Below are 168,493 nucleotides of genomic sequence, written 5' to 3'. Positions count from 1 at the left end.
TGTAAGAGTACCCGTAGCTGTTGCCGGTGGACAACCTCCGGTGGTCGTAACCGTATAGTTAAATGTACCCGATGCTGTAGGGGTTCCGCTGATTGTTACAGTGTTCCCTGTCCATGATCCTGTTACTCCCGCAGGTAATCCTGTTACCGTAGCGCCGGTAGCACCAGTAGTGGTCATCGTAATATCTGTAATCGTTGTGTTGATACACACCGTTTGGTTANNAGTACCCGTAGCTGTAGCCGGCGGACAACCTCCGGTGGTCGTAACCGTATAGTTGAATGTACCCGATGCTGTCGGGGTTCCGCTGATTGTTACAGTGTTCCCTGCCCATGATCCTGTTACTCCTGCAGGTAATCCTGTTACCGTANNCGTAATATCTGTAATCGCTGTGTTGATACACACCGTTTGGTTAGAACCTGCTGTGATTGTATTTTGCGGATTGACATTTACAGTGACTGTTGCTGTTGCCGTACAAGTTGCGGTAGTACCCGTTACGGTATAAGTCGTCGTAACAGCCGGATTTGCCGTAACACTCGCTCCGGTGGTAGCTGACAAGCCTGTAGCTGGCGACCAAGTATAAGTTATACCTGTACAACTACCGGCACAACTGGCGGTTAATGTAGTCGAACCGCTTGGACATATTGGATCAACCGAACTTGTTGCTGTAACTGTTGGAGGAGTCACACATGTACTTGCCGAAGCAGAGACCTGAATATTATAAGTACAGGAAGTTCCGGCAAAACCATCCAAAACAATTAAATAACATTGATTAGGGTTTGCTGTAAAAGTGTAATTATAATTAGTTGTAGCTCCCGGATTCTGACACACAAGAGAAGTGGCTGTACCTGCAGTAATATCGGCACAATTTGTTGTATCATCATAAATTGACAATTGCAATCCTTGTGTACTGTTACAAACCTGATTGTTAACATTTAAGAACGCGGTTTGCCCCGGGGTCCAGGTTGATGGAGCACACCATTGATACCAAACATTATTCTCAACACTCCCGGAAGCTGGATTTTGACATACGGATGGCCCATCTGCCGTACCGTCTGCATTAGTAGACGAATACGTAACATTATTAGCCAATACAAAAGCGCCGGAACAATTGTTGTTGCTGGCTGTATGAGCCACTGTACTCGTGATACAAGTTGCCACCCCATTAGCTGTTGGGTATCCTGAATAAGCTGCTGCCGACTGAGACACCATAATGTAATAGTTCTGTCCGGCAGTTAATCCCGTAACATTTACTGTACCGTTTCTCGGAATATCGGCACTACAAGCGATTTGTGTCAAACTACCACAAGTTCCGGAATATATCGCATAATCTCTCGTTTCCGCTGTTGTTGCTCCTGGCCCTGAATAATCCGTTAAATTGGTAATTGTAAAAGAAGTTGTAGTAGCCGTAACCATCAACCATTCCACGGGTTGAGACGTCTCGTTATCGGTGGTACAGGCTGGATTTAATGTAGATGTCCCAGACAAAGTTACCATAATACCATCACCCATTTCTGTCTGATAATGTCCGGCATATTGCATACCACTTGTATTGGCACAACTCGTATAAGGATATAACTGAATTGCATTACAAGGCGTGGTCCCCTGAGCCAAACTCAGTTGAAAACTTACAATACTAAAAATCAAGAAGAGTATTTTTTTTACCATAACCTATCTTTATTGGTTGATGAATTTCTCCACAACAACATATTCCTGTTGTTTGGTTTTATCAATGTTTTTAACAGTTTTTCTCGAAAAAACTTTGATTCTAGTTTTTTCATTAATCGTCAGATAGACAGTCTGGTCTTCTTTACGAATAGCCTCGATCTTTTCAAGAATCTCATTGGTTACCGCGATAGGTTCCATAGCCGTTTTCAAGAATTCAATCTGATACGTTCCTTCCAGTTTGTCTGCAAATTTTGCCTTCTCCTGAGAAAACAAAAGAGCAGGAACGAACAAAAACAATAGAATTAAACACCTCATTTTTTACGTTTTTTTGTTATTTTTTACACTTAATCGATGATTTTGTGTTTTTTATCGATTAGAACTGTCCTAATTTACAAAATTTTAACAAACATTATTAATACTTACTTTTTTTTTCCACAAATTAATAACTCAAGAAAACCCCATTCTAAAACCTTTGAACCAACAGAAAAGAGAATTTACAAATATGATTCTCAACACTTAAAGCTTTAAAACCGTTTTTTTTACCATTTAAAGAAAAAAAAAGGCCGAAACGTTTCTTATTCTTATATTTGAAAACATTTCGACACCATGAAATTAAACAACATAAAAAAGGCCTACTTTGCCTCCGATCAGCATTTTGGCGCTCCTACTGCTGAAAAAAGTTTCCCACGCGAACAAAAATTTGTTGCCTGGCTCGATGAAATAAAACAAGACGCAGATGTTTTATTCCTGCTTGGCGATTTATTCGACTTCTGGTTCGAATACAAAACGGTGGTTCCGAAAGGTTTCGTAAGGGTTCTGGGAAAATTGGCAGAATTGCGGGACAGTGGTATTCCTATCTATTTCTTTGTAGGTAACCACGATTTATGGATGTATGATTATTTTGAAAAGGAGCTCAACATTCCTGTCTACCACAAACCGAAACATTTTACGATTAACGGAAAAGAATTCCTCATCGGTCATGGCGACGGCTTAGGCCCCGGAGACAAAGGGTACAAAAGAATGAAAATGGTTTTTACCAATCCGTTTTCAAAATGGCTGTTCCGTTGGCTACATCCGGATGTCGGAGTTAAACTCGCTCAATACCTGTCCGTAAAAAACAAACTGATTTCCGGTAAAGAAGATGTAAAATATTTAGGTGAAGAAAATGAATGGCTGGTGCAATACGCCAAGAAAAAACTGGAAACCAAACACTACGATTTCTTCATTTTCGGGCACAGACATTTACCTCTCGAAATCATACTGCATGACAACTCAAGGTATTTCAATCTGGGTGATTGGATTGGGTATTTTACGTATGGGGAATTCGACGGCAACGATTTTCAGTTAAAACGCTATAATCATTCGTGAGTTAAATGACCGTCGCGCACAGTTTGTCCTTTCCAATACTGCATCAGAGCAAAGGCCCCAATGGCAGAAGAGGCCAATCCTTCAAACAATAAACCTACACAATATTGATAAATAGAAGGTGTCCCTCCAAACAAAAAAGCTTCTGACAAGGTTTTTATGTATTCCGCACCACCTCTGAGGTGAATATAAACATTCAGGGCGATCACACTCAAAATAACCCCAATAAAAGCCGTCATAGCTCCGGAGGTAAGATTATAGAGATAATCGTTATGACCGGCAAAAAGATTTGCCTTAATAGTACGGTTGATCCCATACAGCACAATAAAAACATTCAGGAATCTCATATAGAAGATGTCCGACCAGCCTAAAAACTCCATCAGAAGAAAATAAATTCCGATTCCGACAAAAATAATAACCCCGTTTCTGAATTCTTTTGAAGCAATCATAGCACTACATATTTTACAAGTTATTACTGCTTTTAAGAGAAAAATATTAAACAATTTCAAAAACCATTCAACATCTTTCACGTCCTTAACAAATTTATAAAATATTTACCAATGCAAATTACATAAACCCTTAATTATTAGTTAAATAACCAATATATCGGTTAGACGACATTACTCATAAAGGATCACCCAGTTACTGTGCCCGAAATAATTCCAGTCGGCAGCAGCCAAATCCACATTCGGATTAATTATCGGTTGCTGTGGTTTTCCATTAATGGATACCGAACAATTAACATAAACGGCAACCTCCTGATTTTTATCCCGATATTCGTTTCGAATACGCTGAGCCATTTGCCAAATCATATCAGGCTTGGCCGACATAGCCTGTTGCTGCTTAGGGGTCAGTTTTTCATAATACGGATAATAACGCTCCATATTCGTTTTTTTATCCACCACCTTAAACGCGACAAAACCACTGCGCTGTCGCAACATCATACGCCAACTCAAACGGTGTCCTTCTTCAGTCCACAAAACATCACCTTTAATCATCCAATGACGCAAAGGCAAGACAAGCTGAATCAAAAAATAAGGAATAAAAAACCAGTACAAGATGTTTCTGAAAGTAAAATTTTGTTCTCCTTCTTGTACAACAACGGAAGGCTTATGTTTAAAGAAAATCCTTCTGATGGTTTCAGGTTCATAAAAAAACACAGCAAAACTCAAGGCGAAATAAGGGAAAATCCCGATTTGCAAGGTAATGGAATTGAAAATGTGAAAAATCAGGGAAGCTATTAAAGCAAAAGTTCTAGTTTTTTTCCAAAGCAAAGCAGGCACGATCAACCCGTCAAATGCTATTCCGGAATAAGCAATAAAAAGATAAAACCACGGTTGTTTAAAAACCCCTGCTATGGTTTCGTTTACAGGTATTCCGGTAAACAAACTTTTGGTATAAGTCCCATCCAGCCAATCCGGATAAAATTTAGCAACGGTAGCAAAAAAATACACAATGGCAACCTGCGCAATCATTACCCAGGAACACCAAACCGGCATCGTGTGGCTTTTAAGAGACGGTTTCCGTTTGGCATCTAATGAAGCATAAGTATTCGCCGGCAAAAAAAGAAGGATCAATGCGACCAGCATCAACAAATAATAATGATTGTTGTACGATGTTTTTTGCATGAAATAAGTCCCGGACCATAATACCGTAAGCAACGCAAGACTCAAACGGTAACGAAAGCCAACCATCACCAATAAGGACAATATCCCCATCGCAATAAAATAACCATACATACCATATCCGGGAAGCGGTTGCAACCATTCCATGCCAATATGAGAAAAGGTAAATTGCGGTTTTATGAAATTTTCTTTAACCCAACCGGTAAGAATCGCACCAAAAGCTTCACAGGCGAAAAGAAAGCCGAAAAAAATTCTGAAAAGAATTAAGGGTGCATTATCAATCGGCCGAAAGGGGTTAATCCTCATCTATTTTACTTTTGAAATATAGTCTAATGATTGTTCTCTGTCTTTAATTAATTGTTCCTTCAGCATGTCAACCGAAGAGAATTTAACTTCACTGCGCAAACGTTCATGCAGCATTATCGTTAACGACCTGCCGTAAAGATTATCCTGAAAATTAAAAAAATGTACTTCTATGGATTTCGATTTTCCATCCAATGTAGGATTGTTTCCGATATTCATCATGCCATAAACCCGCTGCTGATCAATCTCGGCAGAAACCACATAAACACCGTCCTGTGGAATAAGTTTATACGTTTCTTCCACTTTGATATTTGCCGTGGGAAAGCCTATGGTTCGGCCGTTTTGCTTACCTGTCACAACGGTTCCCGTAAAAAAATAATCGTAGCCAAGGTATTTATTGGCCAAACTGATGTTTCCGGAATCCAGTGCCGTTCTGATTTTGGTGGAACTCACCGAAACCTCGTTGATTTCTTCGGCCGAAATTTGTTCCACTTCAAAACCGAATTGTTCACCAAAAGCAATTAAATCTTCGATGGTAGCCGAACGGTTTTTCCCGAAGCGATGGTCGTACCCGATTATAATTTTAGCAATGTTAAATTGTTTCACCAAAATTTCCGTCACGAAATCTTCGGCAGAAAGCTTCGAGAATTTCACATCAAACGGGTGCACTACCAAGTTAGCTACTTGTGCCTTTTCAAGTAAAAAAGCTTTTTCGTCTATGGTATTTAAAAGCTTAATCCCCGAATCCTGTTGCAACACCATCCTGGGATGCGGAAAGAAAGTAAGCACCACGGTTTCACATTGTAAAACAGCACCTGCATTTTTCAGTCTCTTTAAAATGGCCTGATGCCCTAAATGAACGCCGTCAAAAGTACCTAATGTAAGAACTGTTTTGGCGTTCGATTGAAACTCATATATGGATTGAAAAATCTTCAAAGTAATATTATTTGTGCAAAGATACTTATTGTTCCTTTATTTCAAACCCTGAAAAGTCATTAACCATTACATAATTTAATTAATTAAACATATTTTTTTTGTTAATTTTTTATTAATTCGAAAAAGAAAACTACTTTTGTAACAATCAACACTAATACCATTAACTAAAATGAAAAAAACTTTACTAAGCCTTTCGCTTTCACTTGCCTTTATCGGCGCCGTGAATGCACAAGCGAAAAAAGACTGGTCCGAGGTGAAGTCCGGCAACGACATTACAGTTGCAAAGACAGCACAAAGACAAAATTTCCCAGAGTCGTATTCGCTTTTCAAATTAAACTTCGAAAGCATTAAAACGAAACTTTATGCTGCTCAGGACCGAAGTGTATCCAATGCAAATTTCGTTACCATCGAAATTCCAAATGCAAAAGGTGCCATGGAAAAATTCAGAATGTATGAAGCTTCCAATTTTGATGCCGAGTTGCAACAACAATTCCCAGACATCAGAGCTTATGTGGGAGAAGGAATCGATGACAAATCAGCACAAGTACGCATGAGTATCAGCCCATTCGGCATCAGTACCATGACTTTCAGAGCTGACAAACCCACAGAATACATGGAAGTTTTCTCTGCAGACAAAACAACCTATGCTTTATACACCAAAGATTCAAAAAGCAGCAGAATCCCTCTGACTTGTTCAACTTTAGACGAGCATATAGCAACTGATTTAATGCACCAGGCTAATCAGTTAAACAATAACCGTTCAAGCGATTTAGTATTAAGAACATTCCGATTGGCAATGTCTGTTACCGGAGAATATTCTACCTACCACGGTGGCACTTTACCACAGGTTGTCGCTGCAGTTAACACTACAATGACACGTGTTAATGGGGTATTCGAAAAAGACCTGGCAATCCGAATGAATCTTATCGCCAACTCTACTAACGTAATGTACCTGAATGCTGGTACAGACCCATACGGAGCAACCGACGCCAATTACAATTCCGAACTTCAAAGCACCCTAACATCCGTTATCGGTGAAGCGAATTACGATGTTGGACACCTGATGTCTGCCATTGGAAACAACGGTAATGCCGGCTGTATCGGATGTGTTTGTACAAACGGACAAAAAGGAAGCGGATTCACGACCAGCACCGTACCTGTAGGTGACAATTTCGACATCGACTTTGTTGTGCATGAGTTGGGCCACCAATTTGGAGCCAACCACTCTTTCTCTTTCAGCAATGAAAACAATTCCGTGAATTACGAGCCGGGAAGTGGTGTAACCATCATGGGATATGCCGGAATTACCAGCTATGACGTAGCACCGCACTCCATTGACACTTTCCATGCCGGAAATATTGCGCAAATCCAAACCAACATGGCCGGAAAAACCTGTGAAACCGAAACCGCTATTACACATGGTGCTCCAGCTGTAAATGCAGGTGCTGATTATACTATTCCATTTAGCACACCGTTTACCTTAACAGGTTCTGCTACAGATACAGGCGGAGGATCATTAACGTATCAGTGGGAACAATATGACGACGCAGCGCTTGCAGCGCAATTAACAACGGGATCACCAGCTTCTCCTACCAAAGTAGCAGGACCTAACTTCAGATCCTATTTACCAACAGCATCCGGAGCAAGAACCTTCCCTAACTGGACAAGTGTTTTGGCATTAAGCCCAACAACTTTCGGAACTGAAATTATCGTTGAGGCGCTAAGCTCTGTAACAAGAACCTTAAACTTCCGATTAACCGTTAGAGACAATGCTGCAAATGGAGGACAAACCAATTTTGATGATGTTGCAATAACCGTCGCTAATAAAACAGCCTTGACCGTTACGGTACCAAACAATACCAGCTACCCGACAGGATCAACTCAAACCGTTACATGGACAGGAACTGGTGGAGTAAACGGCCACAACACTATCGCAGGTGCTACAAACGTTGACATTTTATTATCAACAGACAACGGAGCTACTTGGGGCTACACTTTAGCTACCGGAACTCCAAACGACGGTTCTGAAAGCGTAACATTACCTGCAGGGGTTAACGCGGTTTCTTGTAGATTCTTGGTTAGAGCAAGTGCTAACATTTTCTTTAATGTTTCACAAGCTTTCGCAATCGGTTATACCATTACAAATACTTGTAATACATATACCATCAACCCTAATGTTGCTATTCCAGACAACACTACATCATTCCTGACTCACGGTTTGAATGTTCCGACAACAGCCAACATTTCAGATGTTAACCTAGCCGTTAACCTAACACACACTTGGATTGCAGACATCACTGTTGCTGTATTAAGCCCTGGAGCAACTCAGGTTAATGTATTTAGCGGAGCTTGTACAAACAACGACAATATCAATGCTACATTTGACGATCAAGGCAGTGCCATTGTATGTGCTACCACTATTACCGGAAATGTTATCCCGGCGCAAGCGCTATCTGCATTTAACGGCCAGAACCCTAATGGTACCTGGACTTTTGGAGTTGTCGATTCAGCTGCTCAAGATACAGGAACAATTGTTTCTTATGCGTTAACAATATGTAGTCAGACTGTTACGTTGTCAACTGACAACTTTGGTTTAGAGAACTTCACTATTTATCCAAATCCAAACAACGGAAACTTCAGTGTACAATTTGATTCCAACTCAGGAAATGAAATCAAAATTGGTGTTCATGACATGAGAGGTCGTTTGGTATTTGAAAAATCATACCAAAACACAGGAACTTTCAACCAGAACTTACAATTAAACAACGTTCAAAGCGGGGTTTATATGGTAACTGTTCAGGATGGCGAAAGAAAAGAAGTTAAAAAGATTTCTGTCAAATAATTAACATAAATACTAACAAAAAGGAGGCAATTGCCTCCTTTTTTTATAACAAACAACACTTATTTAGTTGAAAATCAAAACTTTTTATATATTTGCCGCACTAACTAAAAAAACTAACCATGAAAAAAACGTTACTGCTTGTCTTCGCACTTGCGGTATCCAACGGGTATTCGCAGGCGGATAGGTTTTGGAGTTCTTCTAAAAAAAACAACATAGAAGTTTCCAAATCCGCAAAAAGGGACAACTTCCCAAAAGAATTTAAGCTTTACGACTTAAATCTTCAACAAATCAAACAAACTTTATTTTCGGTAAACGGTAAATCCGGAAGCGTAATCATCACCCTTCCAAATGCCGAAGGACAAATCGAACGCTTCCAAATGTTTGAAGCCTCTAACTTCGACGCTGAATTACAAGCTCAATTTCCAGAAATCAGAGCGTATAAAGGATATGGACTGGACGACAAATTAGCACAACTTCGCATAAGTATCGCTCCGGAAGGCATTCAAACGATGGTTTTCAGAACCGATAAAAAAAATGAATTCATTGAGCGTTATTCGGCTGATGGAACCACTTATGCTGTTTTCACTTCGTCTCGTAACAGAGGTGAAATTCCTTTCACGTGTTCAACCGATGACAAAGAAATTTTCAGCAATGTTTCCAAAACCGCTCAAACCTTAAAGTCATCAAGCGGAAAATTACTTACTTTCCGATTGGCCATGTCCTGTACCGGTGAATATGCGGCGTACCACGGAGGAACAGTTCCTTTAGTTATGACTGCATTCAACAATACGATGACAAGGGTAAACGGCGTATTCGAAAAAGATTTGGCCATTCACATGAACATGATTGCCAACACCTCAAATGTAATTTACCTTAACGCCAACTCGGATCCTTATGGCCCGACAGATGCGAATTACAATTCACAATTACAAAGCACTTTAACATCCGTAATCGGAGATGCCAATTATGATGTGGGACACCTTGTTTCAGCAATTGGCAACAACGGTAATGCGGGTTGTATCGGATGTGTTTGTGATTCCGGAAAAGGAAGCGGATACACTACCAGTACCGCGCCGATCGGTGATAATTTTGATATCGATTTTGTGGCTCATGAATTAGGACATCAATTTGGAGGAACACACTCGTTTTCCAACAGCAACGAAGGCTCAGGAACAAACGTTGAAGTAGGCTCGGGAGTTACCGTAATGGGATATGCCGGGATCACACCTTATGACACCCACTTACACTCCATTGATGTGTTTCACGCCTCAAATATTTCACAAATTCAGGCAAACATGGAGTCCAAAACTTGCCCGACTGTAACCAATTTAACACACGGAGCTCCTGTTGTAAACGCTGGCGCTGACTACACCATCCCAAAAAGCACACCATTTATCTTAACAGGATCTGCAACAGATTCTAATAGTGACCCTTTAAACTATGTGTGGGAACAAAACGATGACGGAGCAGGACAAACCGGTGCAAACAGTGGTGCCCGCATTAACAAGCCATCGGGACCAAATTGGGTTAATTACATCCCAAGTACAACCCCTTCCCGCTATTTCCCTAAATTAAGTTCCGTAATTGCTAATCAGGCAACTACTGCAGGTTTAGATGTTACTGCGGAAGCGCTAAGTTCCGTAGCAAGAACCTTAAACTTCAGACTTACAGCACGAGACAACAATGTTCTTGGTGGTCAGACCGGATTTGACGACATGACCGTTACTGTGAATGCCACAGCAGGTCCTTTTCTGGTAACCGCTCCAAATACAAATGTTTCATGGGCAGTAGGTTCAAACCAGACTGTTACGTGGGATGTAGCCGGAACAACTGCAAATAATGTAAACACAGCATTTGTAGACATTTACCTTTCTACTAACGGAGGAAATACCTATCCGATTTTATTGGCACACAAAGTTCCCAATGACGGATCCGAAACCATCACAATCCCGAACAATGTAGGAACAACCAACCGCATCATGATTAAAGGAAACAACCATATTTTCTTTGATATTTCAAACACCAATTTTGCCATTACCTCACCTGCAAGTACTTTCGGAATTGCTTTTAACGGACAGGTTGACGGTCAAAACAAATCGGTTTGTCAAGGTGCCAATGCAGTATTCACCATCCCTTATGCAACTTACGGCGGATTTAGCGGTACGACAACTTTTAACGTTACCGGAATTCCGGCAGGCGCGACGGCAACATTCGCACCAACCTCAATTTCAAGCAACGGAAATGTTACGTTAACCATCAGTAACACAAACGCTGCCCCTGTTGCACTATACAGCATGACTGTTACAGCTACTTCCGGAGCCATTACAAAAACTGCTCCATTGTATTTGGATTTAGTGAATTCCAACTTCGGAACACAAAACCTAACTTCCCCTGCAAATGCCGCTACGGCGCAAAGCACAACAACGGTATTAACTTGGGCTGTTAATGCTGCAGCAACGCAGTATGATGTTCAGGTAGCTACCGATGCAGGTTTCTCAACGTTAATTGCAAATACTACTGTTGCCACCAACTCTTATGCGGTATCCGGTTTAAGCGAAGGTACAACTTACTACTGGAGAGTTCGTCCTAAAAACACAGGATGTTCCGGAACTTTCAGCACAGCATTCACCTTCCTGACGGGGCAATCAAACTGTACTTTAAGCTATTCCAATAACTTATCCTTGAACGTACCTGACGGAATCGCAGCAAACTCTCCTGGCGCGGAAGTATCCAAAACCATCGTTGTTCCAGGAACCGTAACAGGCACTCTAAACGATGTAAATGTTACTTTATCATTTAACCATGCTTACATTGACGATTTAGTAGTTTGGATGTCACATCCGGACGGAACAAATGTATACTTATGGAACCGAAACTGTGAAAACGAATTCAGCAGTGTAAACGTAACTTTCGATGATGGAAATCCTTTTATTTCTGCAAGTTCATGTGCTGCTTCAACCGGAACTTTTTCGCCAAACACACCATTATCAGTACTAAACGGCAAAGTAGCAGCCGGAACCTGGACCTTACGCGCACGCGATTACTGGAATGGGGACACCGGAGCCATTAACAACTGGAGCATTAATCTTTGTGTGGCGGAGAACCTAAGCACTAACAATTTCGGTATTAGCGATTTAAAACTTTATCCAAACCCTAATCAAGGTACTTTCAACGTACAGTTCGATTCAAAATCCGGAAACGATATTAAAATTGACGTTTACGATATGAGAGGACGATTGGTTTTTGAAAACTCTTACAAAAATTCGGGCATCTTCAATCAAACCATTCAACTAAACAATGTACAATCGGGTATTTACCTAGTGAACATCCAGGATGGAGACCAACGAGAAGTTAAGAAAATCTCTGTTAAATAACATTATTTTTTTTCTCAGGAAAAGGCGTCAAATTGACGCCTTTTTTCTTTTAACACATTCATATTTGGTTTTTTATGAAAAATTCACAACTTTTGCGTAAAACTTAACAATAACTCATACTTAAAATGAAAAAAACTTTACTTGTTGCGATTACGGCTTTTGCCATATCCACCGGATATGCTCAAACCGACAAGTTTTGGAAAGCTTCAGACGGTAAAAAGGTTGAAGTAAACAAAACCGCTCAAAGGGACAACTTCCCTCAAGAATTCAAACTTTTCGATTTAGAAGTAAATTCAATTAAACAAACACTTCTACAATCTGTAACCTCAAAAAACACGGTAGTCATTACATTACCGAACACTAATGGTGGTTTTGAGCGTTTTCAAATGGTTGAATCTTCAAATTTTGAACCAGCATTACAAGCTCAATTCCCGGGAATTCGCTCTTTTATTGGAGTTGGTTTGGATGACAACGGAGCTCAGGTTAATTTGAGTTTGGATCCTAGAGGTATTCAAACCATGGTAACCAGAAACGACAGAAGAAACGAATTCATGGAGCCTTATTCAACAGATGGTAAAACATATGCTGTTTACAACTCATCGAGAGAAAGAGGCAAACTTCCTTTTACATGTACGACACAGGACCACGAAATTGCTAACGGTTTAGACGAAAGAGCAGCTCATTTGTCCCGATCAAATTCTGGTCAATTGTTAACCTTCAGACTTGCTTTGTCTTGTACTGCAGAATATGCTAATTACTTTGGCGCAACAAGTTCTGCACAAGTTGCTAATGTTATGGCAGCTTACAACGCTACTCTAACACGCGTTAATGGAGTTTACCAAAAAGACTTAGCTATTCGTTTATCGTTGATTGCAAACACTACCAACGTTATTTATTATAACGCAGGTTCAGACCCATATTCGGATGCTGCAAACATGAACAACTGGAATGCGGAATTACAAACCAACCTTACAAGTGTTATCGGAGATGCCAACTATGATGTAGGACATTTATTTGGTGCTACAGGTGGTGGTGGTAATGCCGGATGTATCGGATGTGTTTGTAATTCAGGTAAAGGAAGTGCCTACACATCACCAGCTAACGGTGTTCCTGCAGGAGATGCCTTCGACATTGATTACGTTGCACACGAATTCGGACACCAATTTGGAGCCAACCACACTTTTACCCACAGTACTGAAAACAACACGGCTAACTACGAGCCGGGATCAGGTTCTACAATCATGGGTTACGCAGGAATTACTTTTCGAAATGTTCAAATGAATTCAGATGATTATTTTCATGCCAGAAGTATTGAGCAGATTCAGAGCAACATGGCATCAAAATCTTGCCCTACTGTAACATCAATTACACACGGAGCACCTGTTATAGCAGCTTTACCAAACTACACGGTTCCAAAAAGCACACCTTTTATGCTTACCGGTTCTGCAACAGATGCAGGTGGCGGCACTTTAACATATTGCTGGGAACAGTATGATGAGGCATTCACAAATGGAGCGCTTTGTGGCGACACCAATACGGAAGGTGATAGTGACTGTGTTCCTATAGACACTAAAACAACTGGACCAGTTTTCAGATCATATTCTCCAACTACATCTCCTACAAGATACTTCCCTAGAATGGCATCTGTAATGAATGGACTTACCACTACTTCTGGATCAGATATTTTAACAGAAGCGCTACCTTCCATAACAAGAACATTAAACTTCAGACTTACTGTTAGAGATAATGTTGCGGCAGGTGGGCAGACAAACTATGCTAATACAGCAGTGAATGTTGACGGAACAAAAGGTCCTCTTACGGTTACTTCGCAAAATACAGCAGGTATCGTATGGGCTCAAGGCTCTACACAGACTATTACATGGGCAGTTAACAACACTAACACAATTACTGGCGGTGCAAACGTAGACATCTTACTATCAACAGATAACGGAGCAACTTTTGCAACTACATTAGCAACTAACATTCCTAACAATGGTAGCACAACCATTACGGTTCCAAACGTAACAGCTGCTAACTGTAGAGTTATGGTAAAAGCGAATGGTAATATTTTCTTCAATGTAAATACTAAAAACATTGCAATCGGAAACTATACTTATCAATCAGTTAATGCTTGTAACGATTACACTTTCAATTTGAACTCGCCTATTACCGAGAGTACAACTTCTTATTCAGGTTTTTCTTTACCTATTGCAGACAGCTTTACCGTAACAGATGTAAATGTGGAACTTAGTGCTACACACCCTAACATCAATACGACACAGTTTGCTATTTCATCACCAACAGGATATGCAGTTACACCAACACCTGTATTAAGCCGCTTAATAAGAGCTAACAATACTTGTCCTGCAGGAGGAGTTAACTTACACAAGTATTTTGATATGAGTGGTACTGCTTTCAACTGTACTAACACAACTAACAATGTAGCTACCCTTCCAACTGACGATATTTCAACCGCTAATTACAACGGTACAAATTCTGCAGGAAACTGGTACATTTGGTTTGTGGATATAAATAATACAGACGGTTTAACAGGTACTATCAATACGTTGCGATTAAATTTATGTTATACGCAGTTAACACCTGTTTTAGCTAACGAAACTTTCGGATTAGAAAACTTCAACCTTTATCCTAATCCTAACAAAGGTAACTTTAACGTTCAGTTTACTTCTAACTCGTCTAACGAGATCAAAATCGGAGTACACGATTTAAGAGGTCGTTTGGTATTTGAAAACAACTTCCAAAATACAGGAACTTTCAACCAGAATGTAACTTTAAATAACGTTCAGTCCGGAATCTACATTGTAACGGTTCAGGATGGTGAAAGAAAAGAAGTGAAAAAAATTGTTGTTGAGTAAGCAATAAAAATATCACACAAATAAAAAGAGGCGTTTTAAGCGCCTCTTTTTTATTTTCCGTTATATTCACTCATAGTATTACCCAAACCGGCTAATGCGAAAGAATTTATAGCCTGAACCGCCATATCCATCCGTTCGATCAGTTTCACTTTTTCTTCTTCATCCCATTCACCCAAAACATAGTCTACTTGTCTCCCTTTTTTGAAATCATCACTGATACCGAAACGAAAACGCGGATAATCGGCAGAATTTAAAACTAATTGAATGTTTTTCAGTCCGTTATGCCCACCATCACTGCCTTTGGGTTTGATACGAATGGTTCCGAACGGCAAATTCAGATCGTCGGTAATCACCAAAACGTTTTCCTTGGTAATTTTTTCTTTTTCCATCCAGTACTGCACCGCTTTCCCACTCAGGTTCATATACGTATTGGGCTTCAGAAGGACAAGCGTTCTTCCCTTAACCTTATACTCGGCTACCGAACCCAACTTGGCTGTTTCAAACGAAAGGGATTCTTTTTTAGCCAGATGATCCAGGATTTTAAAACCAATATTATGACGCGTGTTAACGTATTCGGCTCCGATGTTGCCTAAACCTACGATTAAAAACTTTTTACTCACTTCGCTTGTATTTTTTTGGTGGTGTTCCAGAATCTCCGATTTTATGGAATCGGGCGATTCTTTCGGGGGAATTTCTTTTCTGAAGATGTTTTTAAGCCATTTCACAGCACAAAAGTAGTGGAATTTCAAAAGGTTTCCAAAAAGGCGGTAAAATCACCCTAATAGCCCCGATGGAAGTGAAAGCTTCGCAGCGGAGCGGAGAACTATAACGGACAGCGGGAATTGCCATTCCTGAGAAGCTCTAACCTTTCACTTCGCCATTCTATTCTATTCGCAACGTAAAAAGACAACCGCAGATTCACAGGTTAGAACTTTTAAATCTGCAAATCTGCGATTAGATAAACTAAAATTTTTGGGAATTATTTTAAAACTCCTTTTCAGAAACCACCCTATCCTATGAGCACCCCTTCAAAGGAGGGAATAAAAAAAGTCCCGATAAAATCGGGACTCTTGATATGGATGGGATCGAAAAATTATTTTTTCTTTCCTTTTGCTCCTTTTTCTGCTTTGGCTGCTTCCTGAGCTGCTTTCATCGCCGCACGAGAGATCTTCACCTGACAGATAACTGTATTATCCGGTTGTAACAATTTGAAATTGTTAGTAGGGATTTTAGTGATGTACAATTTGTTACCCATTTCTAATTCCGTAACGTCTGCCTCTACGAAATCAGGCAAGTTAGCCGGTAAAGCTCTTACTTTTAGTTTACGTTGGTTTAAACGTAAAACACCACCAGCCATAACTCCTTTAGAGTTACCGATAACTTTCACAGGAACCTCCATAGTGATTTCCTTTTTAGGATCTAACTGGTAGAAGTCGATGTGTAAAATTTTGTCAGACACTGGGTCGAACTGGATATCCTGTAGGATAGCCTCAAAGTTTTTTCCACTTGCCAATTCAACTGCAACTGTGTGCACGTTTGGAGTGTAAACTAAACCTTTAAAGCTTTTTTCTTCAGCGATAAAATGTACTGGTTGATCTCCTCCGTATAACACGCAAGGTACCATTCCAGCATTACGTGCCGCTTTCGTTGCCGATTTGCCCACGCTTTCTCTTTCAGATCCTTTGATCGTAATTGATTTCATTGTGAAATATTTAAATAATTAATAAAATACTATACTATAAACTTCCCGCTAATGGAGTTGTTATTTTGCACCATATGCATTACTTCTGCAAATAATGGGGCGCAAGATACAACTTTTATTTTAGCACTTTCTCTTTTCAACGGAATAGAATCGGTTACGATTAATTCCTGAATCTGAGAATTTTCAATTTTCTCGTATGCACCACCCGATAAAATGGCGTGTGTACAAATGGCTCTTACGCTTAAGGCCCCTCTTTCCATCATCATGTCGGCTGCTTTGGCCAAAGTACCTCCGGTATCGATCATGTCGTCTACCAAAATCACATTTCTGCCACGTACATCTCCGATTAACTCCATGGTATCGATTACGTTAGCCTGTTTTCTTTGCTTGTAACAAATTACCACATCCGATTCTAAAAATTTAGAATACGCATAGGCTCTTTTTGAACCGCCCATATCCGGTGATGCAATAGTTAAATTCTCTAAATTTAAACTTCTTACATACGGCAAGAAAATGGTCGAGGCAAACAAGTGATCCACCGGTTTTTCGAAAAACCCTTGAATCTGATCGGCATGCAAATCCATGGTCATGATTCGAGTGGCTCCCGCTGATTCCAATAATTTGGCAACCAGTTTCGCTCCTATCGGCACTCTAGGTTTGTCTTTACGATCTTGACGCGCCCAACCGAAATATGGTATTACCGCTGTAATGTGTCGTGCCGATGCTCTTTTTGCCGCATCGATCATTAACAGCAATTCCATTAAATTATCCGCACTTGGAAATGTTGAACACACCAAAAATACGCGCAATCCACGGATGGACTCTTCAAAAGACGGCTGAAACTCACCGTCACTGTATGTTGAGAACGTTACCTTGCCTAGCTCCGTACCATAGTGTTTTGCTATTTGTTCTGCAAGATAGACACTTTGTGAACATGCAAAAATTTTTGCTTCCGGTTCAATGTGTGACATTTTAATCTGTTGTTTTTATCCGCTACGCACCATACAATTCAACTTTATTTTTTTACTAAAGTCCAATATGTATAACTACCTAGGGTGTAGTTAGTTGAGTGTTGTGTTGCTCTAACGCGGTGCAAATTTAGAAATTAAATTCAACTCTGAAAGCAATTTTTTCTTTTATTTTTTGATTATATCTCAAATTTTTATTTACATTTGCACCCACAAATTGAAACAATCAATTTCCAGGATGCATCAAAAACATCCTAGCCCGCAAGCCGCGGTGGCGGAATTGGTAGACGCGCACGACTCAAACTCGTGTACTTAGGTGTGTGGGTTCGATTCCCACCCGCGGTACAAAACCTCTCAACAATGAGAGGTTTTTTTATTTCACACCTTTTGATTATTGGATTTTTGACAATAGGCTAATTTTATCCGCCACGGTCCCTCTTTCAAAAAGGCGGACAACCTTAAAAATCCCACTAGCCACATAGCCGGGATTACTGACCAACCTGGCAATCTCCCGAACTCTTTCGTCCCGTTTAACAATAGCCAACCCTACTTCCTGCCGGTTCATTGGCGCTAATTCCAAAGCAAACGCCCAAGCCCCTTCCCGAGCTGTTTGCATGCTAAAATCTACCAGAAAGGTATCAACGCTATTAGTGTACTTTAAGATGATTTTCAAGCGCGGCCATACTTCAGACAAAGCAGTTTCCACACCATCTACCAGACTTGCCAAAATAGCATTGATGGTATCAAAGTCCTGCTTCAACTTATGAATTTCATCTCCTGGACATACCTGAGCCGCTGCCACGCCCAAATCCAGGTTGATATGGGCATTGATCCCCAACAACAAATGCTGTAAGAGTATCGGCCAATACTGCTGTGATTTCTCAAAGGCAAATCTCCAACAGTTTGAACAAGCCTGCTGTTCCTGATATTCGTAATAAGCTTTGAGGTAGCGATTAGCAAAAACCACATCAAGCTGTTCCATTCGGGGACCGTCCTGAAAAGTTCCGGCCGCAATTCCTTCTTTTACTTTAATTGTTACTTTCTGATACAGTGCTGCGAAATATCCTAAAGGCGACTGATCGGTTTTGGAACGGTTAATAATTTCTTCCAGTAATACAATGACATCTTCAATAGTTTTAGCCTGCTTAATACTCATTTTAAAGTGTTATTTTATGAAATTTCCTTCAAAAATAAATATTTTGATTCACGTAACAAGGCAGCAAAAACCGAAATTGGAAAAACTCACCCTCATCATATAAAGTCTGAAACCGCTTTTACTCAATCTGTTCCCAACAAAATTTTTTACTTCGTTTCGAATTGCCTATTTTTGAACCGAACAAACTAATGATGTATGAGCACAACCACTAGACACAACTGGACGAAAGAAGAAATCATCGCGATATACAACAAACCTTTAATGGATTTGCTTTTTGAAGCCGCTTCCATTCATCGTGTAAATCATGACCCGAATGTGGTTCAGGTTTCCACTTTATTATCGATCAAAACCGGAGGCTGTCCGGAAGATTGCGGATATTGCCCGCAGGCTGCCCGCTACCATACCGATATCGAAGGAAACGATTTAATGTCGGTTTCCCAAGTTAAAGCACAGGCGTTGCGCGCCAAATCAAGCGGTTCTTCCCGCGTTTGTATGGGAGCTGCTTGGAGAAACGTTAAAGACGGACCGGAATTCGATCAGGTATTGGAAATGGTGCGTACCATCAACAAACTGGACATGGAAGTATGCTGTACGTTGGGAATGCTAACCGAAAATCAGGCACAACGTTTGGCGGAAGCAGGGCTGTATGCTTACAACCACAATTTAGACACTTCGGAAGAATACTATAAAGAAGTTATTTCAACACGCGGTTTTGAAGACCGTTTGCAAACCATTGAAAATGTTCGCAAAACCAACGTAACGGTGTGCAGCGGCGGAATCATCGGAATGGGTGAAAGCATCGAAGACCGCGCAGGAATGTTAGTAGCACTATCTACCCTGAACCCGCAACCGGAATCCGTGCCGATTAACGCATTGGTAGCCGTAGATGGCACCCCGATGGAAGACGAAAAACCAGTAGAAATCTGGGAAATGATCCGTATGGTAGCCACTACACGAATCGTAATGCCGGAAACCCAGGTACGCTTGTCTGCCGGAAGAACGCAAATGTCTCGAGAAGGACAGGCAATGTGCTTCTTTGCCGGAGCGAATTCGATTTTTGCCGGAGACAAATTATTAACGACACCAAACCCGGATGTTAACGAAGACATGAAAATGTTTGAATTGTTAGGATTACAACCGCAAAAACCGTTCATCAAATTAATGCAGCCGGAAACAGTAGAAGCCGAAGATTCAAAATTCCAGGCGTTAGGCGAAAAACCAAAATGGTCAAGACCAGGACACACGATTGAAAGAAACCTTGAAGCGCAAACCAAAGGAAAAGAGTGTTGTTAATCTTTATTATTTGTAAAAACCTTAATATTACCCCATAAATAAAATCCCGGTTTCAGACCGGGATTTTATTTTTAGTATCAATTCGTTTTAGTAAATAACTTTTTTACTCACCACCTGACCATCTTCCAACACCACTTTAACAATTAACGCAGATTGGGTTCTCTGTACTTCAGAAAGCACAACTGCATTTGTCGTCAGTTGTTTCTTCTCGGCAAGTTTTCTTCCTAACACATCATAAACCACCACTTCATTAATCGTTTTTTGAGAGGAACGAACCATAATGGCTTCATTAGCCGCAACTGTAACGGTATTCGGAATTTCCGAAACCTCATCCGATCCTAAAGTACTGTTGGTAAATCGCAATACAAAACGGTTGTTAAATTCACCTGCTTCTGTTGCGAATAGATAATCCGAAGCCTTTAAATCATGAACCACGCGCAATAACCTGTCTTCAAGAAAAATATTCTCATGATTCAAAACACCTTCCGTTTGGGCAACAGCAATCGAATAGCTACCGTTAGCAACCGATTGATACCCTAACGGAATAGCGTCTGTTGTTTCAAACGCAGCTCTTCCCTGAATTTTATATTTTTCCGATCCGATCAGGGAATAAAAAGACGCTAAAGTATTTGATTTAAGATACGCACCATCAAAACCATAATCGTTCCCCGCAGTAGCTTCCGGGAAGAAACCAATCAATTGTTGGCTAAAAACCGAATTATCATTATTGGTCATGTTTATCCATAAACGATTTCTCTCCGCAACATCTTGTTGTTCCTGACGGTAGAAGTTTGAATTGGCATGTGCCGCACTTCGCATACTGTTGTTAAACACCACATTTCCGTTAACAACTGCATCTACTTGAAACCCTTGTCCGGAAGCGACAAAACCGTTCGGCTGTGATGTGTTTCCGGTTCCTGCTGATGAAGTAGCGGTTCCTCCTGATAAATTGTAATAGGCAAAATCATTAGGACTATAAACTGAGCCGTTATAATTTCCAACATGCGTCCAGAAATACAAGGTTCCCGAAATCGCACCGGCGTTGGCCGCAATAAAATCATTGGCACTGATGGCAGAAGGATAAGGATTCCCGATTAAATTATAATCGTCGTTGCTTTTCGCATTATCCAGACTCATTGCTACAGGGATCGTAATGATTCCGTTGTTTACCTTACCACTGAAGGTTACATTTTCCTGTCTTGGGAATACTCCAGCTGTTGAAGCCATTACCGCATACCCTTTACCCGGCTGCATCACCTCTGTTTGTGGCGTAAAAATCCAGGCATCACCATTATCATCATGGGAATCGTTATTGTCGTCACGGAAATTCGATGCATTTAATTTAAAAATCATCGATTGGTTCCAGCCGGAGAAAGCACTTCCGATGGTTCTGTTTTCTACCGGTGACGACCAGAAAGTATAATCATATTTGTCGAAAGCCGAAGACGTTTTATAAACATTGATGGCTCCGTTGTTGGTAACCACTCCGACATTATTGATCATCACCAAAGATCCCTGATTCAAAACCTCAACCAGTGCATTGGCATTAACTGTTAAATCATTGGTGATCTGAGCGTAATTATTAGGCGAAATGGTTAGGCCAAACCCTGAATTCACAACCACACTGCACGCTTCAAGATTACCGTTTATGCTGGTATTATAATTACCGTTTATGGTAACAGCCACATTTTTATTTGGCACGCCGTTCGACCAGCCCGTACCATCCCAAACAGAAGTTATATTGCCACATGGCACAACCAACTCTGTAATAATCTCACGGCATAATTCAATCGAAAAACTGTTTAGTGTACCCGAATTGGAAGGACCTCCGATGGTTTCAATATCTGCTACTCTAAAACGCCAGGTTCCTGCAGAATTCTTCCCATTTAAAGCCGCTAGAAGATTTGTCGGTCGATAAACATTACCTGCGGTAGCACCAGCACAAGAAAACGCTACACCAGCATCATCAAAAGTGGTAATTAAAGAATTTACAGCATTTCCGCAACCATAATCGTCGCTGTGGTACAATTGCACAAACGTCAAATCCGGGTGATTAACACCTAAATACACCTGATTCGCCTTATGAGAAAGGTTAACCCCTACATTAGCATCAGAAATCACAAAGCTGTCCGGCACATTTACCGTAAACGTTTGATACGCCAGTGGATTCTGCTCCACAATATTTGCATTAGGACTCGCGGTATAAGTATTACAAACCGTGGCCACTGAGTAACCAATAGCAAAATCTTCGGTATTGATAGCATAATAATCGTTTCCGACTGGTTCAAGTAACAAACGACAATATGGTGCCATAATGTTAGGCACGGTAATCACTTGCGTTCCATCATTGGGAGTATTAGCAATCAACGTTGTCGGAAAAGTCAATCCGCCGTCTGTAGACAGCAAAATATTCACGTTCGCAGATCCTGCCAAAGCCGTTGTATTGTTAACCGACCAGGTTATGGTTTGCGTACTGCCTTGTGCCCAACTGATTCCTGTTGTATTTTGTGACGTAACAGCAAAAGGCCCATAGGCATTATCAACCGTAACCGTCATATTATCGCTCTCATTACAAGCGCCACCCGCACGGTTGTCACGCACGGTAAATCTAAAATTAAACACGCGATCTACTCCCGATGGAATCTCCCACATGTTTCCGTTCACACCATTGGCTACGTGTCCGGCTAGATTAGGAAAACGACGCATAGCACTTGTAGTTGGTGTAAAAGAACGGTAGTTTGGTCCCGATGTTTTCGTTGTATTCGGATAAGTGGTCGAAGCATCGCCAATATCCATTTGTTCCCAACAGTACGTTAAGCTAGCATTTCCATCAGCATCGGTTCCGCTTCCGGTAAGTTTGAACGCAGTGCCAATGGGAAACAATTTGTCTGCACCTGCGTTAGCTGTCGGAACTGCATTTCCGGTTGGAATAACCACCGGACAAACTTTCCCTTTAATATTATTGGTTACCTGCTGAATACTGATAGCATGAAAATAAGCATCACTATGAGCCTGAACATCCGTTGCTCCGGTAATCCCAGCATACCCCATAATGGTACTTCCGCTTCCCGGCTCTAATTGCGCTACGGCCACTTGTGTAGAATGGGTAAACGTATGATTTGCACCAAACTGATGTCCCAATTCGTGCGCCACATAATCGATATCGAAAAAGTCTCCTTGCGGAATACCGTCTGCCGGTGAAGTATATCCTCTTCCCTTTTGTCCGTCTACGCATACACATCCAATACAACCCGCGTTACCTCCACCACCAGTAGCCCCAAACAGGTGACCTACATCGTAATTAGCTTCTCCGATAACCGAAGTAAGGGTGCTCTGCAATTCCGCATTCCAGTTGTTCATATTGGCAGCTGCAGAATACGGATCGGTATTGGCATTGGTATACACCACATTAGCATTGGTTCCGATTAACACCATGGTAGCATTAAAATCGTTTTCAAACACACCGTTTACTCGGGTCATGGTCGCGTTAATGGCCGCCATAGCACCCGCCACAGTTCCACCGTGAAAAGCTGTATATTCTCCCGTACAAGACATTGCTAAACGGAAACGGCGCAACTGTGAATCATCGGCATTGTTTAAGACACCTCTGTTAAGAATTTCTTCAGATATAATTGTATCATCAGTATAACAGGTAAACGGCAACTTGGAACCTGCTTGTTTGCTACGGGCAAAAACAATGTATTTATTTCCGTCAGCAGTTAACGGATCTATGATTACGGTTCCTTTATCCGCGGTACGAATCAAAGCACTAAAGCCTTTTTCCGGGGACATACTAAAACGAATTACAGCAGAAGGATTCGTTATTCCCACACCGGCATACGACCGGATAGCAGGAAACTGCGCCTGAAGCTGCGGCTCCATGACAGACGCTTCGAAAATTGTAAACCGTTCTAAATTACCGTCTGCAATGGGCACGGAAAGCTCGATACGTTGCAGTACAGATCCCGAGGAAATTTTACTTAGTTCCTTTTGAAGTTTTTCAGTATTTAAAACAAAAACTTTAGATTCTTTGGGAAGGTCTTTTTTAAAAGACAGTTCTTTATTATCTGACGGCGTTAGTTCCGCAGGCGTCCAAAACTGGTTCTCTTGCGCAAATAGAGAAACAGCTGTTAATTGCAACAATGCAATCAGCAGGAGTTTTTTCATGACTTGGGTTAAAATTAGTTAGTTAGGTGGCGCAATATTATTCCATTTTTAATAAATCCACAAAGAAATACCTAAAAAAAGCACAAATAAAAAAAGCGTCAAACCCGTGAGTCTGACGCTTGTAATAAAAATCTTTATTTCTTTTAGTAAATTACTTTCCTGTCTACAACCTGACCATTTTCAAGCGTCACTTTTACTATAAGTGCACTTTGAGTTGGTCTTATGTTTGTCATGCTGTATGTAGTGGCACTAACGTCTTTTTTCTCAGCGATTTTTCTACCTAAAACATCAAACACGGTGATATCTTTTATAGTTTCTAATGACGAATTCACGTTAATTGCATTATTAGCAAAAACATTCACACCATTGGCAACCGCATCAAATTCCCCGTTACCCAAAGTAGCATTGGTAAAACGCAATACAAAACGATTATTTACAAAACCGACAGCATCAATGGTAAAGAAGTACGGATTGGCTCTCAAATCGTGGATTACATTCAACAAACGGTCTTCCAGATAAATTTCCTGATGTGCTGCAAACAAACCATCTAAAGCACTTAACCCAATGGAATAGGTTCCTATAGCCGGAATTTTCACCCCTAACTGAACCTTATCTTGATTATCAAACGGCAAAGTTCTACCTTGTATCGCCATTTTTTCATCATTTATAACGGAATAAATTGCCATACCATTGCCTAGTGCGTTGGTTATCGCATCATACAACCTGTCTTTTTCATAGGTTGCATTCGTAACATAACCAATTAACGTTCGGGTTGAATTGTTATTGGCATTTGCTAAATCTAACCAAATTCGGTGTTTTTCGTCTGCACCGTTGCCATTTCTTAAAGCTCCCGCTGATGCTTGTCTGTAAAACTGCTCATTGTTATGTGCTTTATTTCGCAACGAATTATTAAAGGTGACAGTACCGGAAGCGGCAGGTCCATCATTCATGTTAACCATAAAACTTTGTCCTCCTGCAATAAATCCGTTAAAACCACCCGGTCCGCTTACGGTTCCGGTTCCGTTATAAACGATATAGTCGTCAACGGTATAATTGTAGGTATAACTGTCGTAAATCGGGTTAGTAATGGAAGTTGACGGCGATGTGCCATGCGTCCAGATTCTGACAGCGCCTTCTATATTAGTATTTAAAGTTAGGAAATCTAACGCATTAATAGCCGAAGGATATGGATTTCCTAATAAATTCCAGTTATCATCTTTATTGGTAATGATTGTTCCGTTGCTTCCTGTAAAATCAGCTCCGGTATAATTAGCTCTTGCAATAGTCGGCTGAACCACACCATTGCGAGGAACCCCCGTAAACATTCTTGAAAAAACGTTACGCATAATATAACCCACACCCGGTGCCATGGCAGTATTTCTGGCTAACAACCAATACCCCCAACCGCCGTTTGGATTCGCATAAGTAGGATTCCAGCGATAAACAAATCCGGTTCCCGGTGTATTTACAGTACTTACCGGAGAAGACCAATACACATAATCTAGATTAGCCCCAGTAGTATTTCTCTCGTAGTTAATGTTTCCGGTATTGATTCCGGTATCATTAATTTGAACTAACGAACCGTCATCACGAACATTTACTGTTCCGTTTACCGTTAAATTACTTTGAATTTCAACATAGTTAAGCGCTTTAATCTCTAAAGTATAAGTCGCATTAACCACTAAACTACAACAAGAGAAACTACCGTGTACTGAAGTATCGTAATCACCGTTAATCGTTGCGGCAGAGGTTAAAGTCGGAACCCCATTATCCCATGCAGAACCGTTCCAAGTAGTAGACGTAGCCCCCAAACTCAACATTGTTGCGCTTGAAGCCACATAACAGGTAGCCGTATCCTCCATTACTTGACAATAAAACTGATAACCGTTCAGTCCGGATAAATTGGAAATATTCAACGTATCAGTAGTCACCCCCGAGAATACTCCAGCATTAACCATCATCGTCCAGTTAGCATTCCCTGGCTGGTTATAATACCATTGATAGGTCAAACCAGCACCTCCGAAAACAGCCTCTGTTCCGGTTACGGTTATCTGTGCCGAATTATTACTACAATCAAAATTTACAGTTGGGGAAGACGAAACCGGTGGGTTACGAATTCCATCATACGTATCAATCGTGGAGTAATCATCATTACATGCATTGAAATCAACGATATTCCAATCGGTTGCATTAAAAGTTGTGGTAGGAAGTGGTGTTGCCGTTTCTTTTCGCATGAAATTATATCCAGCAGAACCCAATCCTAAATCGTTGATGAAATAATTAGTGTCGCCACAGGCACCCCAAACATCGATCTCTACACCCAGCTTCAACAAACTCACACAGTCGTTATTGTTGATCCCGCTGTGTACTTCGGTTTGCTCGGCATATTCTGCGTTCCCTCCTGGCACGTCACAATCAGACGGCAGTACAGATGTGGCAAATGTGAAAGACTCCCCTGGGTTCAAAATAAAAGAGTCTAATGGTAAATTTACCACAGCCGGAGGATTTCCATCATTTAAAGTAGCATTGTAGTTGGTAAATCTGATCGAATAATCCACCATATCAATCGGACTCAAAGTTGCATTGAAAATCTCCACATACGACATCGACCCTGAAGACGCATCGGTTACCTGAGAGATAAACAATTCATTAATTCCAGTTGGAGCCGGCGCACAAGTACTGTTATCACCATTTGTCACAGTAAAAGCAGAAAATTTTTGTGTACAGGTACCAGCATCGGTTATGGTTATATCACCGGTTGTAGCGCCCACCGGAACAGTAGCCGTGATTACTGTGTTTGACACAATGGTAAAAGCAGCAGTAAGAGCACCGAATCTTACAGCCGTTGCGCTGGTAAAACCGGTACCGTTAATGGTTACCACAGTTCCAACCGGACCGCTTGTTGGCGTAATTGACGAAATGGTTGTGGTAGGTGTACAAGTAATTCCCGTTCCTTGAACACTGAAGTTATATGGATTTTCATCGCCATCATTGTTAGCAATAGACAACGTAGCCGTACGCAATCCTAAAGCTGATGGTTGAAATGTAATTTCGAAAGTAGCAGAACCCGAAGCAGCAATAGGTGTCGATGGAATGATAGACACGCTGAAATCGGCTGCATTCGTACCTGAAATTGTGACATAAGGATTTGTTCCTGTTAAGTTTAACGGATCTACGCCAGTGTTTTCAATCGTGAATGTTTTCGGAATAATATTCCCTACTAAAGTGGAGCCGAAGTCGGTATTATCTGTTAAATCTGGGCTGGTATCCCCATCAGCTACCTCAATTGAATTCCCAGAAACTCTTATTTCACTATTATTAACATAACATGTCCAAGTAATATCATCAACAATTATCTGATTCGCCGTTATATTTCTAACTTCAATAATACTATTCCCTGAAACATTAATATTGTTTACCACAAATATATGTTCCGAATAATCATCAAACAAAGTTGACACACCATAAGAAACTCCATTTACAAACAATTCAACTTGTCTTGGCCCCGCACCTGTAAAACCTTTATATAACTTTACAGAAAAATTACCAACTCCTGTAGTGACTGTAGAAGAGACCACCTTACTGTTACTAGCGAGATTCCTTAACATTAAGGCTTTTCCACTAATTCCAGAACCGTTTGCATCCCCATTTTCATCTCTAGATTGCGTATAAGTCCAAGTTACGCCATTATTCCCAACAAAAGAGCCATTTGCGTATGAAGCTGTCGCATTTGAATTATTAAAATTTTCAAAACCGCATGATCCAACAGCTAATGTAATTACTAAAGTTTCCGTATCTGTTCCCACAGCATTTGTAGCGGAAATGGTCACATTGTAAGTTCCTGATACGGTTGGCGTACCAGTAATTGCACCTGTAGTCGTATTTACAGACAATCCGGCAGGTAATCCCGTTGCATTATAAGATGTTGGCGATTGTGTGGCCACAATATTATAAGTAAATGCAGTTCCTTGAGCTCCACTAGCGGTTAACAAACTTGTAATGACTGGCACACTCACGCCTTGTCCTTGAATGGCAAAGGTATATGGGTTTTCATTACTATCATTATTCGCAATACTTATTGATGCTTGTCTTAAGCCGTCGGCAGAAGGATCAAAAGTCACTTGAAATGTAGTATTTCCTGATGCTGCAATACTGTTTGAAGGAACCAAAGTTAATGTAAAATCTGCGGCATTTGCGCCGGAAATTGAAACATAAGGATTTGCCCCCGTTAAACTTAAGGCGGCAGTTCCGGTATTTTGAATCGTAAACGTTCTGGCGATTGTTCCTGAAGCTGTTGCAACGGAACCGAAATCGGTATGGTCTGCCGCATCTGGTGTTGCATCACCTGATATAATGGATGTTAAATTTCCTTGCAGGTTGATTTCTGGAGCAGCTCCAGTTGGTGTAACTGTACCATTTACCACGATATCATTACCTATTCCATCACCTGGACCACCTGTCCCTCCAATAGCCTCAGCATATGAATACAATCTGTAAGTTACAGCTGTAGAGCTGTTAGATTGAACAAAGGTGTAAGTAAAAGTTTGTGTAGAGGTATTATCAACAACATTCTTTACCGCATCTAAATTAGTTGTAAATCCATCAACTGAACTTCTCAAAGCAATCTGGGTATTTCCTGTTCCAGATCTTTGCCATTGCACTACAATTGAAGAAACAGAAAACTGATAACTTGCATTAGGAGTAATTGTAAATTCCATATAATCATTACCGGTTACAGCATTTGCTATTGATATAGTCGCCCATGCATCGGCATTAAATCTGTCAGCATTTGCAGAAGCATTCAATCCAGCTCCTCTTGAGATTGTAGAACTTCCAATATTTGGATTATTAAAATTTGAGTTAGCAGTTGCCTCACTTCCAGTAAGTCCTGCAAAATCAAAAGTTAAAATCTGCCCCCAACTCACAACCGAGAACAAAAAAGAAAAAATAAGTAATTTAAATTTCATGTGCATTTTTAGCTGTTTTTAGTGAAATTTCTTATATTTACATTCCCATTTCTCGACCATCGGTAAAAAATGGGGGATAAAGGTACGGATTTTTGGGAAATATTTATCTGTCGGTTATTAAATTTAGGTTAAGTTATGAACACTAACTCTCTGAAAATCTACACCGTAGCCGAGGCCACCCGAAAGCTGGAATATTACTGCAGTTATCAGGAGCGCTGCCACATGGAAGTGGTGGAGAAACTCAAATCCATGAGCATGATTCCACAGGTTATTGATACCATCGCGGTACATCTTATCGAAAACAACTTCCTGAACGAAGAACGGTTTGCCTCGAGTTTTGCCCGGGGAAAACACAACATTAAGAAATGGGGGAAAATACGTATTGTTAATGAGCTAAAATTTCGCAACATCTCCAAATACAACATTGACAAAGCGCTAAAGGAAATCCCGCAAGCCGAATACCTGAACACGTTTCACGAACTCGCAGAAAAACACTGGGAATCCATATCCGAAAAAAACCTTCAGAAAAAGAAAAGAAAATTTTGCGATTTTTTACTCCGCAAGGGCTACGAAAGCAATTTAATTTTTGAAAAAGTAAACGACTTAGCCCAAGATTAATTATCTGGTCAGCAACACGCTAACCGCATTCCCTCCAAAACCAACGGCATTAATCAAAACATTGTTAATCGCCTTTCCTTCCGATTGCACAGGAACAAATGGCACTTCAATGAATTGCTGATGTTTCAACATCAACACCGCAAGTTCCAGACTAAGCAAACCGGAAGAGCCAAAAGTATGACCTATTTTCCACTTATTGGTGGTTAACAGCGGCAGGTTCTTTCCAAAAACCTTTTCAATGGCTTTGTACTCCGATAAATCCCCTTTAATGGTTCCAGGTGCATGCATAACAATCACATCTACGTCGCTTAAAGCCAAGTCTCCTAACGCCATTTTCATCGATCGCTGAAAACATTCCGCCTCAGTAGAAATCGAAATCCCGTGCTCCAAAACATCTGTCGCGTATCCGATCCCGGTAATATAGGCCAAGGCATTACTTTTTCTTCCAAGCTCTAACCCGGCAAGAGCCGCTCCTTCTCCTAAAACCATCGTATTACGCAACTTATCCAAATCCAAAGCGCGACACGGAAATGCCGTTTGCTCTTTAGAATAGATTTTCAAAGCCTGCATTTGCGCAATGGTAAAAGGCGTTAACGGCGCTTCGCTTCCACCCACCAGAAATTTATCCACCATTCCCGCCCGTAGCCAAGCCACGCCGTTCAACAAGGCATGCAAAGCCGTAGAACAAGTAATGGAATGCGATATTTCCGGGCCGGATGCTTTCAAATCATGAGCCACCCAACTGGAAATGTTTCCCATCGTAGTTGTAGGAGAGGCTAACGTTGATGTTTTTCCTGTAGTGATAAATTCCTCGTGATACTCTTCAAACAAACCGGTTGCGCCTCGAGAAGACCCGATATTGATCCCAAAAACATCATTTTCAACCCAGCCTGCTTGCTTAACCGCCTCACGAGAAGCCAACAAAGCATACAAAACCGAGTTGTCTAACGTTTTGTATTTATGATCCGACCGGCGCAAAGCCTCCACTTGCTCAAGAAGCTCACCAGGCAAAGCAGCCACATTTACCTTTTGAGTACCGATTTCTTTTTCAGCAATTAATGAATTGGACTTTAGATAAGATCCCCAAATTTGATCGGGTTGGCTTCCTAAAGGCGAAAAAGAGGCTAAAGCAGTGATGGCAATCGGTTCCAAGTTGTTGTTATTTTTTTGCAAAGTTAGCATTCTACCAATGCTTCTTCTATAGTTTGATAGATTTTTTCCAACTGCGCATCGGTAATGACATAAGGAGGCAAAATGTAAACAATATTCCCAACCGGGCGCAGGACAATCCCTTTTTCAATGAAGAAATTATAGAGTTTGTTTCGAAAACTTCCGTAATAACTCTGCTCCCCATCAACTTGAATTTCCAGCGCCAAAATCACACCTAAAACCCTTGTGGCAACAACCTTTGAATGATTTTTAATTTTCAGTTGAAATTCCTGATGCTTTGCATGAATACGAGACAAATTGGATTGCATTCCTTCCGATTCCAACAATTGCATACTCGCCAAAGCCGCGGCACAACCCGTCGGATTCGCCGTAAAAGTATGTCCGTGAAACAAGGCTTTGTTTACATTGTCATCATAAAAACCATCAAACAATTCTTGGGTAAAGGTCGTGATGGCCATCGGAATCGTTCCGCCGGTTAACGCTTTGGACAAACACATCATGTCGGGCTGCTCAGTCAAATAATCACAGGCGAAATTTTTTCCGGTTTTCCCGAAGCCGGTCATGACTTCATCGGCTATCGTAAAGACATTGTGTTTTTTGCAAAGCGCAATCAACGTATCCAACTCGGATGCTTCATACATCACCATTCCGGCTGCACCTTGGACCAAGGGTTCGAAAATAAATCCCGCAAAATCATTCGTTTTCAAGAGTGCTTCCAAAGCTTTATAACTCATCTCTTCGTTACCTTTTGTCGGCACGGGAATGCGAACCACTTCCAACAACGAGCCTTTAAACGCTTCGGTAAAAAAGGAAATCCCGCTGGCCGCCATTGCTGCAAACGTATCGCCGTGAAAGGCATTTTCAAACGCGATGATTTTGGTGCGTCTTTCGCCTTTGTTATAGAAATATTGTAAAGCTACTTTAATGGCAATTTCCACAGCGGTAGAACCGTTGTCCGAATAAAACAGTTTCTTTTGGTTGGAAGGAAGCAACTGCATGAGCTTTTCGGCGACCAAAACGGCCGGTTCATGTGTAAAACCTCCAAATAAAACGTGCTCTAAGGTGGTAAGTTGTTTGTAAATCGCATCGGCTATAAACTTGTTGGAATGTCCGTACGGATTGACCCACCAGGAAGCGATAGCATCAATATATTCTTTGCCGTTTTCATCCCACAATAAAGCGCCTTCTCCTTTGGTTATCGCGATATGAGGTTGTGCCGTTTTGTGTTGTGTATAGGGATGCCAATTGTATTGTATGTCTCTTTCGGAAAGATTCATTTCAAATCGAATTATGAGTTATGAATTATGAGTCATGGATTACTCCAGCTCCTGCAATGCTTTTTTAAACTTCTCGGCGTAATATCGAATTACATTGGAATCAAAATACGGTTCGTTTTCAATCCTTCCAAGCATTTTCAAACCGGTTTTTTTTAGGATAATGGCTTCGGATGACGGATTTTCGTCCCCATTGAAAACAATTCCGGCGATTGCTAGTTTTCTGTTTTGCAAAGCTTCAATGGTTAACAACGTATGGTTGATACTACCGAGGTAATGACGGGAAACCACCACCACTTTGTAATCGGGCTGGATTAGGTCGATGACGCAATCGGTATCGTTTAAAGGAACAAAAATACCGCCCGCCCCTTCCACCACCAAATGGTTCTTGGTTATGGGTTCTTTTATCTGTTTTAATTTGATGGCAACACGATCCAATTCGGCAGCCAGATGAGGACTTGCCGGCGTTTGAAGCGCATAGGCATTATCAAAAATTTTTGTCTTTGGATTCGAAAGAAATACTCGGATTTTATGGGAATCGGAATTCGTTAAATCACCGGCTTGAATGGGTTTCCAGTAATCGGCTTCCAAGGCTTCGGTGATGATGGCGGAAGCGATGGTTTTCCCCACATCGGTTCCTATTCCGGTAATAAACAATTTCATGGTTTGTCAAATTCAAAGTTACAGGCTTCACATTTGTATTTGTGTTTCGTATAAAAAGGCAAAACCAACAACACTATGGAAAATAAAAAGCTTAGTAACGATTTCAAGTCTTGTATGGTGGTGAAATAATCTACCTTGGTACTTCCGCAATTTGGACATTTTACAGCCTCACCGCTATCGTCTAACGAATAGGTACTGACAGCTTCCAGAATAGTCAATGCTTTTGGCTCGTCTTCCTGCCTTACAAAAAGTTTAACACCTCCAATCGCGTTGCTTACCATAGGATCGGTATCGATAGTCAGGTTATCCCGTAAAAAAACTTCTACCCCTTCTGATTCCAATTTACCTTTATAAATAATGGCTTCCGAGGTATACTGAAAACTCGCTACCTTTTTAAAGACTTCTTCTTCCATACGCATTTAAAACACAAAAGTACTCAATAACCGTAGTACTTCGGCAATATCTGCTTCGGTATTGTAATTATGCAGACAAAAACGCAAACGTTCCTGTCCTTCCGGCACAGTTGGCGACAAAATCGGTTTTACATCATACCCCTTTTCCTCTAGGGTTTTTGAAATAAACTTTACTTTTTCGTTTCCGGGAAGTATGGCGCACTGAATGGCCGACTTACTGTACACAAACATCGGTTTCAGCCCCAATCGAGTTTTCTCCTGATTAAACGCAACAATATTAGCCGTTAAAGCTTCTATTACTAATGGATTTCCGGACAATTGCTGGTAAGCCGTCAGAATGGTCGCTACAGCATGTGGGGACAATCCCGTAGTGTAAATAAAACTTCGGGAAAAATTAATTAAATAGTGTTTCAGTTCTTCGCTTCCAAGGATGGCGGCACCATGACAACCCAAACCTTTTCCAAACGTCATGATGCGGGCAAAAACGCTATCGTTCAACCCGAGACTTTGCATCAGTCCTTCTCCCTTTTTCCCAAAAACACCTAAAGCATGCGCCTCGTCTACCACCAAATAACAACCGTAATGTTCTGACAACGCAGCTAACTCTTCCAGATTAGGAGAATCACCATCCATGGAATACACCGATTCAATAACGATGTAAATGTTGGTGTTTTGACTCTGGAATTTTACGATTTTCGCTTTCAGATCCTCGCAATCGTTGTGCAGAAACTTGTACGCTTTGGCATTGGAAAGCTGCATCCCATCACGTATGGAAGCATGGATGAGTTCGTCATATAAGATAACATCGCTGCGCTGTGGCACACAACTGAAAAAACCGACATTGGCATCGTAACCGGAATTAAAGAGTAAAGCGGTTTCTGCCTGATGGAAGTTGGCAATAAAAGCTTCGGTTTCCTGATATAAAAAATGATTTCCGGAAAGCAGCCTTGAACCCGTTGCACCATTGCTTTTACAATTTTTCTCCAGCAGCATTTCATGGGTTTGGGCAAAAATAGCTTCCGATTGCGCGAAACCGAGATAATCGTTGGACGAAAAATCAATCAAAGTCGTTCCCTGAGTCAAACTTCGCAAGGCATTGCTTTGAACACGCTGATTTAATTTTTGGGTCAAAGACGCTGGAAATCGTTTCATATTAGTTTTTTTCTATCCATTTTGAATTTCCTTTTTCTGTAGCATCAAGCAAATCGATGTTTAATTTCCTGGCAACGTCATCGGCAAAATCCATAGCGGGTTGCTTTTCCTCGAAAGCGTACATTTTATAATGCTTATTCCCTTTGTACCATAAATTGGTTTCGAAATACTCTTTATCGTTTTTAAAGACTGAAACATATTCAAATTCTGGGGTGATTTTTACCACATCATGCGAGAACGGCCCCAGCAGATAGCGTGAAATTAGCCGGTCGGAATCAACATCAATCAAAATGTTTTTAACAACCGCAAATTTAAGCGCCTGTGCTAAAGAATACAGACCAATGCTGCAGGACAAAAATAAATTTTCAACGAAGGGTCCCAGAGAAACATCAAACGTAATGTAATAAATACACGACAACAGCAGGTAAAAGAAAATACTCAGAAAAACGGTAGCTAAAAAAACTTCATACCATGCCCGTTTTCCTTCGGATACCACCACCTCGAATTCAGAATTGTTATTTGTCATGCTTCAAAAATAAAAAAGCCTAACAAAAATTGCTAGGCTTTTCTTTTTATTTTACTCCGCACGATTTGATTCGCTTGGATCCAATTGTCTTAGTCGGCTAACACAATTATCGTATTGTCATTCATTTCGATTGTTCCGGATGTGATTGGCAACCAATAGGTTTGCTCGTTTACTTTGTTGAATTTCTCCACAAATTCTTTTGCAATCTTAATATTGGACCCTACGATTTTCACATTACCTTTTGCTAACAACGACACAATTGGCGCGTGGTTGTTTAACATCTGGAACTCGCCGTTTACTCCCGGAACCGCTACCGAGGTAACTTCTCCTTTGAATAAAGTGGCTTCTGGTGATACAATTTCTACAATCATCTTTTTAAGTTATGAGTTATGAGTTATGAGTTATAATTCGATGAGATGAAACTCATAATTTATAATTCCTAATTCATAATTAAAATTATGCTTCTGCTAACATTTTCTGTCCCGCTTCGATCACATCTTCGATGGTACCTTTCAAGTTGAACGCTGCCTCTGGTAAGTGATCTAACTCACCGTCGATAATCATGTTAAATCCTTTGATAGTATCTTTGATATCAACCAATACTCCAGGAATACCTGTAAACTGCTCGGCTACGTGGAACGGCTGAGACAAGAAACGTTGTACACGACGAGCTCTTGATACCGATAATTTATCTTCTTCAGATAACTCCTCCATACCTAAGATCGCGATGATATCCTGTAATTGTTTGTATTTCTGTAGAATCTCTTTTACTCTTTGTGCTGTGTTGTAGTGCTCATCACCTAAAATTTGAGGTGTTAAGATACGAGAGGTAGAATCTAATGGATCTACCGCTGGGTAAATACCTAACTCAGCAATTTTACGAGACAATACAGTAGTAGCATCTAAGTGGGCAAACGTTGTAGCCGGTGCTGGATCCGTTAAGTCATCCGCAGGTACGTAAACCGCCTGTACAGAAGTAATGGAACCTGTTTTTGTTGATGTAATACGCTCCTGCATCACACCCATTTCAGTTGCCAAAGTTGGTTGGTAACCTACCGCTGATGGCATACGACCTAATAATGCCGATACCTCAGAACCTGCCTGTGTAAAACGGAAGATATTATCCACGAAGAATAATACGTCTTTCCCTTGTCCTTCACCAGCTCCATCACGGAAATATTCAGCGATAGAAAGACCTGATAACGCTACACGAGCACGAGCACCTGGCGGCTCATTCATCTGACCGAATACGAAAGTAGCTTTAGACTCTCTCATACCTGGTTTGTCAACTTTGGATAAATCCCATCCTCCGTTTTCCATAGAGTGCATGAAATCATCACCATATTTGATAATTCCAGACTCTAACATCTCACGAAGTAAGTCATTTCCTTCACGCGTTCTTTCTCCTACTCCTGCGAATACAGAAAGTCCACCGTGACCTTTTGCAATATTGTTGATCAACTCCTGAATCAATACCGTTTTACCTACACCGGCACCACCGAACAATCCAATTTTACCTCCTTTTGCATAAGGCTCGATCAAATCGATTACTTTGATTCCTGTGAATAAAACTTCTGATGACGTTGATAAATCTTCAAATTTAGGCGCCGATCTGTGGATTGGCAAACCGTTTTCACCGTCTTTTGGCAAATCGCCAAGACCGTCAATAGCATCTCCGATTACGTTGAAAAGACGTCCGTAAATATCTTTACCAATCGGCATTTGGATTGGCGTACCCAAACCTACCACTTCCTGACCTCTGGATAAACCATCCGTAGAGTCCATGGAGATTGTACGTACCGTATCTTCACCAATGTGAGACTGTACCTCAAGTACCAATTTTGAACCATCATTTTTTGTAATTTCCAAAGAATCATAAATCTTTGGAAGCTCGGCGTTTTGTGTGTTGAAAACCACGTCAACAACAGGTCCGATAATTTGTGCAACTTTACCTGTAACTTTAGACATTGCTTATGTATTTATTAAACAGCTATTTACGTTTTATGAAAAAACCTCTTTTTTCAGAGCGCAAAGATAGTTTTTTATATAATAATAAACCAACTTAATTTTTGAATTTTTTGCAATAAAAAAGCGGATGTGAGAATCCGCTTTATATTTTATTCAACCGTAACCGATTTTGCAAGGTTTCTCGGCTGATCGACATTACATTCACGCATTACTGCAATATGATACGACAGCAATTGCAACGGAATGGTCGTCAACAAAGGAGTCAAAGCCTCTGCAGTATCCGGAATTTCGATGATATGATCCGCTAAATCTTTCACCTGAACATCACCTTTGGTTACCACTGCGATAATTTTTCCGCTTCGCGCCTTAATTTCCTGAATATTACTCACCACTTTATCGTAATGATTTTGTTTCGGTGCAATCACCACTACCGGCATTTGTTCATCGATAAGCGCGATTGGCCCGTGTTTCATCTCGGCAGCCGGATAGCCTTCTGCATGGATGTATGAGATTTCTTTTAATTTCAATGCTCCTTCCAAAGCCACCGGAAAATTATATCCTCTTCCCAAATAAAGACAATTCGGTGCATCTTTATAAATGGAAGCAATCGTCTTTGCTGCCTCATTGGTTTGCAATGCTTCCTGCACTTTTTCCGGAATCAATTCCAACTCCAACAAATAACGCTGGTAATCCGACTGACTCATCGTTCCTTTGGCTTTGGCCAAACGAAGTGAAATCAACGTTAATATAGTGATTTGCGTAGTGAAAGCTTTCGTTGAAGCCACGCCAATTTCAGGACCGGCATGGGTATAAGCCCCTGCATGTGTTTCACGTGAGATGGACGAACCGACCACATTACACACTCCGAACACAAACGCTCCTTTTTCTTTTGCCAACTTAATCGCTGCTAAAGTATCGGCAGTTTCTCCGGATTGCGAAATCGCGATGACTACATCGTTCGGATAAATAATTGGGTTTCGGTATCGGAATTCGGAAGCATACTCCACTTCCACCGGAATTCTTGCAAATTCTTCGAAAATATATTCCGCCACCAAACCGGCATGCCAGGATGTTCCGCAAGCCACAATTAAAATTCGGTTGGCGTTGGTAAACTTCTCAATATTATCCTCTACGCCTGCCATCTGGATAATTCCTTTATTGGCAAGTAAACGCCCTCTGTACGTATCTTTAATTACACTTGGCTGTTCGTAGATTTCTTTCAACATAAAATGATCGTAACCCCCTTTTTCAATCTGCTCCAAATTCATCTGAAGCTGTTGTATATAAGGATCAACTAACGAATCATCTTTTATCTTGCGAACTTTCATCGGCTTATCCAAACTGATAATCGCCATTTCCTCATCTTCCAGATAAATGGCATTATTGGTATATTCGATAAACGGAGAAGCATCGGAAGCCACAAAATACTCCCCTTCTCCAATACCGATAGCCAACGGACTTCCCAAACGGGCCGCCACAATCTCATCAGGTCGTTTCGTATCCATCACAGCAATTGCATAAGCTCCTACCACCTGATTCAAAGCTACTTGTACCGCCTTACCTAATTTAAGATTTTCTTTTTTCTGCACTTCTTCAATCAGGTTTACCAACACCTCGGTATCCGTATCGGACTTAAAGGTATACCCACGATTGATCAGCTCTTTTTTTAAAGGCTCGTAGTTTTCAATAATTCCATTGTGAATAATCACCAGTTCCCCGGAATTGGAATAATGCGGATGCGAGTTCACATCATTAGGCACCCCATGAGTTGCCCAACGGGTATGTCCCATACCCATTGTTCCGGTTAAGGTAATTTCTTTTTCGGCACGCACTTCCAAGTCGGAAACTTTACCTTTGGTTTTGGCCAGCTTGAAACCTCCGTTTTCACACAACACCACGCCGGCGCTGTCGTAACCACGGTATTCCAGTCTTTTTAAACCTTTAATAATAACAGGATAAGCCTGTCTGTGACCTATATATCCAACAATTCCACACATAGTTTAGTCGGGTTTTGTATAATAAATCTCTAATTTAAGTCTTTTTTCGAAATCCTCACTAGTCGGACTGTGTAAAACTGTTCCAAGCGGACTTACTACAGTACCCACTGGAACAACCCTTTTAGGAGTAACATTCGGAGCTGTTGGAGCCAGATATGCATTTGCATAATCATTAATATTTTCCGTTATGACAACGCCCAATTTAAAATTAGTCGAGTCGTTTTCAATACAGCTTCTCATATAATCGGTTATTCGTATCTTATATTTTAAACCTTTCCCGCTGGCATCTTCTTCCATTATTCCTCCATAACCACGCTTGTTATATTTCGGATTGGAAGCATTGGTAGTAGGATCAGCAAGATAATCCGCAATTGGTTTTTTGTTTTTGGCATCATACAGATAAATTCGTCGGGGTTCATTCATCCCGGACTGACCCATTTTTTGCTGATCGATATAAAATACCAGATTGGCTTCATTTATCATCCATCCTTTCGCGCGTATCTCCTCCAACATGTCCGGCACATCACCATCATCCGGCCCGTCGTTTCCGAAAAGTTTAATATAGGCTACAGATGTTTTATCCCCACCACCTCTTAAATAAAGACGTGAAGGATCATCAGGTGTGTCATTACCTCCAGCAAAAAAGTTAATTGTATTTCCAGACAAACTTAAGGTCATGGTTTTCCTCACTCTTGCAACAGGAGTCTCAGGATTACCATCATCTACACCGTCAACCTTGTATCGAATATTAATATAGCCTTTTGAAAAATCGAGCATAGCCATAGCCCATTGGTTCGCATCTATAGCTTCCACATCAAAAAACAAACCTCTGAAATACTCCCTGAAAGCATTGTTGTTAAACAATTTATCACTGGATGCTTCCAGAATTCTGTTGGTCATATACCCTTTATTAAGATTGATCCACATTCCAGGTGCAAATCGCTCTTTGATAACTCTTTTAGAGAGATTCGACTGATCTGCAGCAGGCAATACCACTCCTTCACTATCAACATACAACCCGGCTCCGTTAGTCTTATAAATAATTTTTTCTTTGGGACTGAAATAAAACCCGGTATTCTCGGCAGGATCAGTACTGTTATTCAGATAAGCACCATTGGTCGCGGGCTCATTATTAGCATCAGCCCCTAACAAATATGGTGTTACTTTACCTACTTCATTGGAATAATGACGTTGCGCCTCAATACCTCCATTTTCATTTGTAGCATAATCATTGAGATAATAGCCGTTTTCGTAAATTTTCAATCGGAATTTTGCCTGACCTCCGGTAAAAACAGAGTCCAGTTCGTAAAATCTGGATCCGTCCGAATTGGTCCCCTTTTGTGTACTGAAATAAGGCACGTACACCCATACAGAATCAATAGCAGGATTTGCACCAATTACAGGCGCATCATCGGTCAACGCAACCTGCGTAACAAATTTAGAACTGCGTGTCCCAAAAACCTCGTCTTTATAGATTCCTAAGGAATTAATACTCTGATTAGACAACATCAGATTATTGGATTGTACTGGCCCTGCAACGCTGTCGTAAGCCTCAACCTCAAACGATTCTTTATTCAGATCAAAGTGATTCTCCCCAACAATATCGGAACCGATCGTGTTAAATTCTTTATCACAGGACATAAAAATTATCGTTGTCATTAACAACGACAACCTTCCAAGCAATGATATTTTAGTCATATCTCAGTTTAAATTATAAAACGCTTTTTTTATAGAATTCTGTATAAGCTTCTGCAAACTTATCTTTGGGCACGAAAGGTAGAAAAGGTTTGCCCGAACTTTCTATAAATTTTGTTAAACTTGGCGACACCTCTTCCGAGGCGACAATCACGGCATCCGAATGCAAAATGGAAGCCTTCATGATGTTTTCGAAGTTAGGCTCCGATAAATCTTTAACAGACTCTTCCGGAACATTATCAAACATCACTTTATTCATCATGGTGGCATCTAAAGTTCCATCAAAAGACTGACTGTAAACAGAAGTAACGATTTTAGTATCCGCAAAAAGAGCTTCGTTTTTATAAAAATGCCTCATGTATACCGGCAACATCGCGGCCATCCAACCGTGCACATGAATAATATCCGGCACCCAGTTTAGTTTTTTTACGGTTTCCACCACTCCCTTGGCAAAGAAAATAGCTCTTTCATCATTATCGGGATAAAGCACCCCTTCTTCATCCGTAAAAGTTGCTTTACGTTTAAAATACTCGTCGTTATCGATAAAATAAACCTGAATGCGCTCTTTCGGAATCGATGCCACCTTAATAATCAAAGGCATATCCATGTCGTTCACCACCAAATTCATCCCAGACAAACGGATTACTTCATGTAACTGATGTCTTCGTTCGTTGATATTTCCATATCGCGGCATAAAAATTCGTATCTGACCACCCTGATCGTTAATCATTTTCGGCACGTCATACGACATTAAAGAAACCTCATTTTCAGCCAAGTAAGGCACCACTTCAGATGATACGTATAATATCCTCTTATCTTCCATTTGCAATTTTATTTTATTAGATAGGCACAAAAAACATGCAAAATTACAAAATTTTATGCAGTTGTTTAACAAAATAGTAATTTTGCTGTCCAATTTAAATTCGAAGAAAATGTTTGTCTTCACGAAAAAGTCAGATTTAAAGGCACATTTAGACCAAATAAAAACCGCTAAAGCCAAAATCGGATTCGTACCCACCATGGGTGCTTTACATCAGGGACACCTCTCTTTAATGAAGGAATCCTTAAAAAACAACGCCATAACCGTAGTGAGTATTTTTGTAAATCCTACTCAATTTAACAATGCGGAAGATCTGGAAAAATACCCACGTACGCTCGACAATGATGTGGCAAAAATCGAAACACTCTCCAAAGAGATTCTCATTTATGCTCCCTCCGTTGACGACATTTACGAAGGCAACACCAATTCCGCCTCGTTTGATTACGATGGCCTGGAATTTCAAATGGAAGGCGCACACCGTCCGGGTCATTTTGACGGTGTAGGAACTGTAGTGAAAAAATTGTTCGAAATTGTACAGCCCACCAACGCCTATTTCGGAGAAAAAGATTTTCAGCAGTTGCAAATCATAAAAAAGATGGTTCAGAAACACAAAATGCCGGTTAGTATTCACGGTTGCCCCATTCACAGAGAACCTAACGGATTAGCCATGAGTTCCCGCAACGAAAGACTTTCAGCAGAAGCACGGGAAAAAGCCGCCATCATCTACAAGATTTTGAAAAACACTAAATCCAAATTTGAAAAACACTCGGCCCAAGAAGTTGTGGCGTATGTAGAAAACGAGTTCAAAAAACATGCGGATTTCCAACTGGAATACTTTGAAATTGCCGATGAAGCCACCTTGCTTCCCTGCAAAAGAAAAAGCAAAACAAAGCATTATCGCGGTTTTATTGCAGTTTTCATAAACAACGTACGATTAATTGACAATATTTCATTAAATTGATATAACTTTGCATCATGTTGATTCAAGTTGTAAAATCCAAGATTCACCGCGTAAAGGTGACTGGAGCCGATTTAAACTACATCGGTAGTATTACCATAGACGAAGCGTTAATGGAAGCTTCCAATATTTATGAAGGCGAAAAAGTATCCATCGTAAACCTTAATAACGGGGAACGTTTGGAAACCTACGCCATCACAGGACCAAGAGACAGCGGTGAAATTACCCTAAACGGACCGGCTGCCCGAAAAGTACACAAAGGTGACATTATCATCATTATTGCTTACGGCACTCTTACCTGTGATGAAGCCAAAACGTTCAAACCGTCGATTATCTTCCCGAACGAAGAAGACAATTCCCTAAAATAGTTTTGAACGAAAAGGTAAAAAAAATACTAAGCATCACACTCCCACTTTTGTTGGGAGTTTTTTTAGTTTTTTATACCTACAACAAGTTTACACCGGAACAGCTTGAAGAAATGAAAGGCTATTTCAAAAATGCCGATTACCGCTACATTGTCATTTCCTCTGTTTTTTCCATCGTAAGTTTAGCTGCCCGGGGTTACCGTTGGCGTTACAGCCTCGAGCACATGGGCTACCTGTCCGATTTCAAAACCAATGTTTCAGCCGTTAACATCGGATACCTGATGAATTATACCGTACCTCGTTCCGGTGAAATTTCCAGGGCTTTGGTGTTAAAAAAATACAAAGACATTCCATTCGACAAATCTTTCGGAACTATTATAGCCGAACGCGTAATTGATTTATTCCTGTTGATAGGTTTCATTGTGACGGCACTGTTACTTCAGTTTGATCAGTTACAGACTTTTTTTACTTCTAAAATCCCTGTTGAAAAACTTATCTATTTGGGTATTTTCGGTGGCATCGGATGCATAACTGCTGTACTTCTTTTCATCTATTCCAAATGGAAACCCATACTTTTCATCAAAGAAAAAATAGCCGGTTTAATTGAAGGACTTTTGAGCACGTTCAAAATGCCGAACCGCGTTCCGTTCATGGTGTATACAGCGGTGATTTGGATTTCCTACGTATTGACTTTTTATTCCGCAATTTTCGCCCTGCCGGAAACCAGCGAAATAGGCTTTGGCACCATCGTGACCGCATTTGTGGTAGGCAGTCTGGCCGTTACTTTTACCAATGGCGGCTTTGGCGCTTTCCCGCTAATGATTGCCCAAATCCTTTTTCTGTATGGCATTCCGGAAACAGCTGGGACTGCTTTTGGCTGGATTTTATGGACATCTCAAACCGCATTAGTTGTCCTTTTGGGAGGACTTTCCTTTTTACTTTTACCAATACTGCACCGCAAGAAATAATTTACTATATTGCTGTTCCTTTTTAACAGCTAACTAAAGTAAATTATATGAAAACCAAATTACTGTTATTGTTTGCATTTGTAACAAGTTCTTTGTTTGCACAACGTTTTGACGAACCGTTTGAATCACAAAAACTAAACGGCCCACGCAATATTACTATTGTTTTACCACCTTCTTACGAATCGAATAAAGATAAAAAATATCCCATCTTCGTGGTTTTGGACAACGAATACCTGTTGGACCCTGTTATGGGCGTTATGAAATACGGTGCGTATTGGGACGATCTTCCTGAAGTAATTTTGGTGGGGATCAACCAAAACGGTGCCAACGAACGCGAATACGATTCACAGTTTGACGAAAACGGAATACCTACCGAACAAGGGGCGAAATTCTTCGAATTTATCGGGATCGAACTGTTGCCTTACCTTGAGAAAAAATTTCGAGTAGCGCCGTATCGTTTGATTGTCGGGCATGATCTGACCGCTGGTTTTCTAAACGCTTATTTATACAAAGACAACCCTGTTTTCAACGCTTATCTATGCTTAAGTCCGGATTTACCGGCGGAAATGGAAACCCGAATTCCGGACCGATTGAAAATCATGCAAAAACCGATTTTCTTCTATTTGGCAACGGCAGACGGAGATTTAAAGAAAGACCGCGAACGCATCAAGGTATTGGATGAAGGCGCTAAAATTGTAAAAACCGAATTCGTAAAATACAGCTTCGACGATTTCAAAAATTCTTCGCATTATTCGTTGGTTCCGAATGCCATCAACAGTGCGATTTACGCCATTTTCGATGGTTATCAGCCGATTTCGATGAACGAATTTCAGGAAAAACTGGGCAAACTGGACAAAGGCCACACCCAATACCTGATTGACAAATACACCGGTATTGAAAAAAAACTGGGCTTTATGCCGAAAATACGTTTGAGCGACTTCAAAGCCATTGAAGCCGCCATTATGAAAAACAAAAACTACGAAGATTTCAAACCTTTATCCGATTTAGCCAAAAAGCATTATCCAAAAGCGATGTTGGCCAACTATCATTTAGCCATGATGTACGACAACACGGGGGAACCTGCTAAAGCACAAAAAACCTTTATGTCTGCGTTTGGTCAGGAACCCATCCGCGATTTAACTAAAGACATGATGCTGGAACGTGCCGAAAACATCAAAGGACAACTGAAAAAAGGCAAAGAAAATCGTAAAAAATCAGAAGAAGAACTGCAGGAACAACCGGCGGAAACACCAACCGATGCCCCTGCTGAAACACCTACAGAAACTCCAGCCGAAGAACCAAAACAATAAAATGGCCAAACTCAAAACCTCTTTTTTTTGCCAGAGTTGCGGCACTCAATTTGCCAAATGGCAGGGACAATGTACCGCCTGCAAAGAATGGAACACCATAGTTGAAGAAATAATACAAAAAGAAGAAAAAGTTGCTTGGAAAACCGAAACCACCACGGTAAAAAAAGCACCCAAACCTTTAAAAATAAAAGAAATTGATTCTGCCGAAGAAATCCGGATGAACACCACCGACGGGGAGCTCAACCGGGTTTTAGGCGGCGGATTGGTTCCGGGTTCCCTAACCTTATTGGGTGGTGAACCGGGCATCGGTAAAAGTACCTTACTGCTTCAGATTTCCTTAAAACTTCCCTACAAAACCCTTTATGTATCGGGAGAAGAAAGCCAGAAACAGATTAAAATGCGCGCCGAACGAATTGACGCCAATACCGACAATTGCTATATTTTAACCGAAACCAAAACCCAAAACATCTTCCGTCAGATACAGGAAATTGAACCGGAAATCGTTATTATCGATTCGATTCAAACCTTGCATACGGAGTATATTGAATCGTCGGCCGGCAGTATTTCCCAAATACGGGAATGTACCGCAGAGCTGATCAAATTCGCCAAAGAAACCAATGTTCCGGTCATCCTAATCGGTCATATTACCAAAGACGGTACCATAGCCGGACCCAAAATTTTGGAACACATGGTCGATACCGTTTTGCAATTTGAAGGCGACCGCAACCATGTGTATCGTATTTTGCGTTCGCTCAAAAACCGTTTTGGCTCCACTGCCGAATTGGGCATCTATGAAATGCAGGGCGCTGGGCTGCGCGAAGTGGCGAATCCTTCGGAAATTTTAATCTCTCATAAAGAAGAAGAATTATCCGGAACCGCCATTGCCACCACCATGGAAGGCATGCGCCCTCTAATGATTGAAATTCAGGCTTTGGTTTCCACGGCCGTGTACGGAACCCCGCAACGCAGCACTACAGGTTATAATGCCAAACGCCTGAACATGCTTTTAGCGGTTTTGGAGAAACGGGCCGGTTTTCGTTTGGGACAAAAAGACGTTTTCCTGAATGTGACCGGAGGCATTTCGGTGGACGATCCGGCGATTGATTTGGCTGTGGTTGCTGCCATACTTTCTTCCAACGAAGATATTCCGGTGGGGAAAGATTTTTGTTTTGCTGCCGAAGTAGGGCTTTCCGGCGAAATCCGTCCGGTGAATCGGGTGGAACAACGCATACAGGAAGCAGAAAAATTAGGATTTTCGACCATTTTCGTTTCGAAATACAGCAAAATCTCCCTTAAAAACACTTTAATCGACATCAAAATGGTGGCGAAGATTGAAGATGTGGCGGAAGAATTGTTTGGCTAACACATCTGAAAACTATGAAAAAATCAAAACTTAGTGTACTTTTTTTTACGTTTTTCGCATTGATTGCTTCCCATTTCACGCAAGGACAATCCCTTGAATCGAACCCTCGTAAAGTATCCTTACCCAAAAAGGAAAACAATGCGTCGGAACAATACATTACCATCGACCTGCAACAAACGGAAGAGAACGGGATTACTCTCAATAGTTTTTTAAACGAACATTTTCTGAAATCACTGGAAGCCTATCCTAAATACTTAAAATCCATACCCGAAACCTACAGAAATATTCCAGCGCATGATTCCGTCTATTTTTTTACTGCCGAATGGCGTACCTTAAACCTTAATTATCAAGCCTATAAATCGGGTGATGTCACAAAAAAAGACCTTTTGGAATTGTATAAAAGTCAATACAAGGACACCCTTGGCTTTACAAAACAAAAGTATGACAACATTGCAATTTACGCAGTAGGTTTCCGGAAAAACAAGCAGTTTCTGATTGGTGACATGAACAAAAACAAAGATTTCGGAGACGATCATCTGTTTGAATACGATAGCAATTTCCGAAATACGGTTGAAGAAAATACCCAAATTTTAAATACTGTTAAAAGCTCCAATTACAGTTATGAAATAAAGATTGAGGAAAAAAAGCACCATTTTAATCGTAAATTCATTCTCTATCCGAATGTAAACAACCATTGGTGGCCCAACATTGAACCGAAGAAAAGAGGTTATTTTTCGTTATTCAGTTTATCGGATTATTGGAAAGGCGAAAAAACCATCAACGGGAAAACCATGAACATTGCTTACTTAGGCTACATGAACAAGTATGGAAAACTCTATGTAAAACCCAAAGAAATTCCGTCTAATCTTGGAGAATACGGTTTCGACAAACAATTTCTATACAATCTAAACGATTCCATCGTCATCAACAATTCCCTTTATGTAACGGATAGTGTGGCCACCGATATCGCTAAAGTCTATCTTCGAAAAGTAAAAGATGTTGCCAAAAATTACGGTACCAGAATCGGTTCGTACTTACAGGATTTCGAGTTTCAGAATTTGGACAACCAAACGATAGCCACACAAAACATCATTACCGAAAAACCATTCACACTTCTGGAATTCTGGGGTACCTGGTGCGGCCCTTGCGTAGCCCTAACGCCCGAATTGAAGAAAACACAACAAGAATTTGCTTCACAACTAAACATGATAAGCATTGCCGTGGATCAAGATGCGGAACGGGTCAAGAAATATGTCACAAAGAAAAAGCTAAACTGGACACAGGGATTCATCAAACAAGAAATCCCCAGAAAGAACAAAATTTTAGAAAACTTAGCCATTGACAGCTATCCAACACTGTTTCTTATCGATCACAAAGGAAGAATTTTGTACCGGGGTTATTCCGATTCCCTTGAAAGCATTAAAAATATTATCCGTAAACTAACTAAACCATAAATCATGACAATCAAACATTTTATTTTTTTAGGATTACTTTCTTTTGTTACTTCCTGCGACAAAACTTCAGTGTACAGCAAAATGGAAACGGATTTTGAAAGCAACCGTTGGACGTCTGACAATACCAAAACTTTCGACTTTGCCATAGAAGATGATACCAAAACCTACACCTTAAATCTAAAATTCAGTCATGTATACGATTATCAGTATGCCAGTGTTCCGCTAAAAATTACCCTTACCGGTCCGGACGGAAAAGAAGAACAGATGGATTATGAACTTAAGATAAAAGACGCTGCCGGAAAGCAATTAGCCGAATGCGGTGGCGATGTTTGCGATTTAATCGTTCCTTTCAAAGAAAACGTAAAACTATCCAAAGGGACTTACAAAGTAACCTTCGCTCACGCTTTTCAGGGCCCCTATCTGCCCAATGTACTTGGCGTTGGCCTTGACGTAAAAACCGTAAACTAATAACGCATGAAATCCCAGGCCGAAATCCTGCAAATCATCAATACGTTCCATGAATTGGGCGAAACGGCTCAGGCGGGTTCGTTTCTGATTCAGGAATTCGGCTTGGAACAACCCAATTTCAAAGGATTCGAATACCGGGAAGCGGCCCAACCGGATTTTATCCTGATGACTACCGAAGGTACGTTCGGCGAACCACAAATTATCCGTTTGCCCGAAAATGCTTTTGCCTTTCCTTTTGAGCTGATTCTGAACCTGATTGCCCACGAAATGGTACACGTCATGCAGAAATCAAAAGAGAATCCGGTTTTGGATAAAAACGAGCGCGAATGGCAGGCGTATTACGAAATGCTGTTTCATAAAATTTTTCCAAAGATTCCCGAATGTTCGGATTTTCACAAGAAATTCTTTGCGCAAAAAGCCATAGAATACTACAAACGCATGGGCGAAGGTTCCGAACTGCAACAAAAATACGCCGGACAGAAATTGGAAGTAGAAAATTTAGTAGCTTCGTTGTCACAATAACACATTAATTTCAATGGGCACAAGAACCAAAAAGCAAAAGTTTTTTCTGTTCCTGAAAGTCTTCACAGTACTTTTAGTATTGGCTTTTGCCGGCTTGTATCTCTTTCGCGATACATTATTGCAAAAAGCCATAACCAAGATCGAAGCAAAATTCAGAAACGAGTACCATTGCGATTTTTCGGTAAAAAAAGCAAACTTCAACGGTATTTCGGAAGTCGAATTGCACGACATGGTTTTGGTTCCTCAAAATGCCGACACTTTATTAGCAGTTCAAAAAATCAGAACGAGTTACAACCTTGCAGAACTCATTACCGGTGATTTACAGTTGAAGAATCTGGAAATGAACAACGGATTCATCCAATTAGTTAAAAACAAAAACGGTCGCAATTTCGATGCGTTCCTAAAACGCGACAAAGAAGAAAAATCAACGGAAAAACGCCATTACGCGAAGCTTGCCTACCGCATACTCAACAAACTTCTGAACCTGGTGCCTTCGGAAATGCAACTCGATAACCTTTCGCTTCGGATGGATGACATGGGCCGGAAAGTAATCTTTCATCTGAACGATTTGCGTTTAGAAGACCATCAGTTACAATCGGAAATTCAGGTACAAACCAACACGTTTGCCCAAAACTGGAAAATCAGCGGGTTTGCCGACCCGCGCGATAAGAAAGCGGATTTAAAATTTTCCAGCAGCGATACGTCCAAGATCCAATTACCATACATTGACGAACGTTTCGGCTTAAAATCAAGCTTCGACAACATTCAGGTGAAACTGGACCGACTGGAAATGGAAAGCGGCGAACTCCACATTGACGGCTTTACGTCCATCGAAAACTTCACCCTGAACCATCCGAAAATAGCCAAAAAAGACGTGGTGATTGCCAAGGCGCGTTTCGATTATCGTTTTCTTCTGGGTAGCGATTTCATTTCGATTGACAGCACCTCATCGGCGCAATTGAATCACATCAAAGTGAAACCGTTTGCGGAATACAATACCGAAGAAGACACGATTTACAAACTGAAAGTAGATATTCCAAAAATGAAAGCGCAGGATTTTATCACCTCGTTACCCAAAGGCTTGTTTACCAACTTCGAAGGTATGGAAGCGGAAGGGAATTTTGACTATCAACTTGATTTCGAATACAACAAAAACAAACCGAACGACCTTATTTTTGACAGCAAACTCAACAAAGAAAACTTACGCATTACCAAATACGGTGCTGCCGATTTAGCCAAACTGAACGGCGAATTCACCTACCGCGCCATCGAAAACGGTGTGGAGCAACGACCTATTTTAGTGGGAGCCGCCAATCCGAATTATACGCCTTTGGATCAAATTGCGCCCTTTTTGGAAAAAGCGGTCTTGACCAATGAAGACCCGTCGTTTTTCCGCCATCGTGGTTTTATTAACGAAGCCTTTAAACAGTCGATTGTGAAAAACATCCGCACCAAAAAATTTGCCCGTGGCGCGAGTACCATCAGCATGCAATTGGTGAAAAACGTTTTCTTAACCCGTGAAAAAACTTTGTCGCGTAAATTAGAAGAAATCCTGTTGGTATATATTTTGGAAAACAACCGCATTGCCAGCAAATCCAGAATGTTGGAAGTGTATTTCAACGTAATTGAATGGGGCCCGAATGTGTATGGTATCGGGGAAGCTGCACAATTCTATTTCCAGAAAAAGCCTAGCGATTTAACCCTGAATGAATGTTTGTACTTGGCTTCCATCGTACCGAAACCCAAAAAATTCATGTGGCAGTTTGATGGGGACGGCAATCAGAAACCGTATGCGCAGAAAAACCAGAAATACATCAAAAACCTGATGCTGCGCCGTGCTTTGATTACAGACATGGACACCGTTGGACAATCGATTCCGATTTACATTTCGGGTCGAGCGCGTTCGTTTTTGAAACTGAAAACCGTTGTAGATTCTACGGCTACGGATTCGATTAGTTTTGATCCGGACGAGTTTGATTTTTAAGCCTTTGCTTATTTTCGACTTTCATGCTTTTTTCGAAAAAAAGCAATTACAAGTACGCCTTTTTGAAAGGTAATTCTTCATTAACTTAAAAATTGTACTATTTTTACAAGAAAATAAAAAGCATGAAAAAACTGTACTTTTTGATATTATTTTCAACATTTTCCCTATTTCTTTATGCACAATCGCCAACTATTCAATGGCAAAGAGCATATGGTGGTTCAGGCAATGATTATGCGCAAAGTATAAAACAAACACCCGATGGCGGTTACATTTTTGCTGGATCAACATCTTCAATTGATGGCGATATTACCAACAATACAGGAAGTACAAATGTATGGGTAGTCAAAACAAATAACGCCGGAGATATTTTATGGAATAAAACATTTGGCGGGTCAAGTGGGGCTTGGACATCAAATATAGAACTTACAAATGATGGGGGCTATATTTTCGCAGGCGTAACTAACTCAAATGACGGAAGTTTTACTGGAAACCATGGAGGGGGCGATGTTTATGTTGTCAAACTGGACTCTGCCGGTGAAATAATTTGGCAAAACTTGTTAGGTGGCACAAATGATGATTATGCGTACAACATAAAGCAAACTCCGGATGGAGGCTATATTTTTGTTGGCCTTTCTGATTCTAACGATGGAAACCTTACTGAAAATAATGGGGGGGAAGATTATTGGATTGTAAAGCTAAACGCTAACGGCACAATACAATGGCAAAAATCTTACGGTGGTTCAAATATCGATAGAGCACAAACTGTAACTCTAACCTCGGACAACGGCTATATAGTCACAGGATATTCACAATCTAATGATGGCGATGTTGTTGCCAGTTATGGTGGACCTAGTAATGACGATTATTGGATACTTAAGCTTAATGAATCAGGAGATATACAGTGGCAAAAAACCCTTGGTGGAACAGGATCGGATTCCGGGTATGAAACAATTCAAACCAGTGACGGAGGTTATATTGTAGCCGGAGACAGTGAGTCAACGAATGGTGACGTTACCGGCACACACGGAAATTCCGACATTTGGTTGGCAAAACTTAACGCATCAGGAAATATTGTCTGGCAAAAAGCATATGGTGGCTCTGGATCGGAAATTGTTAGTGGAATAAAACAGACATCAGATAATGGATATGTAGTATTTGGAAGAAGCACCCTAAATAATGGCGATATTACAAACAACCATGGAGGCTATGACTTTTGGGTGTTAAAAATCACCAATAACGGATCGATACAATGGCAAAAATCATACGGTGGAAGCCTTGACGAATATAGTTTAGGCCTAACTCCAACACTAGACGGAGGCTATATTACTGCCGGCTATACTTATTCAAATAACGGAGACATTTCCAACAATCATGGGGGAACAGACTGCTGGATAATCAAACTTAGTCCCGGAGGTAATGCAGTTCCACCAACACCCCAGTTTGCAAACTTACTAGGGCCATCATCCGGAACCGTTGCTTTTGACACTCCTTTCACCATTTCAGGACAGATTTTTGTTTCTGGTGTGACGGATGTTGCCCCAAACATTTCTGGACAAGCGCCCGGTATTCAGGTCTGGGTTGGAGTTAGTCCTCCCGGACAAAACATTCATCCAATGTATTGGTCTAATTGGGTACCTGCTACGCATAACGGAGCCTATATAGGAAGCAATGATGAATACAACGGCACAATCGCATGTAGTGTGGGAGCAACTTATTATTATGCCACACGATTTTTAATGACAGATGGCACTTATGTTTATGGTGGCATTGACAACTCAGGACAAGGTAATTTCTGGGATGGTGTCACCTACAAAAGTGGCGTTCTTACAGTAACAGAACCTCAATTACCAGGAATCTACAACACATTAGTCGAAAGATTAAACACTACTGGTGGGCCATACAATTTTACAAACGAAACGATTACATCTTTGGGTTTAAACGAATACAGAACAACCAATGTTGCACTCTATTATCCACAAGGCGGTACACCGGGAAGCACAGGAACAATAGCCATAAACGCATATGGCAATTCTGGATACCGTTTTAAAAGGGTCGGTTATAATATTCGTGTAGAAGACCAAATGCTTTTTGAATATTACGGCAATCAAATTAATCAGACTCCGGAACAATTTAATGCCAGCACGTACAATCCAAGCACTGGAGTCATTACAATTGAATACAACATCTATTTCTCAGGCAATCCAAGACAATTTAGAAATACTTACACACCTACCACACTTGGAAATACTACAGCAAATGTCGAGCATTTCTCTTATTACCCCAACCCGGTAAAAGACATTCTAAACATTTCAGGCATAAAATCTGATTCAAGCTACCGAATCTACAACCTGATTGGACAATGTGTAATCACAGGTACTTTAAAAGCCGGTCAAAATCAAATCGATATGACTTCACTTGAAAAAGGAAATTATATTTTAAAAATAACTTCCGATTCAGAAATAAAAACAATAAAAGTTATCCGCAATTAATACAGAAAAACCGCTTTAAAATAGCGGTTTTTTTATTTAAAATTTCTTAGAAACTCGTCCTTATAGGTGGGTGAAATTTCGATTTCCGTCCCGTCATTCAGCATGATGTAACCGCCTTTGTTGTACGATTTTACAAAGTTGATGTTGATGATATGCGATTTGTGTACCCGCAAAAATGGAAACGGCAGAATCTCCGAAAAATGCTTCAGGAAACGGCATACCATTTTTTTACTGCCGTCCGCCAGGTGTAAATCCGTAAAGTTCCCATTGCCGCGCAAACGAACGATGTCCTCCATTTTCACGACTTCAAAACCTTCCAACGTGGGTAAAATCACCTGCTTTTTCTCCGGTTGGGTTTCGCGGAAATTCTCCACGATAATTTTGTTCCGGTTGAACAGTTCGTTATTCAGAATATGCTGTTGCACTTTGTTGACTGCTACAATCAATTCTTCAATACTAATGGGTTTCAGCAAATAATACGCCGCACTTTGGTTAAGCGCTTTTAACGAATATTCCGAAAATGCGGTCACAAAAATCGTTTCGAATTGCAAATCTTTACAAGCTTCCAACACGTCAAAGGCATTTCCGAACGGCATTTCCACATCGAGAAAGACCAACTGTGGTGTTACCTCATGTAATAACGGCACGGCTTCCTTGATGTTTTGCGCTTCGCCAATTACTTCCACCTGCGGACAATATTTGCTCAGGTAGTTTTTGAGGACTTCGCGTGCGGCGGACTCGTCTTCTACAATTACGGCTTTTATTTTGGAAATTGTCATCATAGTTTATCAAGCAAAGGGAACGTTAGCATAACCAAAGTTCCGGTCGCACCGCTGTTTTTTTCGGTGATGGAAAAATCAATATTCGTTTTGTACAAGTCGTTCAACAGGTTAATGCGCTCCTTGGTATTCGTTACGCCACGCGACTGGTGCACTTTTTGGTTGCGGGTTTTCAAAGCGGCACTTTCGGTCAAGCCGATGCCGTTATCATCGACTATTACGGATACTTTTCCTCGGTTCAGTTCAAATTTCAGCAAGAGTAATCCTTTGGTTTCCCGATACCGTAATCCGTGCCAAATCGCGTTTTCCAGATGGGGCTGAATGAGCATGTTTGGCACTAAAGTCGTTTCGGTATCAAGCGCATCGTCCGCCACTATCTGATAGTCGAATTTATCCTGAAAACGAAGGTGTTCCAAATCCAGGTATTTCTTCAGTTGCTCGATTTCGTTGCTCAGACTAATGAAATCCTTGTTCGAATTTTCCATCATGTTACGCATCAGATGGGAGTATGACGTGAGGTATTTGTTGGCTTCCAGCTCTTTATTCTGCGAGATAAACTGATTCACACTATTCAAACTGTTGAAGATAAAATGCGGATTCATTTCCCTACGCAACGACTGTAACGCAATTTCTTTGTTTTTGGTTTTGATGGAATAGAGCGCTTTCACAATCAATCCGACCAACAACAGCAACAGTAAAAGTGATCCCAAAAGCACATAATTAAACGTGTTTTTCTTAGCGATGAGTTCGTCTTTCAACGCTTTTTCTTTTTCCAGCTGACGGATTTTCTCTTCGGTGACCTGAAACGTTTTTTCATCGATTAGCGAACTGTCGTTTCGGATGAGTTTATCGAAATTCTGAAAAAAATCATCGTAAAGCTCAATGCTCTCTTTGTCTTTGCCGTTCGCTTTATAATAGTGTAATAACTGCAACAGGCTCGTTTTTACCTCAGCGGTTTTTCCTTGCTGTAACGCGAGTTGATAGGCCTGTCTTAAGGATAAAATGGCTTTTTGCGGTTCGTTCTTCTTAAAATAAATGGTCGCTAAGGCTTGTAACTGTTTGATTTGCGTATCGAAATCGTCTTGTTTTTGCGCGTCGGTTAACAATTTCTCGTTGATGGCAAGGGCTTTGTCAAACTGATTGTCGGAGGCATACACCTTGGCTATTTCATTTTTCAGTTTGGCCACTTCTTCCGGTTTGTCTTTGACGTAGGAAATCGCCTTTTCATAGCTTTGAATCGCCACCTCCTTATTCTTTTGCTGAAGGCTGACTTCCGCTTGTTGTACATAAGCATCGGCTACTTCTTCCTTTTTGTCTCCTTTCTCCAACAACTGGATGTTCGATTGTACAAAAGACGATTGTGCTTCGGGATTGTCCATGTTGCGCAAACGGTTGGCGTCGTTCTTATTCAGTTGAATTACCTTTTGATCTTCCGCCGCTGCACCGGCTGCTTCGTAATTTTTAATGGCGGCATTTACTTTTCGCTGTGATTCCTGTACTTTGGCCAGATTTCGGGTTACACGAATGATGTCCGTATTCCGATTTAGCTTTCTATACGTAAACAACGCTTTGTTTAAATACTGTTCCGCCTTCACGTTATCGCCTTTTTCAATAAATCCGTCGGCTAATTTTTCATAATTCTTGGCGATTTGAACCTCATTGTTAGCGTCCAGCGATTCTTTCAGGTCATCCGCTGCTTTGCTGATTTTATAAGAGGCCGCTTTCTTACTTTTTGTTACACTGGGTTGTACCGTATCCTGCTGCGCGAAAGCTTCAAAACTGAAGTTCAGCAATAAAAAAAGCAACGTTAAAAGGGCCGTTTTCTTTGACATGTTTATAGGTTTCTATGTAAATGTAAAGTAAATATTTTAAAAACGGTGCTGCAAGGCATTTCACCAAGTCAAAACCGGGTTTCACCCATTGTGCAAAAAACCTGTGCTTTCTCACGATAATTTTGGGATAGAATCATAAACCAAAAATCATGAAAACGGAAAATTTAATCGCAGTCTTAAGCGCTTCAGTCTTGGTAACCGGAGCGGCTATCACCTCCAGATTTAATCCCGAGGTACACTACGAAGCACAATACGAACAGCCCATCAAAATAACACAACCACTTTCCGAAGAAAAGCCCTGTGTTTTTATGTCGGTCATGGGCGAACAATCGGTAACCGATTATGCGAAGTACAAAAATGATTCCAAAACCGCTGCCACGATCGACAAAGGCGAAAAATGGTTAGTAGAAGCCCAAAACAATGACGGTGGCTGGGGTGCCGGTTCCCACAGCAATCAAGGGGAAATGAACCCGCATGCGGTAAGTTCCGATCCAGCAACCACCGCGATGGCTTCCATGGCTTTATACCGAATGGGTTATTCCATCGACAAAGGCAAATACAAAGAACAATTGAAAGACGCATTGGACTTTTTATTATCCGAAGTAGAAAAAAACAAAAACAGCGAGTACATCACCCAAGTGCGCGGTACTCAAATCCAAACCAAATTGGGGCAAAACATTGATGCTGCGTTGACTTTGCAATTCTTAAATCAAGTAGTACCGACATTATCCGACGGGAATCTGAAAAAAAGAGTCGAAAACGCCATACAGATTTGTGTGGACAAAGTGGAAAAATCCTATGATGACAACGGAAAAGTAAGCGGTGCCGGTTGGGCTGGTGTGTTGCAATCGTCTTTCGCCAACGCCGGACTGGAAAAAGCAGCCAAAAACAAAAGCATCAAAGTGAATAAAGACAAAATTACGGCCGCAAGAAATTATCAAAAAAGCAATTACGATGCGGATAGCAAAACCGCCAAAACCGAAGACGGTGCCGGAATCATGTTATATGCCGTAAGCAGTTCGGTGCGCGGTAGTGCCGAAGAAGCCAAAGAGGCGGAAGAAGTGTTCGAAAAAGCGAAAGCCGATGGAAAAATCGACAGAAGAGCGGAAATGAACCGGGAAAATCTGGAAAAAGCCGGCGTAACCCGTGAAAAAGCGGCATCCTATGAAGTCGCCAGTAAAGTCTACAAAGCCGCCAAAGTACAGGCGATGGACAACAACGTCATGAATGGTTTCGGAAACAACGGCGGTGAGGAATTCATGAGTTTTCTGCAAACCGGCGAATCCTTAATTGTAAAAAAAGACAGCGACTGGAAACACTGGTATGACAACGTAAGCGGGAAAATCATCAAAATCCAAAACGAAAACGGCAGCTGGAATGGCCACCATTGTATTACCAGCCCGGTTTTCTGTACCGCAACCTGCTTATTGATTTTAACGATTGAAAACGACATCAAAACCTTACAACAATAATTTTTAAAAAGACAAATACCATGCGAAACACATTCATCACCTCCGCACTTCTTGCAACTGCCTTTTCTTTTGCAAACTGCACCAATTTCAACCACAAGGATACCAATCCAATAACGGCTTCCACAGTTGTGGATGAAAAACCGGCAAAAACAGAAAACACTAAAATTCAGGTCGCCATTTTGCTGGACACCTCCAACAGCATGGACGGTTTGATCGAACAGGCAAAATCCCGTTTGTGGAACATTGTCAATACTTTAACTACCTTGAAATACCACGGCAAAACACCGGACATCGAAATCGGTTTGTACGAATACGGGAACGACGGCCTTTCCGCTGAAGCCAATTACATCCGTCAGGTGGCGCCACTAACTACCGATTTGGATCTGATTTCCGAAAAATTGTTCTCCCTTCGTACCAACGGCGGTTCGGAATACTGCGGTGCTGTTATCGCCGATGCTACCAAACAGCTAAACTGGGGCAAAGACGCTTCCAACATGAAACTGGTGTACATTGCCGGGAACGAACCCTTCAACCAAGGCGGCATCAACTACAAAGAAGCGATTAGTGATGCCTTGAAAAAAGACATTTACATCAACACCATTTTCTGCGGGAATCAGGAAGAAGGCATCCGCACGTTTTGGAAAGACGGCGCCGATGCAGGAAAAGGAAAATATTTCAACATTGATTCCAACAAAGCAGTTCTTTACATTGCCACGCCTTACGATGTGCGCATTTCGGAATGCAATACCAAAATCAACACCACGTATATCAGTTACGGTGCCTCGGGACATGCCAAAAAAGCGAATCAGGAGTTGCAGGATGCCAATGCGCAAGGCGTTTCCCAAGCTAATTTTGCGGAACGTGCGGTGAGCAAATCCAAAGCGGTTTATAAAAACGACAGTTGGGATTTGGTGGACAAGGTTAAAGACGATAAGGGTGCCATCGACAAACTGAAAAAAGAAGAATTACCGGCAACGTTGCAAAACAAATCGAAAGCGGAAATCAAAGTATATGTGGAGCAGAAATCCAAAGAACGCGAAGCCATTCAGAAAGAAATTGGGGAACTGGGCAAAAAACGTCAGGCCTACATCGATGCAGAAATGAAGAAAACCAATGCTCAGGACGATTTAGGCGGCGCTATCAACACCTCGGTTATTGCCTTTGCCAAAACGAAAGGCTACACCGTTGAAAAGTAAACACCCATAATCCTAACAAACTTCCCGGCCAAAGTGTCGGGATTTTTTTATAATTTTATAATAACCAAATACTTAAACCATGAAATACCTTTCACTATTAATGGCTTTGGTTTTCATAAGCTGTGAAAGTCTATCGCAAACCGGCAGTGTCGGACTTCAGAGTTTTGCCACGGGTTTTGCGGCTCCGGTTGAAATTACGCACTGCGGTGACAACCGTCTTTTTGTCGTGGAACAGGATGGACGCATCAAAATCCTCAATGCCAATGGAACGGTAAACACTACCCCATTTCTGAACATTACCGCCCTAACCAATCAAAGTGGCGAACAAGGGTTATTAGGCCTTGCTTTTCATCCGAATTACGCCACCAACGGCTTTTTTTATGTGAATTACACCCGAATCAGTGACGGAGCAACCGTTATTGCACGGTATTCGGTAGATGTTGGAAATCCGAATATTGCCAATCCTACCGGCACGATACTGTTAACCATTGCCCAACCTTTTTCCAACCACAACGGCGGCACTTTGAAATTTGGCCCTGACGGGTATTTGTACATCGGCATGGGCGATGGCGGCAGTGGTGGCGATCCGGGGAATCGGGCCCAAAACATCAATGAATTGTTGGGAAAAATGCTGCGTATTGATGTCAATTCGGGTGCTCTATACAGTAATCCGGCTGGTAATCCGTATTTGGGAGTTGCTGGAGCCGATGAAATCTGGGCGATTGGTTTGCGCAATCCCTGGAAATTCTCTTTTGACCGACAAACTGGTGAGTTGTGGATTGCCGATGTGGGACAAAGCCTCTATGAAGAGGTGAATCGTGCCGCTGCTACTGAAAGCGGATTGAACTATGGCTGGCGTTGTTACGAGGGAAATAGCGCCTATAACACAACTGGCTGTCCGCCTCAAAATACTATGAAAGCACCACTTTTCGTTACTAATCACAGCAATGGTTTCTGCTCGATTACCGGTGGTTATGTGTACCGCGGAACACAATTTCCAAATTTTCAGGGAAACTATTTCTTTTCTGATTATTGCAAAGCTCAAATTGGCATGAGTGATGCTTCCGGCAATGTGACCTTTTCTCCTACTTTTTCCGGGAACAATTTTGTAAGCTTCGGAGAAGATGTCAATGGCGAATTGTATGTTGCCTCCATCGGTAACGGAACGATTTATAAAATTGTAGACAGTTCGTTGGGCACGGTGGCATCGGAAAAAACCGCTTTTACTATTTATCCGAATCCCGCAAAATCGGAAGTTTTTATACAAAACCTGAATGCTGTGAGTTTTGTAACAGCCTTGGAAGTCTTTAATACCGACGGAAAAAAAATACTGACTAGAAAAACAGAAAACCAGCTCATAACATCCCTAAATACAGAAACGTTACCCACTGGTTTTTATTTTTTACGATTGACGGACAATCTCGGTGCGACTTCCGTTCAGAAACTAATCAAAGAATAATTTAAGGCGCTGGGTTTGGTATTTTTTCCTGAATCTTGTTGATTTCAAACAGTACCTCATCGGTTAATCTTACGGCAAACGCATTGATATTTTCTTCCAACTGATCCAACGACGTCGCCCCAATGATAGTAGAAGTTACAAATTGCTGATGGTTTACAAAAGCAAGGGAAAGCTCCGTTAAGGACAAGCCCAAACTGTGCGCCAAATCCTGATACATTTTAGTCACTTTGAAACAGTTCTCATTGGTATATCGGGTAAAATGCGGAAACAATCCCAAACGCGATTCCGGTACAATTCCGTTTAAATGCTTTCCGGTCAAGAAACCAAATCCCAGCGGCGAATAAGCCAATAAGCCAACTTTTTCACGCATACAGATTTCAGACAACCCTACTTCAAACAAACGATTCAATAACGAAAAAGGATTTTGAATGGTCGCAATTCGTGGCAAATGGTGTTTTTCGCTTTCGTTTAAAAATTTCATCACGCCCCACGGATTTTCGTTGGAAACTCCGATATGCTTGATTTTTCCTTCTTTGATTAACCAATTGAAAGTTGTCAGTACCTCCAGAATATTATCTTCCCATTGCGGATCGGTTTCGGAAACCCCTCGCTTGCCAAACATGTTCATCACACGCTCCGGCCAGTGCATCTGGTACAAATCGATGTAGTCGGTTTGCAGGTTTTTTAAACTTAACTCCACCGCTTCATAGATGCTTTTCCTTGAAAAATCCAGAGGTTGGCGGATATAGCCCATTCCTCGGTTTGGGCCTGCGATTTTAGTGGCTACCACCAATTTATCTCTTTTATGACTGTTTTTAGCCAACCAGGTGCCGATGAAACGTTCCGTACTGCCGAAAATATGCTCGTTGCCACCAATAGGATACATTTCCGCGGTATCGATAAAATTGATACCTCTTTCAACGGCGTAATCCAATTGGGAATGGGCTTCAGCTTCGGTATTCTGATTGCCAAAGGTCATGGTGCCTAAGCAAATTTCACTGACTTGTAAATTGGTATGGGGTAAAGTGATGTATTTCATTTCCGTTTGAGTTGCAAAGTTGCAAAGATACAAAGTTGCAGAGTTTGGATAAATAAAAAAAGGCCCAGAATCAAAACTCTGAACCTTTATTATTTATGACTTAATACGATTAGATTTCGTTTAACATCTTATTGATTTCATCTAATTTCGGTGTCAGGATGATTTCAATACGGCGGTTTTTCGCTTTCCCATCGGCCGTTTCATTCGATGCCAATGGAAAATATTCTCCTCGCCCGGCTGCCGTTAAATTTTCTTTTCTCACTAAAGCATTTGCCGTAAGAATGTTTACAATTGCCGTAGCCCGCTTAGTGGATAAATCCCAGTTGTTTTCGACGCCACCACCTATAGCTCCGGTGATTTTATCGTTATCGGTATGTCCTTCGATTAACACGGAAATATCCGGATTATCGCCCAATACTTTTCCAACCAAATCCACCGCTTTTTTACCTTCCGGGTTTACTTCCCAACTTCCCGACTGAAAAAGCAATTTGTTTTCCATTGAAACGTATACTTTACCGTCTTTATGTTGTACCGTCAATCCTTTTCCTTCAAATGCTTTTAACGATTTAGACAACGTTTCTTTAAGCTTGTTCATTGCTGCTTCTTTGGCTGCAATCATGCTTTCCAATTCGTTCACACGATCCGAACGGTCTTTTAGGTCTTTGTTCAATTTGTCCAGACGCGCTCTTTCAGCTGCCAAAGCTTTTTCTTTTGCCTCTAATTGTGCCAACAATTCGCGATTTTTGTTCATGTTCGACTGTAGCGCTTCGTCACTGTTTTTCTCCAAAGCATTGTAGGATGACTGCAACGTTTTCAAATTATTACTTGCCGCAGCATAATCGGAAGCCAGTTTGTCGCGTTCTGCTTTTAACTTATCCAATTCCGTTTGTAATGTCGTTTTGTCTAACTCCAATTGGTTTTTACCGGTTTTCAAGGCTTCATTTTCATCCGCCAACGAGCGGTTTTCTTTTTTCAAATCGGCAAATTTGGTTTCTAAATCCGTGTACATCTTTTTCGACACACACGAGGTGGTTAAGGCCAAAGCCAAAATCCCTGCAGATACTTGTTTTATCATTTTTTGTGGTATTTAGCGTTAATCAATTCTTCTCTATTTATTTTATCACACATGCCTCACTATTCCATTTCCACTAACACAGGGCAATGATCGGAATGTTTGGCTTCCGGTAAAATCACGGCACGTTTCATTTTATCTTTTAGTGGTTCACTCACCAGGTTGTAATCAATTCTCCAGCCTTTATTATTGTTTCGGGCATTGGCACGATAACTCCACCAGCTATAATTGTGAGGTTCATTGTTGAAATGACGGAAACTGTCAATGAAACCGCTTTTCATAAAACTGTCGAGCCAGGCCCTCTCCTGTGGTAAAAATCCGGATACCGTTGCATTGCGGATCGGATCGTGGATGTCGATGGCTTCATGACAGATGTTGTAATCACCACCGATAATCAAATTTGGCACTTCTTTTTTCAGGCTGTCAATATATTGCTGAAAATCATCCATATACTGAAACTTATGGCTCAAACGCTCGATATTGGTTCCTGACGGTAAATAAAGGCTCATCACTGAAAAGTTATCAAAATCCGCTCTTAAATTACGTCCTTCTTTATCCATATAGTCGATACCTGTCCCATACACCACATTTTTTGGTGCAATTTTGGAAAGAATCGCCACACCACTATATCCTTTTTTTTCTGCCGGAAAATAATATTGATACGGATAGCCCGCGGCTTCAATTTCCATCACAGGAATCTGCTCGTGTAAAGCCTTAATCTCCTGAAGACAAATAACATCGGGATTCGCACTCTTAAGCCAATCCAAGAAACCTTTATTGATCGCTGCCCGAATTCCGTTTACGTTATAGGATATAATCTTCATTTTAATGTTTAATTTTCCCAAAAATAACCAAAAAACATTCACTTTTATAACAGTTTCACGCAAATGTTATAAACAATTCAGTGTCAATTACCTACCAAAAATAATAGTCTGAAAAGTCATAATAATATGTATTTTTACTTTCGTCATTCGACAGAATTACTATCTTTGTTTTTATCGCCAAAATGAATATTAAATGGGGTTAGTTACCGCTAAAGAAGTTGCAAAAGCCATAAAAACCGACAAATACGGAATGCTGGGAACATTTTCCGGTTGGCTGTTGATGAAGGTACTCCGCATTTCCACCCTGAACGACATCTACAACAGGAACAAAAATTTAAAAGATTTAGAGTTCCTGAATGCAATACTAGACGAATTCCACATCAAATTCGAAATTCCCGAAGAAGACTTAAAACGCTTACCGAAAGAAGGTCCTTACATTACCATTTCCAACCATCCGCTGGGAGGAATTGACGGGATTCTACTGTTAAAACTGATGCTGGAGAAAGAGCCGAATTTTAAAATCATCGCCAACTTCCTGTTGCATCGTATTGAACCGATGAAACCGTATATCATGCCGGTCAATCCGTTTGAAAATCACAAAGATGCCAAGTCAAGCGTCATAGGACTGAAAGAAACGTTTCGCCATTTAAGTGACGGAAAACCGTTGGGAATGTTCCCGGCCGGAGAAGTTTCCACCTACAAAGACGGCAAACTCGTGGTGGATAAACCATGGGAGGAAGGCGCAATTAAAGTCATCCGCAAAGCACAGGTGCCGGTAATACCAATTTATTTCCATGCGCAGAACAGCAAATTATTTTACTTTCTTTCGAAGATTAACGACACCCTGCGTACCGCGAAACTACCATCGGAACTGCTTACCCAGAAAGACCGCGTGATTAAAGTGCGTATCGGAAAGCCGATTTCGGTAGCCGAACAAAACGAACACGGGAGTATCGAAGAATATTCGGAATTCCTTCGTCGTAAAACGTATATGTTGTCCAATGTTTTTGAGACCGACAACAACAAACTCCTTCAGACACCAAGCCTTAAATTGCCCAAAAGCCCGAAACAGATAGCCAAACCGGCCAATCACGAGCAGATTCTACAAGAAATTTCCGAATTAAGAAAAGGCACTTACCGCATGTTACAAAGTAAAAACTATGAAGTTTTCTTTGTAAAAGCAGACAAAATACCAAACATTCTGCATGAAATAGGGCGTTTACGCGAAATTACGTTTCGCGAAGTTGGTGAAGGCACAAACGAATCGCTGGATTTAGACAAATACGACAACTACTACTACCACATGTTCCTTTGGGACGATGATGCCCAACTGATTGCAGGCGCCTACCGTATGGGATTAGGCACCGAAATTTTTGCCGCACATGGTATAGATGGTTTCTATCTTCAGGAATTGTTCCGATTTGAACCGGAGTTGTACGATATGATGAGTAAATCCATTGAAATGGGACGCGCATTCATCGTAAAAGAATACCAGCAAAAACCCATGCCATTGTTCCTGCTTTGGAAAGGAATTGTGCATACCACGTTGCGTTATCCGGAACACAAATATTTGATTGGAGGAGTGAGCATCAGTAACCAGTTTTCAGATTTCTCAAAATCACTGATGATTGAGTTCATGAAATCACACTATTATGACCCGTATGTGGCGCAATACGTGCATCCGAAGAAAGAATACAAAGTAAAATTGAAAGACGCAGACAAAGATTTTGTCTTCAACGAAGCAGAAGCAGATTTAAATAAATTTGACAAAATCATCGACGAAATCGAGCCGTCAAGCCTGCGTTTACCGGTACTTATTAAAAAATACATCAAACAGAATGCGCGTGTTGTGGCGTTCAATGTCGATCCGCTTTTTAACAACGCCGTAGACGGCTTAATGTACATCAGAATTGCCGACTTACCGGAAAGCACCGTACGCCCTGTCATCGAAGAACTACAGGCTGAACTGGAACGTAAGGAAAAAGGAATGAACCATTAACCAATTATTTAAATAGTAACCAAAAACAATTCATTACTTATGGGAGCACTTTTATTAATTCTTTTATTACTTATTCTTTTACCTTGTCTTTTACTAATCGCATCGCAATGGAAAATTTTCACCAAAGCGGAAAAACCGGGGTGGGCATGCTTAATCCCGATTTACAGCGGCATTGTACTTCTGGAGGTTATTAAAAAACCAACCTGGTGGATTTTCATGTTTTTCATTCCTTTGGTAAACATTTATTTTGCAATTGTTGCTGTAAATGAATTGTCCAAAGCCTTCGGAAAAAGCACTGGTTTTACACTTGGTTTGATTTTTCTTCCTTTTATCTTTTACCCGATTTTAGCCTTTGGAAGCGCACAATATGTGTACATCCAAACCAGCGAAGTAAACGAAATAGGAACACCTCAAGTATAAAAAATAAAATAAAAAAGCCCCGAATTCGGGGCTTTTTTATTTTAGAACCAAGGCCTTTTATTTACCTGATAAATCTCATAAAACTCCTGATCGGATTTTGTAAGGTAGATGATTCCTTCGATTAATCCGATGAAACCGGGAATCCACACCAAGAAAGCCCCGATTATAAAACACATGGTTAAATATGAAAAAAGCGTAATTCCTAAAAGGATGAATCCTTCCGTATTATAGCCCAAGACGAATTTATGAACCCCTATACTGCCTAAAAGTATAGCCAAAACACCTGCAACTACTTTTTTGTTTTCCTGAGGCAGATTTTGTGGTGTATTCCAGTCTTCTTTTGGTTTGGTAACTTCCATATTGAAATTTTTTGATTTTATAAATATTAAAGGAGTGGCTCGTCTATCGGCTCCCAAAGCTCAATCTTATTGCCTTCAGGATCTAATATCCATCCGAATTTCCCATACTCATAAGTCTCCATTTCCCCTACAATTGTTACACCTTCCTCTTTTAAAACCTTCAACAATTCCTCCAGATTCTCTACTCGGAAATTCATCATGAATTGTTTCTGACTGGGTTCGAAATACTTTGTCCCAGCATCAAAAGGCGTCCATTGGGTCATGCAATCGTTTCCTTCTTTATCTTTCCACCAAAAAGACCATCCATACTGATCTGTTGGGATACCCAAATGATTCTTATACCATTCTTTAGTGGCATTGGGATCGTCACATTTAAAAAAGAACCCGCCTAAACCGGTTACACGCTTCATATTGTCTTTACTCATAATTTAGTTTAATGCTATTATACACTATCTTCGGGTGCTAAAAAAAACAGTTACAGCGATCAGCAACAAGATTCCTTCTATGGTAAAGAAAAACAAATGATTAAAAAGATCTTGCGTAATATAGCTGCATCCCATCCCAAAGGCTATCAACCCCAATGCTAAAAAAAGCCCTTGAAGTCTTGCTCTATGATCACCCATTTTTACAGGTTGGGCCAAAAACAACATCCAAACCCCAGAAAGCAACATCATAATAGAAGAATAGAGCCAAATCATCTGCATTCCCGGAGCGGCAATCGGCTGAATTTCGCCTTTAGCAACATGCTCCAGCACAGCCGGATAACCCAGAAAAGCATGAGGTATAAACTGCAAACAGGTTATAACCCCTACAAATAAGATTAAGTAATAGGCAACTTTATTCATCTTTTCATTTTTAGTTTTCATAAATATAAAAATATTTGTTGCACTTTTAACTTATTCCTTGTGTTTAGTTATAAAATTTTAAAATCTTATTTACAATTACTTGCGCCAAACCAACTTTACTCTCACGCGTCCAACCTGCAATATGTGGAGTTAACAACACATTATCAGCTTTAAGCAAATACTCAAAAGCAGCAGGTTTTGCATCTTCAAACAAATGTTCAAAAGACAGCTTTTCGTATTCCAATACGTCTAACCCGGCTCCTAAAATCTTCCCATTTTTTAAGGCTTCAACCAAATCAGCCGTCACTACACTATTTCCTCTGGCCGTGTTAATCAGCCAAAACGGTTTTGCAAAGGCGTTTATAAAATCGGTATTGATCATTTTATCCGTTTCAGGCGTCCAGGGCGTATGCAGACTCATCACATCCACTTTCTGCTGAAATTCGGCCAAACCTACCTGTTTTGCATTTGCATCGCCTACATTCGGTAAAATATCATAACACAATACCTCAACTTCAAAACCTCTTAATTTTTTAGCAAAAGATTTCCCCATATTACCATAACCGACAATACCAACAGTTTTTCCATCAAGCTCATGACCTCGGTTGCTTTCCCTATTCCAATGCCCGCTGCGTACTTCTCTATCGGCTTTATTTAAATTGTTGAAAAGCGACAAAAGCATTCCTAAAGCATGCTCTCCTACAGCATTCCGATTTCCTTCCGGCGCGGCGATCAATTGGACACTTTTGCTTTCGGCATAATCACAATCGATGCTTTCCAGTCCGGCTCCTACTCTTGCTATAAACTGAAGATTTATTGCTTTATCCAAAAAGGTTTTATCAATTTTGAAACGACTGCGGATAACAATGCCGTGATATTCGTGAATTTTAGCTTCGATAACTTCTTTTGAAGATGTAAAATCTTCGAAATTCTGAAAACCGGCTTGGCTTAATTGTTCCCACAACAACGGATGGTTGCTGTCTAGGTGAAGGATTTTTGTTTCGGTGATGGGTTGCTGTGCCGTTGCCATACAATGGAATTAAGAAATAAAGATAGGAATATAACCCAAGTCTGCAAAAATTAAAAACAATCTGAACCGCTGATGGAACAACTTAACCCAACAAAAACATCACTGCCATCATGAGATACTCTGCAATTTGCATCCTGGCTTTGATTTTCAGCTCCCAAGCATATCTTTCTCAGGAATCTTTTAAATTTGAAGATATCATAGCATATGAGTTAAAATTAATAGAACTCCAAAAAAAAAAAAAAAAACAATCATCTAGTAATCGGTTGTTTGTATTTGATTCATCCTAGTTTAACAATCCAAAAAAAACTTCATGTATAAAGAAAGGGTACACATTTAATAATGCATACCCTTATCTGGTACAGAAAACAATACTGTCTGTTATATACTTTACAGTTTAATGAATTTTTTACTGAAATTACCCATTTTGGTTTTCACAGAGATAAAATATACGCCTGTCTCCAATGTGGAAACTGTAATCGTATTGTTGTTTTTTTCTTCTAGAACCTTACCTCCTAAAAGGTTGTGTATTGCCACCTCCAGAATATCTTCTTCTGAGGTGATGATCAACTGCTCTCTTGCCGGATTCGGATAGATACTGAACTTATCTTCTGCAAAAGATTCGGTGCCCAATAAACTCACATACTCCGTAGCGGCTGTATTGGTTGTAATGGGCGGATTGTTGTCAAAATAAATATTTGCCGTGGCATTAACAACAGCGCCAACGGTCACTTGACTTACGGTTGGTTTAATCTTAAAGGTTGCAAACCCATGCGAGTTGGGTTCATCAGAAGTACTGTCGGCAAGCTGGATATTGGCAAAATTAAATTCTACCAGGCTTTCGTTTTTAATCGTTATTCGGGCATCATGACTTAAGCTTTCCAATTTAAAAGTAGTCCAGTCCAGCTTTGGATCAAGTTCGTGCTGCACTTTAACGTTGATTGCGCTTGCCGTACCCGTATTCTGGAAACGAATTATATAGTGCAGGTATTCGTCAGCATCACCAATAAGCACCTGAGTTCCTTCGAGGCACGTGATGTCGTTAGGATCGTATGAACCTCTTACTACCTGATTAAGTTCAAATACATTATCCTCTGGCGAATAATCAGAAGTATTTGGCGTTATAGTTGCAGCAAAGGCTAAGTTCTCGTTTAAGTTCGTGGTTGGGATAGCAAATACCTGGAAATTAACTCTTACAGACCTAATTTCAAAGGGAGCCAGATTAGTAAAGTCAAAATTTAAGGTATTGTCCGTTTGAGAACTTGGAACCGTTCCCGCACTTACAAACTGCATTTTTGTATTATCATACTGAAGTGTCGTCTGTCCGGTTAAGGTAGTCGTGCCACCATTTGCATATACCAGTTGGTATGAAGCAGGAAACCCTGGCCTGGCTTCTCCAAGCGGATACAAAGCAACGCTTAATTCATTGACCTGACCTACAGGCTCTATACAGAAATCTGCAATCGCCGTGTTTCCATAACTTGTAAAAGTAGCATTATGTGTTGCAGGCGTTAGTGTAAAATGTGGAGGCATAGTCGCAGCAATCATGGTTTGATAATTCCCCAGGCCAGCATACAGGTAATATTTCCCTGCAAATTCATTTCGTAATGTCAGCGTGGCTTCGGTAGTAGTACCATTGGTTGAGGAAACTAAAATATTGGGCAACGGGGTATCTGTTGCATCGCAACCGTTCCCTGCAATGTCTAAACGTACATCACCTCGAATTATGTTACGCGACACCCCTGTATTTTCGTGCCATACCGTCGTACCATATGCTCCTCCTGCACTCAGAACGTCCAAATCGCCATCGTTATCATAATCTACCAGTTGTGTACTCGAAGGACCAACAGTGTTTATAGCAATGCGTTTCGGCAAATCGAAATTCCCCTGACCGTATAAATTTTCCAGCCAGTTCGTTTCATCACCTTCTCCCACAACAACATCGATATCCGAGTCATTGTCTATATCGCGTGCCGCAACGGTAAAAGCACCGCTAAAATCAACATTCGAATTAAGGGTCAGTTGTGGTCCGAAGTTTCCTAAGCCGTCGGTATTTTTCTGCCAGAATACTTTGCGCAAACTGTTATTCATGTATATGATATCCAAATTACCGTCCGTATCCAAATCAGCTATCGCTACGTCTCGAACCTGTGTCGCAGCAGTAGTTACCGTGCGGATTGGGCCGAAACTCCCCATTCCGTTCAGATTTTCAAACCAGGCAATTTTGTTGTCGGAATACGATGCTGAAACCACATCCATATCGCCGTCATTATCCAAGTCAGCTTCTTGTAATGCCTGAAGATTGTTAATCCCGGTTCCTATTTCCTGAGCACTTGCGAAGCCACCAAGCCCATTATTGGCAAACCAGATAATTTTGTCCCCTTCTCCGGGCCAGTTAGAAAACGCGGTGACAATATCCTTGTCACCATCCCCGTCTACATCGTAAACCCTTAATCCGTCAGGGCTGTTATACGTTCCAATAGGCAGATTGATTTGCGGTCCAAAATTTCCTTGTCCGTCTAAATTTCGGTACCACGAAACCTTATCAGGACCATTGCCGCTATCATCCGAAACCGAAATAATATCAAGATCGGCATCCCCATCCATATCAGCTACCGCTACTTCCTTTGCTCCTATAACACTGCTTGTAATTATTAACTGATTAGCAAAAGTTCCGTCTGGACGTCTTTTATAAAGAAACACTCTTCCTTCATTATAAGAACTCCCCACCACATCTATATCTCCATCGTTATCAATATCGGCAGCAACTGCACACCTCGATTCTGTCGTTGCGGCAGCGGGATATTCCGGGGCATTGAAAACACCGAGGCCATTATTTCGGTAAGTAGTTACTCGGTGCCCGTTAGAATCCGTTAAGATATCCTTATCACCATCACTATCTATGTCGAAGGTATTTGTAGCATAAATATTTCTAACACTTGCTGCAATAGTGGGCTGGATAGCGAATGTCAGGGAACCGCTGTTTTTTTGCCATACTAAATCGGAATAATATTCCGGGTTGGTATTTCGGATTGACAACAGTATATCCTTATAGCCATCATTATCAAGGTCATCCAGTTTTAGTGTGGAGATCAAGGTGATATTCTGTCTGATGATCAGTTCGGCACCGAAGTTACCCAGTCCATCGTTTAGATAGCACACCAATTTTTTGTTACTTGTATTGGTTTCAACATACCCTACCAGGTCGGCATCCCCATCATTATCAATATCCCCGACATCAAATAAGCGATGATGCGTATTTATAGAGCTGATTGGTGTGAGCGCTGAAAATGTACCATTCCCATAGTTTTTAATAGTCATCAGTACACCATTAAATCTCAGAAACAAATCTGAGTCACCATCGAGATCCAGATCGTTAAAAACCATCTGAAAAGAAACATTGATAAACTCATTGGTGATGGGATGGTAGATCGTGTAATTTGCGGGCTCATTTGTATTTTCATAATACCCGATATAAAACGCAGTACTTTCATTGCCTCTCATGAAAATAAGGTCTTTATCCCCGTCATTATCCATGTCAGCATGCCTCACAAACTGAACTAAGTCAAGTATTTTCAACACTTGGGCCGGACCAAAATTTCCCTGTCCGTCCAGATTTTGATGCCAGTAAATTTTATCACTGCTCATATCCGCAGCCAAAATATCTAAATCTCCGTCACCGTCAAAATCGCTAAGATCAATCGATTGGATAAAATTGGACTCATTGTAGTTCACGCTCTTTCTTGCATTAAAGCCATTTTCCGGATGTCTGTTCGGATACCAATCAATCGAATTACTACCAAAAGCTACAATATCAAGATCCCCATCATTGTCAATATCTCCTGTTTTACTGTTATTACTCAGTAAGGTGAAGCTTGTCACATGATGATCTTGAAAACCTATTTGCGAATAAAGCGTTGCTGTAAAAAGAAGTGCAGTAGCGAATAGTAATATTCTCTTCATAAATGGTGAATTTTTGGACAAAAATAACACCTTTTATTAACAAATGGACTATTAATTAAAACCCGAGAATAATTTTAGCAATGCTGAAATAAATCAGAATACCCAAAATGTCGTTACTGGTTGTGATAAAAGGCCCGGTAGCCAAAGCGGGGTCAATACCGTATTTATTAAGAATGATTGGTATAAAAGTACCATTAAGCGAGGCGATAATAATTACCGACAACAGCGCAATGGTTACTGTAATCCCGATATGAATTTCATAACCCAATAAAAAATAACTTCCTACAAAGAGAATGACCGATAAAATCAATCCATTCAACAAACTCAAAGACAGCTCCTTAAGCAATCGCTGAACAATACTGCCGGTAATGGCATTATTCGCCAAACCCTGTACAATAATTGCAGAAGACTGAACCCCAACATTGCCACCCATTGCCGCAATTAACGGAGTGAAAAAAAACAAGGCTTTATGCGACTCCATAGCCGGCTCAAAAATACCTAAAACTTTCACACTGATAAAACCTCCTAAAAGAGCTAATACCAACCATGGCAAACGCGCACGGGTAAGTTCCAGGATGCTGTCATCCGCCTCAACGTCTTGTGAGATACCGGCGGCCAACTGGTAATCCTGATCGGCCTCTTCCTTGATCACATCAATAATATCATCAATGGTAATACGACCAACCAAACGTCCCATTTCATCCACAACCGGAATCGCTTCCAAGTCGTATTTCTGCATGATACGGGCTACCTCAACATCGGGCGTATCTACTTTTACGTAATCTACTTTTTTGATATAAACGTCACTTATTGGTGTTTTCGTGGAAGTAGTCAACAAGTCTTTCAATGACAAACGGCCTTTTAAGCGGTCTTCGTCATCCACCACATAAATCGAATGCACTCGTGTAACGTGTTCGGCTTGCTGACGCATTTCTTTCACGCAGGTTAACACGTTCCAGTTTTCGTTTACTTTTACAAGCTCTTTTCCCATCAAACCCCCGGCCGTATCTTCGTCGTAACGCAATAACTCTACGATGTCTTTCGCGTGTTCTACGTCTTCCAACTCGGAGATTACTTCTTCCTTTTTGGATTGGGGCAATTCTGCGATAATGTCGGCCGCATCATCCGTATCCAACTCATCCAGCTCTTCGGCAATTTCTTTGGCAGAAAGGCTGCGAAGGATTTTTTCACGGACTTCTTCGTCCAGCTCTAATAGGATTTCGGCTGTTTTTTCGGAATCTAACGCTTTGAAAATGAAGCTAGCCTCATTATCATCGAGTTCTTCCATGATTTCAGCGATATCAGCAAAGTGAATGTCCTGCAACAGGGTTTCGAGTTCCTGTGCACGGTTTTCACTAATGAGTTGCTCGATTTGAGCAATGAATTCTCTGCTGATTTTAAACTCCATCGGCTGCAATTCTTTGGGTAAGGATAATAAAGTCTTCCACCGAAATTTGTTCCGGGCGGAGGCCAAAGATACTATCTTCTCGCAAATTATCCGACAAATTGAGCGATTTTAGACTATTTCGCAAGGTTTTTCGACGTTGGTTAAAAGCTGTTTTCACTACGGTGAAGAACAACTTTTCATCGCACGGCAATTTATAATCCGCCTTACGTCGCATGCGCATCACACCAGATTTCACTTTTGGAGGCGGCGTAAACACATGTTCCGAAACCGTAAACAAATATTCGGTATCGTAAAAAGCCTGCGTTAAAACCGATAGAATTCCGTAGGTTTTGCTCCCTTTTTTTTCACAGATGCGTTCGGCTACTTCTTTTTGGAACATCCCGGAAAACTCCGGAATCTGATCGCGTAATTCTAACGTTTTAAATACAATCTGCGACGAAATATTATAAGGGAAATTTCCGATGATGGCATAAGGCTCTTCGCCGAAAACCTCCTTCAGGTTGTATTTCAGAAAGTCTTTGGAGATGATTTTACCGTGCAGCTTCGGATAGTGCGCATCGAGATATGCCACCGATTCGGTATCGATTTCAATCACATAGGTTTCGGTTGGCTTTTCCAACAAATATTTGGTCAAAACACCCATACCCGGACCGATTTCCAGCACACGGCTGTACCCTTCCAAGGTTAAAGAATCGGCTATTTTCTGCGCGATATTTTCGTCGTTCAGAAAATGCTGTCCTAAGTGCTTTTTTGCTTTTACCTTATCCATATTATTACATTAAAACCTTTGGCATTAAAACCAAGGCTTCTTTTTTTTATCAACTATATCCACAATATATTGGCGATTCCACACCAATAAACCACTTTTACCAATTCTATATAATCTTTCAATATCCACACCTCTATTTGTAGCCCATTGAACCCACTTTGGAGTCATTATTTTCCAATAAACCCATCCAAATACACAACCAACAAATATTGTTCCTCTGGAATCGTTCAACATATCACTTAAAAAAATTGAAGTAACCACAATGATAATTGTTACTGGCAGATTAACCATAAGTTGACCTCGCATCGAAATCTGAAAATCTGTAATTTTTTTCTCCATTGGAATACATTAATGTTCTGATATCAACTCCAATTCCGTACGAAACGCCAGCATTTTATCACCAAAGAGCCTGTGTCCTTCTTCGCGAAGTCTTGGTGCGTCTTCTTCGTAATAACGTTCTAAAGTAGCTTTACAGTCTGTGATGTATTGCACGGAATAAGTCACACCGCCCATTTCTTCGTCCACCAACACCTTTACCATGCGGGCAGAAGTAAATTTCCCGGTAGCCAAAACATCCGCAATGTGTTTATTCTGCATCCAGTCCATCCATTGGTCGTGAACACTTTCGTGTATATTGATTGTTACGTTGTAGATAATCATATTCTGGGTATTTCTAAATTTATTATTCGATGTTTCAACATGATATTCTGTTATCAAAACACTGTTAATCAACTAAAGGTTTGTATCGCCCCGCAGCTTTCTGAAATTTGCTCGTGCCTCCACAAAATGGATACTGTCCTGATGGTTAAAAATCACTTTTTCATACAGTGCCTTGGCTTTTTCGTTATCCTGCAACTGCTTTCGGTATATTTCCGCAGCATAAAAAAGAGCTTCGTCCGTATAAATGCTTTCCTTATGATGGTCCAAAAGCTGTTGGTACATGGTAAGTGCTTTTTGGAAATCGTTTTGCTTTTCAAACAATTCCCCGACTTTTAACAACGTCTCATCCTCAATACTTTGTCCTTTGTGCTGCTCCAGTATCTGCTGAAATTGAACTAAAGCCTCTGTCGTTTTGTTTTGGTACATCAGGAAGTCGGCTTTCGCGAATTTTTTTAAAGCCACCTGCGTACTGTCTTCCACGGTATTGTCACTAATCAGTAAAAACAACTCCAGCGCGTCGTTGGCAATGAGTTGCGATGAAGAAGCTTTCAACACTTTAAACTGCTGTTGCGCCCACTGAAAATCGCCTTTATAATAACTTGCCTTTGCCATTTTAAAACTCGCCTGATGCCCTGCCTCATCGTTTTTCAGATCGTCTTCAATCTGACCGTAGTAAATAATCGCCTGATTGAATTTCTCATTGAGCATTAACACATCTGCCAATTCCGATTTGATTTCAGCCTTCTGGTATTTGTTCAGCGGCAATTCCAAAGCTGTGGCTAACATTTGCTTGGCCGGTTCAAACTGTTTCAGATAAAAAGCGGTAAAATGAGCTTTCAAAATCTGCAGCTGAATCGAATAGGGTGAAATGCCGTATTTTTTTAAAAGCAAATCCAGCTTTTCAGTAATGGCAGGATACTCTTTCGAAGTTGCCTTTTCGATTTCCATACCAACCAATTGATAATGGGCTTCCATCTGCAATTCCAGATCCTGCGTATTGGCTAATATAAAATTGAGGATTTCCTTCGCGGTAACCGTTTCGTTTTCATCAATGGCGAGTTTTGCCAGGTTGATGATGTTGAAAAAATTATCCGGATTGCGCTTGAAAATTGCTTTTTCCTGAATGAAAGCCTTTCCGTAATCTTTTTGCTGTACGAAGTACCAACTTAAGAACTGGTTCCAGAAAATGTCCTGGTTTTTTTGGGTACGAATCAGAAGTGCTTTTTTCAGATAAGCATTGAAACTTTCCTGTGCATCTTCATTAAGAAAACGCATCAACTGGTTTTGCACCATAGGAAGATTGGCCTGATTGGCAAAGGCATAATCCAATAACTTATCAGTCATCCCTTCCATATTACCCAACTGTCCCTGCAACAAGGCCAGCTGATAGTCAAAATTGAAAGCGGGGTTTAATGATTTTCCGATTTCATAAGCCTGAATGGCTTTTTCCACCAAAACTTTCTGCTCAAAAGCATAGGCAATTCCATATACGTTGTTAGGATTTTCTTTGATTTTATCAAGAGCCGTCTGATAATATTTATCGGCTTTGCTTTGGTTTTTTTGCAATTGGTAATTGTAACCGATTTCCACATAAAGATTATCCTGCCTTACCTTTTGAAGCCTGTCCAACAAAACTGTTTCCGCTTTATCGTACTGCTTCAGTTGCTGATAACAGGCAATTGCTTTCTGAAACGCCTGATAATTGTATGGCTGTGCTTTGATCACGTCTTCGTATACCGCAATGGCCTTTTCAAATTCGCCCCGGTCAAAATAATTCTGCGCCAACTGTTCATTCTGAGAAAAAACAGTTAGGGACAACAAAAGTGTTATGTAGCAGAAGAAACTTTTCATCGGTACTGAAACAAGTTACAAAATAACAATTATTTTACCACATTCACCGCTATTTTAAGAGTAATCTAAGCTTTTTAGGAAAGCTACGGTCAATCTTTATATACCACCGGGCTGCATTGAGCAAAATTTTCATTGGCAGAAACCCCAAACCGGTAGTCCTGGAGGAACAAATTCAGCAGTCGTTCGAATTCTTTTACCTGTATGGGCGTCATGTTTTCTTCGGAATGTTCTTTATTGCTATTGAATTGATACAGGAAATAGTCAATGTCCCCAGTTTTGTTGATATAAATCCTGTTGAAGCAACGACGGGTATGTTGCCAAGAAAAATTGTGCTGCTTTAAAAAAGTACCGAAATCCTGCAACAATTTGGTATACGCTTTTACCAGCTGCTCCTGCTCCTGCTCCGTTTTAAAAACGGCAAGTTTGGCATCACTGTGCAACGCACTTTTGTATGCTTTATCCAGAACCTCAGCGGAATGGCTGGTTTTTTTGGCTTCCTCAAAGGAAATAGCTTTTTGTTGTGCCTTTCCGAAAAAAGCAAAAAGCAATACGGTCAAAAGGTAAAAGTTCTTCATCTTGATTCATTTAAAAAAAACACCAATTTACTAACGTAGATTGGTGTTTTAAAGCATGTTGCAATATCTTAATTAATGATATCAAATCCAGTGTACTTGCGCAACACTTCCGGAATAACAATTCCTTCCGGCGTCTGATAATTCTCAAGGATTCCGGCAAGAATACGCGGCAACGCCAGTGAACTTCCATTTAAAGTATGGGCCAACTGTGTTTTACCGTCTTTTCCTTTGAAACGCAATTTCAATCGGTTCGCCTGGAAGGTTTCAAAATTCGATACGGAAGAAATTTCCAACCAACGGTCCTGAGCAGTTGAAAACACTTCAAAATCGTAGGTTAACGCCGAAGCAAATCCCATATCACCACCGCACAAACGCAAAATTCGGAACGGCAATTTCAGTTCGCGCATGATTTCTTTCACGTGCTCCACCATACCATCTAACGCTTCGTGTGATTTTTCCGGATGCTCGATGCGAACGATTTCCACTTTGTCGAACTGGTGCAAACGGTTCAACCCGCGAACGTGCGCCCCCCATGAACCAGCTTCTCTACGGAAACACGGCGTATAAGCCGTTGCTAAAACCGGTAATTCGTTCTCTTGTAAAATCACATCACGAAAAATGTTGGTAACCGGAACTTCCGCGGTTGGAATCAGGTACAAATCATCTTTGGCATCGTGGTACATCTGCCCTTCTTTGTCCGGCAATTGACCTGTCCCGTAACCTGAGGCTTCGTTTACAAGATGCGGCACCTGATATTCGTTGTATCCGGCATCAGTATTTTTATCTAAAAAATAGGAAATCAGTGCACGTTGCAATTTGGCACCCTTACCTTTGTAAACCGGGAAGCCGGGTGCTGTTATTTTGGTTCCCAATTCAAAGTCGATGATGTCGTATTTTTTGATCAGATCCCAATGTGGTAAAGCGCCTTCGTGCAATACCGGGATTTCACCTTCCTGAAACACGTTTAGGTTATCGTCGGCCGTTTTACCTTGCGGAACAATGTCGGCAGGAGTATTCGGCAATTTGTATAATTCCTGTGTTAATTCTTCGGTAACGGCATTTAAGACTTCTGTAATTTCTTTGTCGCGCTCTCTGAACTGCACGGATTTCTCTTTCAGGATTTCAGCTTTGGCTTTCTCGCCGCTTTTCATCAATTCCCCGATGTCTTTGGACAGTTTGTTCGATTCCGCTTTAAGATTATCCAATTCTACCTGAAGGGATCGACGCTTTTCGTCTAAAGCAACTACACCTTCCACTAAAGTTCTGGCATCCAAACCTCTTTTGGCCAATGCCTGGATAACTTTTTCCTGATTTTCTCTGATTACGGCTATCTGTAACATACGGTTAAATTTTTTAAAGTGAGCAAATTTAAGCATTTGTTTCCTAAAAATTCTTACTGTTTTAAAACTTAAAGGAATCTGTTTCCCAAAATCAAATAAATAATTAACAAAAGATCAACAATAAGTTATATATTTTTTTACATTTGGGAAATTTTTTATCAACTATGAAAAAGTCTGCCCTACTTTTTACATTATTCGCAACCTTCATCGGTTTTTCACAAACACACGATGAAAGTCATCATCAAATGATTGAAGCCGAAATGAAAGCCGCTTCTTCCTTGATGAATTTTCGCGTAAATCCCAATACGCAGAACTATAACATCACCTACCATAAATTAGAATTTACGGTGGATCCGGCTACCTATTTTATTTCAGGAATTGTAACCACAAACTTTACAGCTTTGGCAGATATGTCAACGGTAACCTTTGACTTAACCAATCAGCTTACCGTAAGTAGCGTGACCCAGGGAGCCGTCAATTTAACTTTTGTTCAAAACACTAATAATGAATTGGTAATTACACTACCATCAACCCTAACCGTCGGAAATTCAGCAGCTGTAAAAATAACGTATTCCGGCGCTCCGGCTACCGGTGAATCAGCTTTTACGACAAGCACCCACAGTGGAACGCCGGTACTGTACACCTTATCCGAACCTTTCGGCGCAAAAGACTGGTGGCCATGCAAGCAAGATTTAACCGATAAAGTGGAATCCATAGATGTTCATATTACCGCTCCGTCAACATACATCAGTGTTGCAAACGGAATACAACAATCCGCTGTTATAAACGGAGCCAACAAAACGACGCATTTCCATCACAGTTACCCGATACCAGCCTATTTAATTGCCATTGCGGTAACCAATTATCAGATTTACAACCAACAAGGAGGCTTAGGAACAACTCAGAACCCTTATTTCCCGATTGTAAACTATCTGTATCCGGAATCCGCTGCAACGTCACAAACCAATCTGGCTGTCACTCCAACCATCATTAACCTTTTTGAAAACTTAGTGGGACCATATCCGTTCCGAAATGAAAAATACGGCCATGCTCAATGGGGCTGGGGCGGAGGAATGGAACATTCCACGGTTTCCTTTATGGTTAATTTTTCCAGAAGCTTAATTGCACACGAAATGGCACATCAATGGTTTGGTGACAAAGTTACATGCGGCACCTGGAAAGACATTTGGCTAAACGAAGGCATCACCGAATACATGTCTGGACTGGTGGTAGAAAACCTTGACGGCGCTTCCAATTTTGTTGCCTGGAAAAACGGCAAAATCAACAACATTACCTCACAACCAGGCGGGAATCTGTACTTAACCGATGCGCAGGCCCTGAATGTAAACCGCATTTTCAGTGGTCGTTTATCGTACGACAAAGGATCGATGGTAACGCATATGTTACGCTACAAATTGGGTGACACCAACTTTTTTCAGGCCTTACGCAACTATCTGAATGATCCTGCTCTGGCATACGGCTATGCAGTTACCCCACAGTTTCAGGCACATCTCGAAGCGGTGTCTGGCTTGGACTTAGATGAATTTTTCAATGATTGGGTTTACATGCAAGGCTACCCGACGTATACGGTAACCGCTTACAATTCTGCTCCTGGACAAGCCAAAGTTCGCCTAAATCAAACTACCTCCGACCTTTCGGTACCTTTCTTTGAAATGCCGGTTCCGGTTCGTTTATCAGGTTTTGGAGGACAAACCCTGGATGTTATTTTAAACAATACTGTTAACGATGAACTTTTCACCGTTAGTGTTCCGTTTGCCATTACTGGCGTTCAATTTGACCCTGACAAACACATCATATCCAGAAACAATACCGCAACTTTAGGAACCAATTCTTTTACTTTGGAAGAAACAGTAAACCTATATCCAAATCCAGCAAATGACAATATTAACATTCAGCTGCCTTCGAATGTACTTTTTGAAAAAGCGGAAATCTATAATACTCTAGGCCAGCTGACTGCTGTTGAAACCCAAACAGCATTCAATATTTCCAAACTTTCCAATGGTGTTCATTTTGTAAAAATCAGCACTTCCGAAGGTACAATTCATAAAAATTTTATAAAAAAATAACCAACCCTAAATAAGTTGACGTAAAGTAAGGTGAAAACCTTACTTTTGTCTTTTATATATAATCTCAGCATAAAAATGATTCAAGTAGGTCAAATCCTTTTCATCTTATCGGTATTGGTAATTCTTCACGAATTCGGTCATTATATCACCGCAAAATGGTTTAAGGTTAGGGTAGAGAAATTTTATCTTTTCATGGACGCCGGTTTTTCATTATTAAAGAAAAAAATAGGCGAAACCGAATGGGGTATCGGCTGGCTGCCCATAGGCGGTTACGTAAAACTTGCCGGAATGATTGACGAAAGCATGGATACCGAACAAATGAAAGGCGAACCGCAACCATGGGAATTCCGCTCCAAGCCAGCTTGGCAACGTTTGATTATCATGTTGGGCGGTATTATGGTAAACATATTATTAGCCTGGTTCATTTATACTGTTGTTTATATGACTTACGGACAAAAATACGTTTCTACCGAAAAAATTCAGGAAAACGGTTTGGCTTTTGGAGAAGTAGGCCACAAAGTAGGTTTCCAAAATGGCGATAAAATCGTAGCGGTTGATGGAGTATACCAACCACGTTTTAACCGCATGGTTTTAAATGTTTTGTTGGGTGATAACGTGGAAATCGAAAGAAATGGTGTCAAAAAAACGATTGTCTTAACCGATGAAAATAAAGCGGAAATCATCAGTAAAGAAGGGAAAGATTTCGTGGGTTCCCGCAATTTACTTAAAACTATTGCTATTGACAGCGTAATCGCTGTTAAAAACCAACCGGCTTTACTTCAGGCAGGCGATCAGATTACCGGCATCAACAATAAAAATCTAACCTATTTTGACGAGATTGCCGAAATCGCCTTACAAAACAAAGGAAAAGAACTGATTTTCAACATTCTTCGCAATGAAAAACCGCTTACCGTTACCTTAAAAGTAAACAAAGACGGCGAATTAGGTTTTGGTGACAACTATTTCATAGGGACTAACCTTTTATTAAGCGAATCCTCGGTTAATGAAGTGGTAGCCAATAGTGAAGCTGAAAATATTGGCCTACTAAAAAACGACAGAGTTACAGGGTTCAACAATCAAAATTTTAAAAATTTCCGCGAATTTAGAGCAGCTATAAAGAAAGAAGCAGGCAAGGAAGTTACTTTAAACATCATCCGAAACAACCAGCCCATGTCACTTAAAGCAAATCTGGATGAAAAAGGCAAACTTGGATTTTCCTTACAATCGGATTCCGCCCCTGATTACCAAATCGTAAACAAGATGAGTTTTGGAGAAGCAGTTACAGCAGCTGTCGAAGAATCTTGGCAATTAATCATTTACAATGTAAAACAGTTCAAACTGATTTTACGTCCAAAAACCGAAGCTTACAAACACGTTAAAAGTCCTATCGGAATCGCCCGTGCTTTACCGGATACCTGGAATTGGGAATTCATCTGGAATTTCACAGCGTTATTTTCCATCGGACTGGCTTTTATGAACTTATTACCGATACCGGGATTAGACGGTGGCCATGCCCTTTTTACCATTGCTGAAATGATAACCGGTAAAACTTTAAGCGAAAAAGCGATGGGTTATGTACAGACGGGCGGCATGATTATCTTACTGAGTCTAATGGCCTTAACTTTCGGAAAGGATATTTTCGAACTCGTAGTCGATAAATTTTTCTAAAAAAACGCATTTTTTTATTTTGCAGATATAAAAATTCCGTTATATTTGCACTCGCTAAAAAGATATTAATCTTCCTCCTTAGCTCAGTTGGTTAGAGCATCTGACTGTTAATCAGAGGGTCCTTGGTTCGAGCCCAAGAGGGGGAGCAACTTTTTAGCAAACATATTTACCTTTTAGGTGATTCCTCCTTAGCTCAGTTGGTTAGAGCATCTGACTGTTAATCAGAGGGTCCTTGGTTCGAGCCCAAGAGGGGGAGCAAAAAGAGCGATACGAAAGTATTGCTCTTTTTTATTTTACCCTGTTCAGTAACCAAAGTTACACATACCACTCCTTTATTTTGTAACTTTATCTTTTAAAAACCACTTATGAACACATTATTCAGCAACTGGCATTTCATGCGCTTCTTCAGATTAGCCTTAGCTGTTTTTTCAGGTTGGCAGGCTTTTGAAACCGGACAATGGATTTTCTGGCTATTCACTGCTTTCTTTTTGTTACAGTCAATTTTTAATTACGGCTGCGGCCCGAAAGGCTGTTCAATTTCAAACACTAAAAAATAGTCTGCATGAGTACATTTTCCGAAATCATCAATAAAGAACAACCGGTGCTGGTCGATTTTTTCGCTAGCTGGTGTGGTCCTTGTCAAACCTTAGCTCCCATTTTAAAACAAGTAAAAGACGAATTAGGCGAAAAAGTTTCCGTCATTAAAATTGATGTGGATAAAAATCAAGCCATAGCCGCACAATTTCAGGTTCGCGGAGTACCAACCATGCTGCTGTTCAAAAACAGACAACAGGTGTGGAGGCAATCCGGAATACTCTCTAAAAACGATCTCATTAGCATCATTAAACAATACAGTTAACTTAAAAACAACGATTATGCAAAAGAACATGGGAAATCTAGACCGCACCGTGCGTGTGGTTGCAGCGCTGATTATGGGTGTTTTAATCGGCACCGGAGTAGTATCCGGCACCTTAGGTTATGTCTTACTTGCGGTTTCAGCAGTTTTTGTACTGACCAGCTTAGTAAGTTTTTGCCCACTTTACCCGTTGTTAGGCATCAACACCTGCCCTAAGAAATAATGAAACGTAAATCGCTTCTTTTATGGCTAATTGGCGGATGTCTCGGCGGATTGGCAGGGTACTTCTATTTCGTGTATTACGGCTGTCAGGAAAATTGCGCCATCACTTCCAGTCCTGTTAACAGTACCCTCTACGGAATACTGATGGGCGGATTAGTGTTCTCGATGTTTGATTCCAAAAAGAAATAAAGTAACTTTACAAGATTAGAAGTTACGCTTATGCAAACCAAAATAAACACGGCACAGGAAGCTTACGGTTATTGGAAGGCCACGTCACTTGCAATGCGCATTGAACAAGTGCAGGAACTAAAAAAAGTACTGCATCACAATAGATTGCATTATGCCACCCTCATCACGCAGGAAATGGGCAAACCCATCACACAGTCCTTGGCGGAAGTAGACAAATGCGGGCTTTTATGCGATTATTACGCTCAAAACGCAAACACCTTACTACAACCTAAACACATTCAAACCGAAGCAGACGAAAGCTTTGTCACTTATGAACCCTTGGGTGTTATTTTAGGTGTTATGCCGTGGAACTTCCCCTTTTGGCAGGTTTTCCGGTTCGCGATTCCAACTATTTTAGCAGGCAATGTTGTGATGGTAAAACACGCCAGCAATGTTCCACAATCCGCTGAAAACCTTGAAGCCTTATTTTTGGAAAGTGATTTTCCCATAGGCGTATATCAAAACCTTCATCTTTCAGGTGATAAAGTTGCCGAAGTGATTGCACATCCCGAAATCAAGGCCATTTCCCTTACCGGAAGTGAAGCCGCAGGAAGTGCTGTTGCTGCCCAGGCAGGAAAATATTTAAAGAAATCCTTATTAGAACTCGGCGGCAGCAATGCCTTTATCGTTTGCAAGGATGCAGATTTGGACAAAGCCGTAGCTGTAGCTGTTAACGCGCGCATGCAAAATGCCGGACAAAGCTGTATCGCCGCAAAACGCTTCCTGATTCAAAAGTCTGTTTTCGATATTTTTGTTGAAAAATATAAAACCGCGATAAATGCCCTAATTTGTGGCGACCCATTGAATACTGCCACACAAATCGGCCCGTTAGCCCGTATCGATTTAGCGGAAGATTTGGAAAAACAAGTCCGACAATCCGTTGCAATGGGCGCTAAAGTAATTTTAGGCGGAAACCGAAAAGAAGCCTTTTACGAACCCACCATTCTCACCGATGTGACTCCTGAAATGCCGGTTTTCAAAGAAGAAACCTTTGGCCCGGTAGCCGCAATAATCTCGTTCGAGACCCTTAACGATGCCATCGCATTGAGCAACCAATCCGATTTTGGCTTAGGCGTTTCCATCTTTACACAGGACATTAATCACATCAAAAACCGCATTGACGAATTTCACGAAGGTGCTGTTTTTATCAACGAAATGGTTAAATCCGATCCGCGTCTGCCTTTTGGCGGTATTAAAAAATCAGGATACGGAAGAGAATTGGCTGAAGAAGGCCTAAAAGAATTCGTCAACATTAAAACTGTAGTCATTAACAAATAACTCTTTAATCATCATGAAAAAACTATTTCTACTACTCACAACGTTAACCTTACTTTCTTTCACAGGTTCTGCTCAAAAACAAACTACTGAAAAACAAAATATCAACATCGTTTTAGACAATTGGCACAAAGCAGCCGCAGAAGGCAATTTCACCAACTACTTCAACGCAATGTCCGACGAATCCATTTTTATCGGCACCGATGCCACCGAAAACTGGAATAAAAAGGCATTTCAGGATTTTGCCAAACCCTATTTTGACAAAGGCAAAGCCTGGGACTTTAAACCCCTGCAACGCAACATCTACTTTAGTAATGACGGAAAAACAGCCTGGTTTAACGAATTATTGGATACTTGGATGAAAATCTGCCAGGGTTCCGGCGTAATGGTAAAAGAAAACGGTGTCTGGAAAATCAAACACTATGTTTTATCCATGACGGTTCCCAATGACAATGTGGATGATGTCGTAAAAATCAAAGCGCCCATTGAAGAAGAGCTGATACAAAAACTGAAAAGATAATTCAACCACAACCTGTTCCAACCGAACAGGTTTTTTTTATTCCTTTTTTATAAACTTTTAAAACCAACCTTTCATTTTTCTCGTACATATTCGGAACACATCTAAAAAGATAAGGTTATGAAAATCCACCGCACGCTAAAATGGATACTCGGCAGCATATTAGGAACCTTTACATTGCTGTTTATCATCCTTGTTATACACATCGCTACCGCAACGCCAAAAGTGTACGACAACGCCACGTTGCAGTTAAGCCGAATCGACTTCAAAGCACCTGTCGATTCTCTCACCGCTAAAGAAATTCACCGCAACATAAAATCCATTCCCGGCGTGAAAAATGATCGGCTAAATGCCAAAACCGGTGTGTTGGTGTATTATCATGACAACCGTTTTATCAATTCCGAAAGGGTATACAACCTGCTAATGGCAAAAGGCAACTACAACGCCAAACGCTATGTGATTTCAGAAGCCATGGCCCGTAAAAAAGTTTGTCCGGTGATGGACACGAACAGCTTCAGTTATAAATTCTCCAGAGGAATTCAACGCATCTTCAAATAACCAATAAATCCAGATACTTATGAAAACATTTGCTAAAATTACGCTTTTTGCCCTGTCTTTCGGTGCTCTTACATTCATTTCCTGCAACGACAACGACGACAACGCCCCTACTCCCGCAGCAATGACGCTGTACCAAAAACTGGGCGGAACCACTATGGTAGCCGACCCTAACAACCCCGGATCCATGATTGAACAAGGCCGGTTAAGCTATCGTTCCGTAGTAGACAGTACCATTACGTTAATTGTGGCCGATATCGTAGCGGGTTCTGAAGGGAATTTCGGTGCGCATTTTGCCCCGCTGGTTGGAGAAGTTTCAGGCGGAAACACAACCAATGTTGCGGTTTTAAGCAAAAACTTAACCGACTTTTTCTCAGCCAACACCGGCGGAGGAGCCACCAACACCTACTCAGGCATGAATATGGCTATGGCGCACAACCCTGCACAAAATCCAAGAATGGGAACCACCGCATCCGATGCAGATTATAATAAATTTATAGGCTATGTAGGAGCGGCTGCGGCATTAAACGGCGTAACCGATCCTGCCATTATCAATGAAGTTGTTGCAGTATTGGAATCGTTGCGTGATCCTATTGTGCAAGAATAAACTTTTTTCAGGGGTAAAAAAAACGCAGCCAGTGGCTGCGTTTTTCTATTTTTTAGCAAGGTTTTCCAACATTACGGTGGTCATTTTTTCCATATCGTAATCGTGTTGCCAACCCCAGTCTTTTCGTGCTACGGAATCATCAATACTCGCCGGCCAGGAATCGGCTATGGCTTGACGGAAATCCGGTGCGTAATCAATGGTGAATTCCGGAATGTGTTTCTTAATGGATTCCGCAATTTCTTTCGGCGTAAAACTGATAGCCGATAAGTTGTACGAAGAACGCACTTTTATACTTTCCGCAGGTGCCTGCATAATGCTGATGGTCGCCTTAATGGCATCGTCCATATACATCATCGGTAATCCGGTATTTTCAGAAAGGAAACAGGTGAATTTTTTATCAGAAAGCGCCTTGTAGTAGATGTCTACTGCATAATCTGTAGTGCCGCCACCCGGAGGTGTCGTCCAGGAAATAAGTCCCGGATAACGGATACTTCGCACGTCTACCCCATATTGTTTATTGTAATATTCACACCATCTTTCTCCGGATTGTTTTGAGATACCATAAACCGTGGAAGGCTCCATAACGGTATACTGCGGCGTATTGTCTCTTGGCGTTGTGGGTCCGAAAACAGCAATACTCGAAGGCCAGAAAATTTTCTTGATTTTTCCGGATTTGGCTAAATTCAACACGTGGAACAACGAATTCATGTTCAAATCCCAGGCAAAGGCAGGATTTTTTTCCGCTGTAGCCGATAGCAAAGCCGCCATCAGGTACACATCGGTAATCTCATATTTTTCTATTAAATTCTCAATTTGGTTATAATCAAGAGCATTGACTACTTCAAAAATGCCGTTTTGGACTACCTCGTTTTCCAGTTTTCGAATATCGGAGGCAATTACATTTTCCGTTCCGTAAGTAGCTCTGAGTTTGGCTGTCAGTTCGGTACCAATCTGTCCGCAGGCGCCGATGATTAATATTTTCGTGCTCATTTGTGTTTGTTTGTTCCCTACAAAGATACTCTTTTGCTTAAAAAATGCGGTTCAATTTCACTTTCAAAATTCCCGATTCACAAAAAACGATATTTTAGTTAACATATTCCTATCAGAAAAAGCAGATTCCCAGAACATTTGTACCTTTGCTTTTACAAATCAAGACTATGAAATCTAAATTTATATTACTTCTTTTTTCGTTTTTCATCGTTTCCTGCAACAACAAGGAAACACGCGTTGCCGACAGCGTTAAAGCTGAAAAACTGGACAGCGCCGTTTTAAAAACCCTTACTCAAAACTGGCATTTTTCGATTCCTCCGGCTAATCCCAAAGTACAAAACCAGCTACGCGGATGGAATCAATGGGACACTTTCACACAGGAATTACAACAAAACCCAAAAGGTTCCTTAAATGCTTTTCGTACCAAATCGAAAAACTTAACTCTTAAAGGCCAACTTTTGGAATTGAATATCCCCAAAATGTTCAACAAACCGGCAGTTAAGAGCCGAATTTCGACTTTAAACACCAAGCTGAAATCACTGGAAACTTACATGAGTTTACCACACATCCCAACCGATAAAATATTGAAAATCATTCCGGAAGTTTCTTCGGAACTGGCCTCAATACAAAACCAGATGAACGAAATCATCATTAAAAGTGAAATCCCGAAAGAAGAAGGCGAATTAATCATGTTACAGGCATTAGACACCACTCGTCACGCCCGTCGGGAAGTTCAGGAACTTAAAGCGGAAGAAGCTGCTACAACGTCATCACCAGAAACCCGTAAAAGAAAAACTTTTAACCGTTAATCCATTTTCTTACGTCATAATTTACTGCTTTTGAAAACCGACATCAAAAACCTCTATCAGAAATCGGCAAAAATTGCCCAAATTGCAGAACAACTCCAAAAAAGGGAATCGAAAATTCAAATGAAAGGATTGATCGGTTCGGCTTTGTCGTTTGTGATTGAAACACTTTTCACCAAAACCGATTTACCGTATCTGATGGTTTTTCAGGACAAGGAAGAAGCAGCGTACTATTTGAACGATTTAGAAAATCTGATTAACGACCAAGATGTATTGTTTTACCCGGGCTCCTATCGCCGACCGTATCAGATTGAAGAAACCGACAATGCCAATGTATTGTTGCGTGCCGAAGTATTGAACCGTATCAATTCGCGCAAAAAACCAGCCATTATCATCACCTATCCGGATGCGCTTTTTGAAAAAGTGGTTACCCGAAAAGAACTCGACAAAAACACGCTGAAAGTGGCTACCGGCGACACGATTTCGATTGATTTCATCAACGAAGTTTTGTTTGAGTACAACTTCAAACGGGTAGATTTTGTGTCGGAGCCGGGCGAATTTTCCGTGCGAGGGGGAATCATAGATGTGTTTTCCTTTTCCAATGACAATCCCTACCGGATTGAGTTTTTCGGCAACGAAGTCGATTCCATACGAACCTTTGATGTGGAAACCCAGCTTTCGGTGGAAAAACAAAAGAAAATCACCATCATTCCCAACGTGGAAAACAAGTTCCTGAAAGAAAACCGCGAGAGCTTTTTGGACTATATCAGCCCACAAACGGTTTTGTTTGTTCAGAATACCGATTTACTTTTAAACCGGTTAGACAAATTATTCGGCAAAGCAACGGAAGCTTTTGAAAAACTATCCAAAGACATTCAACATGCCTCACCGGAAACCATGTTTGTCAACCAACAGACTTTCGTAAAAAAAGCGCTGGATTTCACTTTGGTGGAACTGGCATCGAAGCCTGTTTTCCGCACTGAAAAAACCTTTGAATTCCATACACAGCCGCAACCGTCGTTCAACAAACAATTCGATTTATTACTGAACAACCTAAACGATAACCATTTCAACGGCATCAAAAACTACTTATTCTGTTCTAACGACGGACAAGCAAAACGTTTCCACGATATTTTCGAGAGTTTAGACGAAGCCAATCACGAAAACGTCCGCAAACAATACCACACCCTTGTTTTTCCTTTGTTTCAGGGATTTATCGACGAGGAATTGCAAATTGCCTGTTACACCGACCATCAGATTTTTGAACGTTACCACAAATTTAACCTAAAAAACGGCTATTCGAAAAAGCAGACCATTACCCTGAAAGAACTTAATACACTTTCCGTAGGCGATTATGTGACCCACATCGATCACGGCATCGGAAAATTCGGCGGCCTGCAGAAAATTCAGGTAGAAGGTAAAACGCAGGAAGCCATCAAACTGGTCTATGCCGATAACGATATTGTGTACGTAAGTATCCACTCGCTGCACAAAATCTCCAAATACAACGGAAAGGACGGCGCGCCTCCAAAAATATACAAACTGGGCTCCAGCGCCTGGAAAACCTTAAAGCAGAAAACAAAAGCCCGAGTAAAACACATTGCGTTCAACCTGATTCAATTGTATGCGAAACGCCGCTTGGACAAAGGTTATGCTTTTGCTCCGGACAGTTATTTGCAGGCGGAATTGGAATCGTCTTTTATCTACGAAGATACACCCGACCAATTAAAAGCCACACAGGAAGTCAAAGCTGACATGGAAAACGACCGTCCGATGGATCGTTTGGTTTGTGGCGACGTTGGTTTCGGAAAAACGGAAGTGGCCATTCGTGCCGCCTTCAAAGCCGTGGACAACGGAAAACAAGTAGCCATTTTGGTTCCGACCACGATTTTAGCCTTTCAACATTACAAAACCTTTCGCGAGCGTTTAAAAGATATGCCGGTGAGCGTGGGCTATGTAAACCGTTTTCGTTCGGCGAAACAAAAGGCAGAAACCTTACAACAACTGGAGGAAGGGAAACTTGATATTTTAATCGGAACACACCAGTTGGTGAATAAAAATGTGGTTTTTAAAGATTTGGGCTTACTGATTGTAGACGAAGAACAAAAGTTCGGTGTGAACGTAAAAGACAAACTCAAAACCATCGCGCATAACGTCGATACGCTTACTCTAACCGCGACTCCAATTCCGAGAACCTTACAATTTTCGTTGATGGCAGCACGCGATTTATCGGTTATTACCACACCGCCACCCAACCGTTATCCTATTGAAACACAGGTAGTCGGCTTTAACGAAGAAGTTATCCGTGACGCGATTTCGTATGAGATTGAACGCGGCGGCCAGGTGTATTTCATCAACAACCGCATTGAAAATATTAAGGAAATTGCCGGAATGATTCAGCGTTTGGTTCCGGGTGCCAAAGTGGGTGTAGGTCACGGACAAATGGACGGCAAGAAATTGGAAGAATTAATGCTCGCCTTTATGGATGGGGAATTCGATGTATTAGTGGCTACGACCATCATCGAAAGTGGTTTGGATGTTCCGAACGCGAATACGATTTTCATCAACAATGCTAATAATTTCGGTTTGTCCGATTTGCATCAGATGCGCGGGCGTGTAGGGCGTAGCAATAAAAAGGCATTCTGTTATTTCATCTGTCCGCCGTACTCGGCCATGACCGAGGAAGCCCGAAAACGAATTCAGGCTTTGGAACAATTCAGTGAATTGGGCAGTGGGTTTAATATTGCCATGAAAGATTTGGAAATTCGCGGTGCTGGTGATTTGTTGGGTGGTGAACAGAGTGGTTTTATCAACGATATCGGTTTTGACACCTATCAGAAAATAATGAACGAAGCGATTGAGGAACTGAAAGAAAACGAATTCAAGGATTTGTATCCAGAGGAAAACGACATCGAAACCAAGGAATACGTTAAAGACATTCAGATTGACACCGATTTTGAATTGCTGTTCCCGGACGAATACATCAACAATATTTCGGAACGTTTAAATTTATACAACGAACTGAGTTTAATTAAAACCGAAGAAGCCTTACAGCAATACGAACAAAAACTCATTGATCGCTTCGGCGCGTTACCAAAACAGGCGGTAGCATTGTTGAACAGTATCCGCATTAAATGGAAAGCGACACATCTTGGCATTGAAAAACTGGTATTGAAACAAGGCAAAATGGTGGGCTATTTTGTGTCGGATCAGCAATCGGACTATTACCAGTCGTCGAAATTTATGAAAGTGCTACAATTTGTCCAGCAAAACGGAAATCTGTGCAAAATGAAAGAAAAAGAAACGAAAAACGGTTTGCGCTTATTGTTGACGTTTGAAAATGTAAAGTCGATAAAACGCGCACTCGAGCTAATCGAAATGATGTAAAAAAAGAAAACCTCCAATCGAAAGAAAGGAGGTTTTTGAATAATAACACACTGCTTACCTAAAAGCTATTTTTGTCCTTACAAAGTTGCAATTTCCTACAACCAACAATGTTATTATAAGTTTATCAGATTGTTATGCAGTTTAAGAGAATGTTATATTCTTAAAAGAGAAACCTACTCAAATTTCATTTCAAAAAGCAGGTAATGCTTAATACCGAATTTACTGCCCCAGTTTTCGATGTCTTTGCCGCTAGTTCCCACTTCGCACCAGGACACCGAACCGTCTTTATGCTCATACGGCAGAATATACGCCAACAAATAAAACTTTTTATCGTAACCGATTGCCATTTTACTTTCCTCGGCAATATTGCGCAGGCTGTAATCATGGGTTTCAATGGCGTCGTATTCTTTGGTTATGGATAAACGTGGAAACCGGAAGGTCATTCGTAATTTATTCTTTTGCGTCAATTTGGAAATTACCTTTAAATGTAAAACCGTATCGTTTACCTTTTGAAGTTGTTCTATACCGGTCGATTTGCTGTCAAACACGACAGACTCCCGAACGGTCTTTCCGCCCCAGATTTCTTTCACGGTAAGTTGGTAGCTTTTCTTTTTCAGTTCTTTTCCGATAAACTTTAGTTTCAGGTACTCAATGCCTTCAAATTGTAATAAATCTCTAATTTCAGGATTTGCAGCACCATATTCCGATACCATTTTCAATTCGCTATTGACGGCTTGCCCGAAGGAAATTTGCACTAGGAACAGACTTATAAAAGTCAGCATAATTTTTTTCATGTTTTACATGGTTTTGAATGAATCATAACGCATACTACGACATAAAATTATAAGAATGAGAAATTACTTCATAAAATATAAATTTCAAGAAGTACTGCTAATAAACTTAAAAGACCTGAAGAATATGAATTCTGCTTATTTCAGATAGGCTTGCAGAAGAAAACTGGTTGAACTGTCATGTTTTTGCATCCTACCCGAATTGATTTCCTCCAAAATTGTAGTGGCCAGTTGTTTTCCGTATTCCACCCCGAATTGATCGTAACTGAAAATGTTCCAGATAACGCCTTGTACAAATATCTTGTGTTCATACATCGCAATAAGCGATCCAAGCGTTTTTGGCGTGAGTTTTCGAATCAGCAGTGTGTTTGTCGGTTTATTGCCTTCAAAGGTTTTAAATGGCGTTAAAAAAGGATTCTCGCCGCTTTCCGCCATCACTTTCGATTTGTCTTTACCCAGAAGTAATGCCTCGGTTTGAGCAAAAAAGTTCGCCATCAATTTATCATGATGCTTCTTATTCTGATAAAGCGATTCTTTAAAACCAATAAAATCACATGGAATTATCTTGGTTCCCTGATGCAACAACTGAAAAAACGCGTGTTGGGCATTGGTTCCCGGCTCACCCCAAATGATATTCCCGGTTTGATAGCCCATCGGATTTCCATCACGGTCTACATGTTTCCCGTTACTTTCCATTACAGCCTGCTGCAAGTAAGGAGCTAATTTTTTCAGGTATTGTGAATATGGAATTACCGCTTCAGTTCGGCTGTCAAAAAAATTGTTGTACCATACGCTTAGCAAAGCCAATACAACCGGAATATTGTTTTCGAATGAAGTGGTTTTGAAATGCTCGTCCATCTCACTGGCACCTTTCAGCAATTCTTTAAAATTATCATATCCTATGGACAGTGCAATCGACAATCCTACGGCGCTCCACAATGAAAAACGGCCGCCAACCCAATCCCACATCGGGAAAATATTTTGATCGCTGATGCCGAATTCGGTTACCTTTTCGATATTGGTGGAAACCGCTACGAAATGTTTCGCAACATCCCCTTTCTGCCCAGATTGCAAGAACCAATCCTTAATTGTTGTGGCATTGGAAATAGTTTCCTGTGTTGTAAAGGTTTTGGATACAATGATAAAAAGTGTGGTTTCCGGATTGAGTGGCTTAAGAACTTCATTCACATGATCGCCATCAACATTAGAAACAAAATGAATATTCAGATGATTTTTATAAAACTGCAAAGCTTCCACCGCCATATCCGGACCCAGATCCGAACCGCCAATACCGATGTTTACGATATCTGTGAACGGTTTTTCGGTATAACCTTTTCGGATTCCGGAAATAACATCTTTGGCAAACGTCTCCATTTTTGCCTGAACTGCTTTGATTTCCGTAATCACATTGGTTCCGTCATTCAAAACAGAAGTTGTTGAAGAGCGTAAAGCAGTGTGCAAAACGGCTCTGTTTTCTGTTACGTTGATGATGTCCCCTGAAAAATATTTCTGAATGGCATCTCCCAGTTGTACTTCTTTTGTTAGCTGTAAAAGCAGCTGTAGCGTAGTTGCATCAATTCTGTTTTTGGAATAATCCAACAGAAAATCGTTCCATTGTATATGAAAACGCTCCGCGCGTTGTGCATCGGAAGCAAAAAGTTCCTGCATGCAAACGTCTTTTATTTCCGAGAAATGCTTCTGTAATTGTGTCCAACTCAGGGTTTTGGTTGGATTTACGTTCTCTAACGCCATTATTCTCCAAATTTAGCTAATGAAACACTGTCCAATTCTTTTTTCAGTGGCGCAATATAAGTCATAAATTTTGATTTATACTTCGGATTCATCGGTTCCGAATTTGGTAATTTCTGCCTTAGCGGATCCACCTGTACCCCATTTTTCCAGAAACGGTAACAAACGTGTGGCCCTGTAGCTAAACCGGTACTTCCTACCTTTCCAATCACTTGCCCCTGCTGCACGTGCTGACCGCGACGCACCAGAATTTTAGACATGTGAAGGTATTGTGTAGCATATGTTGAGTTGTGACGTACTTTAACAAAATTACCATTACCGCCGGTATAACCGGTTTGCTCGACGGTTCCGGAAGCAGTGGTCATAATCGGTGTTCCGGTTGGCGCAGCATAATCCGTACCGTTGTGGGCCTTCCAGATTTTCTGAACCGGATGAAAACGACTTCGGGTGTAACGCGAGGTGATATTAACAAACCTTAAAGGCGCTTTTAAAAACATGTTTTTAAGCACTTTTCCTTCTTCATCGTAATAATCTACTCTCTTCTGATTTTCATTTTGTTTGAATGGGAAAGCATAGATTTTTTTTCCTTTGTATTCGAAATAGGAAGCTTCCACATTTTCCACGCCTAAATACTCCCCTCCTTCAAGGTATTTTTCAGTAAGCGTTACGGCAAACTTATCCCCTTTATTGATTTTAAAGAAGTCAATGGACCAAGCATAAATTTTAGAAAGTTCCGGTGCCAATGCCGCTGAAACGCCTTCCCGGGCAAGGGTACTCGAAACCGATCCGTCTATAGCCGCTGCAATGGTTCTGCGCTTAATAACAACCGGACGCTCTTTTTTATAGACAAGCGGAATGGAATCACGTAAATCCACTACGTAATAACTCATCTTATCCGGTTGATAAACGAATACTTTTAAACTGTTGGGTGCTTTTTTATCCTGAAGCAATGTAAAAGGCTTTCCGATTCGAATGTCTCTCACATTGAAGGAATCTTTTACTCTTTCGTTGATTTCGTGAACTTTGGCAGCGTCAAAACCCTGCTCGCCTAAAATCTTTCCAAAACTATCTCCGGACTGAATGGTGTCATGTACTACATTGAAATCATTTAACTTGAATCCAAATTCGTAAACGATCTTTTCTTTTTTTACTTCCGGTTTGTTGGTTTTTTCTTTTTCTTCTTTAGTGTTACAAGCAAATAGTATTAATGATAATAATATGATTGCGGTGTATTTCAAGTTTGTTGGTTTTCGTTGGTTATAGTTCTATTCTCCCCATCGCTCTAATTCCTCCTTGCTCCAAAGTTCGGGAAAAAATATACGTCTTTGGTATTTTGGCAGCATGTATTTTTTCCAATCACTGCCCCCGGTAGCTTCGTGATTGCCCGGTACGCTCTCAATGTATTTCACTGCTGCATTATAATGCCCCATAACCCAAGTAATATTCACGGTCTTATCGTAATGACGCATGGCCGCGATCAAGTCTGGATTTAGTTGATCTTTTTCCGGCAATTGCTTGAATTTTCGCCAAAGGTTAAGCGTATTATACTCTTCCATCTGGCTTAAAAATTGTTTTTTATATTTTTTCTCAAACTCTTTCAAAAGGTATGATTTCTCCCCTGTCTTATAATCTTTCCCGGCCGCCTGCCAATACAGGTGCTCAAAAGCTTGATCGTACGAAGCATTACGGTCTATAGTAGCCCTAAAACGTTGGTCTATCAGGTTAATCCAATCAGTCGAAGCGAATTCAATCATGCGGTATTGCGCACTTTGAAAACCACTTGCAGGAGTTAATGTATTACGGAATTTCAGGTATTGCTCGACTTCCATTCCGTCACCCATGATATCGAATGAGGTGGTGAGCATATCGAAATAACGACTGATACGCATCAAACGTTCTGTAAAAAATTCCGTCGCCATTTTTTCAGCATGGGCTACCTGTCCAATTTCCCATAAAATCATTTTGAACAACAACTCGTTCACCTGATGGTACATAATAAAGACCATTTCGTCCGGTAAAGTGGTACGCTGAATCTGAAGGTTCAGCAAGGCATCGGTTTGAATATAATCCCAATAGGTAATCGGTTTGGACCACAAAAGGCCTTCTAAATGCGTTTCGGTCTTCTGATTGATGGCGTTGAATTTTTCCTCAATCTGTCTGATCTTATCGTGAACTTCCGGAGTAATTTCCATTATCATTTCTTTACTTTAACTTTAAATGAATGCTTTAACCCTTTAAAACCTTCCAAATCCGCTTTAAGCGAACCTACCGCCAAACTGGCCTTGATTCGTAGCGGCACTTTGTTTTCATCATCGGAAATCCAAACGGTTAAACTTTCCTCTTCCTTAAAAACACGGCCGGACTGCACATAAGGCCTGAACATTTTAGCCGATACGGTACCGAATTTGGTCGTAATATCTTCTTTTCCAAGATATTTAAGCTTAAACTTATAAACCTCATCATCAAAAAACATGTCAATGACAATGGATTCCCCTTGATTCAGCTTATCAATCTTAGGATGGTTTCGCAAATAATAAAACGAAGATACAATATCCTGAACATTTTCGGTAACTGAAAATGTTTTTTCAGTTTTATTCTTATAATCTTTAACTAAAACCGTATTTTTTGTTTGATTAAAAAAACCTTCCTGATTCTTAGTATAACCTCCTTCGTCTATCTTTCGCACAAATTGATAAGGTTGACCGGTTTCTTTATCGAAATAACTCTGATAATCATCTTCAACCTTAAAAAACAATTTGGCCATTCCAACGGTATAACCTTTACCCATCACATGATGAACTTTACGATTGTTACGAACCGCTTCCTTTATTTCAAGCGTAGCATAACCCGCATTCACTAAACCGTAATGGATTCGAAATTTAAAAAACTCGCCGGTGGTAAATGCAGAATCCTGACCTGCAACCGAAAAGGAAGTCGCAACACCCAAAAATGCTAAAAGTAATAAGGAAACAATGATTTTTTTCATTGGTTTGAATTTTGAATTTACAACGTCATGTGCAATTTCCATTCCAAAGTTATAAAAACAAAAAAACCCAGTCAAAAGAATGACTGAGTTTTTATGCTATTAACCAACCAAAAAACTATAAATTATGAAAAATTTACTTGCTCAATGAGGCGTTATGAGTACCTCATTTTTGCGAGTGCAAAGGTAACGTGTTTTTATTGATTTCCAATTAAAAAATTAACTTTAACACATTTTTAGCAAAATTTACATCTTTTAAAAGCTGGTTTTTAAATTATATTTAATGAAAATGCGTTTTTATTACAATGTTCCTCGTAATTGCTGTTCTCTTTCGATGGATTCAAAAAGCGCTTTAAAGTTACCGGCACCAAAACCACGAGCTCCCATTCGCTGAATAATCTCGAAGAAAAGCGTCGGACGATCTTCTACTGGTTTGGTAAAAATCTGCAACAAATAGCCTTCTTCATCGGCATCGATCATGATTCCTAATTTCTGAAGCTCGTTGATATCTTCTTTAAATTTAGACATGTGATCTTTCAAACGCTCCGGAATCGCATCATAATACGCTTGTGGCGGTGTGCTTAAGAATTCAATCCCACGGGCACGCATTTCCGCAACCGTAGAAAGAATATCGTCCGTTGCAATGGCAATATGCTGTACTCCTTCGTCTTCATAAAAATCCAAATACTCTTCAATTTGAGAACGTTTTTTCCCTTCAGCCGGTTCATTAATAGGGAATTTGATACGTCCGTTACCGTTAGACATCACTTTAGACATTAATGCCGAATATTCTGTAGTGATTTGTTTATCATCAAACGAAAGGAAATTTACAAATCCCATTACATCTTCAAACCATTTCACCGCTTCGTTCATTCGGTTCCAACCGGTATTTCCAACCATATGATCCACATATTTTAATCCAACAGGAGTCGGATTATAGTCGGATTTCCACTCACTATATCCTGGCATAAAGATACCGTTATAGTTTTTACGCTCCACAAAAACGAAAACCGTTTCCCCGTAGGCACCATAAATACCTGCACGAACCACTTCACCGTTTTCATCAGATTCAACAGTTGGCTCAAAGTACGGTTTTGCACCACGTTTGGTAGTTTCTTCGAAAGCCGAACGAGCATCTTCCACCCAAAGAGCAATCACTTTTACACCATCTCCGTGTTTTTTTACGTGTTCTCCGATAGGTGAACTGCTATTTAATGCCGTAGTTAGTACGATACGGATCTTGTCTTGCTTTAACACATACGACGCACGGTCTTTCACTCCTGTTTCCAATCCGGCATAGGCCAACGACTGAAAACCGAAAGCGGTTTTGTAAAAATGAGCCGCCTGTTTGGCATTCCCTACGTAAAATTCTACGTAATCGGTTCCTAATAAGGGAAGGAAGTCCTGAGCACCTTCAAAAATTTTTTCTAATCCGTATTCTACTGATTTTATCTCTTGTGACATAGTCTTAATTTTATTAATGGCTTCTGAAAAACTGATTTGCAGAAGCGTGTTTGAGTTGACATTGTTTTAGCCCCGATAGCAGCGGCATCCTTTTGAATTGTCACATGGAGCGAAGTCGGAATGTGAGAATTTGAAAGATATAGCGGATAGCGGGATTTGCTTCAAATATTTATATTGTTAATCTAACCAGGATTGGTAATACTGCTCATCGGCAATTTTCATAGCTTCTTCCGTAACCATCAAAGGCTTAAACGTATCAACCATTACCGCTAATTCCTGCGTATCCACTTTCCCGATACTTCTTTCGGTTGCGCCTGGGTGTGGTCCATGCGGAATTCCAGCTGGGTGTAAGGAAATATGACCCGCCTCGATATCGTTACGACTCATGAAATCTCCGTCTACGTAATACAACACCTCATCACTGTCAATGTTACTGTGGTTGTACGGTGCAGGAATCGACTCCGGATGGTAATCGTACAAACGCGGCACAAACGAACACACTACGAAAGCATCGGTTTCGAAAGTTTGGTGTACGGGAGGCGGTTGGTGGATTCTTCCGGTAATCGGTTCAAAATCGTGGATAGACAAAGCATACGGATAGTTAAAACCATCATACCCTATCACGTCAAAAGGATGTGTGGCATACACCATTTCGAAAATCTCGTCTTTCTTTTTCACTTTGATTACAAAATCCCCTTTTTCGTTATAGGTCTCCAATTCCTGAGGCTGACGGATGTCACGCTCGCAAAACGGCGAGTGCTCCAACAATTGCCCGAACCAGTTTCTGTAACGTTTCGGCGTATAAATCGGACGACGGGATTCTACGATAAACAAACGGTTGTCGTCGGTATCGAAATCGATTTTATAAATCATCCCGCGCGGAACGATCAGGTAATCCCCATATTTGAAATCAAGGTTTCCTAACATGGTTCGCAATTTACCGGTTCCTCTATGGATGAAGATCATCTCGTCGGCATCGGTGTTTTTATAGAAATAATCACGGGTGGATTCTTTCGGAGCTGCTAAAATAATCGTACAATCACTGTTGGTTAACACCGCTTTACGACTTTCCAAGTAATCGTTTTCCGGTGTTACCTGAAATCCGCGAAGACGGTAGGACTGAATGTTGTTTTCTTTGGCAATTTTAGGCGCAACGCTGTATTGTTTGCGGATCTCCTTTACTTGTGTAGGGCGTTGTTCGTGGTACATATTGGTCGACATACCGTCAAAACCTATGGTTCCAAACAACTGCTCGTAATACAAATCGCCGTTTTCCTTACGGAACTGTATGTGTCGCTTGTGTGGGATTTTACCCAGTTTATGATAAAATGGCATTTTTTATTTGTTTAAAGTTTAACGTTCGTTTTAAAAAACTCGCTCATACCAAATAAAAACAGCTCACTCAGGATTTCTCTTGATGAGGAATTTTAAATGCGCCAATAAACCGATCCACTGTTTATTCATAACACTACAAATATCGGAATTATTTTTGGAATCCTATAAAATAAAAAAACCCAAAAAGAAACATGATTGTTATACTTTTTGGGTTTTTATTATGTTTTGTGAAAACTATTCGTTGTTTAACTTACTGTTCTTTTTCCCGAATGAGAAATAAACCACAACTCCTAAAGCCATCCATAGGATAAGACGAATCCAACTTTCCTGTGGTAAAGAGTACATCAAATACACACACACCAAAATACCTGCAATAGGCACGAAAGGCACCAAAGGTGTTTTAAACGATCTCGGCGCATCCGGCATTTTTTTACGCATTACCATTACACCAATACACACCAGTACGAAAGCCAATAAAGTTCCAATACTTACCATGTGTCCCAAGTCACTTACAGGAACAAAACCTGCAAAAATACTCACGAAGAACATGAAGAAAATATTGGTTTTCCAAGGGGTACGGAATTTTGAATGAATTTCTCCGAAGAAACCTGGCAACAAACCGTCTTTACTCATACTGTAAAACACACGGCTTTGCCCCATCAACATCACAAGGATTACTGAAGTATACCCGGCTAAAATAGCAATAATCAAACCGGTCTGTAAAAAAGTATAAGGGGTCTTAGCAAACGCTGTAGCTGCTGGTTTTGCATCACCTGCAAATTCGTAGTACGGCACCAATCCGGTCATTACGTGGGCAAACAACACATATAAAATAGTACAGATTACTAACGATCCTAAAATACCGATAGGCATTCCTTTTTGCGGATTTTTAGCCTCCTGTGCGGCTGTCGATACGGCATCAAAACCAATAAAGGCAAAGAAAACTGTTGCTGCTCCGGCAGCAATTCCTGAAATACCAAACTCTCCTTTCACACCAGTGTTAGCAGGAATATAAGGCTCATAGTTTGCCGAATCGATATAACTCCATCCTAAAACGATAAACAAAATCACTACCGCAACTTTCAAAACCACCAAGAAGTTGTTCATCGAAGCCGACTCTTTGGTCCCGCGGATCAACAACAACGACAATAAAACCACAATAAAAATAGCTGGAAGATTGATGATACCGCCTTCAATTACGGTTCCGTCGCTCAATTTTAAGGTTTCCCAAGGCGAACAGATTAAACTATGCGGGAGATGAACCCCAAACTTATTGAGCAATTCCAGAAAATATCGCGACCAACTCACCCCTACGGTAGCTGCTCCCAAAGCATATTCCAATACTAAATCCCAACCGATAATCCAGGCCATAAACTCTCCCATGGTGGCATACGAGTAGGTATAAGCACTTCCGGCTACCGGAATCATGGATGCAAACTCCGCATAACACAACCCGGCAAAGGCACACCCAACGGCAGCCAAAACAAAGGATAACGTTACGGCAGGTCCAGCGTGTTCTGCTGCCGCAATACCTGTTAATGAAAATAATCCGGCACCAATAATGGCACCTATACCTAAAGCAACTAGTGCTCGGGACGAAAGCGTTCTCTTTAAACCTTTTTCAGATTCTGACGCCTCACCAAGCAACTGCGCCAACGATTTAGTTTTCCAAATAGACATAAATATAGTTTTGGTATTTTAATCCCCAAAAATAGACTTTTTTAAAAACATTCATATAAAAAAAGCAGGAATTAAAAAGAAAATATAATTTTTATCCTTTTTTAAAGGTTTAAAACCAAAAGCCTACGCTAAACCAAGTGAAGTGATCATGGGTTTCCGGAGACCAACTGTGCTTGATTTCTATTGGTCCGATAAGTGTTTCCATACCATACCCGACAGCATAACCGGAATACATTGGTTTTGGCGCCCAAGTATCGGATTCGAAGATGTTATTTCCGATATTGGCATAGTTCGCTGCAAAATTCAAATGATTCTTCTTATAAAATTCCCAGCTCAACCCTACTTCACCTTTCACATAACTGTCACCAGACAAGCTCAGGAAATCATATCCGTAAAAATGACGAAAATTATTAATCATATTGTACCCATAACCTCCGAGCACAAAATCGTGATACGGTGTGGTTTTTTCCCCTATGGCAAACCCGCCTTCCGATTGCAGTTTCACCGTTACTCTTTTGAAAAACGTCTGTACCAGTTCAATGTCGGCTTTGGCAATCGAAAAAGGTTCAAACCCTCCGTTATAATCAGAAGAATACAGAAACGATTTAAAATCACCGAAGAAATGAAATCCTTTTTTAGGGAAGTAAACTTTGTCCTGAGAATCAAATTTCAGGTAACCATAAGCTGAAAGATAATGACTGTTCTCCAAAACCGGATTACTTTGCAGCGTTTCCGATTCAATTTTCAGGTATTTGTGCTCCAAGCCTCCTCCAATAAGATATTTTTGTGCAAAAATAGTTTGCAGATAAGCCTGATTGGTAAAATCGGAGTAATCCACATTCAGGCTGGTTATGTTTAATTCTGGCAATTGTGCCCCGCTGCTGAAATCAGTCGCGATGTTTCTATTAAACGTATTGTATCTTGAATTCATCCCGAAACTCCAATAAAAACCATTATCGAAATAATAATTCAGGTTGTACCGCAGGTTATCGCCTAAGATTAAATCCAGGGAAATATTGTCGTTTTTGGTTAAAATTTTCTTGCGGGTAATATTGATCAATGCAGCACTTTTATAAAGTCCGTCGTAATGAACCCCAAATTTCAAATAGGTATTGACAGGATTTTCTCTTAAGTTGATCATCAGTTTTTCCCCACCTTCGGATTCTTCAAAAGAATAGGAGATAGCACTGAAATTTTGAGTTGAGTTCAAATTCCCCATTCCTCCGTTCAGACGCTCATACGTAATCCCGGAAGGTTTACGAAGCTTAAGTTTTCCTAAGACATACGGCCGGGTAAAGTTTTTCAGGGTATTCACTTTAACATCCGCAATCTGAAGTATGTCTTCCGGAAGTGCCCCAATTTTCTCAACGGTGGTTTTAGGATTTCCACCTATTTTCAAAAGTTCTTCATAAAAAGCGAAAGCCGCTTCTTCCCCTCTACGGATGATCGCACTGCCTTCATCAAACGAAATCACAGAATACCCTTTGATATCAGGCTTAATATAAATATCCGTCAGTTTTCGCTTTTCCTCCATCTTTTCAATCATCCCGAAGTTGGTAATCTGCACCAAAACCCCCGAAGCCCCTCCAATCGTTTCGCGATCTTTTAAACCGTCCTGTACGTCGACGCCAATAATGATATCGGCACCCATTTTTCGGACTTCTTCCACCGGATAATTGTCGGTTACGCCTCCGTCAATTAAAAGGCGCCCGTCAATTTCCACCGGGTTGTATAACGATGGAAAAGCCCCGCTGGCCAAAATCGCCTGAGGCAACACGCCGTTTTTAAGAATGATTTTCTCCCCGCTTTCAATGTCGGTAGCAATACAAACAAAAGGGATTTTAAGTTTATCGAAGTCCCGTACATGACGCACGTGATGGGTAAGGCGACTTAAAAGATTAAAATTGAATAAGCCTTTGGAAAGCGCTGTTGGCACACCAATTTTAAAATTATTAAAAGGCAATGTCAGGGCATATACCTCATCGTTTCGCTTTTCAAAGAAATTTTTAGAACTCCTCGGAATATAATCCTGGAGTAAGGCATCCGAATCCACCACACTAAAAATAGAATCCAGCTGTCTCGCGTTGTAACCCGAAGCATACAACCCTCCCACTATGGCCCCCATACTTGTTCCGCCAATATAGTCCACTTTAACGCCTGCTTCTTCCAGGACTTTCAAAACCCCAATATGCGCCAATCCTTTTGCACCGCCACCACTTAAAACCACTCCGATTTTGGGTTTTTTTTGCTCTTGGGCAAAGGCAGAAAAAACTAGGCTAAACAAAAAAAGCAGCGGAAAAAGTTTTTTCATTTTAATTTGTTGGATTGGATTCCTTGTAAAAGTCGACAATTTTTTTGGCTTTTGAAAGCCCTACGACCTCAGAAATTTCACTTTCTGTCGCTTTTGCCAATCTTTTTACCGATTTAAAATGTTTTATAAGCGTAATCATGGTTTTTTCACCAATCCCGGGAATCTGTTCTATAGAGGTTTGAATGGCCGCCTTACTGCGCTTATCACGATGAAACGTAATCCCGAAACGATGGGCTTCGTTGCGCAAATGCTGAATGGTTTTCAGGGTTTCCGATTTCTTGTCCAGATACAACGGCACCGAATCGCCCGGATAGTAAATTTCTTCCAGTCGTTTGGCAATGCCGATGATGGCAATTTTACCGCGTAACCCTAAATCTTCCAGACTTTTCAGCGCCGAAGACAATTGTCCTTTTCCACCGTCAATGATAATCAGTTGCGGTAAGGGTTCATTTTCCTCCAACAAACGTTTGTAACGTCGGTATACCACTTCTTCCATCGAAGCAAAATCGTTTGGCCCTTCGACGGTTTTGATATTGAAATGACGGTAATCTTTCTTGCTTGGCTTCCCGTCTTTAAACACCACACAGGCCGAAACCGGATTGGTTCCCTGAATGTTGGAATTATCAAAACATTCAATATGGCGCGGCTCGACTGACAAACGCAAATCTTTCTGCATTTGCGCCATGATACGGTTGGTATGCCGATCCGGATCGACGATTTTGATTTGCTTGAGCTGATCCAAACGGTAATATTTTGCATTGCGCTCGGACAAATCGAGTATCTGTTTTTTGTCGCCCAGTTTGGGAACGGTCACTTTTATTTTGTCGCCAAAATCGAGTTCGAACGGCAGGATGATTTCTTTGGAAAGCAGATGAAAACGCTCGCGAAGTTCCACTACAGCCAATTCCAGCAGTTCTTCATCGGTTTCTTCGAGTTTCTTTTTGAGTTCCATAGTATGGGAACGCACAATCGCGCCGTGGGAAATCTGAAGGAAATTGACATACGCCATACTTTCATCCGACACAATCGAAAACACATCGATATTGGAAATCTTCGGGTTCAAAATGGTCGACTTCGCCTGATAGTTTTCCAAAACCTCTATCTTTTCTTTGATTTTCTGCGCTTCCTCGAACTTCATATCCAACGCCAAATCAGTCATCAGTTTTTTGAATTCCTTCAAACTCTCTTTAAAATTCCCTTTCAGGATTTCGCGAATGGCCTGCACCTGTTTTTCGTAATTGGTAATGCTTTCCAATCCTTCACAAGGCCCTTTACAGTTCCCGATATGGTATTCCAGACAGACTTTAAATTTGCCACTGTCGATGTTTGCTTTACTCAAATCGTAATTGCAGGTGCGCAACGGATACAGCTCTTTCACCAAATCCAAAATCGTATGGACGGTTTTAAAACTGGTATATGGCCCAAAATATTCCGAACCGTCCTTGATCATTTTCCGGGTGGAAAAAATTCGGGGAAACCGCTCGTTTTTGATGCAAATCCAAGGATAGGTCTTATCATCGCGCAACAGAACGTTATAGCGCGGCTGTAGCGTTTTGATTAAATTGTTTTCCAACAAAAGCGCGTCAGTTTCCGTTGGCACTACGATGTGTTTGATGGCTACAATCTTCTTAACCAGTACATTGGTTTTGGCGTTGTCGTGTATTTTGTTGAAATAGGACGAAACCCTTTTCTTCAGATTCTTGGCTTTCCCTACATACAGAATTTTTCCGTCTTTATCGTAATACTGATAGACGCCGGGATTGTCCGGTAAGGTTTGGATTTGGAGTTCTAAAGCGGAAAGCGACATTTTTTCTTGAACAGTAAGTTAGTTTCAAATTTACGAATTTGTTCCACCAAAAAGCGACTTCATTACAATTCCTAACTCATAATTTATAATTATTACTATTTTAGCGTTTTAACTGACTATGAATTACCGCAATAACATCCTGAAAATACTAAAAGAAGAGATTTTACCCGGCGAAAGCAAGACCATTAACATGGAAATTGCCAAGCTCCACACCATGACCAAATTGAAAATTCCGATCATCGTGGAACGCGCTAAACTTCCGGGCCCGACGGTTTTGTTATCGGCAGGATTGCATGGGGATGAAATCAACGGGATTGAAATTGTCCGTCAGCTCATTGTAAAGAAAATCAACAAACCGAAAACGGGAACGATTATCTGCATTCCGATTATCAATGTCTTTGGCTTCGTGAACCAAACCCGCGAATTTCCGGACGGTCGTGATTTAAACCGCGTTTTTCCGGGCAGTAAAAACGGTTCGCTTGCCAGCCGTTTTGCCTATTATCTGCTAAAAGAAGTTATTCCGCATGTGGATTATGCTATTGATTTTCATGCCGGCGGCGCAGCCCGTTTCAATGCGGCACAAATTCGAATTGCGCCAGGTAATGCAGAACTTCGGGATTTGTCAGCGGTTTTCAACGCCCCTTTCACCTTGTATTCCAACAACATATCCGGTTCCTTCCGAAATTCATGCGACAAACTTGGCGTAAAAATGCTGTTGTTTGAAGGCGGAAAATCCATCGATATCAACGAAGAAATTACCCAACAAGGCATTGAAGGTGCCAAACGGGTTTTGGAACATCTGGGCATGCTAAGCAAAAAGAAAGCCGCCCCCTTGGATCAAGACAGTATTTACATTGAAAAATCAGCTTGGATTCGGGCGCGGTACTCAGGCATGTTCCACGGCTATACCAAAATAGGAAGTTATGTAACCAAAGGACAATTGCTGGCGACCATTTCCGATCCGTACGGCAAAATCGAACACAAAATGAAAGCGCCCAATGCCGGCTACATCATCAATGTAAACGAAGCGCCGATTGTGTATCAGGGCGATGCCATTTATCATATTTCGACGGAATTGGAAAACATCTAGCTACCGGATAAATTTACCACAGCTTCGCAGACTTTCAAACTTAATAATCTGTGAAGCTGTGGTAAATAAATTAAAAACCTGAGAAGTCCCGCTTTCAACGCTTTCATTCAGCACTTAAAAACCTAACAATTATCATATTTTATTATTTCCGAAGCACTTAGTTTTGATTAAAATTCAAGATTATGATTTTGTGGAAAAAACTATCGCAACAAGAACGCCAAACACGTATTGAACGTGCGTTACAGGAAAACGTAAATTTTGCGCATGATGCCTCGTTGGGCTATCCGGCTTCCAAACTGGACAACAAAGTATTCAACAGCGATATGCCTTTTTTAAAAGACGCTCCGACTTTGCAAACCTACGTTGCCAACCCCAATCATATAGGCTGTCACACTTTCGGAACTTCCGAAAAAGCCTTTAGCGGCACCCAGGAAATGGAACGTGAAGTCTTAAAAGTGCTGGCGGAAGATATTTTCAAAGCCGAGCCACACGCCTACGACGGCTATATTGCGCCGGGCGGTACGGAAGCCAACATACAGGCCATTTGGATGTACCGCAATTTCTTTATGAACTATTGTAATGCTTCTGCGGAGGAAATTGCCATCATCGCTTCGGAAGACACCCATTACTCCATTCCGAAAGCCTCCAACTTACTGATGCTGGAGCGCTATGCTATTCCCGTGGATTTTGAAACCCGAAAGCTGGACAAAATTGCTTTGGATAAAATTGTCGTTTCAGCCAAAAACAAAGGGAAAAAATATTTTATCGTAGTCGCAAATATGGGCACCACGATGTTTGGCGCCATTGACAATCCGGAGGATTATTGTGCGATTCTGGAGCGGCATCAGTTGCTGTACAAACTGCACATTGACGCAGCATACGGTGGATTTGTGTATCCGTTCAGCAACTCGGAAAGCACCATTAATTTTGAAAATCCGAAGATCAGTTCGATTACCATTGACGCCCACAAAATGCTGCAGGCCCCCTACGGAACCGGGATTTTTCTCTGCCGAAAAGGGTTAATCGAAAACGTCCTTACACAGGAAGCGGAATATGTGGAAGGCATGGATCTGACCTTATGTGGCAGTAGAAGCGGAGCAAATGCTATTGCCGTTTGGATGATACTTTTTACCTATGGCCCCTTTGGCTGGTGTGAAAAAATTCGGGTGTTACAGATGCGTACGGATTGGTTGTGTCAGCAATTGGACGCTCTACAGGTGAAGTATTTCCGCGATCCGTTTATGAATATTGTCACCATTCAATCGCAGTTTATCTCCCCGGAACTGGAAGAAAAATACGATTTGGTACCTCAAAAACACGGCATAGGCAACCGTTGGCACAAAATTGTGATTATGGATCATGTGGAAATCGATCATTTGAGTACTTTTATAGCCGATTTGAAATGTACGCTCCATGTTAAAGAAAGAACTCCGCTTAAAGTATAAAAACGACCGAAAAAAACTCACGTTTGATGAAATTCAGTTGATGAGTCTGGAAATTGCCAACCTTTGTTTATCCCTGCCGATTTGGGAACAAACCTATTTTCATTTATTTCTGCCGATTGAGGCGCAAAACGAAATCAATACCGAATACCTTTTGCAGATTTTGGCCGGAAGAGACAAAGAAGTGGTGATTGCCAAAGCCGATTTCGACACCCGAAAAATGACGCATTTCTTATTGACCGACAATACGAAAATTAAGAAAAACGACTACGGCATTCCCGAACCCGTGGACGGTTTGGAAGTGCCTACAAAAAAAATTGATGTGGTTTTCGTGCCGTTACTGGCTTATGACAAAACCGGTCACCGCGTAGGCTATGGCAAAGGTTTTTACGATACGTTTCTTGCCGAATGCAAACCGAATGTAATCAAAATTGGCCTTTCGTACTTTGATCCGGAAGAAACCATCAGTGATGTTGCAGAAAATGACATCCGACTGGATTATTGTGTAACACCGGAAGGAATTTTTGCGTTTCAACTTTAAAAAAGTATATTCGTAAACCAAAAACCCCATTTTTATGAAAAATATGCTTTTTAAACGATTAATGCTGGGATTATTTTCCCTTACGATACTGGTAAGTTTTAGTGAATGTGTACACCATCATCATAAAACGGTGGTCGTAAAGAAAAAAAGACTTCCTCCTGGGCAAGCTAAAAAAATTCACGGTGATAAAAGTGCCCGACGTCATGCTCCGGGACACAACAGATAATAAAAAAGACTGCTTTTCAGCAGTCTTTTTTATTAGTATTTATTACAGCTTATTTTGCAAAAGCCTTTTTATTGAATACGATCAAAATGCCCACGCCTGTGGAAATGGCTACATCGGCTACGTTAAAAATCGCATTGAAAAACGTAAAGTGTTTTCCGCCCCAGATAGGCAACCAGCTTGGCAAATTCCCTTCCCAAATCGGGAAATAAAACATATCGACGACTTTTCCGTGAAACCATTGTCCGTAAGGCTCATTACTGAATAAGGTTGCCACTTGTCCGTAACTGTCGTTAAAAATCCTTCCGTAAAATACCGAATCCAGAATATTTCCTACGGCTCCAGCCAAAATTAAGGCGACCGCAACAATAAGAAAATTTGAAGATTGCTTTCTTGCGGCATCCCACAACCAATAGGCAATACCGCCCACCGCCACAATACGGAAACTCGTTAACAGTAATTTTCCAAAGGCTCCCGGAATTTCGGCACCCCAAGCCATCCCAGAATTCTCGATGAAATGGATACGAAACCAATCGAACACGAATACTTCCTCGTCGAGTTCGAAATTCGTTTTGATGTATATTTTAGAAATCTGGTCGATTACCAGAATCAGGATTACCAGGAAATAGGCTCTTTTTAACGACATTTTGCTCAATTTGAAAACAAAAGTAAACTATTTATGTAAAATAAAAAACGCTCCTTACGGAGCGTTCAGTAAATTTCTGAAAAGATTAACGTTGCAGGTTCTTGGCTTCGATGCTCATAGTGGCATGAGGAACCAGTTTCAATCTTTCTTTATTGATAAGTTTACCTGTTACTTTACAGATTCCATAGGTCTTATTCTCGATACGGATCAAGGCATTTTTCAAGTCACGGATGAATTTCTCCTGACGAATGGCAAGCTGCGAGTTGGCTTCTTTAGACATTGTCTCACTTCCTTCTTCGAATGCTTTGAATGTTGGTGACGTGTCGTCGGTACCGTTATTCAAGTCGTTTAGGTAAGCACTTTTTATTAAATCCAAATCATTTTTGGCTTTTTCCAGTTTCTTCTGAATCAATTCTTTGAATTCCGCTAAATCCGCGTCGGAATATCTTATTTGTTCATCTACCATAATTCCCTCATTTTGAAATTAATATTCTTGTTTTTAGGTCGTCAAACTCAATTTCCGTACCATTTTCGATACGTTCTGTAAAAACAAGTTCTTCCGTTAAGGTTTCCGATTTAATGTATGCTTCGTTATCGTTTACGGCTTCTTGAATAATACCGTCTCTTTGCATTGTCACTTTAATCTTGTCCGTCACTTCAAAACCTGAATCTTTGCGGATATTCTGAATTCGGTTGACCAATTCGCGGGCGATACCTTCTTTGCGTAAAGCATCGTTTATCGTGATGTCTAAAGCTACTGTTATTCCTCCGGAATTCGCTACCAACCATCCTTCAATATCCTGTGAAGAAATCTCTACATCTTCAGTGGTTAAAGTAACACTATTTCCTGAAATAACAACACTTATTTCGCCATCTCTTTCTAATTTATTTATTTCCTCTTGATCGAAATTTTGTATCTCTTTGGAAATCAATCCCATGTCTTTACCGAAGCGGGGTCCCAAGGTTTTAAAATTCGGTTTGATTTGTTTTACCAATACGCCGGAAGCGTCATCTAACAACTCTACTTCTTTTACGTTTACCTCGGCTTTAATCAGGTCGGAAACAGCTTCGATTTCGGCACGCTGAACAGCGTCAAGCACAGGAATCATAACCTTTTGCAGCGGTTGACGCACCTTTATCATCTCTTTCTTACGAAGTGACAATACTAAGGACGAAACCGTCTGTGCTTTCAACATTTTGCTTTCCAGCGACTTATCAACAAAATTGTTAACAAATTGTGGGAATTTCGCTAAGTGTATACTTTCGAAGTTTTCCTTATTTGTCGCGGCATTGAGATCTTTGTACAGACGATCCATGAAGAACGGAGCAATCGGTGCCGATAATTTCGCTACGGTTTCCAGACACGTATACAACGTCTGATAGGCCGCAATCTTGTCGGTTCCGTACTCCCCTTTCCAGAATCTTCTGCGGCACAAACGCACGTACCAGTTGCTTAAATTCTCCTGTACGAAATCGGAAATGGCTCTGGCGGCTTTCGTAGGTTCGTACTCCGCATACGCTTCATCAACCGTTTGAATTAGCGTATGCAATTCGGACAGAATCCAACGGTCGATTTCCGGTCTTTCGTTTAACGGAATTTCCGCTTCACCATATTTGAATCCGTCAATATTTGCGTATAACGCAAAGAACGAATACGTATTATATAATGTACCGAAGAATTTTCGTCTTACTTCGGCCACGCCTTCAATGTCAAATTTCAAGTTGTCCCACGGGTTCGCATTGGCAATCATGTACCAACGGGTCGCATCCGGACCATACTCCGCTAAAGTGGTAAACGGATCCACGGCATTACCAAGGCGTTTGGACATTTTCTGCCCGTTTTTATCCAAAACCAAACCGTTCGATACTACGTTTTTATACGCTACCTGATCGAAAACCAACGTTCCGATGGCGTGCAACGTATAGAACCAACCACGCGTTTGATCGACTCCTTCCGCGATAAAATCAGCTGGAAAAGATTTATGACCGTCGATTAAGTCTTTATTCTCGAACGGATAATGCCATTGTGCATACGGCATCGCGCCCGAATCAAACCAAACATCAATCAAATCGGTTTCGCGCTTCATTGGTTTTCCGGAAGCCGATACTAGAACAATATTATCAACTACATTTTTGTGTAAATCCACTAAATCGTAATTCGATTCGTCCATGTTTCCGATCACGAAACCTTTAAACGGATTTTCGCTCATGAAACCTGCTGCGATTGCTCTTTCGATTTCGTTGTACAATTCTTCCACAGAACCGATACAAACCGTTTCTGTCCCTTCATCAGTTCTCCATAGCGGCAATGGGATTCCCCAGTATCTGGATCGCGACAGGTTCCAGTCGTTGGCATTTTTCAGCCAGTTTCCGAAACGCCCTTCTCCGGTAGCTTTCGGCTTCCAATTGATGGTTTCGTTCAGGTCAAACATACGGTCTTTCACTTCCGTGATCTTGATGAACCAAGAATCCAACGGATAGTACAAAATCGGCTTGTCCGTTCTCCAACAATGCGGATAACTGTGAACGTATTTTTCAACCTTAAAGGCTTTATTTTCCTCTTTTAAACGAATCGCGATTTCCACATCTACCGATTTCTCTGGCGCTTCTCCTTCGCTGTAATATTCGTTTTTAACATATTTACCGGCCATATCACCCATCTGCGACACAAAACGCCCCTGTAAATCCACTAAGGGCACTGGGTTTCCGTTTTCATCTAACACTAACATTGGCGGCACTTCCGGTGTAGCTTCTTTGGCTACTTTGGCATCATCGGCTCCAAAAGTCGGCGCAGTGTGTACGATACCGGTACCGTCTTCCGTAGTTACGAAATCTCCGGAAATTACACGGAACGCATTTTCAGGATGCTGATACGGTAAGGTATATGGCAACAACTGTTCGTATTGAATGCCAACCAAATCTTCTCCTTTACATTCGGCTAAGATTTCGAAAGGGATTTTTTTATCGCCTTCTTTGAAATTCTCAAAATCAGCACAATCGCTTGTTTCAAAATAATTTTTCGATAATTGCTTCCCAACCAAGTTTTTCGCTAAAATGATATTGATTGGCTGGAAAGTGTATTGGTTAAACGTTTTCACCAAAACATATTCAATTCTTGGGCCAACCGTTAAAGCGGTATTACTTGGTAATGTCCAAGGCGTTGTCGTCCAAGCCAAGAAATGAATCTCATCCAACTCCAACGTTTCAAACTTGTATTGTTTTAAATTATTGGTCGTGATATAATCGTAAAACTTAGCAAAGGTCAGTTTTCTTTGGTTATCCAAAACTTTAAACTGCGCTACGATGGTTGTATCGGTCACGTCGCGGTACGAACCCGGCTGGTTTACTTCGTGTGAAGACAACCCGGTTCCTGCTTTTGGCGAATACGGCTGAATCGTATAGCCCTTGTATAATAAATCTTTATTGTAAATCTGTTTCAGCAACCACCAAACCGACTCCATGTATTTGGATTTGTAGGTCACATAGGGATCTTCCATATCCACCCAATACCCCATTTTTTCGGTCAGGTCGTTCCATACATCGGTATAACGCATCACGGTTCGTTTACACGCTTCGTTGTATTCGGTTACGGAAATGGTTTTGCCGATGTCTTCCTTGGTGATCCCCAATTCTTTTTCGGTACCCAATTCCACAGGCAATCCATGGGTATCCCAACCCGCTTTACGTTTTACCTGATAGCCTTTTTGAGTTTTATAACGACAGAAAATATCTTTAATCGCACGTGCCATCACGTGGTGAATACCCGGTAAGCCGTTTGCTGAAGGTGGGCCTTCAAAAAACACATACGGGGTCGCGCCCTCACGGGACGTTACACTTTGCTCGAAGATGTTTTGCTTTTTCCAGAAATCAAGCACTTCAGAAGCCACGGTTGGCAAATCAAGTCCTTTGTATTCAGTGAATTTTGTGCTCATTTTGTCGTTTTCTAAAATCAATGCGCGAAAGTACTAAATTTTGACCAATTCTACGTTAATACTAACATAAATTGCGCATCCTACTTTACCTCTATTCCTTTAATAAACAAACGGTTTGAATCAATAACGAACCGCAATTTAAAAAACAGGTATTTTCACCTACTGTAGTTTGATTTCGGATTAGCAATTTTGACTTAAATTCTAAAACCGACAACATGAGTAATTTTTCACCTGCAAACACCAAGAGCTTTTTTTACGGCTGTTTGGCACTTATCCTTCTTTTTTCCTGCAAAAAAGAAGCCGAAAAAGAAAGCGACAAAAAAGAAACATCCACAGCATACAACAAGAGTGATGGCAGTGGCTGCAAGGCATCATGGTTTCCACATTCGCAAACACCTGCTCCAGAAGAAGGCAAAGGAAGTCCTTTCGATACCACTTCCACCACCAACGAAATTTTCCACCAGTGGTCGTGGCAAAAATTCTTATGGCTTACCAAACCGCAGTCCAACCAAAAACCATTATTCCTGAACGAACTGACGCAGGTTTCCGACGCTATGATTCCAGTAACCCCACAACCGGGCGCATCCATTGTGCTTACCGACACGGAACAAGCCGGTTCAAATGGCATTTTAAAAGTCAATCCCATTTACGGAGGCACCAATCAAATTGCTAAAGATTTTACGGTATATTACTCCATACATTCCAATGACATCATGATCAAAGCGGCTAAAACGTTCAAAGACAGCCTAAACAGTGGAACACTGAGCGCAAACAATCTTAAAACCTTTCCGGTTGGATCCTTGGAACTAAAAGTTTCCTGGGTGGACGCCAACACCATCCGCGCAGAGAAACAAAAGAATTTTTTCATTACAGACGCCGCTGTAAGCCCTGACGGTAAAACGTTTCAGAAGAAAAGAATGGCTTTACTAGGCATGCATGTGGTTGGGGTAGTGATTAACCACCCTGAATTTATCTGGGCTACCTTCCAGCACAACGATTTGGCTCCGGTTTACGATTGGAAAACAAATCAGGCTACTTCGAATGACGACAAATTGCTTTACAGCAAAGGCACAACTACCGGTCTTGACGGCATTACCTGGGTAAAAAATACCGGCCCGAAACAACCGCTTAAAGCTTATGATTTATTTCAATTCGGAGTTCCGAAAACCTCTGGCGGCCAATACATGCAAACCTGTCAAATGGAACCTGAAAACTTTGACAACATAAAAGCCATAAATGAATGCGTGGCTGCAAAACTGGATGATGTGTGGAACAATTATTTCTATAACGGCTCCATCTGGATCAATACCGACGGAATGACACCGCAACAACAAGCACAGACAGTAGTCAACTTAGGGTTTAATATCGGGAATGCCACTCCGGGATCTAGTGCGCGTGGTTCATTAAACAATGCGAACATCACCATGGAAACTTACACACAAACGTTTGAAAACAACATTTCCAACATCAACGCTTCAAATCTGACCAATTGTTTCTCGTGCCATAATGCGGTGAGTTTTTCATCCGGAAACCCAAAATCCCCGCTTTATATCAGTCATGTGTTTGATGCTTACCTTCAAAACAGTCAAGGCAAATCAAGAGCCGATATCAACCGCATGAAGGACAAAGAACATGTGCTGCGCTTCATACAGAAAACCTTAAAGTAAAGCCGCGGCTAATTATAAGCGTCATGTTTCCACATGGCGCTTTTTCTTTTAAAAACACTTAAGAAAACACTTCTTTGAGCACATCTAAAGATTTCGGTTTTTTAAACCCTTCAAGGTGAATGGCGTAATAATTCAAGAGGATTTTCAGGAGAATTTGACGCTCGGTTCCGGCAAAAATTTTCTGCTCCGAATCGAATTTCAGTTGAAGCAGTTTCTTAAACAGAAAAGTATCCTGCTCCGAAAGACAACTGATCGCGTGAAACGGCGAAAAAACACCTTCGTTCAGTTCAAAAAAAGGCTGATCACTTTCGGAAACATCGGGATAAAATCCTAAAAATTTGGTGGTTTCCAATAATAAAATCAGGTGAAAATTAGCGGTCTCTTCGTGATTGTCCAACCAAAGCAAAGCTGTTTCCAAAAAGGTGAACAGCTCCTGATTTTTTTCTTCTTCACGGATGCTGTGGTGCAATACTTCCGATAAAAAAATAACGATAGTGCTTTTCACCACATCCACAGTAATGGAATGATAGGGAACTGCCAGACGAACTTCTTTAAAATGCTCCAAAGTTCCTTTATTTTTGTGATTGGCCTCGATTTCCAAAAGCGACAAGGGCTGAAAGTACGCGATTTTCTGATTCGATTTTTTAGACGAGAACGCACTCGGCACAAAATAAGATTTCAACCCGTCAGATTCCGTGAAGCATTTAACAATCAGCGATTTTTCCTGATATTTTATGGCGCTTAAAACAATAGCTTTGGTTTTGACCAGCATCTGATAAATTCTAAAAACTAAATTCCAAAAGTCAACTAATTCATGTATCCTACAACTCTTTAAATCTTTTTTAAGATAAAGAAACCTAATAACCGGACAATCACTTAACGGACAATCATGACTTTTTTGACTTTGGTTTCGGCTCCATCCTCTGAAGCAATAAAAATCATGTAAACCCCGGAAGCTACTTTATGTTTGCCAAACGCTGTGGTATCCCATTCAATCGTTCCGCCTTCCGAAGTAGTTTCATACACTAAATTTCCCTCAATATCAGTAATTTTGATATTTGCATTATCAATCAAACCACTAATTTTAACCGTGCCTTCATAACCCGGACGCACCGGATTCGGATACACAAAAACCTGACTTAAATCATCGGCAGGTTTGGTGGAAATCCCTTTAAAAGAAACCATTCCTTTATCGGTAGCAAAGAAAACCTCACCGGTTACCCCATCAATTTCAATATCGTTAATGTTATTACTCGGCAACGGCGAATTTTCCATCGTAAAATGATAAACGGTTTCCTGACCATTGGGCGAAATCAAAAAAGCACCTGCCTCGGCTATAGCCACCCATTTTCGATTGGAACCGTCCACGGCGATATCCCAAATACTCTGTTGAAAAAACAACTCCTGAGCCAAACCTTCTTCTAAGATAATAATGGAATTGGATTCCAGACTGTCTTCGGACAAAAACCGATCTACACTCGGAATAACTCGCAATCCGTCAAACGTTCCGATCCAAAGCTGGTTTTTATTATCAATAGCCAAACATCGAACATCATTATTGGGCAAATTACCATTGCCTTCCCCTTCTTTTATGACAATGTATTTGTTTCCGGAATTCTCATTAAAGGCAATTACTCCGTTACGATAAGAGGATATCCATTTCGTATTGTTCTTATCTACAACCATGGAAGCATAGCTGTCGGCCACCGGATTGGTCGTGATGTTTTCAAAGGTATAAGACTGCCAGTTCCCGTCTGCTTTCATTACTTTTATAACATCTTCAACCCTGCTATTAGTCATCCAAAGATTTCCGTTTTTATCAAACGCGGGGCCGTTAACCCTTATTCCTCCGATTGTCGGACTCATAAATTCCAAGCCGTTACTTCCGGTGTTTGTATTGTCGTATAGGGTTATTGTTTCATTTTTTTCCACCTTTAAAAGTCCGGAATAAAACGAACTCACGAAAACTTCATCGCTTTTCTTCGGATTTAAAATTACCCGGGAAAGAGACTTTGCTCCAAAAAGATTGGCATACGGAAGAGAAGTCCACCCTTGCTGTCCGGAGTATTTTGAAATTTCAAATTCATCCAGAGGAAAAGGGTCATAGGCCTTGGAATAATCCCCGTATACTGCCCATAAAAAATTATCACTTTTTTTAATACTGAAAATATTATTCCGGTAGGGACCGTCTGGCGTAATATCAATAAAAGTCGTACTGTTCGACACTGTAGTCTCATGCAGTCCTTTGTCTGATGTACCCACAAAAACTTTATCGTCAATAGCTGTAGCACAAGTAAAAGCAGAAGCTATTTCCGGTATTTGCGTAATATGAGCCCGTGTTATAAAATTTTCATCCAGCACATACACATGGTTTGCGGAAGTCGCAATCAGACGATTGTTGTAGGCTTCAAAATCAAGATTTACCTGTCCTACATTCAGAAGTAATTCGAAAGAGGTTCCGTTATGCCTGTATATTCCATTGTTAGTATTAGAAGCCACCAATTTACTGGAAAACGTTTCGATACCGTTCCAAGATCCCGAATCAAAAAGAGTCCATTGTGAAAAATCAACAAGGTTAGGATTCGTCACTTCTGCTCTTCGAATACCGTTCCATTGGGTTACCGCATAAATATAATTGTTAAAAACAGTCGTTTGCAGCACAGCCACTTCTTCACCGGCAGGGCCAATAAAAAATGTATCCCCGAATTGATTGATACTCAAATCAAAAACACTAATCCCAAAATCACAGGACAGGTACACCTTCCCTTCATATTCATAAATATCGTTAATTTTTTTTCTGTTTTGCGGAATCGTAGGTTTGTTCACAATATCAATCACGCTTAATACTGAGCCGTCATTCTGATTCACGACAAGCAACAAACCATTACTATTACCAACTAAAGTCTTGTTAAACGCTTCACTATGATGAATGGCCGTTATTGTTTCCGCTTTGAAATCTTCTATCGAAGTCGTGGTTTTAAGCTCACCTGTAATCAGATGTTTTGAAAAAAGAGCATTTTCCGCAGCCGCAAAAAACCTTTCAGATGATGGAGAAAGATCCTTAATGTTATTATAGGAAAGGTAACTTTTCCACAGCTGATTCTGTTGTGCAAAACCGTGAACCCCAAATAAAAGTATCAGAAAAAAGGCTAGTTGTTTTTTCATTAGTGCGCCCGTTGTTTTTTTACAAATATAAATTAAAACGCAAATATTTCGGTTTTTGTATTTTGTAAGATGTTTTTACACAACTGTGATTCTCTAAAGTCTTCAAAATTAATTTTTTTATAACACGTATTTTTTTCTTTTTTTTTTTTAAGTGTGTGATGTTTTTATATATTTGTCGGGAATTGACCTAAAAAGAGTAAAAATGCCCAAAAAAATCCTAATACTTCTATTTGCCCTTATCGGGAGTAGCAGTCTAACGAGAGCTCAGTTTGGTTTCTCACATGAAGTCGGTGCTATCGCCGGCCCGGTAATGTTTATGTCCGATTACGGTGTACGATACGACGTTAAAACCAACACAGGTAACACCGGTTACGGAATAGGTTTGATTCACTATCTTAACTTTTCATACCGTGCAGAATGTAACTGTTATACACCGGAAACGTATTTTAACGACCACTTTAAGTTGCGCTCCGAGCTTTCGTACAACAAAACAGAATTACAACACTTTGGTGAATGGGTTGATCCTAAGAAAAATTCTGTAATGGCGCAACAATTAAGAGCAATGCGCGGAACGGCCAGTGTAACCGATTTAGGTATGCAGCTGGAATATTTCCCATTGAGTATTCGTGATTTCACCGCAACAGATGGCGCTTTTGGTCCGTTTGTAAGTTTGGGGGCACATTATTCTTATTTTACACCTGAAAACTGGTCAACGCTTGGTCGTTTAGACGAACCTGGTGTTTTACCTACAAAATATGTTGGTGGTGTTTCCAATGACAGTGGAAGTACTTGGTCTGTTGTGGCCAGTGTAGGAACCCGATACAAATTAACTGAGTTATCCGACTTGATGATCGATTTACGTTGGCAGTATTATTTCTCCAACTGGGTAGAAGGTTTAAATCCGGACCCAGCTATTTACACTGAAAACAAAGCGAACGACTGGTTGGTTTGGTTAAATTTCGGATACATCTATTACCTAGATTAATACAAATCAAAAAACATAAAAAAACCCGAGCAATGCTCGGGTTTTTCTTTTTATGCTAATGCTTGCTGCAAATCTGCCAGTATATCTTCCGCATCTTCCACTCCTACACTCAAACGCACTAAATCATCCGTAATTCCGATTTCTTTACGTTTGTCTTCCGGAATCGACGCATGTGTCATCAAGGCCGGATGGTTGGCCAAAGATTCCACACCGCCTAAGGATTCTGCCAAGGTAAACACCTTAACTTTTTCCAAAAACTTAATAGCATCTTCTTTAGCGCCTGATTTGAAAGTAAAAGTCACCATTCCGCCAAAACCACCTAGCATTTGCTTTTTAGCAATTTCATGAAAGGGATGATTTTCCAAGCCCGGATAGTATACTTTATCCACTTTCGGATGGTTTTTCAAGAACTCCGCCACTTTTACACCGTTTTCACAATGACGCTGGACACGCAAGTGAAGCGTTTTGATACCTCTCAACACTAAGAAGCTGTCCATTGGCCCCAAAGTTCCGCCGGTTGCAAATTGTTTAAAGTGCAATTCATCACCCAAAACTTTATCTTTAATTACTAAAGCTCCGGCAATAACGTCGCTGTGTCCGCCTAAATATTTCGTAGCAGAATGCATTACAATATCTGCTCCTAAATCCAAAGGTTTTTGCAAATAAGGTGTCGCAAACGTATTATCCACGGCAAATAAAATATTGTGTTTTTTAGTGATTTTGGCAATTTCAGCAATATCGGCCAATTTCATTAACGGATTTGTTGGCGTTTCTACCCACACCAATTTCGTATTTTCATTGATTAACTTCTGAAAACCTTCCAAATCGTTCATATCCACAAAATGGAATTTAATTCCACTGTCTTTGTACAAACGCGTGAACAAACGATAGGTTCCGCCATACAAATCATCCATTGCAATGATTTCATCACCGGCTTTGAACATTCGCAACAAACAATCCGTTGCAGCCAAACCAGAAGCAAAAGCTAAACCACGCGCTCCGTTTTCAATGGAAGCCAAAGCATCTTCCAAAGCCTGACGGGTTGGATTCGCTGCACGGCTGTATTCGTACTCACCTACAGGTTGCCCTGGAGACACTTGAGCAAATGTAGATGTCTGAAAAACTGGAGGCATCACCGCTCCCGTTATTTTTTCATGATGTTGTCCACCATGTATTACTTTTGTATTGAATTTCATATGATCTGTTTTAGAGGGTAAAAATACGGCTTATTTCAGGATTATAAAAACTTGCTAATACGCATCATAATGCCCGTATGCACGCCTTCGTGATAATTGTTGAATTCCATCGCTTCCTGAGCATTTCGGATATGAAAACCAGACATGGTAGTAAAAGCAGTATATTCTTTAAAAATTTCGTCTGAAAAATCTTTTTTGGTTTGCTCCAAAGTCGCGTAAAGCAGCTTTTTCATTTGCTCCACTTCTTCTTGTGTAACAGGAATTTCCGGCCTGGTTCCTCTTTTGTATTGTTCCACCATTTCCGGAGCAACCATCATCGGTAGACCAGACAGATTGTACACCAACATCTGTTGTACCACCACAATATGACCAATATTCCAAATCAAGTTGTTATTGTAGCCTTCCGGTATTGTATTCAATTGTTCTAAGGAATAGTTTTCAAGAAACTTCAGCAGAATGTTCCTGCTGGATAAGGTAATGTCAAATGTAGATTGCATAGTTTTTCGTTTTGTTTTATAGTAGAATAAAATCTTCCGTCTTCGGAAAAGCGTGCATTACTTCCATTGCAATTTCCGGAGTCGGGCTGGCTAATTTTCGCAATTTGGTATCAATCCAGGCACCGTCAACACTGATTACCGCACACAATTCCCCTTCGCCATTCGACAATTCGTGTACAATGGTCCAGCGGGAAGCATCGGCTTTCATTTTTCCGATTTTGGTACTGATGGTAATGGCATCGCCCAAATGAATTTCTCTTCGGAATACACATTCTTCGCGAAATAAAACCGGCCCGAAATGCTGCTGTTGCATCACTTTCAACGTCAGGCCATGCGATTCTAAAACCTCGATACGGTGTTGTGCCCCAAAATCATAATAAGCACTGTGACGCATGTGAAAATTTGGATCCAAGTCCGACCAGCGAATAGAAATCGCCTTCGTAAAAACACTCATCTTGTCTAAAATTTACTCAAAAATAAAGAGAATTATCCGCTTGAAGATTCCCACAGCAATTAAATTAAATCTATTTTAACGAAAAGCCTATTTTTGCATATCAATTTGAAATAAAAATATTATGGACAAAATATATTATCTGGCTTCGTGTGATACGTGTCGAAAAATAATCAAAGCGTTACCCAACTCCAACCGTTTGACTTTTCAGGACATTCGTCAGGATCCGATTACGCCCGAACAACTGGAGGAAATGCACCAGCTTTCAGGCAGTTACGAAGCGCTTTTCAGCAAAAAAGCACAATTGTACAAGGCGATGGATCTGAAAAACAAAAACCTAACAGAAGCCGATTTTAAAAAATACATTTTGGAACATTACACCTTCCTGAGCCGACCGGTCTTTATTATCGACGGTAAAATCTTTATCGGAAACAGCCAGAAAAACATTAATGAAGTAATAGCCGTTTTAAGCTGATGAAGGCACGTACTTACGCCCTGATTGCCGCCTGGATGGTCGCCATCATTTACGGAGTAACGTTTACCATTGCTAAAGACGTAATGCCAAAACACATCGATGCTTTTGGGTTCATTTTCCTTCGTGTGGGCGGCTCCACTCTTTTATTTTGGCTGGCAGCTTTGTTTGTGAAAACCGAAAAAGTGGAAAAGAAAGACTTTCCGCGAATTTTAGCGGCCGCATTCTTTGGGGTAGCCTTTAACATGCTTACTTTTTTCAAAGGGTTGAGCTATACTTCACCCATTATGGGAGCCGTTTTGATGGTAACCACTCCAATGATCGTGTTGATTTTGTCTGCCATCATCATGAAAGAGCGCATGGAAAACAAAAAAGTTATGGGCATTCTTTTGGGATTGGCCGGAACTGTAACCCTTATTTTATACGGAAAATCAATGGTAAACGCACCGAATGCGAGTTTGGGAAATTTACTGGTTTTTGTCAATGCCGTATCGTATGGCTTTTACCTGATATTGGTTAAGAAACTGATGGACAAATACAACGCTTTTTCCTTTGTGAAGTGGATTTATCTTTTTGGCTTTCTAATGGTAATCCCTTTTGGCTGGAAGGAATTTCAGGCAGTGGATTGGTCAGGCGTACCCCTAAACATTTTCTGGAAAATTGGATTTGTCGTAATTGTTTCTACGTTTTTAACCTATTTGCTGAATTTGCTTTCCATGAAAGAACTCAAGCCAACAACTGTAGCTGTTTTCATTTACCTGCAGCCTTTTTTCGCGACGGTTTTCGCCATCGGACTTGGAAAAGACGAGTTGAGCTGGGTAAAAATAGGTTCAGCGGCTTTGATTTTCGCAGGGGTTTATCTGGTAATCCAAAAGAAATCGGGAGCGATAAACGACTCTTTAAAAGCCACCGACCCCAGTCAACATTAAATACTGAACACTTTTCTTTATCTTTGAAGTCTATTTGAAAAACGTATGATACAATCGATGACCGGTTTTGGCAAGGCAACCCTTCAGTTGGCTACCAAAAAAATTACAGTAGAAGTAAAATCTTTAAACAGTAAAGGCCTTGACCTGAATGTTCGCATGCCCTCGGTATACCGCGAAATGGAATTGGGACTGCGCAATCAGATTTCACAAAGTCTGGAGCGCGGAAAAGTAGACTTCTCTTTGTACATCGAAGTGACCGGTGAAGAAACCTCTACGAAAGTAAATGCCCCGATTGTAAAAGCCTATATTTCACAAATGCGCGCAATTTTGCCTACGGCAGATGAAACCGAACTGATGAAAATGGCCGTTCGCATGCCCGATGCTTTAAAAACCGAGCGTGACGAAATCGACGAAAACGAATGGAAACAGATTTTAACGGTAATCAACGAAGCCCTTACCAACATCAACACCTTTAGAAATGACGAAGGCGCATCGCTGGAAAAAGAGTTTCAATTGCGTATTGCCAACATTCGATCGTTCATGAATCAGGCGCTGTTGTTGGATCCGGAACGTATCGAAAACATCAAAAACAAACTCCAAACAGCTATTGATGAATTAAAAGTGAATGTTGATGAAAACCGTTTCGAACAAGAACTGATTTATTATTTGGAGAAGTTAGACATTACCGAAGAAAAAGTGCGTTTAACCAACCATTTGGATTATTTCCTTGAAACCTTATCCGGAAGTGAAGCCAACGGTAGAAAACTAGGATTCATCACTCAGGAAATGGGTCGTGAAATCAATACGATGGGTTCCAAATCCAATCATGCCGGCATGCAGAAATTGGTCGTTCAGATGAAAGACGAACTGGAAAAAATCAAAGAACAGGTTTTGAACGTTTTATAAGCTAATACCACTTTACACATAACACAACACAATAAAGCTGAAAGCCAACCGCTGAAAGCTAAAAGCTAAAATCATGAGCAAAGGTAAATTAATCGTATTCTCGGCACCTTCCGGTTCGGGAAAAACCACTATAGTTCGTCATTTATTAGGTAAAGAAGATTTGAACCTGGAATTTTCGATTTCAGCCGCCACACGTTCGCCCCGCGGGGAAGAAGTAAGCGGAAAAGATTACTATTTCATGTCGATTGAAGACTTCAAACAACACATTAAACACGAAGATTTCGTGGAATGGGAAGAAGTATACCGCGATAATTTCTACGGCACCTTAAAAAGCGAAGTAGAACGTATTTGGTCACTTGGCAAAAACGTGATTTTCGACATTGATGTGGCTGGCGGTTTGCGTATTAAATCGAAATTTCCGGAAGAAACCTTAGCCGTTTTCGTAAAGCCGCCAAGTGTGGACGAATTAAAACGTCGCCTAAAAGAACGTTCTACGGAAAGCGAAGACAAAATTAACATGCGCATTGCCAAAGCCCATGTGGAATTGGCGACAGCTCCGCAGTTTGATACGATCATTAAAAATTACGATTTAGATACCGCAAAAGAGGAAGCGTATCAGTTGGTTAAAAATTTCGTGAACAAATAAACGAATCAAGCTAAAAGCATATAGCTATTGGCTTATAGCTCAAAAAAGATGAAAATCGGACTTTACTTTGGCACCTTCAACCCAATTCACATCGGCCACCTGATTATTGCTAACCATATGGCGGAACATTCCGATTTGGATCAGATTTGGATGGTGGTCACGCCGCACAATCCGCACAAACAAAAAACCTCCTTGTTGGACGACTACCACCGTTTGCACATGGTCCATTTGGCCACGGAAGACTATCCGAAAATCAAGGCTTCCGATATCGAATTCAAACTTCCCCAGCCTAATTACACGGTAAATACGCTGGTACATCTTCAGGAAAAGTTCCCCAAAAATGAGTTTTCCTTAATCATGGGGGAAGACAACCTGAATTCACTGCACAAATGGAAAAACTATGAAGTGATTTTACAAAATCATAATATTTACGTGTATCCAAGAGCTGCGTTCGGTGAAATCGACGCACAATTCATCAACCATCCGAAAATCCACCGGGTAGGAGCCCCAATTCTGGAATTGTCTTCGACTTTTATCCGTGAAAGCTTGAAAAACGGCAAAAACATTCGACCAATGGTACCGGAAAAAGTTTGGGCTTATATTGATCATAATTTGTTTTACAGAAAGTAGCATTCAATTAACAAAGTTTTAAAAGTCATTGATGGAATCTTCAGTAACTTTAGGCTTCTAAAATTTTAAGCTATGTTAAACTTCGAATTATACAATCCTACCAATTACGTTTTTGGCAAAGGTCAAACGTCCAAACTAACCGATTTAGTTCCAAAAAACACCAAAATCTTATTGGCTTACGGTGGCGGCAGCATTTTTAAAAATGGGGTGTACGACCAAGTAAAAGCAGCACTTCCTACTTCTGAAATTATCGAATTCGGTGGTATCGAACCCAATCCGCGCTATGAAACACTGATGAAAGCGGTAGCAATCATCCGCAAAGAAAACATCGGTTTTATTTTAGCCGTTGGTGGTGGAAGCGTAATCGATGGCGTAAAATTCATCTCGGCAGCCGTAAAATTTGACGGCAATCCTATGGATATTTTACACAAACGCCTTTTAATTAAAGACGTAACACAAGTTATCCCTTTCGGAACGGTGTTAACTTTACCGGCTACAGGTTCTGAAATGAATTCGGGAGCCGTAATTACAATAGATCAAACACAGGAAAAATTATCGTTCGGGGGCAGTGCTTTGTTTCCGAAATTTTCCATTTGCGACCCAACGGTGATTGAATCGCTACCCAAAAGACAAATTCAAAACGGAATCGTGGACGCTTTTACGCACGTTATGGAACAATATTTAACCTATCCGACCGATGCCTTGCTTCAGGACAGAATAGCGGAAAGCATTTTGCAAACCTTAGCGGAAATCGGACCCGGCGTAGCCGAAAACCCAACCGATTACAAATTGGCGTCGAATTATATGTGGTGCGCGACTATGGCCTTAAACGGATTAATTCAAAAAGGCGTTCCGACCGATTGGGCGACTCACATGATTGGCCATGAACTGACGGCCTTATATGAAATTGACCACGCAAGAACACTGGCCATCATCGGACCCAACTTGTATCGTATAATGTTTGAAACCAAAAAAGAAAAACTGGCACAATACGGCGAACGCGTTTTCAATATCCAAGGGAATTCAACAGAAGAAAAAGCCGAAAAAGCGATTGAAAAAACAGTTGATTTTTTCCACAAAATGGGCATGCTGACCAAACTTTCCGAAAACACGACCAATTATGAAAACACGGCTGATTTCATCGTAAAACGTTTTAAAGAACGAGGCTGGTTAGCCATGGGCGAAAAACAAAACATCACACCGGAAAAGGTTCGGGAAATCGTCGAATTAAGTTACTAAAACAAAACGCTCCTTCTGGGGCGTTTTTTATTCTTTTAAAATCATACGCTCCTGAATACCCGAAACAGTAGTGATACGGCAAACGTAAACTCCTTTTGGAAGTGAAGACGAGTCTATTACGCCATTAGAAGTCATTATTTTAAATGTTTTTATCTTTTGCCCCCATAGCGTCCAAATACTCACAGACACCTCTTCCTTTAAGCCCGAAATAGTGAATTTGTCTTTAATGGGATTCGGATAGATCGTAAATTTATTGGCATTCCAATCTGCTGTTGTCAGGTTGTCCGATACTTCTAGGCTCAAAACAAACGAACTGCTCCCATAGGAATTGGTTGCGGTTACAGTATAGGTTGCTGGAGGCGTTGCTACAGTAGGTGCTCCGGAAATTTCACCCGTCACCGTATTAAAACTTAATCCATCTGGTAAATCGGGGATTATCGTATAACCATAGGTTTTGATTTTACGGATTTTGTGATTACCATAATCGGCGATATAAAGAGCATTATCGGAGGCTATAGCAATACCCGTAGGATTTTTAAATGAGGATGTACTGGCATTTCCATCTGCAGCGCCTATAATTCCGGTTCCGGCAAAAGTAGTCACTTCTCCCAAAGGGCTTATTCTTCGGATTTTATGATTGCCTTCATCGGTAACATATAAAATAGCCTCTGAAGTGACGGCCACTACCGCCGGATGGTTAAAAGAAGCTGAACTTCCATTCCCATCAGCCAATCCAGCTGTCCCACTTCCCGCAACCGTGGTTACTTGTCCCAAAGTGTCAATTTTCCGGATACGATTGTTACTGTAATCGGCAACATAAAGATTGCCCGAACTGTCTATACCTAAACCTGTTGGCCCGTTAAATTTAGCAGTAGCTGCGTTTCCATCCAGATAACCCGAAGTACTTCCCGCATAAGTGGTTACCGTACCATCGGGGGTTATTTTTCGGATTTTATGATTGTTCCAATCAGCAATATATAGATTATCCTGCGCATCAATGGTCATGGCAGCCGGATAATAAAACTTGGCGGACAACCCTGATCCATCAAGAAAACCAGCTGTTGACCCAGCAAATGTTGACACAACTCCCGCCGGTGTGATTTTTCGAATTAGATGATTACTCTGATCCGTTATAAAAATATTGCCTTGTGAATCGACTATAGCACCATCCGGATAACGAAATGTTGCCGAAGCTACATCGCCATTGGCCGTTCCTATCGCTCCGGTTCCGGCAAGAGTAGTCACTGCGCCATCGATGGCAACCTTTCGGATTTTATGATTGCTGCGGTCCACAATTACCAGGTCATTTTGTTGGTTAAATGTTACCACCGTCGGATAATTAAAACTGGCTAATGTTCCTATTGCATCGGTACTCCCAATAGTTCCGGAACCTGCCAGAGTGGTTACCTGAGGCTCATTGGGTATTACTCCACCGTTATTTAAAGGATACAACGGTGCAATCGTTTGATTCACAACAAAAACAGTGGGTGTCGGATACGAAATATCGGGAGACTGACTGTACAGTATCCCTGAAAAAAACAAAAGTATTAATCCCTTAACGATCCGAAACATATATTGCAAAATTCTTAAAACCAGACAAAAATAGCAAAAAACGAAAGGCGCTCCGAAAATTAATTTCTCGAGCGCCTTCCTCACCAAAAACAAAAAATATTAACTAATCCTAACCTAACTTCTCTTTTACTTTACTATTGTGGTATCTGTTTTTTTAACTCTTTCCTTCCCTCCTTGTTTCATAAATTGGATAAATCCTCTGCCTTGAAATTCGTAAGTCGTTCCCGAAGCCTGATGAAACAATCGTATTCTGTTGTCATTAATAACGGTCAGCACAAACGATTCATTGCCCCAGAAATCATAATCTAATGTTAAAGTTTTCTGATAGGCATTACCCGGCACATTGTACACACCATACAATCCGGTAAAATCCCAATAGATCGAATTCACTGGGGTTCCCGGAGCATCTTGAGAGGAGCGAAACTGATTGCCACTGGATAAAAACTGTACAAAATGCTCATTATCGAAATCATTCAAGGCACCGGCATTGCTGGTATATACTTTTTCCCAAGCGGTATATTCCTGAAGGAAATAGGTGATATTATCGTAAAACAAACCGTCATAATCAAAATTGTTACGCTGATAACCGGTTAAATAATAGGTTACGTTATGATTATGGTCAATCAGTTTGATTCGGTTGCTACTGATTTGCACCACTTCGGTTTCATAAAAACCATAAACATCATGGTAGAAACGAATGGTCGTCGGAGAATAATCATAATATCCAATGTCGATACCAAAGCCATTTCCGGTTGTACCGATATAAGCCACATTATTGTTAGCGTACAAGGTACCATCTAAAAGGGAAATAGTAAAGGCTCTGGTTAGAAAAGGCACATCCCCTGTTCCGGTTGTGGCATTATAGTCCACATACCAAAGCTCGTAGCGTTCCATGAGTTCCGGGAGCGTGATGCCATTATCCACATAATCGTTATGGTAGTGCTCGTCCACCACACAAGAAGTGAGCAAAAAAGGCAGTATAACCGCTGCAAAAAGTAATTTTATCGTTTTCATATCATTCTTATTTTCGGGTTCCTCAAATCTGTTTCAATTAGCGTGCCAATCTTGCTTTAAAACCAGCAATACTTTAAAGAACTCCGGGACAAAATTTTTCAATTCGCCAATTTTGAGTACTTTTGGGATTACAAATTTGTAAATCAAGATGAGTGACACTCCGAAATTTGCGGTAATCGGCGGCGGAAGCTGGGCAACAGCCATTGCTAAAATGCTTTGCGTAAACCTTTCCGAAATCGCCTGGTACATGCGAAACACTTATGCTATCGAGCACATTAAAATCAACAAACACAACCCAAATTACCTGAGTTCGGTTGAGTTTGATACCAAAAAATTAAAACTGACCTACGACATTAACGAAGCGGTAGCTTATGCTGATTATGTGATCTTTGCCATTCCCTCAGCTTTTTTGAGTGACGAGCTGGAAAAGCTCACTGTAAGTTTGGAAGGAAAAGTCATTTTTTCTGCTATCAAAGGAATCGTTCCGGAAACCAGCATGATTGTTGGGGAACATTTTCATAAAACCTATGATATTCCTTATGACAACATCGGCGTGATTACCGGCCCTTGTCATGCTGAAGAAGTGGCCTTAGAGCGTCTTTCGTATTTAACCATTGCCTGTGGCGATGACGAAAAAGCCAAAATCATGGCCCAAAACCTGAACAGCCACTACATTAAAACCAAAACCTCCGACGACATCATCGGAACGGAATATGCCGCCATGCTGAAAAACATTTATTCGATAGCAGCAGGGATTGCACACGGTTTGGGTTATGGTGATAACTTTCAGGCGCTACTAATGAGCAATGCCATCCGCGAGATGAAAAAATACATCAAGAAGGTGCACAAAATGAAACGTAATATTAACGATTCTGCTTACTTGGGAGACTTACTTGTAACCGGCTACTCGATCTTCTCGAGAAACCGAATGTTTGGAAACATGATTGGAAAAGGCTATACGGTAAAATCGGCACAAATGGAAATGAGTATGGTCGCTGAAGGGTATTATGCCACCAAAAGCGCCCATAAACTCAACGAAACCTACAAAGCAAAAACCCCAATCATCGATGCAGTTTATACTATCCTGTACGAAGGGAAAGAGCCTAAACAAGTATTCAAAAAACTTACTGAAAAATTAGATTAATTTTTTTTCAGTCGGTGCGTTTCAGAAGACAACAAGCCCCACAAACGTCTAAAGTCTTGAATCACAAAGCCTTTACGCATTTCACAATGCAATTGCTTTAAAAAAATCATTTTTATCAACCCTTACCAACAAAGGGATGACAGGCTTTTCCCTTGGAGAAAAAAATAACGTTTACCTTAGCCGAAATAAATCAAAAATGCCAAATGGATAACTTAATCAATCACCCCGGAATTTTAACGGTCTTTACAATTGTAATCTTAGCAATGCTGCTCTTGGACTTAGGTGTTTTCAAAAAAAACCAACATGCCATCAGCAACCGAGAAGCTTTAATGTGGTCCACCTTATGGATATCGTTGGCTATGGGCTTCAGTGCTGTTATTTACTATTACATGGGAGTCGAGAAATTTGCCCAATTCCAATCTGCATACTGGATTGAGAAAGCCCTTTCGGTGGACAACCTCTTCGTTTTTATATTAGTTTTCGGATTTTTCAACGTCCAAAGGGAACTACATCACAAAGTACTATTCTGGGGAATTATTGGAGCCTTGGTTTTCAGGGCAATTTTCATCTTTACCGGCGTGGAACTGATTAACATGACGTATTTGCCGCAAATGGATGTATTTGGCCATCTGGTTAAAATCAACATCATTCTTTCCATTTTTGGTATTTTCCTGATTTTTGCCGGTGTCAAATCCTGGTTTTCAGAATCGGATGAAGGGGATAAAGATTTCACCAAAAGTCCGGGCGCCCAATTGGTACACCGTTTCTTCAAAGTAAGTGAAAATTATGACGGTGACAAATTCTTTACGGTAGAAAACGGTGTAAAAATGGCCACACCACTCTTGGTTGTGGTTGCCGTTATTGAGTTTACCGACTTAATTTTTGCAGTTGACAGTATCCCTGCCATTTTTGCCATAGCACCTAACGACCCGTTCATTTTATACACCTCCAATATTTTCGCCATTTTAGGCCTTAGAGCACTTTATTTCTTGTTGGCGAACTTCATGCATATGTTCAGCCGTTTAAAGTATGGATTAGCGCTTATTTTGGCTTTTATCGGCATCAAGATGCTGATTGCGCCTTTTTACCACATCACATCACCAGTCTCATTGATGATTGTAGGTAGTGTTTTAATGCTTTCTGTGGCCGCATCTCTATTGTTTCCGGTTAAAGATTAATCTCAAACATCTTAATAAAAAAGAAAGGGCGGTTATAGAACCGTCCTTTCTTTTTTATTTAATAAGAATCTCATCCGTAAAAATATAAGCATCGCCACCGGCTCCCTGATGCCAGTCGGGCAATTTCCCGAAGTTATACGCTTTCACTTTTACATAACGGGCCTGTATTGCTTTAATTTCCAACGTAAAAGCTTTGATTTGCTCTTTGTAATCATCCGCAGCAACAGTATTGGAAACCGATCCGGCTAATTCAAAATTCACGTTATCTGTTGAAATATAATACTCCACTTTTGCCGGCATAACAATCCAGGCACGGGTATCCTGCAGAAAACGACCAGAGATTTCATTAATTTTAGTTTCTTTTTTCAAATCGATGACCGCCACAAAATCCTGTCCTTGATAGCCTTGCCAATCGCCTTTGCGCCAGTTTTCGTTACCTAAAATCCCATCGATCAGACCTTCGGGACCTCCAGCGTGGTACTGTGTTGAATAGCGCGATGCTATATTGATACTCCAGTCGTTAGCTTTTTTAAAATAAGAAGCTGCAACCACATTACTTCTTTTACCCATTTCATCAGCACTGTAAGCATAAACTGTGGAAGATTTTTTGATGGTAAAAGGCTTTGTGTATTTTTTAAACTTTTTATCTTGCTCAAAAGAATAGAACGCTTTTGTGCCTGGAGCAGCAATTAACGATACTTCCAACTCCTTTTTAAAGGCTTTGCTTTCAGCTTGAATGGCAGGCACCGGTATCAGGGTTGTGAACAAATCTCCAATAGATGCATTTTCAGGCTTTTTAAACCCTAAATTCTCCAATTCTAAAGCTGAGGTTTCCTTGCTAAGTATAATTTCACCCTGATTTTCCAATCTAAGTCGGGCTTCATTAAAATAAGGTTGACCGGCATTCCAGCCAATCTGTCCCGGCGTTACCGAATAAATTCCCAACGAATTCAATACATACCAGGCACTCATCTGTCCACAATCTTCATTCCCGATCAGGCCGTCTGGCGTGTTTTTATAAAACTCATTTAAAATATAAGTTACTTTTTTCTTCGTTTTTTCAGGTTTCCCTACGTAATTGTACAGATAGACCATGTGGTGGCTCGGCTCATTTCCGTGAGCATATTGTCCAATTAATCCTGTAATGTCCGCTTGATCACGACCTGTTGTTTCTGAAGGTGCAGAAAACAATTCATCCAACTTGGCTTCAAATTTTTCCTTCCCGCCGTGTACCGCGATTAAACCCGGAATGTCCTGCGGCACAAAGAAGGAATATTGCCAGGAATTCCCTTCCGTAAAGTTGTTGTTCACTTCGCGCGGCTCGAAAGGACTGTCCCAACCGCCGTTTTTCTTCGGACGCATAAAGCCCGTTTGCGAATCAAATACATTTCTCCAACTTTGGGAACGCCTCATAAAGTATTCAAAATCATCTTTTTTGTTGAGTAATTTAGCCATTTGGGCAATACACCAATCATCGTAAGCATATTCCAGAGTTTTGGAAACGCTTTCGTGTTCGTCATCGATGGAAATAAAACCGTTCTTTTTATAGGCTTCCAACCCTAAATGATCCAGCATGGCCGAGTGTTTAGCCGCTTCAAAAGCTTTTTCGTAATCGAACCCTTTAATACCTTTTACCATCGCATCGGCTATGACTGAAACGGAATGGTAACCAATCATACAATCGGTTTCATTGGAGGCCAGTTCCCAAACCGGTAATCTTCCACCTTGCTCATATTGCTTTATAAAAGTATTGATATAGTCTGCGGTTCGTTTCTTATCGATTAGTGTATACAACGGATGGGCACCCCTGAAGGTATCCCAAAGTGAAAATACCGTATAATAATCGAAAGTATCAGCGACATGAATTTGGTTGTCGCGACCGCGGTATTTACCGTCTAAATCTTCAGCAATGTTGGGTTGCATCATGGTATGATACAAAGCAGTGTAGAAAATCGCCAACTTGTCTTGATCATTCGATTCCACCTGAATTTTGGACAGTTCCAGATTCCAAAGTACTGCGGCATCTTTTATCGTGCGCTCAAAATCCCAGTGCTTGATTTCTGTAAGATTCAAAGCTGCACCTTCATATCCGGTTGGTGACAAGGCCACTTTCACCCAGATTTTCTCTCCTTTTGCAACCGGTTTGGAAAAACTCAAGGCTACTTCAGTACCGGAATAGAAATTCGCCTCATTCTTACCGTTGGCTTTCACTTTGTTGATTGTCATCGGCTGGTTGAATTCGATACGGGCGAAAACATACTGGTCGCGTGCCCAAGCTTCACTTCTGCGCAAAATTTCTATGGTGCGGCTGTTGACAATACGCACATCGCCTTGTAATAACTTATCGCGGTGGTTCAAATCTAAAATAACATTCGCCTGACCCGCTTCGTTGAAGGTGTATTCGTGAAAACCAACTCTGGTTGAAGCCGTCAATCGAACATCTATATTGTGTTTATCTAACTTCACACTGTAATAACCTGCCGACGCTTTTTCATGTTGATGGGAAAATATCGAAGAATAGGTCTTGTTATCAAAAGAAGGTTCGCCCATAGTCGGCATCAGCATAATATCCCCATAATCGGAAACACCTACCCCGTTTAAATGGGTATGGGAAAAACCATAGATTATGCTGTCAGAATAATGGTATCCGCCACAGCCATCCCAACTGCCGTCAATTCGGGTATCGGGTGAGAGTTGTACCATTCCGAAAGGGACTGTAGCACCTGGAAAGGTATGTCCGTGTCCGCCCGTTCCGACAAACGGATTGACATATTGTGCAAAATTGTGATTTTGAGAAAAGCCGGTCGCTGTAACTAAAGCGGCTATAAAAAGAAAGGCAGTTTTTTTCATAAAACGTTCTACTGAAAATTTTTCTCTAAAATAAAGAATATTTCAGGAACACTATACATCGATTTTGTGAATTACTTCCCTAAATCGATGGGTTTTATCATGGGTTATTTCACCAAAATACCGCGTTTTTGCATTACCGGGATGTCCACCATTCCTTTATCGTTGATCGTATTGGTGCGAAACACGTAAGTTTTATCATAAAGTTTATCACCGATAAAAAAGGTTACCATAAACTCGTTATTCAGCTGAAGGACATTGTTTTCCAGCAACTCAATTTTCACGGCTGCATTCGGTTCCACTTCTTTAAACGCATGACGAAAGGTTCCGGTTTTTCGATCTTCACCGTTAATTTGTCCGTACGCGCGGGAAACCACGATAGCCATTTCCAACTTTGCATCGCTATCATTCACCAAATGCACATACCACGAATTTTCCATAAAGTCATCGTTCCATTCCTGAACGGCTGCCACATACACATTTTCGACAGTTGGTATACTAATATCCTTTTGCATAACGTTGTAAATTAAAGTCTGCAAATTTACTATAAATATTCCGTAATTTTACAACACCACACGCTTCTAGAAGCATTAAAAATTCAACGTATGAAAGTTCTTATTCCGACATTGTTTGCCCTGAACTTAACCATTTTTGGTTGTGAATTTGGCAGTAAAAATGAAAATGAAAATTCCGAAAAAGACATTGACACTACGGTTGTGATTTCCGACAGCCACACCTCCGAAAACGCTTTAGACTGGCAGGGAATGTATGAAGGTGTAATTCCTTGTGCCGATTGTCCGGGCATCGAAACGAAAGTTACGTTAAACGAAGACAAAACTTTTGAATTGTCTGTTTTATATCAGGACAGGGAAAAGCAACCGACACTAACAAAAGGTAATTTTGTATTTGATGCATCCGGAAGCATTATCACGCTAGACAAAAACGGCAACAATACGAGTTACAAAGTAAAAGAAGGCTGTCTGGCGATGTTAGACGGCGATGGAAAAGAAATTGAAGGCGCTTTGAAAACCAATTATGTGCTGAATAAAAATCATTAAAATAAAAAAGCTCCGAAATTCGGAGCTTTTGTTTTATATACTGGACTTGAATTGTTCCAGAAAACGCACATCGTTTTCGTAAAACATTCTGATATCGCCAATTTGGTACAACAACATCGCAATACGTTCGATACCCATACCGAAGGCAAAACCGTTGTATTTGTCGGCATCAATACCGCAATTCTTCAGAACGTTAGGATCCACCATACCACAACCCATGATTTCTAACCAACCGGTTCCTTTGGTGATACGATAATCCGTTTCTGTTTTTAAGCCCCAGTAAATATCTACCTCCGCACTTGGCTCGGTGAACGGGAAATAACTCGGACGCAGACGAATTTTGGATTTTCCGAACATTTCTTTCGTAAAATACAGCAAGGTTTGTTTTAAATCGGCAAAGGAAACATTCTGGTCGATGTACAAACCTTCCACCTGATGGAAAATACAGTGCGAACGCGACGAAACGGCTTCATTACGAAACACACGCCCTGGGGAAATCGTACGGATCGGCGGTTTATTACCTTCCATATAACGCACCTGAACGGACGAAGTATGCGTACGCAACAACACATCCGGATTGGTCTGGATGAAAAACGTATCCTGCATGTCACGCGCCGGATGGTATTCCGGCAAGTTTAATGCGGTAAAGTTGTGCCAATCGTCTTCGATTTCGGGACCTTCCGACACATTGAATCCGATGTTGGAAAAAATATCGACGATCTGGTTTTTTACAATCGAAATCGGATGACGCGAACCGATTACCAAAGGCTCACCTGGACGTGTCAAATCACCATACAAACCACCCGCCACTTCTTTGCTTTCCAAAGCGTCCTGAATGGTTTTTACTTTGTCTTCCGCCGTGGTTTTCAAAAGGTTGATTACCTGACCGAATTCTTTTTTCTGATCGTTCGGTACGTTTTTGAATTCAGCGAAAAGGTCTTTCAACAAACCTTTACTTCCTAAGAACTTAATTCGGAAGGCTTCTAAAGTGTCTTTGTTATCGGTGGTAAAAGCCTGTGCTTCACCAATGTATTCTTTAATCTTATCTGTCATCGTCATGCGGTAATTGGATGCAAATTTAAACTTTTTTAAGTGATTAGTAAACAGTAATTAGTAATTTAATACCGATTAATTAATCAATTCTTTTTCTAAAAAGTAATTTACAATCGCTTCTTTCATCAGTACCGATTGCTCTCCGGCTTTCAGTGGTGGCAATTGTTCTTTTACCTGATAATGGGGCCAGCCTTCTTCATCGAAAAAATCAAATTCGTAATACCCATAAGGCTCCAGCAAACGACAGATGGCGATGTGCATCAAGTTTAACTTTTCGTCTTTCTTGAATTTTCGATTGAGTTGCCCTAATTCCTGCAGGCCAATCAAATAAATAATGGCATCCAAATCAAGGATATCCCCTTCGGCAAACTGATTGGAAAGTATGTTTACCACTGCATCCCAGCGGGTTTTTAATTGTTCATCTCTTGACATTTCTAAAAATTATGAATTATGAATATGAATTATGAGTTCACGTATCATAAAATTACGCTGCAAAGATAGTGACTTGCCTAACGAGAATTGTAGTTTCAGAAAAGTCTTTTCTCTTTTTACTTTTTACTTTTCCCGCTTCTTTTATCTTTGTCGCTGTATCTATTCTTTTAACGATGAATTTTATCGATATAATTATAACGGTTTTACTCGTTTTCGGATTAATAAAAGGTTTAAGGAACGGTTTGTTTGTTGAACTGGCCTCACTGATTGCCTTTTTTATCGGAATTTATGCTGCGATTAAATTTTCCTATGTCATCAAAGCAATGCTGGAAAACGCTGTTTCATGGTCGCCGAAAACGGTGCAGGTCACGGCATTTGTGCTAACCCTGCTTGTAGTCGTAATCGCGATTCATTTGCTGGCCAAAATTTTTACAGGAATTGCTGATTTCGCATTTCTGGGTTGGGTTAACAGCATTGGCGGTGGTGTTTTTGCGGTATTGAAAACGATATTGTTACTAGGAATTGTGCTGAGTCTGTTCCAAAAAGTAAACCGCAACAACATGATTATCGCTAAAGACACTCAGGAACAATCACTACTTTTCCATCCGGTTTTAAAAACTTCGGAAATGCTATTGCCCGTTGTAACGGATTGGTTTGCCGATTTGAAAAACAGTACCGATAAGCATTCGAAACCAACAGAGTCTTAATTACTGATCACTTTAAACTACTTCAACTCCTTAATCGCTGTTTTTTCTATCCAGCCTTGGGTTTCGTCCGTTAATTCAATTTTGCACCAGTTGTCCTGGGTTTCCAACACGTACACTTTGGTTCCCTCATGAAGTTCAAGCGCATCCGGAGCTGTGGATTTCGGTTCGTTTTTCACAGAAACGACTTCCGCAAAAACAATGGCCGGACGGTCGCTTTTATAGTTGTTCCGCTCAATAAACGCCGCTACTGTACTAAGAAGAATTAGCAGTAAAGCGATTATCATCCCAACAAAAAACAAACGTTTCATCAGCGAAGTTCTACCAAAATAATACCCTATAAAAAACAACAAAAATACGGCAGAGAACACTGTGGCAATTCCGGCCCAAGTGTCGTAGTGAAAAACATCCAAAGTTTCATTCAGCATTTGTGAAAACCCTACTTTCGGAACGACCTTAATTTCGTCAATGGCCATTTTCTGGGCAAACTTCAGGTTGGTTTGAATCTCGGTATCGTCTGGATGCAACAACAAAGCCTTTTCGTAATTGTAAACTGCCGGGGCTACTTTGTGCAATTTATAATATGCATTGCCTAAATTAAAGTACAGTTCTGCTGACTCTTGTCCAGATTTCAGAATGCCTTCATACATCACGACTGCTTCTTCAAACTGCTCCTTTTTATACAATTCGTTCCCTTTCTGAAAAGCAGCTTGTGCGAAAATCGTCTGAGCAACCAATAAAAATAAATAGACTAACTTTTTCATGTTTTCGGTTTATATCTGCTTACTCAATTCTGAAATCACGCTTACGGCTTTATCGTAATCTTGCTGCATAGCCACGTTGGTCGATGGTGCATAACGGGCAAATTCACAATTATTCACTAATTCCATAAAATCGGAAACGGTTTGTGTTGTTGCTTTTTTGGAAATCAATAACTCCTGGACATTTTCTTTAGTCATTTCCGAAGTCTCAATATGAAGTTTTGCTTTCAGGAAATTATGAAGTGCGCGTTCCATAGCATCGTAAAACAGTGCTTTATTACCCATTTGCCTGTTGGCTTCCGACAAAAATTTCTTAGCCAGTTTGTTCGACTGACGGATCCGGTTACCGGCCACATCACCATCAATGGCTTCTTTTTTCTTCTTTGCCAAAATAATAACCGGAATGAATAAGAACGGAACTGTCAACAAAGTGTAAAACAAAGTGGAACCCAAAAAATCATTGTTTTCAATCGGTGTCAATTTGGCATTGGATTTCACGAAAGCAAACTGATCCGTTTTACTCACCGCATTTTTTTCATGAGAGGCCACTGCATCACCGGAAGTTGGCATTGGCCCGTCCAGAACATTGATCTTTATTTCTTGAGAGCCAATGGTTTTATACGATTTTGAATTCAGATCAAAATAACTGAATGTTAGCGGCTTAATCACGTACGTGCCTTTGTATTGCGGCACTATGGTATAGGTATCGGAAATGGTTCCCTGCATACCGGTAAGCGGTGTGGTCACGTTTTCCTTGTGTTCCGGATCGTACATTTCCAAAGCATTTGGCACTACCGGTTTGGGCAAGGTAAACAATTTCATGTTTCCTTTTCCGGCCGCACTTACCACAAGCTGTAGCGATTCACCTGATTTCAACGTAGTCTTTGAAGGCTTCACCTGAAAATCAAAATGCCCTACGGCTCCTGCAAAATCTTCGGGTTTCCCGTTTTCAGGCAAGGCTTTCACCGCTATGGATTTAGCCCCTGCTGATATTTTTTTAGTCCCATTGGCATATTCCATGCGTCCGAACATATCACGGCGTCCGGTTGGTGCCTGCATGCTAATGTCTAAGGTCAACGGTTCTATGTTTAATTTTCCTGATTTTTGTGGATATAGCACCGTTTTTCGCAAGACAACATAACGATAATCTTCTCCGTTGTATTTCCCCATCTGAACCGTAAGATTCTTCACATCAATACTCTGACTCCAGAAATTATTGTATTTCGGACTCTCCGATTCCCTAAAATCGCTCACGCTCACGTACGGGCTCACGTACAATTTATAAACCGCTGTAATCGGCTCATTCACATACGGATTTGTATTGGAAATTTCGGCCACCAAATGGATTCCGTCTCCTTTCAAAGTGGGCGGTGGTGGCGGTGTCGGAACTTGTCTTGGTCTTCGGTTTCCGAAAATAATGGCAAACGGATCTTCCTCTTCTTCCGGTTCGGGCTGTGCTACGGCATTACCTACCGTTACTTTTACCGAATTGGTTTTATAGATCTTTCCGGCAATTTCAATGGACGCAGGTTTTATGGTGAATGTTCCTTTTTTAGTAGGCATCAGAAAGTACGAATACGATTTACTGAAAGATTTTCTCCCATTCACCCAGGAATAGTTTACGGATTGGTTTGGACCGCCAAAAATCTTGAACCCTTCGAATGAAGGTGCTTCGAAATTATCCCCGTCATCGTTCATGGTAAAATCCACACGCAGGCGCTCGTTTATACCGATACTGCTTTTGCTCACGGTTGCCTTAAATTCTACCTGAGCAAAAACTGCCTGAACAGCGAGTAACAGTAGTATTAAAATCCCTTTACTTCTCATTCTTATTGATTCCCTTTTTCATTTCCTGACAATTTTCAACTTGTCTCCTTTTCAAATTTTCTAACGGATTACCAGTCTTTTTCGACCCTTTTCGGACTGCCTTTCACTTCCTTGCCTTTTATGCGATCCTGAATTTTCTTTTCTTCATTGTTCAGAGCATCCAGCATGCTTTCCATTCGTTGTTTGGTAGCACCGCTTGGCTGGGGTTTGGGTTGCTCCTTATTCTGGTTTTCTTTTTGGTCTTTTTTACTTTCGTCAGGCTTATTTTGCTGGTCTTTCTGATCCTGCTTGTCTTTGTCCTGGTTCTTTTGATCTTGCTGATTTTTTTGGTTCTGGTTTTTATCCTGATCCTTATTTTTATCTTTATCGTCCTTATTGTTTTTCGGAGGACTTTCTTTTAATTTTTGTTTCGCCAAAGCATAATTATAGCGGGTCTGGTCGTCGCTCGGATTGTTGCGCAGCGCATTTTTATAGGCTTCTACAGCTTCCTGATAATTTTTTTCCGCCATAAGCGTATTGCCTAAATTATGAAAGGCTTTATGTCGTTCCGGCTTGGTCTTGGCTTCAGAAATCGCCCTGGAATAGGAAAATTTAGCTTCTCCGGGCTGGTTCTGACGGTAAATAGCATTCCCTAAATTATATGACGATAAGGCCGCCTTCGGATTTTTAAATTGCGATTTTCGGTATTCAACTTCCGCCTCGGCATAGTTCTTTTCCTCGAACTGACGGTTTCCTTTAGGCAGATTTTTATCCTTCTCCTGTGCCAGCAGCGTCACGGAAAAAAGTAAAAACATATAGTGTACAAACTGCTTCATCAGGCTTTCTTCTTTTCATTAAACAAGTTCAGTTTCTTTACCCAGGCGGTTTTGCGCTCCATAAAGAAAACATCGAGCAGCAACAGGAAAAACGCTAATCCTAAAAACCATTGGAACTGCGATTCAAAGTTGGCAATCTGCTGGCTTTCAAAATCGGTTTTCTCTAAATTGTCCAGTCCGTTTTTCACAAACTCCAACACTTCTTTGGTACTTCCTCCGAAAACATAACCGCCATTAGCATTTTTGGCAATGGTTTTCAGAGTTTCCGGATACAGTTTCGTGATAACCGTTTCGCCGTTCTGGTCTTTTTTGAAACTTTCAATCACGCCGTTATGACGCAACGGAATCGGCCCTCCTTTTTCCGTTCCGATACCGATGGTGATGACTTTTATTTTTTTGTCTTTGATCTCTTCTAATGCTTCCTCGAAACCTTCGCCATGGTCTTCCCCGTCGGAAAGCATGATGATCAGTTTGCTGGTTTGTGGGTCGTCAAAATACGAGGACGCCATTTTCAAAGCTTCGCCTAAAGCCGTTCCCTGAGAGGAAACCATATCGGTATTCATGCTTTGCAGGTACATTTTGGCCACACTATAATCGGTGGTGATCGGCAATACCGGATAAGCGCTTCCTGCATACCCCACAATCCCGATGCGATCGCTTCCCAACTGATTGATAATCTGTGAAACGACTTGTTTTGTTTTCTCCAGTCGGTTCGGGGCAAGGTCTTCGGCCAACATACTTTTGGAAACATCCACTGCAAAAACGATATCGACGCCCTGACGTTTCACCGTTTCCATCTTGGTCCCGATTTTCGGATTCACTAAGGCTACCACCAAAGCGGCCAATCCTAACAAAACCACGATTAGTTTTAAAACGGGTTTGAATGTTGATTTCTCCGGGCTCAGCTGTTTCAATAATTCCAAATCTCCGAATTCTTTCTGTTTTTTACGCTGCCAATACAGATTGACAAGGAAAAGTAACAGCACAATCGGAAGAAAGGCTAACAGGTAAAAATATTTTGGTTCGTCAAATTCCCACATAATTAGATAAAACTTCTGAAAAGGGTTTTACGCAACAACAGTTCCAACACTAGAAAACCTAACGCTAAAAAAGCGAAAGAACGGTACTTTTCATCGTAATTATAGAAGCGCTGTTCCATTACTTCGGTGGTTTCCAGTTTGTTAATTTCATTATAGATAGTTTCCAGACGCTGATTGCTCGTCGCTCTGAAATATTTTCCGCCGGTCATGGTCGCAATGTCTTTCATGACTTTTTCATCGATTTCCACTTTCATGCGCTTGAACAAAAATTGTCCGTTCGGTGCGATGGCATATGGAAATTCCGCCATTCCGTTGGTTCCGATTCCGATTGTGTATACTTTGATTCCGTATTCCTTTGCAATTTCCGAAGCGGTCATCGGATCGATAAACCCAGAATTGTTTACCCCATCGGTCAATAAAATGATGACTTTACTTTTGGCTTTACTGTCTTTCAAACGATTCACCGCCGTAGCCAATCCTACCCCGATACCGGTTCCGTCCTGCAACACATTGTCGTATTTGATCCCGTCCAAAGCCTGCAAAACAACTGCTTTGTCGCTAGTTACAGGTGTTTTGGTATAACTTTCGGCAGCAAAAACCACCAAGCCTACACGGTCGTTAATCCGTTGTTCCACGAACTCGGATGCCACTCGTTTCAAGGCCTCCATTCGGTTCGGTTTTAGGTCTTTGGCCAGCATACTTCCCGAAACGTCAATGGACATCACGATGTCGATACCTTTTGTGGTTCTTGATTTATTCGTTACATCTGTGGATTGCGGTCGTGCCAACGCTACTATTAAAGCACCTAAAGCCAACATACGCAACACAAACAACAATGGCTTCAGTTTCGGCAAAACAGAACTCGCTGCTTTAAATCCTTGTACAGAACTCACTTTTAAGACTGGTGCAAACTGTTTCCTCTTCCAGAAATACCAAGCAATGACTATTGGCAGTACCAAAAACAGCCAAAAGAATTCCGGATTAGCAAAGGTGATATTCTTCATTACGGTGCTGCTTTTCTAAGTTCTAAGGATTCTAATATTCTTGTCGTGATTTTACTTCCGTACTCATCACCTTCCGGATAGAACAACAACACTTGCTGCAATCCGCCTTCCTGGCTGAAAATCACATACTCGTAATACACTTTTACAGAACGTTTGCTGATTTTATCCAACATGTTCAGGGTTCCGTAAGCTTTTCGTCCGGAAAGACCTTCCGGCGTGTTGAAATCTTCGGTTTTGATGATAATGTCCTGCGCTCCTTTCGCTTCCATCGCCTGTAAACCACCTTCAAGGGCTTTATCCAATTCTATCTTGGTTTCCTGCTTGTATTTCATCGTGGCAATCATCATGTAATAATCATCAAAATAACCACCATATTCAAACAACTGCATTTCCTTTACCTGAGCCATTACTTCTTTACCGGCTTCTTTAGCAGCATCTTTACGTTTTAAAACATCCGGTGTGGAAATAATAATACCCGGATTTCCGTATTCACTGGTAATCCAATCTTTTTCATACATCTCTTTGGTAGATTCGCCAAAGAGATTGTATTTATCAAAGAAATAAGTTCCCAATGTAAAAAAGACCGTAAATATTACGGCAAAACCGACAAGTTGCTTGCGTTTTTGCATCTTTTTACGACGTTGCTCTTCTTGTAATCGGGCGTACTCCAGACTTCCTTCATCTTCTTCCTGTTTTGGAAGCGATTTATCGATCGTAAGAATGATGTTTTCAATGTTTTTACGGTCTTCGGCAATTTCGAAATCCATCGGTTTGGACTTGGCGAATTTTACCAAATCAGCATTTTTCAGAATTTTCTCAAACGTTTCCATGGTTTCCTGACGGATGCCCATTTTCTTTTTCATCGCCGCTTTTTTCATGGCCTCCAACAATTCGTCGGTCGTGCTTTCCATAGCCGGGATGTGCACCGTTTCTTCGATGTAGGTACGGGTAATATCGGTCATTTCAGAATAATAGGACTTCACATCGCCCTGTTCCAAAAGGGATTTTTTCTCCAAGCCCTGAAGCAGGCTCGTGGCTTTTTCAATTGGGGAAGCGTAAACAATTTCTTCCTCAACTGAACGGTTTTTGTATTTTTTATACCACCAATAGCCCAAATAGCCTAAAGCACAAAGCAAAACGAAAGCCAAGAGGTACCACCAGAAATTCGAAGAAGCTTCTTTTGGCGCCATAACCGGTTTAATGTCATACATTTTTTGCTTCAGCGTATCTACCACTACGGGGTTTACCTCCACCACCGCCGAATCCGAAAGAAATTGCTTGTTTCCGATTAAAACCGGAATTCTCGGGATAACGTAACGGCCGGAGTCAAATTGTGTCAATCCGTATTTTTTGATGAACTCATACGCCGCATCTTTCTTAACGGTGTCAATCGGGTAAGACTCCAACACTTCCAACTGACCTATATTTTTCACCTCCGGAAAAGCTATCCGGGTTTCTTTTGTTCCTTTAACTTTGAGGGTAAGATTGAATTGTGAACCGATTTTGATTTTTGTAGAATCCACATGGGTTTGCACCGGTTGTTGCGCAAAACCAAAAGATGCCAATAGTAAAAAAAGAAATATGTATGTTTTTCTAAGCATTCCTTATCCTCTCGATTTAAAATATCCCAGTAATTTTTTCACATAACTTTCATCCACACGAATACTCACGGTACCGGAACCACATCTTGAAAACGTTTCTTTGAAGTACTTCACCTTTTCCTGATAGTTCTTTTCATACGCCAAACGCACCGTTTTCGAATTGGTATTAACAACCAGAACTTCGCTCGTCTCGGCGTCTTCCATGGTGACCATTCCTACATTCGGCATGGATTCTTCACGGGAGTCATACACTCGGATACCGGTTACATCGTGTCGTTTTCCGGCTATTTTTAAGGTTTGTTCGTAATCGGAAATCATATAATCGGAAATCAAAAACACGATGGCTTTCTTTTTCTGTACACCGGAAAGGAATTTCAAAGCCTGTGACAAATCGGTTTTTTTGCTTTTGGGCTGAAACTCGATCAATTCACGAATAATACGAAGGACGTGTGATTTTCCTTTTTTAGGCGGTATGAACAATTCGATTTGATCGGAAAATAAGATCAATCCGATTTTATCGTTATTCTGGGTAGCCGAAAACGCCATAGTGGCGGCAATTTCCGTGATGATTTCGCTTTTCAGCTGATTTTGGGTTCCGAAACTTTGCGATCCGCTGCAATCCACCATCAACATCATGGTGAGTTCGCGCTCTTCTTCGAAAACCTTGATATAGGGTTCGTTATAACGTGCGGTTACATTCCAGTCAATGGCCCGAACATCATCGCCAAACTGATACTGACGCACTTCCGAAAAGGTCATTCCGCGTCCTTTAAACGACGTATGGTATTCACCCGAGAAGATATGATCGCTCAATCTTCGGGTTTTAATTTCAATTTTACGTACTTTTTTCAGTAATTCCTTGGTATCCATCTTAATTAGTTTTCAGTCGCAGTTTTCAGTCGCAGTAACTTCAGTATAAGCTGTTCACCGGGGCTGTAAACTGTAAACTAAATGCTAAGGCACTTCTACCTCGTTAACAATTTTGTTGATGATGTCTACCGAAGTGATGTTTTCGGCTTCGGCTTCATACGTAATCCCGATTCTGTGACGCAACACATCGTGTACAACGGCGCGAACATCTTCTGGAATAACATACCCTCTTCGCTTGATAAAGGCATAACACTTCGCTGCCATCGCCAGGTTGATACTTCCACGAGGAGAAGCTCCGAAACCAATTAAAGGTTTCAAATCTGCTAATTTGTATTTTTCCGGATAACGAGTGGCAAAAATAATATCCAGAATGTACTTTTCGATTTTTTCGTCCATGTATACTTCACGAACAGCTTGTTGAGCTCTTAAGATTTGCTCTAAGGAAACGACCTGATTTACTTTTTCGAAACCTCCGTTTAAATTTTGACGGATGACCAAACGTTCATCTTCCATTTTCGGATAGTCGATCACTACTTTCAGCATAAAACGGTCTACCTGTGCTTCCGGTAACGGATAGGTTCCTTCTTGTTCCACCGGGTTTTGAGTCGCCATTACCAGGAACGGTTTGTCCAGCTTAAACGTTTCATCCCCAATGGTCACTTGTTTTTCCTGCATCGCCTCCAAAAGTGCCGATTGTACTTTGGCAGGAGCACGGTTGATTTCATCGGCCAATACGAAATTAGCGAAGATAGGCCCTTTTTTTATGGTGAAGTCGTTTTGTTTTATGTTGTATATCATGGTTCCCACCACATCGGCAGGCAATAAATCCGGCGTGAACTGGATACGGCTGAAACTTCCGTGTACAGCCTGTGACAAGGTATTAATGGCTAAGGTTTTTGCCAGTCCCGGCACCCCTTCCAAAAGGATGTGTCCTTGTGCCAAAAGCCCGATAAGCAAACGTTCTACCATGTTTTTCTGACCCACGATTACCTTGTTCATTTCCATGGTAAGCAGGTCGATAAAAGCACTTTCCCTCTCTATTTTTTCATTGATTGCTCTAATATCCAGAGTAGTTGTATTCTCATCCATTGGTGTCATTTTTTTGAGCCGTGAAATTAATAAGATATTTTAACACTGCAAATTGAAAATTAATTTAGTCGTTTGTTGTTAATAATTGGTTAAAAAACAAAAGACAGCTAAGGTTTTAGCTGTCTTTTAATACTTTTTTTGAGTTCTTTTAACTTATTGAAGTACCAGATTACCCATATTGGTGACTTCTCCGTTAACCACAACAACGTTTTCAACAGTTAAAATGGTCAATCCGGAAGCCGCATCCGGTGTTAAAGTTACGGTATAGGTTCCGGATGGAATTCCGTTTAATTGGAAAACGCCGGCTTCGTTAGTAAATGCGGTTACCGCTGTATCTCCTACCTGAACGGATGCCATTACTTGAATACCTAATGGCGTTACACTACCGGTAATAATTCCGCCTGTGGCTTCAGTGGTTACCCGAATGACCGGATGCAGGTTGTAATTACCGGAACCGCCGGCCTCCACAACCACAGAATGTGCCACGTCAAAATCTAAAAGAAAATTGTACGTTGCTCCTGCCTGTAAGGTCTGATTTATCTGTAGTTTCAGGCCTGATTGCTGTGCACTTGGAGTGTTCAAGGGATAACTAACCCCATCTTTTACAACGGTATTGTCATCACCCAACACCAAACGGATCTGTCCTAAAAAACCGGAAGGAACCGCATTATCCGCCAACAGAACATTGATTCCTCCTGTCAAATCAAGCAAATTATACACACCTGGATTAATGTTCCCGATACTTACCCAGCCGGACTCGCCGGTATCGGCACTACTTTTGATTTTTACGTCTACGACTTCCACATTGACCTCATCGTAATCGCCCGGGGCATCTGTCATTCGTACAGTTACTCTGGAAGTTCCCTCAGTATCGTCATTATCACTACAACTTATCGATACGGCAGAAATGGAGGCAAAGGCCAAAAATCCTAACAAATACTTTTTGAAATTTTTCATGGGAAACTGTTTTTAAATTAGTAATTTCATAACGTGTATTTGACCGTCTTCTTGTTATTATTAACATAAATTAACCCTCTTTTATAGAAAATTTATATTTTTTAGTACGAATTTTATTCTGAAATGATTAACAAACGACTTCTTATTAAAAACCTGTTGGCTCACCACGATGAGAACAGTTTCTATGATAAGAAGCGACAGTTAAACCTCCACACCAAAGAAGGCAAGGCCAAGTTCCTGAAGCACATTTGCGCACTCTCCAATTCCAACCCGATGAACAATTCGTATATCGTGGTAGGGGTCGAGGATATGGACAATGAAATTGTGGGTGACGATTTTTTTGACGACAGTCGCATCCAGAACCTGGTGAATGCTTTCCTGGAAAACCCGCCGAAAATTCAATATGAAAATGTACCGTTTCCGAACCTGCCCAAAGACAAAGTGGTCGGGTTGGTGACCATCAAACCCAACAACAAAATTTCTTTCTTCAAAAAAGGGATTCATACTATTACAGCCAAAACGGTTTTTGTCCGCAGGGGCAGCAATACAATGCCGGTGGAAGACATTGGCGAGATTCCGAGTTCCATCAAAACCAAGAACCAGAATACAGAAACAGTCATCAGCATTGAAAACAATTCCCGCAACAGTATAGCCCACACGCTGGAAGGTGTCATTGACTTTATGAACAACCGCCACAAGGACATGAACCCTAGGTATAAGGTATTTAAAGAACTTTTCGTGGTGTGTTGGGCGGGAAACAAGAAGAAAATCCGCGAGAAAACGTTTTTCTCAAGGGTAGACATTGAGCTGATTAACGAACAGGTCAAGCTGTTTTATTCGGCTTTGGATGAAGTAACCATTGAGTACGACGAACGGACATTTTCGATTACCGAATACGTGCCCTTAGGACTGAACGACAAAACGAGTTACTATCCGCTGGAAAAAGTAACGCTGCATTTTTACGACAACGGATATTACAAAATGGATTCGGAGATGCTATTCGAACCGCCGGAATACAACCGAAAGATGCTGCATCACATTTACAATTCCAATTTGGCACTGATCCAGAAATTACAAAAGGGCATTGCTTTATCAGGCCGCGAAAGCAAGGATCTGGAGAATTTGCCTTCCACCCTGATGATTTGCTACCTCAACGGTTTTGAAGAGGCAAAAATAAAGCTGATTGAAGCCAAACCTTTTCTAAAAACACTGGACAACCAAACAGCTTACATTTACTTTAAGGAAACCATGCGGGTATTACGCAAAGTCAAGTATAATTAACAGACCCTGTAAAACCGTTTCCAACAGCAAAAGTGTAAAATCTATGGTGAATGCAATCATGTTAATCGAATTCGTTCAGTCCGTATAGGATTTCTTTCATTTTCGTTCCGTTCACTTCCACCGGTTTGTAGGCTACATTGAATTTGTTGATGGCCACATCGATATCCGATTTCAGTTTTTTGTATTCTAACGGCAGCTTGGTTTCGCATTGTTGTTCGTGTTCATAACTGTTGAGAATAATCTTGAATTTTTCATAAAACTTCCCGCCCTGATCGATAAAATTATTGTACTGGTTAATGAACTGCAGCAACCGATCAATGGGAAATTCCATGTTAACCTGCATTTTATACTGCGAAGTGCCCGTTGCGGTTTTCATCTTAACGAGATAGTCTTCCATTTTTTGGGTTATGGTTTCCCAATCGTCATTGGTACGGCAATTTTCCAAGGAAGCAATGTAGCCAATCGGCTTGGTGTAATCTTTAAAAAGCACTTCAATTTCCTGCTTGATTTTGTCGTTACTGGTTTGCAAAAAGGCGGTTTCAAAGTAGATGGTATTCAGGTCGTTTTGCATTCTCAACGTAAAATCCAGAATGCATTCCACATTTTTAAGTTCTTTTTCTTTTTCCTCTTTGGTCAGTGCAGAACCAATCATGTTAGTAAAGGTCTGGACCACTGATACGATGGCATTGGCGCCCAATAAGGAAGTTAAATCAAGGCTTGCTTTTTTGTCTTTCTTGGCGTTTACGATTTCTTTTAACTTGCCGTATTCGGGATACTGGTTGGGATTTGAAATTTTATTGATTTCGTTCAGCGTGCGTACCGAAGCAAAATGATGGTCCAGACTCAATACTTTTTCATACAAGGTTTTGATAATTTGCAATCCTTTCAGATACCGGATCTTGGAAATTTCACTGTTGGTTTCCCATTGCAGGATTTTTATTTTGTCGTTGATAGCGTCTTTCTGCATCAGTAAGGTCACTTTGTGTTCCAGATTGTTCTCCAGACGCAGCTGATGCGAAATGAAGATTCTTTGTTTGTTAAGTGTCTGATATTTCTCTTCAGAGGCTTTCAGAATCTTGATGATTTCACGATGCAGTTCACCCATCACTTCATCAGGTTCCTTTTGTAAATCTGGGAAAGTGGCGGCATGACTGCCTTGAACGAAATAGGCAAAGACAAAAAACAACAGGTAGAGTGATCGTTTCATTGTAATTCCGATTGGTTATCTTTCTGAAAGTGTAAGGGTAACTGTTAGTTGGTCTTGGGTTATTTCCAAGAGGTACTTTCCTTTTTTCAAAAGTTGGTATTTGCAGTCAAAACCCAAATACAGCAAGGTGTTCTCCTCGAAGAGAAAATCCTCATCCTGAATAAATTCAAGGGTTTCATTCGGCCCTATTTTGTCGTATTCTTTTCCAAAAAACAATTTTTGCTCCTCGACGGATAATTTTGCCGGTTCAATCTGAAGCAGCATGACATTGGCACCTTGCCTGATTACATTAAAATTCTTCATCGTAGTTTTACTGGTTTCTGATACTGTGCTGCAAAGCCCTAACCCTCCAGAACAGCTTCTCCCCCTGATGTCGACCTCCAGCTGTTTAGCTTCCGTTTGGGCAAAAGAAAGTGCGGGCAACAACAAGGTTACCCATAAATATTTGGTTTTCATTCGGTTGTTTTTTTGTACTACGCTGGTTTTACGATTGAATTGGGGTTGAAAATCCTACTTTAATCAAATTACTTTCAATCGGAAATTCTATTTGATTTCGTTTAAGATTTCTCTTTTTTGAACTGAATCTACATGTGACCAAATTTCTGCATTCTGATTATTCACATACATAGTGTAGATACTTTTACCTTTATGTTTATTACTGTAATCTTTTATTTTACGAATCAACTTCCTTGATGGTCTTTTAAAAAATGAATTCCAAAAAACAATTACATAATAGTCTGCTTTGGGCAATGCTTTTAAACTACTTCTTTTTCCATCTATGTCGTAAATATGTGCCAAAAAGAAGTCTAAAGTTTTCTCATCATTATTTAAGTCTTCAATATCAATCTTAGGAGGAAATGCTTTAAAGCAGCCATTAACATTCCAACTCATCGTGAAAGGATTATCAATATAGCAATTTACCAACTTGAAGATCTGATTGTAATTGGCGTCGAAGTACCTAACCTGAACAGGTTGTGAATCATCTTTTACTATTTTTTTCAGTTTTGATTTGTAAACGGAATCTTTGGAATTAGATAAATCTAATTTTTTTAATTCCTGCGCATAATTTTTTAATACTGATTTCCGAAAAGAAGCGGTATCCAAAACGAAACGATTCGCATCTGGTATTTTCTCTTATTAAATTCTTTTACAATTTCTGTGTTGCTTAACCATTCTGGTGAGGTATCAACTCCAAGTACGGTTCTATTGGCCATTTTACAACTGCAACAGCTTGCAATTAAAAACAATAAGATTAATTTTTTCATGATTAAGTTTAAAATGAATTCTAAACTAGCAGTTCTATCTAAAATCATTTATTCAGGGTATCAATCACTTTTTGTTCTTCTTCCGTAAGTAAAATAATATTTTTCGTCTTCCAATACTCTTCCGTAAAATGATTCCCGGCACTGAACAGGCTTCTCTCTTTGTGGCGTTTACTGCGATCGAAATCAAATTCGCCTTCTTTGTAATCGGAAACGACCATGTCACTCATGAATTCGAAGGTGTCGTCGAATTTCCCCTTGAAATTGACATAAGCATTTAACTTATTCTGATTGTAAACTAAGATATACTTTTCACCATCAATTCTGTAACTGGCCTTTCTGCTGTCTTCATACATTTTAAAACGGAGAAAAGCAATATCCACATCAAAGGCATAAATCTTGTGCTTGGGTGATATTTTTACATCAATTTCCAGAATCAGTTTGGTCTTGGCATCAAATACGACTGTCCCTATATACAACGGTAATTCCAAACCTTCTTTAGGAAGTATGGAAACGATTTCAAGCGAATTACCCTTATCATCCGTTTTCGTTTCAATCTCAAAATCATAACTTTTACTGTTTAAAATACGATTTACATGTTTAAAGTTATAAGCTTGTTCAACAGCATCCCTAACATCGTAAAGGTAAAAGGCTCCCCGATTTTTTTCCCTTTCATCTGAAGGTGTATCCGTCAGTTTAAAGGCACGGCTTTGATTCACATACAAATCCGAGGCACCGCTTTTCCTTTTTATGTTGTAATCCAGTAATCCGTCGGAAAAACTGCTATAGGTTTCATTTATTCTTACAAACTCCCTGTAATAGGTGTTGAGCACTATTGATTTTTCCAGTTTCTCTTTAGAACTTTTAACCGCATCCGACAGTAGCTCTTTTACCGGCTTTGACCTGATAACAACTTCGGAAAGCTGGAAGGATTTTGGCTCTAAAAAAATCTCCACTTCGGTTTCGCCTGTTTTTAGTGCATAGGCATAGACATGGTAATTTAGATGACTGAATTGTATAGTATTCAAATCATCGGAAAATACCAACCGGAATTCCCCTTCTGAATTGGAAATGGTTCCCAAATTCGAATTCTGAACCCTAATGGAAACGCTTTCGATGGGAAGCATTGTGGTAGCGTCTTTGATGATGCCGTTTACTACTCTTGGTGCCGCAAAGGATGACATGGAAAGAAACAGCAGACAAAGGATTAGGAAGGTTTTCATTGTGTCTTATTAGATCTTTTTTTCCGAAATCAATTGTTGTGATTTTGTTTCGATGCTAAGTGTCTCCCAATTTGACTCATTGAGAATTTTTTGTATCTCACAAATGTTCTCTGGCGTTACTTTCTTATCATTGACCATGATAATTTCGTCTCCAACAGAATATATTTTTTGAGAAATATTTTTGTAAACTATTATTAATTTACCATTAATTTCAACAGCTTTGGAACCAATGGCTTTAAGGGCCTCTTCATTAAGTCCCGACTTTAGATTACTATTTCCCTTGGCATATAACTTCTTGTTTTTAAAATCAATTATCCAATTGTATTTTTTTATAAAATTATAGCCAACCAGATTTTGATTCATTGTTGAAACGCATGATATTAAAGGATTTTCAATATTAAGTCCTCCAATGTTTACAAGGTCTAACTGATAAAAAATAGTTTTGGAAACTTTGAAATCCCTATTATTATTTATAGTACTAACTAACATTTCGACTTCCTCTAAAACAGGAAATTTGTCATTCACTTTGTTAATTAAAATCGACACATCTGCACCGGTATCGAAAAGAAATAACTTTTTCTCTTTCCCTATTTCTCCTTTTATGTAAATTGATTTTTTACCAAATTCACAATCAATTGGCATGTAGTCTTCGTTTTTCTCAACAACTATCTTTAATTCTCCCTTTTCATGATCGAGTAACAGTAAGTTGTCATTTTCAAAGAAAGCATCAATACCTAAAAGTCCATCATAGTTATAATTTTTATTGCAATTGTGATTAACATCATTATCAATCAACAACAAGGGTTGGTATAACGACCTAAAACTGTTAAACACTATGGAATCTGTCACGTATTTTCTAATAAAAATCCTGCCTGACGCCCCTTTTACAAAAATTCCGCCATTACTTTTTTTAAGAATAGATTCTCTTCCTATAACATCAAAATTAAACAAAACGGATTTTGTAGCCCCTGTATCGAATAATAAGCTTACATTTTTTCCTTCTATTCTACCGTTAACTATCCTTCCGTCGTTAAGTTTATCCGGAACGTTAGTCACATACTCTTTGTCAATCTTTAGAAAATCTCTATATGATTTACAATTGGTAAAAAAAACAAAAACTGATAAGAAGAGAATCTTTCCTTTCATGCTAAGATCAATTAGCATGGAAAAATTTTACAATAAGTATCGTACACCATAATTATCTCATCAACATTATCAACTAACCAATCCCAAAAATTTGCCAAATGACAAAAAACCTGATACCATCTGCAATCTCTATAAGCCACTTTTAAATTAGTATCATCACCGCTAGTCATGCCGAACAAAACTAAATCCCCTTTATCTGATTTATTCTTATCATTAAAATCTTTAACAAACAGAAAGGCCTCCATCATAGGTTTAACGTTGCCTTTACCTAAAATCTCCTCTTGACTTGCTCCATTTTGTAAAAAACCATATGCACTTTTTAACAAATTATTCCCCTGAACTGTTAATCCTTTTTCGTCAGTAAGTATTTTTGATTTAAAGGTCTCAAACGTAATCCCTTTAGAATAAGCCGGTCTAACACTTTCAACAAAACTTATTGTACTTTTTGCAAATTCTGATCTGATATATTCTTCATTTCCTTCTTTTGCATTTACACTCATTCCCAACAAAACAACAAACCCAAATAATAATTTTTTCATTTTTTAATTCTAACTTTTAATGATTAATACTTTACTTTTTATATTTCAAATTGTCTGCAGTAATTTGATATGGTAAAAGTAGTTGGACCAAAAAAGTTAGAATTGAGGTTTATCCGCAATTAATGTTAAAATCAGATGAATCCCAATTTCTTGGCTTCACGGATGATGTCTTCGTCGTTACCTTTATCAATACAGAAGTAATCCTTTATCTTGGCCTTGCGCTTTTCCACCGCACTTTCCGTAAGGTTGACTTCGTTGGCTATGGTTTTGGTTTTAAACCCTTGTGAGATCAGGATGATAATCTGACGGTTGACACTATCCAGATACTCTTCCCTTGAAAGCAATTCCTTCATTGCTTTGGTTACTGTTTCACTATAGTGGGTTTCCCCTTTTAAAACCGTATCGAATGCAATTAGCAATTCATCGCCGTTAAAATCACTCTTGATCAGCAACCCTGATGGGGATACTTTTTTCACTATATCATAGAGAATAAAGGATTCGGCATGGGAAGTAAGCATAATGATTTTAGCCTCAGGCAAATGTTTTTTTACAAGTAAGGCCAAGTCTTCACCGGAAAAAATACCCTGCTCTTCATAGGGAGGCATGCTTCTGTCCAAAAAAACAACCTCGAAGTCCGAAGAATTGGATTGCGTGATTACCTCAAATGCCGCTTTGCAATTGTAGCATTCTCTAGATTCGACCTCCAAGTTCTGATGGTTGTAGGTTAAGATAGTTTTGTAGCCGAGGATTTGGGAAGGATGATCGTCTACAAAAAGAATTTTAACTGTCATTTGTGAAATTTCGCACAAAAATATTAATTTATGTCGGAATTTTCAACATTATTTTAGTTCCATTTCCTTTTTGGGAAGTAATTTCAAGATTGCTTCTAATTTCCGCCGCACGTTCTTTCATATTTCTATGTCCAATTCCCGGTTTATTTGCCTCAACATTGAAACCAACGCCGTCATCTGTAATGGCAACTTCTATAGTGTCATTGTTTTTAAACATCGTGATGGATACGTTGTGGGCATGCGCGTATTTCTCAACATTCTGCAAAGATTCCTGAAGGATGCGGTAAACCTGCATTTTCACTAAACTCCCTAACACATTCCAATCGATGGTTTCGTCGGTTGCAATTCTGAAATTTATCGGGGAATGTTCTTTAATGTTTTCCACCAAATTGGTAACCATAAGCATGAAGTCTGATTGTTCCGCAAAAACATTATGGCTCAAATCATGAGAAATTTTACGGATTTCTTTTTCAATGTTTTGGATTTCATTCACATGTTCCAAGCAGCGGGCAATGGTTTCGGGATCATTTTTCTTGCTTAACACAAAAAGGTTCAAGCGAACAGCGGTTAACTTACCCATAACCCCATCATGAAGTTCTTTGGAAATACGTTGTTTTTCCATTTGTTTGCCCTCTTCAATTTTTTGCTGTTGATCCAACATGAGCTGATAAATTTCGGCATTGGCTTGCTGTTGCTGTTGAATGAGTTGCAATTCTTTATTACGGGCTCGTTGCTTACTCACCATAACCAACAACACCAAAGCAAGAAGCAGAAAAAGACTGAAGACTAAAATCACCAAAAGTTGCATCGAAATGCGTTCATTTTCCGCTTCCACTACTTTTTTCTCGTTGGTAATTTCATCGGTTTCGAATTCGATCCGGGCGAATTTGTTTCGGGTGGCACGTTCTACGTTTTGGAGGCTGTCGTTTAGAGTGATGTAGCGTTGGTTGTAGGTTTGACTGTTTTTTGGGTCTATCTTTGCAAGGAGTTCTAGAGCTTTTAATTTGTCTTCGAAGATCTTATTATTGCTTGATAAAGTCAGAACATCTTTTGAATAGATCTCAGCTTTACTGCTATCATTTTTTTTAAGGAAGTATTCTGATAGATTTATTTTTGAATTAAGTTGAATATGAATATTGGCTAAACTATCTCCTAATTTTAAAGTCTCATAAAAGTCCTTTAAACAAGTTTCATCTCCTAAAATAAACTTTGAGTAACTGTAAGTGTTTATCAAATAACAATAAAAAGTAGGATCATAATCTTTGAACTGGTCTATACTTAATGCTTTTTTAGAGTTAAGATATGCTTTAGAAAAATCTCCTTCTTTTTGCAAAGCAATAGCAATATAATTAAACGGTTGCGCTCTCAACAGTTTATATTGTTTGTCATTTTTTAGTTTTTCGGTTTGTTTTAAAGCCTTATTGTAATATTCTATTGCGCCTTGATTATTATTCATTCCCCTCAATGACAGACCTAAGGCTAAATAACACTCATAAATCATTCTTTCATTTTTATTTGACTTCACATTTCTCAACATCTTGGTAAATTCCACCTCTGCTTGTGAAAAATTTTTTTCAAATAGAAGAATACTTGCCTTATTGAACCACAACCTTTCGTTTACAAAAGGACTCTTTAATTGGCTTTGAATCTTTTCGACTTTTGCATAATAACAATAAGCACTGTCATACTTATATCCGTAATAATAGTAATCACCTATATAATTAAACGCCTTTGCAATATTTATAGAGTCTTTTTTTTCAATAGATATTTTTAGAATATTTTTAGAAATATTAAAATAACTACGGTTCTCCTCTGCATTATAAAACCCATCAGCAATCTTAAACAAATAATTTAACGAGGTAGAATCTTTCCTTTGTTTTAAAATTGAAAATGCCCGATCGTTAAAAAAAAGCCTTTCTTTCTTAGAATACTTAAAATCATTCGCTCTAATAAGTAATAAATTCAACTCGTCCTTCTCATCAGTCGAAAGACTGGTATTCTCATTTTCACAAGCTAAAAAAATACTAATTAAAAACAGGAAAAAGATTACTTTTTTCAAAACATATAAAATATTTGCCAAAAGTAATCCAAAACCTACACAAAAACAAACATTATCATCTTATAGGTCTTATAAATGGTGGCTCATATTCAGAAATCGAATCATTATTTACCGTAGAACTGTTGTTAGACGTTGAGTCTTTCATCATTGTCGCAACATCAAATTGGGTCGGATTACTTATAATATATGTTTCGTTCTGTAAATCGTCATTTGTGGAACAAGAGGCGAATAAAAACAATACAGCTGTTGTGACAAGTAAAATTTTGCAAGTTTTCATGACATTAGTTTTAATTGGTTGATTATGCCGCAAAACTATTTTAACACAAAACCTTCTTTTTGTGGATTTTTATCAAAAAATGTTAAATATTTAAACATTGTAAACCGTTTGAAAATCCCAATTTTTTTTAGGAAATTTGACTAAAATTCACAGCATCCCATGAACAGAACCTTAGTAATCGGTGATATACACGGCGGATTAAAAGCCCTCGAACAAGTACTCGAAAGAGCACGGGTTACCCCCAACGACAAACTCATCTTTCTGGGTGACTTTGTAGACGGCTGGAACGATACCCCGCACGTAGTCGATTACTTAATTGCACTGGATAAAACGCATGATTGCATTTTCATTCGCGGCAACCATGAAGAAATGGTATTGCGATGGCTTTCCGAAGGAGAAGACAATGAAGAATGGCGTCGTCACGGCGGGCAATCTACCGTTGATGTTTATCAAGCAGTTCATGAGGAAATCAAAGGCCGACACATCGAATTTCTGGCCCGTCTGAACGATTATCACCTCGATACCAACAACCGTTTGTTTGTTCACGCCGGCTTCACCAACCAGAAAGGAGTCGAGTTCGAATATTTCAAAGGCATGTATTGCTGGGATCGCACCTTGTGGGAAGCCGCACTGGCCATGGATAAAACCCTTTCCAAAAAAGATTTGTTCTACCCGAAACGCTTATCGTTATATGAAGAAATTTTCATCGGACATACGCCCGTTACCCGAATCGGATATTCGGTTCCGGTAAATCGCGCCAATGTCTGGAATGTGGATACCGGTGCCGCTTTCAAGGGAAGACTGACCATTATGGATGTGGACACCAAAGAATTCTGGCAAAGCAAACCCCTTCCGGAACTCTATCCGGATGAGCCCGGTCGCAACTAATCCGTATATTTGTAAAAAATTACTACCATGATAAAGAGAATCGTTCTTACCGCTTTTGTTCTTTTTGCCGGAATAACCGTAAAAGGGCAAACTAAAAACGAAGCCAAAATCAACATCCTGAACACCATCGCGTTAGCTTCCGTAGAAGTAGGGTACGAACATTTTATCGACGACAACCAATCCATAGGTGCGGAAATCCTAATCAACGATCAGTTCGCCTATTTCCTAGAAAAAAGCGGCGAGAAATTCAACACCAACAGTGTGTTGGCTTCGTACAATTTCTATTTCGGGGGGCAGGGAAAAAGTGCTTCGGGTTATTATATGTATCCTTTTGTAAAATACCGTTTTGGCGATTTTGAAGAAACCAAAAACATCGAAGGAATTGAAGTCAAGACAAAAACCGACATGGACAGTTTTATTTTAGGATTGGGCACCGGTTACAAATGGGTATGGAACGACAAATTTGCCATCGGCCCGTATGCCAGCATTGCCCGCAACTTCAGCGAAGACGTCAACGACAAGTTCATAGCAATTGAAATCAACGCTGGCTTCAGCATTGGCTACCGTTTTTAATATTTGATTTTTTATAAACCATCCCGATAATTCAAAGAAAAATGAGTGTAATTGAAAAAAAACTAAAAGACCGCAGCGATTCCAAATGCGAATTGTGCGGCAATCCGCATGATTTACAGGTTTACAATCTTCCGCCAGACAACAAAGAGAGTTTGGAAACAAGCATCTTAGCCTGTAAAACCTGTGTAGGACAAATTGAAAACCCCGAAACGACCGACACTAACCACTGGCACTGTCTTTCCGACAGCATGTGGAACGAGCATTTGCCGGTTCAAATCGTGTCTTGGCGCATGCTAACCCGTTTGAAAAAGAACGATTTACTGGAAATGATGTATTTGGACGAAGAAGCATTGGAATGGGCCAAAGCGACCGGTGAAGGCGACGATGGTGAAGGTAAAATCGTCCATAAAGACTCCAACGGTAATATTTTATTTGACGGCGATTCTGTCGTACTGATTAAAGATTTGGACGTGAAAGGCGCTAATTTTACGGCGAAACGCGGCGCAGCAGTGCACAACATCAAACTGGTTTGGGACAACGCCGAACAGATTGAAGGACGAGTGGAAGGCCAGCATATTGTGATTTTGACGCAGTATGTGAAGAAGACAAAGTAATCTTGATTTACACCATAAAAAACCCGATTCAGTGAATCGGGTTTTTATTTTGGCATAAGCCGTACAATGATATTTTTCGGAATCACCTGAGATCCATCGGTTTCAACCTTTATGGCTTTAGAAGTATAGGTTTGATACCCCAATTTTGAAACCCTCAGTACATAAATTCCTTCTCGTTCTATTGCTCCCGAAAACGCTCCGTTCCCACCAAAATCTTCAAGCTGTTCCGAATAATCCCCTTCTGTTGCAACTACTACAACGCCTTCTGTTAAGATTTTGTTTGAAACTGCGTCATGAACAGCTACATTTAACCCGAAAGTGGCCTCCTTGGCGCATTGGGTTGCTGTAATCAACGGAACGAGCATTAAAAGCAATAAAACTTTTTTCATCTCTAAAATTATTTTCAATCTAAAATTATATAAGAAAACCGACTTTTAAGTCGGTTTTTTCAGTATTCAAAATGATATTAAAAATCAAATTTAATTCCCTGTGCCAACGGCAACGCTGTACCGTAGTTAATCGTATTGGTTTGTCTTCTCATGTAGGCTTTCCATGCATCGGATCCTGACTCACGGCCACCACCGGTTTCTTTCTCACCACCGAAAGCCCCACCGATTTCCGCACCGGACGTTCCGATGTTTACGTTAGCGATACCACAATCCGAACCGGCAGCTGAAAGGAACAATTCCATTTCTCTCATGTTGTTGGTAAAGATCGATGATGACAAACCTTGCGGCACACCGTTTTGGATCGCAATTGCTTCTTCGATTGTGCTGTATTTCATTACATACAATACCGGTGCAAACGTTTCGTGCTGTACGATTTCAAATTCGTTTTTCGCTTCGATGATACATGGTCTTACGTAACAGCCGCTTTCGTAACCTTCTCCTTCTAAAACACCACCTTCAACGATCACTCTTCCGCCTTCAGCCTTAGCTTTTTCGATAGCGTTTAAGTAATCCTGAACAGCACCTTTATCGATAAGTGGTCCAACGTGATTTCTCTCGTCTAATGGGTTTCCGATTTTCAACTGACCGTAAGCATTTTTCAACACTTCTAACGTTTTGTCATACACGCTATCGTGAACGATTAAACGACGGGTTGATGTACAACGTTGTCCAGCCGTACCTACTGCTCCGAACACCGCTCCTACCAATACCATAGAAAGGTCTGAGTTTTCTGAAACGATGATGGCGTTGTTTCCACCTAACTCCAAAATAGTGTTTCCGAAACGGGAAGCTACTACTTGGGATACGTGACGACCGATTCTTGTAGAACCTGTAAACGATACCAATGGAATACGTTTGTCGTTGTTAATCAAATCTCCGGATTCATTACCCACTACTAAACAGCTGATTCCTTCCGGTAAATTATTTCTTTCTAATACGGTTTGGATAATGTTTTGACATGCAACCCCACACAAAGGTGTTTTTGAACTTGGTTTCCAGATACAAACGTCACCACAAATCCAAGCTAACATGGAGTTCCAAGACCAAACAGCTACCGGGAAGTTGAACGCAGAAATGATTCCTACTACTCCAAACGGATGCCATTGCTCGTACATTCTGTGCATTGGACGCTCCGAGTGCATCGTTAAACCGTGTAACTGACGGGAAAGACCTACTGCGAAATCACAGATATCGATCATCTCCTGAACTTCTCCTAAACCTTCTTGGTACGATTTTCCCATTTCAAAGGAAACCAATTTCCCAAGTGCTTCTTTATTTTTTCTTAATTCCTCACCCATTTGGCGAACGATTTCACCACGTTTTGGAGCCGGAACCAAACGCCACGTTTTGAACGCTTCTTCTGCAGCGCTCATGGCTTTTTCATAATCTTCTTTTGTAGCGGATTTTACTTTCCCGATCAATTCACCCGTTGCCGGAGAATACGATTCGATGATTTTTCCGTTAGAGAACCAGTTTTTACCGGTTGATGCTCCTTCATTTATTTCTTTTAAGCCTAATTGCTGTAAGGCTTCCTGAATACCAAATTGGTCTACTGCGGTTGCTGTCATTAGTATAGTTTAATTCGTTTTTTTATAAATTTATGCAAAGTTACTCATTTTTGTTAAATCGGTAACATGTTGCTGCGTTAAAACTAACACAAAGAAAATCAAAAGATTAGCTTTCGTATTTTGCTGTGAAGCGTGAATCGCTTTCCATCACGGTACCACATTCGATACAGGTTCGCAAATCCTCAGAATTGTAAAAGTGCTGAAAATGAGGCAGAAAGTCGTTTTCGATATCGTGCAATTCAAAATAGACTTCATACAGTTTGTGATTACAGTTTTCACAGTGCCACAACAAACCGTCAGTATAGCCTTTCCCGGCTCTTTTTCGTTCGATTACTAATCCGACAGAACCTTCCGTGCGCACCGGGGAATGTGGGACACGCGCCGGATGCAGGTACATGTCACCGGCTTTGAGTTCCATTTCTTTTCGCTCGCCGCCTTCTTGAATGATTACTTTGATAGTGCCTTCCAATTGGTAAAACAGTTCTTCCGTTTCGTTGTAATGATAATCTTTTCGGGCATTAGGCCCCGCCACTATCATCACGATATAGTCGTCGGAATCCACATAAAGGTTTTTGTTTCCTACCGGTGGTTTTAACAGGTGACGGTTGTCTTCAATCCATTGGGTAAGGTTGAAGGGTTTTGAAATAGCCATGATTCAATTTTTTATGCCTCGCTAATTTACAAAAATAAAAAAGGCCGGCTTGCTGCCGACCTTAAAATATTATTTTGCTTCTTTAATCAGGTAAATGTATACCGGAAAGTGATCGCTGAAACCGGGTTCTGTAGCCGAGTTTCGGAGTCCATATCCTTTGTACTGCCCTGTTGTCTGAATCATGAAAGGCTTGTTGTAAATACCGGCTTTCCAATACCTCCATGACGAATAATCCGTTTGAAGTAAGGGCTCAGTAATAATAATCTGGTCAAAAATATCCCAGGCATCACGATAGGCTAACGTGCCATTTCCTTTGTTGGCCATTTTTTCCATCGGATTGTACATGCCTAAAGGTTTTACTTCTTCTTTTTTCCCTTTTGCGTTCAACACTTTTTTGATACTGTTATTGAAAGGGCCGTCATTCAAATCGCCCATCGTCATTACTTTGGCATTAGGGTTGATTTTCTGAAGGGAATCGATAATTCTCACGTTAAGCGCCGCTGCCATCTCACGTAAATTACTGCTGATTTTCTCGCCTCCTCTTCGGGAAGGCCAGTGGTTTACTATAAAATGAACTTCTTCACCATCCAGCATTCCACTCATTAGAATCTGATCTCGGGTATAAATCCTTTTAGTGGTTTTGTCTAAGTTTACATTTTCTTCCTTCTCTTCTTCTTCTTCCTTTTTGTCTTTTTTATCTTTCTTGGTATCTTTTTCGTAGATGTACAATGGGATATTCTTATAACTTAACGGCTGAAAATGCTTCTTCTGATACAAAAAAGCACAGTCGATACCTCTTCGGTCTGGCGAATCGAAATGTACGATACCGTAATCTTTACTGGCTATTCGCGGATTTTTAACCAAGGTTTCCAGCATTTTTTTGTTTTCAACCTCTGCCAATCCGATTACTGTAGGCGAATTTGGATTCTCACCAGTACCCAATTCTGCTAACACCCTTGCAATATTGTCGACTTTTTGGGTGAAATACTTTTTGGAGTACACCCATTCGTCGTCATATGTATTAGGATCGTTAATGGTATCGTAAAAGTTTTCAATGTTGTAAAACGCTACAGTATGAACTGCAAATTTCTTCTGTTGCGCCACTACCGAAAGCCCTGAAAACACAAGCATCAGTAAAAAAACAATTCTTTTTTTCATATTAAAATCTTTTTTCATCCTTTATTTGCTGAAATACAATTATTTATCTGCAATTCCAACCAAGCAATTATCACGCCAAAACAATCAAATCTAGCATTCGATTTTCAATTTTGGGGCAACAAATGTAAAATAATAATCTAAAAAGTTTGCCTTTGTAAGGTTAATAAATTTTTATATTGACATGATTCTTCATTTTTTTACATTTTATTAACACATAAATCTGATTTTCAGCTCATTGCAAATCTTGTTTTTATCGGTTAATTTGTGATTATTTCATTTTTTATATTATCTTAGGATTAAGTTTTGCAAAATTTTCAAAGTTAGGCATTGCTAGTTCTATGAAAACGTGTAAATTTGCCGCCCTTTGTCATCTTATTTGTTAATAGACAAGGGGTTAACTTTAATCTTATCTATGAAAAAACTTGTAATTTGTACTTTGTTTGTAATGCAAGTAGTTTTTGCGTGGGCCCAACAGAACCCTTCCTTAAAAGGTACTGTTGTCGACTCTAAAACACAAAAACCATTACGAAATGTTGTTGCAACAATTCAAAGCACCAACCAGTCTACATTGACAAACTTTGAAGGTGTTTTTGTATTTCCGCTTGTAACGGAAGGTAATCAGGCTGTTCAAATCAGCAGCACAGGTTACACTTCACAAACTTTTGCAGTTGAAATTAAAAAAGGGGAAACGCTTGATCTTGGCGTTATTGTTTTGGAAGAAGACATTACTTCGGAGCAACAATTGGCCTTAGTTACCCTTACCGAAAACGACTTGGGTGATGACAACAGCGGTTCGGAAAGTACTTCGGGGCTTTTACAGGCTTCCCGTGATGCGTACCAGCAGGCAGCGGCTTTCAATTGGGGTCAGGCACGATTCAGAGTTCGTGGTTTGGACAACGAATACGGTACGACCATGATTAACGGTATCGTAATGAACAAATTGTACGACGGAAGACCACAATGGAGCAACTGGGGCGGTTTGAACGATGCTACCAGAAATCAAGAATTTACCATGGGTTCTGCTCCTTCCGATTATACTTTCGGCGGGATTTTAGGAACACAGGAAATCAACACAAGAGCTTCACATTACAGACCGGGAAGCAGAATCTCTTTCTCCGGCACCAATACCAATTACTCCTGGAGAGCTATGGGAACGCATGCTTCCGGTATGAATTCCAAAGGATGGGCTTTCGTAGTTTCCGCATCCAGAAGATGGGCTGAAGAAGGCTATTTTGAAGGAAGTGATTACGGTGCCAATTCCGTTTTTGCAAGTGTTGAGAAAAAGATTAATGATAAACACAGTTTGAACTTCACTTCCATCTATGCACAAAACAGCAGAGGGAAAAATTCTCCGAACACGGATGAAGTTACAAGCATGGCCGGTGTAAAATACAACTCTTATTGGGGTTGGCAAGGCGGTAAAAAGAGAAATTCCCGCGACAAAGATGTTCAGGAACCAATCTTAATGCTAAGCCATTACTGGAAATTAAACGAAAAGACCAGTTTAAATACAAATGTTGCTTTTCAAACCGGTACTGTTGGAAACAGCCGTATTGACTTTCAGGGCGTAAACAACCCGGATCCTACTTACTACAGAAATTTACCAAGTTACTACTTATCGCAATACAATAACGATGCCGGTTATGTAAACCAAAACGACCCTTCAGCCTATTTGCCTGGAGGCCTTGGAGGTATTCTTACACCAAACCTGTTAAGCGCTTCAGATCCTCAGGATGCTACTTTCTTAGATCCGAACAAAAGACAGGTAGATTGGGACGCTATGTACGATGCGAACAAAAAAACCGATGGCGGAAACAGCGTATACGTATTGTATGAAGACAGAACGGATGATACGCAATGGACAGCTAACTCAATTTTGAACTCACAGTTATCCGACAATATTGTTTTAAACGCCGGTGCAACGTTCCGACACTTAAAATCACACAACCATAAAAATCTTTTGGATTTGTTAGGGGGTCAGTTTTATATTGATACCAACACTTTTGGCAACAATTCAGACCAAGTGGAATCCGATCTTAACAACCCAGGAAGAGTAGTTGGTGAAGGGGATACTTACGGTTACAACTACAATTTGTATGCTATTGCTGCGGATGCCTTTACGCAATTCAAATTCACCTACAGAAAATTCGATTTTTATTTGGCACAGTCGTATTCAAGAAACGAATACCAAAGAGAAGGTTTATACCGAAATGGCTACTACCCAGCTAATTCCTTCGGAGACAGTAAAAAAATTGCATTTGACAACTTCGGCTTTAAAGGAGGTTTGACCTACAAATTAACCGGTCAGCATTTGTTCAGTGTTAACGGAGTGAGAATGTCTAAAGCGCCAACCATGCGTAATACATTTCCAAATGCACGTGTAAACAACAATATCGTACCGGGATTGCGTAACGAAATTATTTCCAGCGCTGATGCCAGTTATGTTTTAAGAATGCCAAAATTAAAGGCTCGTTTAACCGCCTTCTATTCTAAAACAGAAAACGCTACAGAAACGTCATTCTTCTTTGCAGACGGTGTATCAGTAGACGACGGAAATCCGGATACTGCAGATGAAACCAGTAACTTCGTAGCAGAAACCGTAACAGGTATCGACAAGAAAAACATCGGTGCAGAATTGGGAATTGAGTATCAGATTACTTCTACCATCAAAGCAACTGCTGCTGCTTCTTACGGAGAATACACTTATGACAACAACCCTAATGTAACCTTAAATGTTGATGCTTTAGGTTCGAATACCAATTTAGCGCCGGTTACCAACTATGGCGAAGCGAAACTAAAAGATTATTTCCAACCGGGTATGCCTCAAAAAGCGGCGTCTTTCGGATTAGAATATCGCGATCCGCACTTCTGGTGGATCGGAGCGAATGTAAACTACTTAGCGGATCGTTATATTGATATCGCACCTATCTTAAGAACTGATAATTTCTACAGAAACCCTGAGAGCATCAACGGAAACCCATTCCCTGAAGCTACTGAGGCAAGAGCGCGTGAATTATTAAAACAGGAAAAATTTGAAGACTTAACCTTAGTAAACTTAACGGGTGGAAAATCCTGGAAAGTTGGTAAACAACTAATTGGTTTCTTTGCTTCGGTAAACAACCTGTTTGACATTACGTATAAAACTGGTGGTTATGAACAAGCCCGAAACGCGTCCTACAGAGAGTTAAATCAGGATGCATCAAGTGGTAATCCAGCATTTGCTCCTAAATATTTCTACGGTTACGGAAGAACCTACTTCGTTAACCTTTACATTAACTTCTAATTTTAAAAAAATATGAAAACAAGAATTATAAAATCTGCTCTTTTAGTGACGTTCTTGGGAACAGCTCTAACAGGATGTGTAAATGGTGATGATTATAATACACCTAACTTAGAATGTATCGAGACTACTTTGGTAAAAACTAAAGAAGTTTCTGAAATTCCTTTTAACACGCAAGTTGCTCAATATACTGAAGACGAAGTAATCGAAGCCTATGTAACTTCAAGTGATGAGGCGGGAAATTTCTTTAAATCAATCTCTTTCCAAACATTGGACGGCTCAAAAGCTTTCAGCGTACCGACAGAATTAACGTCTTCTTACATCGATTACCAACCGGGTAAAAAAGTATTGATCAAACTTAAAGATCTTTATACTGATATTAAAGACGGTGGTTCTCGTATTGGAGGCATTTTCTTAGACGAAGGAGTGGCTCAAGTTGGGCGCCTTTCCCTTTCTCAAACTAAAAATGCTTTGAAAAGTTCATGTACAAAAGTTGATGAAGAAGATTTGGTACAACATGTTACCTTAACGCAATTGTTAACCAATACAGACAGTTATCTTAATAAGCTAATCGAAGTAAGCAATGTGCAATTTACGGATGAAGCAATCGTTGGAAATTACTATGAATCTTCTAATGATTTAGGTTCAGGAACCAACCACTTAATTACTGATAGAATCGGAACAGAAATGGTTTTCAGAACCAGTTCATTTTCAAGATTTGCGCACAAACAAGTTCCTAGCGGTAGCGGAAACATCAGAGGGGTTATCACTCGTTTTGGCGACACATACCAATTCATGGCTCGTTATGAAAGAGATGTTATGTTAACCAATGCTCGTTTCGACTTAGCTACACCAATTTACTCGGAAGACTTCCAAACAGCAATCGACAACACGAATTTAAACATTCCAGGTTGGGTTAACTTTGCACAGGCGGGAACTAAACTATGGAGAGAAGAAGTATTTTCCGGCAACGGTTATGCAGAATTCAGTGCTTTTGGTACAACTAATCCGAGCAACGTAGCTTGGTTGGTTACTCCTTCTATTGATTTAGGAACTTTTGACAACAAAGTACTTAAATTTGATGTTGCACAACACCACTTAGACGTAGATTCTCCAAACAACAGTTTACAAGTTTTAGTGTCTACCGACTTTGACGGAACCAATGTAGCGGCTGCAACATGGACATCAGTTCCTTTTAATGCGCCGGTAAGAGCAACTGCTTGGTATGAGTTTTTAGGCTCAACGGTTGATCTTTCTGCTTTCAGTGGAACTGTTTATGTTGCATACAAATTCACAGGATCAGGGACAGACACTACGCTTGATGGTGCTTTCCAAGTAGACAATGTAAAAGTTTACGGTTTTAACAACTAATACACATGAAAAACATTTTAAAACTATCTTTTTTATTAACCGCAGCCATCCTGATCACGTCTTGTGAAAACGATGACGATGAGGCAACCTTTGTACAGCCTAATTATTTGGCAGGAAAATGGGTACCCGTTGAAATGGGAACACTAGACGATGAAAACATCCTTAACTATTTCCCATACGAAAACGATGCGGAGTGTGATGCAGACTTTTTACAGTTGAACGAAGACATGACTTATACGTATTCCGATTCCGAATACAACGGAGCAACTTGTGATGCTACTGTCATTGAAGGAGACTACAGAAGAGAAAACAAAGTGTTATTCTTAACTACTTTGGAAGATGTTGATGGCGTTCCTACGGAATTCGAAACATCAAGAAATTTAATTTCGTTGACTTATGACACTATGGAAATCTCTTATACAGACGAAACCACTGGTGACGTAACCTTCATTAAATTAGAAAAACAAAATCCATAAGAGGAAATTGTATTGATAAAAAAGCCGCTTTTTCAAGCGGCTTTTTCTTTTGGGTTCAATAAAACGTAACCGCTTTAAATTAGCTGCCTTTTCAGCGTCTTAACAAATCTTTTCTAACCAACAGGTACTATTTGTGGTTTTCATGCAATAATCTCTTAAACGGCAAAAAAACAACCTTTAGCAACAACAAGAACTCCTTTTCAGCTTTGCTATACGTTTTTTGGCATAGGAGCAAGGGCCATTTCATCTCAAAACACTTTTGGCTCCTGCTGTCCGTTTTATTTTTTGTTTTGCATAAGTGCAACAAAACAAAAAGATACCACTCCCATCAGGGCTATAAGAATCAGTTGTTATTCAGAACCCCATTTCTTTATCCATAAAAAAAGCACCCGTTATGGGTGCTTTTTGTTTGCTATGTGATACGGTTTATTTC

The 168,493-nt window shown here is 40.5% G+C and carries 142 protein-coding genes and 3 tRNA genes; 59 read left to right on the top strand and 86 right to left on the bottom strand.

The genetic code is table 11. The features are described from left to right. Nucleotides 1-1,674 precede the first annotated feature (1,674 nt). Nucleotides 1,675-1,980: a hypothetical protein gene (locus tag ABGT15_RS14545; protein WP_367232182.1), complete on the bottom strand. Its 306-nt coding sequence runs from the start codon at nucleotides 1,978-1,980 to the stop codon at nucleotides 1,675-1,677. Between the two features lie 291 nt (nucleotides 1,981-2,271). Here ABGT15_RS14545 and ABGT15_RS14540 point away from each other — a divergent pair, with 291 nt between their 5' ends. Beyond that, entirely contained in the window at nucleotides 2,272-3,033 is a 762-nt protein-coding gene (locus ABGT15_RS14540) for a UDP-2,3-diacylglucosamine diphosphatase (protein ID WP_367232181.1), read from the top strand. On the opposite strand, the gene ABGT15_RS14535 is transcribed toward ABGT15_RS14540, so the two are convergent. From ABGT15_RS14535 to ABGT15_RS14525, 3 genes are all read right to left on the bottom strand, one after another. Further along, nucleotides 3,024-3,479: a hypothetical protein gene (locus ABGT15_RS14535; protein WP_367232180.1), complete on the bottom strand. Its 456-nt coding sequence runs from the start codon at nucleotides 3,477-3,479 to the stop codon at nucleotides 3,024-3,026. The two genes, ABGT15_RS14540 and ABGT15_RS14535, sit on opposite strands and share 10 nt — an antisense overlap. Nucleotides 3,480-3,650: 171 nt before the next feature. Next, entirely contained in the window at nucleotides 3,651-4,961 is a 1,311-nt protein-coding gene (locus ABGT15_RS14530) for an HTTM domain-containing protein (RefSeq protein WP_367232179.1), read from the bottom strand. Further along, nucleotides 4,962-5,894: a bifunctional riboflavin kinase/FAD synthetase gene (locus ABGT15_RS14525; protein ID WP_367232178.1), complete on the bottom strand. Its 933-nt coding sequence runs from the start codon at nucleotides 5,892-5,894 to the stop codon at nucleotides 4,962-4,964. A gap of 169 nt (nucleotides 5,895-6,063) precedes the next feature. On the opposite strand from ABGT15_RS14525, the gene ABGT15_RS14520 reads away from it, so the two are divergent. The 3 genes from ABGT15_RS14520 to ABGT15_RS14510 all read left to right on the top strand — a co-directional run bounded on the left by ABGT15_RS14520 (nucleotide 6,064) and on the right by ABGT15_RS14510 (nucleotide 14,986). Further along, a complete protein-coding gene (locus ABGT15_RS14520; protein WP_367232177.1) occupies nucleotides 6,064-8,736 on the top strand; it encodes a zinc-dependent metalloprotease in 2,673 nt (890 codons plus the stop codon). Between the two features lie 119 nt (nucleotides 8,737-8,855). Continuing rightward, a complete protein-coding gene (locus ABGT15_RS14515) occupies nucleotides 8,856-12,110 on the top strand; it encodes a zinc-dependent metalloprotease (RefSeq protein ID WP_367232176.1) in 3,255 nt (1,084 codons plus the stop codon). 125 nt (nucleotides 12,111-12,235) lie between these two features. Further along, nucleotides 12,236-14,986: a zinc-dependent metalloprotease gene (locus ABGT15_RS14510; RefSeq protein WP_367232175.1), complete on the top strand. Its 2,751-nt coding sequence runs from the start codon at nucleotides 12,236-12,238 to the stop codon at nucleotides 14,984-14,986. A gap of 50 nt (nucleotides 14,987-15,036) precedes the next feature. On the opposite strand, the gene pth is transcribed toward ABGT15_RS14510, so the two are convergent. The 3 genes from pth to ABGT15_RS14495 all read right to left on the bottom strand — a co-directional run bounded on the left by pth (nucleotide 15,037) and on the right by ABGT15_RS14495 (nucleotide 17,659). Beyond that, entirely contained in the window at nucleotides 15,037-15,651 is a 615-nt protein-coding gene (pth, locus tag ABGT15_RS14505; protein ID WP_367232188.1) for an aminoacyl-tRNA hydrolase, read from the bottom strand. A 428-nt stretch (nucleotides 15,652-16,079) separates the two neighbouring features. Continuing rightward, the gene (locus ABGT15_RS14500; protein WP_367232174.1) at nucleotides 16,080-16,688 is read right to left on the bottom strand and encodes a 50S ribosomal protein L25/general stress protein Ctc; all 609 of its coding nucleotides are present in this window, start codon (nucleotides 16,686-16,688) and stop codon (nucleotides 16,080-16,082) included. Between the two features lie 29 nt (nucleotides 16,689-16,717). Next, nucleotides 16,718-17,659 carry a ribose-phosphate pyrophosphokinase gene (locus ABGT15_RS14495; protein ID WP_367232173.1) on the bottom strand — a complete coding sequence of 314 codons (942 nt, stop codon included), beginning with the start codon at nucleotides 17,657-17,659 and terminating at the stop codon, nucleotides 16,718-16,720. A gap of 262 nt (nucleotides 17,660-17,921) precedes the next feature. On the opposite strand from ABGT15_RS14495, the gene ABGT15_RS14490 reads away from it, so the two are divergent. Next, nucleotides 17,922-18,001 (top strand) — tRNA-Leu (locus tag ABGT15_RS14490). Between the two features lie 46 nt (nucleotides 18,002-18,047). Here ABGT15_RS14490 and ABGT15_RS14485 read toward each other — a convergent pair. Continuing rightward, nucleotides 18,048-18,812 carry a DUF5995 family protein gene (locus ABGT15_RS14485; RefSeq protein WP_367232172.1) on the bottom strand — a complete coding sequence of 255 codons (765 nt, stop codon included), beginning with the start codon at nucleotides 18,810-18,812 and terminating at the stop codon, nucleotides 18,048-18,050. 195 nt (nucleotides 18,813-19,007) lie between these two features. Here ABGT15_RS14485 and bioB point away from each other — a divergent pair, with 195 nt between their 5' ends. Then, nucleotides 19,008-20,105: a biotin synthase BioB gene (bioB, locus tag ABGT15_RS14480; protein ID WP_367232171.1), complete on the top strand. Its 1,098-nt coding sequence runs from the start codon at nucleotides 19,008-19,010 to the stop codon at nucleotides 20,103-20,105. Between the two features lie 87 nt (nucleotides 20,106-20,192). Here bioB and ABGT15_RS14475 read toward each other — a convergent pair whose 3' ends face one another. Further along, the gene (locus ABGT15_RS14475; RefSeq protein WP_367232170.1) at nucleotides 20,193-24,272 is read right to left on the bottom strand and encodes a reprolysin-like metallopeptidase; all 4,080 of its coding nucleotides are present in this window, start codon (nucleotides 24,270-24,272) and stop codon (nucleotides 20,193-20,195) included. A gap of 143 nt (nucleotides 24,273-24,415) precedes the next feature. After that, a complete protein-coding gene (locus ABGT15_RS14470; protein ID WP_367232169.1) occupies nucleotides 24,416-29,239 on the bottom strand; it encodes a choice-of-anchor D domain-containing protein in 4,824 nt (1,607 codons plus the stop codon). 135 nt (nucleotides 29,240-29,374) lie between these two features. Here ABGT15_RS14470 and ABGT15_RS14465 point away from each other — a divergent pair, with 135 nt between their 5' ends. After that, nucleotides 29,375-29,857 (top strand): regulatory protein RecX, encoded by a 483-nt coding sequence (locus tag ABGT15_RS14465; RefSeq protein WP_367232168.1) that lies wholly within the window; start codon nucleotides 29,375-29,377, stop codon nucleotides 29,855-29,857. On the opposite strand, the gene ABGT15_RS14460 is transcribed toward ABGT15_RS14465, so the two are convergent. The 11 genes from ABGT15_RS14460 to ABGT15_RS14410 all read right to left on the bottom strand — a co-directional run bounded on the left by ABGT15_RS14460 (nucleotide 29,858) and on the right by ABGT15_RS14410 (nucleotide 41,538). Then, nucleotides 29,858-31,039 carry a beta-ketoacyl synthase N-terminal-like domain-containing protein gene (locus tag ABGT15_RS14460; RefSeq protein ID WP_367232167.1) on the bottom strand — a complete coding sequence of 394 codons (1,182 nt, stop codon included), beginning with the start codon at nucleotides 31,037-31,039 and terminating at the stop codon, nucleotides 29,858-29,860. It abuts the gene before it with no gap. Continuing rightward, nucleotides 31,033-32,304: an adenosylmethionine--8-amino-7-oxononanoate transaminase gene (gene bioA / locus ABGT15_RS14455; RefSeq protein ID WP_367232166.1), complete on the bottom strand. Its 1,272-nt coding sequence runs from the start codon at nucleotides 32,302-32,304 to the stop codon at nucleotides 31,033-31,035. Before bioA ends, ABGT15_RS14460 begins: the two co-directional genes overlap by 7 nt. A 39-nt stretch (nucleotides 32,305-32,343) precedes the next feature. Continuing rightward, nucleotides 32,344-32,964, bottom strand: coding sequence for a dethiobiotin synthase (gene bioD / locus ABGT15_RS14450; RefSeq protein WP_367232165.1), 621 nt, complete (start codon nucleotides 32,962-32,964; stop codon nucleotides 32,344-32,346). Beyond that, nucleotides 32,961-33,377: a DUF2007 domain-containing protein gene (locus tag ABGT15_RS14445; protein WP_367232164.1), complete on the bottom strand. Its 417-nt coding sequence runs from the start codon at nucleotides 33,375-33,377 to the stop codon at nucleotides 32,961-32,963. Before ABGT15_RS14445 ends, bioD begins: the two co-directional genes overlap by 4 nt. A gap of 6 nt (nucleotides 33,378-33,383) precedes the next feature. Continuing rightward, nucleotides 33,384-34,529, bottom strand: a complete 1,146-nt coding sequence (locus ABGT15_RS14440; RefSeq protein WP_367232163.1) for an aminotransferase class I/II-fold pyridoxal phosphate-dependent enzyme — start codon at nucleotides 34,527-34,529, stop codon at nucleotides 33,384-33,386. A gap of 1 nt (nucleotide 34,530) precedes the next feature. Next, on the bottom strand, nucleotides 34,531-35,055 hold the full coding sequence (locus tag ABGT15_RS14435; protein WP_367232162.1) for a hypothetical protein: 525 nt from the start codon (nucleotides 35,053-35,055) through the stop codon (nucleotides 34,531-34,533). Between the two features lie 89 nt (nucleotides 35,056-35,144). Further along, nucleotides 35,145-35,426, bottom strand: a complete 282-nt coding sequence (locus ABGT15_RS14430) for a F0F1 ATP synthase subunit epsilon (RefSeq protein ID WP_367232161.1) — start codon at nucleotides 35,424-35,426, stop codon at nucleotides 35,145-35,147. Between the two features lie 85 nt (nucleotides 35,427-35,511). Beyond that, the gene (atpD, locus tag ABGT15_RS14425) at nucleotides 35,512-37,023 is read right to left on the bottom strand and encodes a F0F1 ATP synthase subunit beta (protein ID WP_367232160.1); all 1,512 of its coding nucleotides are present in this window, start codon (nucleotides 37,021-37,023) and stop codon (nucleotides 35,512-35,514) included. Between the two features lie 149 nt (nucleotides 37,024-37,172). After that, on the bottom strand, nucleotides 37,173-39,020 hold the full coding sequence (glmS, locus tag ABGT15_RS14420; protein ID WP_367232159.1) for a glutamine--fructose-6-phosphate transaminase (isomerizing): 1,848 nt from the start codon (nucleotides 39,018-39,020) through the stop codon (nucleotides 37,173-37,175). 3 nt (nucleotides 39,021-39,023) lie between these two features. After that, the gene (locus ABGT15_RS14415) at nucleotides 39,024-40,718 is read right to left on the bottom strand and encodes a DUF4270 domain-containing protein (RefSeq protein ID WP_367232158.1); all 1,695 of its coding nucleotides are present in this window, start codon (nucleotides 40,716-40,718) and stop codon (nucleotides 39,024-39,026) included. Nucleotides 40,719-40,731: 13 nt separating this feature from the next. Continuing rightward, nucleotides 40,732-41,538 carry a glycogen/starch synthase gene (locus ABGT15_RS14410; RefSeq protein ID WP_367232157.1) on the bottom strand — a complete coding sequence of 269 codons (807 nt, stop codon included), beginning with the start codon at nucleotides 41,536-41,538 and terminating at the stop codon, nucleotides 40,732-40,734. 109 nt (nucleotides 41,539-41,647) lie between these two features. Here ABGT15_RS14410 and panC point away from each other — a divergent pair, with 109 nt between their 5' ends. From panC to ABGT15_RS14360, 10 genes are all read left to right on the top strand, one after another. Further along, nucleotides 41,648-42,496 carry a pantoate--beta-alanine ligase gene (gene panC / locus ABGT15_RS14405; RefSeq protein ID WP_367232156.1) on the top strand — a complete coding sequence of 283 codons (849 nt, stop codon included), beginning with the start codon at nucleotides 41,648-41,650 and terminating at the stop codon, nucleotides 42,494-42,496. A 14-nt stretch (nucleotides 42,497-42,510) separates the two neighbouring features. Beyond that, the gene (panD, locus tag ABGT15_RS14400; RefSeq protein ID WP_367232155.1) at nucleotides 42,511-42,861 is read left to right on the top strand and encodes an aspartate 1-decarboxylase; all 351 of its coding nucleotides are present in this window, start codon (nucleotides 42,511-42,513) and stop codon (nucleotides 42,859-42,861) included. Nucleotides 42,862-42,863: 2 nt separating this feature from the next. Next, nucleotides 42,864-43,826 (top strand): lysylphosphatidylglycerol synthase transmembrane domain-containing protein, encoded by a 963-nt coding sequence (locus ABGT15_RS14395; protein ID WP_367232154.1) that lies wholly within the window; start codon nucleotides 42,864-42,866, stop codon nucleotides 43,824-43,826. A 47-nt stretch (nucleotides 43,827-43,873) separates the two neighbouring features. Then, on the top strand, nucleotides 43,874-45,136 hold the full coding sequence (locus ABGT15_RS14390; RefSeq protein ID WP_367232153.1) for an alpha/beta hydrolase: 1,263 nt from the start codon (nucleotides 43,874-43,876) through the stop codon (nucleotides 45,134-45,136). A 1-nt stretch (nucleotide 45,137) separates the two neighbouring features. Further along, nucleotides 45,138-46,499, top strand: a complete 1,362-nt coding sequence (gene radA / locus ABGT15_RS14385) for a DNA repair protein RadA (protein WP_367232152.1) — start codon at nucleotides 45,138-45,140, stop codon at nucleotides 46,497-46,499. A gap of 14 nt (nucleotides 46,500-46,513) precedes the next feature. Next, a complete protein-coding gene (locus ABGT15_RS14380; protein WP_367232150.1) occupies nucleotides 46,514-47,953 on the top strand; it encodes a TlpA family protein disulfide reductase in 1,440 nt (479 codons plus the stop codon). Between the two features lie 3 nt (nucleotides 47,954-47,956). Further along, complete coding sequence (locus ABGT15_RS14375; RefSeq protein WP_367232149.1) at nucleotides 47,957-48,421, top strand: gliding motility lipoprotein GldH; 465 nt, start codon at nucleotides 47,957-47,959, stop codon at nucleotides 48,419-48,421. 6 nt (nucleotides 48,422-48,427) lie between these two features. After that, the gene (locus ABGT15_RS14370; RefSeq protein ID WP_367232148.1) at nucleotides 48,428-48,943 is read left to right on the top strand and encodes a hypothetical protein; all 516 of its coding nucleotides are present in this window, start codon (nucleotides 48,428-48,430) and stop codon (nucleotides 48,941-48,943) included. Between the two features lie 13 nt (nucleotides 48,944-48,956). Then, nucleotides 48,957-50,927, top strand: a complete 1,971-nt coding sequence (locus tag ABGT15_RS14365; RefSeq protein ID WP_367232147.1) for a transglycosylase domain-containing protein — start codon at nucleotides 48,957-48,959, stop codon at nucleotides 50,925-50,927. 122 nt (nucleotides 50,928-51,049) lie between these two features. Continuing rightward, nucleotides 51,050-53,416 (top strand): T9SS type A sorting domain-containing protein, encoded by a 2,367-nt coding sequence (locus tag ABGT15_RS14360; protein ID WP_367232146.1) that lies wholly within the window; start codon nucleotides 51,050-51,052, stop codon nucleotides 53,414-53,416. Between the two features lie 32 nt (nucleotides 53,417-53,448). Here ABGT15_RS14360 and ABGT15_RS14355 read toward each other — a convergent pair whose 3' ends face one another. Together ABGT15_RS14355 and ABGT15_RS14350 are read right to left on the bottom strand one after the other, a co-directional pair. Next, nucleotides 53,449-54,198 (bottom strand): LytR/AlgR family response regulator transcription factor, encoded by a 750-nt coding sequence (locus tag ABGT15_RS14355; RefSeq protein WP_367232145.1) that lies wholly within the window; start codon nucleotides 54,196-54,198, stop codon nucleotides 53,449-53,451. After that, nucleotides 54,195-56,027, bottom strand: a complete 1,833-nt coding sequence (locus ABGT15_RS14350) for a tetratricopeptide repeat-containing sensor histidine kinase (RefSeq protein ID WP_367232144.1) — start codon at nucleotides 56,025-56,027, stop codon at nucleotides 54,195-54,197. Before ABGT15_RS14350 ends, ABGT15_RS14355 begins: the two co-directional genes overlap by 4 nt. Nucleotides 56,028-56,176: 149 nt before the next feature. On the opposite strand from ABGT15_RS14350, the gene ABGT15_RS14345 reads away from it, so the two are divergent. The 3 genes from ABGT15_RS14345 to ABGT15_RS14335 all read left to right on the top strand — a co-directional run bounded on the left by ABGT15_RS14345 (nucleotide 56,177) and on the right by ABGT15_RS14335 (nucleotide 60,154). Further along, nucleotides 56,177-57,499, top strand: a complete 1,323-nt coding sequence (locus ABGT15_RS14345) for a hypothetical protein (protein ID WP_367232143.1) — start codon at nucleotides 56,177-56,179, stop codon at nucleotides 57,497-57,499. A 20-nt stretch (nucleotides 57,500-57,519) separates the two neighbouring features. Then, nucleotides 57,520-58,695, top strand: a complete 1,176-nt coding sequence (locus ABGT15_RS14340; protein ID WP_367232142.1) for a vWA domain-containing protein — start codon at nucleotides 57,520-57,522, stop codon at nucleotides 58,693-58,695. A gap of 79 nt (nucleotides 58,696-58,774) precedes the next feature. Beyond that, nucleotides 58,775-60,154, top strand: coding sequence for a PQQ-dependent sugar dehydrogenase (locus ABGT15_RS14335; RefSeq protein ID WP_367232141.1), 1,380 nt, complete (start codon nucleotides 58,775-58,777; stop codon nucleotides 60,152-60,154). A gap of 1 nt (nucleotide 60,155) precedes the next feature. Here ABGT15_RS14335 and ABGT15_RS14330 read toward each other — a convergent pair whose 3' ends face one another. The 3 genes from ABGT15_RS14330 to ABGT15_RS14320 all read right to left on the bottom strand — a co-directional run bounded on the left by ABGT15_RS14330 (nucleotide 60,156) and on the right by ABGT15_RS14320 (nucleotide 63,089). Further along, complete coding sequence (locus tag ABGT15_RS14330) at nucleotides 60,156-61,193, bottom strand: aldo/keto reductase (RefSeq protein WP_367232140.1); 1,038 nt, start codon at nucleotides 61,191-61,193, stop codon at nucleotides 60,156-60,158. A gap of 109 nt (nucleotides 61,194-61,302) precedes the next feature. Further along, on the bottom strand, nucleotides 61,303-62,268 hold the full coding sequence (locus ABGT15_RS14325) for an OmpA family protein (protein WP_367232139.1): 966 nt from the start codon (nucleotides 62,266-62,268) through the stop codon (nucleotides 61,303-61,305). Nucleotides 62,269-62,327: 59 nt separating this feature from the next. Next, entirely contained in the window at nucleotides 62,328-63,089 is a 762-nt protein-coding gene (locus tag ABGT15_RS14320) for an exodeoxyribonuclease III (protein WP_367232138.1), read from the bottom strand. A gap of 193 nt (nucleotides 63,090-63,282) precedes the next feature. Here ABGT15_RS14320 and ABGT15_RS14315 point away from each other — a divergent pair, with 193 nt between their 5' ends. Both ABGT15_RS14315 and ABGT15_RS14310 read left to right on the top strand, forming a co-directional pair. After that, entirely contained in the window at nucleotides 63,283-65,088 is a 1,806-nt protein-coding gene (locus ABGT15_RS14315; RefSeq protein ID WP_367232137.1) for a GNAT family N-acyltransferase, read from the top strand. A 39-nt stretch (nucleotides 65,089-65,127) separates the two neighbouring features. Continuing rightward, complete coding sequence (locus ABGT15_RS14310; RefSeq protein WP_367232136.1) at nucleotides 65,128-65,508, top strand: DUF5684 domain-containing protein; 381 nt, start codon at nucleotides 65,128-65,130, stop codon at nucleotides 65,506-65,508. A gap of 41 nt (nucleotides 65,509-65,549) precedes the next feature. Here the strand turns inward: ABGT15_RS14310 and ABGT15_RS14305 are convergent, their stop codons facing one another. The 12 genes from ABGT15_RS14305 to serS form a co-directional block, all read right to left on the bottom strand. After that, the gene (locus tag ABGT15_RS14305; RefSeq protein ID WP_367232135.1) at nucleotides 65,550-65,867 is read right to left on the bottom strand and encodes a TM2 domain-containing protein; all 318 of its coding nucleotides are present in this window, start codon (nucleotides 65,865-65,867) and stop codon (nucleotides 65,550-65,552) included. Nucleotides 65,868-65,893: 26 nt separating this feature from the next. Next, the gene (locus tag ABGT15_RS14300; protein ID WP_437125373.1) at nucleotides 65,894-66,292 is read right to left on the bottom strand and encodes a VOC family protein; all 399 of its coding nucleotides are present in this window, start codon (nucleotides 66,290-66,292) and stop codon (nucleotides 65,894-65,896) included. A 24-nt stretch (nucleotides 66,293-66,316) separates the two neighbouring features. Continuing rightward, the gene (locus ABGT15_RS14295) at nucleotides 66,317-66,733 is read right to left on the bottom strand and encodes a hypothetical protein (protein ID WP_367232134.1); all 417 of its coding nucleotides are present in this window, start codon (nucleotides 66,731-66,733) and stop codon (nucleotides 66,317-66,319) included. Between the two features lie 43 nt (nucleotides 66,734-66,776). Further along, entirely contained in the window at nucleotides 66,777-67,742 is a 966-nt protein-coding gene (locus tag ABGT15_RS14290; RefSeq protein ID WP_367232133.1) for a 2-hydroxyacid dehydrogenase, read from the bottom strand. A 387-nt stretch (nucleotides 67,743-68,129) separates the two neighbouring features. Further along, entirely contained in the window at nucleotides 68,130-71,702 is a 3,573-nt protein-coding gene (locus ABGT15_RS14285) for a T9SS type A sorting domain-containing protein (protein WP_367232132.1), read from the bottom strand. 55 nt (nucleotides 71,703-71,757) lie between these two features. Then, a complete protein-coding gene (gene mgtE, locus ABGT15_RS14280) occupies nucleotides 71,758-73,110 on the bottom strand; it encodes a magnesium transporter (RefSeq protein WP_367232131.1) in 1,353 nt (450 codons plus the stop codon). Further along, a complete protein-coding gene (gene rsmA, locus ABGT15_RS14275; protein ID WP_367232130.1) occupies nucleotides 73,100-73,879 on the bottom strand; it encodes a 16S rRNA (adenine(1518)-N(6)/adenine(1519)-N(6))-dimethyltransferase RsmA in 780 nt (259 codons plus the stop codon). Before rsmA ends, mgtE begins: the two co-directional genes overlap by 11 nt. 24 nt (nucleotides 73,880-73,903) lie before the next feature. Next, the gene (locus tag ABGT15_RS14270) at nucleotides 73,904-74,218 is read right to left on the bottom strand and encodes a hypothetical protein (RefSeq protein ID WP_367232129.1); all 315 of its coding nucleotides are present in this window, start codon (nucleotides 74,216-74,218) and stop codon (nucleotides 73,904-73,906) included. 9 nt (nucleotides 74,219-74,227) lie between these two features. After that, entirely contained in the window at nucleotides 74,228-74,539 is a 312-nt protein-coding gene (locus ABGT15_RS14265; protein WP_367232128.1) for a DUF4286 family protein, read from the bottom strand. 72 nt (nucleotides 74,540-74,611) lie between these two features. Further along, nucleotides 74,612-76,390: a tetratricopeptide repeat protein gene (locus ABGT15_RS14260; protein WP_367232127.1), complete on the bottom strand. Its 1,779-nt coding sequence runs from the start codon at nucleotides 76,388-76,390 to the stop codon at nucleotides 74,612-74,614. Between the two features lie 89 nt (nucleotides 76,391-76,479). After that, the gene (locus tag ABGT15_RS14255; RefSeq protein WP_367232126.1) at nucleotides 76,480-76,965 is read right to left on the bottom strand and encodes a hypothetical protein; all 486 of its coding nucleotides are present in this window, start codon (nucleotides 76,963-76,965) and stop codon (nucleotides 76,480-76,482) included. A 68-nt stretch (nucleotides 76,966-77,033) separates the two neighbouring features. Next, a complete protein-coding gene (gene serS / locus ABGT15_RS14250; protein WP_367232125.1) occupies nucleotides 77,034-78,305 on the bottom strand; it encodes a serine--tRNA ligase in 1,272 nt (423 codons plus the stop codon). Between the two features lie 164 nt (nucleotides 78,306-78,469). Here serS and ABGT15_RS14245 point away from each other — a divergent pair, with 164 nt between their 5' ends. From ABGT15_RS14245 to ABGT15_RS14190, 12 genes are all read left to right on the top strand, one after another. Continuing rightward, complete coding sequence (locus ABGT15_RS14245) at nucleotides 78,470-80,392, top strand: M1 family aminopeptidase (RefSeq protein ID WP_367232124.1); 1,923 nt, start codon at nucleotides 78,470-78,472, stop codon at nucleotides 80,390-80,392. Nucleotides 80,393-80,467: 75 nt separating this feature from the next. Next, entirely contained in the window at nucleotides 80,468-82,060 is a 1,593-nt protein-coding gene (locus ABGT15_RS14240) for a site-2 protease family protein (RefSeq protein ID WP_367232123.1), read from the top strand. A 72-nt stretch (nucleotides 82,061-82,132) separates the two neighbouring features. Beyond that, nucleotides 82,133-82,206: transfer RNA gene (locus ABGT15_RS14235), tRNA-Asn, on the top strand. Between the two features lie 36 nt (nucleotides 82,207-82,242). Continuing rightward, a tRNA-Asn gene (locus ABGT15_RS14230) sits at nucleotides 82,243-82,316 on the top strand. A 109-nt stretch (nucleotides 82,317-82,425) separates the two neighbouring features. Continuing rightward, a complete protein-coding gene (locus ABGT15_RS14225; RefSeq protein ID WP_367232122.1) occupies nucleotides 82,426-82,617 on the top strand; it encodes a hypothetical protein in 192 nt (63 codons plus the stop codon). 5 nt (nucleotides 82,618-82,622) lie between these two features. Continuing rightward, on the top strand, nucleotides 82,623-82,919 hold the full coding sequence (gene trxA, locus ABGT15_RS14220; RefSeq protein ID WP_367232121.1) for a thioredoxin: 297 nt from the start codon (nucleotides 82,623-82,625) through the stop codon (nucleotides 82,917-82,919). Between the two features lie 16 nt (nucleotides 82,920-82,935). Continuing rightward, nucleotides 82,936-83,139 carry a YgaP family membrane protein gene (locus tag ABGT15_RS14215; RefSeq protein ID WP_367232120.1) on the top strand — a complete coding sequence of 68 codons (204 nt, stop codon included), beginning with the start codon at nucleotides 82,936-82,938 and terminating at the stop codon, nucleotides 83,137-83,139. Next, nucleotides 83,139-83,327 carry a hypothetical protein gene (locus tag ABGT15_RS14210; RefSeq protein WP_367232119.1) on the top strand — a complete coding sequence of 63 codons (189 nt, stop codon included), beginning with the start codon at nucleotides 83,139-83,141 and terminating at the stop codon, nucleotides 83,325-83,327. The genes ABGT15_RS14215 and ABGT15_RS14210 overlap by 1 nt, the downstream gene beginning before the upstream one ends. 30 nt (nucleotides 83,328-83,357) lie before the next feature. Next, the gene (locus ABGT15_RS14205) at nucleotides 83,358-84,644 is read left to right on the top strand and encodes an NAD-dependent succinate-semialdehyde dehydrogenase (protein WP_367232118.1); all 1,287 of its coding nucleotides are present in this window, start codon (nucleotides 83,358-83,360) and stop codon (nucleotides 84,642-84,644) included. Between the two features lie 13 nt (nucleotides 84,645-84,657). Next, nucleotides 84,658-85,161 (top strand): nuclear transport factor 2 family protein, encoded by a 504-nt coding sequence (locus ABGT15_RS14200; RefSeq protein WP_367232117.1) that lies wholly within the window; start codon nucleotides 84,658-84,660, stop codon nucleotides 85,159-85,161. 117 nt (nucleotides 85,162-85,278) lie between these two features. Continuing rightward, a complete protein-coding gene (locus ABGT15_RS14195) occupies nucleotides 85,279-85,716 on the top strand; it encodes a hypothetical protein (protein ID WP_367232116.1) in 438 nt (145 codons plus the stop codon). A gap of 19 nt (nucleotides 85,717-85,735) precedes the next feature. Continuing rightward, the gene (locus ABGT15_RS14190) at nucleotides 85,736-86,320 is read left to right on the top strand and encodes a hypothetical protein (protein ID WP_367232115.1); all 585 of its coding nucleotides are present in this window, start codon (nucleotides 85,736-85,738) and stop codon (nucleotides 86,318-86,320) included. A 45-nt stretch (nucleotides 86,321-86,365) separates the two neighbouring features. On the opposite strand, the gene ABGT15_RS14185 is transcribed toward ABGT15_RS14190, so the two are convergent. Further along, nucleotides 86,366-87,310: an L-threonine 3-dehydrogenase gene (locus ABGT15_RS14185; RefSeq protein WP_367232114.1), complete on the bottom strand. Its 945-nt coding sequence runs from the start codon at nucleotides 87,308-87,310 to the stop codon at nucleotides 86,366-86,368. Between the two features lie 167 nt (nucleotides 87,311-87,477). On the opposite strand from ABGT15_RS14185, the gene ABGT15_RS14180 reads away from it, so the two are divergent. Both ABGT15_RS14180 and mfd read left to right on the top strand, forming a co-directional pair. Further along, complete coding sequence (locus ABGT15_RS14180) at nucleotides 87,478-88,119, top strand: hypothetical protein (RefSeq protein ID WP_367232113.1); 642 nt, start codon at nucleotides 87,478-87,480, stop codon at nucleotides 88,117-88,119. Between the two features lie 120 nt (nucleotides 88,120-88,239). Then, entirely contained in the window at nucleotides 88,240-91,503 is a 3,264-nt protein-coding gene (gene mfd / locus ABGT15_RS14175; protein WP_367232185.1) for a transcription-repair coupling factor, read from the top strand. Nucleotides 91,504-91,676: 173 nt separating this feature from the next. Here mfd and ABGT15_RS14170 read toward each other — a convergent pair whose 3' ends face one another. From ABGT15_RS14170 to uvrC, 10 genes are all read right to left on the bottom strand, one after another. Then, complete coding sequence (locus ABGT15_RS14170) at nucleotides 91,677-92,297, bottom strand: hypothetical protein (protein ID WP_367232112.1); 621 nt, start codon at nucleotides 92,295-92,297, stop codon at nucleotides 91,677-91,679. Nucleotides 92,298-92,432: 135 nt separating this feature from the next. Next, on the bottom strand, nucleotides 92,433-94,046 hold the full coding sequence (gene pgi, locus ABGT15_RS14165) for a glucose-6-phosphate isomerase (protein ID WP_367232111.1): 1,614 nt from the start codon (nucleotides 94,044-94,046) through the stop codon (nucleotides 92,433-92,435). Continuing rightward, entirely contained in the window at nucleotides 94,046-95,281 is a 1,236-nt protein-coding gene (locus ABGT15_RS14160) for a M23 family metallopeptidase (protein ID WP_367232110.1), read from the bottom strand. Before ABGT15_RS14160 ends, pgi begins: the two co-directional genes overlap by 1 nt. A gap of 27 nt (nucleotides 95,282-95,308) precedes the next feature. After that, entirely contained in the window at nucleotides 95,309-96,235 is a 927-nt protein-coding gene (locus ABGT15_RS14155; protein ID WP_367232184.1) for a tryptophan 2,3-dioxygenase family protein, read from the bottom strand. A gap of 2 nt (nucleotides 96,236-96,237) precedes the next feature. Further along, nucleotides 96,238-97,029 carry a DUF3108 domain-containing protein gene (locus ABGT15_RS14150; protein WP_367232109.1) on the bottom strand — a complete coding sequence of 264 codons (792 nt, stop codon included), beginning with the start codon at nucleotides 97,027-97,029 and terminating at the stop codon, nucleotides 96,238-96,240. A 297-nt stretch (nucleotides 97,030-97,326) separates the two neighbouring features. After that, nucleotides 97,327-98,490 carry a 4-hydroxyphenylpyruvate dioxygenase gene (gene hppD, locus ABGT15_RS14145; RefSeq protein WP_367232108.1) on the bottom strand — a complete coding sequence of 388 codons (1,164 nt, stop codon included), beginning with the start codon at nucleotides 98,488-98,490 and terminating at the stop codon, nucleotides 97,327-97,329. A 177-nt stretch (nucleotides 98,491-98,667) separates the two neighbouring features. Further along, nucleotides 98,668-99,825 carry a homogentisate 1,2-dioxygenase gene (locus ABGT15_RS14140; RefSeq protein WP_367232107.1) on the bottom strand — a complete coding sequence of 386 codons (1,158 nt, stop codon included), beginning with the start codon at nucleotides 99,823-99,825 and terminating at the stop codon, nucleotides 98,668-98,670. A gap of 234 nt (nucleotides 99,826-100,059) precedes the next feature. Further along, complete coding sequence (locus tag ABGT15_RS14135) at nucleotides 100,060-101,505, bottom strand: amino acid permease (protein WP_367232106.1); 1,446 nt, start codon at nucleotides 101,503-101,505, stop codon at nucleotides 100,060-100,062. Between the two features lie 109 nt (nucleotides 101,506-101,614). Next, nucleotides 101,615-103,816 carry a patatin-like phospholipase family protein gene (locus ABGT15_RS14130; protein ID WP_367232105.1) on the bottom strand — a complete coding sequence of 734 codons (2,202 nt, stop codon included), beginning with the start codon at nucleotides 103,814-103,816 and terminating at the stop codon, nucleotides 101,615-101,617. Between the two features lies 1 nt (nucleotide 103,817). Next, nucleotides 103,818-105,623, bottom strand: coding sequence for an excinuclease ABC subunit UvrC (gene uvrC / locus ABGT15_RS14125; protein ID WP_367232104.1), 1,806 nt, complete (start codon nucleotides 105,621-105,623; stop codon nucleotides 103,818-103,820). A 118-nt stretch (nucleotides 105,624-105,741) separates the two neighbouring features. On the opposite strand from uvrC, the gene ABGT15_RS14120 reads away from it, so the two are divergent. The 4 genes from ABGT15_RS14120 to ABGT15_RS14105 all read left to right on the top strand — a co-directional run bounded on the left by ABGT15_RS14120 (nucleotide 105,742) and on the right by ABGT15_RS14105 (nucleotide 108,922). After that, nucleotides 105,742-106,713: a succinylglutamate desuccinylase/aspartoacylase family protein gene (locus ABGT15_RS14120; protein ID WP_367232103.1), complete on the top strand. Its 972-nt coding sequence runs from the start codon at nucleotides 105,742-105,744 to the stop codon at nucleotides 106,711-106,713. Between the two features lie 182 nt (nucleotides 106,714-106,895). Beyond that, nucleotides 106,896-108,158 (top strand): pyridoxal phosphate-dependent decarboxylase family protein, encoded by a 1,263-nt coding sequence (locus ABGT15_RS14115; protein WP_367232102.1) that lies wholly within the window; start codon nucleotides 106,896-106,898, stop codon nucleotides 108,156-108,158. Beyond that, complete coding sequence (locus tag ABGT15_RS14110) at nucleotides 108,127-108,696, top strand: 5-formyltetrahydrofolate cyclo-ligase (protein ID WP_367232101.1); 570 nt, start codon at nucleotides 108,127-108,129, stop codon at nucleotides 108,694-108,696. The genes ABGT15_RS14115 and ABGT15_RS14110 overlap by 32 nt, the downstream gene beginning before the upstream one ends. 34 nt (nucleotides 108,697-108,730) lie before the next feature. After that, nucleotides 108,731-108,922 (top strand): hypothetical protein, encoded by a 192-nt coding sequence (locus ABGT15_RS14105; protein WP_367232100.1) that lies wholly within the window; start codon nucleotides 108,731-108,733, stop codon nucleotides 108,920-108,922. 49 nt (nucleotides 108,923-108,971) lie between these two features. Here ABGT15_RS14105 and ABGT15_RS14100 read toward each other — a convergent pair whose 3' ends face one another. From ABGT15_RS14100 to ileS, 3 genes are all read right to left on the bottom strand, one after another. Further along, on the bottom strand, nucleotides 108,972-109,565 hold the full coding sequence (locus ABGT15_RS14100; RefSeq protein WP_367232098.1) for a lipoprotein signal peptidase: 594 nt from the start codon (nucleotides 109,563-109,565) through the stop codon (nucleotides 108,972-108,974). 85 nt (nucleotides 109,566-109,650) lie between these two features. Then, the gene (locus tag ABGT15_RS14095; RefSeq protein ID WP_237790972.1) at nucleotides 109,651-110,031 is read right to left on the bottom strand and encodes a TraR/DksA family transcriptional regulator; all 381 of its coding nucleotides are present in this window, start codon (nucleotides 110,029-110,031) and stop codon (nucleotides 109,651-109,653) included. Between the two features lie 7 nt (nucleotides 110,032-110,038). After that, entirely contained in the window at nucleotides 110,039-113,497 is a 3,459-nt protein-coding gene (gene ileS, locus ABGT15_RS14090) for an isoleucine--tRNA ligase (protein ID WP_367232097.1), read from the bottom strand. A gap of 215 nt (nucleotides 113,498-113,712) precedes the next feature. Between ileS and ABGT15_RS14085 the strand changes: the two genes are divergently transcribed. After that, nucleotides 113,713-115,164 carry a hypothetical protein gene (locus ABGT15_RS14085; RefSeq protein WP_367232096.1) on the top strand — a complete coding sequence of 484 codons (1,452 nt, stop codon included), beginning with the start codon at nucleotides 113,713-113,715 and terminating at the stop codon, nucleotides 115,162-115,164. Nucleotides 115,165-115,222: 58 nt separating this feature from the next. Here the strand turns inward: ABGT15_RS14085 and recO are convergent, their stop codons facing one another. Then, on the bottom strand, nucleotides 115,223-115,936 hold the full coding sequence (gene recO, locus ABGT15_RS14080; RefSeq protein WP_367232095.1) for a DNA repair protein RecO: 714 nt from the start codon (nucleotides 115,934-115,936) through the stop codon (nucleotides 115,223-115,225). A gap of 104 nt (nucleotides 115,937-116,040) precedes the next feature. After that, a complete protein-coding gene (locus tag ABGT15_RS14075; RefSeq protein ID WP_367232094.1) occupies nucleotides 116,041-118,329 on the bottom strand; it encodes a two-component regulator propeller domain-containing protein in 2,289 nt (762 codons plus the stop codon). Nucleotides 118,330-118,531: 202 nt separating this feature from the next. Between ABGT15_RS14075 and ABGT15_RS14070 the strand changes: the two genes are divergently transcribed. After that, nucleotides 118,532-119,314, top strand: coding sequence for a THC0290_0291 family protein (locus ABGT15_RS14070; protein WP_367232093.1), 783 nt, complete (start codon nucleotides 118,532-118,534; stop codon nucleotides 119,312-119,314). Nucleotides 119,315-119,364: 50 nt separating this feature from the next. Here ABGT15_RS14070 and ABGT15_RS14065 read toward each other — a convergent pair whose 3' ends face one another. Genes ABGT15_RS14065 through ABGT15_RS14055 form a run of 3 tightly spaced genes read right to left on the bottom strand, consistent with a single transcriptional unit; the run spans nucleotide 119,365 to nucleotide 121,461 of the window. Next, the gene (locus ABGT15_RS14065; RefSeq protein WP_367232092.1) at nucleotides 119,365-120,510 is read right to left on the bottom strand and encodes a cystathionine gamma-synthase; all 1,146 of its coding nucleotides are present in this window, start codon (nucleotides 120,508-120,510) and stop codon (nucleotides 119,365-119,367) included. A 41-nt stretch (nucleotides 120,511-120,551) separates the two neighbouring features. Further along, nucleotides 120,552-121,007 carry a DinB family protein gene (locus ABGT15_RS14060; protein WP_367232091.1) on the bottom strand — a complete coding sequence of 152 codons (456 nt, stop codon included), beginning with the start codon at nucleotides 121,005-121,007 and terminating at the stop codon, nucleotides 120,552-120,554. Nucleotides 121,008-121,023: 16 nt separating this feature from the next. Continuing rightward, nucleotides 121,024-121,461, bottom strand: a complete 438-nt coding sequence (locus ABGT15_RS14055; RefSeq protein WP_367232090.1) for an acyl-CoA thioesterase — start codon at nucleotides 121,459-121,461, stop codon at nucleotides 121,024-121,026. 121 nt (nucleotides 121,462-121,582) lie between these two features. Here ABGT15_RS14055 and ABGT15_RS14050 point away from each other — a divergent pair, with 121 nt between their 5' ends. From ABGT15_RS14050 to ABGT15_RS14025, 6 genes are all read left to right on the top strand, one after another. After that, nucleotides 121,583-121,933 carry an arsenate reductase family protein gene (locus ABGT15_RS14050; protein ID WP_367232089.1) on the top strand — a complete coding sequence of 117 codons (351 nt, stop codon included), beginning with the start codon at nucleotides 121,583-121,585 and terminating at the stop codon, nucleotides 121,931-121,933. Beyond that, complete coding sequence (locus tag ABGT15_RS14045) at nucleotides 121,933-122,859, top strand: DMT family transporter (RefSeq protein WP_367232088.1); 927 nt, start codon at nucleotides 121,933-121,935, stop codon at nucleotides 122,857-122,859. Before ABGT15_RS14050 ends, ABGT15_RS14045 begins: the two co-directional genes overlap by 1 nt. A 45-nt stretch (nucleotides 122,860-122,904) precedes the next feature. Next, complete coding sequence (locus tag ABGT15_RS14040; RefSeq protein WP_367232087.1) at nucleotides 122,905-123,765, top strand: YicC/YloC family endoribonuclease; 861 nt, start codon at nucleotides 122,905-122,907, stop codon at nucleotides 123,763-123,765. A gap of 73 nt (nucleotides 123,766-123,838) precedes the next feature. Further along, nucleotides 123,839-124,411 (top strand): guanylate kinase, encoded by a 573-nt coding sequence (gmk, locus tag ABGT15_RS14035; RefSeq protein ID WP_367232086.1) that lies wholly within the window; start codon nucleotides 123,839-123,841, stop codon nucleotides 124,409-124,411. Between the two features lie 48 nt (nucleotides 124,412-124,459). After that, the gene (nadD, locus tag ABGT15_RS14030; RefSeq protein WP_367232085.1) at nucleotides 124,460-125,041 is read left to right on the top strand and encodes a nicotinate (nicotinamide) nucleotide adenylyltransferase; all 582 of its coding nucleotides are present in this window, start codon (nucleotides 124,460-124,462) and stop codon (nucleotides 125,039-125,041) included. A gap of 72 nt (nucleotides 125,042-125,113) precedes the next feature. Next, nucleotides 125,114-126,280, top strand: coding sequence for an iron-containing alcohol dehydrogenase (locus ABGT15_RS14025; RefSeq protein WP_367232084.1), 1,167 nt, complete (start codon nucleotides 125,114-125,116; stop codon nucleotides 126,278-126,280). A 27-nt stretch (nucleotides 126,281-126,307) separates the two neighbouring features. On the opposite strand, the gene ABGT15_RS14020 is transcribed toward ABGT15_RS14025, so the two are convergent. Continuing rightward, nucleotides 126,308-127,852, bottom strand: coding sequence for a T9SS type A sorting domain-containing protein (locus ABGT15_RS14020; RefSeq protein ID WP_367232083.1), 1,545 nt, complete (start codon nucleotides 127,850-127,852; stop codon nucleotides 126,308-126,310). A 126-nt stretch (nucleotides 127,853-127,978) separates the two neighbouring features. Then, nucleotides 127,979-128,866 carry a nicotinic acid mononucleotide adenyltransferase gene (locus ABGT15_RS14015; RefSeq protein WP_367232082.1) on the bottom strand — a complete coding sequence of 296 codons (888 nt, stop codon included), beginning with the start codon at nucleotides 128,864-128,866 and terminating at the stop codon, nucleotides 127,979-127,981. A 148-nt stretch (nucleotides 128,867-129,014) separates the two neighbouring features. On the opposite strand from ABGT15_RS14015, the gene ABGT15_RS14010 reads away from it, so the two are divergent. Together ABGT15_RS14010 and ABGT15_RS14005 are read left to right on the top strand one after the other, a co-directional pair. After that, nucleotides 129,015-130,010 (top strand): NAD(P)H-dependent glycerol-3-phosphate dehydrogenase, encoded by a 996-nt coding sequence (locus tag ABGT15_RS14010; protein WP_367232081.1) that lies wholly within the window; start codon nucleotides 129,015-129,017, stop codon nucleotides 130,008-130,010. 203 nt (nucleotides 130,011-130,213) lie between these two features. Next, a complete protein-coding gene (locus ABGT15_RS14005; protein WP_367232080.1) occupies nucleotides 130,214-131,188 on the top strand; it encodes a TerC/Alx family metal homeostasis membrane protein in 975 nt (324 codons plus the stop codon). Between the two features lie 54 nt (nucleotides 131,189-131,242). Here the strand turns inward: ABGT15_RS14005 and ABGT15_RS14000 are convergent, their stop codons facing one another. Continuing rightward, nucleotides 131,243-134,038, bottom strand: coding sequence for a GH92 family glycosyl hydrolase (locus tag ABGT15_RS14000; protein ID WP_367232079.1), 2,796 nt, complete (start codon nucleotides 134,036-134,038; stop codon nucleotides 131,243-131,245). A 104-nt stretch (nucleotides 134,039-134,142) separates the two neighbouring features. Next, the gene (locus tag ABGT15_RS13995; protein WP_367232078.1) at nucleotides 134,143-134,550 is read right to left on the bottom strand and encodes a hypothetical protein; all 408 of its coding nucleotides are present in this window, start codon (nucleotides 134,548-134,550) and stop codon (nucleotides 134,143-134,145) included. 90 nt (nucleotides 134,551-134,640) lie between these two features. Here ABGT15_RS13995 and ABGT15_RS13990 point away from each other — a divergent pair, with 90 nt between their 5' ends. After that, nucleotides 134,641-135,093: a copper resistance protein NlpE gene (locus ABGT15_RS13990; RefSeq protein ID WP_367232077.1), complete on the top strand. Its 453-nt coding sequence runs from the start codon at nucleotides 134,641-134,643 to the stop codon at nucleotides 135,091-135,093. Nucleotides 135,094-135,126: 33 nt separating this feature from the next. Here the strand turns inward: ABGT15_RS13990 and pheS are convergent, their stop codons facing one another. After that, complete coding sequence (gene pheS / locus ABGT15_RS13985) at nucleotides 135,127-136,146, bottom strand: phenylalanine--tRNA ligase subunit alpha (RefSeq protein ID WP_367232076.1); 1,020 nt, start codon at nucleotides 136,144-136,146, stop codon at nucleotides 135,127-135,129. 75 nt (nucleotides 136,147-136,221) lie between these two features. Beyond that, the gene (locus ABGT15_RS13980; protein WP_367232075.1) at nucleotides 136,222-136,578 is read right to left on the bottom strand and encodes a hypothetical protein; all 357 of its coding nucleotides are present in this window, start codon (nucleotides 136,576-136,578) and stop codon (nucleotides 136,222-136,224) included. 173 nt (nucleotides 136,579-136,751) lie between these two features. Here ABGT15_RS13980 and ABGT15_RS13975 point away from each other — a divergent pair, with 173 nt between their 5' ends. Beyond that, complete coding sequence (locus ABGT15_RS13975) at nucleotides 136,752-137,285, top strand: CvpA family protein (protein ID WP_367232074.1); 534 nt, start codon at nucleotides 136,752-136,754, stop codon at nucleotides 137,283-137,285. Between the two features lie 17 nt (nucleotides 137,286-137,302). On the opposite strand, the gene ABGT15_RS13970 is transcribed toward ABGT15_RS13975, so the two are convergent. The 9 genes from ABGT15_RS13970 to ABGT15_RS13930 form a co-directional block, all read right to left on the bottom strand. Then, the gene (locus ABGT15_RS13970) at nucleotides 137,303-138,046 is read right to left on the bottom strand and encodes a tetratricopeptide repeat protein (protein ID WP_367232073.1); all 744 of its coding nucleotides are present in this window, start codon (nucleotides 138,044-138,046) and stop codon (nucleotides 137,303-137,305) included. 9 nt (nucleotides 138,047-138,055) lie between these two features. Continuing rightward, on the bottom strand, nucleotides 138,056-139,870 hold the full coding sequence (locus ABGT15_RS13965) for a BatD family protein (RefSeq protein WP_367232072.1): 1,815 nt from the start codon (nucleotides 139,868-139,870) through the stop codon (nucleotides 138,056-138,058). 68 nt (nucleotides 139,871-139,938) lie between these two features. After that, nucleotides 139,939-140,685: a tetratricopeptide repeat protein gene (locus ABGT15_RS13960; protein ID WP_367232071.1), complete on the bottom strand. Its 747-nt coding sequence runs from the start codon at nucleotides 140,683-140,685 to the stop codon at nucleotides 139,939-139,941. After that, nucleotides 140,685-141,725 (bottom strand): vWA domain-containing protein, encoded by a 1,041-nt coding sequence (locus ABGT15_RS13955; RefSeq protein WP_367232070.1) that lies wholly within the window; start codon nucleotides 141,723-141,725, stop codon nucleotides 140,685-140,687. The genes ABGT15_RS13960 and ABGT15_RS13955 overlap by 1 nt, the downstream gene beginning before the upstream one ends. A gap of 2 nt (nucleotides 141,726-141,727) precedes the next feature. Further along, entirely contained in the window at nucleotides 141,728-142,729 is a 1,002-nt protein-coding gene (locus tag ABGT15_RS13950) for a vWA domain-containing protein (protein WP_367232069.1), read from the bottom strand. After that, a complete protein-coding gene (locus tag ABGT15_RS13945; RefSeq protein ID WP_367232068.1) occupies nucleotides 142,729-144,330 on the bottom strand; it encodes a hypothetical protein in 1,602 nt (533 codons plus the stop codon). Before ABGT15_RS13945 ends, ABGT15_RS13950 begins: the two co-directional genes overlap by 1 nt. A 3-nt stretch (nucleotides 144,331-144,333) precedes the next feature. Further along, a complete protein-coding gene (locus ABGT15_RS13940) occupies nucleotides 144,334-145,200 on the bottom strand; it encodes a DUF58 domain-containing protein (protein ID WP_367232067.1) in 867 nt (288 codons plus the stop codon). A gap of 84 nt (nucleotides 145,201-145,284) precedes the next feature. Then, complete coding sequence (locus ABGT15_RS13935; RefSeq protein ID WP_367232066.1) at nucleotides 145,285-146,289, bottom strand: AAA family ATPase; 1,005 nt, start codon at nucleotides 146,287-146,289, stop codon at nucleotides 145,285-145,287. Nucleotides 146,290-146,442: 153 nt separating this feature from the next. Beyond that, nucleotides 146,443-147,246: a DUF4382 domain-containing protein gene (locus ABGT15_RS13930; protein WP_367232065.1), complete on the bottom strand. Its 804-nt coding sequence runs from the start codon at nucleotides 147,244-147,246 to the stop codon at nucleotides 146,443-146,445. A 123-nt stretch (nucleotides 147,247-147,369) separates the two neighbouring features. On the opposite strand from ABGT15_RS13930, the gene ABGT15_RS13925 reads away from it, so the two are divergent. Continuing rightward, complete coding sequence (locus ABGT15_RS13925; protein ID WP_367232064.1) at nucleotides 147,370-148,527, top strand: ATP-binding protein; 1,158 nt, start codon at nucleotides 147,370-147,372, stop codon at nucleotides 148,525-148,527. 61 nt (nucleotides 148,528-148,588) lie between these two features. Here ABGT15_RS13925 and ABGT15_RS13920 read toward each other — a convergent pair whose 3' ends face one another. From ABGT15_RS13920 to ABGT15_RS13875, 10 genes are all read right to left on the bottom strand, one after another. Further along, entirely contained in the window at nucleotides 148,589-149,734 is a 1,146-nt protein-coding gene (locus ABGT15_RS13920) for a hypothetical protein (RefSeq protein WP_367232063.1), read from the bottom strand. Nucleotides 149,735-149,749: 15 nt separating this feature from the next. Beyond that, nucleotides 149,750-150,190, bottom strand: coding sequence for a hypothetical protein (locus ABGT15_RS13915; RefSeq protein WP_367232061.1), 441 nt, complete (start codon nucleotides 150,188-150,190; stop codon nucleotides 149,750-149,752). 87 nt (nucleotides 150,191-150,277) lie between these two features. After that, nucleotides 150,278-150,838, bottom strand: coding sequence for a hypothetical protein (locus ABGT15_RS13910; protein WP_367232060.1), 561 nt, complete (start codon nucleotides 150,836-150,838; stop codon nucleotides 150,278-150,280). Further along, complete coding sequence (locus ABGT15_RS13905) at nucleotides 150,805-150,999, bottom strand: hypothetical protein (protein ID WP_367232059.1); 195 nt, start codon at nucleotides 150,997-150,999, stop codon at nucleotides 150,805-150,807. The genes ABGT15_RS13910 and ABGT15_RS13905 overlap by 34 nt, the downstream gene beginning before the upstream one ends. Nucleotides 151,000-151,043: 44 nt before the next feature. After that, on the bottom strand, nucleotides 151,044-152,219 hold the full coding sequence (locus ABGT15_RS13900) for a carboxypeptidase-like regulatory domain-containing protein (RefSeq protein WP_367232058.1): 1,176 nt from the start codon (nucleotides 152,217-152,219) through the stop codon (nucleotides 151,044-151,046). Between the two features lie 9 nt (nucleotides 152,220-152,228). Next, on the bottom strand, nucleotides 152,229-153,365 hold the full coding sequence (locus ABGT15_RS13895; RefSeq protein ID WP_367232057.1) for an aspartyl protease family protein: 1,137 nt from the start codon (nucleotides 153,363-153,365) through the stop codon (nucleotides 152,229-152,231). A gap of 11 nt (nucleotides 153,366-153,376) precedes the next feature. After that, a complete protein-coding gene (locus tag ABGT15_RS13890) occupies nucleotides 153,377-153,904 on the bottom strand; it encodes a hypothetical protein (protein WP_367232056.1) in 528 nt (175 codons plus the stop codon). A 131-nt stretch (nucleotides 153,905-154,035) separates the two neighbouring features. Next, nucleotides 154,036-154,695: a response regulator gene (locus ABGT15_RS13885; protein WP_367232055.1), complete on the bottom strand. Its 660-nt coding sequence runs from the start codon at nucleotides 154,693-154,695 to the stop codon at nucleotides 154,036-154,038. Between the two features lie 28 nt (nucleotides 154,696-154,723). Then, on the bottom strand, nucleotides 154,724-156,196 hold the full coding sequence (locus ABGT15_RS13880; protein ID WP_367232054.1) for a tetratricopeptide repeat-containing sensor histidine kinase: 1,473 nt from the start codon (nucleotides 156,194-156,196) through the stop codon (nucleotides 154,724-154,726). 613 nt (nucleotides 156,197-156,809) lie between these two features. Next, complete coding sequence (locus ABGT15_RS13875; RefSeq protein WP_367232053.1) at nucleotides 156,810-157,031, bottom strand: hypothetical protein; 222 nt, start codon at nucleotides 157,029-157,031, stop codon at nucleotides 156,810-156,812. Between the two features lie 159 nt (nucleotides 157,032-157,190). Between ABGT15_RS13875 and ABGT15_RS13870 the strand changes: the two genes are divergently transcribed. The 3 genes from ABGT15_RS13870 to ABGT15_RS13860 are packed head-to-tail and all read left to right on the top strand — an operon-like array spanning nucleotide 157,191 to nucleotide 159,106. After that, the gene (locus tag ABGT15_RS13870) at nucleotides 157,191-157,919 is read left to right on the top strand and encodes a metallophosphoesterase family protein (protein ID WP_367232052.1); all 729 of its coding nucleotides are present in this window, start codon (nucleotides 157,191-157,193) and stop codon (nucleotides 157,917-157,919) included. A 27-nt stretch (nucleotides 157,920-157,946) separates the two neighbouring features. Further along, on the top strand, nucleotides 157,947-158,492 hold the full coding sequence (locus ABGT15_RS13865; RefSeq protein ID WP_437125372.1) for an autotransporter outer membrane beta-barrel domain-containing protein: 546 nt from the start codon (nucleotides 157,947-157,949) through the stop codon (nucleotides 158,490-158,492). Between the two features lie 41 nt (nucleotides 158,493-158,533). Further along, nucleotides 158,534-159,106: a PhnA domain-containing protein gene (locus ABGT15_RS13860; protein WP_367232051.1), complete on the top strand. Its 573-nt coding sequence runs from the start codon at nucleotides 158,534-158,536 to the stop codon at nucleotides 159,104-159,106. Between the two features lie 44 nt (nucleotides 159,107-159,150). Here the strand turns inward: ABGT15_RS13860 and ABGT15_RS13855 are convergent, their stop codons facing one another. From ABGT15_RS13855 to ABGT15_RS13840, 4 genes are all read right to left on the bottom strand, one after another. Further along, a complete protein-coding gene (locus tag ABGT15_RS13855; RefSeq protein ID WP_367232050.1) occupies nucleotides 159,151-159,495 on the bottom strand; it encodes a hypothetical protein in 345 nt (114 codons plus the stop codon). Nucleotides 159,496-159,572: 77 nt separating this feature from the next. After that, nucleotides 159,573-161,123 (bottom strand): L-piperidine-6-carboxylate dehydrogenase, encoded by a 1,551-nt coding sequence (gene amaB / locus ABGT15_RS13850; protein ID WP_367232049.1) that lies wholly within the window; start codon nucleotides 161,121-161,123, stop codon nucleotides 159,573-159,575. Nucleotides 161,124-161,229: 106 nt separating this feature from the next. Then, nucleotides 161,230-161,775, bottom strand: a complete 546-nt coding sequence (locus ABGT15_RS13845) for a 3-hydroxyanthranilate 3,4-dioxygenase (RefSeq protein WP_367232048.1) — start codon at nucleotides 161,773-161,775, stop codon at nucleotides 161,230-161,232. Between the two features lie 69 nt (nucleotides 161,776-161,844). Beyond that, nucleotides 161,845-162,933, bottom strand: coding sequence for an endonuclease/exonuclease/phosphatase family protein (locus ABGT15_RS13840; RefSeq protein ID WP_367232047.1), 1,089 nt, complete (start codon nucleotides 162,931-162,933; stop codon nucleotides 161,845-161,847). Between the two features lie 412 nt (nucleotides 162,934-163,345). On the opposite strand from ABGT15_RS13840, the gene ABGT15_RS13835 reads away from it, so the two are divergent. Genes ABGT15_RS13835 through ABGT15_RS13825 form a run of 3 tightly spaced genes read left to right on the top strand, consistent with a single transcriptional unit; the run spans nucleotide 163,346 to nucleotide 168,060 of the window. Further along, nucleotides 163,346-166,216 carry a carboxypeptidase-like regulatory domain-containing protein gene (locus tag ABGT15_RS13835; protein ID WP_367232046.1) on the top strand — a complete coding sequence of 957 codons (2,871 nt, stop codon included), beginning with the start codon at nucleotides 163,346-163,348 and terminating at the stop codon, nucleotides 166,214-166,216. Between the two features lie 12 nt (nucleotides 166,217-166,228). Further along, nucleotides 166,229-167,584: a DUF5689 domain-containing protein gene (locus ABGT15_RS13830; protein WP_367232045.1), complete on the top strand. Its 1,356-nt coding sequence runs from the start codon at nucleotides 166,229-166,231 to the stop codon at nucleotides 167,582-167,584. A gap of 5 nt (nucleotides 167,585-167,589) precedes the next feature. Beyond that, nucleotides 167,590-168,060 carry a hypothetical protein gene (locus ABGT15_RS13825; protein ID WP_367232044.1) on the top strand — a complete coding sequence of 157 codons (471 nt, stop codon included), beginning with the start codon at nucleotides 167,590-167,592 and terminating at the stop codon, nucleotides 168,058-168,060. The last annotated feature ends 433 nt before the right edge of the window (nucleotides 168,061-168,493 follow it).

The sequence above is a fragment of the Flavobacterium enshiense genome (genome assembly GCF_040750275.1).
In the GTDB taxonomy this organism is placed as follows: Bacteria; Bacteroidota; Bacteroidia; order Flavobacteriales; family Flavobacteriaceae; genus Flavobacterium; species Flavobacterium enshiense_B.
This window is presented reverse-complemented; position numbering and strand designations above follow the sequence as displayed.

Excerpts from the sequence above, each read along its gene's own strand:
- ABGT15_RS14545 (WP_367232182.1), bottom strand. The coding sequence starts at position 1,980 with ATGAGGTGTTTAATTCTATTGTTTTTGTTCGTTCCTGCTCTTTTGTTT.
- ABGT15_RS14540 (WP_367232181.1), top strand. The coding sequence starts at position 2,272 with ATGAAATTAAACAACATAAAAAAGGCCTACTTTGCCTCCGATCAGCAT.
- ABGT15_RS14535 (WP_367232180.1), bottom strand. The coding sequence starts at position 3,479 with ATGATTGCTTCAAAAGAATTCAGAAACGGGGTTATTATTTTTGTCGGA.
- ABGT15_RS14530 (WP_367232179.1), bottom strand. The coding sequence starts at position 4,961 with ATGAGGATTAACCCCTTTCGGCCGATTGATAATGCACCCTTAATTCTT.
- ABGT15_RS14520 (WP_367232177.1), top strand. The coding sequence starts at position 6,064 with ATGAAAAAAACTTTACTAAGCCTTTCGCTTTCACTTGCCTTTATCGGC.
- ABGT15_RS14515 (WP_367232176.1), top strand. The coding sequence starts at position 8,856 with ATGAAAAAAACGTTACTGCTTGTCTTCGCACTTGCGGTATCCAACGGG.
- ABGT15_RS14510 (WP_367232175.1), top strand. The coding sequence starts at position 12,236 with ATGAAAAAAACTTTACTTGTTGCGATTACGGCTTTTGCCATATCCACC.
- ABGT15_RS14500 (WP_367232174.1), bottom strand. The coding sequence starts at position 16,688 with ATGAAATCAATTACGATCAAAGGATCTGAAAGAGAAAGCGTGGGCAAA.
- ABGT15_RS14495 (WP_367232173.1), bottom strand. The coding sequence starts at position 17,659 with ATGTCACACATTGAACCGGAAGCAAAAATTTTTGCATGTTCACAAAGT.
- ABGT15_RS14485 (WP_367232172.1), bottom strand. The coding sequence starts at position 18,812 with ATGAGTATTAAGCAGGCTAAAACTATTGAAGATGTCATTGTATTACTG.
- bioB (WP_367232171.1), top strand. The coding sequence starts at position 19,008 with ATGAGCACAACCACTAGACACAACTGGACGAAAGAAGAAATCATCGCG.
- ABGT15_RS14475 (WP_367232170.1), bottom strand. The coding sequence starts at position 24,272 with ATGAAAAAACTCCTGCTGATTGCATTGTTGCAATTAACAGCTGTTTCT.
- ABGT15_RS14470 (WP_367232169.1), bottom strand. The coding sequence starts at position 29,239 with ATGAAATTTAAATTACTTATTTTTTCTTTTTTGTTCTCGGTTGTGAGT.
- ABGT15_RS14465 (WP_367232168.1), top strand. The coding sequence starts at position 29,375 with ATGAACACTAACTCTCTGAAAATCTACACCGTAGCCGAGGCCACCCGA.
- ABGT15_RS14460 (WP_367232167.1), bottom strand. The coding sequence starts at position 31,039 with ATGCTAACTTTGCAAAAAAATAACAACAACTTGGAACCGATTGCCATC.
- bioA (WP_367232166.1), bottom strand. The coding sequence starts at position 32,304 with ATGAATCTTTCCGAAAGAGACATACAATACAATTGGCATCCCTATACA.
- bioD (WP_367232165.1), bottom strand. The coding sequence starts at position 32,964 with ATGAAATTGTTTATTACCGGAATAGGAACCGATGTGGGGAAAACCATC.
- ABGT15_RS14445 (WP_367232164.1), bottom strand. The coding sequence starts at position 33,377 with ATGGAAGAAGAAGTCTTTAAAAAGGTAGCGAGTTTTCAGTATACCTCG.
- ABGT15_RS14440 (WP_367232163.1), bottom strand. The coding sequence starts at position 34,529 with ATGAAACGATTTCCAGCGTCTTTGACCCAAAAATTAAATCAGCGTGTT.
- ABGT15_RS14435 (WP_367232162.1), bottom strand. The coding sequence starts at position 35,055 with ATGACAAATAACAATTCTGAATTCGAGGTGGTGGTATCCGAAGGAAAA.
- ABGT15_RS14430 (WP_367232161.1), bottom strand. The coding sequence starts at position 35,426 with ATGATTGTAGAAATTGTATCACCAGAAGCCACTTTATTCAAAGGAGAA.
- atpD (WP_367232160.1), bottom strand. The coding sequence starts at position 37,023 with ATGTCTAAAGTTACAGGTAAAGTTGCACAAATTATCGGACCTGTTGTT.
- glmS (WP_367232159.1), bottom strand. The coding sequence starts at position 39,020 with ATGTGTGGAATTGTTGGATATATAGGTCACAGACAGGCTTATCCTGTT.
- ABGT15_RS14415 (WP_367232158.1), bottom strand. The coding sequence starts at position 40,718 with ATGACTAAAATATCATTGCTTGGAAGGTTGTCGTTGTTAATGACAACG.
- ABGT15_RS14410 (WP_367232157.1), bottom strand. The coding sequence starts at position 41,538 with ATGGAAGATAAGAGGATATTATACGTATCATCTGAAGTGGTGCCTTAC.
- panC (WP_367232156.1), top strand. The coding sequence starts at position 41,648 with ATGTTTGTCTTCACGAAAAAGTCAGATTTAAAGGCACATTTAGACCAA.
- panD (WP_367232155.1), top strand. The coding sequence starts at position 42,511 with ATGTTGATTCAAGTTGTAAAATCCAAGATTCACCGCGTAAAGGTGACT.
- ABGT15_RS14390 (WP_367232153.1), top strand. The coding sequence starts at position 43,874 with ATGAAAACCAAATTACTGTTATTGTTTGCATTTGTAACAAGTTCTTTG.
- radA (WP_367232152.1), top strand. The coding sequence starts at position 45,138 with ATGGCCAAACTCAAAACCTCTTTTTTTTGCCAGAGTTGCGGCACTCAA.
- ABGT15_RS14380 (WP_367232150.1), top strand. The coding sequence starts at position 46,514 with ATGAAAAAATCAAAACTTAGTGTACTTTTTTTTACGTTTTTCGCATTG.
- ABGT15_RS14375 (WP_367232149.1), top strand. The coding sequence starts at position 47,957 with ATGACAATCAAACATTTTATTTTTTTAGGATTACTTTCTTTTGTTACT.
- ABGT15_RS14370 (WP_367232148.1), top strand. The coding sequence starts at position 48,428 with ATGAAATCCCAGGCCGAAATCCTGCAAATCATCAATACGTTCCATGAA.
- ABGT15_RS14365 (WP_367232147.1), top strand. The coding sequence starts at position 48,957 with ATGGGCACAAGAACCAAAAAGCAAAAGTTTTTTCTGTTCCTGAAAGTC.
- ABGT15_RS14360 (WP_367232146.1), top strand. The coding sequence starts at position 51,050 with ATGAAAAAACTGTACTTTTTGATATTATTTTCAACATTTTCCCTATTT.
- ABGT15_RS14355 (WP_367232145.1), bottom strand. The coding sequence starts at position 54,198 with ATGATGACAATTTCCAAAATAAAAGCCGTAATTGTAGAAGACGAGTCC.
- ABGT15_RS14350 (WP_367232144.1), bottom strand. The coding sequence starts at position 56,027 with ATGTCAAAGAAAACGGCCCTTTTAACGTTGCTTTTTTTATTGCTGAAC.
- ABGT15_RS14345 (WP_367232143.1), top strand. The coding sequence starts at position 56,177 with ATGAAAACGGAAAATTTAATCGCAGTCTTAAGCGCTTCAGTCTTGGTA.
- ABGT15_RS14340 (WP_367232142.1), top strand. The coding sequence starts at position 57,520 with ATGCGAAACACATTCATCACCTCCGCACTTCTTGCAACTGCCTTTTCT.
- ABGT15_RS14335 (WP_367232141.1), top strand. The coding sequence starts at position 58,775 with ATGAAATACCTTTCACTATTAATGGCTTTGGTTTTCATAAGCTGTGAA.
- ABGT15_RS14330 (WP_367232140.1), bottom strand. The coding sequence starts at position 61,193 with ATGAAATACATCACTTTACCCCATACCAATTTACAAGTCAGTGAAATT.
- ABGT15_RS14325 (WP_367232139.1), bottom strand. The coding sequence starts at position 62,268 with ATGATAAAACAAGTATCTGCAGGGATTTTGGCTTTGGCCTTAACCACC.
- ABGT15_RS14320 (WP_367232138.1), bottom strand. The coding sequence starts at position 63,089 with ATGAAGATTATATCCTATAACGTAAACGGAATTCGGGCAGCGATCAAT.
- ABGT15_RS14315 (WP_367232137.1), top strand. The coding sequence starts at position 63,283 with ATGGGGTTAGTTACCGCTAAAGAAGTTGCAAAAGCCATAAAAACCGAC.
- ABGT15_RS14310 (WP_367232136.1), top strand. The coding sequence starts at position 65,128 with ATGGGAGCACTTTTATTAATTCTTTTATTACTTATTCTTTTACCTTGT.
- ABGT15_RS14305 (WP_367232135.1), bottom strand. The coding sequence starts at position 65,867 with ATGGAAGTTACCAAACCAAAAGAAGACTGGAATACACCACAAAATCTG.
- ABGT15_RS14300 (WP_437125373.1), bottom strand. The coding sequence starts at position 66,292 with ATGAGTAAAGACAATATGAAGCGTGTAACCGGTTTAGGCGGGTTCTTT.
- ABGT15_RS14295 (WP_367232134.1), bottom strand. The coding sequence starts at position 66,733 with ATGAAAACTAAAAATGAAAAGATGAATAAAGTTGCCTATTACTTAATC.
- ABGT15_RS14290 (WP_367232133.1), bottom strand. The coding sequence starts at position 67,742 with ATGGCAACGGCACAGCAACCCATCACCGAAACAAAAATCCTTCACCTA.
- ABGT15_RS14285 (WP_367232132.1), bottom strand. The coding sequence starts at position 71,702 with ATGAAGAGAATATTACTATTCGCTACTGCACTTCTTTTTACAGCAACG.
- mgtE (WP_367232131.1), bottom strand. The coding sequence starts at position 73,110 with ATGGAGTTTAAAATCAGCAGAGAATTCATTGCTCAAATCGAGCAACTC.
- rsmA (WP_367232130.1), bottom strand. The coding sequence starts at position 73,879 with ATGGATAAGGTAAAAGCAAAAAAGCACTTAGGACAGCATTTTCTGAAC.
- ABGT15_RS14270 (WP_367232129.1), bottom strand. The coding sequence starts at position 74,218 with ATGGAGAAAAAAATTACAGATTTTCAGATTTCGATGCGAGGTCAACTT.
- ABGT15_RS14265 (WP_367232128.1), bottom strand. The coding sequence starts at position 74,539 with ATGATTATCTACAACGTAACAATCAATATACACGAAAGTGTTCACGAC.
- ABGT15_RS14260 (WP_367232127.1), bottom strand. The coding sequence starts at position 76,390 with ATGAAAAGTTTCTTCTGCTACATAACACTTTTGTTGTCCCTAACTGTT.
- ABGT15_RS14255 (WP_367232126.1), bottom strand. The coding sequence starts at position 76,965 with ATGAAGAACTTTTACCTTTTGACCGTATTGCTTTTTGCTTTTTTCGGA.
- serS (WP_367232125.1), bottom strand. The coding sequence starts at position 78,305 with ATGTTACAGATAGCCGTAATCAGAGAAAATCAGGAAAAAGTTATCCAG.
- ABGT15_RS14245 (WP_367232124.1), top strand. The coding sequence starts at position 78,470 with ATGAAAAAGTCTGCCCTACTTTTTACATTATTCGCAACCTTCATCGGT.
- ABGT15_RS14240 (WP_367232123.1), top strand. The coding sequence starts at position 80,468 with ATGATTCAAGTAGGTCAAATCCTTTTCATCTTATCGGTATTGGTAATT.
- ABGT15_RS14225 (WP_367232122.1), top strand. The coding sequence starts at position 82,426 with ATGAACACATTATTCAGCAACTGGCATTTCATGCGCTTCTTCAGATTA.
- trxA (WP_367232121.1), top strand. The coding sequence starts at position 82,623 with ATGAGTACATTTTCCGAAATCATCAATAAAGAACAACCGGTGCTGGTC.
- ABGT15_RS14215 (WP_367232120.1), top strand. The coding sequence starts at position 82,936 with ATGCAAAAGAACATGGGAAATCTAGACCGCACCGTGCGTGTGGTTGCA.
- ABGT15_RS14210 (WP_367232119.1), top strand. The coding sequence starts at position 83,139 with ATGAAACGTAAATCGCTTCTTTTATGGCTAATTGGCGGATGTCTCGGC.
- ABGT15_RS14205 (WP_367232118.1), top strand. The coding sequence starts at position 83,358 with ATGCAAACCAAAATAAACACGGCACAGGAAGCTTACGGTTATTGGAAG.
- ABGT15_RS14200 (WP_367232117.1), top strand. The coding sequence starts at position 84,658 with ATGAAAAAACTATTTCTACTACTCACAACGTTAACCTTACTTTCTTTC.
- ABGT15_RS14195 (WP_367232116.1), top strand. The coding sequence starts at position 85,279 with ATGAAAATCCACCGCACGCTAAAATGGATACTCGGCAGCATATTAGGA.
- ABGT15_RS14190 (WP_367232115.1), top strand. The coding sequence starts at position 85,736 with ATGAAAACATTTGCTAAAATTACGCTTTTTGCCCTGTCTTTCGGTGCT.
- ABGT15_RS14185 (WP_367232114.1), bottom strand. The coding sequence starts at position 87,310 with ATGAGCACGAAAATATTAATCATCGGCGCCTGCGGACAGATTGGTACC.
- ABGT15_RS14180 (WP_367232113.1), top strand. The coding sequence starts at position 87,478 with ATGAAATCTAAATTTATATTACTTCTTTTTTCGTTTTTCATCGTTTCC.
- mfd (WP_367232185.1), top strand. The coding sequence starts at position 88,240 with ATGAAAGGATTGATCGGTTCGGCTTTGTCGTTTGTGATTGAAACACTT.
- ABGT15_RS14170 (WP_367232112.1), bottom strand. The coding sequence starts at position 92,297 with ATGAAAAAAATTATGCTGACTTTTATAAGTCTGTTCCTAGTGCAAATT.
- pgi (WP_367232111.1), bottom strand. The coding sequence starts at position 94,046 with ATGGCGTTAGAGAACGTAAATCCAACCAAAACCCTGAGTTGGACACAA.
- ABGT15_RS14155 (WP_367232184.1), bottom strand. The coding sequence starts at position 96,235 with ATGGAAATTACTCCGGAAGTTCACGATAAGATCAGACAGATTGAGGAA.
- ABGT15_RS14150 (WP_367232109.1), bottom strand. The coding sequence starts at position 97,029 with ATGAAAAAAATCATTGTTTCCTTATTACTTTTAGCATTTTTGGGTGTT.
- hppD (WP_367232108.1), bottom strand. The coding sequence starts at position 98,490 with ATGTCACAAGAGATAAAATCAGTAGAATACGGATTAGAAAAAATTTTT.
- ABGT15_RS14140 (WP_367232107.1), bottom strand. The coding sequence starts at position 99,825 with ATGCCATTTTATCATAAACTGGGTAAAATCCCACACAAGCGACACATA.
- ABGT15_RS14135 (WP_367232106.1), bottom strand. The coding sequence starts at position 101,505 with ATGTCTATTTGGAAAACTAAATCGTTGGCGCAGTTGCTTGGTGAGGCG.
- ABGT15_RS14130 (WP_367232105.1), bottom strand. The coding sequence starts at position 103,816 with ATGAAAAAACTTTTTCCGCTGCTTTTTTTGTTTAGCCTAGTTTTTTCT.
- uvrC (WP_367232104.1), bottom strand. The coding sequence starts at position 105,623 with ATGTCGCTTTCCGCTTTAGAACTCCAAATCCAAACCTTACCGGACAAT.
- ABGT15_RS14120 (WP_367232103.1), top strand. The coding sequence starts at position 105,742 with ATGAATTACCGCAATAACATCCTGAAAATACTAAAAGAAGAGATTTTA.
- ABGT15_RS14115 (WP_367232102.1), top strand. The coding sequence starts at position 106,896 with ATGATTTTGTGGAAAAAACTATCGCAACAAGAACGCCAAACACGTATT.
- ABGT15_RS14110 (WP_367232101.1), top strand. The coding sequence starts at position 108,127 with ATGTTAAAGAAAGAACTCCGCTTAAAGTATAAAAACGACCGAAAAAAA.
- ABGT15_RS14105 (WP_367232100.1), top strand. The coding sequence starts at position 108,731 with ATGAAAAATATGCTTTTTAAACGATTAATGCTGGGATTATTTTCCCTT.
- ABGT15_RS14100 (WP_367232098.1), bottom strand. The coding sequence starts at position 109,565 with ATGTCGTTAAAAAGAGCCTATTTCCTGGTAATCCTGATTCTGGTAATC.
- ABGT15_RS14095 (WP_237790972.1), bottom strand. The coding sequence starts at position 110,031 with ATGGTAGATGAACAAATAAGATATTCCGACGCGGATTTAGCGGAATTC.
- ileS (WP_367232097.1), bottom strand. The coding sequence starts at position 113,497 with ATGAGCACAAAATTCACTGAATACAAAGGACTTGATTTGCCAACCGTG.
- ABGT15_RS14085 (WP_367232096.1), top strand. The coding sequence starts at position 113,713 with ATGAGTAATTTTTCACCTGCAAACACCAAGAGCTTTTTTTACGGCTGT.
- recO (WP_367232095.1), bottom strand. The coding sequence starts at position 115,936 with ATGCTGGTCAAAACCAAAGCTATTGTTTTAAGCGCCATAAAATATCAG.
- ABGT15_RS14075 (WP_367232094.1), bottom strand. The coding sequence starts at position 118,329 with ATGAAAAAACAACTAGCCTTTTTTCTGATACTTTTATTTGGGGTTCAC.
- ABGT15_RS14070 (WP_367232093.1), top strand. The coding sequence starts at position 118,532 with ATGCCCAAAAAAATCCTAATACTTCTATTTGCCCTTATCGGGAGTAGC.
- ABGT15_RS14065 (WP_367232092.1), bottom strand. The coding sequence starts at position 120,510 with ATGAAATTCAATACAAAAGTAATACATGGTGGACAACATCATGAAAAA.
- ABGT15_RS14060 (WP_367232091.1), bottom strand. The coding sequence starts at position 121,007 with ATGCAATCTACATTTGACATTACCTTATCCAGCAGGAACATTCTGCTG.
- ABGT15_RS14055 (WP_367232090.1), bottom strand. The coding sequence starts at position 121,461 with ATGAGTGTTTTTACGAAGGCGATTTCTATTCGCTGGTCGGACTTGGAT.
- ABGT15_RS14050 (WP_367232089.1), top strand. The coding sequence starts at position 121,583 with ATGGACAAAATATATTATCTGGCTTCGTGTGATACGTGTCGAAAAATA.
- ABGT15_RS14045 (WP_367232088.1), top strand. The coding sequence starts at position 121,933 with ATGAAGGCACGTACTTACGCCCTGATTGCCGCCTGGATGGTCGCCATC.
- ABGT15_RS14040 (WP_367232087.1), top strand. The coding sequence starts at position 122,905 with ATGATACAATCGATGACCGGTTTTGGCAAGGCAACCCTTCAGTTGGCT.
- gmk (WP_367232086.1), top strand. The coding sequence starts at position 123,839 with ATGAGCAAAGGTAAATTAATCGTATTCTCGGCACCTTCCGGTTCGGGA.
- nadD (WP_367232085.1), top strand. The coding sequence starts at position 124,460 with ATGAAAATCGGACTTTACTTTGGCACCTTCAACCCAATTCACATCGGC.
- ABGT15_RS14025 (WP_367232084.1), top strand. The coding sequence starts at position 125,114 with ATGTTAAACTTCGAATTATACAATCCTACCAATTACGTTTTTGGCAAA.
- ABGT15_RS14020 (WP_367232083.1), bottom strand. The coding sequence starts at position 127,852 with ATGTTTCGGATCGTTAAGGGATTAATACTTTTGTTTTTTTCAGGGATA.
- ABGT15_RS14015 (WP_367232082.1), bottom strand. The coding sequence starts at position 128,866 with ATGAAAACGATAAAATTACTTTTTGCAGCGGTTATACTGCCTTTTTTG.
- ABGT15_RS14010 (WP_367232081.1), top strand. The coding sequence starts at position 129,015 with ATGAGTGACACTCCGAAATTTGCGGTAATCGGCGGCGGAAGCTGGGCA.
- ABGT15_RS14005 (WP_367232080.1), top strand. The coding sequence starts at position 130,214 with ATGGATAACTTAATCAATCACCCCGGAATTTTAACGGTCTTTACAATT.
- ABGT15_RS14000 (WP_367232079.1), bottom strand. The coding sequence starts at position 134,038 with ATGAAAAAAACTGCCTTTCTTTTTATAGCCGCTTTAGTTACAGCGACC.
- ABGT15_RS13995 (WP_367232078.1), bottom strand. The coding sequence starts at position 134,550 with ATGCAAAAGGATATTAGTATACCAACTGTCGAAAATGTGTATGTGGCA.
- ABGT15_RS13990 (WP_367232077.1), top strand. The coding sequence starts at position 134,641 with ATGAAAGTTCTTATTCCGACATTGTTTGCCCTGAACTTAACCATTTTT.
- pheS (WP_367232076.1), bottom strand. The coding sequence starts at position 136,146 with ATGACAGATAAGATTAAAGAATACATTGGTGAAGCACAGGCTTTTACC.
- ABGT15_RS13980 (WP_367232075.1), bottom strand. The coding sequence starts at position 136,578 with ATGTCAAGAGATGAACAATTAAAAACCCGCTGGGATGCAGTGGTAAAC.
- ABGT15_RS13975 (WP_367232074.1), top strand. The coding sequence starts at position 136,752 with ATGAATTTTATCGATATAATTATAACGGTTTTACTCGTTTTCGGATTA.
- ABGT15_RS13970 (WP_367232073.1), bottom strand. The coding sequence starts at position 138,046 with ATGAAAAAGTTAGTCTATTTATTTTTATTGGTTGCTCAGACGATTTTC.
- ABGT15_RS13965 (WP_367232072.1), bottom strand. The coding sequence starts at position 139,870 with ATGAGAAGTAAAGGGATTTTAATACTACTGTTACTCGCTGTTCAGGCA.
- ABGT15_RS13960 (WP_367232071.1), bottom strand. The coding sequence starts at position 140,685 with ATGAAGCAGTTTGTACACTATATGTTTTTACTTTTTTCCGTGACGCTG.
- ABGT15_RS13955 (WP_367232070.1), bottom strand. The coding sequence starts at position 141,725 with ATGTGGGAATTTGACGAACCAAAATATTTTTACCTGTTAGCCTTTCTT.
- ABGT15_RS13950 (WP_367232069.1), bottom strand. The coding sequence starts at position 142,729 with ATGAAGAATATCACCTTTGCTAATCCGGAATTCTTTTGGCTGTTTTTG.
- ABGT15_RS13945 (WP_367232068.1), bottom strand. The coding sequence starts at position 144,330 with ATGCTTAGAAAAACATACATATTTCTTTTTTTACTATTGGCATCTTTT.
- ABGT15_RS13940 (WP_367232067.1), bottom strand. The coding sequence starts at position 145,200 with ATGGATACCAAGGAATTACTGAAAAAAGTACGTAAAATTGAAATTAAA.
- ABGT15_RS13935 (WP_367232066.1), bottom strand. The coding sequence starts at position 146,289 with ATGGATGAGAATACAACTACTCTGGATATTAGAGCAATCAATGAAAAA.
- ABGT15_RS13930 (WP_367232065.1), bottom strand. The coding sequence starts at position 147,246 with ATGAAAAATTTCAAAAAGTATTTGTTAGGATTTTTGGCCTTTGCCTCC.
- ABGT15_RS13925 (WP_367232064.1), top strand. The coding sequence starts at position 147,370 with ATGATTAACAAACGACTTCTTATTAAAAACCTGTTGGCTCACCACGAT.
- ABGT15_RS13920 (WP_367232063.1), bottom strand. The coding sequence starts at position 149,734 with ATGAAACGATCACTCTACCTGTTGTTTTTTGTCTTTGCCTATTTCGTT.
- ABGT15_RS13915 (WP_367232061.1), bottom strand. The coding sequence starts at position 150,190 with ATGAAAACCAAATATTTATGGGTAACCTTGTTGTTGCCCGCACTTTCT.
- ABGT15_RS13905 (WP_367232059.1), bottom strand. The coding sequence starts at position 150,999 with ATGAAAAAATTAATCTTATTGTTTTTAATTGCAAGCTGTTGCAGTTGT.
- ABGT15_RS13900 (WP_367232058.1), bottom strand. The coding sequence starts at position 152,219 with ATGAAAACCTTCCTAATCCTTTGTCTGCTGTTTCTTTCCATGTCATCC.
- ABGT15_RS13895 (WP_367232057.1), bottom strand. The coding sequence starts at position 153,365 with ATGAAAGGAAAGATTCTCTTCTTATCAGTTTTTGTTTTTTTTACCAAT.
- ABGT15_RS13890 (WP_367232056.1), bottom strand. The coding sequence starts at position 153,904 with ATGAAAAAATTATTATTTGGGTTTGTTGTTTTGTTGGGAATGAGTGTA.
- ABGT15_RS13885 (WP_367232055.1), bottom strand. The coding sequence starts at position 154,695 with ATGACAGTTAAAATTCTTTTTGTAGACGATCATCCTTCCCAAATCCTC.
- ABGT15_RS13880 (WP_367232054.1), bottom strand. The coding sequence starts at position 156,196 with ATGATTTATGAGTGTTATTTAGCCTTAGGTCTGTCATTGAGGGGAATG.
- ABGT15_RS13875 (WP_367232053.1), bottom strand. The coding sequence starts at position 157,031 with ATGAAAACTTGCAAAATTTTACTTGTCACAACAGCTGTATTGTTTTTA.
- ABGT15_RS13870 (WP_367232052.1), top strand. The coding sequence starts at position 157,191 with ATGAACAGAACCTTAGTAATCGGTGATATACACGGCGGATTAAAAGCC.
- ABGT15_RS13865 (WP_437125372.1), top strand. The coding sequence starts at position 157,947 with ATGATAAAGAGAATCGTTCTTACCGCTTTTGTTCTTTTTGCCGGAATA.
- ABGT15_RS13860 (WP_367232051.1), top strand. The coding sequence starts at position 158,534 with ATGAGTGTAATTGAAAAAAAACTAAAAGACCGCAGCGATTCCAAATGC.
- ABGT15_RS13855 (WP_367232050.1), bottom strand. The coding sequence starts at position 159,495 with ATGAAAAAAGTTTTATTGCTTTTAATGCTCGTTCCGTTGATTACAGCA.
- amaB (WP_367232049.1), bottom strand. The coding sequence starts at position 161,123 with ATGACAGCAACCGCAGTAGACCAATTTGGTATTCAGGAAGCCTTACAG.
- ABGT15_RS13845 (WP_367232048.1), bottom strand. The coding sequence starts at position 161,775 with ATGGCTATTTCAAAACCCTTCAACCTTACCCAATGGATTGAAGACAAC.
- ABGT15_RS13840 (WP_367232047.1), bottom strand. The coding sequence starts at position 162,933 with ATGAAAAAAAGAATTGTTTTTTTACTGATGCTTGTGTTTTCAGGGCTT.
- ABGT15_RS13835 (WP_367232046.1), top strand. The coding sequence starts at position 163,346 with ATGAAAAAACTTGTAATTTGTACTTTGTTTGTAATGCAAGTAGTTTTT.
- ABGT15_RS13830 (WP_367232045.1), top strand. The coding sequence starts at position 166,229 with ATGAAAACAAGAATTATAAAATCTGCTCTTTTAGTGACGTTCTTGGGA.
- ABGT15_RS13825 (WP_367232044.1), top strand. The coding sequence starts at position 167,590 with ATGAAAAACATTTTAAAACTATCTTTTTTATTAACCGCAGCCATCCTG.